The sequence below is a fragment of the Hydrotalea sp. GW822-HT8A01 genome (genome assembly GCF_058798575.1).
In genome coordinates, this window is record NZ_CM179506.1 from 3,329,283 (window position 1) to 3,559,968 (window position 230,686).

Sequence of the window (230,686 nt, forward strand, 5' to 3'; positions counted from 1 at the left end):
CTTATGGCTTAAAAAAAGCCGGCTATGCTACTGAAAAAGATTATGCCCAACGCTTAATTGAGCTGATTAACCGTTATAATTTGAACGAATACAGTGTAATGGCACTGACAAAAGGAAAAGAACAACAGGCCAATTTTGCCCAACAAAGTACTGCCACATTCAATAACGATAAAGAAGTGAAAGCTACAATGCCCACCACGCCCGAGCCGGCAGCTTCCCCTGCAAAAGCTGTTATGCAAACCAACACCGCGGTTGCATCTGCCAATACCAAATCAGTTGCTGAACCTGAAACGGTTTATCCCAAAGGGATATTTACCATCAATCACCTGAAAGTTGTCTATGCAAAAAAAGGCACAGCCTTATTATCCATTGCCAATCAGTATCAAATTAACTTAAGCCGCTTATTAGAGTACAATGATTTGGAAGATGAAAATATTCTGCAAGCCGGTCAACTCATTTTTTTAGAGAAGAAAATGAAGAAGGGCGATAAAGATTTTCATATTGTAAAAAATACAGAAACCTTATACAACATCTGCCAACAGGAAGGCATTAGAATGGAATACCTGCTTCAATTTAACAAATTGCAAAAAAATATGCAGCCACTACCGGGAGAAAAAATTTATTTGCGCTTTCTGGCTCCGGCATCTCCAAAATATACTACTATTGCTCCTGAAAACAGCAGTACTACATCTCGCTAAATAATACAATGCACATGGCCAATACAATTCAGGTATTAGACAAACATTTTGTACCTTTTATAGATGCAGCTGCCATTCATATAAAAGTGATAGCATTGGCTGAGCAATTAGCTTCCAATTATCAGGATAAAAAACCCCTTTTTATTTGCATTTTAAATGGGGCTTTTATGTTTGCTGCAGATGTATTTAAAGCATTACCCATTGAGGCGGAAATTTGTTTTATTAAATTAGCCTCCTACAAAGGCACCAAATCAACCGGCAATGTTATCACTTCAATTGGTCTGGATGTTTCCATCACCAACCGGCATGTCATTATTCTGGAAGATATTATTGATACCGGAAAAACCCTTCATAGTTTTTTACCCCAAATTTATAACCAGCAACCTGCCTCTTTAGAAATTGCAGTGTTATTGCACAAACCCGAAGCAACAGAATATCCCGTTCCGGTTAATTATTGCTGCTTCTCCATTCCCAACAAGTTTGTGGTAGGTTATGGGTTAGATTATGATGGTTTTGGCAGAAATCTGGGTGCTATTTATCAGTTGGTGGAATAGTTCTGTCCATTTTTAATAGAAGCAAATCATTAATTTTATTTGGAATGATAAGAATCTTTTATCTTTAAGATTCCTATTCACCAACAACTCATGAAGCATTGCCTGCCGGTATGTATATTTTTATGCTTTGCCATTCCTTCATATAGCCAGTATTTTTTACGTGGCGAAATAAAAGATGAAAAAGGAAGGCAATTAGAAAGGGCTAAAATATTTTTAGCCTCGAAAGGGAATATGCCGTTTTACAGTGGCAATTTTGGTGCATTTGGCATATTATGCCCTTATCCGCAAGATACCATTACCGTTTTTTATGATGGATATAAAGTGTATAAAAAGGAAGTAAATACAAAAGTATTTAATGAAATTATACTGAAAATGCTGCCTGAAACGGCCAGCCTTTATGCCAATAAATTGAGTTCCAGAACCATCAATCTGGAAGATAACGGCGAATCTTATTTTTCTACTTTAGGTGAAAGCTACAGTTCATTAATAGAAAATCAGTTTGTAAATGCCAGGCTGTATCCTGAAACAGGTTTTTCACTAAATATTGATAAAGCTTCCTACAGTAATATCCGCCGTTTTATCAATAATGGCATGTATGTTCCATCAAATGCCGTTCGTATTGAAGAAATGTTGAATTACTTTGATTTAAGAAGAACCAATTTTCCTAAACCCAAAGACAGCAGTAGTTTTAGTGCAGCATCTACCATAACCGACTGCCCCTGGAATGATAAAAATTTTTTATTGTTTGTTCAATTGCAGGCACCTAAAATTAATCTGGATAACATTCCACCCAACAACTTAGTTTTATTAATTGATGTATCGGGCTCAATGGACCACCCCACCAAGTTACCCTTACTGCAATCGGCTTTTAAATTATTGATAGAAAATCTAAGAGTAGAAGATAAAGTGTCGATTGTTACTTATGGCGGAGGCGTTCATGTTGCATTATCAACCACCTCAGGCAATAACAAACAAAAAATCAATAATATTATTGATTCATTGTATGCCGATGGCGATACACCTGGCGAAAACGCTATCAGAACCGCTTACAGCATTGCTAAAACCAATTTTATACCCAATGGTAATAACCGGATTATATTAGCTACCGACGGTGATTTTAATGTTGGGCAAACTACCGAACAGGAATTGGAGAACTTAGTTACTTTTCAAAAACAATCGGGCATATTTTTAACCTGCCTCGGTGTTGGCATGGGCAATTATAAAGACAGCAAACTGGAAGTTTTAGCCAAAAAAGGCAATGGCAATTTTGCTTACATAGACAATATACACGAAGCCGAAAAAATTCTAATAAAAGAATTTACCAAAACCATGTATGCGGTGGCAGTAAACGCGTATGCCAATATACAATTTAATCCGGCTGTAATTAAGAAATACAGATTAATTGGCTTCGATAATAAAAAAACGGCAATTGTTGATACCACCAGTTTATTAGAAGGTGGCGAAGTTGGCAGTGGGCATAACATGATGGCAGTGTTTGAAATTGTACCTGCAGAAACCATTCATACAACAGAAACATTAGCAGGCTCTTTAAACCTAACCTTTCAATTGCCTAAACATACTCAAAAAATTACGCAAAGCTTTCAATTACCCTACCACCCTATTGCATTTAATGATGCGCCTCCGCAAATAAAATTAGCTACTTCTATTGTGGTGTTTGGTTCATTACTCAGGCAATCGAAATTTGTAAAAAACTATACTTTTCAAGATACCATTAATTTGGCACAAACTGCTATTAATCCTGCCAATACTTCAGAGCAAGAGCTTTTGCAGTTAATGCAAAAAGCAAATAATATTTATAATTATCGCAAAAAAAGATAGCGATTTACAAGCATTAAAAGGTATTCGGTTATTTTTTAAATTGAAGGGTAACAATATAGAAGAAACCTTTAAAGAAAAACAGGCTTCTGTATCTTTGAATAAACTATCCGTTCATCCATGTCGAAGAAAAAATTCATTCAAAGAGATATTAGCTGGTTAAGTTTCAATGCACGTGTATTACAGGAAGCTAACGACCCTACCGTTTCATTAAAACAACGTATCCGTTTTTTAGGTATATTTTCAAACAATACAGATGAGTTTTTCAGAGTAAGGGTGGCCACTTTAAAAAGAATGGTAGAATTTAGTGCCAAACGCAAGTTACTCAATATGCACATGGAAGAGCATCCACAAAAAATTTTGGATGAAATACACACCATTGTATTGCAACAACAAAATGAGTTTAACCGAATATGGGATGCAATTCTGGAAGAATTAAAAAGAGAAAAAATTTTTTTGGTAGATGAATCTCATTTAACAAAAGAACAATTGGCTTTTGTTAAAAATTATTTCGATAATACCGTTCGGGTAAATGTAATTCCTTTAATGATTGAAAGTTTGCCGCAAATGCCCTATCTGCGTGATAAAAGCATTTACCTAGGGGTAGTAATGCGAAAAAAAAATTCGGCTTATCAGCAAAAATATGCGTTAATTGAAATACCTGCAAAAGCAGTAGGGCGTTTTGTTTTACTACCCTCAAAAGAGGAAGAAAGTCACATTATGTTATTGGAAGATGTGATTCGGGCTAATTTGCCGAATATTTTTTCATATTTTGAATATGACTATTTTAGTGCACATGTATTTAAAGTTACCAAAGATGCTGAGATAGATATTGACAATGATGTATCTACCACCTTTGTTGAAAAAATTGAAAAAGGTTTAAAAAACCGACGCAAGGGCAAGCCCGTAAGATTTGTGTATGATAAAGAAATGGATGCCGGATTATTAGAATATCTGATTAGACGCCTGAACCTCAACAGAAAAAGTAATATTATACCTGGTGGTCGAATCCATAATTTCAGGCATTTTATGGATTTCCCGGATGTATTTCATCACACTACCGAACGCCGGAAACCCTTTACACATCCTGATTTGCAGCATGCACAACGTATTACAGATGTTATTCTAAAGCAAGATTTAATGTTGCATTTTCCCTATCACTCATTTAACGCAGTAATCGATTTATTGCGTGAAGCTGCTATTGATCCGGATGTAAAATCAATAAAAGTAACTGCCTACAGACTGGCACCAACATCTAAAATCATTAATGCACTCATCAATGCAGCACGCAACGGAAAAGAAGTGGTAGTAATGCTGGAATTAAAAGCACGATTTGATGAAGAGGCCAACTTAGAATGGAAAAAAGTTTTGGAAGAAGAAGAAGGAATCAAAGTACTGTTAGGCGTTCCACGCATGAAAATACATGCCAAATTATGCATCATCAAAAAAAGAGTGAAACATAAAATTATACAATATGGGTTTGTAAGCACCGGCAATTTGAATGAAGATACCGCCAAAGTGTATGGTGATATATGCTTATTTACTACCAACAGAAATGTAATGGCAGATATTAACCGTATTTTCAGGTACCTTGAATTTTGGAAATTGGGTACCGGCAATTTAAAATTGTGCAAAACATTAATGGTATGCCCTACCAATATGCGCAACGAAATTAATGCCCTTATTAATAAAGAAATTAAAAATGCCAAAGCAGGTAAAAAAGCAGGCATTACACTAAAACTAAATTCGTTAAGTGATGCCCCACTCATTGAAAAATTGTACGATGCAGCTGCCGCAGGTGTACCCATTCAACTAATAGTAAGAGGAATATTCTGTGCACAAATGGATTTTGGTAAAATGCGTAAAAATGCAAGCGCCATTAGCATTGTAGATGAATATTTAGAACATGCCAGAGTAATGATATTTCAAAATGAGGGCAATCCTAAAATATATATATCATCAGCAGACTGGATGGTAAGAAATTTAGACCATCGTGTAGAAGTGGCAATACCCGTATTGAATGTAAAACTTCGGCAGGAAATTATTGATATCATCAACATTCAACTTTCAGACAATGTAAAAGCACGGATATTAGACAGTGAATTATCCAATAATTATGTTCCCCATTCAGGGAAAAAACAAATCCGTTCTCAAATAGAAACCTATTTTTACCTGTATAAAAAAACACAACAACAAATTGAGATTAGCAGCAATTGATATTGGCAGTAATGCAGCAAGGCTATTAATAGCAGATGTTATTGAATTCAAAGGAAAAGTTCAATTTAACAAAGTAAATTTAGTACGGGTGCCTTTGCGACTGGGGTTTGATGTTTTTGAAAATGCTGAGATTTCAAAACACAAATGCGGAATGATTTTACAAACCATGAAGGCATACAGCCATCTGCTCAATGTTTATGAGGTACAACACATAAAAGCCTGTGCAACCAGTGCCATGCGTGATTCTAAAAACAGCAGCGATATCATCAGAAAAGTAAAGTTAGAAACCGGAATTGAAATCAAAATCCTTACCGGCGATGAAGAAGCTACCATGATATTCGAAAATCATATTGCAGAAAATTTAGACACACAGCACGCTTACCTGTATATTGATGTTGGCGGCGGCAGCACTGAACTTACATTTTTTGCAGAAGGAAAATTAAAGTACAAGGAATCTTTCAATATAGGCACCATCCGTTTATTAAAAGGACTGGTGGCAGATAATACCTGGTTAGAAATGAAAGAACACCTGAAGACCAATACCAAATCGGCTTTACCAATTATAGCCATTGGTAGTGGTGGTAATATTAATAAAATATTCTCACTAAGCAAAAAGAAAGAAGGAAAACCATTATCAATAGACTTACTGAAAGATTATTACAAAGAATTATCAAATGTGAGCCTAGAAGAAAGAATCAGAATATATAAACTACGCGAAGACCGCGCAGACGTAATTGTTCCGGCTCTACAGATCTACACCAATGTAATGCGCTGGGGAGGCATTAATGAAATTTATGTTCCCAAAATTGGATTGGCCGATGGGTTAATTCAAAGCTTATATGAAGGGCTTACACAGGCTTCAAAATAAATACATGTTCTTATTTCTGTAAAATAGAAAAAATCAATCATCATGTCTCTTCAAAAAGAAATAAAAAAAATAACCACCCACACTTTACAAAAAATGAAAGCCGGTGGAGAAAAAATATCCATGCTTACTGCTTACGATTATTCATTTGCAGGCATTTTTGATGCAGCAGGAATAGATGTAATATTGGTAGGCGACAGTGCCAGCAATGTAATGGCCGGTCATGAAACTACATTGCCTATAACACTTGATCAAATGATTTATCATGCAGCCTCCGTTATCAGGGCAGTGCGCCGTTCGTTGGTTGTGGTAGATCTTCCTTTTGGAACCTACCAGTCTAATAGTGATATTGCTTTGGCTTCAGCCATTAGAATTATGAAAGAAACCGGCGCCCATGCCATAAAATTAGAAGGCGGTGAAGAAGTGCTTGAAAGTATTCAAAGAATTGTAAAAGCAGGTATTCCGGTAATGGGGCATTTAGGTTTAACCCCGCAAAGCATTTACCAGTTTGGCACCTATGCAGTCAGGGCTACTCAAAATGAAGAAGCAGAAAAACTGAAAAATGATGTATTGCTATTGCAACAGGCCGGTTGTTTTGGCATTGTATTAGAAAAAATACCGGCCCAATTAGCCAAAACAGTAACACAATCTGTTCAAATTCCTACCATTGGCATTGGTGCAGGCCCTCACTGCGATGGGCAGGTATTGGTAATGCACGATATGCTGGGCATTAATACAGAATTTAAACCACGTTTCTTAAGGCAGTACCTCAATTTACATGAGCAAATTACACAGGCAGTTCAGCAATATATCCAGGATGTAAAAACCAATGATTTTCCAAACAAAAATGAGTCTTATTAAATTTTTACCGACAGATTGAATATTTCACCCGAAAAAAAATGAACAGACTAAAACTACTGATTAGCTTTATATAAAGCAACCAACTGTATGCAAACGGGTTCAAAAAAATTCATTATTGTTCTAATACATATTGTTGCATGGATTTCATTTTTCATGCTTCCCTATATTTTTGCTCCGCAGCCAAAAGATATTCCCCAACAAGTTAGTCGTTATATCATTACACTGTTTATCACCATCAACCTTTTTTTGCTGGTATTTTATTATTTAAACACTTTGTTATTTATACCCAACCTGCTATTTAATAAGCAATGGATACCTTACGTTCTGGTAATTGCGATATGTATGTATGGATTTTTATATTTGCCACGGCAATTGGCTTTGTGGATGAACAATACCACTGAAACAAAAATCAGAAATGAGTTTAGAAATGATTTTAAAAAAGCTGACTCGGTTATGTTGCAACAACATGGAGCAGGGTATAAAGCAGGCAACAATAAAAAAGCATCCGCACCACCACCTATCCCAAAAAGAAGATCCGGCAGATATTTTCCAGGAAGTTATGCGGTTTTTTTACTGGTATTTGCCGTAGGTACCAGCATTTCTGTACTGCAGCAATGGCTAAAGGTAGAGCGTACCAAAGAAAAAATTGAGAAAGAGATGTTGCAAACAGAACTTTCGTTTCTCAAATCACAAATTAATCCCCATTTCTTTTTTAATACACTCAACAATATTTATTCATTAGCCATTACAGGAAGCGATCAAACACCTTCTGCCATATTAAAGCTTTCGGCCATAATGCGTTATATTTTAGCCGAAACTAAAAACGATTGGGTACCTCTGCAAAATGAAATTGATTTTTTGAACGATTATATTGATTTGCAGAAAGTCAGACTTACACAGAATGTAGCATTAACCTTTACAGTAGATGGCAATATCAGTAATCAACGTGTTGCCCCCCTTATTTTTATTCCATTTGTAGAAAATGCATTTAAATATGGGGTAAGCACAATTGAGCCGTCATTTATTCATATTAATATTGCCATTCAGAACAATACTATTATTTTTTCTGTCAAAAATTCCATTGTTTCTAATGCAGGTAATTCGCTTACAGAAACAACAGGAATTGGAATAAAAAATGTGGAAAGAAGACTTACCTTACTTTATCCGGCCAAACATGAGTTGAAAATAAAAAATGAAAAAAATATATTTAGTGTAGAATTAACACTCGTGCAGGTTGTTTAAACATTTTTTAGCTATCTAACCATAGTTTAAAACAATTAAATTTTCATTTGAAAATACAAATATTCAACATCAAAAATATATGCATATGAAATGTATTGCTATCGATGATGAACCCCTGGCACTCCAAATTATTTCTCAATACTGCGAAAAAATACCATTCCTACAGTTAGAAAACATTTTTACCAATCCGAATGATGCTATACAATATTTGTCAGAAAATAAAATGGATTTGTTGTTTTTGGATATTCAAATGCCCGATATCAACGGATTGCAGTTATATAAAAATTTAACCAATAAGCCATTGGTAATTTTTACCACCGCCTTTAAAGATTTTGCTGTAGAAGGGTTTAATGTAGATGCAATTGATTATTTATTAAAGCCCTTTGATTATAATCGCTTTCTAAAAGCAGCTTACAAAGCAAAAGAATATCAGGAATTTTTATCTTCTCAGGAACTACAATTAAATTCTATTTATGTAAAGGTGAATTATGAAATGATGAAAATTAATTTGAAGGATATTGAATTAATTGAAGCGTTGGATGATTATATCAAAATTCACATAAAACCCTACCCTGTATTAACTTTAATGACCTTAAAAAGTATGCAGGAAAAACTTCCAAACAAAGAATTTGTGAGGGTACATCGCTCCTATATTGTACCCATTAGCAAAGTTGACAAATTCAATAAAAATAAAATTTTAGTAGCCGGTAAAGAAATACCCATTGGCAGTAGCTATTCAGATGTATATGATTTATTATTGAGCCGTCAGCTACAATAAGTTCTCCGATATTTTCTTCCCATTCACCTATCAAATCATAAATTTATTAAAGTTGCTTCGAATTTTACATTCGTTTCAAACTGTTTTATTTTCATGCAGGGTTACATTGAAAAGGTATTGCTGATTGATCACAATCCGGGCAATACCTTTTTTATTTTTACATTTATCTTACCTTGCAGTCCTTAAATATTTATCATGGACTTTATCAGATTGCTGCATATAGAAAAAACCAATCCGGGTACATCGACCGGTTCAGAATGGATAAAAAGTTATGGTGCTGAAATAGAAAGCTTTACACCTGTTAATGGCGCTTCAATTGCTGCTGTAATTAGCACCGACAAAGAAGCTTATGAAGCTGTTGTGCATAAAGCCGCTGCAGCATTTAAAATTTGGCGTAACTGGCCGGCACCTAAAAGAGGCGATGTAGTTCGCCAAATTGGTGATGCAATAAGATTAAATAAAGAAAATTTAGGCAAATTAGTGAGTTATGAAATGGGAAAAAGTCTGCAGGAAGGCTTGGGTGAAGTGCAGGAAATGATTGATATCTGCGATTTTGCCATTGGCTTATCACGCCAGTTATATGGCTTAACCATGCACAGTGAACGGCCTAACCACCGTATGTATGAACAATGGCATCCGCTGGGTATGGTGGGAATTATTTCCTCTTTTAATTTCCCGGTGGCTGTATGGAGTTGGAATACCGCCGTTGCCTGGGTATGTGGAAATGTTTGCATTTGGAAACCAAGTGAAAAAACACCGCTTTGCAGCATTGCCGTTCAAAAAATAGTGGCTGAAGTTTTTGCAAAAAATCATGTACCAGAAGGCGTAAGTTGTTTGATACAAGGTGATAAAACTGTTGGAGAATGGATGAGCCATGATACCAGAATTCCTTTAATCAGTGCCACAGGCTCTACCAGAATGGGAAAAGCTTTGAGTACAGCCATAGCAGCAAGGCTCGGAAAATCAATTCTTGAATTAGGAGGCAATAATGCCATTATTATTTCGCAACACGCAGATTTAGATATGGCTTTACGCGGCTGCCTTTTCGGCGCCGTTGGCACAGCCGGCCAACGTTGCACAACAACGCGTAGATTAATTATTCACGAATCAGTATATGAAACATTTAAAGCCAAACTTGTTGCAGCTTACCAGCAACTTAAAATTGGCAATCCATTGCAACCCGAAAATCATGTAGGACCCTTAATTGACAAAGCTGCTGTACAACATTATTTACATGCTATTGACCAATGTATACAACAAGGCGGGAAGTTTGCAGTGCCAGGAGGTGTAGTAGAAGGTACTGGATACGAAAGTGGTTGTTATGTAAAACCCTGTGTAGCCGAGGTACAACCTGGTATGCCCATTGTTCAACAGGAAACCTTTGCTCCTATTTTGTACATCATGCCTTATACCAATTTAGAAGATGCCATTGCTATACAAAACAACGTACCACAAGGCTTATCTTCTGCAATCATGACTTTAAACCTGCGTGAAGCAGAAGCCTTTTTATCATATGCCGGCAGCGATTGCGGCATAGCCAATGTAAATATTGGTACCAGTGGTGCTGAAATAGGCGGGGCTTTTGGTGGAGAAAAAGAAACCGGAAGTGGCAGAGAAAGCGGAAGCGATGCCTGGAAAGCCTATATGCGCCGACAAACCAATACCATTAACTGGGGAACCCATTTGCCTTTAGCACAGGGCATTACTTTTGAATTATAATAATTATGCCACTTATTCATTTAGCCGAACTGCCTGTTAAAGAAATTGTTCCGGGTTATAAAGCACAGTTCATACATACCGGAACCAATACATTTTCGTATTTACAGGTTACTGCCGGCAGTAAATTAGGCCTGCATCACCATCCGCACCAGCAAATTGCACATGTATTACAAGGTACTTTTCAACTAACTGTTGATGGAATTGAATATACCTTACAGCCGGGCGAAGTAATGGTCGTTCCACCTAATGTACCACATGCCGGTTTAGCCATTACCGATTGTAGCTTACTGGATGTATTTTATCCGGAAAGAGAAGATTATAAAAAACTGTAAATGCAGCTTTTTACTTAACATTTAGCTAAATCGCATTGTACTGTTGCCTTTATTGCAGGGATAATCAGACATTTGCTAATGGTAGTTACCCAATTGTAAACAAATTATTGCCTTTCATTTCTACTGTATCGCTTAAAATGCACCCCAATGAACAAACGTTATTGCTTCGCTTTATTAGTATCTATTTTTATCCATTCCACAGCTCCTGCACAAATGCGCAATGTACCTGAAGGCTGGCATTTGATGGATGCAACAAAAGACAAATACTATGGCATTAGTTTAAATGAAGCTTATCAATACCTGAAAGCCAATCACATCAAATCAACGCCCGTTATTGTAGCTGTTTTAGATTCTGGTGTAGATACCACCCATGAAGACCTGAAAGGCATTTTATGGCATAACCCCAAAGAAATTCCTGGCAATGGCATTGATGACGACCACAATGGATATGTAGACGATGTGTATGGATGGAATTTTCTAGGAAATAAAAATGGAGAAAATTTAAAAAAAGCCGGAGATGAACGATCCAGAGTATTTTATCAGTTTAAAAATAAATTTTCAGGCAAGAATATTGACACTACCCAATTCAGTCAAAAAGACAAATACGAATACCGAATTTGGAAAATGGCAGCCGATGAAATGAATAAAGGCAACGACGATCAAATGGAAATTGCTTTTTTAAACATCACCCTGAACTCTATCAAAAAACACGATTCTTTAATACAAAAAGAAATGGGCACTAAAGTATACAATTGTGCCCAGTTAGAAAGCTTTGAACCTACTACGCCTGAAGGAAAAAAAGCCAAATTCGGGTATCTTACTTTAATGAAAATGGTGGGAATTGATCCCGATGAAAAGAATACAGCAGTAATCAGCGAATTAAACGATTATATTGAAGGGAAACAGGATGCACTCAATGAAAAAGATACACCACCCATTAATTACCGTAGCAAAATAGTTCAAGACAATTATAACAATATTCAGGATAAATATTATGGCAATGCAGATGTAATGGGCCCAGACCCTATGCATGGCACGCATGTAACCGGCATTATTGCTGCACAGCGCAACAATGGCATTGGCATGGATGGCGTTGCAGACAATGTAAAAGTAATGATGGTAAGAGTTGTTCCCGATGGGGATGAATACGATAAAGATATTGCCTTAGGCATTTTTTATGCTGTAAATAATGGAGCCAAAGTAATCAATATGAGTTTTGGAAAATCTTATTCGCCCCAGAAATATTGGGTAGATAGCGCCGTAAAATATGCCGAGCAAAAAGATGTTTTAATTGTGCATGCTGCCGGGAATGAATCGGCAGATATAGATACAAAAGAAAATTATCCCAATCCTCATTTTCTATTTCAAAACAGTACAGCCAATAATTTTATTACAGTAGGCGCCAGCAACGACCCGTCAATGGGTCAGGGTATGGCTGCAGATTTTAGTAACTATGGAGGCAAAGAAGTAGATGTATTTGCCCCGGGTGTAAAAATATATTCCACCTTACCCAAAAAAAATGAATACGGCAATTTACGGGGAACCAGCATGGCAGCTCCTATTGTAACCGGTCTTGCTGCAATGATTCGATCTTATTTTCCGAATTTAACTGCAGTAGAAGTAAAACAAATTATCATGGCTTCTGTTCTGCATCCTGATAGCACACTGGCCGATTTTAAGCCCGGAACACAACAAACCATTCCTTTTGCAGCTCTTTCAAAAAGTGGGGGTATTATCAATGCTGCCCATGCAGTAAAACAAGCAGAAGATTTGGGAAGGAAATGGGCTGCAGAAAAATCGAGTGCCGATAAAAAAACCGCTACGCAACTGAAATAAAGATATTATTAACCCTACAATCATCGTATATGAGCAGACCACTCCCCGGAGAATATCCATCTTATTATGAAGATTACATTCAACAAACAGCAGGTTGCAATAACCTGAAAGAACTGGTTACAACATTCAGCCATTCCATTATTCAGTTCTTTTCAGGTATTCCGAAGGAGAAAGAAAATTTTATTTATGCTCCAGGCAAATGGACACCGAAAGACATCCTGCAACATATTATAGATACAGAACGTATTATGGCGTATCGCATGCTCACCTTTGCAAGATCAGACAACAAAAATTTACCCGGCTTTGATGAGCAATGGTACGCTGAAAGAGCGATTGCCAATAACAGAAGTTTAAAAAATTTGTTGGATGAATTTATTGCACTCAGGCAATCAACCGATTATTTTTTACAATCACTGCCGGAGCCAACGCTCTCATTATCGGGAACTGCTAATAATTATCCCCTAACTGTAAATGCCATCGGCTTTATCATTTTTGGGCATTTGCTCCATCATCAGCGGGTTTTAGAAGAAAAATACTTACAGTAAATATTTTTTTAATACCATAAATACCAGTATAAGCACTACAAAAACCTTAACTTCGCATCCTAAATAGTTACGTATGAATTTACATGAATTTCAGGCGAAAGAATTATTAAAAAAATACAATGTACCCGTTCAAGACGGTATGGCGGTAGATACAGTAATGGCTGCTGAAGAAGCATACAGACAAATTAAAACACAAACCAATAACAATTTTGCGGTTGTTAAAGCGCAAATACATGCCGGCGGTCGCGGAAAAGGAAAAATTGTAGGCTCTGAGCAAAGAGGAGTTGCCGTTGTCAAGAGTGCAGAAGATATTACCAATATTGCCAAAAATATTTTAGGTGGTACATTGGTTACCATACAAACAGGACCTGTAGGAAAAAAAGTGAATAAAATTTTTGTTGCTCAAGATGTTTACTATCCGGGCCCCAATCCTGTAAAGGAATTTTATTTATCGGTTTTGTTAGATCGTGCAAAAGGTCAAAATGTAATTATGTACAGCACCGAAGGCGGTGTTGATATTGAAGAAGTAGCCCACAAAACTCCGGAAAAAATATTTAAAGAATGGGTGCATCCTTCCGGTGGATTACTTCCTTTTCAGGCCAGAAAAATTGCCTTCAATTTTGGTTTAACCGGCGAAGCATTTAAAAATTGCGTAAAATTTGTAACCAATTTATACAATGCATATGTGGGATTGGAATGTTCCATGCTAGAAATTAATCCACTCTTCAAAACCAGCGATGATAAAATAATTGCGGTAGATTGTAAAATGAATTTGGATGATAATGCTTTAATGCGCCATTCAGATTTAGCGGCCTTACGCGACATTACAGAAGAAGATCCTACAGAAGTAGAAGCCGGCCAATACAACTTAAATTTTGTAAAATTAGATGGCAACGTTGGTTGCATGGTAAACGGGGCCGGATTGGCGATGGCTACCATGGATATGATTAAATTAAGCGGTGGTGAACCTGCCAACTTTTTAGATGTAGGTGGAACTGCCAATGCCCAAACCGTTGAGGCTGGGTTCAAAATCATCATGAAAGATCCCAATGTAAAAGCCATTCTTATCAATATTTTTGGTGGCATTGTTCGCTGTGATCGGGTTGCTGCCGGAGTAATTGAGGCTTATAACAAATTAGGCAATATTCATATTCCCATTATTGTTCGCTTACAGGGAACCAATGCGGCAGAAGCCAAAAAATTAATTGATGAAAGCGGACTGAAAGTTCAATCTGCCATTGAATTAAGCGAAGCTGCTGCTTTGGTAAAAAAAGCAGTTGCATAAATATAAATATATTTCAAATTATTGTAAACGTTGGATGGTTTTACTGTCCAACGTTTTTTTATTGTGCTGCATACAATTTCACTTCACAAATAGCGCTGAAAGCATACCTTAATCCCGATTGCACTTCCACACATTCATATCGCTTTCTTCGTTTATGCCCCTTTTTAAATAACCGGCCATTTTCAGTAATAAAAACTGCACCCTCCGGCACATGCGCCAACAGCAACACATCTGTTGTTGAAACTGTGTTATATTTTCGTAATACAATCAGCAATTCTGTTTCGCCATTTGCAGTAGCTGAAGGATTGCGAATGCTTTTCTGCAATGCCAATACAATATCTTCGGGAAATACCTGCTGTTCAGTAAAGCGAAGCAATAACTTGCTGTAAAATTGTTTCCATTCTTTACCATGTGGTTCTACCTTATGGCCAAAGGTTTCAAATGTAAGTAAATGCGCCAATTCATGTAAAAGTGTTATCAAAAACTCATATTTATTCAAATTTCCATTAATAGTAATGGAATGATTCCTATGTTGCGATGCATGCCTGTAATCGCCCAATACCGATTTCCGTTTTCGGGTAATGGTTAAATGTACTTTATAGTGGTTTAGATAATCTGCAACAGGTTCAAAACAGCCTTCGGGTAAGAACTCTGCCAGTATATGCATTGGATGTTGCGTAACAGCCATATCTATTTGTTATTTCCATTAATTTTAGCCGCAATGTATACTTCTAAAAAAGTATACATCAAATACAAAACCATGCCAACAAAAACTGCATAAACACTTCTGTTTGGACCGGCTAATACCAAATATAAAATAGCAGCTCCTCCCAATACTAATAATTTCATAAGTGTTACCATCATTACATTACTTACTGATGCCATGGGTGTTTTTTTATGGGCCGCCTGTATATGCAAGGCAAGGCTCAAAATGCTGATTACAAATAAAATGCAATTGGCAGAAAATACTACCCACACATCTATTTGATGCGTATACATCATTTTTTTAAAGAAAATAAGCAAACTATTTACCGATACGAATAAAATAAATAAAGGCAAAATGTTTTTTGAGAAAGAAAAGGGGGTTTGTTGCATATTATTTTCTGCTTGTGTCTTTAATAACTTTTATAATTAAAACAATAATAACAATTAAAGGTAATAGCCAAACCAATAAAGGAATAGCGAATGAAAATTTTACATCCATCCACCAACCAGAATAAACTGAAATGGCAATGGCAATAATCAGTTCGCCGGTTAATGTAGCATATTGAAGCAATAATTTCTTATTATCTGGCTGCTCGCTCATTCTTTAATTAACTCTTGTTTAGGAATTATTAAACTGGCGGTATCTTTCTGTGCAGGCATATTACCCGAAAGCACTTTTTTCAGATTTTCTAAATACTGATCTTTATATTGAATAGATTTCTCTAATGAATCGGTACGCATTTGCAAAAGTTGTAATTCTGTTCTGCTTTCCCTTGAACCATAACCGGGAATGTAATATTTTAGCGGGGTAAAAACAATCAGCGCTACCGTTAAACTAATCAATAAAACAAATGCAGTACTAAAAACAACATATACACTTAAACGTGATAATTTAAAAGTTACCAGCTCTTCATAAGTATCATCATTAATTAATACAAGCCGGTACTGATTTCTTAATCGTTTAAAAGTGTTAGTTTCAAAAGTTTGTTTTGCCATGCTACAAAATAAGGTTAAAGGTACATAACAAGGGCTGTTTTGCCACATTTATTAGAAAATAACTGTACTTTTAAACAGTTTAGATTTGTGTTGAATTATGCCTATGAAGCAGAAGTATTTTTTGATGTGGTTCCTTTTCTTCCCTGCCCTGCTGTTTTACCAGACCAAGGTATGGGGACAACCCAATACTACCATTAATTTAGATAAAGAAAAACCCGCTCAATACCAGGATCGGCAACTGGCTTCTGAAAAAACAGGCGAAAAAAAAATAGGATTTGTAAAGCGTACTTATCAGGATATGGTAAGCCATTACAACTATTTTTTTAATGCCAACAATAAATTAAACCATATTATTGAACTGGCACAACAAATGCATACGGATGATTATAGTAAACTTCTGCCATTCTATAATTACAGCCTTTCGGTTACTGCTTTAGATAAGCGGGATATTGATTCCATTATTTACAAGTGTTATGCAGGTATTCTGTTACATGATTTAAGATCTGACTGGGTAGATGATTTTTATTTGTTGCTGGGCAAAGCTTATTTACTACGACAAAATTTTGATTCTGCCGCAACTGTTTTCCAATACATCAATTACATATATGCGCCAAAAGATGATGGATATGATATTCCAATAGGTAGTAATGTAAGTAACCAACAAGGTATTTTTACCGTTGCAACCAATGAAAACAGAAGTCTGCTGAAAAAAATTATCAAAAAACCAACCACCCGGAACGACAGCTTCATCTGGCAAATCAGAAATTATATAGAAAGCAACCAATTAGACAAAGCCACCGGTTTAATAGCTATTTTAAAAGCTGATCCCTTCTTTCCGAAAAGATTAGAAAAAGATTTGTTTTTGCAGCAAGCTTATTTGTTTTATAAACAAAATATTCACGACAGTGCTGCTACCTATTTAAGCAAATCCATTTCAGAAGCTTCCAATAAACAGGAACAGGCAAGATGGGAGTTTTTAACCGGCCAGCTTTTTCAATTGGCACATCAAAACAAACCTGCTATCCAGGCATTTGAAAAAGCCATCCATCATACCATTGATCCCTATCTGGAAGTGTATGCCCGCCTGAATATTGTGGCACTTTCTGATACTGCAAATGGCAATCATTCATTGCAAAACAATTTGAAACAATTGTATCAATTGGCCAGAAGAGATAAATATGCTGATTATCGAGATATTATTTATTATGCTGCAGCTTCGCTTGAAATTAAACAACAGCATTTTAAAGAAAGTATCAATAATTTATTGAAAAGCATTGCATTCAGTGTTAACAACCCGGCACAAAAGCAAAAAAGTGTGTTATTACTGGCATCAACAGCCTACAATATCCGCCAATATCCGCTTGCTTCATTATATTATGACAGTGTGCAGGTTAATCAGTTAGATTCTTCCCTGCAAAATGAAATTACTAACCGAAAAAAAGCTTTAAAAATTATTACGAAAAATCTGGCATCGCTCCAATTACAGGATAGTTTATTGCAACTAAGTAATTTGAATGAAGCGGCGCGGCTGGCTGCTGTAAAAAAATTATACCGCCGATTACGCAAAGAGCAAGGCCTGGCAGATGAAAGGGAAAAAATTGATTTTGGCAGTACCAATTCCACCACAAACGCAGCAAGCAGTGGCTTATTTGGCAGTACCACCACGAATAGTGCCAGTGATTTTTATTTTGCCAATACTGCACTTAAAACACAAGGTTACAAAGAGTTTAAACAAACATGGGGTAACCGGCCCAATGTAGATAACTGGCAACGTCAATCTGCTATTAACAACAGCATGCGGTTGAACAATAACAATGTAACCACAACAGCCAATGCAACTCCCGAAGCCGTTAAAACCAATGCTTCTACTGCCTTAACCTTGAAAGGAATGCTGGAAAATGTTCCACTTACCGAAAAGCAAATTGGAGATACACATAATACAATTATTGACGACTTATATAAAAATGCGCAAACTTTCCAAAACGATTTAGAGAAATATCCTGACGCAGTAGATGCTTATGAAACCCTTATGAAACTGTATCCGGAAAACAAATATGAAGAGCCCGTTTTATTCAATCTGATATACTGTTACAACCAATTGGGTTTATTGGCAAAATCAGATTCAGTAAGGAAAAAATTAATGCTTGCTTTTCCGAATGGCATCTATGCTGAAAAAATAAAGAATACAGGTAAACCCACCATTCAAGACAAAGCAACGGTACAATACGAACATATTTATGATTTGTTTATTGAAGGAAATTTTAAGCAGGCATTAGCGGAAAAAGAGCAGGCCGATAAAATATTTGGGGAAAATTACTGGAGCCCTCAATTAATGTACATTCAGGCCGTATACGATGTAAAACAAAAAAATGACAGTACTGCCATCCAAACTTTGGAAGCATTGGTACACCAGTTTCCCCAATCGCCAATGGTTGAAATGGCCAATACCCTCATTAGCGTAGTAAAACGTAGAAAAGAAATTGAAAATTATTTAACCAATTTGGTGATTGAAAAAAATGAAGACAATGTTGTGGGCAATATTGACCTACACCCGGCCACCATTGCAAAAGCACCTGTTAAAAAAATTGTAGATACTGTATCAACACAAATCCATAAACAATTAGATACCACTGCATTGGTTCAGGTACCCGTTAGCAATCCGGTAATACAGGCTGTAAACAATTATGCATTCAATCCGGCCGATTCGCAATACATTGCGGTAATATTACATAAAGTTGATCCCGTTTTTGCCAGTGAAGCCAGAAATGCATTTTACCGTTTTAACTTAGAAAAATTTTATACACTACGTTTAAAAGTTACCGGAGAAAAATTAAATGATTCAACCACAATTGTACTAATTGGCCCATTTGAAAATGCCGGAGATGCAGTTGAGTATTTAGATAAAACCCGCCCAATGGCTACCGGTAGAATTATACCCTGGCTTAAACCCGATAAATATGTTTTTAGTATGATTAGTCCTTTAAACTTACAGTTGTTGCATACTAAAAACAATATTACAGATTATATTCAGTTTATGAAAAACACTTTACCCGAGAAATTTTAACTACTTAGCAGGGTAACATCTGCCGTAGATGCTTAGTTTTACAACCTTAACCATACCTTGTTTATGTTGCGTTCAGTAAAAATATTTTGGAAAGCCTTTTTTATAGCTGTTGCTGCTTTTATTTTATTTCTCCTGCTTTGTAATTGGGGCGTTTTCGGAAAAATGCCCTCTATTGAAGATATTCAAAATCCTTCAGCCTCATTATCCAGTCAGGTATATGCGCAAGATGGTACCTTAATGGGTAAATATTATTTAGAAGATAGAGTAAATGTTGATTATAAAGATATTAGCCCCAACATTGTTCATGCATTGGTGGCAACCGAAGACCAGCGTTTTTATGAGCATAGTGGCATTGATTTTATTTCTTTATTGCGTGCTTTAAAAGGATTAGGCCGCGATGGCGGGGCCAGTACTATTACTATGCAAACAGCCAAAAACTTATTTACTGAAAACTGGGCAACCCGAAATTTTTTACTCCGTGCCATACAAAAAGTTAAAGAGTCAATCATAGCCGTAAAATTGGAAAGAAATTTTACCAAAGAAGAAATCATTAATTTGTATTTGAATACCGTTGCTTTTGGCGATAATGTTTTTGGCATTCGCAATGCCGCTAAAACCTTCTTTCAAAAAGAGCCGGATCGGGTAAATGTAAATGAAGCAGCCGTTTTGGTGGGCATGATTAATGCGCCTACGTTATACAATCCCAGACGCAATCCCAAACAGGCTTTAGAACGCCGTAACCTGGTTTTAAACAGAATGGTTACCAATGGTTATTTAACAGCACAGGATGCGGCAAAAATTAAAATGGAACCTATTGAATTAAATTATAAAAAATTAGATGAAACAACAGGTTTGGCTCCTTACTTCAGAATGATTCTGGGCGAGTACATGAAAGTATGGTGCAAAAACCACAAAAAAAGTAATGGTGATGAATATAATTTGTATACAGATGGTTTAAGAATTTATACAACCCTCAATCCACGTATGCAAATCTATGCCGAAGAAGCAGTAGCCAAACACATGAGCTACATGCAGCAAATTTTAAATCAACAAACCAACATAAAAAAAGGAACTGTATGGGATGGGCATCAAAACATTTTAGAATCGGCCATGAAACAAAGTGACCGCTGGCGTAATTTGAAAAAAGATGGAATGAATGATGCAGACATAAGAAAAACATTTTTTGTGCCTACACAAATGCGGGTTTTTGCCTGGAATAATAACCGGGAAAAAGATACGACCATGACACCAATGGATTCTATTAAATATTCCCGCCAAATGATGCAGGCCGGTTTTATGGCATTAGACCCTTTAAGTGGTGAGGTTCGTGCATGGGTAGGTGGCATTGATTTTAAAACCTTCAAGTTTGATCATGTGAATTACAATACCAAACGGCAGGTGGGCTCTACTATTAAACCATTATTGTATAGTTTAGCTATTGAAGATGCCGGTTTTACACCAAATACAATTGTGCAGGATGTTCAACAAAGTTTTGGCGCATATGGAATGGTGCCTGCTACTTCTACCTCTTGCACCGGAGCCTCTATTCCTATGGCACAAGCCCTTGCATTTTCCAGAAACTGTGCCACTGCTTATATTATGAAGCAGTTAGATCCCAAGGGCAATAATGCAGCCATCCGTTTTGTTGATTTTCTAAAAAACAAGTGCGGCTTACAAACCAATATAGAACCACACCCCTCCATTGCTATTGGTGCATGCGAAATTTCATTGTATGAAATGATGCAGGCATACAGCATGTTCCCGGGAAGAGGATTCAATGTAAAACCACTATTTATTACCCGTATTGAAGATAGAAATGGCAATGTATTGGAAAATTTTGCACCCATTAGAAAAGAAGTTATCAGCGACATTACTGCTTATTCTGTTATTAAAATGATGGAAGGCGTGGTTGAATTTGGTACAGCCCGTGGCCTTAAAATGCAATTTGATGTTAGTGGGAATATTGCTGGCAAAACGGGAACTACCAATGATAACAGCGATGCCTGGTTTATGGGCTACACACCGCAATTATTAGCAGGTGCCTGGGTAGGTTGCGATGATCGGTTTATACACATCAATAGTAGTAGCTATAATGGGCAGGGTGCACGTGCTGCCATGCCTATTTGGGGTTATTTTTATGAAAAAGTTTTGAAAAATGCAAACATTTTAGGCATTGATGCAAATGTTGACTTCTCTAAACCGGAAGGTATGGCCAACGACATTGAATTGGATTATACCAATCCCACACCCAATGTGCCTATTGGTGTTGAGGGCGACCAGCAATTAATGGGAAATGGCACCTCTCAGGATTATGTACCAGCCGATATTAAACCGGAAGATCTGGCACCCGAATCACAAATAGATACCAATAAATTACCGGGATTATCTCCCAATAAAAAAAATAATAATACACCAAAATTACCTGCTCATCAGCAACCCATTCCAAAAGCTATTTTGCCCAAAAAAGTAGGAGGAAATCATTAATGTAATTAAGAAAACAAATTTTAAATATTTTTTCCGGTTAACATGGGAACAAAAGAAAATAAATCAAAAGATTCTTCTTTGCAGGCATCGGCAAAAACTTTGGTAATGCGCAGCATTCTTTGAGAAGCACCTTCATCAACAGGTATTACCATTATTCCGCCTACTTTTAATTGTTCTATTAGTTTAGGAGGAATAAATGGCGCCGCTGCTGTGATGAGAATTTTATCGAAAGGTGCAAAAGTTGGCAGGCCTTCAAAGCCATCGCCAAAAAAGCATTTGATATTGGGGTATTTATTTTTAAAACTAAACTGCTTATTTAAATCAAATATTTTTTTCTGCCGTTCAATAGTATACACCCAGGCACCCATTTCTGCCAATACACAAGCCTGATACATACTACCGGTACCAATTTCCAATACTTTATCCGATTTTTTTATTTGTAATAATTGTGTTTGATATGCAACTGTATAAGGTTGAGAAATGGTTTGACCTTCAGCAATGGGAAATGCACGGTCTTCATAAGCAATTTTATCGAAAGCAGAATCTAAAAAATAATGACGTGGTACATTTTGTAACGCTAATAAAACAGCCTCATCGGTAATACCTTTTTGTTTTATCAGTTCTACCAACTGTTTACGCAGTCCTTTGTGGCGATAAGTATCTTCAAACTTTCTCATAAACCATACAAAGCTAATAGTATCGGCACATTTTAAAGCATAAATTCATTACATGGGGAAATTAAAATGCCGTGCATTTTTTTTGCACAGCATTTTAAGAAAAGTTGTTTAAGAAACTGCTTCACTTTTATGGAATATTTGTTCACACTGTAAAAGCTGCAGTTAAGCGTATTAAGACAATTGCATGGATGCAATGATACCCGAAATTTTTTGCTTCAGTTCTTCTAACTTTTTGTCAAATTCATTTTTATTGGGAAGCGTAGTATGTACACTAAAATAGAATTTTATTTTAGGTTCCGTACCCGATGGCCGGGCCGAAATTTTGCTGCCATCTTTAGTAATAAATTGCAGCACATTGCTTTTAGGTAGTTGAATTGCCCATTGCTCACCTGTTAATAAATTAGTGCCTTTTTGTAATTCATAATCTAACAATGTTACTACCTGACTATTGTTAATGAATTTAGGTGGATTAGATCGGTAACCTTCCATCATTGCAGCAATCTCTTTCTGGCCATCCATTCCCTTTTTGGTAATACTGATTAGGTTTTCATAATAAAAACCATATTGCATATACAGTTCAATCAATTTATCAAACAAGGTTTTACCTTGTTGTTTTTCATAAGCTGCCATTTCACATAATAAAGCTACGGCACTGATGGCGTCTTTATCACGTATCTGGTTGCCAATCATTAATCCAAAACTTTCTTCGCCACCAATTACATAGTTTTCTTTACCTTCTTTTTCTTTTATTAGTTCGGCAATCCATTTAAAGCCTGTTAATACATTGTAGTAAGCTACATTATTTTGACGGGCAACTTCATTAATCATTTCAGTGGTTACAATTGTAGTGATCACCATATCATTGGGCTGTGCAATTCCCTTTTTTCTTCGAGCTTCAATCAAATATGCAAAAGCAAGTACTGCAGTTTGGTTGCCATTCATTAATATCCATTCTCCTTTGTGGTTTTTTACACCAACACCTACCCTGTCTGCATCCGGGTCGGTACCTAACAAAATATCTGCATCTAATGCTTTTGCTTTTTCAAGGCCCATTCGCATGGTTTCACTTTCTTCCGGATTGGGATAAGCAACTGTAGGAAAATTGCCATCGGGTGTGGCTTGTTCTTCCACAATATGTACATTGGTAAATCCGAATGCCGATAATGCAGCAGGTACTAATTTAATACCACTGCCATGTATGGGCGTATAAACAATTTTAAGGTCTTTTTGCTGTTGTATTACTTCCGGATACACACTCAGGCTTTTCACCATTTTTAAATATTGTTGATCCATCTCTGCGCCAATTATGGTAATATTGGCATTACCTCCACTCCATTTCACATCATCAATACTTTGGATGGCTTCCACCTCTTTAATTACGTTTTTATCGTGTGGTGGTACCAATTGGCCGCCATCATTCCAATAGGCTTTATAACCGTTGTACTCTTTTGGATTATGTGATGCGGTACATACCACGCCTGCATTACAGTATAAAGAACGAATTGTAAAACTCAGTTCTGGTGTTGGGCGTAAATCTTCAAACAAAAACACCTTAATACCATTGGCTGCAAAAACCTGTGCTGTTGTTTCGGCAAAAAAACGGCTGTTGTTTCTACAATCATGTGCAATGGCTACCCGTATGGTTTGGTTTGGATAGGTTTTCATCAAATAGTTGGCAAAACCCTGTGTAGCCATTCCAACCGTATATTTATTCATTCTGTTGGTACCCACACCCATAATGCCACGCAGGCCACCGGTACCAAACTCCAAATTTTTATAAAAAGCTTCCATCAGCTCATTGGGATGGTGGTTAATCAATTCCTGTACTGCATTTTTTGTATCGGCATCGTAATTTCCATTCACCCAACTCCGGGCTTTTTCTAAAATAGCTGTATCCATGTTATATTTTTTAATGATGAAATTTTGGCAATTGAATATGCTGCATTATGATAGAAAAAATGGGTTATAACAAATAAGCTCCTATTATTTGATGATCATCCATTTCCACAACAATATGTTCCTGAAGTGTAGTAGCAAGAGAAAGGCCAACATAATCGGGTTTTATCGGAAATAATTTATGCATTCTTTCTATCAATACCATGGTTTGTATACGTTTAGGGTATTGTTGCAATAATGGTTTTAATGCATACAACAAAGTTCTGCCCGTATTGGCCACATCATCAATTAACAAAATACATTTGCCATTTGCAGAAAATGGAACATCTAATTTTATTTCTTCAGGTTTTTGTTTATTCATGGCAATACCATTTACTTCCACTATTTGCTGAAAATAGGGTTGCATAAGTGTAGCCATCATATTTGCCATTATATAGCCATTGTTCCGTATACCTATCAAAACAATATCTTCTGGTTCATCCCCCAAATTTTCGGCCACTTCTAATGCCAGCCGCTCTAATTTGAATTGAATAATTTGTTGCGATAATATTTCCTTCTTTTCTTTCATTCGCCCTGAATTTAATGCATTGTGATTTTTATCAATCAATTCTTATGAAAAACTGTATACGCAATCTGTTGTTCAAAATTCGAATTAATTTGTTGGAATTAGCTTTTCCTAAAAAATATTTTTTAAAATATTTCTGTAATGCTTTCATGAACCAGAAAGGCCAATTATTGTATTATCTGTCATAAATGTATGATTTATTGCGTTAACTATATTCACTTAACTATTAATTTAGCATTACAAGAAAACCACTATGCATATTATTTCACAACTTGTTTTCATATTAATACTGGCTGCAGGCATATATCTTTTTTCTGCAAAAGTAATCTATATCAGAAAAAATATTTTAATGGGAAGAGATGAGTCTCGAAACGACCAGCCTAAATTACGTTGGCGCAATGTTTTATTGTTAGCATTTGGGCAAAAAAAGATGTTTAAAAACCCCTTAGTGGCAGTGATGCATTTTATTATTTATGCAGGTTTTATCATTATTAATATTGAAGTGCTCGAAATTATATTAGATGGAATTTTAGGAACCCACAGGCTTTTTGCAGAACCACTTGGCTACATCTATACACTGCTGATTAATGTATTTGAATGCCTTGCTGTTGGCGTTATAGCTGTTTGTATTATTTTTCTTATCAGAAGAAATATTTTACATATTCAGCGTTTCATGAGTAAAGACCTAAATGGATGGCCAAGAAGCGATGCCAATTATATATTAATTACCGAAATTATATTAATGAGTCTCTTCCTCACCATGAATGCAACAGATACCCTCCTGCAAAACAGGGGTTATGGGCATTATGCTGAACATTTAACCGGTAATTTTTTGTTTTCAGGAAGTCTGCAATCACTTTTTAACGGGCTATCTTCTGAACAGCTTGCCACTATTGAACGAAGTGCCTGGTGGTTGCATATTGTTGGTATTATTGCATTTTTAAACTATTTGCCCTATTCTAAACATTTGCACATACTTTTGGCATTCCCCAATGCATATTATGCCAGTTTAGAGCCTAAAGGCAAAATGCACAATATGCCCGACATTCAAAAAGAGGTACTGTATGCCATGCAACCGGAATTAATACCTGCCAATGCTCCGCAAGCAACAGCCCATAAATTTGGTGCCAGAGATGTGATGGATTTAAGCTGGAAAAACCTGTTAGATGCTTATGCCTGTACAGAGTGTGGCCGTTGCACTACCGCATGTCCTGCTAATATTACCGGCAAATCACTCAGCCCCAGAATGATTATGATGAAAACCCGCGACCGTTTGGAACAAGTGGGCCAAAAAAGCAAGGCCATGCAAAACTGGCAGGATGATGGAAAATCATTGCTGCATGATTATATTACGGAAGAAGAATTAAGAGCTTGTACAACCTGTAATGCATGTGTAGAAGAATGTCCGGTAAGTATTTCACCACTCGATATTATTTTGCAAATGAGAAGATACCTGATTATGGAAGAAAGCAATGCACCACAAGAGTGGAACAGCACATTCAGCAATATTGAAAATAATTTTGCACCCTGGAAATTTTCGCCGGAAGAAAGAGACCAATGGGCCAAAGATTAGTGTTATTATTATTATATTACAACATAGACAAAAACAACATTCTGTATAATTGAATCATTGCCGCAAATAAGAAAACAATACCCATAATAATATTTAAAGTTCGGGCACCGGCATTCATTTTCTTAATCAGCCAGTTGCCACCATGCATGTAAAATGCCAGTCCCGTAATCGTTCCAATGCCACATCCAATGGTAAATACGTTTAATGAAAGTGTATTTGCTTGCAGAACTTTTGCATTTATTAGATAGGTGCTCCATATAAACCAAAAAGGTATTTGTGCCGGATTCAAAGCACTCATACTCATGCCTAATACGAAGCGGTTCAACTTATTTTGCAGTAATATGTTTTTTTCATTCGCTTTATTTTTAATTACCATTACAAAACTAATAATAGCAAATAAAAGAAAAAAAACAACTGTTAACCATCCTATAATAGTAAACAATAATTTGTGTGCGTATATCCACTGTACACCAACCAATACCAGCCTTAAATAAAGAATTTCAATCAATGCAACACCAATGGCATAGCGCCAGGCATTTTTAAAACTTTCTAAAATAGCAATATGGGTAGCAGTAATGCTCATGGTACCTAATGGCAATTGACCCAAAAAACTAACAAGCCAACCCATTAAAAGTATAAATAAAAAATGCATGCAAAAAAGTTAGTACAGTAATGCTTTTTAAAACAGTGAAAATAACATGTTTATTCAAAATAACCACTCAAAATAAATTTACAGTACATTCGTAAAAAGGTTATGTATGAAGGTACCTGTAATGGCAGATTTAGCTGCAAATGGAACCATCCCCGAAATATTATTCTGGGTAGGTTGCTCCGGCAGTTTTGATGTTCGGGCACAAAAAATTACCCGTGCATTTGCCTCTATTTTAAATAAACTCAATATTCAATTCGGTATTCTGGGGAAAGAAGAAGCCTGCACAGGCGATCCGGCACGCAGAGCCGGCAACGAATTTTTATTCCAAATGATGGCATATAACAATATCCAAATATTAAATGGATATGGCATCAAAAAAATTGTGACTACCTGCCCTCATTGCTTTAATATTTTTAAAAATGAATATCCGGAATTGGGTGGAAGCTATGAAGTAGTGCACCATACCGTTTTTTTACAACAACTGATTGATACCGGTAAAATAGTGATGAAAGAAGGTGGCCCTTTTAAAGGAAAAAAAATTACTTACCATGATAGTTGTTATTTGGGGCGTGCCAACGGCATATATGAAGCCCCAAGAAAAGTTTTAGAGGCATTAGATGTTGCACTAACCGAAATGAAACGCTGCGGCAGTAAGGGTTTATGTTGTGGAGCGGGTGGCGCACAAATGTTTAAAGAAGATGAGCCCGGCAATAAGAGAATTAATATAGAACGAACCGAAGAAGCACTGCAAACCAATGCCAGCATTATTGCAGCAGCCTGTCCGTTTTGTAATACCATGATGACTGATGGTGTAAAAAACAAAGAAAAGGAAACAGAGGTTCAGGTATTAGATATTGCTGAATTAATTGAGCAATCGATGGTATAATCAGGCAAAGCGCAAACCATTTATCAGGCATTTCATCATACTTTCATGTAATTACACTTCAATTTTAAAAAATTTTTGATGGCTGCCATCATTTTATTTCCAATACTGCTGTTTATGGATGCAGCACATGATTGGTTATTTCATGAATGGGATGTGCATGCTTTATTTTCAACAGAAAACATGCTATTTAAAGGAATTGTGGCGGGTATTGGCGGCTATTTTTATGTTGTGCTTACCCAAAGAAAGAACACTGAAAGTTAAAATAAAATACTTAGGCTTAAATATGAGCAGGTTATAATAATTTTGCAGCATGAATACGCAAGTTGAAAACTTTATTCCCGCTGATTTTTCAGATCATTCAAAAGTTTGGGTATATCAATCCAGCAGATTGCTCACCATTCAGGAGGCCATGCAATTAGAACCATTGCTTTCAAATTTTACAAAGGAATGGCGCAGTCATGGTGATCCGGTTAAAGGATATGCCAATTTATTATACGGCCAGTTTATTGTATTAATGGCAGATGAAACCTATACGCAGGTGGGTGGTTGCAGCACCGATTTCAGCGTGCACTTTATTCAACAAATAGAAAAACAATTCAACATTCAATTGTTTAACCGCCAGATGCTGGCTTTTATTATTAAAGACATAGTGGAGTTATTGCCTTATTCACAACTGGAATATGCCATACAAAACGGTTTTATCAATCAGCATACCCTTTATTTTAATAATCTGGTTGCAACCAAGAAAGAGCTGATTCAAAACTGGATAATTCCGGCAGGTAAAAGCTGGCTGGGCAAACGTTTCTTTAACCTCCAACCCGCTTCATAATGTTGTATCAGGTATATGGTATACCCAATTGTAATACCGTAAAAAAGGCATTAAACTGGCTAACAGTGCACCATGTGCCACATACCTTTCATAACCTCAAAAAAGAGGGTATTGCTGTATCCGTTCTAAAAGAATGGAGCAGTCAGGTGGGTTGGGCTGTTTTATTGAACAAACAAGGTACTACCTGGAAAAAATTAGATACATCCATACAGGAAACCATAACTACTGAACAGAAAGCCATAGCCCTCATGCAACAATCAGTCAGTATTATTAAACGACCGGTGATTGTAAAAGATGGTACCGTTGTAGTGATAGGATTCAATGAAACACTTTATCAGCAAATTTTTAATTCCAAAACTTATTAGCACTTTTTTTTAACAAAAATGAACATAGTGTTTATTTGGTAAATAATTTATTGAATTACTTCTTCTAATTTTTGTTTCAGTTGTTCACTTCTCAGCCCTCTGGCAATGATTATTCCATTGGGATCAATCAACATATTATCTGGAATGGATTCAATATGGTATAAACGGGCAACTGCATTATTCCAAAATTGCAAATCACTTACATGTGTCCAGGTTAAACCATCATCATGAATAGCTTTTATCCAATTATCTTTTTGTTGATCTAATGACACACCTAAAATGGTAAAATTTTTATTTTTAAATTCATTGTACACTGCAACAACGTTCGGATTCTCCATACGGCAAGGCCTGCACCAACTGGCCCAAAAATCAACCAACACATATTTTCCTTTAAAAGATGCAAGTGATACGGGTTGATTGGCAGTATCGTTTTGTGTAAAATTAATGGCCTTAGTTCCAATTGCACCCACTTTTGCAGCTGCTACTGTTTGAGCAATTAATTTTCCATAAAAACCATCTTTGGCTGTTGGTGCCAATTGATTGTATTTATTTTCCAATTCATCCGGACCTGAAAAAAGAGGGTTTACTGCATATACCACAAAAGCACTTACCTGTGATGCAGGTTTTTGTTTGATAAAGGTATCTACCTGCCGAATCACCATATTTTTATACACCCCAAAAGAAGTAATGAGTGAGTCACGCTTTTCGCCGGGTTTTTCGGCATTAATGGCGGTTACTAATTTGGCTAATTTTTCTTTGAGCGGATTAAATCCTTTTAAATACTGCACATAATCGTTTTGCAAAGCAGAACCTGAAAAAACCAAATCTTTTAAATGTTTTACATCGCCATTTACAAATACCTGATCATTCTGCATAAACACTTCAGGTGTTTCATTGTACCCAATAAAATTTAATTGATAGATATCGGCATTTTCAAGATCGCCTTTTAAAGTAAAACGACCATTTTTTGAATAATCTTCAGCAATTGATTTTCCGGTTGCCCCGCTTACCAAAAATACCAGCGTGCTATCTTTCAAGCCTTTCACATCACCTTTCATCACAAAACCTTTTTGTGCAATAACACTAAAAGGTAACAACATAAATAAAATTAATTTTTGCATAAATGCGTTTATTTTAAAATTCAAATTAACCAACAAAAATATATTTGAACATTTGAATGAAATGCTTCATTTATTGTGCATGTCTTTCCTGCAACACTTTTATAACATCTTTTAACGAATAATTTTTAGCAGCCAGCAGCAGTAAATAATGAAACAACAAATCGGCAGATTCGTTTAAAAATAGTGTTTCATTGTTGTCTTTTGCTTCTATTACCATTTCTACAGCTTCCTCGCCAACTTTTTGTGCAACTTTATTAATGCCTTTTCCTATCAATCGGGCTACATAAGATACTTCAGGTGAAGTCTGACTTCTTAAACGAATGACCTCTTCCAGATACAATAAAAAATTGTCTGAATGGTTCTTTTCACTCCAACAAGTATCGGCACCGGTATGGCAAACGGGCCCATTGGGTATTACCTTTATAAGTAAAGTATCATTATCACAATCGGGTGTAATGCTCTTTACATCCAAAAAATGGCCACTCTCCTCGCCTTTTGTCCATAATCGTTGCTTACTTCTGCTATAAAATGTTACTCTTCCGGTTTGTTCTGTTTGCTGGTAGGCTGCTTCATTCATAAACCCAAGCATTAATACTTTAAGGGTATTGTAATCCTGAATTACTGCGGGCACTAATCCATCACTGTATTTTTTAAAATCAATTTGCATGTGTAATCTATCTAAATGAATCTTATTTTTCAGTCTTTGCAAAATTACCTATAAATACCCGATTGAAAATGCAACAACTTACTTAAATGCTGTTTTAATTTAGCTTTTCCAATACATAAATAACTGAACTGCACATTTTAACATCCTGCCACATTTTAAAAGCAGAGCGTAAACCTATCCAGCCTGCATTCATAAGGTTGGTGCTTCCATGTTTATATTTTTCGCTTAACAAAGCCACATAAAAACTATCGAAAGGCATAGAGCGGTATTGTAGAATTTTAAATTGGCTTTGAGCAGCCAAAACTGCCATGCTTTCCGGAGAAAAATGATACAAATGGCGCGGCACATCATAAGCTGCCCAATATTGCTGATAATAAGCTGCATCGTAAGATGTATAATTAGGTACAGCAATCACTAATTTGCCATTGACAGTTAACGACCGATAAAAAATTTGCATATATCCATGCAAATCATGCACATGTTCTAAAACATGCCAAAGCGTAATAATGTGAAAAGATGCCGGAGAAATTTGGTACAAATATTCAGGTAAATGAAAGTTGAGTTTGAATTTTGAGGCTGCAATGTTTCTGGCTCCTGTATCGACTTCAACCCCACTCACCTGCCAACCCGCCTGTTGCATAGTGAATGCAAAAGCTCCTGTACCGGCGCCAACATCTAAAATTGTTTTGGCTGCACCGGCTGATAATTGCTCAATAAAATTTCTTTTTCTTTTTAATGTAATAGAACGAACAGAATGGTATAGCTGATTGATGAACCCCTTTTTGGTATCACTATGCGAAATATAACTGTCCGATTGGTAATAGGCAGCAATTGCGGAAAGATCGGGTACATCCTGTGTAAACCGGCCATTACAGTGGTTGCAGTGCCAAATTGCAAACAGCTCATGCGATACGGTAAAATCTTCAGCAAAAAAGGAAGGTTGAATTGATGCATTGTTACAAATAGGACAATGGGTATAGTGTATTCTGTGGTTCATTCAATCAAAAATTACAAAAATGCAATAAATAGTGCAGCCAAACCAATCACCGTTAAAATAATGGCATAAATCCACCATTTATCTTTTGTTTCATTTTCAATAGAAGACTCTGCCTCGGTTGCTAAAGTTTCCGCAGCAGGAATATTATCTAAAATTGAAATGGGCTTTGATGTGGAAAGAGGAACAGCAGTTGTAATATGCATGTGGCTAAACGAAATATTTTTTAATAACCTATTGTTTTGGGGAACCGGCCTGAAAAACACTTCCCCATCCGGATTGAGCAGTAAAGTACCTATACCCGGCAATAAAGCGCCACCTTGTTGCAACTGCTCTTTTAAATGATACACAAATTCAGTGAATTGTTGAATGGCCACAACTTCCGAAATATTTAATTGTTGGGCAACGGTTCGGTAAAAGGCATGATCGGCTTCCATCGTTTCGGGTACAAAACTGATTTGATGTACCGGTGGGTGTACCGTTTTTTTTCCCCAATCAACAGAAGGCGCTGTTCTTATCAATTGAAAACAACCTATGCCCGGTATGCCCAAACGTTGATGCACCATTAAGTATGGGAACAAAAGTTCATTCATCTGGTTTCATTAATGGAACGAATATACGATTCCTCCCAGAACATTAAAGCCCAAAACCTGGTATTGACTCCAACGTTGGTATTTGTTATTAAAAATATTATTGAATTGTAGCCATATATTCAGGTTTTTATGCACTGCAAATTCGGCACCGGCATTCAAATCAATTGCAGCGGGTAATTTGCGGGAGGCAAGGGAAACGGGGTCACGGTATTGTGCTCCATCCCATAAAAATAAATCAGACTTCAACGAGAAATCTTTGGTGAGTTTATAAAGTAGAGTTCCGGTAACATCTAAAGGCAATAAACCCCAGGGCTTATCATACACCTGTTGCTGGGTATATTGGGTATAATCTATTCCGGCAATAAGAGACAATTTTTCCTGATCGGTGTAAGTAATTTCGCCATGCAATTTTAAAGCCTGCAATTTTGGTTCATTCAACACCACAAACCCCTGCGATTTTCCTGCAGCAGTATCATTAGCAAATAAGGGCTGGTTATCGATTTGTAGGAAAGAGACTTTTGCCAGGTAAGTGAAATGTTTGCCTGCATTACCTTTTAATCCTGCATATTGTTCCGTGAATTTTGTATTCAATAAAGTAGTAGGCTGTTCAATAAACGGATTAAAAGCAGCCAGACTCTGGTAAGTATTTTTATGAAAGTATCCCTGCCATCCTGCCAATAATATCAACCGATTTTCTGCAATATTTGCCTGAAGGGTAATGTCGGGTAGCAAAGAGAACTGACTATTGTCCCAACTTGGCTGCATACCAGCTTTAATTTGCACATTGGGTACTTTAAACTCTAAAGCTGGTGCCACATAAAACAAATTATTGTTGATAGTAGTGGTATTCAGTGTTTGCAAGTGTGTAATATCGGCCAAACCTGTTACATGAAACGTAAGCAGTTTGCCCAATGTTTTACTGATGGGGGCTTTGATGATAGCATTCATTTCATTGGCCTGGCGATTATCAAAAAAAGAGGAGAATCCTACCTCGGGATGATAAGCAATACCATAATCGTTTGGCATGGTAGTTTCCAAACCTAAATTACCACCAATGGTATTAAACTGCTGCTGCAACTGATCTTTAGTATAATTATTGCTTCCGGTAAATCCATATAAATATTGTGTACTGTTATCAAAATAAATTTTTCCGGTTAACTGTTGCTGATTGGGTAATGCAAAAACACCATTGGCATCAATACCGCCCTTTGTAAAATTTTGATAAGGTAAATTACCTTTTGAAGAAGTATATTTTCCATGCAATAAAATGGCCGATTTTTGTCCATCGCCCAATGCAACACCTGCTTCTGCATAAGGTGTAGCATAGTTCCCATAACCTACTTTAATATATCTGTCTTTATTCCAGTGCAGAGCAGTATCTACCATTAATGCCAGCGGTTTAATAGCTACAGGATGATAAGAGAAGGTTAAATTTTCTGCAGGAATACTATACATTAAAGGTATTATTGATACTTCAGCAGGTGCAGTTGCAGCCGTTAAATTTATTTTAGCAGCACTACGCAAAGAAGGTTTAAAAACGGAAGTAACCACAACCACTTTAGGGGCAGTAGTATCCTGCAATGAAGCCACAGAAATTACTGTTTTTTGAGCACTTGTTACCGGTTTTACAATGGTTTGAACAGAATGTATAACTTTTTTATGTACCGCAGTTTTTTTTGCAACGGTATGCTGTTTGCTTTTTGCTTTTTTCTGGAAAGCATGATGACGTGAGGCCAATGCAGGTTGCAGCATACTACAAAAAACAAAGGTTGTAAATAATATATTCAGACAATATTTTTTCATCATCATTTGATTGATTAAATGCATTACTGATTGGTTTGTGGTAATTTATTTTTTGCAGCCTGAACCATTGCCAGTTTTTGTACTGCAATGTTTTTTAATGCTTCAATGGTTGCATTTTCGGCAACACTTTTAAATGTAGCTTCAGCGTTAAACAAATCATTCTCTTTAAAATATATATCGCCCAATAACAGGTAACTGTCGGTTACCCAATAATCATAAGAACCATATTTTTTAATCACTTCAAAAGCAGCTTTTTCAGCAGCCGGTAATTGATTTTGCAGGCATAATATCTGAGCAATTCTATATTGCGCTTCGGCACTGTATTCTGATTTGCCTAATTTAATAACCTGTTGATAAACATTTGCCGCTTCTGTTAATGAGCTATCTGCCTGAAAATTTTTAGCTACAATCATATTGGCTATCATCCGGTCATCTTCTGCAGCACCTTTTTCCTGTAGTATATCCTGTGCATTGGCTACTGCAGCTTTCCATTGTTGTAATTTATACTGGCAGCGCAATAAACCACGCATAGCTTCTAATTTGTTTTCCTGTTGTGTTGCAATAGACTTTAGTTGTTCATAATAAGATGCCGCTTTTGTATAATCTTTTACATCAAAATATTCAATACGGGCACATTGCAGTACACTTCTTTCTGCATAAATATTGGGAGCCTTTGCAGCTATTGCAGCATAATAAGGCAAAGCCTTTTGCGGATCTTTATTAACAAGATAAATTTCTGCTGTAAAATAATTGGCTTCAATATTATATTGTCCATCGGGAAATTTTGCCAGATAATTGGTAAACCCTTTCATTGCCGCAGGCAAATTTCCGGCATCATAAAAAAGTTGCGCTGAACGGTAGGTCAATGAATCTTCTTCACTATACGATACCGGCTTGCCGTTTTGTTTCATGAACGCAACAAAAGCATCGGGCTGATGATTTTCTAAAAATATATTCCGAATGTACTCTATTGCCTCATCACTTTCAGGCGAATTGGGATAGTGAGAAACCAATTGTGTAAATTGCTGCAATGCCTGATTATTTTCATTTAAATTAAAGGTGCAAACGCCTAATTTTAAATATATTTTAGGCCACAAGGCAGTAGCTTCATTATTTTGCAAAATGGCTTGTAAATATGGAATAGCTGCACTGAAATTTTCAGCAGCCATATAAGTATTAGCAATTTCAAAATTGGATTCATTGGCTAGGTCAGAATGCGAATATTGTTTCACCAAACTTTGTAATAAACTAATTTTTTCATTGTTCTTATTATATGCGCCTGCAATGATGGCTTTCTGATACAGTGCATAATCGGCACCCTTCGCATTCATATCAATAATTTTATCATAAATAGCCAGTGCCTGTTTGTAATTTCTATTCATAAAATAACAATCACCGGAACGGATGTAAGCATCTAATTCAATGGGTGTTGGATTGAAAGATATATTACGGGCAACCTGTTGAAAGTTACTCAGCGCTTCACTGTACATTTCTTTTTTCAATAAAGCATAACCCAAATTATAATGTGCATTCACCAGATTTACTTCACCCAATGCTACCGGATTTTTTAAATAAGCATTATCGTATTGTATAGCCTGATCAATATTCCCATTCCGATAGGCAATTTCGCCTTTCCAGAAATAAGCATATGGTAACTGCGTTTCATTATAAGGCACTTGTAAAATGCGGGTAAGCAATGCATCGGCTTCATTGGTATGCTGATCGTTCAGTAACTCTACTGCCCTTCCGTATAAAATTCGCGGATATATTTTTTTTACATTTTCACTTTGTACTGGCAAACTTTCAAACAATAACAATGCATCTTTATAATTACTGGTATTGGCTAAAACACTTACTTCAATTTCTTTTGCTTCCTGCATATAAGGCGATGAAGGATAGTTATTGATGAAATTTTCCAGTTCGCGTTGGGCAATATCAAAATATCCCAATTCATAACTTAATTTGGCATAATTAAATATAGATACCTGTTTTTGAGTTGGATTGGAATTGTTGGTAGCACAAAATAAAAAAGCGTTTCTGGCATTGGCCTTCTGGCCTGTTTTTAAAAATGCATCGGCCAATAAATACATGCTATTTTGTGCCAGCGAATCTTCTTTACCGCCCAACTGCTTAAATCCTGGAATACTTTGCTGATAGTTTCCGGTTGCATAATAGCAGTACGACAATTCATAAACATCCTCACGATTAGGCGTTGGCGTAGCGTTAATGTAAGCTTCTAAATAAGGCCTTGCTCTCTCATAATCTTTTTTATCAAAATACAAATGCCCTATCAATTGCTTGAGCTGCAACTCGTAGTATTGATTACCGGTTAACAATGCAGCTTCAGCATACAGTAACGCTTTATCATAATTTTCATTAAAATAATAAATTTCTGCTATATAAAATGGAACAATATTTTTATAAGTTTTATTTTTTTCGATAATGGTAAAAGCCTGTAATGCAGCACTATAATTTTTGTCATAAAAACAAATAAACCCATAATAATAATTGGCATCAATATAATTAGGGTCTGATTTTATTTGTCTGATTACATCAAATAATGGCTTGGCTTCTTTAAATTTTTGCAAAGTAAAATAAGCGTAGGCCATATGAAACTTTAAAGCAGAAATTTGGTTATTGCTTAAATTTTCGATACCTGCTTTTTGATAGTAGGCAAGTGCATCGGTATAATTTTTTTGTTGAAAGAAATATTCTGCTAAATAAAAACTCATCATTTGTACCAAAGGTGTGCTCGTTTCCAAACTAACAAATTCTATGGCCTTGTTAGCTGCACCTAAACTTTTTAAGTGTAATTCACAAATAATTACATAAAATTTTATTTGTTCCTGAATGGCGGCATCTATTAATGTAGCGCCATATTCGGGCTTTTGCAAATTTTTAAAAACAGGATAAGCCAAACTATATTCATCATTTTGAAAATATTCTTTAGCCTGTTTAAATTGTGTGGTGGGGTCGTTGTTCATTTTAGTAGCCTGTGCATATAAAGAAGATGCGGCTAAGCTAAACAACACAACGAAAGTATATTTTTGTATTAAACGCATATGCATGAAACGTGTATGATGAGCAAAGATTATGTTATGAATCTTAAATAAAAGTAAAATTAGCCTAAAGTTACTACCCGCATACTGTAACCAAATACCATTCCATAATTTGTGGATAAAGAGCAAAGCTTAATACCTTTACCAACAAATTTTAAAAAAAATGTACGAAAGTGTTACTCAGGTTCGGGTTAGATATGCAGAAACCGATCAAATGAATGTGGTATATCATGGAAATTATGTTCAGTATTTTGAAGTGGGCAGAACAGAAAGTATACGGCAATTAGGATTTACCTATAAGGATATGGAAGCCATGGGCATTGTAATGCCCATTGTTGAAGTACATGCTAAGTATTTAAGGCCCGCACATTATGATGACCTCCTTACTATTAAAACCATTTTAAAAGAATTGCCTACCCATCATAAAATTGAATTTCATCAGGAAATTTATAACGAAAGCAATAAATTAATTACAGTAGGGCGTGTTGTTTTATATTTTATCAATGCTACAACGAAAGAAAAAACAACGATGCCTAAGCATTTGTATGAAAAGTTAGCAGTATATTTTAAACAGTAACCAATACCCCGATCGTTTCAAAAAATATGCATCAGTTGTTGAAATTTTAGTGCAACATTTCTGCAAAAGGAAAATGATTGCTATTATTTTACTATTTACTGTTTTACTTTGCATGCAATTTGAAATTTATGGATACAGTTTCAGCATCAATTATTACCATTGGAGATGAATTATTGATTGGGCAGGTAATTGATACCAATAGTGCCTGGATGGCACAAGAATTAAATAAAATTGGCATTCCTGTTCATCGCAGAATAGCAGTTGGTGACAATTGGGATGCTATTTGGAATGCATTGAATCAGGAAAGTGCAGTATCAAATATTATTTTAATTACAGGCGGCCTCGGGCCCACTTCTGATGATATCACCAAACCCCTACTTTGCGAATACTTTGGGGGAAAATTAGTACTACACCAACCTACCTTGGAGCATGTTACCTATTTATTTGAACATGTTTTTAAAAGGGGCCTCCCTTTAGCAGAAAGAAATATAAAACAAGCAGAAGTACCCGACAATTGTACTATATTAAAAAACGAACTGGGTACCGCACCCGGTATGTTATTTGAAAAAAATGGATGTTTGTTTTTTTCCTTACCCGGCGTTCCGCACGAAATGCAGGGATTAATGAAGCAGGAAGTGATTCCGCTACTGCAAAAACGCTTCACTACGGGTTGTATTGAACATCGCACACTTTTAACAGCCGGAATTGGTGAATCGATGCTGGCAGATCGGTTGGTTGATTTTGAAGCGGCATTACCCAAAAACATTTCATTAGCTTATTTGCCCAATTTTGGAATGGTACGTTTACGTTTAACAATGTTTGGCAACCACCATGATGAGGTCAATCTATCAATTAACGAACAGTTTGCGGCCTTGAAATTGCTGGTAAAAGATGTGTTAATTACAGATAAGGATGAAACATTAGAGGCTATTATTGGCCATTTATTAACCGAACAAAAGAAAACCATTGCAACTGCCGAAAGCTGCACCGGTGGATATATAGCGCATTTAATTACATCCATTGCAGGCTCATCTGCCTATTATGAAGGCAGTGTAATCAGTTATTCGTACGAAGTAAAAGAGAAAGTACTGCAGGTCAAAAAAGAAACCCTAGAAAAATATGGAGCAGTGAGTGAACAGGTGGTTACGGAAATGGTTAAAAATGTACTTGCACTCATGCAAACAGACTATGCCATTGCAGTGAGTGGTATCATGGGGCCCGCCGGCGGCACTCCCGATAAACCGGTGGGGACCGTTTGGATGGCTGTGGCCGGCAAAGAACGGTTGATTACTAAAAAAATGCATTTCAGGTTTAACCGGCAGCGCAATATTCAACTTACTGCTGCCAATACTTTGCTTTTAATGCGACAATTAATGGTTGAATAATGATGAAGCAACGTTATTAAATTATTGGCATCTGTCAAAAAACCTTCGTATGTACCATTGTAAAATACTATTTTTGACGCGAATTAATGTATATTGAAATTTATAGGGTTGCTGCCATTGATCATACAAAATAATTTTTTCAGGAACACCCTTTCACAAAAAAAACAATTTTATGGCCTTAGCAGATTTAGTGATGCCCAAAATGGGTGAAAGTATTATGGAAGCCACCATTTTACGCTGGCATAAAAAAGCAGGTGATTTTGTGCAACAGGATGAAACCATCTTAGATATTGCCACAGACAAGGTTGATAGTGAAGTGCCCAGTACCGTATCGGGCATTATTAAAGAAATTTTATACAATGTAAATGATGTGGTACCGGTAGGGGCTGTATTAGCTAAAATTGAAGTGGCCGATACTGCCGGCAGTGAACCTCAAAAACCGGAAACACCCGCTACACAAATGCCGGAAACAGGAACGATGCAGGTTACAGCCAATGGTATTTACAAACCTTTAGAACCGGCTTTATCAGAAGAACCTATCACTGTACCCTATACGCCTGCTGCAGTTTCATCTGCTGCAACCGGCGGAAATAATAGGTTTTATTCACCATTGGTATTAAATATTGCCAACAGTGAAGGTATTAGTATGGCTGAATTGGAAAATATTCCCGGAACAGGTGCAGAAGGTAGGGTTTCAAAAAAAGATATTTTACAATATCTGGCCGATAAAAAATCAGGCAAAATAATAGCAGCACCAACAACTGCTGCACCAATGCCTGTTAAAACAATTGTACAGGAAAATGTTCAACCCATTACAAATACAACAGCAACTACCCAAGTGGCGATAGCACCGCAACAAAATGTTGAAATAATTGAAATGGACAGAATGCGGAAACTCATTGCCAAACACATGGTTGACAGCAAGCATATTAGTCCGCATGTTACCAGTTTTACAGAAGCAGATGTTACCAACATGGTGCTATGGCGCAATAAAATAAAAGACAATTTCGAAAAGGTAGAAGGTACCAAAATTACTTTTACCCCTATGTTTATAGAGTGTATTATAAAAGTGCTGAAACGTTTTCCCATTATCAATAGTTCAGTAGATGGTGATAAAATCATCATTAAAAACTATTTTAATATTGGAATGGCTACTGCCCTACCCAACGGCAACCTGATAGTGCCGGTTATTAAAAATGCCGAGAGCCTAAGTTTGGTTAGCTTAACCAAAACCGTCAACAATTTAGCCGAAAATGCCAGGCATAATAAACTAAAACCCGATGATACGCAGGGTGGCACCTTTACCTTAACCAATGTAGGCACATTTGGCAGTTTAATGGGTACGCCCATCATCAGTCAGCCGCAGGTTGCTATTATGGCTGTTGGTACCATTAAAAAAAGGCCGGTAGTAATAGAAACCGAAAAAGGTGATTATATTGGTATTCGCCACATGATGTATTTATCTATGAGCTACGATCATCGCATTATTGATGGAAGTATTGGCGCCAGTTTTTTACACGAAGTAGCCAAAGAGTTTGAAGCCTGGGATGTTCATCGTGAATTAAAACTGGTGGTTCAGGAACATTATATTGATTAATTTTTTATAACAAGTTATTATACCAAGCGAGGCTGCCTCCATTCTGGAACAGCCTTTTTTTTGTTAGGTTTAAAATGAAATAGAATTAGTTGGTTTCCAATCCCCAATCTCTTCCTTTTAAAACGGCGGGTACACCTTCTGTTAACCATTTTGCAGGTTGATCGCCTTTCAATTGCCAGTCAAAAAATTGTTGTTCTCTTATTTGAATATCTTTTCTGTTTCGGCGTTCTACTAAATTATGTGCTTCACCATTATATACCAATAACCAAACCGGTTTATTCAATCGCCGCATGGCCGTATAAAACTCAATACCCTGATACCATGGTACGGCGCCATCTGCATCATTACTCATAATCACCAAAGATGTATGAATTTTTTTCAGGTGAAACAATGGCGAATTTTCTATATATAAATCAGGTCGCTGCCAAATATCAGCCCCAATTCTGCTCTGTGTTTTTTCATATTGAAATTGGCGGTTTACACCTGTTTCCCACCGAATACCACCATAAGCACTAAACATGTTGACAACCGGAGCACCGGCCCATGCTGCTTTAAAAAGATTGATTCTGGTAATTACATATGCGGTTTGATAGCCTCCCCAGCTTTGCCCCTGAATTCCAATTGTAGTACTGTCTACAAATCCTGATTTTACCACAGCCCTTGCACCGCTTACAATATAATCGTATGCACTTTCGCCGGGATGCCCTTTTCTATACCAAATATCAGGCACAAAAACCACATAACCCCTGCTTACAAAAAATGAAATATTTAAGCGGGATGGCGTTGGTGCAGGTGGAATGTAATTATATAATGTTTGATTGTTGCGTTCATAGAAATAAACAATCATGGGATATTTTTTTGTACTATCAAAATTCTCAGGTTTATAAAGAATTCCTTCTGCCATTTTACCATCATAAGCTTTCCATTTAAACAGGTGTGCAGTTCCCCAATTATATTGCTGTTGCTGCAGATTGAGTTCAGTTAACTGAACAGGCAAAGATTTTAACTGATAAAATTTTGGCTCATTGAGAATAAACACATTCGGACTGTTTGTATAATCTTCCATCGTGAAGAGTAAGGAATGTAAATTTTTATCGGGTTCTACTCCATTAACAGATTTGGGAACATTTAGAACCATTTCATTTTTACGCTGCATAGTGGCATTAGATGGAGCACCAGGAAAAGAAAGTGCAAAACCGCTATATTTATTTTGTTCATTGAATACTTTTAACCATGCTGGTTGATTTGAAACAATAAAAGGTTCATCTTTTATGGCAATATAGCGGTATTGGGTTTTTGTACCTCTTCCATTTGTGATTTGAATTGAACGGGCTTTTCCCATCGGATCTACCTGCCAAATATCAAAACGATCATACAACCAAATAAATTGATCATTTTCTGTAAACCCAGCTACGCCATAATTATAGGGATCATCCGGCACATCATTGGTTTCATCATAAAGTGCAACATTAATATCTTTCCCAACGGTATAGTATTGCTGTGTTTCAGCATTGTAGCAGTTGTATTTTTTCAAAATTTCATTATATACCAAAAGAAATTGACCATTTACAGACGGATACATACGCATTTTAATATTAAAAATAATTTTATTTCGATGGCCGGTATTGGGATTGATGACATAAACATCTTTAAAAGTAAATCCCTGCCATTGTTTTTGTACGCGTTTGCCGGTATCGGTATATGCATAAAAATAGCGGCCATCACCCTTTTGGGTCTCCATTACATTTTCAAAAATTGTATTGGCCAATTGTACAACAGTATCTGCCTTAAAATCGTATCGGGCTAAATAATTTTTGTGCAGTGTTCTTTCTAAATTTTTTAATTGTGCCGGCATAATATCTTCATCGGCATAATGCCAAATATCCAATCCTGTCTGCTCAAATGCAGGTGTGGCGGTATCTTTAGGAGGTAGTATGGGTGCAGTTCCAAAAAACAAACGTTTACCCGACTCGCTAAAATGATTGTTACTATATTGGCTTACTGCCCAATTTTTTTGAACACCTTTTGTGTATCGATGAACAATTAACCGGGCACTGTCATCTCCATTTTTATAATAGTACAGGTTAAAAAAACGCTGTAATGCTTTACTACTGCTGTCTTTTTCGGCAACAAATGCCAATTGGGTGTCTTGATCATCAATTGTTAAGCCATTGATTTCATGCAGGTGTTGTGCAATGCTGTTACTTTGTCTGTATGTAGTTTGATACCAATACACAGCAAAATTTTCGGAAGCCATCCAATGGTCATATGCAATGGTGTTACCTGATTTAGAAAGTTGTACATGTTGTACTTTAGGTATAACCTGCGGCTGCATATCGGGTAAATGAAAAATGTATAAATCAGTTTTTACACCCGGCTCATTCATTTTATTACTATTCTCTGAAGTTTTGGCAGAATAGGTATTGAAATATTGAAAGCCCTTCTCCTCTAAAAGCCGAACCTGTTTTTTTAGGCTGTCTTCTAATTTTTGTGTACCATTTAACTTCTTTTTTAATTGCATTAAAACGGTTGTAGAATCTGAGGCAACAGGTTCATGCGCAGGCATATTTTCTTTCAAACAAACCAATATACCATTGCCTTTTTCAGGCAACATAAATGTTTGCACAGCCGCTATTTTTGTTACCTGACCGGTAAGTATATTAATGATGGCCATACTGTCTTTAGGCATATTTTCCGATTTTACCTTTTGAATTTTTGCCTGTCGTATTTGTTGATACAAAGGTTTTATTTTACAAACCACAAAGGCCGCATCGTTCGATATTTTAGCCTGATAGCCACGTGGGATGATTGTAACAGTATCCCACCTGTTTTGCTCTTTTAAAAAATTTCTTATCCATAACTGCCCATCACTTTCTTGTGGTACAATGGTGTACACCGCAACTTGCCCATCATTACTGATTTGTTTTTCGCCAATACTTTGCCATTCATCGTATACGGAATGATCTAAAACTTTTTTTTGAGCAGAAGCTGTTAAAGCAGTAGTAACTGCGCATAGCAGGAATACATATTTTCTCATATACATTTCATTCAATGATTGCTAAGATAAATAAATACGGACTAATCCAATGCAAAGAATGACTAATAGCCGAATTGCCATGAAGCGAATGCTAAAACCGAATAAGTTGTAATTAATTACTCCATATACACTTAGAATAATATCCAGAAAAATGGTGTAAATTTTTTACAGAAAGGCATATTTAATTGAATCAGTGTTTACGACCTTTTACAATTCGCTGCATTTGTATGGCAACAGAAAATACAATACAGGCCATTCCAACATAAAAAGTATTTTGCAGGTATCTATTTTCATGAAAAATAATAAAAGCCAGTAAAATACCATAAACCGGTTCCAGATTCAAAGTTAAATTTTGCGTAAAGGCCGATACGTTATGCAAAGCTTTCAGCATCAGTTCCATGGCTAAAACCGTACAAAACCATGCCAAAATGAACAACCAAAAAATATCAGCAAATGAAGGAATCCATTTGGCATCAGGAAAACACAATACATAGCCGGGCAACAACAGCGTTAAAAACAAAAAACCACCACCCATTTCAAATAACATGATGGTTTGAGGAGCAGCTGTGGTAATATTTTTCTTATTCAGAACTGAGAATAAAGCTGCAATGAGCGCTGAACTTAATCCAAATAAAATACCGGTTCTGTATCTGATATCAAATTGAAAAATGATATAAATCCCTAACAGACTCAACAATCCCAACAACAATTCAGCTTTCTTCCATTGTGTGTTGTTCAACAATGGTTCTATCAATGCCGTAAATAAACTGGTTGCGGCAAAACAAACCAACCCAATTGATACATTGGCAAATTTTATGCTGGCATAAAAAAGTACCCAATGAAGTGCAATTAGCATACCAATACCGATTAGTATCATTATTTTACGAAAGGCTAATTGCAGTTTTTGTTTTCGAAGTACAAGAATAAATATTAAGGTAATGAAGGTTATGCCCATTCTGTACCATACTAAGGGCAATTCATTTAACTGAATTAAAACGCCGAAAACGCCTGTAAAGCCCGCTAATAAAACAGATATGTGCAGTTGAATAAGCGATTGCTTCATGTGCCAGTACTAATAAAATAAAAACGGAAAAATAAATACTAATGAACGTCTGTAACCTGTTTAGATATACCGGATGATTGTATTGCAGCCACTTTTTTACGGTAATTTTTAAACATGCTGAGCCATTGAATTTTAATAACACCAAATACCCCTTCCTTTAAAATGCCTTTACTCATTTTACTGACGCCAATTTTTCGGTCGATAAAAGTGATAGGTACTTCTTTGATGGTAAATCCCAGTTTCCATGCTGCAAATTTCATTTCTATTTGAAAGGCATACCCAACAAATGTGATAGCATCAAAATTAATGGTTTGCAATACTTTTCTTTTATAACAGATAAAGCCTGCCGTTGGGTCTTTAACCGGCATAAAAGTAATGAGCCTTGTATAAATTGCACCGCCTTTTGAATAGATGTGTCTGTCTAATGGCCAATTTTCAACCTTTCCGCCTTTTGTATAACGGCTACCAATTGCCACATCGGTACCATTGAATTTACAGGCTTGATACAACCGTTCCAAATCGGCAGGATTGTGAGAGAAATCCGCATCCATTTCAAAAATAAATTGATACCCGTTTGCCAATGCCCATCTAAAACCATGAATATATGCGGTACCTAATCCTAATTTACCCTTTCGTTCTTCTAAAAATAAAGCACCGGGATATTTTGAAAAAAGATTTTTTACTGCATTTGCAGTTCCATCAGGCGAGCCATCATCAATCACCAATACATGATAGTTTTGGTTTAAAGCAAAAACAGTTTCAACAATTGAAACAATATTTTCAACTTCATTGTAAGTGGGTATAATAACGATTTTTTCCAACTGTATAAATACTTAAACCTGAAAATACAAAGTTCCTGCAAATATGAAGTGAAATGATTTACTAATTTTTATAAATACTGAGGCATTTTTAATTTTTATCCTTTTTTAAGTAAGTTCTATTGAGTATTTCGGTAAACTTTTGCTTGGTATTCATCGGAAAATCGCCTTTCATCATCCAATCGTAATACTGTGGTTCTTCTTTTAGTACCTGTGTTACCGGTTTACCTTTGTGTTTGCCAAAATTGAATACTTCCACTCCATTCACTTTAATAAATCTACGTGCAAAATCTACCATATCATCTTCACCTGAAAACTTTGCTAATTCATCGGTAGTTTTACCAATATCCGGATAACGTTCTACCTGTGCCTCCAGAATTTCCCAGGTTGCCATTGCATCCACTTCGGCACCATGAGCGCCATCTAATTGTTTATTGCAGTAAAATTTATACGCTGCACTCAGGGTTCTTTGTTCTTTTAAATGAAATATTTTTTGAACATCAATAAACTTTCTTCCTTCAATTGAAAAGTCAAGCCCCGACCGTGAAAATTCTTCAATTAGCATAGGTATATCAAACCGGTTGCTATTATAGCCACATAAATCGGCATTGCCAATAAATTGTTTTATTTCGTTGGCTACCTGTTTAAAAGTTGGTGCATTTTTTACCATTTCATCTGTAATGCCATGCACATCTGATGCGCCTTTTGGAATGGGCATTCCCGGATTGATGAGTTTACGTTTCACCTGCCGGGTACCATCGGGCATTATTTTAACAATGGCAATTTCTACAATTTTATCGGTGCCAATATTAATACCGGTTGTTTCTAAATCAATGGTAGCAACAGGTTTGTTCAATTGAATGTTCATAAATAACGTTTAAAACTGCAAAGAAAAGAATTGATTGTAAACGAAAGTAATACAGATTAGCCTGTTTACCTTGTATTCTGTTAAAATGTTTGTTGAATGATCACTTGAATGCTTTTTGCAATTCATTTAAATTCAAACCATCAAAATTGCCACTGCTCATCAATAATATATTTACATGATGTTTAGGCTGTTGGTGTAACCAATTTTGTAATGCTTCTTTGTTATGAAAAATGCATACCTCCGGTTTTGCAAAGCCTTCTTTTAATAATGCTTCGTTAATAAGCGGCATTTTTTTAATGGCTAATGCATGTTCTGCATAAAACACCGCACAGGAGTCGGCCATTTGAAAAACGCCCTGATACTCTTTGAAAAAAGAGGCGTTGAGGCTACTATAAGTATGTAATTCAAATACTGCCGTTAAATGTCGGTTCGGATATTGTTGTTTTACTGCCTCAATGGTTGCTTTTACTTTACTGGGTGCATGTGCAAAGTCCCTGAAAATGGTTATATCATCTGTTTGCATAATAACTTCCAATCGCTTGCTGGCACCGGTAAAACTACACATGGCAGCTAAAAAAGCGGCTGCGTTAATACCCAGCGCTTTGCAAACAAAATAGGCAGCATTTAAGTTAAAGAGATTATGATTTCCAAAAACCTTTAATGGCGTGGTAATGCCTTCAATTGTAATATAGGTAATACCATCCTTCACTTCGTGTTCAGGCAAAATATAAGGAATGTATTGAATATCATTTCGGGGATGTTTTTCAACCAAATCTTTTAATACGGCATCGGCAGCATTGTAAACCAGTATACCATGCTGTTCTATTTTCGATATAAAAATTTCGAACTGTGTTTTATAGATTTCAAAAGTTGGAAATACATTGATGTGATCCCATGCAATACCTGTTATTACAGCTATGTGTGGGAATAAGAAATGAAATTTAGGCCTTTTATCTAATGCACTTGCCGGATATTCATCGCCCTCACAAACAATAACTGGCGCATTGGTCAGTTGAACGGATTGCTCAAAACCATTGAGTTGAGCTCCAATCAGGTAATCAAATTTTAATTGTTGTTGTTGCAAAACATGCATAATCATGGCAGTTGTGGTGGTTTTACCATGACTACCCCCTATCACTACCCGCTTTTTATTCCGGCTTTCATTAAAAATAAATTCGGGAAATGAATAAATTGGAATACCTAATGTTTTTGCCTGCATTAACTCCGGATTATCTTCCCTGGCGTGCATACCTGCAACCACTGCATCTAAATTATTTGTAATTTTTAAAGGAAACCATCCCAGCGCATTGGGTAATAAACCTGCAGCTTTTAAGTTAAAAAGTGCCGGTTCAAATATTTCATCATCCGAACCTGTAATGGTATACCCTTTTTTGGCAAGCGTAATGGCCAATTGATGCATTACATTTCCTCCAATGGCAATAAAATGAATATTTGGCATAAAATTTATTACTTGTTTTAACGTTTAAGTGCATAGGTAAATAAAAAAACAGCATTAAAGCAACATTTTGTAACGAATTCTTATCTTTGAATTTTGGTAAACAGCCAATTTGAACAAACACATTTTTTATGAGAAAAATTATTATTGCGGCAACACTTTTAATAATGGTAGCTTTTACCGTTAGTTCCTGTGTGTCATCCAGAGGACGTGGTTGCCCTACTACCAACAAAAATTACTTTAAACCATAACTGCTTTTTTTTGTTACTTTGCATAAAAAAGTGCGTATGAACTGGAAAGTGCTTTCCACAGAAGATCAATTAGCGCAAATAAAACAGGCCTCATTCAAAACTCCTCAGGTAATATTTAAGCATAGCACCCGTTGCAGTATTAGCAGTACGTCACTCAACCGATTAGAACGTGCAGCAATGCCAGAAGGCGTTGATTTTTATTTTTTAGATTTAATTCAATACCGTTCACTCTCTGCAAAAGTTGCCGACTATTTTCAGGTTCAACACGAATCCCCACAAATACTTTTAATTAAGAACGGAAGCTGCGTGTACGATGAAAGCCACATGTCTATTTCTATGGATGAGATAGTAGAAAATGCATTTACACAATAATCTACTATTTTTGTAGAAAAATAGAAAATATGTTGCACTGGCTTCAACAACCCTGGCCTTGGTATGTTTCCGGGCCTTTAATTGGTTTAATGGTTCCGCTATTGTTGTTATTGGGCAATAAAGTATTTGGCATCTCATCCTCTCTCAGGCATATATGTGCAGCATGTTTACCTGCCAAGCTGCCCTTTTTTAATTATAACTGGAAAGCTGAACAATGGAATTTATTTTTTGTGGGCGGAGTAGTTATAGGTGGATGGGTAGCATCCAATTGGCTAACCAACGGGCAACCCATAGTTATAAATCCGGTTCTACTCAATAACTTAAGCTATTACCAAGTACAGGAAAACAATAGTTTAATGCCTGCTGCCATTTTTAGTTGGCAGGGCTTATTAACGCTAAGAGGATTTATTATGATGGTGGTGGGCGGATTTTTAGTTGGGTTCGGTACCCGTTATGCCGGAGGATGCACATCAGGACATGCCATTAACGGACTCAGCAATCTGCAATTACCTTCATTCATTGCCACCATTTGTTTTATGATTGGCGGATTTTTAATGGCCAACTTTATTTTACCTTTTATTTTACAATTATAACCATGCAAAACACAACAACCATACAAAAAATAGATACAAATACTGATTTTGAAGTTCGTTCATTAGATGCTATGTGCACCAATGACAGTAGTTTACAACATCCCTGGTGGTATAATTTAAAATATGGGATTGCCGGAATTATTTTTGGCATTATTTTAATCAAAGCAGAAGTGATTTCCTGGTTTCGGATACAGGAAATGTTTCATTTGCAAAGCTTTCACATGTATGGGGTAATTGGCTCTGCAGTAATTACAGGTGCAACAGGTGTGTTCCTCATCAAAAAATTACATTTAAAAACCATTCATGGAGAGCCCATCGTTTTTATACAGAAAAAATTCAGCAAAGGACAGGTTTATGGTGGCATTATATTTGGTTTAGGATGGGCGATGACCGGTGCCTGTCCGGGTCCGCTTTTTGTACTGATTGGTTCGGGTATTACCGTAATATTGGTAGTTTTATTTAGTGCCATTGTGGGAACCTGGGTATATGGTGCCATTCGCGAAAAACTTCCGCATTAGCATACTCGCCATCAAAATTACCAGCGTTGCTTTAAGTATTACCAACTGCGGTTTGCATTACCCAATCCAACTGAACATCCTTTCCTAAAATAAACTGTTGCTCACCTGCTATGGTAAAACCCTGCTTTTCATAAAATGAAATAGCCGCATAGTTTTGTTTCCATACAATAAGCCAAAGCAGGCTGCATGCATTTTGTTTAGCAACATTTTTAGCCAGTTCAATCAACTGTTTGCCAATTCCCAGGTTTTTGTAATTGTTCACAACATACAACCGGGCAATTTCAAGTGCATGAGTAAAATGCAAGGTATCTGGTTGTGTATGGCGTGCCAATTTGCAATAACCAACAGGTGTGCTACCTAACCAGGCAATATAAAAATAACAATCGGGATTTTTTTTCCATTCCTGAAAAATGGTTTCATCATTCAAATTGGCATCTAAATATAACTGCATATTTTCTGCAGAATTATAAGCATGATAGGCATCAAAAAAAGTACTGCGACTCAGTTCAACCAATTGTTGTAGTTCTGATTGTAATACCTCGCTTATAACAATAGTAGCATTTTCACTACCGGATATTTTTTTGTTCATACCATTAAGAGAAAGATGCATTCGCAGATAGAGGAATATCTGTTACTTGCCCTCGTTCGGTTTTTAACATACGTGAGGGGTAACGATTAATCACAATAAAATCGTGGGTGGCCATGATTATGGTGGTACCATAGTCTTTCGCAATTTGAAACAACAACTGCATAATTTCATCACTGGTTTCGGGATCCAGATTTCCGGTAGGTTCATCTGCTAAAATTAATTTAGGAGAATTGAGTAGTGCACGGGCAATATCAACTCTTTGTTGTTCGCCTCCGCTAATTTCAAAAGCCATTTTAAAGCCTTTGCTTTTTAAACCAACTTTATCTAAAACATCATTAATTTTTTCATCCATTAAACGTTCATCTTTCCATCCGGTTGCTCTTAATACAAAACGAAGATTTTGATGAATATTTCTATCGGTTAATAATTGAAAATCCTGAAAAACAACACCCAGATTTCTTCTTAAATAGGGCACTTTTTTCCAATTCATCTCACGCAGGTTAAACCCTACTACGTTACCCTGCCCTTCCCGAAGGGGTAATTCGCCATACAAGGTTTTTAATAAACTACTTTTACCGGTTCCGGTTTTACCAACCAAATACACAAATTCTCCTTTTTCAATGGTAAAATTTACATCCTGCAGTATTAAAGTAGATCCCTGATATATATTGGCATTACTGAGTGTTACAACTGGTTCCATGATAGCGCAATAATTTTTTGTATTACAGATGCTTAAAATTAAGTAAAAAGGGCTTTCAATTGTGTTAATAAGTATATTGAATAGAGCCAAATGCACCTTGAATAAATAATTCATTTTGCCGGGCTGCTTCGGTATGGCCAATAATTGCAGCTTCAATATTAAACTGAGCAGCCGTTGCAATCATTTGTTGAGCAGCTTTTTCATTGGTAAAAACTTCTAGCCGATGCCCCATATTAAATACTTGAAACATTTCTTTGTTATCAGCTCCTGAATTTTGTTGAATCAATTGAAAAACTATTGGTATGGGCAACAAATTATTCTTCACCACTTTCAAAGGTCTGGGCAGGTATTTCATGCATTTGGTTTGTCCGCCGCCGCTGCAATGAATTATTCCATAAATATCTTCAAATTGTTGTTCTAACAATTGTTTTACCAACGGTGCATAAGTACGGGTTGGCGATAATAATAATTGGCCTACTGTATAATTTTTTTCATCAATGGCAATGGTATCTGTTAATCTTTTATTGCCGATATAAACTACATCATCGGGAAGGGTTGGTTCAAACGTTTCGGGATAATGTTGTGCATACCATTTACTCAATACATCATGCCTGGCGCTGGTTAAACCGTTGCTGCCTAATCCACTATTATAAGTTGTTTCATAAGTTGCCTGGCCACTGCTGGCAAAACCAACAATTACATTTCCGGCATCAATTTTATTGTTTGTAATTAATTTGTTTTTAGGCCATCGTGCAGCAATGGTTCCGTTAACGGCAATGGTGCGCACCACATCGCCCACATCGGCCGTTTCACCTCCTAAATAGTGTATGTGAATGCCATAAGCAGCTAATTGATTAAAAAAATGCTGTGTGCCATTGATTAGTTGTTCTATAATTGCCCCATCAATCAAATGTTTATTTCTATCAATTGTAGAAGCAAAAATCATTTTATCATAAATGCCAATACATAACAGGTCATCAATATTCATGGCTACAGCATCCTGTGCAATGCCCTTCCAAACATCCGTATTACCAGTTTCTTTCCAATACAAATAAGCTAAAATTGATTTGGTGCCCGCACCATCGGCATGGCTTACATTTATCATTTGCTCATCACCACCCAGGTAATCAGGATATATTTTGCAGAAAGCATTGGCATATAATCCCTGATTCAAATTTTTGATAGCCTGATGAATTTCTTCTTTTTGGGCAGAAACGCCCCTTTGAGCATATAATGACATGAAAAAGATTTAATGTACACAATCGGGGCAAAGTTAAACAAAGCTTACATACAATTGTGCTAACGAATTTTTGTAGCAATGCTTTGTATTAAATTTGCATACCTGAAAAATCAGTTGCTTTAGCAAAGCACATCAATGGCATACTAAATAAGCCTTATGCAAGTACACAGAAATCTCACTTCATTACCCAAATTTCATCATGCAGTGGTTACCATTGGCACGTTTGATGGTGTGCATATTGGCCATAGAACCATTTTACAGCAATTAAAATCGGAAGCTGCTACCGTAAATGGGGAAACAGTGGTCATTACTTTTCATCCGCATCCCAGAAAAATTGTGGGCGATGTGCCGGATATTAAAGTATTATCTACGCTTGAAGAAAAAATTTTTTTAATAGAAAAAGAAGGTATTGATCATTTGGTAGTGGTTCCCTTTGATGAAGATTTTTCTAAATTAAGTGCTGAGTCTTATATTAAAAATTTTTTATTTGAAAAATTTCATCCGTACACCATTATTATTGGCTACGACCATCATTTTGGGCACGATCGTACCGGAAACTTTGCATTATTGGAAAAATACGGTAAAGCATTAGGATTTTTCGTGAAGGAAATACCGGTTCAATTAATTGAAGCCGCAGCCATTAGTTCAACCCGCATCCGGAAAGCATTACTGCAGTGCGATATTGCAACAGCTAAGCATTTATTAGGGTATGATTATTTTTTTGCAGGCACTGTAATTACCGGCGATCAGTTGGGCAGAACCATTGGTTACCCTACTGCTAATATACAATTAGCCCATCCTGATAAATTGGTACCGGGTGATGGGGTGTATGCCGTGCATTTTTATTATAAGGAATCAGCAGCCAACCAATCTGCTGCCATAGCTTTTAAAGGTATGATGTATATTGGCAGCAGGCCTGTAGTAAATGGCAAACGAAGAGTAATTGAAGTAAATATTTTTGATTTTAACCGCGATATTTATGGCGCAACGGTACAGGTTGCTATTTTAGATTATATTAGAGGAGATATGCAATTAAGTGGCTTAGAAGCATTACAACAACAATTAGCCATTGATAAACGCGCTGTACTGAACGTACTGCATGATTAACGGCATTATAACATTATTTTAACCACCAACTCTTTCATTAAATCGGCACCGGAACTACCTGCATCATGAATACCAATACTTTTTAAATTGTATTCATGTAATAATAACAGTATTTGCTGTGTTTGCTGATAACTGTAATATTTAACAGCAGCAGTATGATCGGCAATGGCATTGGGGTGATTACTGCCAATGATTGCAGCAATATTTTTAGGGCCGCCTGCAGCATGAATTAACAATACCCTGCAAAAAAATCCATGAATAGCCGGCAATACCATTTGTAACGGCCCTGCCTTTGGGTTGGCATCAAAATACTGAATAATTTTAATGGCCTTTCCCAGGTTTTTTTGAGCAATGGCACTTTGCAGTTCAAAAACATTGAACTCTTTGCTAATACCCACATATTCTTCCACATCATCTTCTGTAATTTCTTTTCTGCCTTTTAAATTAAGGGTTAGTTTTTCAATTTCATTATACAGCCGATTTAAATCATTGCCAATGGCATCCACCAAAAGTGATAAAGCTTTGGGTTGAATAACATAACCCATATTTTGTGCAGTTTGCTTTACCCAAACCGGCAATTCGTTCTCATATAATTTTCGGGTAGTAAATACCTCATGTTTTTGCTTTAAAAGCTTTGCCATTTTAAGGCGGCCATCTAGTTTTTTCTCCTTATAGCCTACAATTAAAATAGTAGAAGTAAGTGGCTGTTCTATATAAGCCTCTAATTTTTCAATATCCTTCATTTGTTGTGCCTCTTTCAATAGCACCACTTGCTTATCGGCAAACATGGGGTATCGTCTACAGGCATTAATCAGTTGCGCCCAATCGGTATCCCGACCATAAAATACAGTTAAATTAAATCCCTTTTCAGCTTCGGTTAGTAATTTATCTTCGGCAAATTGCATTAAATGGTCAATAAAGTAAGGCTCCTCGCCTTCTAACCAATAAATTGGTTTAAACTGTTGCTTTTGCCAGTCGGTTAGAATTTTTTCGAAACTCATACCCACAAAAATAAGTGGATAGGCATGCTTTGCCAGCCATCTTTTTTATTTGTGCATAAATACAGGAGGTATGTTTACATCATGATACACATCAATGCACAACAAGTACCTGATTTTCTTTCAATATGGGCAATTGCATAAACCGAAGAATGATATTGGCTGTTACCACCACATCGCGTTCGCAATAGCTAACAATACGGCTTAAATTTTTTTCTTTATAGTACACTTCCTGCACCATACTACCATTTATATCGGTTTTAGAGGTAGGTATTTGGAGTACTTCGGCTAATAAATCGAGAGAAATATAATTTTTGTTATCCCCAAATTTCCACCAGTTTAAAGTATCCATCATTTTTACTTCCCAGGGCTTTCTGTTGTGCAACTGCAGGCAGGCCGGTAAGGGTAATCCATTAATAATCATGCGCCGGCAAATATAGGGTATATCAAACTCCTTTATATTGTGGCCGGCAAAGGTAAAACCATGATGAATACTACTCATTTTACTACATAGCAGCGAAAAATTTTCTAAAATCGGACGTTCATCATCACCATAAATACTCTTTACTTTTAAACAAATTTCTTTGGCTTCATTTTCATAAAAAAAAGCAGTTGAAATGCAAATAATTTTGCCAAATTCGGCCAAAATACCCGCCCGCATACGATAACTTTCTTCAGGTGTAATATTTTCTGGCACGGTTTTAGAAATTTTATTCCACCATAATGATTTCCTCCTTTCAGACAGCTCGTCATAATGAGCAGTTTGAGGAACGGTTTCAATATCCAATACCAATAAATCGCTGAGTTGCATGAAAATAATTTTTAAAAAAATATTACATTAAAGTTATGCTTTACGAACCAATAGAACCGCAACAGGTTGCTAAAAAAGATAAAAGAAACTGGATTTATTCGCTTTTTGTAGTAATGTTATTAGGAACATGGGCTTATATTATTTATGATAAAAGTACCACCACCCATTCTAAAGAACAATTACAGGTACAGGTAAATGCCATTGATAGTTCAAAGGCTGAATTAAGGGTTGAATTCAATGCCACCTCTGCCCGATTAGATTCTTTAACCGGCAAGCACATTCAGTTAATTGATAAACTGGCTGATAAAAACAAAACCATTCAACATTTAAAAAACAATATTGTGGCATTATTGCAACAACGCAATACTACTGCTACACAATTGTTACAGGCCAAAAAAATGATTGATGAATTAAATGAAAAAGTGAATGATTTATACAATGAACTGGCACTTTTGCAAAGTAAAAACCAGGCATTAACTTTAGCCAATGAACAGTTAAACAATGACAAAGCCCACTTACAGGATACCCTTAGTAAAACGGTTGCATTCAACAATTATATAACCAATGAGGCTTCTACACTGCATGCTTCCAATTTTAGTATTGAAGCATTAAAATTACGCAACAATGGTAAAGAGAAAATGATTACCATTGCCAAAAAAGCAGATATTTTGCGAATCAATTTTGATTTGGATGAAAACAGAATAGCACCCAGCGGCGAAAAAGAATTATACATCTGTATCATTAACCCAGATGGTGTTATTGTTTCTTCCGGCAATACCATCCTTACTAAAAAAGAAGGTGTAAAACCTTATACTATAAAAGTAGTAGTGCAATATGAGCAGGGTAAAACTGTAACGGTTAATTTAAACTGGCGCAACAATGAAGATTATCAGCCCGGCGATTATACCATTATGGTTTACCAAAATGGATATAAAATAGGTCAGGGATCTATTTTACTCAAGAAAAGTAGCCTGTTTGGTTAACAGATACCTACTAAATAAAAAACAATCCAATATTTAAATACAGTTTCACTATAAAAATACATTTACAAAGATTATTTTAGTACCGTAAAACATACAACTATGAGTTATACAACAGAAAACCCACAAAGCCAACCTTCCTCATCTGGAAAAGACAATCGCAAAACCTTTTATGGTATTTTAATTGCTGCACTTGTTTTAACCTGGGGTTATATCATTTATGACAAGAGTAAAACAAAAGATATTATTACCCAAAAAGAAACACAAATTACAACTGCTTTAACAGCAAAAGATTCTTTACAGGTATTGTTTAATGATGCTTCTGCAAAAGCCGATTCATTAACCGGCAGCAATGTTAAATTACAAGGTGCTTTAGCCGAAAAAAACAGTGAGATTTTAAAATTAAAATCTAATATCAGAGGTATTTTAAACAAAAAGAACGCTACAGAAGCCGAATTAAAACAGGCCAAAGAAATGATTGCAGAATTAAATGCAAAAATTGATAGTTTATTTGCTGAAATTCAACAACTGAAGGGCGAAAATCAACAATTAACTGCTGCCAATCAGCAATTAACTACCGAAAAAACCCAATTAACCAGCCAAAATACCGAGTTACAGGGTAACCTATCAAAAACCCAAACAGAAAAAGCCAATATTGAAGACATTGCTTCTACACTGCATGCCTCTAACATCAATGTTAAAGCTGTAATTGTTAAAAAGAGCGGCAAAGAAGTAAGCACCAATAATGCCAAAAGAGCCGACATGTTTGTGATTACCTGCAATATTGATGAAAACAGGATTACACCAAGCGGCAAAAAAACCTTATATGTTTGTGTTACCAATCCCGATGGTACACCCTCCGGCACAGAAGGTACTTTTAAATTAAGAGATGGTAGCGACAAAGCCTATTCGAACGCAGTTGAAGTAAATTACGAGCAAGGCAAAACCCTTCCAGCTACTTTTAACTGGAAACCCGGTAGCAAGTTTGAAGGTGGAGAATATAAAATTGAAATTTATAATAATGGGTTTAAAATTGGAGAAGCCAAAAAAACTTTGAATAAAGGTGGATTTTTAGGCCTGTAAACTTTACCCTTTTTTTTTATCACAACTTTTAAAGCCGTCTCAATATTTATTGAGGCGGTTTTCTTTATTTTATAGGTACTTTTCATTTAAAGTATCTAATTCTAAAAAAAATTTACCCCTACAAACTACGTTCAAATTGTATCTTGCACCCATGACAAAAAAAGTAAAAAAAGAACTTCCGGTTATATTGGTTACCAACGATGATAGTATTGGCGCACCCGGCATCAAAGCATTGGTAGAAGCAGTGATGGATTTAGGAAGAGTAGTGGTAGTAGCACCCGATAAACCACAAAGCGGCATGGGGCATGCCATTACCATTGGGCACCCCTTACGGTTACAAAAAGTACATTTTACAGATGGTGTAGAAGCTTATACTTGCAATGGTACACCGGTTGATTGTGTAAAATTGGCGGTAGATAAAATTCTACATCGCAAACCCGATATTTGTTTAAGCGGCATTAATCATGGTGCCAACCATAGTATTAATGTAATTTATAGTGGAACCATGAGTGCTGCTATGGAAGCTGCCATTGAAAGCATACCCTCTGCCGGATTTTCACTTTTAGATTATAGTATGGAGGCAAATTTTACTGCCGCCAAAATTTATGTACGAAAAATTACAGAACAGTTGCTGAAAAGAAAATTACCCAAACACTTGTTGTTTAATGTAAATATTCCGGCATTAGATGCAACACTCATTAAAGGCATTAAAGTATGCCGACAAGCATATGCCAAATATGAAGAAGATTTTATTGAACGTACCGATCCGCATGGAAGAAAATACTATTGGCTTACCGGCGATTTTGTAAATTTTGATAAAGGAAAAGATACCGATGTGTGGGCACTCAATAACAATTATGTTAGCCTGGTACCCATTACATTTGATTTAACAGACTACCAACTGAAACAACAATTAGAAACCAACTGGCAATTATAATGTTTTTAAAAAAAGATAATATTCAATTAGGTATTATACTAGGTTTGTTAGCACCTTTTGCCGGCATGTTAGGTTTTTATTTTTGGCGATTTAGAAGGTTAACCATTGTAGAGTTTATTCAATTTTTAGCCATTGAGAAACACTTAATTTCAGCCATGCTCAGTTTTTCATTATTGGCCAATGCTATTGTATTTACCATTTATATTAATACCAGAAAAGATAAAACTGCTAGAGGCATATTTGCGGTTACCGTAATATATGCAATTGGCGTATTGCTATTAAAATTATTCTACTAATCTTACATCCATATTTCAAGCTTCAACAAGTATACAACCAATAATGCTATTTTTTATGTATTGGATAGTGCTAATGGATTTTGAAGAAAAAATATTCAATTTATTATAGAGGAACACAGAAAACCAACAAAAGCAACCTTTTACAAGATTGCCTTTTTGGTAATAAAGTCGGCCTGCCTACCTACCCTTCGAGCTTTTTAAAGGAAGATGTGAAAGGGGTGATGAGGTTTTGAGGTAAATTTAAATAGTTAAATGGGTGTTGATGAACTATAAATAACAAAGCCTGAATTACTCCAGAGCTTTGTTATTTTATTGAGTTGAAAAATATTTATCAGTATACCTTACCATTATGGTGCATTGCATATAGGATGCTGCAAATAATTATAGAGGTAAAAAATATCATTGTTGTCCGACTAAAATTGTAACCTAATGGTTTAAACCCTTTACAGAGCTATATTTCAGCCGATTTCAAAAGATGGGGTGCTCCCTCCAAATTTGAAACAATCATTTTTTAGCCTGTAATCCTTTACAGAAAAGGATTACAGTGATTTTTTTGTTACGTTCTGTCGGACAATAATGAAAAAATATATATAAAACGTATAAAAAAACATTTGACAGCTTCTTATATGCTGCTACCTTTTCAGAATCATTTCTTTCTCTTCTCAAAGGGAATAAATTCTTGGGTGAATAAATACCAATTAATAGTGATACAAAGCTATTTGAAGAGGATTCCCCCAAGACTTTTGCGGTAATAAAAGACCTTAATCAATAAGCAGATTAATAAAAGCACAACAAGAAAAAATAGCATAAAAGAAATTTTGATTATTAGTTATTATTTTTCAGCTTAGGGTAAATAATTATTGGCGCTTTACCCGTGTTATCCGTTTTTGATCTACCATTATCTGGAATATTTATAGGTGGCGACTGATTAAGTAAATAGGAAGGGTTGTATCATTTTTTGTTCTTTGTAACATTAAATAATTAATAAATTTATACTAATTAACACCAGCCGTTATTTACATTGCTATAAATACATATACTCCATGATTTATTTTCGAGAGGGTCAATTATCTTTCAAAAAGATACACAGGCAACACTGGCGCAATGACTATCTTAACCATAACATCAACCCGCAAAATCCAAATATAATGTAGGGTAATGCGATGAAAATAAATGATAATAAAATTGAGCTATTCCTTTTGTTAGTTTCCATCGAAAGATATTTATTATAAATAACCAAAAAGGCTGTATCAAAAGCGCTTTTGATACAGCCTCTTCCTTGTTAAAAGTATAAATTATACCTATTGCATAAATGCCACTGCAATTAATAACCAGGGTTTTGTACAATATTGGGATTTGCAGTCATTTCCTGTTGTGGAATTGGTGCAACTCTTCTGTTATCAGGATAAGGAATATTTAAATTGATATTAGAAGGTCCTGCCGGTATTGCACCCGGGTTACTGGCTCTGGCAATGGGTAATTGCAAACGATTCATATCGTATAATCTGTCGCCTTCAAATGCCAACTCTTTTCTGCGTTCTGTAACAATTGCCTGTAACAATAATGGACCTGTGAGAACATAGGGCGCTGCTAAAGGATCACGCTGCGCCAGTAATGCATTTAAGTATTTTAATGCATCCGGTTCGTTATTGGGCAATGAAGCTTCTGCAGCAATCAAATACACTTCACTTAAGCGAATTACTTTTAAATTATCACGATCAGTGTTTTGTGCATTTGGAAATTTCAATACCATATAAGCAGGAGAGCCACTTTTTGTATTGTGTGGCATTAATAAACTCTTACGAACATCTGTTGCTGAATATAGGTTATATAACTGACTGGAGCAATAAATATCATTATAACCATTATAATACATCGCACCTAAATCATCAAAACCATTATTATTGATTGCATCACAATCCACTTCAAACATGGTTTCAACAGCATCAGTTCTTGCAGCAGGATTTTGCCAATATGCACCATAGCTTGAAGCAGTAACCAAAGTAAAGGGACTATTATTAATTACATCTACGGCTGCAGTTTTAGCATCGGTATTATCACCCATATACAAATAGGTTCTTGCCAATAATGCCTCTGCAGCATATTTGCTTATTCTAACAGAGGAACTATAAGCAGGAGCAGCAGCCATGGCCATTTTAAAATCACTCACTATTTGGCTGTACACTTCACTCACTTTATTTCTTGCAGGAAATAAATTAGGATTAAAGTGCAGAATAATTGGCACTCCTAATGAGGTTGAATCTACTGTATAAGGTTTACCATAAATATTTACCAATTTAAAATATAATAAACCTCTTATAGCATAAGCCTGTGCTTTAATAGCTGCAACATTTGGTCCTGTTACATTGGCATCAATAATATTATTTACGCGTAAAATATCTATATATGCCTGATTCCACATTTCACCCTCCACAACATCACTAGATACCACACTGTAATTATACTGGGGTAAATATCTACCAGCATTTTTTGTTTCAACATACGTATTATCTGCTTGTAAATCACCTGTAATTGGAAAATCTCTACCATATAGTGATACAGCTCTCAAACCAGAATAGGCACCATTTAATGCATCAGCCAACCCTGATTGAGTATTTAAAGCTTGACTGGCAGGAACAGAATCATTGGGCGATTTATTAATAAAGTTTTTACTGCAGCCCGATAATAGTATTGCAACTGTACAGGCTGTAATGGAAAATCTTTGAATTATGTTTTTCATTATAATAATATTTTAATTTAATTAAATAATTATGCTATTGCATTATTTAATATAAAATTGTTATAAACCAATTTTTATACCACCCGATATTGTTTTAGGTATAAATACATCCAAATTACCGGTTCCATTAATACCAGTTTCAGGATCAAAAGGAACATTTTTATCAACACCAAAAGTCAACAAATTGGTACCACTTATATAAACCGTTACATTAGTTAAATGTGCCCTTTTGATTAATGATGATGGAAGCATATAATTCAATTGTATATTTCTTAATCGCACATAGTCTCCCTTATATAAATACCTGGTAGATATTCTGTATCCATTTTTATTTCCACCATAAATTATTTTTGGAACTCTGGTTATGTCACCAGGTTTTTTCCATGCATTTAACTGGCTGTTCATTTGATTGAAGGCACCATAATATGCACCATCACTGTTTAAATAAGACCCCCACTGATCAAATAAATAATTACCGTAATTATAAAACAATTGTGCATCTAATGAGAAGTTTTTATAAGTAAAACTGTTGGTAAATGAACCATAATATTTTGGAGCAGCCGACATGCCGGTTAAAGCCAATTGTGTAGCTGCATAATTATTGGTTTTTGTTTTACGTGAGGCATCTGTATACCAGTTAGGATCGCCATTTGTAGGATCTACCCCGGCATATTGACGCAAGTAAAACTCTTGTAAATCATGGCCAACAGTATAGTAAAATGCACCGGAGCTGATTGATTTATTTTGGAATAATGACTCAACAGTATTTTTATTGTGGGCAAAATTAAATGTTACAGTCCAGGAGAAATTCTTTGTGACAATCGGTTTACCACCCACAGTTATTTCTATACCCTGATTTTTTACACTACCAACATTACTTAACTGACCACCAGGGAAACCGGAGGTTGGAGATAAAGTTGTATTGGCCAACAAATCAGATGTAGTTCTACTATAAAAATCAACAGTTCCAAATAATCTGTCTTTGAATATACTAAAATCAACACCCACGTCGAAAGGCTTATTTTTTTCCCAGGTCAGGTTCGGATTGCCAATATTTGAAGGGGCGCTTCCAGGTATACCTGTATAGTTATTTCCATAACCATAAGTAGCTAAAGCCTGATAATTACCGAAGCCTAATGAGTTACCATTAGAACCATAAGAGGTACGCAATTTTAATAAATTTATCCATGCAATATTTTTCATGAAGTTTTCTTCATTCACATTCCAGGTAGCACCAATGGAGAAGAAATCACCATAACGATTATTTACCCCAAATACAGATGACCCATCTCTACGAAAACTTCCACTAATTACATAACGATTTTTGTAGTTAAAATCAGCATTTGAGAAAATTGAATTTGTAGCATTCCCACTTGGAAGAGCATAGGCTCTGGTAGGAGTAGCTGCAGATGCAAGATATTGTAAAGCAAGTGTTCCAGGGAAGCCCTGTGCCCTTGCCTGTAAAGTGTAATAGTTATATTGCTGTGCCTCGTAACCTAATTTGGCATCAAAATAAACATCATTTGCTTTGTTCAAATTTTGCCTAAAGTCAGCAAAATTACTCCATGTCCAGTCAAATACTCTGGTATAGGCAGAAAATGCATCACCACCATGTGAGTACCCATCACCATAAAATGGGTTTCTATATTGATCTTCCTGAATTGTAAAGTATTCACCAGAGTAACGGCTGGTAAATTTTAAGTTTTTTAATATCTGAAATTCACCTGAAACATATCCTCTTAAGGTGGTTTGTTTAGCTGTGTTCTTATTATAGGTTCCCTGAACGAGGGGATTATAGATGCCACCATGAAGAGGAAATTCACCGGCAGCATCATTGTATTTTAATGAACCATCAGCATTACGAGGGCTATACCAGGGTAATAAAAAGAAAGATTCTAAAACCGGATTTGCAAAAGCACCTCCGTTGTTAGGAGTTGACTGTTCGCTGGTACTTCCATTTAAACCGGTAGCAAAAGTAATTTTATCTGTTGCATGGTGCGTTACAGAAATACTACCATTGTACCTTTTAAAATAAGTATTCAACGTGGTACCATCCTGATTAAAATAACCACCACTGGCATAAAACTGTGTTTTATCGTTCCCGCCACTTAAACTCAAATTGTATTGTTGCTGAGTAGCATGGGGCTGATTAACCACATTAAACCAGTTGGTATTTACAGTTGAATCAACTCCAAAACCATTTACAGGATCATAAATGATGGCATTTGCACCTGTATTATTAGCTGCATAACCGGCATTGATTAATGCTTGTTGATAAACAGTCACTTCTTGTGAAGTTGTTAATGGTTTTACACTTGGATTGTATGCTCGGGTATTATCTCCAATTTCAGTACTAAAATTCAATCTGGTTTGTCCGGCTTTACCTTTTTTGGTAGTTACTAAAATAACACCATTAGCAGCACGTGAACCATAAATGGAAGTAGCCGCAGCATCTTTTAACACCGTAATACTTTCAATATCATCCGGATTAAGAGAACTCAAGACATTAGCTGTTGTAGTATTTACAGTAAAATCGCCTGTTGATGCAATAACGCCATCAATTACCCAAAGCGGTGATGCACTGGCATTGATAGAACCAATACCACGAATGCGGATATCAGTGGCGGAACCCGGTGCACCGGATGATGAGGTAGACTGTAAACCGGCAACATTTCCTTGTAATGCTTTATCAACAGATGTAAACGGTTTGTCAGCAACAACATCTCCTTTTAAAGTTGCTACAGCACCAGTTACATTTGTTTTTTTAGTAGTACCATAAGCTACTACTACCACTTCTGACAAATCAGATGAGCCGGACTGCATTTGTACCATCATATTTTCACGAATGGGTAATTGCAATGCGGCAAAATTAATAGCCGAAAAAGAAAGTGTTTTGGCAGACTCAGGTACTTTAATACTAAAGGTACCATCGGCATTTGAACTGGTGCCTAACTGGGTACCTTTCACTAAAATTGAAACGCCTGGTAACGGAGTACCCTTTTCGTCTACAATTTTACCTTTAATCGTTCTAGTTTGTGCCCATAGTGAGCCGGAAGCCACAATGAGGCACAGGAAAAACGTCAGAAATTTTCTCATGGTTTTTGATGTTTGGTTTAAAAATGTTGCATTTGGTTAAATCATTCAAAACAATGAATGCTTGGCTATTATAAAAACTGCATGCATGCATTGCAAAGAATATATTTCTAAAAATTTTCTATTCAAAAACAGTTACAGTCAAATTGTGTTAATTATCATTGTTGTCCGACTAAAATTGTAAAATAATGGTCCAAACCCTTTACAGAAACATATTTCAGCCGATTTCAAAAGATGGGGTACTACCTCCAATTTTGAAACAATCATTTTTTAGCCTGTAATCCTTTACAGAAAAGGATTACAGTGATTTTTTTGTTAAGTTCTGTCGGACAATAATGAAAAAATATATATAAAATGAGCGTCAATAATATAAATAAGCTGCATTGTTTATCATAAAAACGTTAAATAATTTTTATTTAACACAAGGCGTGAAGTTATTGCCAGACAAGCATTCCATCGCCTTAAACAAAATTATAATTTGCTTAAACTATAATTAATTATTGATTAAGAAAAATAAAATGACCCTTAGGTGGTAAAAAGCAATGCTAAGGAATTGCACTACGATTTAAGTGAAAATAAAATAAGGAGTTTAAAGAAAAAAAGAAGAACTTAAATGCCTGAATGTACAGCGCAAGCATTAGTTAAATAAGCGACTAATTCTTCTATAAGAATAAAAAATCAGACAGTAACTATAATATTAAAATTAATCAAAATGCAGTGCCTGCAACCACCCCATTACCTGATTGGGCCATTGATTTAACCAGGGGTCTTGCTGTGCCATACCAAAACCATGTCCACCATGATCATAAATAAAAAGTGAGGCTCGAACATGATGCGCATGCAATTGCTCATAATACATTAAACTGTTTTGAACGGGAACCGAAGTATCATCATTGGCATGAAAAAGGATAGCAGGAGGTGTTTTTGCAGTGATATTTTTTTCTGCAGATAAGCTATCCATTAAAGCCTGAGCAGCAGGGTGTTCACCTAAAAGCATTTTTCGGCTGTAGGCATGAACAAAAGGAGATTCCATTGTAATAACAGGATATACCAAAATTGAAAAAGCCGGAGTAATTGTATTTGCATTCATTGGATTTAAGGTAGAAATGGTAGCTGCTAAATGACCGCCTGCAGAGAAACCCATAACGCCAATTCTGTCCTTCCGGATACCAAATGTTGCAGCATGTTCATCAATATAATGCAAAGCCTTATTTGCATCATTGTATTGCGCCGGATATCGATGCCCTTGTTGTGCTTCATTGTTTAATCGATAATGCAATACAAATACATCAATACCATGTGTATTAAAAAAATGTGCCGGCAATACACCTTCTTTTTCCCAAGCCAGGTGTGTGTAAGCACCACCCGGACAAATCAAAATGGCTGTTTTTGCTGAGCCTGAACCAATTGCCCGGTAATATTCCATATATGGCCTAACAGAATCGAATCCGTTATTTACAATACCTGTTTCATTGTTGTTGTATAAATAAATACGTTGTTGCGCTGAGAGCATAAAAGTTATTTGACAAAAAATTACAAGGAGAAAAAATGATGAACGCATAGCTGTAACATTTACAAATCGGTAATCGGTTTAAATCGGGGTACCAACACTTTCATGATTGACCAAGCAAAAATGTAAGCAAAGGCACATACCAAAAATAAAATTAAATAAGCAGATTGTGGATTGTTTTTAAAAGCATCTGTTAACCAGCCTGCTAACAATTGCATTAATACACCTCCTATCCCACCTGCTAAACCACCAATTCCTGTAACTGATCCCACTGCTTTTTTAGGAAACAAATCGGATACAGTTGTAAATATATTGGCCGACCATGCCTGATGTGCCGCAGCAGCAATACAAATTACGATGAGCGCATAGATATATGCGTTATTACCAAACAAAGCAACATCACCAAAATATTGTGTTGCAATTAAAACAATTGGCAACAAAGCAATGAGCAACATTGCTTTCATTCTGGCTTTAAAGGTTTCCATACCTTTATTAATAAAATACATCGGGAATCCCCCGCCGGCTACACTTCCTATAATAGCCACTCCATAAACTGTGAATAATGGCAACATAATTGCTTCACCTTGCATGTTAAATTGCTTTTTCATATAATCAGGTAACCAGAATAATAAAAACCACCAAACACCATCCGTCAAAAATTTTCCTATAAAAAATGACCAGGTTTGCCGGTAAGTCAGCAATTTTATCCATGGTATTTTTTCTTTTATTACATCATCACTGCTACTTGGTATATCATCACTATGTATATATGCAAATTCAGCTTCAGATAATTTTTTTTGCTTTGCCGGTGTATTATACAATACAAACCAAAATATTAACCAGATTAAACCAATGGCACCCGTAAATAAAAATGCCATGCGCCAGCCTTCTACCTGACCATTGAACCAGGTATTTGCAGCTAACAAGGGAACGAGTAATGCAGCAATCATTGCACCTACATTGGCGCCACTATTAAAGATTCCAGTTGCAAGTGCTCGTTCTTTTTGGGGGAACCATTCGGCTACTGTTTTAATAGAAGCAGGGAAATTACCGGCTTCACCAATACCAAATAAACTTCTTACAATTACATGTTGATAAACTGCACCGCCACATAAAGCATTGAGCATACCCATAACAGACCAGAAACTCAAAGAAAGCGCCAATCCTAATTTGGTACCAATTTTATCTATAATGGCGCCTGCAAAAACTGTTACACCTGCATATAAAGCAGTAAACCAGGCAGTAATCATTGCAAAATCAGAATTCGACCATCCATATTTATCTGATAAAATAGGTTTCAAATACCCAATTACCTGACGATCCATATAGTTGATGGTTGTAGAAAAAAAGAGTAATGCAACAATAGTCCACCGATATTTACCAATTTTATTCTTTATCATGCAGTTTGTTTAAATTGTTGAATGATGTAAAGTATATCTTGAACCAAGCTGGTAAGCGCATCAAATTTTTTTTCTTGAATGAAAGCAGATGTAATCAGTTTACTTCCCATACCTACACCAACGGCACCGGCTTTTAGCCATGCCCTTATATTTTCTGCATCGGTTTCAACACCTCCGGTAACCAAAAAATCGATGGAGGGAAATAATGGTCGAATTGCCTGTATATAATGAGGCTGTAAAACATTACCCGGAAAAAGTTTTAATAAAGACCATCCTGCTGAATATGCAATATGAATTTCGGTAGGTGTCATACATCCCGGAATCCATAATATTTTGTTGATGTAGGCCACATCAGAAACATCAGCATCAAACACCGGGCTAATCAATACATCAGCACCTGCTTCAATAAATAAATTTGCATCCTGTGGCGTGGTAATTGTTCCTATACATAATAATAAGTCTGGCATAGTGCGATTACGCTCTGATACCAGTATTTTAAAATTTTGCAACGCATTTTCGCCCCTATTGGTAAATTCAATAGCTCTTATACCACCTTTGTATAATGCATGCGCAATAGCAATGGTTAATTCTGCATCAGCATGATAGTATAGCGGCAATATACCTTGTGATGTAATGATAGAAGCTGCTTGTTTACGATTGTGCATATTGTTGTATTGTTTTTTGTATGTCTGCAATAGTTTGTCGGGTAGTATCGCCCACTTCCTGCAATTTACCAAATGCAGCAGCTGCAGCAAAATTGAGGATAGTTTGTGGGTCTTTCTGTTGAATTAACCCAAAAATTAATCCTGCCATAAAACAATCGCCACTGCCTACTCTATCTTTTACACTTGTACAATGCATATTAGCTGAAACATATAATTGTCCATTTGTGTACAATGTACCATAGTATTGTATGCCTCCATTGAATGTGTCGAAACGAAATGTATTGGCAATGGTATAGCATTTAGGAAAATGCTGCAAAATATATTCAGCAGTTGAAACTGCATGCGTAAGATAGGCTGACTTTTCAACATCTTCTTGCCCTGATAGTTGAAGCGGGGCACCTAATAAAGTATTAGCCGACCAAATATTACCCATTATCACGTTGCAGTACTTAGCCAAAACAGGAACAATATTTGCCGGATTTCGATTATTTTGCCAAAGCGATGCTCTAAAATTTAAATCCAGTGAAATAGTTATATTTTTTTGCGAAGCTACTTGCAACATTTCTTCACAAACCTTTACAACAGTATCATTTAATGCAGGAACAATGGCTGAAAAATGTATCCAGTTAATTTCTTCAAGCACTTTTTCCCAATGAATGGTACCGGGCTGTAAAGTAACAAATGAAGAAAATTCCCGATCAAAATAAACGTGTTTATTTTTAACATCAGTACCCTGTTCTAGAAAGTAAAGCCCTATCCGTTTACCTTGCATCTGAATATGGGTGGTATCAATGCCATCATTCTTTAAACCCTGAATAATATCTTTCGCTAAAAAATTATCCGGCAATGCAGTACAATAAGCTACCGGCATATTCCATTGAGCCAGCGCATATGCCACATTTAATTCAGCTCCACCCACATAAACAGGCAGTTGATGTTGCTGTAACCAAACGCCATTTGATTGGGGCGACATTCTTAATAATAATTCACCAAAGCACAATATTTTTTTCATAAAAGTATTATACTAAACAAATTGACCACAAGGTTTTAATGAGCAAAAGAAGTGTAATGTAACTTCAAATTCCATTATTCGTTTTTTACCAGTTAAAATAATTTTTAGCATTGTAAAAGCAAATGTCCTGAATAACTTTTCCAATCCATGAAATATCATTCGGCAGTTCACCATTTTCAATTTCTTCTCCAAACAAATTACATAAAATTCTTCTGAAATATTCATGCCTTGGATAGGATAAAAAGCTTCTAGAATCAGTAAGCATTCCAACGAAACGGCTAAGCAAACCCATGTTGGATAGGGCATTCATTTGTTTTACCATTCCGTCTTTTTGATCCAAAAACCACCATGCAGCACCGAACTGAATTTTACCTGCAACAGAGCCATCATTAAAATTGCCCACCATTGTTGCCATTAATTCATTGTCGGCAGGATTTAAGTTGTATAAAATGGTTTTCGCCAATCGGTCATCGTTATCTAATTTTCCAAGAAACTTAGATAAGTTTTTTCCTTGTTGAAAATCACCAATAGAATCCCAACCGGTATCGGGGCCTAATGTGGCTAACATACGAGAATTATTGTTGCGTAATGCTCCCAGATGATATTGTTGTATCCATCCTTTTTCCCAATTCCATTCTGCAAAATGAACCAACATAGCAGATTTAAACTTACGCTGTTCCAAATCATTTAAATGTTTGCCTGAATGTACTTTATTGAAAATACTGTCAATTTCAGAACCTGTAAAATCTTCTGCATAAATTTCTTCTAACCCATGATCACTTACACCACAACCCATTGAAGCAAAAAAATCATGTCTATTTTGTAATGCAAATAAAAAATCATCGAATGAAGAAATTGAAATATTGGTTACCCCTTCTAATTTTTTAAGATAACTATTGAACTTTTCGGGATCTGCCACGTTCATGGCGTTATCAGGACGAAATGCAGGCAAGATAGGAATTTCGAAGCCATCATTTTTTAACTTCTGGTGATATTCAAGTGTATCTGCAGGATCATCGGTAGTACATACGGTATATACATTCATTTTACGCAACAAACTTTTTACTGAATAATCAGGTTGCTGTAACAAAGCCGTGCATTGTTCATAAATACGATCTGCAGAATGTTCGTTCAATATTTCAGTAACGCCAAAATAACGTTTCAGTTCCAAGTGCGTCCAATGATACAATGGATTTCGTAAGGTGTAAGGAACAGTAGCAGCCCATTGCGTAAATTTATCTTTATCAGAAGCATTGCCTGTGCAAAATTGCTCATCCACACCATTGGTGCGCATGGCTCTCCATTTATAATGATCACCATATAGCCAAATTTGTGTAATATTTTTAAACCTTACATCGTCTGCAATTTGTTGTGGAGACAAATGACAATGATAATCGATAATGGGCATGGATTTAGCAAATTCATTATATAATTTAACTGCCGTTTTATTATGTAATAAAAATTCTTCATCTAAAAACTGTTTCATATTCTTGTATTTATACTTTCAATTAATCGTAATTTTTTATTCATCTGTAATACACGATGTAAGATTGTATTACAAACTTACACCCCGCTTCCAGGGAATAAAGTCATCCTGATTTAGTAAAACTGCTTTTGGTATTACTTCACCACTGGCTGCTTTAATACAATATTCTAAAATTTGTGTACCCATTTGTTCAATTGTTAAATCACCTTCAATAACGGGGCCGGTATTAATATCGATAATATCTTGCATTTTTTGTGCTAAAGCGGTATTACTGGATACTTTAATAACGGGACAAACTGGATTGCCGGTTGGCGTACCCAAGCCTGTAGTAAATAAAATTAAATTAGCACCACTGGCCGCTTTTCCGGTAGTTGCTTCCACATCATTACCCGGTGTGCAAACCAAACTCAATCCGGGTTTAACAGCTTTTTCAGTATAATCGAGTACGTCTACAATGGGTGATGTGCCTCCCTTTTTGGCAGCGCCTGCACTTTTAATAGCATCTGTTATCAAGCCGTCTTTGATATTTCCCGGAGATGGATTCATATGAAAACCAGAACCCACTTTTAATGCAGCGGCACTATATGATTGCATTAAATCAATAAATTTTTTGGCTATGGTTTCATTGTTCATCCTATCAATCAACTCTTGCTCTACTCCACACAATTCAGGAAATTCGGCCAACAAAACTTTGCCTCCCAAAGCAACCAACAGATCGGCACAATAACCAACTGCCGGGTTTGCAGAAATACCACTGAATCCATCACTTCCACCACATTTAACACCCAATGTAAGTTTAGACAACGGTGCAGGCTTTCTACCAATTTCATTGATTTGCATCAGCCCTTTAAAAGTTGCTCGAATGGCTTCAGCAATTAGTTTGCTATTATTACCAATTTGCTGCTGTTCAAAAACAAAAAGTGGTTTTTCGAAGTTGGGGGTATAGGATTTAATTTCTGATAATAATTCCTTTAATTGAAGATTTTGGCAACCTAAACTTATTACGGTTACGCCACCTACATTTGGATGATTGGAATAGGCTGCTAATAATTTACCAAGCACGGCTGCATCTTGCCGTATACCGCCACAACCGCCCTGGTGATTGAGGAATTTAATGCCATCAACATTTTTAAACAAGCGGTTTACAGCAGGCTTTGAAATAGTTTCAAAAGTAATGTCATCAATAGATTCATTATTTTGATAGGCTGCTATCAAATGCCTGGTAAAGTTTTTGTATTGATCAGTTACTGCATATCCCAAAGATTCCTGTAATGCATCTTTAATTACATCCAAATTCCTGTTTTCACAAAATACAGTAGGTATAAATAACCAATAATTGGCTGTTCCTACACTTCCATCGCTTCTATGATAGCCATTAAAGGTTACATTTTTAAATGCAGAAACATCCGGTGGATGCCACTGATAATGGCCTTCCCTGTAAGCATAAGGCTCTGCTGCATGTTTCAAATTGCCGGTAGTCATTAATGACCTTGCAGGTATAAATTGTTGGGCCTTACCAACCAATACGCCATACATAAAAGCAGCATCGCCGGGTTGCATATCATGTATAAAAAACTTATGCTTAGCAGGTATATTCTCAATTAAGGTATATTTTTCACCTTGAAAGGATACTGTTTCGCCATTTTTCAAATCGCGTAAAGCAACGATCACATTATCTTTTGGATGAATTTTTATAACAGAATTTTTCATAACAATTATATTTAAATAACAGCATTTGCATTTTGTTGCTGCAAACTATTTTTTAATACCTCTAATACTTTTCCTTCCATTAATTCTGTTAAGAAAGCTTTTACCTGAATGGCAAAAGTATTACTGGTAGTTGCATCCATTCCCATAAAATGTACATCTGTTAAAACAGTTTGAACTAACTCATCGATACTGCCAACTTCATTCCAAAGCTTATTTAATTGCAATGCAAAATCATCCTGAACAATTAATTGTTGATTGTGTTGTAGCTGAACGGGTTGCTCTAATGTATTCAATTCAGTTTTCATGAAATATAAATAACCCGCAAAACCCAAAGCCATTAAAGGCGGAACAGTTTTAAACTGTTGTAAATACTTTGTTATTAAAGGCACATTTCGCATCTTCATTTTAGAAGTATACTGCATGGTAATACTAAACCAATGGTGGGCAATAGCAGGATTTCTGAAACGATCCAGAACCTGCAATGCAAATTGTTTGGCTTTTTGCTGGGTTAATTTTTCACTCAGAATAACGGGTGTAATTTCATACAACATTAAATTCGTGATAAAGGAAGCCATTACTGAAATATCCATAGCATCTTTCACAGTATCAAAGCCGGCAAGAAATGCTAATCCGCACGAAAAAGTGTGTGTACCATTTAACAAACGCAATTTTAATTCTCTATACATGGAAATATCATCATCTATAATTACACCATTATCGGCTGCAGCAAAAGATAATATTGATTTAGTTCTATCACTCGATGTTTCAATTGCCCATAAACGATATGCTTCACTCATAATCATTAAATCATCCTGATAGCCTAATTGTTGAGCAGCAAGATCTGCATCCTGTTCAGGTAATTTACCGGGAACAATTCTATCAACCAGCGAGTCACAAAAATCATTGGCATCCTGAAGCCACTGAATAAATTCATCTTTTAAGCGGTTTATTTTCGCTAATTCAAGCACAATTTGTTTTAACTTTTTTCCATTATTTACAATCAATTCCGTGGGAATGATGACCATTCCACTTTCGGGCCTTCCATTGAAAATAGTGTACCGGTGATATAAGAAAGCAAGTAATTTCCCGGGATAAGAAACAGGTGGTGCAGCAAAAATACCATCTTTGGGAAGCAATGTAATACCCACCTCCGTTGTATTTGAAATAACAATCTGCATTTCAGAATTAGCAGCACAAGATAAAATTTCGTTCCAAGCATCATTAGCATTTAAAACCCTGCTAATGGCAGCATTTAACCAATATTCCTGAATAGTAGCATTGTTTTCAATACCTCTAACAGCAATCGTGTATAATCCATCTTGCTCGGCAAATGCATCAGCATTTCCGGAATTGGTTGATTTTACTACTACTATTCTTCCATTAAAGATACCTTTCTTATTTGCTTTATCCACAAAATAATCAGGTAAGCCTCTTAACAGCACACCCGTGCCAAACTGAATTATTTTTTCAGGCAATGAAAATATGGCTTCATGCGGCAACGATAGTTTGTTATTTTTTCGAATAGAAGCCAGTGTTTTTTTAGATAGTTGCATACGCTTTTAATTTAAAATTGGATTCCATTTATCTCCAAATATCCAATGTACATTAATATTTATAGCAAGTGGTGCTCCTTTTGCTGTTTGTAAATTATTTTTAAACCAGGCATAATCGCCACCCGCTTTATGACAGTTATTGTAATACACCCGATAGCCCCATTGTATAACATTGTTAGTAGGCACCCAATAAATGGGTTTGTTAGCCATATTTGCTGCGAAGTGACAATCAATTAAATAAAATTGTGCATCTCTATGAAACCTGCCTAACATAAAACCATCATATCCTTTAAACCGGCAATTTTTTAATACAGTTTTGGCATCTTCATTGGCTGAGCCATCATGCCAAATACAGGCCGGTCCGGTAGTGGCAATAAAAGTGCAATTCTCTGCATAGGCCCACCCCCGTGGGCAATAAAAATCAACACCGCCCATCATGGTACAATCTTTAAAATAAAACATACCTTCAGTTACATTCCACGGACTTACAGTATCGCCTCCAAAAGCTTTTAAATTACAATTAATAATTTGTAAACGAGTAGTAGCAAATGTTCGCAGTGCCATTTGATGCCCATCTTTTCTTATTTTCTTTACATAGTTATCGACAGTATCTGAAGCACAGCGCACAACGCTTGTATTATTTTCAAAACCATATGTATTTTGAATGGTTAAGTTTTTAATGATTATATCACTTCCACTTATATTTAGTGTTGCTACCCCCCAATCATCTGCATGATTGCAACGCCATATATCACGTGCAATAGATTGTGTAATGATGGTTTTGTTTTTATCTTCTCCTAACAATTCAATCCAATTGTGTTGTATAAATATTTTCTCGTTATAAGTTCCATTTCTAATAAAAATGACAACTTTTTTTGAAGTCTGTTCGGGAATGCTGTTAACGGCATCTTGGATGTGTTGAAAGCATGCAGGATTGTTTTGGCAAACAATAAGCGTATCGGCCTGAGCAGTTACATCTATACAAGTAGCTAAACTACTAATAACAAAACATATGAATATAGATAAGTGTTTTCCCATTTTATTGATGCTTTACTTTTTGAATAAGCCATTGAACCCAATTATTTGCAGCTGCATAATTTTGGTATTGTTCAGGCAATTTTCGTTCATCAGTATATTCATTATACAACCAGGGATCTCCGGCTACAAAAACAGTTCCTTTACTTTATTTTGCTACTGCAAAAATGGTTATATCCTTTTTAACTAAAGCTGCATAAGCAGGCTTTTTAACTTTGGTGGAACAGATTTCCTTTTCAAAAAATGGTTTGAACATCTGGTAAAATTGGATGATTACCCGGAACAGATATGGCACCATTTTCAAAATTTTTTCCTACTACCTTTTGATAATTATCTTCATTTAAATGAATACCAAAACATTCGGCTAGTTGGTTCATGTGTTTAAAATCTGCATTCCCTTTATCATTGTGTAAAATAGCCAATACCCCACCGGAATATTGCCATAAGGCAGTTAAATCCTTAAGTACCAGCGCATCTTCATAGTTCCATTTACGCCTAGCATTATTCGCATTTACATGTTCGCTTAAAATTGTTGCATCTGCTATTTTTTTTAACAACGCAATATCCTCACAAAATACAACCTGCGATGATGTGATGAAAAAAAACAGAAACAATATTTTTTTCATAACGTTTAATTCAATTGAACAACGTTTTTATTTGCGCCAAAACCGGTTTTTAATACTTGAATTGAATTTTGCAAAGAAGTGTTTTTCAATACAATGTTTTTTGTACGCCCACCTTGTACTTCCAATAACAATTGTGTATTTTTATTAAAATCAAATTGATTGAAATAAACATCACCGGCATTTAACACATATATTAAAGGATTGGTTGTTTGGGCCTGGAGATGAAAATAATTGATCTGAATATTTTTTGCTTCTTCAATATCCACACCCGCCTTTGTATACATATACATATTGTTCAATACAATATTTTGAATCGGCATTTCGGGTAACCCTCGAATAAATAAGGCTTTAGATGCACCATTACAAACAATATTTTGTAGATAAAAATTTTTAAAAACAGGTGTTGCTTCTGTTACAGGCAAAATTGATACTTTAGGAGGTACTCTTTCTTCACCATATAATGGTACAGGATCTTGAGCCGAATAATACATATCAAATAATACAGCTTCGCCAAGAATATCCTTCATATTGATATTTGCCACATAAATATTTTCTACAACACCGCCGCGGCCACGCACCGTTTTAAATCTTAATCCAATATCAGTACCCATAAAACTACAATTACGCACATATAAGTTATTAGCACCACCACTCATTTCACTTCCAATAACAAAACCACCGTGTGCATGGTATACAACACAATTTTGTATCAAAGCATTTTTAGTAGGCATATTTCTTTCCCTTCCTGAAGCATCTCTACCACTTTTAATACAAATTCCGTCATCTCCCACATCGAAGGTGCTATTGGTTAATAAAATATTGCTGCAACTCTCAATATCAATACCATCCCCATTTTGAGCATACCATGGATTCTTGGCATAAATATTCCGAACTGTTAGTTGATCACACATGAGTGGATGCAAACACCAAGCCGGTGAATTTTGGAATGTTACGCCCTCCAACAAAACATTTTTACATTGTTGTAATACCAATAAATTAGGGCGTAGAAAGGTTTTAATAGAATCAAAATCACTTAACTTTTTGCCATTCTTTAATACCCCAGGATCTTTTGTATGCGCACCTTTAAATGTTTCAGCAGTTGGATACCATGTTTTTTTATCTTCACTTAATATACCACCGCTATTCACTAATTTTTGCCATTGAGAATTGGTCAATTTGTCCCTCTTTACCATCCGCCAGGCATCGCCATTACCATCTATAATTCCAGAACCGGTAATAGCAATATTTTCAGCATGTTGGGCAGATATGGGCGATTGATTTCGGGCTGCGGGCTGACCTTCCCAATTACTTTCTACAAGTTTATATTGCGTAAAATCTTTGGTAAATTGCAACAAAGCGCCTCTACTAACATATAAATTTACATTATTTTTTAATTCTATAGGACCTGTTACCCAAAAACCATCCGGTACTGCAACCACGCCACCCCCATTATTAAAACAGGCATTAATAGCTGCTTGAATGGCCTGTGTATTTAAGGTAACCCCGTCTGATACAGCACCATATTTAATAATATTAAAAGTATCTTTTGCAAAATGCGGGGTATACACAATCGGTAATTGATAGGCAAATTTGTTGTTGAAGTCTGTTTTTAATAATGCAGCTGCTACAGGTAAATTCGTCTGCCGAATGCCTTCGCATACCAGTGAAGCCATATATTTTGCACCATACTCAGAAAAATGCGTGTCATCTTTTCTTCCATCCGAGTAAGCATCAAAATGATGAGGGGGTATCCATAAATATAATTTTTTAGATGCTTCCGGCCCCAATTGCTGCAACAAGGTTTTGCTGGCTGTAAATAAATCAATGAAACTTATGTGCATAGAATCGGCTACTTCTTTAACTACAGCAGGATAATCACCATGCATCCTATCATCTACTCGGCCCATGGCATCAAATCTTCTTCTGGCAACAGGTGTAATTAAAACCGGTATAGCATTTTTTGCAATTGCATCTTTAACAAAGTGTATTAGGTTATTTTTGTATAAACCATGCGCATCGGCAAATCTTTTAGGATCATCTTTTTTTTCATCATTATGACCGAACTGAATAAAAACATAATCACCCGGTTTTAATTGCTGCACAACGGCATCCCATTTACCTTCATCTATAAAACTTTTTGTACTTCGTCCATTTACTGCCCTATTTTCAATTTTTACAGTATGGTTAAAAAATTGGGCTAAATACATACCCCATCCTTTTTCAGGATTATCGTTTAATGGTTTATTGGCCATGGTTGAATCACCCACCAAATAAATAGTTGGAATTTCATCTTGCATTTTAAATGCAATGATGATTAGCATTAGCATAATAGCAAGCAATCTTTTCATGCGTTATCATTATTTTTATTTTAAGCAAATAACCCCTTGCTTAATGCACCATCCATTTTAAAAACTTACGCATACATCTTTATTGATTTAAAGGATGCAAAATAAATTTCTAACAATCAAAGGTGCTCATACCATGGCAAAACAACTCTTACATCTAAAAACTAATTTCACCTACCCTCAAATCTATAGCGATGCTACAATTATATTCAATAAATAAGAAGGTTTTAAAGGATTATTTTTACGCAATCGTTCCCGATATCGATGGCTTTACAAGCCGGAAAAACAATTCTATTACTTTTAAAAAATTATTGCTTTGTAACATTGCACCAAATACAAAAAAACATTTTCTTTATATCAGGATTTAATCCTTATATTCATTCAATAACACAAACATTTTACCTTATTCCATACAAAAATTATTGTGGGGTAAATACCGGTTATAACCAATTATTATCATCATGAAATTTGAAGCAATTACAATTAAAGACATTGCCAAAGCGTTGGGGCTATCAACCTCAACGGTAAGTCGTGCTTTAAGAGATAGCTATGAAATAAGTGAAGAGACCAAGCAACTGGTATTGAACTATGCAAGGGCAATGAACTACAGGCCAAACCCAATTGCATTAAGTTTAAAAGAGAAAAGAAGCCGATCAATTGGCATTATTGTTTCTGAAATTGCCAATAGTTTTTTTTCGCAGGCTATTAATGGCATTGAATCAGTAGCACATCAATACGGTTATAACGTAATTATAACGCAAAGCAAAGAAAGTTATGAGCGAGAAGTGGCGAATATTCAATACCTGTCTAGCCGCTCTGCAGATGGTTGTATTGTTTCCGTTGCTGCAGAAACGGAAGATTTTTCGCATATAACCGAGTTATTTCAACGCAACCTACCTATTGTTTGCTTTGATAGGGTAATTGAAGATTTAAATACTTTTAAAGTTACGGTTGACAGTTTTAAAGGCGCATATGATGCAACTGTTCATTTAATAAAAAATGGTTATCGAAAAATTGCCATGCTAAGTGGATCGCCGGTATTATCTATCAGCAAAGAACGCTTAGCCGGTTATCAACAAGCACTTAGTGATTATGCAATTAGTTTTCAGGAAAATTATGTTGCCTATTGCCAGCACGGTGGTTTAATTTATGAGGAGGTTAATGATGCATTAAATAAGTTGAGGGCATTAAAACAAAAGCCGGATGCTATTTTTGCCGGAGCAGATAAACTAACTACTAATTGTATACGTTACTGTAAAGCCCAAAAAATAAGTATACCACAACAATTGGCTGTAATAGGATTTAGTAATTTAGATTTAACAGATTTACTATCACCTCCGCTTTCTGTGGTAAGGCAACCGGCCTTTGAAATGGGCAGAATTTCGGCAGAATTATTAATTAAAATGATAGAAAGTAAACGACCTGTAACTACTTTTGAATCGATAATTTTACCGGCTGAAATTTTTGCCAGAGAATCAACTACAGCTAAACCCAATAGTAAAAAGCAAACAAAATAATGGTGTTTTTTATTGAATTGAATGAAGGTATGCATGAGGAGGATGCCAGCTACCGAAAATATTTTTTAGTGTAAATATTGCAGCTTCCTGTTGAGATAGTTGGCGAACCCAAGGGTAACGTTTTTCAGGCAAGGCACCGGGTCCAACATTTTGGAACTCAGCAAATCGGGCAGTTTTTTCATTTGCTACATTTTTCCAATTATTCCATCCACCGGGAATAATATGAGCTCCTATATAACAATGCAAATAAGTAACACTTGCATAAGGTTGCCAAGGCCTGCCCAATGATACATTGTGCAATGAACTATCTGCTAACAAAGTACAATTTCTAAATACAAAACCAAAGGGTAATTCCTTGGGTGTAGAGGCAGCGGAAACATGTGAATTTTTTTTACTGAAAATAGTGCAACTATCAAATACTGCTGTTGCAGGTCCGAAAATAAAATCGGTTGTACCTTCAATATAACAATTTCTGTAATATTGTCTACTACCCGGCCCGCTACAAAACAATACATCCTGAAAACCGGTGATTGAACAATTATAAAAAGCCGCACAATCGGCATAAACAAATAAAGCTACTGCCTGTCCGGCATAAAAACCTGCATTATTTTCAAAGTGAATATTTTCTGCAGTAAAGTGGTTGGCATAAATAAAAAAACTAGCCGAAGTCCAGGTATTAATGGTATCACCATTCGCTAAATGCATACCACTATGATTATTGTAAGTTACTAACACATCATTTTTATCCTCTCCTTTTAAGGTTACAAATTGTTTACCGCTGTCTAAAATCAACCTTTCTTTATAAACCCCTTTTTTTACAAGAATGGTAACGGGTTGGGTATTGTTACAAGGAATGGCATTAAAAGCATCTTGTATGGTTGCATAATTTCCTGAACCATCTTTAGCCACCACTATACAATTTTGCTGTGCTAAGGCAAAGCAACTGCACATACAAGTTAGTAAAAGTAAGATATATGTTTTCATATAATACAATTCAATTATTTAAAAAAGGCCGCTGTGAACAGCAGCCTTTAAACGGTATAATCCAACTAATGAAACCACACAATATTCAATATGATTAATAACCCGGATTTTGCGAAAGATTATAATTTGCATCCCTGGCCGGTTGTGGTATAGGTAACAACTCAGATTTATTGGGTGTAAAACCTGTAGCAAATCTGGCCAAGGCTGTTGTTGCTATTGCACTGCTAACCCAAGTAATTTTAGTGGTATTGGCTGGTGTAGTTGATGGGGCGGGTTTATACAATGAATTGGCCCATATGGTATAATCATCACCGGTAGCAGTTTTGTAATAGTACATAGATTTGGGTAAGTTGGCATAAACACCACTAGAAGTAGACATGGCCGTTAATGCATTTTTGGTATTGGTTAGTACAGTATTGATTAAATTCCAACGAATTAAATCATATTTACGAACACCTTCTGTTCCTAACTCTAAAGAACGCTCTTTAACAATGGCATTAAAAAAATCAGATTTACTTAAACCGGCAGGCAAATCTACTGTAGCATTGGGTGTATTGATTGGTTGGCCATATCCTCTTCTTCTAACCATATTTACTGCATTATAAGCAGCGGCAGTAGGGCCGTTTAATTCATTTTCAGTTTCAGCAAACATCAATAACACATCTGAGTAACGCAAAATTTGCCACTTTAAACCCAAGTATTGGGTTTTATCTGTAGGAGAAATGGGCGGATTTGAAATCCAATCCCTACGGTACTTACCATCATTAATGGCAGTAATTGTTTGACCTGTTTTAGTAATTCCGTCTGCATTTACAATATAAGGTGCACAAGTAACGTCTCTTCTTAAATCTGTAGAATCGAACAAATAAAAATAGGTAGGTAAAATATTAATGCTTTTATTACCATTACCATTTACAGTAGGCCCGTCATAATAACCTAATTTACTATCGGCAGTGCCATTGGCACCAACAGCAGATACCTGAAACATAAGTTCTCCATCCGGATCGCTAACAGCACGGGCACATACATAATTTTTGAAAAGATTTTTATAACTGGGATTTAAGTTATGCTGGCCGGAGGTAATAATATCATTACATTCATCATGTGCCATTTGGTAATAGGTAAGATAATCAGTACTGCGCTCCATTTGCCCGGATGAATTTCGCAAAGAATAGCCCCCTCTAAACAATGCAATTCTTGCTCTCAACCCTTTTACTGTTCCTTTGGTAATTCTTTCATCCATAGGATCTCCGATGGATGAAAGTTCATTTCTCCATGGCACTATATCTTCTGCAGTTTTTAAATCAGTTAATATATGGTCGTATAAACTATCGCGATTTACTCTTAAAGGAAAAGGGTTAGCAGCTGCCACCTGTGAAGCAGGTAAAAAATCAGCCGGCAAATCGCCCCAGTTTCTAATGGCTTCAAAATAAAACTGTGCACGTAAAGTCAATGCCTCGCCGTACATACGTTGTAATTCTTTCTTTTCTTGATCGGTACCATTTTTATATTGGGGCATGGTTGGAATATTGGCTATACAAATATTTGCATATTCAATTCCGGTAAATAACTGACGAAAGGGTTTATCTAATTGTGCATTTCCGGGTGTTGCCTGATAGCGAGCAATATCTCTTCTATCATTATCTCCATTCCCCGTTGGGCCCTGCGTTTCATCATTATCTACTGTATAATACAAACTTAAGCGAATACCATAACCCTGGTCGCCGGAAAGTTGTGCATATACACCGGCCAATGCCTGATAAGCATGCGGAACATCACTAAACACTACATTGGTGCCATATGATGTTATGGGCATTTGGTTTAAAAATTTTTTGCAAGATCCAACAAACAATGCAGCCATTACCAATACTGCTATTGTAAAGTAATAATGAAATGATTTTATGCGCATAGTACAAGTAATTTAATTGTATAAACAAGTTAAAATATTACGTTAACACCAAAAATATAGGTACGACTTTTAGGAAATGCTGAATAATCTAAACCAGGAGTTGTTGGATTACTACTAACACTCACCTCCGGATCATATCCTGAATAACCGGTTAAAGTAGCTACATTATTTAAAGTAGTATAGAACCGTAAACGATTAATTTTTAGTTTACGTAAGGTTTTGGGTGCTATGGTATAACCTAAAGTAATATTATTGATTCTTAAAAAAGATCCATCTTCAATTGCCCAAGAATGCAGGTAAAAGGCGCCACTGCTGGTTAAGGGGCTCCATATTCTTGCATTTGCATTTAATGCTGCTAACTGTGTAGGATCTTTTACTACATTACCATTGGCATCAATATTAGTGAACCGATTATTCATGATGGCCAGTAGATTTGAGTTTGGAACATATCCATTCGAAAATTCAATTTTATTGGCATTGTATACACTGTTGCCATAAACAAAATTCACAAAAATACTCATATCAAAATTTCTATAAGTGAATTGCTGGTTCAGTCCACCAAAAAACTTAGGTTGAGAATTGCCTAAAATTTTACGGTCATGATCTAAATCAACTACTCCATCACCGTTTAAATCTTTCAGTTTTAACATACCGGGTTGCGGTGGCCCTACTATGCTGGCATCACTTACTACACCTTGTTTTAACGTGTAAGTTTGGGTAGTAGCATTATAATTAAAATCACTTACTTTATAAAAACCATCGGTTACAAATCCATACATGGCACCAACAGGCGCACCTACTTGTATAATATAATCAGATGGCTGCCCTGATACACCCCAACCGGCACTTTGCAGGAAGGATGTTTGCCCGGTTCCCAATGCCACTACCCTGTTTTGGTTAAAGGAAATATTAAAATTAGCATTCCAGGTAAAATTCTTTTTTTGAATGACCATACTGCTTAACTGAAATTCAACTCCTTTATTGGTTGTTTTACCAACATTCTGTAGTTGGGTTGCATAACCATAAGTAGAAGCTACCGGCACGTTCAACAATAAATTTTTGGTAGAATTGGAATAGTAATCTACTGAAAACTGAATTCTATCATTGAACATCGACAAATCTAATCCCAGGTTTTTATTGATAGTGGTTTCCCATTTCAATAGTGGATTTACTAAGCTGGCTGAAGTATAACCATAAATGGTTTGATTGTTGATGCCATAATAATTTACATTGTTATTAAATGCATCTAAATACAAATAATCTGCAATTCTGTTATTACCAACTGCACCGTATCCTACCCTCAGTTTCATATCATTAATAAACTTCACAGATTTCATAAAGTTTTCTTTCTTAATGCGCCATGCAGCAGATGCGGCCGGAAAATAACCCCATCGTACATCGGGTGCAAATTTGGAGGAAGCATCTGCCCGCATATTTACAGAAAACAAATACTTTTGTTGGTACGCATAATTAATGCGCCCAAAGAAAGAAAGAGAGGTATATTTTGTAATAATTTGTTTGGGATAACCTGTAAAACTGGTGCCTAAAGATAAATCATTAAAGGCTTTATCAATAGGTGTAAAAGTGGGGATGTTTTTGAATAAATCGTAAGTAGATTCTGTTCTTACCTGATAAGTTTCCTGCCCTAACAAAACATCAATATCATGCTTGCCACCTAAATTTTTAAGCGAATAAGTAAAAACATTTGAGTTATTGATAGATGTGCGATTGCTGGTATCTAATTCAACCACCGGCTTAGCACCACCTTGTATAATAGAAACAGGGCTAATAGAATCGCTGTATTGGCGATTGATATAATGATTATAGTCGTATCCGAAAGTAGAACGGAAGGTTAAGTTTTTGGTAATTTGATAACTAACGTAACCGGAAATATTCAAACCATCAGTTGATTTTTTGCGGTATTCAGCATTAGATAACGCAATGGGGTTGACTAAAAACAACCCGTTTCCGGTACTGTTATCTACTAAACTGGGGTCAATAACATCGGGAGTTGTAATATTGGGTGATAAGAAAGGCCTGTATTTTACTGTATTACGCAAACGGTTATATGTTGATCCATTGGGAGAAGATGTACCGGCACCATACACATTTTGGTTCAGATAACGAAAAGTGGCACTCATTCTTATTTTCTTTCCAATTCTTTGATCTACTCTTAAATTAATGAGGTTACGGTAATAGTTAGAATTTAATACCACTGTTTTATCGGTATTATTGGTATAACTTAAATTAAAAGTAGTTTTACTGTTTCCGCCATTTACACTAACATTATTGCTTTGCATCATACCATTTCTGCCCAACACTAATTTCTGCCAATCTACCGGTGCAATACTTTTATATACTGATAAAGTATCCCAGGTTGTTCCATAGGTTTTTGCAAATGTGGCACTATCGGTTGAATTTGATCTGGAACGCTCATAATTCCATCGAATAAATTCCCAGGGACTCATAACGGGAAGTTCTTTGGCTAATTTTTCTAAACCAATAAACCCGTTGTACGACATACGGAGTTTACCCTGTCTTCCGCCTTTTGTTGTAATAATAACTACGCCATTGGCACCTCGTGCGCCATAAATGGCAGTAGCTGCTGCATCTTTCAATACATCAATACTTTGTATATCTTGTGGCGCTAAAGAAGCTAAAGCATTTTCAATTTGTACCCCATCAACAATATATAAAGGAGAATTATCTTGTGTAATAGAACCACCGCCACGAACACGAATGGTAATATTTGCATCTGGTGAACCCTCAGAACTGGTAATTTGAACCCCCGCCAATCGTCCTGCTAATGCCTCGGCAGCAGAATTGATGGGAATATCTTTTAAATCTTTCGCTCCGACAGAAGATACAGAAGCCAATAAATCTTTACGTTTTACGGTTTGATAACCAATTACCACTACTTCATTGCCCGCATCATTCGTTCTGGTAAGGTGTACTGAAATATTGCCGGCGGCATGCACATCAACCGTTTTAGTAGCATAACCAACATAGCTGATCAATAAACTGTTTTTATCGCCATCATTAAGAACAGATAAAGTAAAATTTCCGTTATTATCTGTTTGAACACCTTTCTTTGAGCCTGCAATGACAACGGATGCACCGGCTAAAGGTTCATTATCCTCACCCACAACTCTTCCTTTAATTTGTCGGGTAGATATTTGAGAGAAGGCAGTAAAGCATACAGACAAGAGAATACATACAAGTGTGCCAATTTTTTTCATACAGCAATTTGTTTTTAAAACATACAACAAAAAAAGCCGGGTATTTATAACCCTTATTTAGCAATCGTTTAAAGCATTTGGTACTTCAATACTAATTAGATATTTCGTGTTGGCATAGCATTAACAATTATTTTTTTACGCAAACGTTCCCGATAACGATGGAGTTGATAATGCACATGACAACGAAACCTGCTTCTATCTTTTTAGCATCCATTCAACTATACCACTACTTACATTTATTTTTCCAGTTCAATGAAATATGTTATTTTGATCAAAAAAATATGGAGGGCTTTTTTAAAAATGTTACAATCCGTTGGAGTGATCTGGATCCCAATTTTCATGTAAGACATAGTGTTTATTATGATTGGGGTGCTTATGTAAGAATTTGCTATTTGAACGAAACCGGTTTAACGCCACAATTACTTTTGCAACACCATCTTGGTCCTATTCTTTTTAGAGAGGAAGCCATTTTTAAAAAAGAAATTCATTTTAATGATGTGATTTATGTAAATGTGAGCATGCGTTCAGCAACAGCAAGTGGTACCCGTTGGAGTTTACAACATGAATTACTAAATAAAAATGGAACTTTACATGCCATTATTAATATAGATGGTGCCTGGATGGATACGAAAGCACGTAAATTAACCGAACCACCTGAAATTTTTCTTCAAAAATTTTTAGCAATGCCAAAAACAGAAAATTTTATGCTTTTGTAATTGTTTGAAAACAATATGATATTTAGCTGCGCGATATAGCCAACTCTAATCCTCTTAATTCCGCCAAACCTCGTAAACGCCCTATGGCTGAATAACCGGGATAAGTTTTCTTTTTCAAATCATCCAACATTTGATGCCCATGATCAGGACGCATCGGTATACTTATTTTTCGCTGTTGCATAACTTGCCACAATGCTTTTACAACAGCATACATATCTACATCTCCTTCTAAATGATTGGCTTCATAAAAATTACCATCCGCATCTCGTTTTGTGCTGCGGAGATGAATAAAATGGATATGACCTGCAAAACGCTCAATCATGGCTAATAAATCATTATCAGCCCTTACACCAAATGATCCGGTACAGAAACAAATACCATTGGCAGATGAGGGTGCTGCTGTCAGTAAATCTGCCACATCGGCTTCAGTGCTTACTATTCTGGGCAAACCAAGCATCGGGTAAGGTGGATCATCAGGATGAATAGCCAATTTTAAACCTGTCGATTCGGCAACCGGAACAATTTGCTGCAAAAAGTAAAATAAATTTTGCTTTAATTTTAAAGCGTCAATCGCTTTATATTCCTGAAGTGCTTTTAAAATTTGTTTGGGTGTAAACCTTTCCTCACTTCCGGGCAACCCAAGGAGGGCATTATTAAAAAGTGTTTGTTTTTCTTCCTCATTCATTGATTGAAATGTGTGCCATGCATTTTCTTTTTCAATAGCTGTATATTCTGCTGCTGCACCGGGCCTTTGCAACATAAATAAATCAAATGCAATAAAAGTCAGTCGGTCAAAATACAAGGCTTTACTGCCATCGGGCATGGTATAATTTACATTTGTGCGCATCCAGTCTAATATGGGCATGAAATTATAGGTAATTACCTCTAAGCCACATTGAGAAAGGTTTTCAAGGCTTTTTTTATAATTAGTAATGTATACTTCGAAATTTCCTTTCTGTTTTTTGACAGCCTCATGCACGGGCAAACTTTCTACAACAGTCCATTTAAGGCCAACAGCCTCAATCATCTTTTTTCTTTCCAGAATGGCATCAACAGACCAAACATCACCTACCGGAATATGATGCAGTGCCGTTACTACACCGCTACAGCCGGCTTGTTTGATATCTTGTAAACTTACAGGGTCAGTTGGACCAAACCAACGCATGGTTTGTTGCATGAAATATTGTTGATTCATAGATGAACAGGAATTATTTTATAAAATATGCCGATGAAGAATCACCGGCAGTTACTAAACGACTACTTATGCATAAAGATAAAGCGATAAGGAGTTTTGTACACAAAATTTTTGGGGGAGACAATTCAACTACTATTTGTTTTATTGAATATTGTTTGTAAGTAAAAGATAAGCTAACAGGCAAAGGGGGTTTGTTGCCATGTTAACTTATCTTACTTAATATATGCACGGTTAAATCATTTGCATGAATTATTATTGTTGTGCTTTAAGTGCATTTAAAAATCCACTATATGCAGGTTTTCTTGCAAAATTGGCATCAAATAATAATGGGTTATCAACTTTTTTCTGAGATGTGATAATCCAACTTTCAGGATCATCAACGCCCCAAACTGTAATGCCATAGCGTTGCGCTTTGGGAATATATTTTAAATAAGAGTTTACAACATAATTATACATATCTGCCTGATAGCCATAAAATAGTGAGGTTGGCATAAATCCGGTTTTATCATTCGGATTAATACGAACATCTAATTCTGAAATTCTAATCAATAAGCCGGTAGCTGCCAGTTTTTGGAACATAGCATCAATACCTGCATAACTGGTATTCCAGGCAATATGCATTTGTGTTCCAATGCCATCTACTTTTGCACCATTTGCTTTTAAAAATTTAACATACGAAATCAACGAATCTAATTTTACTGAATTAGATTCTAAACCATAATCGTTTATGAACAATAATGCATTAGGATCTGCCGCTTGTGCGTACTGAAATGCATGCAGGGGATAAGTATTTCCCATATAATTTGACCAAACCAAAACATCCGATCCTGTTATGGAAGTATTACTGTTATTGCGCAATGTACCATTATCGGCAAATAATTCATTGATAACATCCCAGTCTTTTACCACTCCTTTATATCGGGTAACTGTATTGGTAATAAAATTATTGAGTGCCGAATCTAACTTCACCGCAATTTGCGAGCCTGATGGCGCTGCTATTACCTGCTTTACACTGGCATTATCAATATAATAGGTATTAGCGGCTTGCCCCATGTCAAACAAAATTCTGGTTTGAGGTGAGTTTGCAGTGATTGTCCAGGTAATTAATTGCCAGCTTGTGCCAATGGTCTGATCTCCCTGATATTGGGCAGAACCACCGCCACTGGTTTGGGTAGAAAGACGGATAGAACCACCCGCAGCTGCTGCATATACCCAATAAGAAACGGTATATTGATGACCAACCGTTGTATTAAACAAATCACTGGCTACCTGAACTTTCCATTGACTACCGGGGTTGGCAACAGGATTAACCACCATCATTGCACGTGTGCCACTATGCACTTGACTCGGGGTTGTTGTTACAGAAATGGTAGCACCGTTAGATGCATTATAAGTTGACCAGTTACTAAAAGAAGTTGCATTACCCAACTCAAAACCGGGATTCGCCAGTAATTCAGTTGCTGCAGGAATTGTAATACCAGCATAACTTTTTAAGTAAGTAGCGTTTTGGTTTTGATGCCAGCCTAAAGTATGTCCATAAATTTGTAAACCTGCATTTACACATGCATTCACCAGTGCATCTGTATTGGTATAATTTAAACTACCATCATTTTGAACAATAGCGCCATGCTTCATTTGATAACCAAACGTTACACTATTTGCTTCCCGGGTAACTGTTCCGGCATAAACCGGATTATTCAACATAGGGGTGTAATCAATTGCCAACCCAAACGGAAAACCATCTGCTGTGGCTGCTGTTTTAATCAATCCGAATGTATCTGAATAATTGCCCGGATTCATAATATTATTTACCGGAACCTTTTTGCAGGAAGATAATCCTGCATAACAGCAAATCGGCAAGGCTATATAAAGCAATACTTTTTTCATATAATTTGTTTTCTTATTAAAAAAAATTAATACCCCGGATTTTGATATTGTGCCCTATTTGCATCAGCAGTAGCATTCAACTGACTTTGGGGAATAGGCCTGAGTGTATGAAATGGTTGAATATTTGCGGCACCATCCGGATTATACAATTGTACACGCTGCACCAATTTACCGCGCATGGCCAGATCGGGCCATCTTAGGCTTTCGCCGCATAATTCTCTGGTTCTTTCATCTAAAATAAAATCAAGTGTTACCTGCGATGCATTGATATCCATTGCAACTACACGGGCTGATAAGTCGGATGCAGATAAACCGGGCCTGTAAGCAGCTCTTTCCCGAATTACATTGATAAGTGTAACTGCCTGATTAACCTTTCCGGTTTGAAAAGCAGCCTCAGCAGCCAATAAATACAATTCAGATAATTTTGCAACAGGAAATGGGCGTCCGCCCTCATCATTGGCCTGCATTTTTTTACTGTCTTCATATTTGCGTAAAGAAGGATAAATATTTTGGGTGGTGGTACCTCCAATAATATAAAACTCTCTCGGAGCAATTACCCTGTAAGGTTTTGGAATGGCATTCATAGAATCGGCCATTGCATTGGTATATGCCAAAACAAAAGCGGTATCACCTACATTAAAACCGCCACCTGCCTGGGTTGCCAGCCATACCGTTCTAAAGCTGCCATCATATCTGCTATCATTCAATTTATCAGCAAAAGCAACATTATATAGCCATGCTGTAGGGCAAAACCTTCTAATTGGCCTGCCATATAATACAGTTCTTGTTGCACATGGCGTAGTAGATGAATTTGCCTTAGGTGATTTAACCGTAGTATAATCGGGAGTAAAATCATTGCTTGCATCTACACCTTTACCGCCTCCAATGCCTGATGGATTACCTACTTCATTATCGTTATTATCACCCGGAATCCTTTCAACAGAGTATAAAATTTCCGGATTATATTCATTCCCTTCTCTATTCACATCAGCAAAATTTTGCAGTAAAGATGTTCCGTACTTAGCCTGATTATTAATTACTTCCATTGCGGCATTATAAGCATTTGCAAAATCAGAACTTTGTTTTGCGGCAGAGTATGCTCTAAAAATATAGGTTCGTGCCAGCATTAAATAAGCTGCCGCTTTTGAAAGTTTGAATGTATTGGCCGGGCGCTGGTCGGGCAAGTACTGTGTAGCATAGGTAAAATCATTAATCATAGCCTGATAATCTTTTACCAGCAAATCGGCGGTAGGTAAGCGATTAAAACCTTGATATGGAGTTGCGTTAAAATGCAAATCGCCTGCACCTAAATCAGTAGGTACTGCACCAAATTGTTCAACCAATAACAAATAGTATAACCCACGGAGAAAATGCGCCTGGGCAACAATTCCATTACGAATGGTGGTATCCATGTTTACAGTTGGGGCTAAATCAACCACTGCATTGGCTAAATTAATATTGGAGTAATTTCTGTTCCAAGGCGTCAATATGGCGCCGTTAGAAGCATCTAACGTATAATTACCTAACGTTAAATAATCAGCAGTACCACCGGCACCGGTTCTTGGCTGGTCTGCATAGGTCCATTCATCTGTTCCGTCACAGGTAATACCTACTGCACCTTCTGGGCCGTAATTAAAGCGCATACCGGAGTATAAAGCATTAACAGCACTTTGTAATCCGGTAGGTGTTTTAAAATAATCTACCGTAAAAACTGTGTAAGGGTGCTCTTGTAACTTTTTACTACACCCAACACTTAACATAGCAACCAAAGCAGCTGGTATGACTGAAATTTTATACAATGATTTCATATATATTATTTTAAATATTAAAAGCTAATATTGGCACCTACAATAAAATTTCTGGGAAGTGGTGTACTGGCATTAATGGTAACCATGCCATTATTACCACTTCTTAAATTTCCCGGATTTCCCACACCTGCATTACCTACATTGGTACCAATCGGGTCAATACCGGTTTGGTTTTTATAGGGAGAGAAAAGAAAACCAACATTATCTACTGTGAAATACAAGCGAATTGACTGTGCATTAACTCTTTTCAGCATGCGATCTCTAAAGCTATATCCCAGATTGATGCTTCTAATTTGAACAAAAGAAGCATTGTAATAACCGAGTGTTGTCCACGCAGTACTAATTGGACTGATGGATGTTGATGGCTCGGGAAACCAGTTGGTTGGGCTGGTTGGTGTCCAGTAATCTACTTTAATACCATTTCTTTTACCATCCATTACCGTTAAATAAGAAGCAACAGGCTGATGAATCTGACTCACCAATAACCCGCCAAATCGTGCGTACGCTACAATCGACAAATCGAAATTTTTATAGGCAAACCGATTGGTCATACCGCCTTGTAATTTCGCATCACCATTACCAATCACATATCTGTCATTATTCGCATCAATTTTACCATCCGGTTTTCCGCCCGGACCGCTATGGTCTTCTAACTTAATTTGACCGGGAACAGAACCATATTGCGCAGCTTGTGCAGCTTCATTTTTCTGCCAGATTCCCAACTTTTTATAATCATAAATTGCTGTCATGGAATAACCAACAAATAACTGATTGGCAATATCCTGTGCTATTCCACTACTTAAGCTAAGCAGCTTGTTCTGATTGAAGAACAAATTCAAATCAGTTGTCCAGCTAAACCCATGCCTGTTTTGAATATTGATGGTAGAGACGGTAAATTCCATACCCTGATTTTGCATAGATCCTACATTGGTTGTATAATTTCCTGAAACACCTGAAGTTGGAGGCAACACCACACTGTACAAAATTTTATCGGTATGCTGATGATAATATTCTATTGAACCGGTAATTCTGTTTTTCAAAATTCCGAAATCAATACCTACATTAACAGTTTTGGTATATTCCCAGTCTAAGTTTGGGTTTGGTAATGCAGAAACATTGTAACCTGTTACAACAGTTGGGCCATAATTATAGCGAATTACATTTCCCGGACTTGCCAAACCATTATTATTAGAAACCAGTCCTAATGATGAATATGGATTAATGGACTGATTAGAGGTTTGCCCAAAGCCTGCCCTTAATTTTAAATTAGAAAAGTTATTGGATAAAAATTTGCTGTTTCTAAAAAATTGTTCATTATTCAAATTCCAACCTGCAGAAACCGCAGGATACTGATGCCATTTATGCCCGTTGGCTAATCTTGAAGAACCATCTATCCTACCGGTGAGCGTTAGCATATACCGATTATCATAATTATAATTTAAACGCCCCATGTAAGATATCAGTGCCCATGACTGCTCACCTCCGCCTACTGCAGGTGCAGGTGTAGGATTTGACAGGCCTAAAGCATAGAATTGAGAAAAATTATCGGTAATTGAATCTTTGCTTACAGAAGTATTATGTGTGTGGTACTCCTGAATACTATACAGACCTGTAAAATTTAAACGATGTTTTTTGATTGATTTATCATAGGTTAATATATTTTCAACAGTATAACCCCAGGCTTCGGCATTGTTTACATAAGCAGTATTCCCTTTTTGAGGTCGGAAATAACTGGGATTGATGCCAGTGGGATCATCTGATGCCTGAAACTGATCATCTTCTTCCTGTGTATAATTTAAACCAATATTGGCACGGTATTTTAAACCGGGCATGATCTGATATTCAGCATACAAACTATTAAAAGTTCTTAATCTTCTTACTCTGTCAACCCAGCTATTGTTATTGTGATTAAGCAACAAGGGGCTGTATTGAATTTGTCTGTCATCATTATTGCCATTAGGTGCAGTAATTATTTTTCCGGTGCTATCATAAGCCGGCATTAAAGGGCTTAAAGCTAATATAGGGAACATGGGATTCACAAATTGAGAACCGTTGGTAACACCCACACTGTTCATGGTATTTAAACCAATTTTTATTTTATTACCTACTTTTGAGTCGATGGTTGCTCTAACAGAATAACGGGTAAAATCCTGTCCGGGTAATAATGCAGTTTCGTTATAATAACCACCACCGAGCGAGAATGTACTACCGTTAGCCGTTCCGCCTGATACAGTAATATTTTGATCCGTTTTATGAGAATTTTGATACATCAGATTCTGCCAGTCAGTAGATTTACCCGAAGCCATATATGCCAGTTCTTCCGGCTCATAACCCTGATTCCATGGAGAGATGTTGCGCATAGCCTGATATTCGGCGGCATTAAATACCGGATATTTATTAGATACGGTTCCAATACCATAATAGCCACTGTAGGAAACTCTGGTAGCGCCTGCTTTTCCACGTTTGGTAGTAACCAACAATACTCCGTTTGCACCCCTTGATCCATAAATGGCCGTAGCCGAAGCATCTTTCAATATTTCTACCGAAGCAACATCATCGGGATTAATATCATTTAAACTACCATCATAAGGAATACCATCTAATACCAATAACGGATCATTCGAACCACTGATTGACCTTGTACCACGGATACGGATTTGCGCACCTGAACCTGGCTTGGTTCCTACTGTCTGTATTTCTAAACCCGCTGCTTTACCTTGTAAGGCTTGTTGCATATTGGCAACCGGTACATCCCTTAAAGTCTGTTCATTTACAGAAGATACAGATCCGGTAACATCACGCTTACGTTGTGTTCCATAACCAACTACTACCACCTGATCTAAATCATTATTGGCAGATTGCAATTGAATAGAAATATCAGATGTATTTTTATTGATATCAATAAACTTGTTTTGATAACCAACATAACTTATTACTAAAGTTGACTTTTCAGGAACAGAAAGTGAAAATGCACCCCGTTCATTTGTAGTAGTGCCAACTTTTAATCCCTGAACAGTAACAGAGGCACCTACAACCGGTTCATTCTTTTCATTTACTACAACCCCTTTCACAATTTTTCTTGACTCATTATTTTGAGCATAAAGTAGCTGAGTGGAAACAATCAATAAAAAAGTTGAGAATATGGCTAATGAAAATGAGAAATGAAACTGCCGTATTAACCTGCCTGGCAGTTGCTTCATTTTTTGAGCAATCATTTTTTTCATAATTATTTGTTTTGATATTTATTTATTTCTCTTTACTGAGTGGTTCAGTTTAATTATTTTTTTAAATTATTAGCTCGAATTGAAATTATATGGCATAATTAAATTAGTTAATAAGTAAATAAAATTTAATTTGATATTATAGAAAGAGATGCTGGTTTAGAAGCACCTAGTTCAATGCTTCGTTTATCCGGCAAGGAGCCTCCTGCATAAATATCAATGGTTCCTTTCGGTAAATATGATTCACCTTTCTCATTTACCAATTCCAACATATCCGGGCTTATGATAAATGAAACTTTTTGAGATGCACCAGCACGAAGATTAATTTTTTTGAATGCTTTTAGAGCATAAACCGGCGCATCCGCAGGTGCATCTTTATGTTGAACATATAATTGCACCACTTCAGAACCATCATATTTGCCGGTATTTTGAACTGTAACAGTAAATTGAATACTGTCTTTTGCTTGAATATTTGATTTACTAACAACCGGCTTGTTATATGAAAAATGAGTGTAACTCAATCCAAAACCAAATGGATACATGGGTGTTGACTTCATAAAGCGATATGTACGGCCCTGCATACTGTAATCATCATAAGGCGGTAATTGATCATAAGACATAGGAAATGTAACAGGTAATTTTCCTGATGGTGAAGATTTTCCAAAAATAATATCAGCTACTGCATTACCTCCTTCTTCACCCGGATACCAGGCCAATAAAACCGCATCTGCCAATTGATGCACTTCTGACAAATTCATTGGACTACCACCTGTAATAATAACAATGATTGGTTTCTTATTCCCCTCTCTTAACTTTTTTAGAAAATCAATTTGATTTTGTGGAATATTATAATTTAAACGATCTCCATAGGTTGAAGAAGCAATTGATTCGCCTTCTTCGCCTTCCAATAATCCTGAAATACCTAATACAGCAATGGTTACATCAGAATTTTTAGCATCACCGGTAGTCCAATCAATTGGATTCGCAGATGGCCTGTCTAATAAACATCCCATTTTATATTGCAACTGACTACCCGTTGCAATATGATTAGCAAAACCTTCTAAAAACGTAACCAACCGGTTATTTACGCCATAATAGTTTCCTAATAACACATCAACGTTCGATGCGTTTGGACCTGTAATAAAATATCTCGGTAAATTATTTTTTAGAGGAAGTACACCATCATTTTTTAGTAATACAACAGACTGTAAGGCAACTTCTTTGGCTAATGAACGATGAGCAGAGCTATTAATAACTGACTCCGATATCTTGTTATACGGATTGGCATTTGCGTCATCAAACATGCCCAGTTTAAAACGAGTAGCTAACAGTTCTGCTAGTGCGCTATCAATTGTTGATTCATTGATTAAATGTTGGTGTACCGCATCAATCAAGGCAGGATATTCAACACCGCAATCCAAACTCACACCTTTTTCAACAGAAAGGGCAACCGCCTCTGCTGCAGTTTTTACATACTTATGGCCTTCATAAATATCACTAATTGCACCACAATCAGAAACAACATGCCCTTTAAAATTCCATTCCTTTCTTAATATATCATCCAACAAAAAAGTATTTGTGCAACAGGGCTCACCATTCGTACTATTGTATGCACACATAACAGCCTCAACATGTGCATCTTTTACCAAAGCTTTAAAAGCAGGCAAATAGGTTTCTCTTAAATCTTTTATAGAAGCAACCGCATTAAAGGAGTGACGCAATCGCTCCGGCCCACTATGTACCGCAAAATGTTTTGCACAGGCAGCTACTTTTAAATAATTGGGATTATTGCCTTGCAGTCCTTTTACAAAAGCAACGCCAATCTTTGCAGTTAACATTGGATCTTCTCCATAAGTTTCCTGCCCTCTTCCCCAACGTGGATCCCTGAAAATATTGATATTAGGTGTCCAAAAAGTTAAACCAGCATATTGTTCATAAATACCACGTTTTACAGATGCAGTATACATAGCCCTTGCTTCATCGGAAATGGCTGTAGCCTCTGCAAAAGCAAGGCTATCATTAAAAGTAGCAGCTAAACCAATTGCTTGCGGAAATACCGTTGCAACACTAGACCTGGCAACGCCGTGCAATGATTCATTCCACCAATTATAAGAAGGTATGTTTAACCGTGGAATAGCAGGGCTGTTATTCATCATCTGACTTACCTTTTCTTCAAGCGTTAAGCGACTGATAAGATCATTTACCCTGACAGGTATAGGAAGAGCTGGATTTAAATAAGATGCAGATTGGGCTATAGCAAAATGAATTTGCAGCAACAAAAAGAAGTAGGTTAATTGATAACTAAACCTTTTCATAAAGCAAGCATTTTAGGTAACAGCAAACCTTTTAACAGGTCATAATTTTATAAAAGCATTCGTTTGACAAAACGAATATAGAAAAGAATTTTAAAAAATGCAACCGATTGCAAAAAAATTTTAAAAAAAATTAGAATTACTTTGTACCGCTTACTAATTATACATTATTGAACATGGCCCCTGAAAAAGAAGTTACTATATACGATATAGCACGGTATTTAAACTTATCGGCGGCAACTATAAGCCGCGGATTAAAAGACCATCCTGCCATCAACAAAAAAACAAAGAAAAAAATTATAGAAGCCGCAAAAACATTAGGGTACCGCAGTAATATGTTTGCCAGTAATTTGCGGACACGACAAACCAAAACTATCGGTGTAATTATACCCCGTTTGAACAGCTACTTTATGTCAACGGTAATTGCAGGCATTGAAAGTATTGCCAATGAAGAAGGCTATAACCTTATCATCAGTCAGTCGCTGGAAAGTACCGAAAAAGAAGCTGCAAACGCCATTACCATGTTCAACAGCCGCGTAGACGGGGTGCTGGTTTCATTAGCATCAGATACAAATAACGTAGACCACTTCAACGCTTTTCTACAGAAAAAAATTCCAATCATTTACTTTGATAGGACAATGGCTACATCTGACTGCATGGGCATTTCGATCGATAATTTTAAAGCAGCATTTGAAATAACTACGCATTTGATTGAGCAGGGTTGCAAACGCATTATGCATTTGGGAGGAAATATTACCCGCAACGTATATGCCGACCGTTTAGCCGGCTATAAAGCAGCTTTAAAAAAAGCAGGCCTACCTGTTCACGAAAATCTGATACAATTCAGCAATTTAAGCGATGAAGCAGGTACAGAAGCAGGAAAATACATTTGTTCGCTTACTCAAAAACCAGACGCAGTATTTGCCGCAAACGATACCTGTGCCACTTATTGTATGTTGTATTTAAAACAACATGGCTATAAAATTCCTACCGACATTTTGTTTGCCGGATTTAACAACGACCCCATCAGCAAAGTAGTAGAACCCAATTTAACTACTATTAATTACCCGGGCTATGCTATGGGGCAAATTGCGGCCACTAACCTCATCAATCACCTTAAAGGCATAGCCGATATCAGCACAACAAATATTGTTATTCTAAGATCCGAACTCATTATAAGAGCATCTTCAAAAAAATAAAAATTTGTCAATTGGTTCAAAATACAGAATTTTACGCAACCGATTGCAATTATGACCCCAAAAAAAGATGTTACCATATATGATATTGCCAGGCAGTTGAACATTTCTACATCAACTGTAAGCAGAGCTTTACAAGACCATCCGGCTGTAAACAAGCTTACCAAAAAAAAAGTATTCAAAACTGCCAGAGAAATTGGCTATCAATACAACACTTTTGCAGGCAGTCTTCGTAAAAAATCAACCAGTACCATCGGGGTAATTGTGCATGAATTAAACAGTAATTTTATTACTTCCGTTTTAGCAGGAATTGAAAAGGTAACTTCAGAAGCCGGTTATGATATTATTATTGCACACTCATCAGAAAGCTATACAAAAGAAGCCGCTAATGCCGTTAACTTATTTCATAAACGCGTAGATGGATTAATTGCATCATTAGCATTCGACACAAAAAATCTCGATCATTACCAACCTTTTCATAAAAAAGGCATTCCGATAGTGTTTTTCGATCGGGTTGAACCAACCGATAATAGCACTGTTGTAGTAATTGATAATTTTAAATGTGGATATCAGGCAACCAAACATTTAATTGATCAGGGCTGCAAACGCATAGCACACATAACTGCAAGCTTAAACAGAAATGTGTATGCACAACGATATCAGGGTTACAAAAAAGCCCTATCTGAACATAATTTACCTTTTGAAAAAAAACAAGTTATTATTAATGACCTGAGCGAGGAAGCTGCCCGTAATGCAGCATATCAATTATTACAATGTACACAAATTCCGGATGGTGTTTTCATTACAAATGATTTTACTGCAGCTGTCTTTATTCAAACATTAAAAGAAAATGGTATTGTAGTTCCAGACGATATTGCCATAGTAGGTTTTAACAATGATGCCATTAGTAAGTTGATTGAGCCAAAAATTACTACATTTAATTATCCGGGTATTGAAATGGGTGAAATAGCCGCCAGGCAACTGGTTGCTCATTTAAAAGGCGAACAAAACCTGCAGCTCACCAATACAATTATTATCCGTTCTGATTTAATTATACGGGAATCTTCTCTTAAAAAACATACCCCACTTAGTATTGCCGGAACCTAAATAAAGAACACACTAAAAAATAATTTAATTAGCATGACTAATAACAAACCTTTAAAAACAGCTATCGTTACCGGTGGTGGCTCCGGAATAGGATTAGCAATTACTGAATTGTTCATTCAAAATGGCATACGAACCATTATTATTGGCAGAGATGTAAAAAAATTGCAAGCAACTAAAGAAAAACTAGGCGAATTATGTATTCCCATAGCATTTAATCTGACAGAGTTTGAAAAAATTTCGGAATTAACAGATTCACTAATAATGGAATATGGCCCCATTCATACGTTGGTAAATAATGCAGGAATTAATTTAAAAAAAGATTTTATATTAGTTACGCACCAAGAATTTGAAAATATACTATCAACAAACGTAACAGCGGTATTTGCACTCTCTAAAGCGGTGGTTAAACATATGCGGTCTGAAAAAAATGGCAATATTATCAACATTAGTTCAATGGCTTCGCAATATGGCATTCCAAAAGTAATTGCTTATACCGCATCTAAAGCTGCTATTGAAGGCATGACAAAAGCAATGGCAGTAGAGCTTTCGCCAATGGGTATACGTGTAAATTGTATAGCACCCGGATTTATAGCTACTGAAATGAGCGCCAAAGCACTAAATGACGATAAAGAAAGAATGCAAAAGGTACTTTCAAGAACACCTCTTGGCGTTTTAGGAAGGCCTGAAGATATTGCTGCGGCAGCTTTATTCCTATCATCAGATGCTGCAAAATTTATTACCGGAACCATTTTGCCTGTTGATGGCGGCAATTCAATTGGCTTTTAACCTCAAAAAGAATGATGCTATGATAAAAAAAACAATAGCAATTGTTTTATTCATCGGATGTGTGCATGCAATGTTCGCTCAATCGTTTATTGTTTTCAACAAACAGGAAAATACCTGGAATATAACTGACCCCAAACAAAACCTGTCAATTTATACCGATGATACAGATGACTGGCTGGTGCAAAAATCAGCAGCTTTGTTGCAATCTGATTTAGAAAAAGTGATTGGCAGAAATATTGCACTTACACATGATTTACAACATGCACAGGAAAATTTAATCATAATTGGAAGCATAAAAGGTTCAACAACTATCAACAGTTTAAAAGAATCTCATCAAATAAATGTAGATGCCATTAATAGCCAATGGGAAGCTTTTCAGTTACAAACAGTTGAAAAACCTTTTAAAAATGTATCGAAAGCATTCATCATTACCGGAAGCGATAAACGTGGAACGGCTTACGGAGTATTTGAATTTTCGAAACAAGCAGGAGTTTCTCCATGGTATTGGTGGGCAGACGTTCCAATTGAACAGCATAAAAATATTTTTATAAAAAATGGAATACACACATTCAAATCTCCAACCGTACAATACCGAGGCATATTTATTAATGATGAAGCGCCTGCATTTTCAGGATGGGCAAAAGAAAAATTTGGCGGCGTTAATCACCATGTGTATGAAAAAATATTTGAATTGCTATTACGTTTAAAGGCAAATTACTTATGGCCTGCTATGTGGGGCAATGCTTTTAATAATGATGATACCCTTAACCCGATTTTAGCAAATAAATACGGCATTGTTATGGGCACATCGCATCACGAACCAATGATGCGGGCACAACAGGAATGGAAACGATATGGGCATGGTGAATGGAATTACCAAACCAATCAGGCTGTATTAGATTCTTTTTGGAAAAAAGGAATCGAGAATATGGATCATCACGAAAGCATTGTTACCATTGGTATGCGTGGTGATGGGGATGAACCGATGACGACCGGTACTGCTACTGCATTATTAGAAAAAATAGTAGCACGTCAAAGAAAAATAATAGAAGAAGTAACACATCTACCTGCAGCAGAAACGCCACAAGTTTGGGCATTGTATAAAGAGGTGCAAGATTATTATGATAAAGGCATGCGTGTACCCGATGATGTTACATTATTATTGTGTGATGACAACTGGGGCAATATTAGAAGATTACCAAAACTTTCTGATACAGGAAGAACCGGAGGTTATGGCATCTATTACCACTTTGATTACGTAGGTGACCCAAGAAATTACAAATGGATTAATACCAATAATATTGCAAGAGTTTGGGAACAAATGCATCTGGCCTATGAATACCATGTTAGAAAAATATGGATTGTAAACGTTGGAGATATAAAACCAATGGAATTACCCATTAGCTTTTTTTTAGATTATGCATGGAATACGCACCAATGGGATGCAGATAAAATATTGCAATATCATGTTCAATGGGCTACACAGCAATTTGGGAAAAAATATGCCAATAAAATTGCAGACATCTTAATTAAAGATGCACAATATAATAGCAGAAGAAAACCGGAGTTATTGTCACCGGAAACTTATAGTCTGATACATTATCATGAGTTCCAAAAAATTGTAGATGAATACACTCAAATTGAAAATGAAGCAACAAAAATTAATCAGTTGTTGCCACAAAAATATCAGAATGCATTTTATCAATTAGTATTATATCCGATAATAGCAAGCGCCAATTTGAATAAGATGTATTTGGCAGCCGCAAAAAACAGATGGTATGCCAATCAAAACAACAGTAAAATAGCACAATTATATGGCGATAGTGTTCATTATTTTTTCAAAAAAGATTCGTTGATGGCCAATTATTACAACCACGAGCTATCCAATGGGAAATGGAATCACATGATGGATCAAACACATATTGGCTATACCTACTGGCAACAACCGCCGGTCAATAAAATGCCGGAAATTTATTTAACACCATTTTCGGATAGTACCCATCATCAATCAGAAAAAAACACAAAGCAAATTCATCCAAAATTTTTTAACAATAGCATTGCTTCAAAAAATAAAAATTATTTCATGGAACAAGATGGATATGTGTCAATAGAAGCAGTACATTTTTCAGAGCAAACCCAAAGTAATGGTATGCACTGGCAAAAAATTCCATATATCGGTAGAACAAACGGTGGTATTACTGCATTTCCAGTAACGGCACAACAACAAAATACAGGCACCAATGCCACTACATTAGTATATTATTTTTATGCAACAGACACTGGTAGTATAAAAATAAATGCATACTTCTCTCCCACATTAAACATCCACCATGATGAAGGACTAAAATATGCAATTGCAATTGATCAGGAAACGCCTCAAATCATATCCATCAATAAAAATGATGATAATCCAAGAGAATGGGGCAAATGGGTGTCAGATAATATCATTATTAAAACAACCGGCCACCATCTTCAACAACCCGGATTACATAAAATAACTTATACATTAATTAACACAGCCGTGGTGCTTCAAAAATTAGTGATTGATCTGGGTGGTTTAAAAGAAAGTTATCTGGGACCACCAGAATCAAAAAAAAATTAAAATGAAATACCTCATTCCCATTTTTTCATACTTCATACTGTGTATGCATCAACCGGCATTAGGGAATGTAACATTACCCAAATTGGTTGGTGACAGTATGATATTGCAAAGAAATGTACCTGCTAAAATATGGGGATGGGCATTGCCGGGTGAAGCAGTTCATATTCAATTTATTTCAAAAGATTTTAACACCATTACCGGAAAGAACGGGCATTGGGAAATTACATTACCGGCTATGCAGGCCGGTGGCCCTTATTCCATGAATATAATAGGTAGCAATCGCATTGTATTGAAAGATATATTCATTGGTGATGTTTGGGTATGTGCCGGACAGTCAAATATGGTACATCAATTGGGCATACATCTTTATACTTACGCCAATGAAATAAAGCAGGACAATTTCCCACAAATCAGGCAATTCATAGTGCCTGCCACTGCCAATTTATTAAAGCCTGATACTAATTTTACTTCAGGCAGATGGAACTCTGCTACCGGACAAAATTTGCTGCAATTTTCAGCAGTTGCCTATTTTTTTGCAAGAAAATTATTTGAAAAATATCATATTCCTATCGGCATTATTAATGCTAGTGTTGGCGGCACTTCTATTGAAGCCTGGATCAGTGAAGCAGGATTAAAACCTTTTTCTGATATTCAAAATTTAATACAAAAAAACAGAAATAACGAATATATACAGAAAAAAATAAATAAAATTTTGGCAACAAATAAAACTTTACAAACCATTTTGGAAGATGATAGAGGAATAACAGAAAGCCCAAAATGGTATGATACCAATTATATTCCTAAAGAATGGCACAACATGAATGTGCCCGGATATTGGAACGATCAAAGTATCCGTAATGTAAATGGTGTGGTATGGTATAGAAAAAACATACACATACCCAATACTTTCACTGGCATTGCTGCTGAATTAGCATTAGGCAGAATAGTAGATGCGGATGAAGTATACATCAATGGCATATTAGTTGGTAAAACTGCTTACCAATATCCACAACGTTACTATCATTTGCCTACAGGTATTTTAAAACCAGGTAATAATACCATTGTAATTAGAATTACGAATACAAATGGAAAAGGTGGTTTTGTGCCGGATAAACCATATTATATTGCCGCTGCAAATGATACTATCGGTTTAAAAGGTGACTGGCAATTTAAAGTTGGCATAGCATTGCCTCGTAATCAAATATTTTCCAATGACTTTTCAATCCAAAATCAACCTGCCGCTTTATACAATGGAATGATTGCATCCATTACAAATTACACTATCAAAGGAATATTGTGGTATCAGGGTGAGAGCAACATCTCAAATGCAGCACTATATATTCGACTATTCTCTGCACTTATTCAAGACTGGCGTAATAAATGGAGGCAGGGGAATTTGCCCTTTATTTATATTCAACTTCCCAATTATGGAGCAGTTCATTATGAACCTACAGAAAGTGATTGGGCTATTTTGCGTGAAGCGCAATTAAAAACATTAGCAGTTCCAAATACAGGAATGGCTGTTACAATTGATTTAGGAGAATGGAATGACATTCATCCTTCCAACAAAAAAGAAGTGGGCATCCGTTCAGCATTAGCTGCCGAAAAAATTGCTTATCAGGAAAACAATATTGTTTATTCCGGCCCAATATATCAATCTTCAAAAATAGAAAGTGATTCCATCATCATCCGCTTTAATCACGTAGGGAATGGTTTAATATCCATTGATGGTGAGTCTTTAAACCAATTCGCAATTGCCGGAGCAGATAAAAAATTTGTTTGGGCAAATGCAAAAATTGAAAACAATACAGTTGTGGTTTGGAATAAAAATATTCAACACCCTGTATATGTTCGATATGCATGGGCAGATAATCCGCGTGACGCCAACCTATATAACGCGAACGGATTACCGGCTGCCCCCTTTAGAACAGATACAGATAATAAATAATGAAAACAATGAATTTATATTATTCATTTATTGCACTTTTATTTCCGTTATCTGCCCTTTTTGCACAAACAGATACTACATGGAATCAAAAAAAATGTGCAGTTGTACTTACTTATGATGATGGTTTAAATATAGATCTTAGTCATGTAATTCCAGCTTTAGATTCAGTGAATTTAAAAGCTACTTTTTATATATCAGATTATTTCAACGGTTTGAATGCTCAGCTTCTGCAATGGAAAAAAGTAGCAGCTGAGGGGCACGAACTTGGCAACCACACCATCTGGCATCCTTGCGATAGCAGATTATCGGGAAGAAATTTTGTACAATCTGATTATGATTTAGCCAACTACACTGTAAGAAGAATGGATAATGAAATTATAGCCATGAATAATTTCTTACAAGCTATAGATGGTGCAACAACCCGAACCTTTGCCTACCCATGTGGTGATACTAAAATACATGATACGGATTATTTAGCACCCTTATATAAAAATTTTATTGCTGCCAGAGGTGTAACACCCATGATGCAAAAAATAAACGAAATTAATATATACAACATAGGCTGCTACATCATGAATGGGCAATCTGGTGCAGCAATGATTGAGTTGGTTAAACAGGCTGAACAAACCCATTCCTTATTGGTATTTTTATTTCATGGGGTTGGTGGCGGGCATAGTTTAAATGTTAGGCTGGATGCGCATCATGTATTATTACAATATTTAAAAGCCCATGAAAATAGCATTTGGGTTGCACCGCTAAAAACAGTTGCTGCTTACATCAAAGAAAAACAAAACAAAAAATAAACAATCATCTACATTTTTATTTATTAAAACTTTACCATGAAAAGAAAACTTTTCCTTCTCACTACTTTTATAGTCCGAATTTTATGGCATGCAGATGCACAAAACAAATTGGGTTTAAAAGACTATTACAAAAACTATTTTCCTATAGGGGTGGCAGTAAGTGCCAAAAACATCATGAGTAGCGATACAACATTTATTTTAACGCAATTCAATAGTGTAACACCGGAAAATGCCATGAAAATGGGGTCCATCCACCCTAAAGAAAATGAATATAATTTTAAAGAAGCAGATGCCATAGTAGATTTTGCACAACGCCACCACTTAAAAGTAAGAGGCCATAATTTGTGTTGGCATGAACAAACACCTGATTGGATATTTACGGATAATGAAGGAAATCTGGTATCAAAAACCGAACTCTTAAAAAGATTAAAAGACCACATTTTTGCCGTAGTAAAAAGGTACAAAGGAAAGGTTTATGCATGGGATGTTGTAAATGAAGCCATTGATGATAACAGTACCCATTTACTACGTAATTCATTATGGTACCAAATATGTGGTATGGATTATATTATAAAAGCATTTGAATATGCACATGAAGCTGATCCCAATGCCATTTTATTTTATAATGATTACAATACAGAACGACCTGAAAAAAGAGCCAGAGTGTTTCAATTATTAAAACAACTCAAAGCCCTGCATGTACCGGTAATGGCAGTGGGTCTGCAAGGACATTGGAGTATCTATGAACCCACGCAAACTGCATTGCAAACAACCATTCAATGTTTTACAGCATTAGGGCTTCAGGTGCAAATTACAGAACTGGATATTTCAATTTACCACTGGGAAAAAAATATCAGAACAAAAACCAATACAGATATCGATACATACACTGCTGCATTAGAGAACAAACAGGCACAACAATATAAAATGGCTTTTAATTTATTTCGGCAAAATAAAAAAAGCATAACCGGTATTACGTTTTGGAATTTGACAGATAAATACACTTGGTTAGACCACTACCCAATTCCCGGAAGAAAGAATTATCCTTTATTATTCAATGCCAACTATCAACCCAAAAAAGCATATTGGGATGTGGTGAACTTCAAACAATAATTTCTGAAAACATGAAAAAACTGCTACTACTTCTTGTAGGATTATATTTATGGGAAACAGGTTTTAACCAAACAACCATAGAATACCAAAATCCAATATTAGCCGAATTTTATCCTGACCCCAGCATTTGTAAAGTAAAAAATGATTATTATCTCACCAATTCTACTTTTGCCTGTTTTCCCAGGTTACCTATTTTTCATAGTATCGATTTATTGCATTGGGAACAAATTGGCTTTGCATTAAACAGACCAGAACAACTAAATTTATTAGATGACGAAGGGGTTTAAGGGGTTTATTTGCTCCTGATATTAGTTATCATAATGGTACATTTTATATTGTTTGTACCCTTATTGATAAACTGGGTAACTTTATTATTACAGCGAAAAATCCGGCTGGTCCCTGGAGCAATCCTGTTGCAATACAGGAAATAAATGGCATTGATCCTTCTCTATTTTTTGACACAACTACAAACAAAACCTATTTATTATACAACAGTGTAGCACCCAATAACAAGCCATTATGTGATGGCCATCGTACAATTAGAATGGTTGAATTTGATATTAAGCATTTAAAAGTAATAGGTGAGGAAAAAATTATTGTAAATGGTGGTACAGATTTATCGAAAAAACCTGTTTGGATTGAATGTCCACATTTGTTTAAAAAAGATGAATATTATTTTTAATTGCATCAGAAGGTGGTACAGCCTATAATCATTCTGAAGTAGTCTTCAGGAGCAAAAAAATTGAGGTATATTATGATTCTTATCATAATAATCCCATCTTAACACAACGTCAATTAAATCCCAACCGACCTTTCCCCATCACAACTACCGGGCATGCTGATTTTACTCAATCAAAAAATGGAGACTGGTTTGCTGTTTTTACCTTATGAAGCCGACTATTATAATACAGGAAGAGAAACTTTTATGGCACCGGAAAAATGGATAAATGGATGGCCTGTTATAACACAAGGTAATGAAGTGATTCAATACCATAATCCCAAAACAAATACTTTACAAGAAAGTGCCACACATATAATTATTTAAGTTTAACATGCATCGATTCTTTTAGGAACCAACAATTAAACTTAAGTTGGCAATTTTTAACAACCCCATTAAAAAAATGGTGGAACTTAAATAAAAGTGGGCTAACCATTCAGCTACAGCCTGTTACCTGCAGTGATTTAACAAATCCCTCATTTTTAGGCTGGCGACAATCACACTTAAAAGAGTATGCCAGTACACCTTTATCTTTTACTACCAAAAATGAAAAAGCCGGTTTACTAATTTTTCAAAATGAACATACTTTTTATTATTTGTGCCAATCTATTGAAAATAATGAACCAATCATTCAATTGTTTCAGGCGGAACATTCTGACACCGCTTCAAAAATAAAATTGGTTGCTTCTAAAAAATGACAATTTCCACTTCAACTTAAAATTGAATCAAATAATTAATTTTATTCATTTTATTATGCAACAAAACAAAACGAATAGTAATTGCTAAAAAGAAATTTAGATGCAAAAGTTTTGAGCACAAAGGTTGCCGGTGGTTTCGTTAGTTGTATGTATGCCTTATACGCCACATCATTGAGAAAACAATCAGATAATCAGGCCTTATTTCATTGGTTCACAATTTGTAATCAGGATACGATATATCCAAAACTAAATTTTAAAATTGAGCAATAAAACTATACTACGTTTCCTTCCCACAACAATTCCCTATTTTTGTCATACTAACAATTGTTCGTATGACAGATATTGAATTTAACAGAAATGAAGATTGGATGAAATTAGCAAATAGCGCAGTTAAAAAGCAAAAAGAAAAAATATGGCTGGGGGGTGGAAAAAAAGCCATAGAAAAACAACATCAAAAAAATAAACTTACGCCCAGAGAACGTATTGATTATTTAATTGATAAGGGCAGGCAATTTTTAGAATTGGGAACATTTGCCGGATGGGATATGTATCATGAGGAGGGTGGCTGTCCTGCCGGTGGCACAGTGGGTGGTATTGGAACAATTAGTGGCCGTCAATGCGTTATCATTGCAAACGATCAAACTGTAAAAGCCGGCGCCTGGTTTCCAATAACCGGGAAAAAGAATTTACGGTTACAGGAAATTGCAATGGAAAATAAATTACCCATTATTTATTTGGTGGATAGTGCCGGCGTTTACCTGCCTTTACAAGATGAAATTTTTCCAGATAAAGATCATTTTGGCCGTATTTTCAGAAACAATGCCAAAATGAGCGCCATGGGTATCACACAAATTGCAGCAGTACTGGGTGCCTGTGTTGCAGGTGGTGCTTATTTGCCTATTATGAGCGATGAAACATTGATGGTTGAAGGGAATGGCTCTATTTTTCTAGCAGGCTCTTACTTGGTAAAAGCAGCTATTGGAGAAGTAATTGACAATGAAACTTTAGGCGGTGCCATTACGCATACCGAAATTAGCGGAATAGCAGATTATCGGTTTAATACTGAACAAGAATGTTTAGACCATATTAAAAGAATGATACAGCAAATGGGTCATTTTCCCATGGCGGGCTTCAATAAAATTACAGCGATACCCCCATTTAAAAATGCAGAAAAAATATACGGTATCATGCCGGTTGAAAATGCCAAGCCTTATGATATGCATGAAATCATTGAAAGAATTGTGGATGCAAATGCTTCGGGCACCGGCAGTTCTTTTGAACCTTTTAAAAACGATTATGGAAAAACAATTATTTGCGGATATGCAAGAATTGAAGGCTGGAGTGTAGGTATTGTTGCCAACCAACGCTTAATTACAAAAAACAAAAAAGGAGAATTACAAATGGGTGGTGTAATTTATAATGATAGCGCCGATAAAGCTGCTCGTTTCATTATGAATTGTAACCAAAAAAAAATACCAATTGTTTTTTTACAAGATGTTACGGGTTTTATGGTTGGCAGCAGAAGTGAACATAGTGGTATCATTAAAGATGGTGCAAAATTAGTGAATGCGGTTGCCAATTCTGTAGTACCAAAAATTACCATTATTATTGGTAATAGCTATGGGGCTGGTAATTATGCCATGTGCGGAAAAGCCTATGATCCACGATTTATTTATGCATGGCCTAGTGCTAAAATTGCCGTAATGGGTGGTGAACAGGCTGCTAAAACCATGCTCCAAATTCAGGTGGCAACCCTAAAAGCACAAGGCAAAACAATTACTGAGGATGATGAAAATAAACTATTGAATGATTTAAAAGAAAAATACAATCAGCAAACTACTCCTTTTTATGCGGCTGCACGGTTATGGGTTGACGAAATTATTGATCCTCTTGCTACAAGGTATTATATTGCAGCAGGAATAGAAGCAGCCAATCACAATGCTGATATTCCCGATTTCAAAACAGGTGTTTTTCAGGTATAATCATAAAAAATATTGAATGAAAGCTTATCCAATTTATCAGGTTGATGCGTTTACAGATGTGTTATTTGGTGGCAATCCTGCTGCAGTTTGCCCTTTACAATCATGGCTTCCAACAACTACTATGCAACAATTGGCCATGGAAAATAATTTATCCGAAACAGCATTCTTTGTGCAAAAAGGTAATTTATTTGAAATCAGATGGTTTACGCCTGAAATAGAAATTGATTTAGCCGGTCATCCTACATTAGCCACTGCATTTGTAATTTTCAATATTTTAAAAACTGCAACCGATACAATTCAATTTGAAAGTAAAAGCGGTACTTTAATTGTAAAAAAACAAGGCGATCGTTTCATAATGAATTTCCCTTCCAGAATGCCAGTAAAAAAAGAACAGGTGCCACCTGGTTTACTAAAGGGATTCAATATAGTACCTTTATCAGTTTGGAAGTCGAGAGATTATTTACTCATTTATCCTGATGAGGCTACTGTTCAAGCATTAGTGCCGGATTTTAACCAACTCAATACTGTTGAAACACTGGGTATAATTGTTTCTGCTCCTGGCAATGCATCTGATTTTGTATCAAGATTTTTTGTACCCAATTCTGTTATTGGGGAGGACCCTGTTACGGGTTCAGCACATGCAACATTGATACCCTACTGGCATCGGGTGCTAGGCAAAAATCAAATGCTTGCCAAACAAATATCTAAGCGTGGTGGTAATTTATGGTGTGAGATGTTAAACGACCGCGTTACCATTGCAGGTAATGCTATTTTATATATGAAAGGTGAATATTATTTATCGGAATAAAATATTTTTTCGTAATGGCTTTATATTGATTCTTTGATTATCTGTATGTTTACAGCATGCAAGCCGCTCAAACAACACTTAAAATTTATACAGATGGCGCTTCCAAAGGCAATCCCGGACCCGGAGGCTACGGTATAGTAATGCTTTGGGGAGAAGTTAAAAAAGAATTATCAGCCGGATATCGGCTTACCACGAATAACAGAATGGAATTAATGGCAGTAATTGTTGCATTACAGTCGCTCACCAAAAAAAACATACCTGTTACTATTTACACAGATAGTCAGTATGTTGTAAACAGTGTTGAGAAAAAATGGCTTGATAACTGGATTAAAACCAATTTTAAAGGTGGTAAAAAGAATAAAGACCTTTGGTTAAAATACCATCAAATAGCTAAAAATTTTGAAATAAAATTCAAATGGGTAAAAGGGCATGCCGATAATCAATGGAACAACCGTTGTGATGCATTGGCAACTGCTGCTGCAGATGCTGAGAATTTATTGATTGATGAGGGTTATGAAAATGAAGTGAATTTATTACAATGAGTAACAATTGATTGCAGTTCATGATAACTATTAAGGTTTATTTTTGTTATGTAAGCAAATAAAAATATGCAACATAAAATCATTGTAGCGATAACAGGAGCAAGCGGATCTATTTATGCAAAATTATTATTGGATAAATTAGTTGCACTCAAAAATCAAATTGCTGAAGTGGGTATTGTAATGAGTAATAATGCCAAAATTGTATGGGCTACTGAATTAGGCAATTCTGATTATCTCCAATATCCTTTCAGATATTATGATAAAAATGATTTCAATGCTCCGTTTGCATCGGGTTCAGCTAAATTTAATACCATGATTGTTGCCCCTTGCAGTATGGGCACCATGGGCAGAATTGCAGCAGGTGTCAGCGATGATTTACTCACCCGTTCAGCTGATGTGATATTGAAGGAAAGAAGAAAATTAATTTTAATGATTCGAGATACACCCTATAACTTAATTCACATTAGAAACATGGAAACAATTACCCTTGCAGGCGGAATTATTTTACCAGCAACCCCATCCTTTTATCATCAACCCACTACCATAGAAGCTGTTGCCGCTTCTGTGGTTGACAGAATTTTGGATATTGCCGGTTTGAATATTGAAACATTTAGATGGGGAAGTAAATAAAAACATTATGAAAAAAATTTTCTTACTCATTGCAGTCACCATTTGTTGTTTCAATATGGGTTGCTCAAAAAGTCAGCCAGCAGTAACCTACAGTCGTAATGATACTACACTTTTTTTTAAGGGTGCCGATGTTAGCTGGGTTACAGAAATGGAAGCAGCCGGCATTTCATTTTACGATTCAACCGGTACTAAAGCTGATTTATTTTCTATATTAAAACAAAAAAAAATTAATGCCATTCGACTAAGGGTTTGGGTAAACCCCACAAACGGATGGTGTAATACCAACGATTTAATTGTAAAAGCAAAAAGAGCCCAACAGGCAGGCATGAAAATTATGCTCGACTTTCACTACAGTGACAGTTGGGCTGATCCGGGTAAACAACCCAAACCTGCCGCCTGGTTAAACTTATCGTTTCCCTCACTGGTAACAACATTAGGTACTTATACTACCCAAGTATTACAAGCTTTGCAACAACAAAACATTACCCCCACCTGGGTACAAATAGGAAATGAGGTAGACAATGGAATGTTGTGGGAAGACGGCCGGGCATCTACCCATATGAATCAGTTTGCAGCACTTATTCAATCGGGATATACTGCGGTAAAAAGCTTTAATACAAACATTAAAGTCATTGTACATGTATCAAATGGATACAATAACAGTTTATTCCGCTGGCTGTTTGATGGTTTGCACGCAAATGGTGCACAATGGGATATTATAGGTATGTCATTATATCCGGATAGTACCAATTGGCCAACTTATAACACTCAATGCATTGCCAATATGAATGATATGATTGCCAGATATCACTCATCGGTTATGATATGTGAAGCAGGAATGCCGGTAAACCAACCTACTATTTGTCGTCAGTTTTTAACTGACCTTATTCAGAAAGTTCGTTCTATTCCCAATCAACAAGGTATAGGTGTATTTTACTGGGAACCCGAATGCTACAATAACTGGCAGGGTTATAATTTGGGTGCTTTTGATAATGCAGGGAAACCAACCGTAGCAATGGATGCATTTCTGCAATAAAAAGAGGCTGTATCAAAAGTGCTATGCAGCCTCTTTTTACTCGGTAAGAGAGGGCAGAGCATTGGAGAAAATTTTCGTTTATGCAAATCTCTGCCCCTTCTTTTTGCTTTTAATACATCCTCATACTCATTCACGCATCAACAATGAAATATTTCAGTTATGCTTTCGCATTCTCTTCTTCCGGAGCTCTTTTTAACTGAAATATAATTTTCCCGTTTTCTTTATCGAGCGAAGCAATTAATACATCGCCACTTTTTACATGCATATTTAATATTTCCTCTGCCAATGGATCTTCCAGATATTTTTGAATGGCACGATGTAAAGGTCTTGCGCCGTATTGCACATCATAACCTTTTTCGGCAATAAAGTCTTTCGCTTCATCCGTTAATTCAAGCGTGAAGCCCAGATTCACAAGGCGCTTCATCACACCCTTCATCAAAATATCAATAATGCTGAAGATGTTTTCTTTGGTAAGAGCATTAAAGATTACCACATCATCAATCCTGTTTAAGAACTCAGGTGAAAAGGTTCTTTTCAAGGCCTTTTCAATCACTGCTTTATTATTTTCTTCTTCATTCTGAATTCTGGCTGCTGTAGCAAAACCAACACCACTACCAAAATCTTTTAACTGTCGAACGCCAATGTTGGAGGTCATGATAATCAAAGTGTTTTTAAAATCAATTTTCCTTCCTAACCCATCTGTCAGTTGGCCGTCATCCAACACTTGCAATAAAATATTATAAATATCTGGATGTGCTTTTTCAATTTCATCTAACAAAATAACGCTATATGGTTTACGACGTACTTTTTCTGTTAATTGGCCGCCTTCTTCATAACCAACATAACCCGGAGGTGCACCAATTAAACGGCTTACCGTAAATTTCTCCATATATTCACTCATATCAATGCGTATCAACGCATCTTCCGAATCGAACATATAACGTGCTAATGAACGGGCCAATTCTGTTTTACCAACGCCGGTAGGGCCTAAAAATATAAACGTACCAATAGGTTTCTTAGGATCTTTTAACCCCACTCTATTTCTTTGAATGGCTTTTACAACTTTACTAATAGCTTCTTCTTGTCCTACCACCATTCCTTTCATATCGTCAGCCATTCGGCGAAGTTTATCAGTTTCAGCTTGAACCATTCTTTTTACGGGTATACCGGTCATCATACTTACTACTTCGGCAATATCTTCTTCGCCAATAGGGTACCGCTTATTTTTACTTTCTTCTTCCCAAATAAGTTTAGCCTTTTCTAATTCTTCACCCAAACGTTTTTCTTTATCGCGTAAAGCAGCCGCTTCTTCAAAGCGCTGACTTTTTACTACCCGATTTTTTTCGTTTTTAACTTCTTCTATTTGTTTCTCTAATTCAACAATTTCTTCTGGAACATTGATGTTTTTCAAGTGTACCCTTGCGCCTACTTCATCTAATACATCAATCGCTTTATCGGGTAATAACCGATCGGTCATATACCTATCGCTCAATTTTACACAAGAATCAATAGCCTCTTCATCGTATACTACATTATGAAAATCTTCATACTTGCTTTTAATGTTGTTCAAAATCATAATGGTTTCAGGAACACTTGGTGGCTCAACCAAAACTTTTTGGAATCGGCGATCTAATGCCCCATCTTTTTCAATATACTGCCTGTATTCGTCTAAAGTAGAAGCACCAATGCATTGCAATTCACCACGAGCAAGGGCGGGTTTAAAAATATTAGAGGCATCTAATGAACCACTGGCGCCACCTGCACCAACAATGGTATGAATTTCATCGATAAACAAAATAACGTCTCTGTTTTTCTCTAATTCATTCATAATAGCTTTCATGCGCTCTTCAAACTGACCTCTGTATTTGGTACCTGCTACCAGTGCAGCCAAATCGAGCGATACAACTCTTTTATCAAACAAAACCCTACTCACTTTGCGTTGTACAATACGCAATGCTAAACCTTCTACAATGGCTGTTTTACCTACACCCGGTTCGCCAATTAAGATGGGATTATTTTTCTTTCTGCGAGAAAGAATTTGCGAAACCCTTTCAATTTCAGCCTCACGGCCTACAATTGGATCTAAAGAATTGGTTTCCGCCAATTTAGTAATATCGCGGCCAAAATTATCTAATACCGGGGTTTTACTTTTTACATTGCCTTGTTTGGCTGAACGTTGCTGATAGGCTTTTTGTTTTTCATCATCAAAATCATCTTCACCCTCATCAGAGAATTCATTTTTGGGCGGAGGTGCTGAATTGGTACCTACCATTCCCAGTTCATTTCTGAAAATATCATAGTCCACATCAAACTGATTTAAAATTTGCGTAGCGATATTTTCTTTATTCTTCAGAATGCTTAACAGTAAGTGCTCTGTTTCTACCAACGGACTTTTTAATGCTTTGGCTTCCAATACGGTTACCCTTATTACCTTTTCGGCTTGTTTGGTTAAAGGCAAACTATTGATGTTGGCAATATTTTTTCCTGTTTTATCTTTTACGGCCAGTTCAATTTCCTTCCGTAATTCATACAGGTCAACATTCAATTGCTTCAACACTTTTATAGCAAGATTTTCACCATCTCTAATTAAGCCTAGCAACAAGTGTTCTGTGCCAATAAAATCATTCCCCAACCGCAAAGCTTCTTCGCGACTGAATGAAATGATTTCTTTTACCTGGGCTGAAAAATTATTATCCATAATCTTTTTGGATTTATACAATTATAACGAATATTTTTGATCAAAGTTGCTTTCAACTTATTCACAAAATGTTTAGAAATTCTTTTTATGAAAGTCAAAATTGATACCAAGGAAAAATTTACCGTTTTAACCCCTGAAGTACCTAATATTTATGACAATATGGCTGATGAATTGGCTGCTGCATGTCAACAATTTCTTCAGGCGCCTATCAAAAATCTAATTTTAAAATTAAGCAATGTTCAAGATATTGACGGCAATATAGCGCAAAAGATTATTGATTTGCAACAAAGTTTTTACGATAAAAGTGCTTCTTTTCTGGTTTGTGAAATGAATAAAAATATTGAGGCTGTTTTTGAACAGAACGATTTGATTGAAATGTTGAATTTTACGCCTACAGAATGCGAGGCATGGGATATTGTTCAAATGGAAGAGATTGAACGGGAGCTTTTAGATTCAAACGATTTTTCTTTTGATACGGATGATATGTCATAAACTGTTTTTTAGTTTTACATTCATTTTTTTATTATATTGAAGGAAAAAGAGCAGCATTCAATATAATTTTTAACAATTTCTTGCAGCTATTCCGGTATTAAATTGCCTCCCATACACTGCAAAAAAAATTCACAATATGTTTGGTGTAACTATTTTAGGGAATAACTCAGCGCTGCCGGCTTATGACCGTCACCCTACTGCACAGGTAGTTACCCTGAACGATCAGCTTATATTAATTGATTGTGGAGAAGGCACACAAACACAATTGTCGAAATACAAAATCAAACGAAGCAAAATCAATCATATCTTAATCTCGCATTTACATGGCGATCATTATTTTGGATTGCCGGGATTAATTACCAGCATGGGTTTGTTAGGAAGGGAGCAAGATTTGCACGTGTATGCACCTGCTGCATTAGAAACAATTATTCAATTACAATTGAAGGCAGGAAATACCGATTTACCGTATACATTGCATTTTCATGCCTTAGAAACGTATGATGATTTATTAATTGATGAAAAAAAATTTTGTGTTCAAATTTTTACTACTGAACACCGGGTACCATGCTGGGGTTTTATTATAAAAGAAAAACGAATGCCTCGTAAAATTAATAAAGAAGCGGTACTGCAATATGCAATACCGGCTTCATTTTACGAAGCCTTACAAAAAGGTGAAGATTATACAAACAAAGCAGGCAATACCATTCAAAATAATGTATTAACGATTCCAAATAAAGCATCCAAATCATATGTGTATTGTGCAGATACCCGCTATGCCGAGAAAAACATAAGTGTATGCAGCCATGCATCATTACTATATCATGAAACCACTTATTTACAAAACTGTGAAGATAAAGCTGCGTTACGATTTCACTCTACTTCTATACAGGCTGGTACATTTGCCACAAAAGCCGGTGCAAACAAATTAATTATTGGCCATTTTAGCAGTAAGTATGAAACATTAGATCTGTTTTTAAAAGAAACACAGGCTGCTTTCGCCAATACTGATTTGGCATTAGAAGGTGTAACTTTTTTGGTTTAATACAGTTGCATCAGCCAACGATAAAATGCAGGGAACTCCTCTCTCCAGTATTTTTCCTGATGTGTACCCGGCGGATACACAGAGCGACGAATAGTATGGCTGGGGTAAGCATCTAAATTTTTGATCACCTCATCCATATCAGACAACATGGTGGCACTCTCTTTCCCACCTGCATAAAAATAATAAACCGGTTTAAAATCAGCATGCACAGCGGGTTTTAATTGTTGTGGCGAATAAAGCCAAAATGCCGGTGAAAAGATGCCGGCAGCGCCAAATATATTGGGGTATTTCATGAATGCATAGTAACTAATGATAGCTCCCATACTGCTTCCGGCAATATAAGTATAATGTGGCCCTTTTTTGGTTCTGTATTTGCTATCAATAAAAGGCTTTAATGCATTAACAATAAAATTTATATAATAAAATCCTTCTCCTTTTACGGAATCTTTGCCCACTTTTCCTGCAGGAATGGTATAAGGGCTGTATTCGCTCAAACGCTTGTCCCCACCATTATCAATGCCAACTACTATACAATATTTACCTAATTTTTGCGCTAGTGTATCCAAACATTCATCAATGCCCCATTCGCCTGCAAATGCAGTTTGGTCATTGAATAAGTTTTGTCCGTCCTGCATATATAAAACGGGATATGTTTGGGTTGACTGGTAGTAATTTCTGGGGAGGTACAGCCAAATTCGCCGGGTGCTATGTAATTGTGGAATATAAAAAGCAGTATCAATAATTGAAACTTGCGGACTGGCGGTATAGGGTTTGGGTTTTTCAGGGTAATCATCTTTCCAACCAGCAATGGTAAAAGAAGAATCAATATCCGAATCTACCTGTAAAACCCTGTCATTCATATCACGCCCATCTGCCAAACATTCCACTTTATCAAAACTGCCTCTGGTAAACTTAAAAGCATAATTACCCGGTGTCATATTTTTAATTACAATCCCCACCCTGCTTCCACCAAATGGCTTTAACCGATATTGCTCATCTTTCGGATTCCAGTTGTTAAAATTACCACTTACATAAATGGGCTCATCTTGCCGAGTAGCCACTTTTGTAACCATTAACTTAACGTTAAATTGTGCCTGTACTACCGGTATAAGCAGGAGTAGTAAAGCAAAGCTGAAAATTATGTTTCGCATGTAATAAAGTTAAGTAACCCACATAAAAAAAGCCACCTTTTAGAGTGGCTTATGATTTATTTCATTCATTTTTAATCTAATAATTCTGCATCGGCAGGATAGTTGGCGCGGTTAAAATTAAACATGCCATCCGGCAACTTCGCTGCCGTATTCATGTTACTGATTAACACCACAGTTTTATTGTTGCTTTTATCTAAAATTACCGCTTTTGTTACTAAGTGTTTTAATTTATTGATAAACAAATCAACTTTTTGGAAACTACGCCTGTCATCTTTTGGAAACATTTCTATTTGATAACTACTGCCGTTGGAAGAAATGAGTTTGTAATTAAAATCTTTATCATAAGAACCGGATAGTAATTTTTGTGGGCTCAATGTTGCTGCACTTTCTTCTACTGAAGATTTTGTAATGGTTTTATTGCCATCATAATTGTAAACATTGGTGCCATCACAAATAATAACAGTTTTACCCTGTTTCAGTAAATATTTATCACCTTTCATAGAAAGCGTTCCTGCTTTAATACCATTGGGCTTTCCTTTACTGGTAATGGATTCCAGCATAAACTTTGCAGTAATTCCTTTGGCTGATTTTACTTTTTCTCCTACCTCATTTAAAACCTTTTTAGCTGCAGGATCATTTTGTGCTTTTACCTGTATTGACGTTCCAATCAATAATCCTGCAACAAAAAACAAATACTTCATTGTTTAAATTTAATTTGAAAAATGAATCAAAACAGCACTGATTAGATCAAACTTTTTTGATTTTTTAAATATTGGGCGCAAAGATAGGGCTTTAAAAATTTTAGACCTGTATTCAGGTGGTTTGTTTAGCGGTTGTTAAAAAAAATGGAGGTTAATGAATGCGTTTCAGCTAACAAATCATCTATGGAATGTTTCAAATCAGCATTTGCTAAGGAATAGAATGCAGGTATTCTTCCAGTTCCGATTCTGTTTTAAAACGTACTTCTCTTGCTTTACTGCCCAAATTAGGCCCAACAATGCCGGCGGCTTCTAACTGATCCATTAACCTGCCGGCCCGATTATAACCCAATTTCATTCTTCGCTGAATGAGCGAAGTGCTACCTACCTGATTTTGCACAATTAAACGCGCTGCATCTTCAAACAGTGGATCACGATCTGTAACATCCATTTCTCTGCCTTCCATATCTTTTTCATCTACATATTCCGGCAATAAAAATGCTTCAGGATATCCTCTTTGTTCCCCAATAAAATTACATACCTTATCTACTTCAGGTGTATCAACAAAAGCACACTGTAATCGAACAATTTCCCCATTGTAATTAATCAGCATATCGCCTTTCCCAATTAACTGCTCTGCCCCTCCTGCATCTAGAATGGTTCTGCTATCTATTTTAGAAGACACTTTAAAAGCAATTCGGGCAGGAAAATTGGCCTTGATGGTTCCTGTAATAATATTTACCGATGGTCTTTGTGTAGCAATAATTAAGTGTATACCAATTGCCCTGGCCAATTGCGCTAACCGGGCAATGGGCATTTCAACTTCTTTACCGGCAGTCATAATTAAATCTGCAAATTCATCTACTACCAATACAATGAATGGAAGGTATTGGTGTCCTTTTTGCGGATTTAATTTTCTTTCTGTGAATTTTTGGTTGTACTCTTTAATATTTCTAACACCTGCTTCTTTCAGCAAATCGTAACGGTTATCCATTTCAATACACAAAGCATTTAATGTGTTTACCACCTTTTTTGTATCGGTAATAATAGCTTCTTCTTCTCCTGGTAACTTGGCCAGAAAATGTTTTTCAATAACCCGGTACAAGCTCAATTCTACTTTCTTAGGATCAACCAGAATAAATTTTAATTGCGATGGATGCTTTTTGTAGAGCAATGAAACCAAAATGGCATTCAAACCCACCGATTTACCCTGACCGGTAGCACCTGCCATGAGTAAGTGAGGCATGGAAGCCAAATCAACAATAAAATTTTCATTGTCAATTTTTTTACCAATGGCAATAGGTAATGAAAAATTATTTTTTTGAAATTTATCGCTCGATATCAGCGTTCGCATACTTACCACCGTTTTCCTGATATTGGGTACTTCAATACCAATGGTACCTTTGCCGGGTATAGGTGCAATAATTCGAATGCCTAAAGCAGCAAGACTTAGTGCAATATCATCTTCCAGATTTTTAATACGGCTAATACGAACTCCAGGGGCAGGAACAATTTCATATAACGTTACTGTTGGACCAACGGTAGCGGCTATGCGTTGTATTGCAATATCATAGTTTTTAAGTGTTGCAATAATTTGATTTTTATTTGCTTCTAATTCATTGGGGTCATGTACAATTTTTTCACTGCCATGTAAATCAAGCAAATCAAGGGTTGGAAATTTATAATTACGCAGTTCAAGTGTAGCATCATAAGGCTCATCTAATACCGGCAATGCTTTTTTTGCAGCAACAAAGGCAACCTCTTCGGAGGCAGGTTTTATTTCTAATTGCATATCAACCGAATCATCTATCATCAATTTCGGCTGCATGCTAACTGATGCATGTTCATGAATAGTATTATTTTGAATGACTGCTTCAGGTTCTGTTGCTGTGTCTAACTCCGTATGCTTATGCATGACATCAACAGACTCATCTGCAATTAATTCTGTTTTTTCCAAAGCTATGCCCTGCTGTTTTTCCTGCAATTCAAAACGGATTAAAGGATTAGAGGCATCCATCATTGCTGATTCATCAGGCATAATAACGGTTACATTTTTTCCTCCGTTTTTCAGTTTGTTGGCTGTAACCCAAGCTTCATCTGTTGCAGGATATACCTCCAACGGCACTTCTTCAATTTGTTTATTCTCAGCATCCCATTGTTGGTAAACGGGTATTTCATCAGCAGAAAGTGTTGTGGCTTCATTTGAAGTGATTGGCTGTGAAACATTCCGGTTATTTTTACTGATGCGCTGAGGCCATTTAGGGAGTTTAAAAACAGGATTGAACCGCCATATTACATAAGCAAAAACAGCTATCAGTAAAAATGCTGCGGTACCCAGTTTACCCATCCATTTAATGAACCAGCTATCCAGCATATTGCCCACTGCACCACCCCATGAAAACTGACTGTTGGGTGTAATAAAAGCTGCGGCTACACTAATAATCAATAATCCCACTAAAACATAACGCAAATTTCGCTGAATGGAAAATACCTTTTTGCTAAACAATCCATTTACCCCAATTACAAAGAAAAAAGTACACAACAAATATGCTGCAATACCAAAACCCTTGTACATAAAAAAATGTGCCATATAAGCGCCGGAAACACCAAGTAGATTGTTAATTTTCACATCTTCTAACGAAAATATTTTTATGCCGAATTGCTGCACTTTATCCTGATCATCCTGCCAGGTAAATAAATAAGAAGTAAAAGCAATAAAAAGAAAAAAAGCAAATAAAAGGGCTACCGCACCAGCAATTTTTGTAGTGCGCTCATCCTTCACCACTTCAGATACGGAAATATCTACCTCTTTATCCGGTTGTAATTTTTCAGGATCTGGTGGCGGCGGCACATTTTTTTTTAAGCGGTTTGCCATACTAACAAATATAAGCGAACTACTTGCGAAATTGCCATATTAGAAAAGTATGTGGATTATTTATTGGCAGCGCATCTTTTATTCAGATTACTAAAAAGCCTATCTTTTCAGTGATATAGTGGGAATGATTACAATCTGTATTAGCTTTTCCGATTAAGGGCGACTACCATGCAAAACCATCCTGCTATAAAAAACACCCCTCCTATAGGTGTAATAGGTCCCACCCAAATTAATCCACTGGTATGATGCATGGCTTTCATGATGGTGATGGCATACAATGAGCCACAAAAGAACAAAATACCCACAGCAAAAAATCGGCCTGCTATACGCATCCATTTTCCCGGAAACGATTCGTATAATATCCCTGCAAATAACAACGCCAATGCGTGAAACATTTGATAATGAATGCCTGTTTCATATACATTGAGGGTGTCTGCATCTACCCATTGTTTAAGCGTATGTGCGCCAAAAGCACCTAATATTACGGTAATTAAACCCAGCCAGGCTCCGGTTTTTAAAAATCCTCTAAGCATATTCACGATTGGTTGATGTTGAATTGTTTATTTTCAAAAGATTGTATAGCTGTAATCATTGTTTCTATTTGAAGTTGTTCGCCTTTTAAGTGAATATCGGCTTTACCATAAAAACGGCTTCTTTCTGCTAATTTTTCCGATAAAAAATGCGTGAGTGCTGCTGTATTTTCAAAATTGGCCACCAATGGGCGATGCGATTTTTCTTTGAGCAGTCTTTCAGCCAAAGTATGCACCGGTTCATCAATCCAAATAGTAATCCCGTGTTGGTTCATCCATAACATATTATCATGAAAACAGGGAGTACCTCCACCCGTGGCCACTACAACGCTATTTTTATTGCTAAAAGTTCTCAGTTCGGCTGCTTCTTTTTCCCGGAAAAATGTTTCTCCCTTTTCATTGAAGATGGCAGCAATAGACTGTTGGTATACTTTTTCAATTTGTGCATCTAAATCTACGCCTCCAAAATTCAGTTGCCGGGCAATAGCTTTACACCAGTAACTTTTACCGCTGCCCATCATTCCCACCAAAAAAATGGGGGGAAATTTTGATGATGTCTTTGTTTGACTGAATGATTCATTGTTCATATATAATCTCATCAATCCTGCTTATGTAAATGCATTAAAGCCTGTAATATCCATTCCAGTAATTAAAAGGTGAATATCATGCGTTCCTTCGTATGTAATCACACTTTCCAGATTCATCATGTGGCGCATCACTGAATATTCGCCTGTAATGCCCATGCCACCCAATATTTGCCGGGCATCTCTTGCAATATTTGCGGCAATTTCACAACTATTCCGTTTAGCCATACTTACCTGAGCCGGTGTTGCTTTTGCTTCATTCATTAATACACCCAAACGCCAAACCAATAGTTGTGCTTTGGTAATTTCTGTAATCATTTCAGCCAGTTTTTTCTGCTGCAACTGAAATGCACCAATCGGTTTCCCAAATTGAACCCTTTCTTTGCTGTATCGCAAAGCTGTATCATAGCAATCCATCGCTGCTCCCAATGCACCCCAAGCAATACCATAACGGGCTTTTGTTAAACAATTTAAAGGACCTTTTAACCCTTTAACATTGGGTAAAATATTGGCTTTAGGCACTTTTACATCATGAAAAACCAATTCGCCGGTGGCACTGGCTCGCAAACTCCATTTTCCATGTGTTGTGGGTGTTGTAAAACCTTCCATACCTCTTTCTACAATTACGCCCTGCACTTCACCCGCTTCATTTTTTGCCCAAACTACCGCAACATCAGCAAATGGCGCATTACTAATCCACATTTTAGCACCATTCAAAATGATATGATCGCCTGCCTCTGTAAAATGGGTAAGCATACCCGCAGGGTTACTGCCGTGATTGGGTTCAGTTAATCCGAAACAACCCAACCATTCACCAGAAGCTAATTTGGGCAGATATTTGTTACGCTGTTCCTCATTACCATACGCATAAATAGGGAACATCACCAACGAGCCCTGAACACTGGCAGTAGAACGAACCCCGCTATCACCCCGTTCCAATTCCTGCATCATTAATCCATAACTAATATAATCTAAACCGCCACCGCCATATTGTGCCGGAATGGTGGGCCCGAAGCAGCCTAATTGACCCAATTGTGATACAATTTGTTCGGGAAAAGTTGCATTTTGTGCATATTCTTCTATAATGGGCGAAATTTCTTTTTTTACATAATTACGCACAGCATCCCGTACCATTTTGTGTTCTTCGGTTAATAAATCATCTAACTGAAAATAATCTGGTGACTGGAATAAATCGGTTCTGGCAGCCATATTCTTTTTTTTATTAGAATGAATCGTTGAATTTCAGGAAAACAGGTTTTAAACTACACACCTAATACAATTAAAACAAATGTAACAAGATGCACACATCTCTCCGCATTTTGTTACATTTTTCTTTTAGGATTGCCCTTGCTTCGAACGCAATATTGATTGATGAATTGAATCTTCATCCGGCATCTGTTTTTTTATGAATAATATTTAATGGGTTTCAACTTTATATTTGTATATCAACTACTTGAACATTACACTGCTAAACAAGCTATTTTGAAAAAAATTCTCAGCCACTTAACTTTTTATGTTTTTATTGCAATTATTACTGCTATTGCATTGGGTGTTTTTTCCCCTGATACAGCCGTTTCCATGAAGTTTTTAGGCACTTATTTCGTTGATTTAATAAAAATTTTTATTGTTCCCATTATTTTCTTCACCATTGTATTGGGTATTTCGAGCATGGGCGATTTGAAAAAGGTGGGCCGAATTGGTATAAAATCCATTATTTATTTCGAGCTCATTACAACGCTTTCCTTGTTGATTGGAATGGGTGTAGCGTTAATACTTAAGCCTGGAAATATTAATAAACAGTTATTACCTGTGGCAGCAGCGGTAAAAGCAACTACTGCATCCGAATCATTTAACTGGCTCAGTTTTTTGCAATCCAATACCACCATTCAAGCTTTATTATTGGCCATCATTGCAGGGATTATTATTAACAAACATAAACACAGAATCAACATTATTCATCAACTAGGCAAATTATCACATTATGTTTTTATTGCACTAAAATATGTGATGTATCTGGCGCCGGTAGGCGCTTTTGGAGGAATGGCTTTTACCGTAGGTAAATTTGGATTGGCTACGCTGCTGCCACTTGCCAAATTAGTGGCTTGTGTTTATGGAGCATCTGCCTTGTTTGTTTTTATGGTATTGGGCAGCATTTTAAAATATTACAATTTAAGTATCTGGAAATATTTGGTGGCTATAAAAGAAGAGCTTTTATTGGTGTTGGGAACCTCTTCATCAGAAGCTGCCTTGCCTACTTTAATGTCGAAACTAGAAAAGATGGGCTGCAGTAAAACGGTAGTAGGTTTGGTAATACCTACCGGTTATTCATTCAATTTGGATGGTACTTCCATCTATTTATCAATGGCAGTCATTTTTATAGCACAATTGTATCAGGTACATTTAAGTTTTGAGCATTTACTGATGTTAATACTGATACTAATGCTTACCTCAAAAGGAGCTGCGGGTGTCACCGGCAGCGGCTTTATTGTATTAACCACTACCCTTACTGCCATACACACCATACCTGTAGAAGGTTTGGCATTTTTATTAGGAGTAGATAAATTTATGAGTGAAGCAAGAGCCATCACCAATTTAATTGGTAATGGCGTTGCTACCATTGTTATTGCAAAAAGCGAAAAGGAGTATGTGAATCCTGCTACCTGATTATCCAAAAATCTGATTCATTAAACCGGCCAAATGCACACCGCCTTTTAATAATTGCTCATTAGCAGTTTGAATATGGTCGTACACATATCGGTAACTTAATTTTTGATCGGGTGCTTTTACTTCAGCATATAGTTTTTGTGCTATTACATAAGAGTCATAAATCCATTGACTAACGGGTTGCTGCATCCAGGCCTGGCGTTGCGCTTTGTTGGTATAATTGATGGCATTGGTATATTCCGTATAGCTTAACTGCTCACTGCTGATTAATTTATCATCCCAAACCGAATGTAAATTGGTAGGCTGGCCAAACCAAAACACTTTAATTTTATTTCCGCCGGCATCTTCTTCCCGGCTAACGTGCATGGGCTGATGTACATCCCCAACGATATGAATCAATAAACGTACATACATTTTTTTGACATCCTTCGATAAGTCTTTGCGTTTTAATTCATTGGCTAAAAAATTAATTTTGGTATATGCATCTGCAATGGTATCCTGCGCCAGATAAGCATTCAATTCCTCCTGCGTTAAATTATCGGCTACATTTATGTAATGCCATGGAGAGATATAATCGTATTCATGATCAGATCTTACAAAATCGGCCCATGTACTGGCTAAAGCCATGGTTTCATTGCCTAAAATATCTTTAATGGCTGCAGCAGCTTTTGGAGTTAAATAACTTTCAGCTATCTGGCCAACTACCCGATGGCCTAACATGCCCCATGCCATTGATGTTAAAGGCACATAAAACAGTATTGCAATAAAAAATAGTTTTCTTCTCATAATCTCATTTTTAAACGAAAATAAAAGATGCTGTTTAAAAAAATGGATTAATAAATTAAGAACGGTTAAATGGGTGAAAATATCTGTTAAAAAGGATTTTTGGAAAATTGCTGCAAAAAAATGTAATTTGCTGCTTGAAATTGTCCCCAACAAATCAAAAAAGAAGATAAAGCATGAAGTTTAGTGGATGGCAGAATTATGCTAATTATTAACCAATACTTACGTGCATGTACAGATTTGTTATGGTAGATGACCACTACCGAACCCATTGGCGCTTTAGAGATTTTTTTATAGAGCGTACCGACTTTGTGATGGAGAAGGCTTGCTACTCCGTTTATGAATTTTTAGTGTATATCAAAGACCTGGAAATTGCAAAGAAGCCCCTGCCTGACTTATTGGTAATTGATATTAATATGCCCGGAGCAGATGGAGCATCGCTTGCCCATTACATGAAGATTTTTTATCCCAATATTAAGATTTTAATACTCACCGTTCATGATACGGAAGAAAACCTATTTAATGCCACACTTTGTCTGGCAGAAGGGTTTATCATGAAGCCCTTCTTTGAAGACCTGATTATTGATGCTTTTCAAAGAATTATGAATGGTGAGGAGTTTTATCTGGATCCCAGAACCTCATTGCCTTATCCTACCATCATTGAAGATTCGTTAGCTTATCGGGAAGTAAAAATCAGAAATGTTAATCCATATAATTATACGGAATTAGAACGCAAGTATCTTATTTTTCATGTAATGGGTCTTACTGTTCCGCGTATGGCTTATTTGCTGGATATTACAGAAGATGAAGTGCGTAATTTGCATGAATTAATGGTAAAAAAAACCGGCATTCAAAATGTTCCAAAAATTAAAGAAGACAGTAATCTGCGTTATTTTTCCATTAAACATAACTTAGCCCGAATGGCCGATTACAGAGCTTTTCTAGCAAGCTAACTTTACAAATAAAAATAGTCTTATAAAAAAGGCCGCCCCATTTTGGAGGCAGCTTTTTTATTGTCTGAAACTTGTGTGCTGTTCATTTTTACTTACTCATGGGAATATCATTATCCATTTCAGTAATATCTACATTCCGCTCAGTATGATCGCCCATTAAGTATTGTGAAAAATAATCGGCCATGCGCCACCAGAAATACTCAGTCATATCACCATAACCATGTCGTTGGCCGGGCAGCATGATCAAATCGAATCGTTTATTGGCTTTTATGAGTGCATTCGCCAAACGAATGGTGTTGGCAGGATGCACATTGTTATCAATATCGCCAGTAGAAAGCATTAGATGACCTTTTAAATGGCTGGCAATGGTTGGATTTTTATCGATACTATACACAAAACTGGTATCGCCTCCTTTAATTACCTCTTTTACACCATGATGCTTCTCACTCCACCAACGGTTATAAATACTGTTATCATGATTACCCGATGATGCAACGGCTACTTTAAAAAAGTCAGGATATACCAACATGGCAGCTGCACTCATAAATCCACCCCCACTATGCCCATGAATACCCACACGATTGATATCCATGAAACTATATTTATTACATAACTGCTCTGCAGCAGTTTTTTTATCGGCCAAACCATAATCACGTAAATTACCATATCCATACGTATGGTACCATTTGCTGTACGAAGGGTTGCCACCTCTGTTTCCAACTGTTACTACTACAAAACCCAATTGTGCCAACCGATCGGTTCTGTTCATATTGGTAGAAAATGCTGTATTTACTGCCTCCGTTTGCGGGCCTGGATATACATATTCTATTACGGGATATTTTTTGGTGGAATCAAAATCAAAAGGTTTATACAATACACCATATAAATCGGTTATACCATCATCGGCCTTTACACTAAATGGTTCGGGAAAATGATAACCAGTAGCCATTAAAGCAGATAAATCTGCCGTTTCCAAATTCATAACTGCTTTACCTTCACTGTTGTATAAAACTGAGGCAGGCACAGTATTTACCCTGCTGAAATTGTCTACGAAATAACGGTTATCATCATTCATCTCCACCACATGATCAAAATTCCCCGGATTAAGTAAGGTTAATCCTGTACCGTCAAAATGAATACTATAGGCATGCAGGTAATAGGGATTTTCATTTTTCTCTCTGGCATTGGCAGTAAAATACAATATTCTTTTATTTGCGTCAATGCCTAATATATCCTCGCAATGATAAGGGCCTGATGTGATTTGGTTTTTGAATTTTCCGTTGCCATCATACAAATAAAAATGACCCCATCCATCTCTTTCACTCCATTCAATAAGTTCTTTGCCATCATTTACCAGTCCTAACCTCCTTACCTCTACATAAGTATTAAAACGCTCTTCAATTAATGTTTGAATAGTATCGGGCATTACCCAGGCTTTGCAAATATCAATTCTTTTTAAATCGCGGCTGGTACGAGTAAAATAAAAGGCCTGATTATTACCTAACCAAATGCTGGGGCGGGTATCATCATCCCGATTATTCTTTTTATCCGGTGCTGCCCATATGCTAATGTCCTGATCTTTAAAAGCATTTACTTGTAATTCTTTGCCTTCCTGTTTTTGCATGTCAAAAAGATACAAATGATCTACCGGTGATTGTTTTTCACCGGGCATCCAATATTTATACGTTTCTAAAGTAGGCCGGGGTTGTGCCATGCTGTTAATGACCCATAAATCCTGTACATTCCGATTATCTACCCTGGTTAAAGAAAAATAACGGCTATTGGGCGACCAATAAGCCCAAACAGCTTTGCGTTTCTTTTTATTTTTTTCCTTATCTACATTCGATTCACCGGTTCCTGATAAATTAGAGGCGTTGTAATAACTAAAATTTTCAATTCCATCTTTTGTTAAAGCATGTTCTACAATGGTAGAATCGTCTTCATTTTTCAAAGCTTTTTCATAATTCAGCTTATCCATCCAATACAAATTATTCTCTCTTCCAAATAAAACAATGGAACTATCGGGCGAAATATTTGCCCAGGCGGGTTTGCGAAGCGGGCGCTTAAAATCTTTCAGTTCCACCAACTCATTGGTATTGATGTTGTATTCAAAATAAAATACTTTTTTCTTTGGTGGGGTTGCTTCATTTTTATTTTTGGAAGTATCGGTTTGCACTTCGTCTAATGAGCTTTTAATTTGAAATTGAATCCAGTTTTCGTCTTTAACAAATTTCAAACTATCAATCGGCAAATGCTGTGCATCAAAAGGGTCTTTTACAATTAGTGTAATGGCAGCAGCCAGCTTATCATTATCAAACAATAACTTTTTTTCATTTTTCGACGGATCTATCAAGAACCACTTTTTACCTGCTGTGGTTTCATACATATACCAAAAACGATTCGATTTTTTGAGCCAGTGCGGATCAACAGATGTACTAAAAACCATTTTCTTTAATCTATTGGGCGAATATTTTGCGGCCATTTCATAATTGGCTTTTGTAACCAATTGTTGGGCATACAATATGGATGTACACACCAATAACACCATCAATAAAAATAATTTTCTCATAGCATTTTTTTGGAAGATTAAAAATAGCCAATTAACCAATACGCAAAAAACCGCTTATCCATAAACAGCCGAAAAATATTTGAAGCAAATAGAGTTAATTTGTACAAACAGAAAATGATGACAGCCTACAGTACAGATTTTGCATTTGCTAAAAATGCCGATGAAAATGATCCTTTAAAAATATATCGTAATGCGTTTTATTTCCCAACCATTCATAATAAAGCGGCCATTTACTTTTGTGGCAACTCATTAGGATTACAACCCAAAAAGGCTGCAACCATCATAGAAACGGAATTGGCTTCCTGGCGTAGCCACGCCATTGAAGGCTTTTTTACCGGCACCCATCCCTGGTTGTATTATCAGGAATACTTAAAACCGGCACTGGCAAAAATTATGGGATGCTTGCCACATGAAGTAACGGTGATGAATACCTTAACGGTGAATTTGCACTTACTGCTGCTCAGTTTTTATAAACCTGATACAAAAAAATTTAAAATTATTATGGAAGCCGGTGCTTTTCCTTCCGACCAATATGCGGTTGAAACACTGGTTAAACATTTTGGTTTAGATCCTGCTACTACTATTATTGAAATTGAACCGAAACCGGGTAATAAAACTTTACAAACCAAAGATATTATTGACACTATTGAAAAAAATGCTGGCCAATTAGCCTTGGTTTTAATAGGTGGCATTCAATATTATACCGGTCAATTGTTTGATATAAAAGCTATTACAGCTATTACACACAAAGCAGGTGCCGTTGCAGCTTTTGATTTGGCACATGTTGCCGGTAATGTACCGGTTCAGTTACACGAATGGAATGTAGATTTTGCCGTATGGTGCAGTTATAAATATTTGAATGGCGGGCCGGGAGCAATTGGAGGTATATATATTCATGAACAATATGCCACCGATATTAACTTTCCGCGTTTAGGTGGATGGTGGGGAAATGATGAACAAGAACGATTTAAAATGGAAAAAGGTTTTAAACCAAAAAACAATGCCAGCGGTTGGAACATAAGCACTACACAAGTGATGAATACTGCCGCACTAATGGCATCGCTCGAAATTTTTGAAGCAGCAGGCATGGATGCAATTCGCAGGAAAAGCATAGCATTAACCGGTTATCTGGATTTTCTATTAAAGCAATTACCCGGTATTGGGTTTGAAATGATTACACCCGCAGCACCTGAAGAACGGGGTGCACAATTATCGCTTTATTTTAAAGAAAATGGCAAAACCATACACAGCAAAATGTTGGAAAAAGGAATAATAGTAGATTTCAGAGAACCGGGGGTAATTCGTATAGCTCCGGCACCATTGTATTGCAGTTTTCAAGATATATTTGCATTTTATGAAATATTAAAAAATGAATTTTAATATGAAACCGATTCATCAGTTACTTTGCCTCGGCGATTCCTACACCATTGGTGAAGGTGCACCATTGTATGATAGTTTTCCTTATCAACTGATGCAGCTGCTTCGCCAAATGCAGATTCATTGCAATGCGCCCGAAATAATTGCCCAAACCGGTTGGACCAGTTTTGAGCTGGCAGAATATTTAATTCATCACCCGTTCAGCACAAATTATGATTTTGTAACATTATTAATTGGTGTTAATAACCAATACAGAAATTACGATATTATTGAATTTGAAAATGATTATCAATTCCTGTTACAAAAAGCCATACATTATACAGGGAACCAACCTGGCAAAGTAATGGGCATTGCAATTCCCGATTGGGGTTATTCGCCTTTTGCAGCGCGTAAACATGCAACAAACATTGAAAAAATTCACAAAGAAATTGATACATTGAATGTTATTTGTGAAGCACATTGCAACAAAGCAGGTGTACATTTTATCAATATCGCCAACTTAACAAAGTATATTGTTGAAGAAGGATATTTTACGGATGATGGGTTACACTACACCGCTACAATGTATCGGCAATGGGCACAAATGATTGCAGCACTGATAAAAAAATTACAGTAATTTTTGAGAAAGTATCTGTTGCATAATCAATTGGTATTTTGCAGCTGCAGCAGCTGCAGTTATTTGAAAATTTTCAGTATCATCTGCATAAATAATGCTTCTACTGGCATTTACTAAAAGTCCAATATTTTTATTCCATCCAAAATCAGCCACTTCATTTAAATTGCCGCCCTGTGCACCAACCCCCGGCACCAGAAAAAAGTGTTCCGGAACAATTGAACGAATTTGTTTCATTTCCACAGTTTTGGTTGCACCTACCACAAACATTAATTGCTCAGTTGTTCCCCAGTTTGCTACTTTTTCTATAACTTTTTCGTACAGTTTTTTTTGTGAATAAGCACCGGAATTACCGCCTGTTTCCTGAACGATTAACTGTTCAAAATCTTCACTGCCTTTGTTTGAAGTTAAGCCCAATACAATGGTGACTTTCTGGTTATACTCTAAAAACGGACGAATACTATCTTCACCCATGTATGGCGCTACTGTTACAGCATCGAAAGGATATACTTCAAAAAACGTGCGGGCATATTGTGCAGCGGTATTGCCAATATCGCCGCGCTTTGCATCAGCAATAGAAAAATGCGTAGCTGGGATATAATGCAAGGTTGCCTCCATTATATCCCAGCCCTTTGCACCCATTGCTTCATAAAATGCAGTATTGATTTTATAACTCACACAATAATCTTTCGTTGCATCTATAATAGCCTTATTAAATTGAAGCACAGCATTGGGCTGCTGCTGTAAATGTTTGGGCAGTCGCTTTAACTCTGTATCTAAACCAACACATAAAAAGCTGTTTTTATTAATGATGTGTTGTGTTAAATTTTTTAACTGCATGATGAAATTATTATTATATAGAATGTATTTTTTTGTTAATGCAATGAAATATATTTTAATATACAAATACCTTATAACCCCAGGCATTTAATGGCAATGACATGCCTTTTGTTACACTTACCTTTTCATTCGTAAATAATTCAGTAGTATTACCTATAATTTGTGGATGATTCAATGTAACGGTAATGGGCTTGCTACTCCAGTTCAAAACAACTAAAACTTTTTTATTGTTCATGGTTCGTAAATAAGCAAATACTTTATCATCGGCATTGGTATGAATTTGCATAAATGTTGCATTTGCAGCCAAAGCTTCATTTTCACTTCTTAAATGCAATAACTTAGCATAAAAGGGTGCCCGTTCGTATTTATTAAATACCATAGTATCTTTATCAAAAAAGCGAATAGCCCTTAATACAGGTTCTTCCTGGCCGCTGTAAATGAGGGGAACACTTCTCACAATTGTTTGCGTAAATACTGCAAAAGGGGCATGACTGGCGCCGGGCATGGTTGAGAAATCGGCTCCATTCCAGCTATTCTCATCATGATTACTGGTAAAATACATGCGCAAGGCATTTTTGGGAAACAAACTATCTGTTCTATGCAAGGCACTATCTATTGCATAAGCCGGCTTTTTACCTTTTGCAATTTCTTTCATGATATTAAAATCATTCCAGGTATAAGTGGCATCAAAACCATCTTCATTTAAAGCAGGCTTATCGCCTTCGGCCAACATAAAAATATTTTTATCTTTTCGTAATGTAGCAATGCATTTTTTCCAGAAATCATCTGGAACATCACTGGCCACATCACAACGATAACCATCTATTCCGGTAGAATCAATCCAATATTTCATTTGCGCAATCATTGTATCGCGTAATTCATTATTGGCATAGTTTAATTTACGCGTATCGGCCCAATCTGCTGCCATTGCAGGTTTGCCTGTACTGTCTTTCACATAAAAATCAGGATGTTTGGTTAACCAATAATGATCGGCTCCTGTATGATTGGGTACCCAGTCTAATAGTACTTTAAAACCTTTTTCATGGCATAATGCAACCAACTGCTTCCAATCTGCCATTGTACCAAATTCAGGATTTACATCCATATAAGTACTTACTGCATAATAACTTCCTAAGCTGCCTTTACGATCTGTTTTGCTGATGGGATTAATGGGCATAAACCATAAAGTTTGTACACCCATTGCTTTCAGTCGGTCTAAATTGGGCTCAAAAGCTTTAAAAGTTCCGGCAGCAGTGTACTGACGGATATTTACTTCATAAATATTGCCCTGCATAATCCAGGCAGGATGGCCATCAATCATTGCAGTATCACTTTTAGCTACTGCTGATTGCTGATGGGATGACTGGTTACAGGCGGTTAAAAAAACAATGGCGGTTAAAAAGCTCAGGAATGATTTCATCATTTTAAAATTTAATTTTTTAATCCCGCATACTGATGCACACCAAACAAAAATAAAGTTCTTGGCTGAAGTATGCTTTGGAATTGATGTGTAAAATAAACACATTTAAGCAAGTTTAAAAAATATACCAGAAATATACCAGCAAAATGGCATAATGGATTGCAGACAAAACAAAGAGAAAATTAAAAAAACAAAGGAATCTGAATCAGAAGTTTTTTATTTGTACTATTTACCACATTAACGATTGCGTTATGGCAACAAATCAACCTTATTATCATAACTATTTGCAATTAGATAAAATTTTATCCAGCCAGCAGCCCACTAGTTTTGAAAAAGGAAATGAGCCGGCACATGATGAAATGTTATTCATTATTATTCATCAGGCATATGAGCTTTGGTTTAAACAAATTTTATTTGAGATAGATAGTATTACTGCCATTTTCAGAAAAGAAACCATAAATGATAATACGGAAGATGCGGGTATTATTTTGCAGCGCATTAAAAGAATCAACACCATCTTGAATTTATTAAACCAACAGGTACGCATTTTGGATACGATGACACCACTGGATTTCCTGTCGTTTCGGAATTTACTTGTTCCGGCATCCGGCTTTCAGAGTTTACAATTTAGAATGATTGAAGTCAAATTGGGTTTAAAAATGCAACAACGACACCGATCTGATTATTACAAAAGAACCAACAATGGCGGCTTTACGATGACAGATTATTCAATCATTAATGAGGCAGAAGCTACACCATCATTAGCTGAATTATTGAACAAATGGTTAGAGCGTATGCCTTATTTAAAACCGGATTTATGGAAAACTTACCGGCCCATTTCATTAACTCCATCTTCTATTACAGAACACCCTTTCTGGAATGATTACAGACATTTATATGTTACAAGCTTAAACATACATGAAAAAAATAAATCAACAGATTTTGATTTTGTTTTATTCAATCAAAACAATGGTAATCTTACAGAAGAAGAATGTAAAGCACTCAGGCACCAGTTTACCGCATCTGCACTGCAATCGGCCTTATTCATGATTCTATACAGAAATTATCCTTTGTTCCAAACTTCATTCCAAATTATTGATGCATTGATTGAAACAGACCATTTATTAAGCACCTGGCGCCATCAACATTTAACAATGGTGCGCAGAATGATTGGCATGCGCGTTGGTACCGGCAATACCAGCGGAGCCGGCTATTTAGAAGGCGCTGCACAACAACATTTTATTTTTAAAGATTTAGCCGGCCTGTCTACCTTTCTGATTGAAAGAAAAAAACTACCGGCCTTACCTGAAGCTGTTTTACAGCATATTACTTATACATTGTAGTATACATTATTTTTTAAGTTTTGTTTGTACTTCATTAAGTGGAGCAATATAAATGCTGCGCCCATGTGTTCCTAATATAATTTCGTTGGCAATAGGTTGGATGGCAATATCGTGTATCGGAATACTAAAAGGCAAACCATTATCCCATCCCATAAACGTAATACCATTGTCGGCACTTACATACAATCCGCCATCAGTACCCACGTAAATTACATTTTTGAGTTTGTTGTCTTCTTTTATAACATTGATTGATTCATATGGCAAATCAGCACCAATTGACTTCCAGGTTTTGCCATAATCATCGCTTACAAATAAATAGGGCTTAAAATCATCATTCCGATAACCATTTAAACTTACATACACCCTGCTTTCTTTAAAAGCACTGGCAGTTACCCTGCTAACATATAAGCCTTTAGGTAAACCATCCTGAATAGATTGCCAGGTATAGCCATCATCAAAACTAACATGTAATGAACCATCATCGGCACCGGCATACAACAAACCAAACCTCAAAGGACTTTCACTAATGGTAGTTAATGTGCCAAATGGCACATTGCCCTGTGGTGGATTGGTTGTTAAGTCATTACTTAATGTTTCCAAATCTTCGCCCCGGTGCAATGAACGTTGAAATTTATTACTGCCATAGTATAAAATATCCTGATTATGTCTGCTTAATAAAATAGGTGTTTGCCAGTTAAAACGCAATGGCGCTTCTCCTAAATCGCCACGCGGATGGATATAAATAGTTGAATCCTCTTTTGCATTAGCAGCAGTAACCAACTTTATTGAACTTTCCGATTCTCCCGGAACTGCATCTGCGTCCGGCTCATCAACAGATGCACGCCTGTTTTTATTGCTACGCATATAATTTCCAAACTGAAATCCGGAATAAACCGTTGTATTATCGCTCCAATCAACCTGCACCTGCATACCATCGCCACCGTTAATTGGTTTAAACGCATAGGAACCACTCGCCATCCATCCGGGATTCTCTTTATGGTTTGAAGGGCCGAACCAACTGCCGTTATCCTGTAATCCACCATAAACATTGTAAGGGGTAGCCATATCATAAGTAACGGAGTAAAACTGACCAACGGATGGGGTATTCGCCTTAAACCAATGCGCACCATCATCATAAGTAATATTGCAACCTCCATCATTACCAATAATCATGTGTTGATCATCAGCAGGATTTATCCAGGCTATGTGATGATCGGCATGGGTTAATACATTATTAATTGGTTTAAATGTTTTACCACCATCCTCACTTAATTCAACATCAAAACCGGTAATCACCAATTTATCATCATTGGCAGCACTGGCAAATATTTTACCAAAGTAATAGCCATAGGTATTGTATAATTTCAATTGTTTATCATTCATTTTTTTCCAGGTTTTACCTGCATCCTCACTCCTGTATACTTCGCAACCAATAATGGGTGTTGTGAATAAAGCAGTATTTGCATCCATTAAATAATCCCAAATACAGGTGGGCTTTAATTCATTTGCTTTAACTTTTTCTTTAATAATTTCTGCGGTGTATTTTTCAGGAATCCCATTTCTACGCAGTCGTAAAAAAGTATTTAATTTTTTATTATCTAAAGCAAGGAATGCTTCTTTCGATAAATCTTTAAAATCAGTGAGGGTGTATTTTGATGTATCGGTCATTTTTTTTGCAGTATCGGGCAAATGAAAATTATTATCTACCACAGCATACACCCAATTGGAATGTTGATGAGCAGTTGCTAACCCAATTCTGCCAACGCCTTTGCCAACCGGGAAACCTGCACCTTCATTCGTTATCAACTTCCAGGAATTACCGCCATCCGTACTTTTATAAATACCGCTACTCGCTCCACTTTCTTCAAAGTTAGCAGCAGTGCGGGTTCTGTACCATGCCGCCGCATACAATACCGATGGATTTTTTGATTGAATATCCAGATCTACTACTCCTGTATTTTCATTCACAAACAAAGTTTGTTTCCAGGTTTTACCACCATCTGTTGTTTTGTATACACCCCGCTCTATATTGGGAGAATACAAGTGGCCCAGTACAGCAACCCATGCAATATTTTTATTGGTGGGATGTAGTACAATTTTTCCAATATGATGACTTTCAGGTAATCCCATGTACTGCCATGTTTTACCACGATTGTTTGATTTATATACACCCAATCCTGCATATGATGAGCGACTGCTATTTACCTCGCCTGTACCTACCCAAATGGTACCGGATGTCCAGTCAACCGCTATGGCCCCTATTGTAATCACTTGCATACTATCAAAAACTGGGGTAAAGCTCTGTCCGTTATTTTGGGTATACCATAATCCTCCGGTTGCATAGGCCACATAAAACTGAGTAGGGTTTTTAGGGTTTACGGCTAGGTCAACAACGCGACCACTCATAATGCTGGGACCTACATTTCTAAATGGAATTTGATTAATAACTGATTGAGCTATCAAGGCCGATTTTTTCTCCAATCCCTTCAATCTTTGATCAGCTGAAGTTGGAGGCACTTGTGCAAACAGGCTTATGGCAATACACAAGCATACAGTGGTAAAAGTTAGTTTTAGCATAATTTTCTCATTTAGCATTTCATAAACGAATGCGGAACTATACCGTAAACCTTAATTGCGGAATAAAAAGTACATTCGTAAATCTAATATACAATTTATGCGTTGGTTAATCATACCGCTTATAACTATTTTTCATTCCGGTGTTTTTGCACAATGCAAAACTTTTATGATTTCTGATCGTGGAGATACCCTGAATTGTATAGATATGAACAATAAAAAACAGGGTAAATGGCTCATTCATTTAGATGAATTAAGGGGTGAACCCGGTTATGAAGAAGAAGGAGAATACAAAGACAATTTGAAAGAAGGCAGATGGAGAAGGTACAGTTTGATGGGTGATTTAATTGCCGTTGAAAATTATCGCTGGGGAAATAAAGACGGCCAGCAGGAATATTTTTACAACGGTTCACTTGAACATGTGGAAAGTTGGAAAGCAATAGACCCACAAAAAAAATATGATACCATTTATGTTCCCGATTTGTATGATGAATATAAAGTTGACAAAAAAATCATTAAAATTAATGCATATGCGGTGAAAGACGGGGTTTGGAAATATTATTTACCGGGATCTTCTTCTTTAATAAGAACAGAAACCTACAGTTATGATGCCATCGTAAAGCCAAAGCCCGTTGGTGTGCATCAAAAAGACACTTCAGCAAACACAATCAATAAAAATACATTATTGCAGGATAGTTTACCAAAAGAAAAAGTAAACACCGGTAATAAACCAAAAGAAATTTTACAATTCGAAAAAAAGAACCAGCATCGAAAAAAAGTGAAAGTACGGGATGGAACAACAGGTAATTAAATACTACCTTTTATTATTTTGCAAGGGTTGGCATGCAATTTTTTTCAGTTGACTTTGATTGTTTTGAGGGGATTTTTTTTTATAAATATTGATGGTGTGTGAACAGATAAATTTTAAGTTTTATTTCACCTGTACGCATACAAATAGCTATTTGGAATAAATGAAGATTGGGGTTAGTAGCTGCAAGCTACAAAAAAGTACGCGTAGGCTCAGTCATACGAAGATTGAAAATATTTAGGTTGCTGCTGTGCTGGTATTTTATAATGTCCTGCCCGGAGCCGCCACCGATTGAAAAACTGCTGATGAAGATAACAACAAAAGCTGATAGAATCCCGTCGGCTGGATATGGGCTGATAGCGATATGAAGCTGAGAATATATTCGTCTGCCAGCATAGCAGCAAACTTCCTGTTATGTGTTCGCCCTTCGTCTTGGTAACTCGAATTGAAAGTTTGTGTCCACCGTGGGATTGCTTACAACGGTTCGCAAATTGCCGAAGGTGGCGTTTAGTTTCACGTCATTGTCCCCGATTGAAAAACTTACCCGTCTATTGGCTCTAATACTCACTATATTTTTTGTAATATTTTTTGAACCCAAACAAACGAGCTACGCCACCTAATACGAAACTCATTATTTTTTGGGCAGGAATTGGTGGTCCTGAAATATAAATTTCGTATGTGTTGCTCATAGCCATTACCTGCAGGAACTTTGGAGAACCGTCCGCTTTAGTTTTGCCATCGTTAGCCAGTCCAAAAAACTGCTCAAAAAATATTTCTGTTTTCAGTGCCGGTTCAAATTTTATTTTCATTTTTACAGTCGTGTCGGGCGAATTGTTCCACCATTGGTGTGGTTGCCCTTTAGGAACAACTATTTTGTCTGACGCGCTTAAATGCTTGGTTTCTCCATTCAATTCAAGTCGAAGAGAGCCTGATAGTATTTCAAAATGCTCATTTTGCGAAGGGTGAATATGCCTCACGGGAACATAGCCTTTTGGCGCAACATCAAACTCAAATAAAATGTATTTACCATTGGTGTCGGCACTTGTTTCAACCCAGGTAATTTTTTCACCAGTAATTTTGTTTGTGATTGTTTTTCCTTTTTTCATATTGATGTGTTGTTATTTCTGTTTGGTAACGTTAAGCGATTGTTTGTTCGTTATATTTTTCTTAAAAGTTCGTGTGGGGCTGTCCCACGAAAAGGTTGTCAACCTGAACGCTGTCCGAGAATAAATGTCTGTCCATCCACAATTTTATAAACACAATGCCGTGGGCCGCCCTACTTCTGTTCCGCGAAAGTTCCTTTAAAAAGTAATATGCTTTGCAATAGTTTCCAGAAAGAAAAAATAAAATGCCGCAAACGCCTTCACACGACTTTTTAAAAGCGAAAACGATGTTACAAAAATCATTTTCCGCCTTTTATCCTTTTGCCATTATACCAAGTTGAGCCATTCCATACAATGATAGCAACACCCTCATCGTTCGATTTACCAATTTTCCAATTCTTTCCTTCCTGGGCCTTCATCAATTCAATCGGATAATCGCTATCACCGGTTATTCTCCAACTCCCTTTAATAATCTTACCATCCCAACTGCTGTTCCAGGTGTAGCTACCGTTTCCATCAATTCTTATACTTCCCGGAAGTACTCCGGTACCTGCTGAAGTTCGGAGTACCTCAGTTTTGTTTGTATAATCTGGCACAGTGTAGGAAGTACCGGGAACCCAATAATTATATAAACCAAAGAAATAACTCACTTCCTGCTTTCCATCTCGTGCTACCTGCCCCTGCTTTTTACCTGTTGGTTTTATTTCCTGTCCTTTATAAACCTCTATTTCTTTCGCCTTATAGGGTTTTGTTTCCTGGGCATTAGCGCTAATTGAAGAAAAGATTGTGTATGCCAATGATAGTACAACTGATGTTTTATTTAGTGTCGACATAAGTGAATTTTATTTTGACTTGTCCTAAAAAAAGTTTACACATTTTGGTTAATAATACTACTACAAGTTTACATAAAATATGTGTTAATACCTATGAGCTTACTGATAAAACCAAGAAGTTTAATAGCTGCATCAGGTGGATTTTTGGCAATGATCTCGTTACGGTAATTGTTCATGAGCACACTCATATACAGTATGGACTTCAGGTTCATTTTAAAATCTTTTGTTCTGTTGTCCGTAAGCTTGTCAAGCACTTTGCAAACGTCTTCAAAATAATTTTCCATTCTAAGAGCAGGCTGGTGCGTGTTGTAAACCGTCACAATTTTCTCAGTCGGGTTCCTGAAGGCATGAGTCAGTACGATTGCTTGCCGCTAACGAACAGGTATTGTCGAAGTGCAGGAAATAGAAGAATTCCGTCCGCCCCGGTTAACTGCAGCTGAATAAAGATAAAAAAGTTGTTGATAAGAACTAAGACTAAATTACTAACGTCAAGCTGATATGAAGCTAAATTGAAAAATAACAGTTGAAACAGGGCTTCCGTCAGCCTGCACTGGCGTTTTTATTGACAGTCAATTGATTTACAATTTTCCATAATGAAGTGCAATTACACCACTCGCAAAAGTTTTAGACTCTATGAATTTCAATTTAGTAGTCCCAGTTATATCTTTAAATAGCGGCATGCCTTTTCCTAATATTATTGGATTAACAAAAAGCCAAAACTCGTCAATTAATCCTTCATTTAATAACGATTGTGAAGCACTAGGACTTCCAAATATTAAAATATTTTTCCCCTCCTGTTGCTTTAATTTATTGATGTTGTCCGAGAGTTGGTCGCCAATAACTTTGGTATTGTGAAGTCCAGTTTCATAAATAGTTTTAGATAATACAACTTTTGAAACTTTATTATACCAATTTGAATGCTCTATGTCATGTTTTGTTGCGTTTAGTTGTTCGCCTGCTTTTGGCCAATAGCTTTGCATCATTTCATAAGTCACCCGGCCATAGAGTGCTGTGTCTGCTTGTGCTGTCATTGTTGCAACAAAATCAAACATTGTGTCATCTAAATTTATCCAATCCATTTCTCCGTTAAGTCCTGCTACAAAACCGTCAAGTGAAGTGTGCATAAAGAAAATTAAGTTTCTCATTAAATACATTTATTAATTAATAATTTTTTGTCTGTCAAAGCTTTTATAGTGTTGAACTACGCTTGCAGGCAACGTCAACACATTGGCGATGACATGGAATTCAATGTACCTTTCGCCGGAACAGAAGCCGAATAAAGAACTAAAGTACAGAATAAGAACCAAAGTTCAACAGAGAGTTTTCAGCCGGAACAGAAGCCGGATAGCGAACAAAAAGCTGACGAAATGCACGTCAGCCCTGCTATCGTCAAGTCTCCATGTAACCTAAAAAGCTCGTTAAAGAAGCTGTTGAGGCAGTTAAGGTAGCAGTCAATCAAAAATTGCTGCAGTAACTTTTAATTTCATTATCAAACCTCAATAGCCATGAATAAAGTTAAAGCAAATTTCTGCGGTCAAACTGTTTTTGTGGGTATGGATATTCATAAAAAGAGTTGGAACCTAGGTATCTATTTGAATGATCTTTTCATTCGAAATATCCATCAGAACCCAGGCCCTCAGGTGATGGCGGATTACCTGCATAAACATTTCCCCGGTGCCGTTTTTTAAAGCCACTTACGAAGCCGGAAAGTTTGGTTTCTGGATACAACGGCAACTCTCAGGGCTTGGCATTGAATGCCTACTGGTTAATCCTGCCGACATTCCTAAATCACAAAAAGATTCTCTTCAAAAAACAGATCCGCGTGATGCCCACAATCTTTCTATGAGATTACAATCCGGAGTGTTACACAGCATCCATATTCCTGATGAACAACAGGAAGCCGACCGGGTATTCTTTCGTCATCGTAAGAGAATCTGGAAAGATTTGACTCGTTGCAAAAACAGAATCAAAGGTATGCTTGCATTTAGCGGTATGGATATTCCTGAACAATATGACAATGCAAGCTGGAGCCATAATTTTATTAACTGGCTAAAAGCTTTGGACTGCAAACAACAAAGCCGCAGAAGGGCACTTGATTATATGATTTCGCAAATGGAGTATTTACGAAAAGAACTTTTATCAATCAGCAATGGCACTGTATTTCCAGGAACAAATAAAACGAAAGGATAGTAAAATTGTAATCATAAAAATTGTAAGAATACTTTTCAACAGGATCCGCTTTGTGCTAATCAACCAACAATCTTATGAATTTGGAATTGTAAAATATTCATGAACCCTGACTACTAAACATGAGGTGTAAGCAATTTACTGCGGCAAGTCTGTAGCAGGGTTTATTTATTTAAAAAAAATAACAAAAACAATAATATTCACAACATGCCAAAAAAATAACCGACAGGCTACCTTAGGTACATAGGATACATTTGTTGGCTGCCTTAATTCTATTTCAATTTATAGCTTGATAATTCCCAAATGCCGTTTCCCGGCAGTGGTCCTAAGCTGTATTCATTTTGATAGAACTTTGTCATTCCAATATTTGGCGTTAACCAAATAGTGTCTTTGGTGAACGAATTAACAACGTAACCAACCGTTTTTGATAATTGGAAAGTATTATCAAATGTGCCTGCTGGAACTGTTAAGTTGCTTTCATTTAAGACTTTTGTTGTGTCACCAAAAAATTTGTCTGTAAACCATTTGTTGTTTACTTGCAAAGGAAAAATATATCTGCGTTTTTCGTCGGGCATTGGGGTTGTACAAGTTAAACATGGTACTCCATAGAAAACTGCCTTTTGTTCGTCAACAACTACGAAAGAACTATCCAGTAAATATTCTTGATTTGTTGCATCTTGTAAAGTGCTTGTCCAAATTGTTGCGCTTTGTCCATCTGGAAGTGTCCCAGTTCCAACAATGTCAACGAAAATGTATTGTTCGCTATTAGAGCCGTCATTGTACTTATAAACCCAATAATTACCTACCTCATTAGGGAAAACTTGATTTGAAGGTGTGTTTGAAGGCGGATTATTTTCTTTATCGCATGATGCGATGAAAAGCAGAAAGAAAAAAGTGAAGTAAGATTTCATAATCTATCTTTTTAAAAGATGACAATTTTGTCCACCGAAACAGTGCAAAGATCATGGCAGACAAAGGTTTCGGGCTTTGCGTTGGTGGGCTTTTGAAACCGAAAACTGTCTGCCAGCATCAACGTTTATTAATTGCTCAATGTTTCTATTCCCACTGTCCGCCCACTAACGCAAAACCCGTCGCCTGCTGGCCTTATTGGTAAGCCATTGTTTTACTTTTGTCGAACCCATTTTAACCTGCGATTTCCATTTAGAATTTTCAGTATTAATGTGTCGCCGCTAAAAGTAAATGCCCGTTTGATGTCTGTTCCCCAAACGGAAGGAATAGAACTTGTTATACGTTTATGCGTAACAATGTTTGCGGTGTCGTCAATACTGTAATTTGCTACATAAACATAACTTGATGAAAATTCAACAACTGCAGCTTTGAGGTCTGGTAAAGACATTGAATCTACTTTCTGCTTAACAAAGTTTTCATTTATTGATTCAACCTCAGTAAACCATTTAAAATCTTTGTATCCTTTTGGTGTTATTTGAACTGCCATGTGTCCTAATCCGTCATATACAATATAACTGTCTCCACCTTTTGCCCAACTATCTTCATGCCATGTACCTGTTGAGTCTTGATTTTCCATTATCAATAATTTGTACATTCCTGCTAAGGATACTTTTTTGGAATTTTTTGATTGATTTGAACAACTTGTCAAAAACAATATAGTTACAAATAATATTGTTAGACACTTAATATTTTTAGGCTCTGGAATTGTCATAATGAATTATGGTTTGTCAAAATTACTATTTGAATTCCGTCCCCCCCGGCTAACTGCTGCTGAATAAAGATAAAAAAGTTGATGATAAGAACTAATGCTAAATTACTAACGTCAGGCTGGATATGCAGCCCAACAGAGTTATTACAACAGTTAAAACACGGCTTTCGTCAGCCTGCATTTTGGCAATACCCCTGCTGTATGTTCGCCCTTCGTCTTGGTAACTTGAATTGAATGTCTGTGTCCACCGTGGCAGGGTGTGTCCCGGAAGCGTTGGAACAAGGCAGGCTCTTTTGCAAGGTTGGCTTTTGTGTGTCGGCTCTGTGTGCCTTGCAAATGTGCCTGACTTGGTGCGTTGGGTTATACGATTTGTTCCTCCACTAAATCTTTCCAAATAATAAACCCTTTCTTTTTGTCTGAATAGTCATGTAGTATTCGTGAAAAACCTTCAGGATTTGTCTCTAAAAATGCTTGTCTGCCTTTGTTGCGTATTATGTCTAAATGCTGGTCTATTTCTTTTACTTTTTCTACAGGGGCTTGTTTGTTTTTGTCAATGTGCCATAAATAAGTTGCTTCTTCCGTATCAAGTGTTTCCAAAATGATATGGAACTGTTGCTCGCCCGATAATAGAAATACGAATGAAAAGGGGTTTAACACAAACCTGATTTTTAGATGCGTCCCTTCATGCCTGTTTGCTAAAAAACGTAATTGCTGCGAATGTTTAAAATTCTTTTTCTTTAGAATGTCGTCCAAAAGTTGTTGTCCATCTGAATAAAGTTGTTGCTTGCCATTTTGTAATTCAGTAGTTGTTAAAAGATTTTCTTCAGCTATCTGTTTCTGTCCCAAAAAATTCTTTGTAATAAATTTGAATTTCACCCCTTCAAGTACCTCCCGATTTATTTTCTCAATATCAGCGGAAGTTGCCAACTGAGAAACCAGTTTACTGTTTTCAAACTCGGCATGGATGTAAACTTTTATATTCTTTGAGTTAAGTGCTTTTGCAAAATAGGGTTTCAAGACTTCGAACTCAGGTCTTACTTCAAGGTTTTCTATTTCAAATTCAAGTTCGTCTTTTACTTCGTGAATCAAATATTTAAAAGCAACGCTGCCATAACGAAATTCAAGTTCTTCAATCGGAATTTTTATTTCCTTCTCAATTGTGGTAATGTTGTTTGAATCAACAATTTCTTCTGTTGGCTCATCAAATAGCGTAGCCTGTTTAGTAATCTTTCTGTAATAAGTGTTTCGTTTAAGAAACAATTTATTCAAATAGTCAATTTTAATATCACGATAATCATAAATAGTGGGAGCTACTTCAGAACGTTGAACTCTCCCTATATATTGAATTAGCTTGCCTTCAAATGAAAAAGGGTAAACCAGAAATAAACAGTTTGCATTTTGTAAATCAGTTCCCTCTCCGAAAAACTGTCCTGTCGTTATTACTGCCTGATAATTTCCGGCTTTTAAAATTTCCCATTTAGATTTTTTATTGATTTCAGAATCCTCCCCACTTAGGGTTATCGCCTCATACGATTGTTTCAGATATTGGTATAGTGAATCAATATGCTCTTTTCGTTCAGTGATAATAACTACTTTCTTGCCTTTATTTATTTCGGCTTTCACATCTTCAAGGATAAGTTTGTTTCTTAAAGAATCATGAACTAATATTTTTGAAAGTGTTTCAAACTTGTCAGTCTTAGAATTGAAAGGAACATCAAGTTCCGTATTTCTGATAATGATTTTAGCCTGCTTGCTTGTACTTATTTCGTTTGTTTTTATTTCAGCAATAACTTCACCTAAATGAATAAAAATTAGTTTGCCATCATTATATTTCCTGAAAGGCGTTGCTGTTAATCCGTATAAATAAAATGTTTGAAGTTTAGTAATCGTATTTCTGAAAGTTTCGGCAGGAATGTGATGGCATTCATCAACGATTATAGTTCCGAATGCAGAAAGAATGGGTTTGCTTTCTTTTTTATCAATTTCTTTGGCTAAACTTTGAATTGTAGCAACTGTAATTCTATTTCCAACCTTATTTTTCCCTTGTCCGATTTTTCCAATTTCTTGTTTTGGTATTCTAAGAAATGTTTCAATTCTTTCAATCCATTGTTCAACTAGTTGTTTTCTATGAACTATAATTAAAGCAGGTTGCTGTTTATCCGAAATTATTTTTAATGCAACAATTGTTTTTCCAGAACCGGGTGGAGCTACAATTACCCCTAAATCTTTCTTAGTAATTGATTCTACAACTGTTTGCTGATGGTCTCTTAGCTGGGCATTGAATAAATACGGTATTGATTTATGCTTTTTTCTGTCATCAATGAAATCATGTTCAATTTGATTCTCTCTGCAGTAGCGAATTAATTTTCCTATGAAACCTCTTGGAACTATAACTTCGGTTTCCGCTTCTTCCACAAATTTGAAATAACGTTCTGTGCCGAAAGTACTCTTGCCTATTTTCTTTTTGATGATAAACTCTGTACTTGCAAAATTTAATTCTTCTTTCAGAAAATTTATTAATGGAGTTATCATTCCTTCACGACTGATTCTTGCTTCGTTGCATAATGTAATGATTAATTTTCCATTGCTTGCTTTTGGTGGAGTGGAAATAGTGAGCGTTGAAACTGATTGATAATGTTTGTTTAATTCTGAAATGGAAACCCTCTTGATGTTTTTCAGGAATTCAAACTGTTCTTTTATTGGTTGTAAAGTTTCTGCATCAATAAAACAACTATTTCCTTGTTCCAATGTTTTTTTGAATAGCGGCAATGCAATTAAATTTCCTAAGCCTTTCCTATAATGAAAATCCTGATTGGGAAATAAACGGTCAAAACTTGAACCCTTGTCAAATATTGAGAATGCTCCCGATTGTTCAAGAATGGAAATGAAAATCTTCCTGCTCCTGATTGCAGGGTAGGGATGTTCAAAAAAAATCCATACATGTCCGCCTTTGCCTGAACGAGAACGTTCCAAATATGCAGGTATTCCTTTTTCGTTACATACTTTGAGAAATTTTCTTGAATCATGAACCCAATTGTCCTCATCAAAGTCTGCTGTAAGAAACCATGAAGTATTATCAGGCAGTAACGGATAGATTCCGATATATTGCTCTCCTTTTAAATGTTTGGCAATTTCATCATCAGTAAGTCTTAGGTATGTTTTATCTGTATAGTTTTGAAAAGTCCCGCCCTTCATTTTGTGAGCCCGGTATCTGTAGGGGTCGAAATGATATGCAGGCATATAGCCGCTTTTATCAGCTTTTTCCCATCGAATGGCAAATACATCCTCCCGGCCCCTGAAGACCGATTTAAATAATTGTATCTGATTTGCGGAGTTCTCATTCATTGCTGTTTCCCTTAAAAAACCGGCCAATTCCCGGCCAATTAGCGGCCAATACGGCCAATTAGCGGCCAATTATTCTTTTAACTCATACTTGCTTCCCCTTCCTTTTGAACCGGTTTGTTTTATTAGCTCTTTACCAATCAAGTCCTTCAATTCTTCAGTAGCCAGTGTCTTAGCAACTGCATTTATTTCCTGATATTTTGAATTGGTAATACTGCCGTGTTCAACAACATACAATATCGCTTTTACCTGTCGCTCATTCAATCCTAATATTTGTAGCTGGTATTTACTGTATTTATTTTTAAAGAGGGTTACCAATATGCCGCCATCCTGTTCAATAATTTCAGGGTCAGGTAATCCTGCTTCTTTGCAGGTACTGATAATCTTTAATGTTCCGCTTCCCCAAGCATCAATGTAGCCGCCCTTAAAACATACATCGGCGATTAATAAATTTCTTGGCCTTGATGGATGCTGCCGTTTGAGGGAATCCAAACTGATACCGGCAGGCAATTCGCCTTCATTCCAGATATTAAAGTGGTTGTCGAACATACGCATCTGCACAACAGATGAACCTAAGTAATTTCTATGCACTAATGCATTGAGCAACATTTCACGGAGTGCTGCGATAGGATATTCACCTTTCTCAATTCTTTGTATGCCTTCAAACGAAATAGCACGGGTTAGAAACTTCCGGTTTAATTGCTCCAGCACTTCTTTTAGTAAATAAACAATATTGCCTTCAACTGTCTCCTGGAATCTCAGGTCGCTGCTGTCTTTACCGAAGCGGCCAATTTTTACAACGCAATTATTGAAAAATTTTTCCGGGTTCTTTCCAAACAAAACAATGGCTGCCCTTTTAATGTTACCATTATCATCTGTCAGGCGGAGCTTGGCAATCAAATCTGCTTTGCTTAATCCCTCCACATCTGAAATCCTTCCAGCATGAAGTGAAGCTGCTATGTATGATTTTAAACTGGCATCATCAATGTCATCAAGTGTGGCTGTTGGCTCCGCAACTTCATCCCATGTCTTACCACTTTTACGAAGTAAATAATCGGTAAGTGCTGCACCAATCAATTCTTGTTTGGTGCTTCCGCTGCGGTAGTAATACCTGCCACGCAAAGAAATGGGTACTGCATAAGGCTGCGTAATTATTTCAAGGTAGTACAAACCTTTTTCTTCATGCAGATTTATATCAAGTAAAATCCCCATCAGGTCTTTTGGCTTGTTAGGTATTTCATCCATCAGTTTTTTGTAATCACTAATGCCGACTACTTTGCCATTATCATCTTTACCAATGACTATTGCACCACCTTGTGCATTGGCAAAACCACAAACCCATTTCAGGTAGTCATCATGCCAACTTTGTTTATATTCTATATTTTGTTGTTCGGGCATTCTGTTGATTAAATTTTCTTTTTTAATTTATCAGATACAACTTTTTTAACTTCATTTACATTTTTTTTCGCTTCGGTAAAATATTCTTTCTTCAATTCAATTCCCAAATATTTTCTTCCGTTTAACGAGGCTGCAACTGCTGTCGTTCCTGAGCCAAGAAATGGGGAGCCTTCACTGGCATATCTATGAGTTGAAATTTGCAACAAAATTTTCTGGCTCATCAGGTGTCAAAATTATTTTTTTTATCTATTGTCTTAATCAAAACAGTTTTGTTTCTTCTTTGCATACCAAGTCATACTACCAATTTTCGTATTTGCAAATTTCCCAAAATACCCAAATAGTCCACCAACTCCAAATGTCCTAACAGCCCAACCAATTTTTTCTTTGTCTAAATACTCTACACTTTTAATTTGGTTTCTGTCAATTTTAACGTCTGATAAAAGTCTATGAATAATCAATTGGTCAGTCGAAAGTTTATAGTCAATTGGTCTAAATGCGAATGCAATAAAATATATCAATAGTAATGCAGCAGTCGTGTAAATTGGAATTGCTCTACCTGTGTCTTTGAATATTGAGTATTGCCCAAAAATTATAAATGCAAATAATAGAGTTACTCCAATTGTGACTCCTTTTGCTAAATTGTCTAACGATGTTTTGTATGTCATTATTTGAAATTTTAGAGTGTTGAAAAATGCTTGCAGACAACGGTTTAGGGCTTTGCGTTCGGGCGGGTTTCCGGGCACAAAGTTTCAATTTATTACTAAAGTTTAATCGAAGCACAAAGCTCCAAGTTTGCACGTCAGCCCGCCTGACGCAAAACCCGTTAGCCGTTCGGTTTTATAATTTGTCTGTCAATTCTTGAATGATTTGTTGTTTCAATTTCTTTTTAATTTCAGGTGCTTCAAGTTGTAAATATTCAAGACCGACAAATGAATTTCCTTGTTTTCTATTTTGTCGTGGTTCAATGCTTTCAATAAGAATTGCCTCTAAAATGTCGCCCAAATTTTGAATTGTAAAGTCTTTGAATTTTACACCTAAATTTAGTTTTGCGTCCTCTGTCACTGGATAAAAACCGAACCAACTAAACCTGTCCCAGCGTCCAGCAAGTCTGTCTGTCGTGTGGTCTTTTAGTCTTTTGCCAAGAGACTGTTCAATTGCTTGGCCAACATAAACTGTTTCCCTGCTGTCATGCAATAAATAAATACCAATTTGGTCTTTAAAGTTTACTTCGGTCGCACCGATTTGTTGAATGCCCAATAAGTCTGGTTGTGATTTCCAATAAACAAGATTTCTGTTCCAGTAAATTCCAAAAGCATTTATGATTTTATGGCTGTCTTTAGTTACAATTTTGTCGTTTACAATTTCAGGTTCGCTGTCGTCAATGTCATTGTCGTCAGGTTGATTTAAAAACTTGCGTAAGATGTAATAACCTTTGGCTGTTTTTGCAAAGATTGATTTCTCTTTCTTTGTGTTAATGTCAGTTGTAAGGTTTGCACTTACCGTGTCTTGCGGTGTTGCTCCCAATGATTTTCTGTAACCTCTTTCAGCAATAAGTTCAGCAATTTCTGTGTAGTGAAGTTGTTTCTTTTCTTCATTCAACACTTTTTTAATTGCTTCTTTCCATTTTAATTCAGCCATATTTTCTGTCTATTGAATTTTGTTGTTAAGTGTCGTCCTAAACTGACCGCTAACGTTCACGCATTTGCGTTAATGCGGTATTTGAAATTATTTTGTTGAATTAATTGTTTAGTCCAGTAAAGATAAAATGTTCATCACTTGAATTGTCGTCTAACCGCATTAACGCAAATGCTCTTGTTATTTGCAGCTATTTTTTTATAAACTCTGCAACGATTTCAAATTTTTTCTGTCCAATCTGAACTCCTGATGATCTGGTAGAGTTATTAAGATCATGGTTGTCAAGTAATATATATCCAAAATGAGTACAACCTATCTTTCTTTGTTCACCTGGAAATAATGTATATAATAATGTATTTGAAGTAGTGTCGTCATTTGTCAAAGTAGTAATTTTTACTGTAAAAGTTTTGCTCTTCGATGATGATGTATTTGTTAATACTACTTCTTTAGGTACGACTTTCATTTGGTTTATTAAACTGTCAGCCGTTTTTTTATTTTTGAATTCTGTCTCTTGAATTTCCATGTTATTTCCCCCAATTGAAATATCTATTGGCATACTTCTTTTTGTCCATATATAATCCACATTATCACAAGTATTGTTTATGTCCTTAAAGGTAAGTTTGCCGTCTTTACAACTTATAAAAAAAATAAAAAAAGCTAAATATAAATATTTCATATTGAATAGATTTAGTTGCAAATAACGTTCAGGTATTGCTGCAGGTGGGGATTTTATAATGTCCTGCCCGGAACTGAAGTTAAATAGAAATACAAATGTTTAATGTTTTAAAAAAAAGCCGACCTGCGTTTCGTCTGATGGAACAACTGCCCAGTAGCCATATGCTGCTGATAATTATTCTGTCAAGCCGCTATGACTCCAAACCCATGTTGGCAGTAGCCTTAGTCATGTCAACGGAAATGATTGAAAAACTAAAGAAACTGCGTCCTTTGTCGCCCACCGTTAACCAAAAGTATGTGGATGTCAGTTTAAAAATTCTTGATGCAGCCAAAGTTCTGCACCAAACGTACACTCTGGAAGAACTGCATGATTTCGTGTTTTTCAAAGAAGTCCCACAACGCAAGATTAGTCCAGAGCGGCTAACTACTCACTTGTGGGAAATTGTCAAAGAACATTGGTCGGCGACAAAAGCCGAAGGTGAACTTGCTGAAATTTTGGTCAGTCCAGCCTTTCAACAAAAACTCCAATCTGGCAGTTGTAGTCAGTAGGGTCAGATGGCGAAAGCATGTTGATGCCGTAGCCGTGCCCCATTTCATACAGATGCTCTTCCAGTTTGAAATTGATGTTAACCACTTTGCATTTATGTCCCTCAAGGGTTACGATGTCGCCAACAGAAATGAATTGAGAGTTGTCCCACTCTTGCCGCTTAATGTTCAGCAAGTCGTCAAGGTCCTGACGATTGTAGATGTAGCAAATTTCACGTTTGTTGTCGCCGTGATACTTAAAGAGCATTCGTGCAAAGAAGCGTTCTCGCTTTGGTTGTGTCATAAAAGAAATGTTTGTATGGAATTTGCCGAAAGGTTACTGCCAACGGTTCTGAGCTTTGCGAAGTGGCGGATTTTTAGCACTAATGTTTATTAGAATTCCGAATGTTGAGCCTTGCACAAAACTGTCATAGAAGCACGTCAGCCGCCATTTTGCAAAACCCATGTTACAAGCTGGCCTTCTGTCCACCGAGTAGTTGAAACGCTTTGCTGTCAATGGTTTTGGTGTCTGTTTAGAAACTGATTTTTGTCTGTCGTTGTTCTGTGCGTTTGCGTATTTTTTATTTTCAGAAGGGTCGGGAAATTTTTTTAATTCAATTTTTTCAGGGTGGGGCAGGCACACTCTTTGCCAAGTTTTGGCTTGCGGGTCGGCTGGTGCGACTTGGCAATGTGTGTGACTGCTGCGTGGGTTCATTACTGTCTGTTTTTCTTAAAGTTTTCTGCTTGCTCAAATATCTCTACATACACTTCATCTCTCTCCACTGGTGGATAGCCGAACTCATCTAAAATCAAAATCAACTCCACTTTCAAGGCTGATTTTATGTCGTCACGTTTATTCCAGTCAGGGAATTTGGCTTGGCTGTCAACAATGAGTTTTACGGCTTTGGATAAGTCAATGAGTTTGTCGTCAGGGTAGGTGAAGTCGTATTTTTTGCAAAGCTCTTTTAATATGTCGTAAAAGGCTTTTTCTTCAAAGTCAATTCCTAATTCGTCACCTGTTTTAAATTCTTTGTGAACGTCCCAAATAAGGTTTGTCAAGGCTTCTGCCATTTCCTCATATACTTCGCTTCTCAAAATGTCGTTTGCGTCACGGTTGTTGTAGCGTTCAACGATGGCTTGCATTTTCTTGGTGAAGTCAATGCCTTTTACTTTGTTTACTTTTCTGATTTCTCCAATAACTTTAGCAAGTAGCTGTTGAAGCAATTTGATTTTCGTGTTCGGCAGTTGGATTTTATCAATCTTAGCCAAATAGTCTTCATCAAAAATGTCTTGTTCGCTTTCTCCTTCTTCTCCAAGTTTGAAAATTTCTTCTACTCCATCACTTTGCAAAGCATCTTTTATCATTTCCCTTACTCTTACGTTCATCTGTGCTGTGTCAGGGGCATTGCCTTTGGTCAACTTGAAAACAATGGAACGAACTGCCAAATAGAAATGGGTGTAATCTCTTTCGGTTTGGGTCAGTTTTTCGCTTCCTGCACAAATATCATAAGCGGCTTTCAGTCGCTTCACCAAGCCCATAAATCGGGTTTCCATTTCTTTGGTTTGCTGCACAAACTCCGCAGCCATATTTAAGGTGTTGAGTTGCTCTATGGTGCTGCCTTTGAAATACTTTGTATTGTCAAACTTGTGCATCAGTTTAGCCAATAAATCCAAGTGGTCTTTTACCACTACCAACGATTGGTCAATGTCTTCAAAATTATCTTCATCGCCTTTGTTGTATTTGGCAAGGGCAAGATTCATTTGTTTTTTGATACCAATGTAGTCCACCACCAAACCTTTGTTCTTGCCTTCAAACTTGCGGTTTACCCGTGAAATAGTCTGAATTAAATTATGTTGCTGGATCGGCTTGTCAATGTAAATGCTATCTAAGAACGGAACATCAAAACCTGTGAGCCACATATCCACCACAATGGCGATTTTGAAATTGGATTTCGGATTCTTGAATTGTCGGTCAAGTTCTTTTCGGTCATCAGAAGTGCCCAATAAATCCCAAAGTTCTTTTGGGTCGTCTTTGCCTCTTGTCATTACTAACTTAATGCGTTCAATCGGCTTAAGTTCCCGCTTGTCTTTGTCGGTTAATTCTGCACCTTCTTCCGCTTCTCTTATTTCGTTCCATTCTGGTCTAAGGGCAATGATGTTTTTGTAAAGTTCATACGCAATTTCACGGCTGCTGCTCACAAACATTGCTTTTCCTTTTACGGTGGCACCCTCTGAAATTCTGTTTTCGTAATGGGTTACAAAGTCACTGGCAACTTCTTTCAAGCGGTCAGGGTCGCCAAGTATGGCATACATATTTGCCGTTTCCTGTTTGCTTTTGTCAATCTGATATTCGTTGGCTCCCAACTCGGCTGCTTCTTCATAGTATTGCTCAATCTTTTCCAGTTCACCGTTTTTCAAAGCTACTTTTGCGGCTCTGCCTTCATACACAATCCTTACGGTGATTTCATCCTTCACCGATTCTGTCATGGTGTAGGCATCTACTACTTTACCAAACACATCAAGCGTTGCATCAATAGGTCTTCCTGTAAAACCTACATAGGTTGCGTTGGGTAACGAATCGTGCAGGTATTTGGCAAAGCCAAAAGATTTCTTAACTCCGCTTTCGGTTACTTTTATTTTTTGGTCAAGGTTTACCTGACTTCTGTGTGCTTCGTCCGAAATGCAAATCACATTTTCCCTTTCGGTAAGCAGTTGGGTATCTTCTGTAAACTTGTGAATGGTGGTCAGGAAAACGCCACCGCTTTGTCTGCCTTGTAGTTTGGCTCTCAGGTCGGCTCGGCTTTCCACACTTTCCACGGTGTTGTCGCCAATAAATCCTTTGGCATTGATGAACTGTGTCGACAATTGGTCGTCTAAATCTGTTCGGTCGGTAATCAAAACTATAGTGGGACTTTCAAAGTATTCACTTTTCATCAATAACCTTGTCAGGTAAAGCATCGTGAAACTCTTTCCGCAACCTGTGGCACCAAAATAAGTTCCGCCTTTTCCGTCTCCTTCGGGTTTTTGGGCTTTTTTGATGTTTTCATACAAAGCTCTTGCAGCGTAATACTGCGGATAACGGCAAACGATTTTTTCTTCCTTTTTGCTGTTGTCGGGTATGTAAATGAAGTTGCGAATAATGTCACGCAAACGGTTTTTATTGAACATTCCCTGAACCAGCGTAAACATTGAATCTATGCCGTCAACGTCCTTGGCTAGCCCCGCCACTCTACGCCAGGCATAGAAAAATTCGTAAGGGGCAAAGAACGAACCTGCTTTGTTGTTTACGCCATCACTGATTACACAAAAAGCATTGTATTTGAAAAATTCGGGAATATCTCTGCGGTAACGAACCGTTAATTGTTTGAAAGCATCATAAATGGTGGCTTCTTCCCGAATGGCACTTTTGAACTCAAATACCACCAAAGGCAAACCATTGATGTAAATAATGCCGTCAGGGATTCGTTTTTCATTGCCAATGATTTCCAACTGATTCACAAACTTGTAAATATTCGTATCTGCTGGATATTGTTCTTCGGGTTCGGCTGCTATGGAAATTACTTCGTCTTCGTTGGGTTGGCGGTGTTTGTTGAGCCCTGCATAATTGAGAAGCTGAATGTAAATGTCTTTTTGGTTGCGGTCTTCTCGTTTCAGAATAAAACCGTCCGCAAGCATTCTCAAAAAGGTTTTGTTGCTTTCGTATAGGTCTGATGATGGAAGCGATTTGAGTTGAAGAATAATTGAATTGGTTTCATTGAGTGTAATACCCTGCGGTGCATATTGCATTAAAAGAAAATTTCTCAAATCGTCCTCAATCAATACTTCATCGGGCTTTCGGGCAATGGTAATGCCCAAATGGTGGGGAAATCCTTCTTGCCCCAACAACTCGGTAAACGCCTTTTCTAATTTTTCTTCGGTAAATCTCATTTTTTAGGCTTCTTCAATTTTTTTATGTCTTCTTCCAGTTCTTTCAGGCTTTGCTCTTTCTCTAACGCCTTTTGTACAAGTTGGTATTTTTCAAATTCTTCACCCGATTTTTCCAATGCCATTTCGTGGCTTATTTTTCCGGCATGGGTCAATAATTCCCTGCCGTTTAGTTGCAGAATAGTATCCAAACGCTCAATCCAATCTTTCATATACATAGGGATGCGTTGCTGTGCCATGGTTTCAGCAAAGGCAAGGTATTGTTCCACTAAAAGCCCAAGGAGTTTTATTTCATCTTCGTTCAGGTAGTTTTTAGCAATGCTTACGTCAGTTTTTTTTATAGAAACGGTTCCTTTTTTATCATACGACTGCATACCCATCAACGGCAGGGTAGCGCCTGCCCTACGATATACCAACTCGGCTGCTGTTTGCTGGCTGATGGCCCACAGGAGTTTGTTTTGCACCACTTTAAAAAACTCAATGGTCTTTTCATCTTTTGGGTCGTAATCAATGCTGGTGGTGTAGATGTCTTTGATTTTCTGATAAAAAAAGCGTTCCGAAAGGCGTATTTCCCGAATGCGTTCCTGCAGTTCGTTGAAATAATTCATCGTATTGCCGCTCTTAAAGCGGTCGTCATTCAGGGTAAAACCTTTAATAATGTATTCTTTCAACCGTTGGGTAGCCCAAATGCGAAACTGTGTACCCTGGGGCGATTTTACCCGATAGCCAACGGAAATAATGACATCCAGATTGTAGTAAAACGGGGCTTTTTGCTGAAATTCGGAAATTCCGAATTTCTTCATTGTAGTGGTTTCTACCAGCTCGTTTTCCTCATAAATGTTTTTAATGTGCTCGTTGATGGTAGATTTTGCCTTACCAAACAAGGTTGCCATTTGGTCTTGGGTTAGCCAAACGGTTTCTTCTTCCAGCCGCACATCTATTTTGATGTTGCCTTCCTGGTTTTGGTATATGATGATTTCGCTGTTCATAATTGTTTATGGTTAATTATTAATGATAAATGTTTGATTTCTTTAACCATTAACCATTTATCATTAACCATTGTATTTGCCTTTTCTAATTTTTCTTCTGTGAATTTCATTGTCTAAACGTCATGGGAAAAATTATATAAATAATCCATCATTTCTCTTGCAAAACTCCTGATGTCTTCTTCATTGCTACTTGTGAAAATGTGATTATCACCATTTAATGTAGTTCGGAATTCATGAAATTTTGCTCTTACTACATCTTTATCTGAAAATATTTGATCTATCTTATCGCTAAGGTTTGAACAGGTAATTCCATTTTGCTCAAACTCTATCAATTTTCCTATATAAAAATGTGGGAAATATTGGCTTTCCAAAAAAGTCCTTAGATATGTCCTTATATCTTCTTCACTTTCCCTATTTATAAATCGATATATTTTTGAAACAACTCTTTCATAGGTCGTTTCGGTGAAGGTTTTACTTTCAATTCTTCTTAAAAAACTTGTCGAATCGTTTTGAGCAATCTCTATAAAAGAAATAGGGAAATCATCATTCATTGCCCTTTCAAGAAAATTTCTGATAAAGTGTGAATAATGAGTTAGTACAACAATTTGACTTACACTGCGCAGGGTTTCTTTGATTCTATTAATGGATTTTAAAATGCGATTATCATCAAAGCTTGTAACTGGGTCATCCAATACGATTATTGCTCTTTGTTTTTCATCTGGTGAAAGAAAATCCAATCTTGCCCAAAATAATGAAAGTGCCAAGGCACGCTTATCTGACTCACTAAATACCTTGGTAATATTAGAGTCATTAATTTCTACATTCTTGAATTTTACTTTTAGAAAATATACTGGTTGATGACCTCTATTGTCAGTACCCCTTTCAAGGGTAAAGTTTTCACTACCGAACTGCTTAAAGTGAAAATCAATTCGAGTATAGAATCTGTCAAGATATTGATTCTGATTGGCAGATAAAGCCTGTTCATTAGCAATTATTCTTGTCTCAATAACAGTGATTTCTCGTTGCTCCGCTTGATAAGAAACACAAGCATCATTTTGCTCAACTCTTGCAATTGCTCTTTTTTTAATCTCAATTTCTGTTTGAAGTTCAGAAATTTTTGTTCTTATCTGGGATAAGTCACGATATGGCTCTTTAAATAATTGAATTGCCTCTCTTATACTTTCAATGGTTTCCGCAATCGCTGATAAATTACTTTGGTAGCTAACATGACTTTCTAATAAGCCAGTAAAATCAATTGATTGAACAGGTTCATGTGGTTTTCTTTCTTTGATGTTAAAAGCTTGAATTACCTGTTGAGAATAGTGACTTGTAAGGTCATTAAGACCTGTTTCGTTTGCTGAATCTATTAACTCATTTAAACGAGTAACTAATGCAGTGAAATCCTCTGTATTTATTAACTGAGTATATTGTAACAATAAAGCCTGCTTTGCTATGACCAAATTTAATGAATTGTAGTTAAGTGCTCCCCACTGTCTTCTTAAGTTTTCAACTTTATTTTCAATATCGGAAATATACTCTCGGTATGCTTCATTAAAATATGAGTGGTAAGCATTAAGTAAATCAGTGGCGTTTTCTAAAGATTGACCACAGAATGAGCAATTATTAGAATCATTTTTTCGAGTGTCTAAACCCTCTTTAATCCATTGCGTGGCGTTTTCAGTTATTTCAAAATTATTTTCAATATGCTCTTGAAGTTTCGCAATTGCAGCAGAACTAATCTCGTTAAACTCACTCTCTAATAGAACATTTGTTTGGTTAGTTAAATCTTGGATATTATTTGTGGGAACAATAAACTGGGAAAAATCTTCAATTGATAATATTTCTGTAGGTCTCTGAAGTCTCTGCTGTTCTTGCCTTAATCTTTGTTCTAATTGAGATAATTGTTGCCTTTTATCTTCGATATTTATCGAGTTTGGGTCTGTAGTCAAAAATGGTGCATACTCTTGTTCTTGCTTTCCTCTTAAATACAATGGAAGCAAATTTGGAAGGTTGCTTTTTTTCTGTCTTAATACTCTTTTATCTTCTGCGATTTGGGTTGCAAGTTGAACTCCTTGTTGTCCAAGAATAAATCTTGTGAAATTTTCTTTATTCTGTCGTTCAATGGAAAGTCCTGTAAATAAATTTTTGTGAATAAAGTCTGAACCAAAAATATGTAGGTAATCATTTGAATGTACCTGTGTCCATGAAGTATTTGAAAAAATACATGGCACTTCATTAGTTGATTGATGTGGCCTGACTGATATTCGAACACCTTGATTTGAAGGAACATTAGGTATTGATTTTCGTGTTGTTATAAATGACGGGTCATTATCTTTGAGTGAAGTGAGTATGTCTGTTAAAGTTGATTTACCTCTTGTGTTAAGCCCGTATATAAAAGTGAGTTTCTCAAATTGAATTGAGCCACCATTATCAAATTCTCTGAAACTGCCAACATTGTTTATACTTATTATTCTCTTTATCATACGGCTAATTTTCAATGGTTTGCTTTTCCATCCTCTCCACCACACCCCGCATCAACACAGGGCAAAGCGGTTTGATGGTATTTTTCAATTGCTCATTGATTCGTTTGCGAGTTTCCAGTGTGTGGTAAATGGTTACGATGGCTTCCTGCACTTTGATGTCGGGAATAGGCAATTTTACATTGCACATATCAGCCCAATCAAAGGTTTCTCTTGCACTGCCCCAAGAATGAAATCTTGCGTATCGGTCAAATTCAGGACGTGTAAACCACAAATACAGATATTCAGGAAGTAGTTCAGTTGTTTTTGTTACCCTGAACACCGTATAAATTGCAGAAACGATGCAAGGTTCACTAGTATTCATTGCTAGGGCAATTTTGTCTCCACGTCTTGAAGTGTCTGCTACATATACAAATTCGCCTGTCCGAACTACTTTGTAATTGTGAAAGCTAAGTCCATTGGTATTTGCTTTGGTTTCAATCAAAACTTTATTTGTTGATACACCTTGCAGAAAAGTTACTTGCAAATCCGTATTCCTTTCATCCGACTGCTGAATATATTCTCCTAGCGTTTTCGGTGCTTCGGTTTTTATCAGGTTTTCAATGTAGGTGTCGCATATCAACTGCAAATCTGCCAAGCTGTTTTCGTAGGTTTTTTGGTTGTTGAGCAAACCTTGATACAATGCCACATACTTGCGTTGTTCGTCAATGTCGGGAATGGGGATTTCAATATCGCAAAGGCGTTCCCAATCTAAACCACCTCTGACACTCGAATCGCAATAAGTCCAAGCCCTTCTGTCAAATTCAGGACGTTGAAATTGCATCATCAAATATTCGGGTAACAATTTGTTTTTGTCAATTACTTCAAATGTGATGTATGCAGGTGAAACAATTGCAGGTTCTTCATTAACAAACAATGCAACTGGTAAAATTTCATCTCTATTAACGTGCATTAAGTTTGTGGCAAACTGACCTTTTTGTATAAGTTTGTATTTAGACAAATCAAGTCCTGATGCATTGGCAACTGAAGGCATAAAATTCTTGTAAATGTTTATGCCCATAAGATTTGTTGTAATCAAATCCTTGTTTCGATTATTCACAAGCCGTATATAATTGCCAATTCTTTTAAAGCTCATATCCCAATACCTTAAAAGCGTTTATCAATTGCTCCTGTGATGCTTTTTCTTCTTTCAGCAGTACTGCAAAATCCTTTTGGATGCGTTTCATTTCGGTGTTGAAGTCAATGCCGCTGTCACGGTCAACAAACTCAATGTATTTGCTCGGCACCAAAGAAAAGTCGTTGGCTTTAATCTGCTCAAAGTTGGCTGAGTAGCAAAATTCAGGAACGTTTTTATAGGTATTTTGCCAGTCGGTTTGTTGCCAGTTGTGGTAATTCTCGGCAACTCTTGCTATTTCATCATCCGTCAGTTCAATAAACTGCTTTTCAAACTCCACACCCCAACGCCTCAAATCCATAAATAAGATTTCCTGCTCACGGTCTCGGTAGTTTTTCATTTTGCCGTTTACTTCTACGCTTCGGGCTTTCTTGTTTTTATTGATAATCCAAAGCGTAACGCTGATGTCGGTGGTGTAAAACGTATCTCGTGGAATAATCACAATGGCTTCCACCAAATTATTTTCAATCAGCTTTCTGCGGATTTTATATTCTTCACCATTTCCACTCAATGCACCATTCGCCAATATGAAACCAGCCACTCCGTTTTCGCTGAGCTTGCTCACCATATTCAAAATCCAGCCATAGTTGGCGTTGCTTTTGGGTGGCACATCAAAACCTCTCCAACGTGGGTCGTCTAACAATTCATTTTCTGCCCGCCAGTCTTTTTGGTTAAAGGGTGGATTCGCCATTATAAAATCGGCTTTCAGGTCTTTGTGTTGGTCATTCAGAAATGTGTCAGCGTGTTTCTCACCAAGGTTTGCCGAAATTCCCCGAATGGCAAGATTCATCTTTGCCAGTTTAAACGTGGTAGGCGAAGACTCCTGTCCGTAAATGGAAACTTCTTTTTTATTTCCGTGGTGGCTCTCAATAAACTTGATACTTTGCACAAACATTCCACCACTACCACAAGCAGGGTCATAGATAATTCCCTTGTAGGGTTCTATCATTTCGGCAATCAGTTTTACGATGGTCTTTGGCGTGTAGAATTCTCCTTTCCCCTTGCCTTCGGCAATGGCAAACTTGCCAAGGAAATATTCATACACCCGTCCGATAATATCCTGCTCTTTGTCTTTGAGTGTATTTACCTTGTTGATTTCGTCAATAAGTGAAGAAAGTTTGGAGGTGTCCAAGCCCAAACGAGAATAGTAATTGTCGGGCAATGCACCTTTCAAAGCCTTGTTGTCTTTTTCAATGAGGTGCAAGGCGGTGTCAATCAAAAGCGGTAAACCTGCACCGGCTTGATTTTTCTTTTTGATGATGGTGCTCCACCGTGAATCTTCTTCTAAGAAAAACACATTGTCCTTCGCATAAAAGGCTTCCATTTCCAGATACTTCTCTTTGCCTTCGGCAATCAGTTTTTCTCTGTGTTCCTCAAATTTGTCGCTGGCAAACTTTAAGAAAATTAGCCCTAAAACAACGTGTTTATATTCGGCAGCATCCACACCACCACGCAGCTTGTTAGCTGCTTCCCAAAGGGTCAGTTCAATTGGTTTTTCTTTTGTTTCTTTCTTCTGTTTCGCCATTTTATGGTGTCAATATTTAAAATTTTTAATGTCTGCTAAGTTAAGTTTTATCGTTGCATTGTCGTCATAAGTGCGTTGGCAAAAAAATGGCTCTTTTGGTTTTGCGAAGCGTTGGCTTTTGTGTCGGGCAAAACCAAATGTGCCATTTGTGCGGTGGCAATAAAATTGAATTAAAAAAATGTGCGGTGGGGAAAATAAAAAATACAGAAGGGTAGGCAATGAGTGTCGGCTCAGTTGCTGTCCGTTTGAAATATGGTCTGTATGTTGGTCACCTGTCAAAATTAGCGTTTCAATTTATGTTTATTGTCGTCTGCTTGGTCGTTGCTGTGTCGTCTTTTATTCCGTCCGCCCCGGCTGACCGCTGCTGCGTAAAGATAAAAAAGATGATGATATGCACATAGCTAAATAGATAAGGTCAAGCTGGATATGCAGCCCAACAGAATTACAACAGTTGAAACACGGTTTCCGTCAGCCTGCATTTTGGCAATACCCATGTTGTATGTTCGCCCTTCGTCTTGATGACTTGAATTGAAAGACTGTGTCCACCGAAGTAGGGTGTGTCCCAGAAGCGTGGGAACAAGGCAGACTCTTTTGCAAGGTTGGCTTTTGTGTGTCGGCTTTGTGTGCCTTGCAAATGTGCCTGACTTGGTGTACTGGCTACTTGAAGAACCCATAGTTTTTGTCAATCAAAATTCTCCTGTCAAGAAACGAATTGAATTCTTCGCATGAAGTTTCGCTTATCAGCAAACACGAATAACAAGCTGCGTAATTAAGTCCTCCAACTCCTTGTCCATCGCTTTCATAGCAAATCGGGTCGCTGCTGCAATCTCTGGCTCTCAATAAGGCTGAAGAAAGAATCTTGGGAAAGTTTTCGCTGTCGGCTTGCTTAATCAGTCCGCCAAAACTTCCTTCACTTCCTGCAATGGTGTAAATCAAAAGTCCGTTCATTGCATCGCTGTCGCAATAAATTCTTTCCGATACAGAAGAAGAAGGATAGCCGCAAAGAAATTCCAACTCCTTAATGATTAAGTGAGAGAAGCTGTGAATGAGAAGAAACTTTGCCAAGTGAATTGTATTCGTGAACTTATCCTTGCTTATCATTTCGTTTTGATTCATTCGCTGATAAAGAGTGAGAATTTCAGATTTAGCTTTTTCATTCTTCATCAAGTCATCCACAAAAGATTTCATTCTTTCATCGTTCCACTTGATAAAAATTCCTTCTCCGAAATTTTCTACTCCTGTTAAATACTCCGTCTCGTTTGGTTTGTTGACTGTGAACTTTGCTTTCAACGGAATGTCTTTGTTGTCAAAGCGAATAAACTTGTCTCTGCTATTAGAAAAAGTATCTCTGTCCATAGGGCTTAACCTTGTGTAGCCAGTTTGAACAGATGTCAATTTTAGCCGTTTGATTTTTATGATTTTCTCAAAGCCAAAATTCTTTAGAGTATCGTTCAAAGGAATGTCTTCAAGAATCAAATCCTTTTCATCTGATGTGAAGTTTCCAGTTTTCAACAAATACTGATATTCATTCAGCAGATAGTGATATTCGTTTTTGCGAAACTCAGTTTCAGTTAAATAAACTCCTTCGCCTAAAACCTGCTGAATGTCTTTCAATGCAATCTTGGTAACTGCTGCAATTTGTTCGGGTGAGTTTCCTGTTGTGCTCAGTAATCTAATTGTGGCTTTCTGGTCGTGAGTAAGTTTTATTTCAGGTTGTGGGATGAACAAACTGTTCATTACGATTGGATAATAAATACTGTTGCTCGTTCTGATTAACGGTTTGAAAAAAACTGTATAAGTTTTTTGCTGACTGTCTGTAATGGTTCCCTTTCTTCTGCGAAGATTGAAGAAACCTGCAAGTGTTTTCTTTCGGTTGCAACTCTCACATTGAATTGTGATACCTGCTAAGTCAGAAAGTTTTGTTGAACGAATGTATTGAAGTGAAACATTATCACAGCAAGTATCTTGTCCTAAAAGGTATCTGCCGCTTTCAAGTCCTTCTGATTCTTCATCGGTGTTATTGGCTCCTATTCTTTGAGCTGTAATCCATTTCGTCCAGTCAATATCTCTAATCTCTCCGTCAGGCGAAACGAAAACAAAACGGACTTGCTCCAACTTGTGATATTTTCTTTTCGGAGTCCCTGTAAGCAAATTGTCTTTGTAACAACAATAGCAATTCGGTCTGCCTGAAAGTTTTGTATCGTAAACAAATCTATCTCTGATTCTGTCAGGGTCATTTATTCCCTCATCGTTTTTTAAAACATCTTGCCAACCATTCCACCATTCACCAATTGTTTTAAACCTTTCGCATGTCTCACAAAAAAACCATGTCGGAAAATATTCTGCTCTTCCAATCTGATTTTCCTTCGCTGGCATTAAACGGTTGTCCTCGTTCTGTGCATTTGGCGGAACTTGAATTATTCTTTGAAGGTTTTGAAAAATTCCTGTGCCCCTTAAACGATTCAGTAAACGAGGTTCTTTGATTTCAAAAATGTAATTGCCATCATCATCTGTCAGTAAATAATTGCTTTGATTGTTTGCATTAAAAAACCACCACTGATTTATGTCCATCACTTTGTAAGCACCAACTGGACTTTCAATTATTGCCTGAACTCCTGATGTAGCAGTAACTGCCTTTCGTGTCTGTGTATGTATGAAGCGTTTCACTGTTCGCTGTGATTTTCCCTTCTTAAAAATATTTGCCATAGTTAATTTGTCTGTAAATCGTTTATGCGGTAATAAGTTTCTGTGTCGATATCACGAAGTGAATTCATAGTCAGCCAAATTTCTTCAAAGGGGTTCACATCGGTAGATGTCTTTTTCAAAAGCGTTGCGTAAGTCAGATTGTTGATTCGCTTTTTCTTCGCTGCCCAACTCTTAATTAAGTCATCAAGCAAAGTGTTTAAGTAATCGCTGTTGCCGAATCTACCTGTGATGTAAGTTTTAAAAGCATCTGCCATTTCAGGTTCAAAGTGTTTTGCTTCGGAATTTTTTGTCAAGCCCGAAACACTGTTTCGCATAAAGGCAACAAACATTGTTGTCAGCATTTTGCGAATTGTATTTTCAGTAAAAGGAGTAACACTTAACGGCTCAACAAATTTGTAATATGCCTGATGAAACGAATTGAAATTTTCAAAGTAGGATTTATCTCTTGCCTGATTTGGATTGAACAAAGAGAAAACAATTCCGTCATGCTTTCTTCCTACACGACTGCTCGCCTGTATGTATTCCGCTATGTTTCTGGGCATTCCGTTTACCAACATTACATTCAATCTGCTCACATCAATACCAACTGAAATCATGTTTGATGCAAGAACTAAATCCAAACCATCTTTCACATATTCATTTCCTTTCTCCGAAGTTTCAGTTGCGAATTCATCTTCCAACCTTTTCAAAGTCGCTTTGATGTTGTTGCTTTCAATTCGGCTTGTAAGCTCAAGTGAACGACTATCAAGGTCTCTTATCAAATAACGAAGTGCAGAATTATTTCCGAAGTGTCGGTAGAATAAAACATTGGTGTTGATTTGAATTTCATCATTGGTCTTGTTGTAAATCTTCCCTACATCTTTCAATGAGTTGTAGTAAGAAACAATTGTCCAATAAAGATTGAACGCTTTCAATTCATTCTCATTGAAAAGTTTTATTCGTGTGAAAAGCAAGTAGGGAAGAACCCAAAGTTGTGTATTGATTCCCGTTTTTCCTGTTGGCAAAAAACCAACATATTTTCTCTTGCTGATTGTTTCCTTCGCAAAGAAACTGTCGCTGTAAGAAATTCCTGATGGTGGAAAAATGTTTACTTGTTTTCCTGCATACAAGTCGCTAATTTGATGTGAAGTGTTTCGTGTTGTTGCAGTTGAAGAAATAATTTTCGGTTTGCGATTTCCCTTGCTACACAAATAATCAATCACACTTTCAAAGATTCCAACAATTGAACCCAATGGTCCACTAATCAAGTGCAACTCGTCTTGAATTATCAAGTCAGGTGGAAGTGAATCTGAAAACGAATTAAAAAACTTATGTGTCTCGCCTTCTTTTTGTGAAGCAAGAATTGCAAACTTGTCAACCGTGGCGAACAAAAGAGTTGGCGGTTGCTTGTAAAGCATTTCATCAACTACCTGTATAGGCAATCTGCTTGCATGAAATGCACACTTGTTATTCACACACTTGAAATAAAAATATCCCTGTGTGCCTGCCTGACAATCGTAACCGTGTGTCCAACCAGTTGCGGTTTTTGAAACCAACTTTGTTCCGCACCAGGGACAAGCCGTAAGTTGCAATCGGCTTGTGTACTGGTCTGCCTTTTCAAAATTCCCTGTGGCATCTTCCACAATTTTGTTTGCATCATCAGTTCTGTTTGGTGATGCACCTTCTCCAACCCAAAGCCCGATTGAAATTTTTTCCTTGTGCAACTCACTTTCAAAATTTCTTCTCAAAAACTCCAATGCTAAAATTAATCGTGATGCTCTTTCAAATTGTTGTGATGTGAGCAAACGCAAAGTGTAACGCATCAGAATACTTGTTCCCTTTGAAGTTTCTGCATTGTTGCTCAATCGTCTCCAAAGAATTGTAAACGCTGTTGCCGTCAAATATGCTTCTGTCTTTCCGCCTCCTGTTGGGAACCAAATCAAATCAACAATCTTGTTTCTGTCGTCTGAATTTTCATCAATGATTCCTTCAATGCACAAAAGCATAAAAGCCAACTGAAACGGTCTGTATCGTGGTGGCTCTGGTTTGTCGGGATTGATAAAAGTCCAGTCGTTGTAATCTTCAAAAAACTTTAGCGAACTGTATTCTGCTTTTTCAACTTCATCAGTCAAGTGGCGTTCCTTATTTCCAAATCGTCTGTCGTTGCTAATTATCATCTGAATAAACATCGCAGTGTTCGCCAACTGAAAACAATGAAATGCTTTTTCGCTATCGTCTTTTTCTAAAATTTCAATTCCTCGGATTAGCCGTTTGTGATTTGCTTCTTGTCGGCTGACAAGGTTGTTTGCAATCTTTTTTTCTTCTCCCTGAAAATTGTTTGCACTCGTTTGTTGTGTTGCAATCCATTTCTCGTAAAGCGAAACAAAAAGTTTTAAACTCTTTATGATTCCTTGTTTGTCGTCATTGAAATGTGAAAGCTGTTTTACTTCTAAACATTTATTCAAAGCATCAAAGTCATTCGGAAAATCTTCTTTGGAAAAATCATTCTTCATTCCATAAACAATTCTTTCAGGCATGAAAGCAGTTTGAATTACTGTTGGCGTTGGTGAATCATTCCATTGAACTGAACAGTTGTGTCCAACTCCGTAACTCTTGATGTCTCGGTAAATGAAATTGATTTCGTTTTGCTCCTCGTCAAACGGATGCAACTCTGATTGCGACTTGTAAGGTTTGAGAGAAATGTTTTCTACTGAAACATTCGTTTGAAACAAACACTTACGATTCAAGTTCTCATTTGAGTTGCTGTATTTATTTGAAGGGTGGCTTGAATTATTCAGCAAAAGAATTTTCACATAGTTGTTGCCTTTGTATTCGTAGGTCTTAACCATGTAGCAAACTGAAAGGACTTGACTGCCGTATTCCTTGTGAAATATTTCAACCGGCTCTTTTGTATTTGCAACTGGAATTTCTTTGTTGAGAATTTCAATCGCTTCTCGTTTCCAAATTCTACCCAAAAGTTTTTCAAGAATATGAATGTGCTTGTAAACTTCTTTGGTTCCAATGTTTTTGTAGTTCCTGAATTTGTCAAAGTCCAAATATTCTCCGCTTCTTTTTTCTCTACCGCCTCGGCTGCCGTTCAACTTTCTTGAAAGTTGCATGAAGCCATCGTTGTATGTGAGAATGTCTTTGAATGAAAGTTGTGTTTCAATTTCAGCATCAAAGAAACTTTCAAAACCTTCTTTGGAAATGGCAATTTTTATTTCGGGTTGAGGTGGTTCCAACTGGTCGTAAATGCCAAATGAAAAATTCACTCCGATAAATTTTTTCGGCTCAATGCAAAAGGTAAAACCTATGTGGGTAGGGAAGAAAGCGTTTTGAATTAACTGGTAATCTTGTGTATCAGAAGTTTGAGAATTGTCTTCTTCGTTGCCTTCTTCCTTTTCTTCGGCATCACCTGTCTCTTGCCTTTCTTCTGCATTGTCATAATCATTCTCGTCTGTTTCTGATTGGTTGTTGCTGCTCTCAATATCTTCTTCTGAAAGTGGATTGCCCGTTGAAGTTGGAAAATCCTTTTGCGGAAATAAAATTCCTGAATAGTATCTGTTCAAAGGATAATCAGAAATCAGTTCTTCGCTGTCGGGAACTCCAAAAATGTCAGAACCAGTTCCGACTAAACCTTTTTGTATTTCTGTATAGAATGAATCTCTGTAATTAGTCATCGTTATTTGTTGTAATTAATTCAATGTCTTTGATAGTTTTCATTGGTATTTGCGAAACGATATTTTCAATCTCTGCTGTTGTCAGCCACTCGGAAATAAATTCGTCTGCTTCACCTGTAGTAATGAAGTGATTTATGCTACTGCTGAACTTGAAGCCGTATTCAATTTCTTTCCCTCTGTATTCTTCAATCTTTGGTTTCATTGTGTTTTTCAAAAAGTCAAATGAAAGCCGTGGGTCGTTAATTGTTTTGGCAATAATGATTAAGTCAGAAAAACTTCTTGGGAACATTACTTCACCATCAAGATATTTTCTGAAAGTGTATTCGCTTACAGAAAAATGATTTCTCACTAACTGCAGATAAAGCGGTTCAGCCATTATGTTGTTTTGATAAACATCATTCAAACAAGTCCGCCAAAGAAGTGAATACTCGTCTGCCTTTTTCATCAGTTCAGGATTCTTCAACTCCATAATGTCCCTCAAAAGTTTTTTGTCGGGGTTTGCATAAATCAAAACTTTGTCGCCAATATTCAAATCTTCTACTAACACAAGATACTTTTCATTGCCTTGAATTTTCAGAACTGTTTTTGTTGACGGCAGTTTCATTTTGCTGCTGTCATTAAAAGTGATTCGGTAATTGTCGGTTTCTCGGTGGTCGTGTCTTGTTGAAGCAAGTGCTTCAATCAACTCATCGTAGCTTGAGAACTGATAATAGTTGTCGCTGAACTCAACTCCGCTAATCTGAAAACGGTCTTGCGAAATGTATTCCTTGTTTAAATCTGAAATGTAAGTTTCAATGTGGTGCTTCAATGCCCTTTCTTCAATGCTGTAAAGGAGAAGTTTGTATTCCGATTTGGCTTTGCCTAATCGTTCAATCAGCCTATCAACTTTTCCGCACCCATAAATTGAAGAAATCACTTTGTGATGTTCCTCATTTGAATCATCACTCTTTGAATAAGAAAGAATTTCTGTTTTCGTTCCGTTTGCAGTCAGCGAATAAAAAGTTCTGTTCGGATTGCTTGAATGATGTGATGCTGCACTTTGCAACTGGGTAATGTCTTGAAGTGATTTCACTCCGACATGATGATGAGATTGCCTTGCAATCTCATTTAACTCTGCTTTGTTGGCGTTGCACAAAAACGAAGGCAAAACAAGTTGATGAATTTGCGTTTGATACGATTTCAGTTTTTCAGTTTTGTTGTTGCTTCTGATTGCCTTGATGATTTCAGCAAACTTTGCTGAAATAGGTTTTTGATATTCGTCAAAATCAAAGTCAGGAAAAATGTTTCCTAATGTTTCAATCAGAAGTTGTTTCAATGCAACATCAAACTCTTGTTGGATTAGTTGGAGTTTTGCAAATGTTGTTTCTTGTTTCAGATTCCAGTCGTAATACAATCTTCTTATGAAACGATAAATTGATTTCAGTCCGACAGTGTGCTTGGTTTCAATTTCTCTGATTGCCTGATAAAATTCTGTGATGGCTTTTTCAAGTTCGTTGTTGTGAATTACAATCGGTCTGTGCTGAATGTTCCTTTCGCCTTTGAAGAAATTTATTTCGGGAATTGTCCATTTCCATCTCAATGGAATCTGGTTGTTGCCTAAATCAATCTTGATATCTTTCTCACCGATGAAAATGACCTTAGTAAATCGTCTTTGATTGTAATAGTTGCGAATGATGTTGATAGAGTTCTCAAACTTGGAACTACCAACAAAAATGCAAGTACTGAAAGTCACTTGCTCTCCGTTTATTTCTTGTTGTTGGTAGTTGTCAAGAAGATTTATGTTTTTTAAAACTGCAATCTTAGGCAAAATTGGAGAGTTGTATTCAATCTCTGTATTTCCATTTTCGTTTTCAGAAACGAAACAAGCTGGATATTCCTTCGGGATTGTAAGAAATAAATTACGGTTCCCAATTATCAATAATTTTTCATTGTTGTAGAAATCGCTTTGGTTACAGGCTTTAAAGATGTTCTGAAATGAGGAAATTCTGTTCAATAAATTTCCCGCCCTTTCAATTTTGTAATTTGAAATTGGTATGTATTTATTTAGATTTTCAACTTTACGTTGAGAATCGAGTTCAATTTGTGGATGAATTTTTCTAATTGTGTAAGGGCTAAGAAAAGCTTTAAGAGCAGACTTACTATATGTTAACTTGATATTTTTAAGGAGTGCTAATCTTTGACCAGGCTTAAAATCAAAAATTTTGTTTGTATCGCATAATTTAATGCATAATGTGGTAAGGATGAATTCAAGGTTTAGCATTTTTTCGTCTATGATGAAGTGCAAGTTTTTGTTGCAGTTGTTTATAAAGTTTAAATGCAAACTGGAAATATCCTTTTCTGTCTCAAATTTGGAGAGTACGGAATTGAGATATTTTTCTGGAGCTTGTAGCACTGGTAGCTAATTTAGGTTTTAATTGTAATTTTAAGCAGAAGTAGTATTGATAATTAAGCTTTGTCAAAATAGGGTTAGTTGTCGGGCAAAAATTTATTGCTGATGTATTGAACAAAGGATAATAGATGTTCGTCAGCCGGGGTGGTTAGGCTGTGCGTTGGCATTTTTAGCTCTTTGCAAGGTTGGCTTTTGTGTTTTGGCTTTGTGAGCCTTGCAATGTGCTAAAAATGGCGTTGGGCAGCTTGGCAAAGTCATGTTACTTTGAATTTAAGTAGGATGCTGTTTAGGGTGACATACAACGATCACGGCTTGGCGATGTGGTGGTGTTTGAAAATCGTCAGCCGGTAACCGCAGTTAAATTTAAAAATAAAAGTTCATTGTTTATTCTATTGATCGGCGTTATTCATCGGCTGGAACTGAAGCCGAATAACGAACAAAACGTTGAGAATATATTCGTCGCGCCGCCATATTGCCAAACCGCCTGTTGCACGCAGGCGGTCACAAATTTAGTGCTGTCCGAATATCTGTATAAATCTGTTGCACGGGATTTGTCTGATAATAAATAGGGATGTCACGCAATGCTGTCTCTTTTTTGAATTTTTGAGTAACTCCAAATAGTCCTTCAAGTCCGGGACGTTGTACAAAAAGGTTAGCGGTTGGTAAAACGGTAAGGATGTCCGCAGTTGTAGCGGCTGTTGTCGCATTGCCAGGGTCTTCGTCAACAAGTGCGAAACACTCAATTTGAAATCTATTCAGAATTTCTACCATCGGCTTTATGCCTGAAATACTTCCACATTCTACTACGGACACATTCGCCTTATCTAAATCAACAGTCATTGTTTCAAATGCTGACTTCACCGCAATTTTATCTGCAGGTCCTTCTACAAGAACTACTTTAGATGCAAAAAACACTTCGTTTAATTCATCATCAAATTTTGAAGCGGCTTTGATTGCGTCGAAGTTTGGTATGCTTCCATTAAAACCATTTACGGTAGTGTCTCCAGAATCTTTTTTTACTAGCTTGATATATTGATAGTCGGCTATGTTTACAAAACTACGCTCGTGGGTTGTATAAAATATTTGCACATTATGCGTTGAAAGTTCTTTTAGGAGTTTATAAAAATGTCGGCAAGCATGCGGGTGCAGAAAAAGTTCAGGCTCTTCAATAGCAAGAATAATAGGAAGATTTGTTACAGTTGCATACGTTCGTGCTATCGCGATAGCAACAGCACTTTGAACTCCAGCACCTTCTTCATCAACATCGACCTCAAGCCCATTCGCGTCTGTTATTCTGGGTCTTAGTTCCTTTAAAAGCATTGTAGGGTCAATAATTGACATTCTCAGATTAATTTGTTTGCCCGTTTGCTCTCGTACATAATTTTGCAAATGCTGCTCCGCAGTTGTAATGTATGGGTTAAGATTAGTTGTGTAAGTATTAGTTATGTCCTGCAAAAAGGCAGTCTTATGTTGTGGTTGAATTGAGTTAGCAATGAATTTCAAGAGTTTCCCGTAAATAGTCCATTGTGTAGGTTTTATTTGTTGGTAAGAAAGTCTATCCAATGTGATATACATTAAACTTACTTCCTCTCTCATTTCATTTGTGACTTTTTTTTCTCTACCGTTGAAATATGTCAATGGCTGATGATTGTAACCTAAAGCAATATAGTTTGCTTCAACTCCGTCGCACTGAAGTCTAAAACCATAAACTTGGTTGTCACATGCAAGTCCTTGTGAAAAATACAGGTCTATTAGTATGTGGTTAGCCTTATTTTTTTGATAATAGTCACAGTCGTCAAAAGACTTAATTGTTGCATAAGTAGAGCCTATGACCAAATTAAGAGCTCTTAAAATGTTTGATTTACCAGAACTGTTTGCCCCGATAAAAGCGTTAATGTCGTCCAATGGCAAGTCAAGAGATTGAATTGAACGATAATTTTCAATGATTAGTCTTTGTAACATATGGTGGGGTTGTCTGTAGCTTGCGTGCAACGAACAGGTATTTGCGAAGGCAGGGGATTCATTAATTGTCCAGCCAGGTACAAATGCCCAATTGAAAATATGTTGTTGAAGTTAAGAACTAAAGCTGGAAATTGAACGTCGAGCCTGAACTGCTGCTGATGCTTGCACATAGTTGATGTTACAATGTCCAGCCCTGCTTTTGCAAATACTTTTGTTATAGGCAGCCTTATTTGTCACCCCAAAAGCTGATTCATTTCATCTTGTGCTTCTCGTTGTAATTTATAGTGGGCTTCAGTTCCTGTTTTCGAAACCTGAAATATTTTTTTAGAATCAACTGCGTTTTTTAACAAGTTGCTTGGATTAGATAGTTTTATTCCGTGGCCTTTCAAAATTTTAGTAACATCCCTTACTCTAAAGTTTTTTGACGGTGATGTTATTTGTATGAAGTACCCAGCTAAAATTGCTTTTGATGTGTCACTTGTCCCTTTGGGAATTTTGCTTAACCATTCACCAAAGGTTTCAGGAACAGAATTACCATTTGCTGCTGTCTCCTGTGTTTCTGTCGTATCTGATGTTTCTGTCTGATTAGTTAGCTTGTCAACTGGTAGTTTTACTGAAATTTCAGAATACGTTTTTAAATGGGCTTCAACTTTATCATATTGATTTGATACAAATTCAGCAGGACCTTCAATTGAAATTTCAATTTGCCCGATTTTTAAATTTACTCTTGCAATGTCTGACATGTTAGTTTAGTTTTTAGGTTTCCAATTTTCATAATTGTCTTCAACATATTTGCTGCCTGGCGGAAGTAAATACACCTTCTCGTCAGCTGTAAGTTCGATAAACTCTAATTTGTCAAGTTCTTTTAAGAGTTTATTTTTCAAATAAGTTTTATTGCTGTATTTCAGGTTAACACATAAATTGTCAATAGTAGAGTACTGGTCATTTTCGGCATATAAAAGAAGTAATACTTTGTCCTTAATTTGAAGCTTTGGATTGAGTATTCTTTTTAATCCGTTTATTTCAAACACTAGCTCAAGTTTTCTGGTTACAAGAGTATTAACAAGAGATTGAGCTTGAGGAAGAGTGATTTGATAATTCAACCTGTAAAGCTCAGCCAATATCCATTCAGCAATTGTTATAATTATTAGAGCATCGGCTTTATTTGCATTTATATCTCCACTTAAATGTCCAACACCACGTCTATTTCGGATATTATAAATTGCTCCTAAACATCTAGGAATATGTAGTCGGTAAGAGTCATGGTTTGTTGTAGAACTCGATTCAATTCTTTGCAATTCAGCGAATGTATTTCTTATTGAAGTTCCAATAGGAGTGTATGTCCCACTGAAACAAGTAAATTGTATCATTCGTATTGTTGCCTCAACAAATTTACCACCGTTCAATTCTGAAGGTTCCCATTTCTCCAAAATGAAATTGGTTTTAATTTCTACATAGCTGTCTATGAGTGCGTCAACCAAGTCATTTGGAAACACTGTTTTAAAATCATTTTTAAATTGGTCGAGTAGTGTCATAAAGGTTGCCTATAACGTTTTGCGGCTTTGCGTTCGTGCGGGATTTCAGGGAACAAAACTGTCAACCCAGCACTAAAGTTAAATTGAAAAACTGCACTTGAATTTACCACCGTCACCCCGCATGACGCAAAACCCGTGTTACCGGCTGGCGTTCTATCATTCCACATATTTCAAAAGTTCTCTTACAAGTCGGAACACAGTCGTTGATGATTCTTCTCTAGCTGGATTTGTATGGTCAAAATGATTGTAATTTCTCTCTGCTCTATCTATTGCAAGTTCAGCTCTTTTTCTGCTCGTTTTGTCGTCTATTCCGTCAAGTAATTCAAAAAAATCTTCTTCTATTAATTTAGTCCCGTTACCATCATAAATTACTTTGAATGGTTTGAGGTGTTCGTTTATCTTGTCGTTATAGTTATCTCTGTGCATTCCTCCACCCTGATGGTCATTAAAGTGTAGTATCAGCCAATATTCAAATGATTGATTTGAATAAGCTACGCCAAAGTTATTGGCTACAGCAATTTGAATTGCAGAGTTAAAATCATTATCATTAAAATCGTCTTTATCAAACACACACCACACTTGGTCGTAGTTACCCTGCTGAGCTAACACAAGGGCTCTATTAACTAGAGAAACTGTATTATATCCTTCACCAACTGATTTGACTTTTGCTGAAGTAATTCTGAATTGATTGAAATAAGAGGGTTCGGTGTTTTCTCCTTCACAAACAATAAGAATAGAAGGCTTTTCTGTCAACTCCGCAACAGGTCTTTCTAAGCTCGGTTCTTTTCTTCGTTGAGCCTTTAACTGTTCAAGGTGTTTTTGCTTTGCTGCTTTTTGTTCAGCTTTTTTGTCCTTCATTTTCATTTTCTGTCAAGAAAAATTTTAGGTTATCAAAAAAGCCAAGAAATGGAACTGCACCATATTTTCCCTTGATATAGTTGTCTTCAAAAGGCTCGGTTTTTCTTACTTCATCCGATTTAAAGTCAGCTAAGGAATAAAGTTTTGCTTCTCCGAATTTATTTTTGTTTGTAAACCAAGTTTGGTCTCTTCTAAATAGACCTGAGCTTAATAAGTTTGTGTCGTGTGTATTAAAAATCAATTGTGCATTCTTCTTGTTAAACTCATTTGAGTTAAAAAGTGAAACGATTTTACAAACCAAATTTGGATGAAGTTTTGAGTCTAACTCATCAACTACTAGAGTATAACCATTTTCAATAACATCGAGAATAGGACCTGTAAGAGCGAAAAACTTTCTTGTTCCAGACGATTCATCATCTTCTAATGAAAAGCTAACACTTCCTACTGATTTTAAGTCTTCGTTATATTTTTTATGCTTTATCAATACGTCAGATACATATTCTTTTTTTTCTTCTCGCACTTCTCTAATTAACTTCTCCTTGAGTTCTTTGGGCATTCCCTTGGGAAGACTTTCAATGTCAAGTTTTTGTAGTTCGATGTCTTGAATTCCTAAATCAGCGGCTTTCAATAGTTCAAGAATTTTAACTTTGTGTTTAGGGTCTTCGGTTTTACCCATAGTGAAACCCTGGTATCCTGATTCTTTTAATCCTGACAAGGTTTTAAGTCTTTTGAACCAATCTAAAACATTGATTGCAGTCTTTTCATTAAATTGAGCAGCAACAGAAATTAATAACGCATTATCTCGAACAAGACCTTCCTTAACAACAGTATTGCCTTTGGTGAAACTTCGTTCGTGAGTATTAAAGGTGCTTCCTTCTCTATAAAAAAGTTCAACTTCTTTTGTTTTTGGTTTGTGATAAAGCCACTCAGATACAATTCTTTCAGTTGTTGCTTCAAAACCATAACGATAAAGCACATTTTTATAAATGAAAATGATTTCAAATTCAGATGGTTCGTTTTCTGTCTGTGTGCTTAGTTTAAATGGCTCAACTTCAATAGCCTCACCTTTTTGGCTTTCCTTGGAACTATTGATTACGAAATATCGCATAAAAGCAAATGCATCAAGTAACTTGCTTTTACCACTCGCATTTGCACCATAGATAACTGCACTTTTGAGAAGTCTCAGTCCAAAGCTGTCATTTATTACAATGTTTTCGTGTTCTCTGGTGTCTTTATCATAGTTAGAAGCAATAAGGCTCAAAGTCGCTTTGTCCTTAAATGTCCTAAAGTTTTTAATTGAAAATTGCAGAAGCATCTTTCTGTCCGTTTTTGATTAATTGTCTGCAAAGGTAGTCTTTATTTTATAATTACAAGCAAAATAAAAGCCATTTTGACCGTTTCGGTTTGAAAAACTTGTTTATGTCGCATTTTTACGCTTGCCGGTAACGAATCGGTATTTGCGATGGCAGGATATTCTGTGTTCCGTCACGCTGATACCGAAGCTAAATTGAAAAATTTAAAGTTGAAAATATGATTTATTGTTCGTTAGATAACGTCAAGCCCGAACCGCCTCCGATTAAAGTTATGCAGCACAACTGCGGCTTGTCAAGCCCTGCTATTCGCAAATACTTTTGTTGTGCGTTCGGCTTTTTGTCCAACGTGAATTTTATTATGGTTTGTCAATCGCTAATTAAGCCTGTAACGACTGCGAATTGTCAAACGAAATTTAACCGATAGTCGTTCAGGTAAAAAACTAATGTCTGAACAAAAAAATGAACCAAAATTTAAAGAACAAACAAACAAAGAATTGTTTGAGGAACTTTGGGAACGTGGCTATTTTGTAATGAAACTTACTCGTGACGGAGATGATGATATTGATTATTTAGTGGTGTCCACATTGCCGCCTAAAGATGAAGTTCCTATTGACCACAACGCCAATTAAGGTTGTCGCCTTTTTTCGCATTGTTGTCCCAATACAGAGGTTGTAAATTATTAATTTCATCACCGCCTCCGTTGGCAACTGGATTTATATGGTCAATTTCCCAACCATAATTTGAATTACGATTACCATGTTCAGAATATTGCATAGCGTGTCCACATTTGTCTCTGCGATAAATGTTGGAATCATAGCCATCAATGGTTGCGCCTTTTGTCCATACAGCTTTTTTCTGTTGTTCTGTCCATGCGTTACCAACTCTGTCGGTATTTGGTTTACGAGCCATAAAATGTTTTTTTTGAAAAGGTTTAAAAATTACGAAGCGTCTAAGCTTCTGACTAACGTAGAAATCGTTTAAGTTGTTAAAAGCCCCAGGTCATCATTAGTCAGTCCAAATTTATCTATTTGTTTTCGAATGCGTTTAACCAGGCCGAGCTTTCTTTTTTCATCGAGGAAAAGATAATGTGTGGGTGGCTGATAAGGAATTTTTTTGACTACCATATTCCAGATGATGACAGCCAGCTTTCTGGCTGTGGCGCTGACGGCTACGGTTCTGCCTTTTCGGTAACAAACTCTTTTAAAAAAGTTAGACAGATGTGTGTCTTTTAAATTTCCGATAGCATTGGCAGCATTACGCAATGCTATTTTTAACCGGTTGCTTCCTTTGGGAGTTTTGGTGCTGAGTAGCTTGCCCCCGCTTACTTTATTGTTGGGAGCCAACCTGAGCCAGGAAGTAAAATGTTTGGCTGTTTCAAATTTAGTAAAGCCATCCGGTCCCACTTCGCTGATGATGCTTAGTACAGTAGCATGCCCAAGCCCTTCTATTGTGAATAAGTCCACTCCTTCAAAATATTGACAGGCTGCCTGGTTAAGGTCAATACCGGTAATAGCATTTTTGTTGAGCCGCTTATGTTTCTTTTCCGGGGCCTGAAGTTTTTTCTTTTTCGGGCTGCTGTTGATTTGTTGTTGGAGAAAGCTGCTGATTTGCTTTTCGCATTCAAGCATTTTATTTTGGATAAACAGGTAGGCATCGTATTCCTGGCGTAGCCCGAATAAATAGTCCTGCCGGTTATTTCCTTTTAGCGCTTTTGTAATTTCCTCTTCACTTTTGCGGCAATTAAAGTGGCGGTGTTTGGCAAGCGAAGCAGCATCCAGGTTTCCTTTGCATATATCTTCAATAATTTTTAACCCGGTAAGGCCGCATACATCCCGAACGACGACATCAAGCCTGAAGTTAAGGAGCTTTAAATACTTTTGCATTTTATGGGTAGCTTCTACTGATAAGTCCTGCCAGTTCTGCCGCTGCCGGCAGTAGGTTCTTAATACTTCGGTAGTTTCGTCGGGCAAAAAACTGCCGCTGAGCAGTCCAATGCTATGGAGTTTTTGTATCCAGCGGGCATCTTTTACATCGCTCTTTTTGCCTTTGATGTTTCGGGTGAATTTACCATTGCAAAGCACTACTTCAAAGCCGTGTTTGATTAATTCCACGTAGAGGTTTTGCCAGTAGCTTCCGGTACTTTCCATAGCAACAGAGGTAATGTAGTGTTGTTTTAGATGTAAGCAGATTTGAGTGAGGTCATCGGCATAAACGCCAAATTCTTTGACATCATTTTCATCCTGGCCTACCGCTACAAAATGAGAACGGCTGCCGATATCAATACCGGCAGCGTGCGGATGGATAATATCCATCTTCAGTTTTTTGTTTGTCATAATAAAATATTTTAAAATGACTCTAAGGGAATGTAGCTTTGACTTGTAATTATTCTGAACGGGCTCTCCACAAGGGGGCACCACTGAAATTATCACATCCCGGTGCTTAGTACACCCGGATTTTACATTCCAACCAGAATGACGCACGGGCTTTGATGCACCAATGCTTAAAAGGGTCTTGCAAAGAGTCGCTTTAAAATTATTGAGGAAAATCCAAACCGTGAATTCCCGTTAGCACCAGAAATTATTTTTGTTTCGGAAAATGGGGAATGACGCACAACGAACAGGGCTTGCTGCTATGGCGGCATTCATTGAACGTCCAGCCCCGAACAACAGCCCAATAAACATACAAAAGATGAAGATAAAAAACAAAAGCCCAATTGCGTTTCGCCAGCCGGGACTGCTGCCAAGGTAGCGGCATGTCGCTGAACCTGCGTTCCGTCGCCCCGCCATAGCAGCAAACCCCCTGTTGTGTGTTTGTGCTGTTGTCCAACAAAAGCTCTTTGTTTATAGGTTTATCACTTCGCTTATAGTCCAAAGTCGGCTGTCCAAAAAGTGTTGTGTCAAACCGAATTACTTACACAAGTTTGGGCAGCCGCAACAATGGTATGTCCGAAAAAAACAGTCAACCGATATACAAGACAGTCCCAGTTAGAGAAGCGGTCGCAACACTACACAATATTGAAGTAGGTCTTGATGGTCTGGAGAATGAATTTGAATATTTTGAAGTCCTCCAGCAAGCCAATTCACTTGTGTCAAGCATTATTCATTATGGCATGTCTAAACAAATACTTTCCTGTCAGCGGATTGAGTTACTCGATGGTGGCAGGAGCAGTAGTTAAAAATGCCGAAATCGTTTGCTTACCATTTACAGGCGCACCGTATTCGACTAACCTGATTAGGTAGCGATTGCCTTGATGGTGTAGAACATCACCTTCAAATGGTCTAAACTCAAGTTCGATGCTGTCTTTTTCGCTGAATGTTTTGTCGCCGGTCTTGAAGAATAATCTAACTGTCATAGTTGGTTTATGTGGTTTGTGAATAAAAAGAATGTGTCAACCTGTAAGAGGTCTCTAAGCATGACACACAACGTTAAAGCATTGGCGATATGGCGGTATTCTGTGTTCCGTCTGCCAGATGCCGCTGCTGATTAAAAATACAAAAGCTCATTGTTTATTCTGCTGCTCGGCTTTATTCGTCCGCTGAAACCGAAGCTGATTAGCGAACAAAAAGTTGAGAATATATTCGTCGCCCCGCCATATTGCCAATGCAATGTTAGCTGTTGTATTTTTTGTCAAAGGCTGCTTTCATTTTTATCATACTTTCCTCAACCTCATCGCTTTCTGGATACAAAATTTCATTTGGCATTGGTTGAAAATATTTGTCCCAAAATTTGCCGTCTGCGTTATCTACTAGAAATTTCGCAACCATTCTATTGGCTAAATCATCACTGTTTGTCTTTGTTGGTCTTATTGGATACTTCCCAACTAGGTAGCCTTCTTGATATCTTGGTCGTAGAGCCTTTACAGGAACAACATTTTGCAGCTTAATGAGAACAATTCCTAAATCTGAATAGTAAGAAATGCTTTGGTTTGGGTATGGAAGTCCGAACACATAAACATATCCTGTTTTAGATTTATTAAGAGCAAAACTTGCAGCAACCCTTAAAGATTGAGTGATGTCAATTAGAGGTGTCGGTAATATTTCATAGTGTTGAAAAAGAGAATAGTAATATTCATTAAAATAACTTCTTCGTCCACGCACCAACTCTACCATTTTAGATAAATCCTCGTAACGTTTACTAATTTGAGTTTTTCTAATTGAGTGTTTGGGAGTTCCGTCATCGTTCAATTCGGGTCTGCAAATAGAAGGATAAATTATAGTCTTTGGAATACGTTCTTTATAGAAAACAGCCTGGTTATTTTTGTAATCTTTGCGTTGCCCTCTGTAATACATCTCATAATTCCTATTGCTCAGTGTCACATGAGCGACTTCGTCCATAAGCTGTCGGAAACTTTTTACAGGAAACCCTTCACTTGCTCTTATTCTATTAACTGTGGCATCAAGTCGCTCCCAAACAATTTCATCTTCAAGGTCGTAATCAAAGTCCTTCTTAAATACATATTTTGTCACCTTTTTTTGAAATGGAGAAAATAATTTACCTTCTATTGGTTGCATTATTGGAGAGTTGAATTAATATAACAGCTAACGAACAGGGCTTGGCGATGGCAGGGGATTTTATAAAGTCCAGCCGATAACCGAAGCCGATTTAAAAACCAAAGTTGAAGTTAACAACTAAAAGCCAAATTACTATCGTCAAGCTGCAACAGAAGCTGATAGCAAACTACGCAGAAGCTAACAACGTCCCGCCCTGCTATTGCCAAACCCATGTTACAAGCCGTTTTTGTCCACTTACAAACTAAAGAAACTATGATACAAGTAAAAGAATTAATTGTTACAGATTTGTCCAGAAAGGGAACTGGCACAAGTGAAATAAGTCCAGTAAGAACCGTCCTTGAAGTTTATACAAAAGACGGAGAATTGGTCGCAACAAACGATACACTTGGTAATTACTCGGTTGAGGATTTACATTCTCTGGCTGCTTTTTGTCTGGCTAATAAAGAATTATCAGCCAAAGAAGTGTTGCAGAAGTGGCGAAAGGATTAGCTGTCTCTTTTGGCAATGTTGTCTTTATCTTTTTGGGGCAGGTTTATAAAAACCTCATTAATCTTTTTTGGTTGCGTAATGAAAAAGTCGCAAATAATGTTTACAAAACTAAACAAAGCGTATGCAGTTTCCGGTTTATCGTCTAAGTCAATTACACCAGGATGCACGGCATGATTGCCAATTACCCTTACACTATCAAGTGCCTGCTGCAATTGGACAGGCATACCTTTCTTTACCAAACTGGCAATGTCGTCATTTATATTTTTGCCTTTCTCGCCTAAGTGAACGCATAGCTTTTGCACGGCAAGTCGCAGCAAAGCCGCTGAACCTCTTGGTGAAATATTTACAATGTCTTTCGCTTCATTGTAGTCGTTCATTATATCGGCTGGCAGGTCTGGGTTTGCCATTTCAACGTTGCCGGTCAAAGGGTAAACCATTTTTTGATTTATCCAAATTGAAATTTGTTGGCAATGCCCACATTTTGATGTCATTGTATTTTGTAAAACATATTGGGTATGCCCTTGTCCGCCGTTTGGAAGTTGTCCAGTATAATGACAATGGATATTGCTTGACCATTGTTGGGCGGATAATACACCGCAGTGTGGGCAGTGAAATGATTGTTGTCCTAAAATTGGTGGAATATGCTTCATTTACGATGTCTAAAATAAAATGGCTTGTAACGTTTTGCGGCTTGGCGAAGGTGGCGATTTTTACCACAAATGTTGATGCGGAGAACCAAACTTTGATTTACCACAAATGTGTCTGCGGAGCACTGAACCGCCACTTTTGCCAAACCGCTGTTGTGCGTTCGTTCTTTTTTTTACACCATTGCTCTTCCAAAGCCAACTGTATCTCTGTATGCTTGTGGCGAAATGTCGGCATTGTTTTTAAAAAATCTACTAAAATAATATTCGTCTATGTAGCCCAACTCATACGCAATTTCTTTTACTGCTTTGTTGGTCAAATACAGTTCTCTTTTGGCTTCTATAATTATTCTCTCAGAAATTAAATCGGTTAGTGTTTTATTAAAATGTGTTTTAGTAAGTTTAGCTAAGGCCTTTGCTGATATATTCAACAAGTCGGCATAATCACTAGCCGAATGCTTGGTCTTGAAATGAGTTTCAATATAATTTTTAAGATTTTGAAGAATAAAAGGTTCTTTGTTTTCTTCAGGATTAATTTGAGTTTCGGTTTGTTGCGCTGTTTTTAGTCTGGATGCAGTGATTAAAAATATTTTTATATAAGAAACCAATAATTCATATTGAGCTAATGCAGGGTTTTGCATTTCAGATGTTATTTGTTCAAGCAACATTTTAAAAGTGCTGTTTGCAGTTTCATCAACAGAAACAAATGGCGGATTGTATATATTATTAAACAACACACCATTACAAGCTACTTCTTGCTGATGCTTGTGAATGCAAAAAAAATCGGGATGGAAATTTATGACAACCCCTTGTAATTCCTCATCTTTTTGAAACATAAAAGGTTGATAAGGCGAAAATGCAAATAAGGTATTTTGTGTAAAATCATGTTCTGAAAAATCAGCTTTTGCACTTCCTCTTCCATTTCTTATCCAAATTAATGAGTAATAATTGAGTCGCTGAATATGGTCGAAATGGCTGTTATCGTTAAACGAAAAAACTTTAAATGCTAAGTTTCCTGTTTGCGGATTTATCAAGGTATATGTATCAGAACTCATCATCTATTTTTAACTTTATTTCAATTTTCTATCTTTTTCATCAATAGCCAAATCATTGATACTAGCATATCTTTTTTGCATCAAGCCGTTTTCGTCAAACTCCCAATTTTCATTGCCATAAGCACGAAACCATTGTCCATCTTGGTCTTGGTATTCATATTCAAACCTCACTGCCATTCTGTTTTCACGAAAACCCCACAATTCCTTTTTGAGTTTATAATGCAATTCTTTTTGCCATTTTCTTTTCAAGAAAGCTACCACTTCTTCTCTACCATTTATAAATTCAGTGCGGTTTCGCCATTCGGTATTTATGGTGTAGGCCTTAGCAATTCGTTCTGGGTCTTGACTATTCCAAGCATCTTCTGCCAATTGTACTTTTTGCAAAGCCGTTTCCATTGTAAAAGGTGGTAGTGGTAATTTTTGTTCTGTATTTTCCATTTTATATATCTTTTTAAAAAAAATGCGAACCAACATCAATGCTGGTTCGCAAAAGTATTAATTAAATTGCTGGTGCTAAAGGAAAATCAACAGGAACTTTGGTAAGGTTGTGCAAATAATTCATAGCAGTTTTATCACTTACTTGAAGTATTAAATCAACCAAATTTTCTTTGGTATAACCTGCTGCAAAAAAAGCATCGACATTTGTTTCGCTTGCGTTGCCCCTGTTTTTAGTAATATCGGCAGCTAATGCAACCAATGTATTTAACTTACTATCAGACGATTTTCCGTGTCTAATTTCGGTTAACTGTTCATCGTTAAAACCATTCATTTTACCCAAAACCAAATGAGCACTTTGGCAGTAAATACAACCATTTACTTGGCTTACAATTAGGTTTACGGCTTCTTTTTCTTTGTTTGAAAGGGATGTTTTAGCATTTTGATAAGCCAAAAATCTTTCTAAACCATTTTTTGAATAAGCAATAGTTGCGTACAAATTTGGTACAAAGCCCAAAGCTTTATTTAAATTGTCAAAAATCGCTTGGTTGTTTTCTGAAACTTCTTCTTTTGTTGGAACTGTGAATGTTGTCATTTTTTTATTTTTTTTAAATTGTTTGTCGTTATTGACAGTGCAAAGATGCGACAGCTTTAAATCTTATAAAATGGACAGACAACGCAATTAGATGGACGATTTTTCTATCGCTTTTTTGTCCGTCTTTTTAGAATGACGCACAACGCGTAAATTTATGTTATAATCCGTTACTTTCCTAAAAAAACACACCTTGATAGCCAACTACTTAACATTATACAATTTCAATTTTCGTTAGGACAATCCACTCGGCTCTTTTTGTAAAACAACTTTTTATTGTTTATCGCTATTACTCCTTATAGATTGCTTAAAATCAATGCTTTACTGTTATCAAAACCAAATTGTCGCCCCCGCACAGCGGTTTTACCATTCTATGCTTTCTTTCTTCATCAAATCATCCAATGGGCTACTAATGTTTACCAAATGTAGTTTGCTTATGTGTAAATACCGTTCCGTTGTCTTTATGTTAAAATGCCCCAACAAATCCATTAACGCTTCATCTCAAAATATAATTCATCCAACAGGTTATTATACTACTTATTTTTCGGGTGCTATAATGCTTCTGCGAAATACATATACATTTTTAAACGCTTTCGTAAAGCCAACCCTACCCTTTTCGTTTTTTTTCAACGCCTGGTTAACATACCTACAGCTTCGCCTCCCTCACCCACAATCAGAACTACTTCCCTATCTCTCCGGGTAATGTATGGTACAATTATACCAATATTTATAAAAATAAATATATGCACTTTTAAAACATCATCCAAATTTTATATTTAAAATATTACCTGCCACTTCCATTCCATTTTATACTGTACTGAATGGTGGGGCCAATTTTAAACCAATTAAAAACCGCTTTCTCTAAGGCAGGTTTAATGCTATCAGTTCATTATGATACAATTTAAAACTACCAAATATTAAAATACTGCCATATCGTCAGCAGAGCTACCTCTGATCTGATAGCAGACTGATTCGAGACTGATTCGACTCAACAGCGTTAAAAACAGAAATAGCATCGAACCAGTATCTAAGTAGGTGCATGGCTAATTGATGCCATTTATGCAGTAAAATAAAATTATTGGGTTTTGTGGTAAACCAGGAATTCATACCCCTGTAATTCAAAATCTATTTTGCCTGAAAAGGTGAACTGCAGGCCGGAAAAGGGATTGGTAAATGCACCGTTTAACCATTCATGCTGTACCGAAAATTTTTGTTTGTCATCCCCACTCAGGTTTAACAATACCAGCAATGCTTCATTATGCCAATGGCGCATGAATGCCATAATGTTATTGCCACTTACGGGCAAAATAAAGGTTTCACCTTTCATGATAAGATCGGTTTGCCGCAAGCCGCATAATTGGGTATAAAAATCTTCCAAACCCAATGGTTGTTGCCATTCAATTAAATCTTTATCAAAAAATGAAATTCGCTTTTTATTCGGACTTTCCTGGCCACTGTATATCAATGAGAGCCCCCTCCACAAAAAACTATGTACGGCCAACGGCAGGGCGGCACCGCCATATTTTTCGTATTCCGTTCCATTCCAGCTGTTTTCATCATGATTGGATGTAAAAAACAACTTATAACTATCTGCGGGATATTGTGAATAATCGTGCAGGGTATTGTATAAATTATTGATGCCGGCTGTACCTTTGGCATAGGCTTCGGTTTGGTGCATCCATTGCCAGGCATAGCTTACATCAAATGCATCGTGGTATTGTACATTTTCGGTTTCGGCCAGCCAAAACATAGGCTTAACGGCATCGCATTGCTGCCGGGCTTCCATCCAAAAATCTAAAGGCACTAAATGGGCCATATCACATCGAAACCCATCAATATTTGCAGTGTGCATCCAAAACTGCATGGCGGCTATCATGGCTTTGCGCATTTCGTTTTGTGTATAATCTAAATCAATCACATCTTTCCAGCCATTTTTTTCGGTAAAATTTCCTGAAGCATCTTTCACATACCAGTCGGGGTGCTCTTTTGTCCAGTGATGATCCCATCCGGTATGGTTGGCTACCCAATCTATTATCACTTTTAAACCCAATGCCTGTGCTTGTTGTACCAAGGCTTTAAAATCATCAAGGGTGCCAAATTCAGGATTTATATCCGTATAACTGCTGCAGGCATAATAACTGCCCAGCGTTCCTAATCTGTGCACCTTACCAATGGGTGTAATGGGCATAAACCAGAGTATACGTACTCCCATTTGTTTTAAACGGGGTAAATGTTTTGCAAATGCTTGAAAGGTTCCTTCCGGTGTGTATTGTCGAATATTCACTTCGTAAATAACGGCTCCGTTAGCCCAGTATACCATTGGAAAATGATTGGCCATAACTGCTGTATGTTTACAACAAAGAAAAGCCTTATTTTGTAAATTGAAGATGAACAAACCAAAACTAGACAGAAAGATTAGTTTATTACAGGCTACCGCTATTAACATGACAGATATGGTGGGCATTGGCCCCTTTGTGGTGTTGAGTGTGGTAGCAGAAAGCATGAACGGCCCCTGGTATTTATATGCCTGGATTGCCGGTGCCTTGTTATCGGTAATTGATGCCAATGTATGGAGCCAGTTAGGTGCCACATTTCCATTGGCAGGCGGTAGCTATAATTTTTTAAAAGAAGGTTATGGCCCCCGGTGGGGGAAGTTGATGAGTTTTTTGTTTGTATGGCAAACCATGATTCAAGCCCCATTGGTAATAGCATCGGCGGCAATTGGTTTTGCACAATATGCTTCCTTTTTGGTTCCCTATAGTACCCCGGTTTCAAAATGTATTAGCGGTTCGGTGGTTATTGCTATTGTGTTTCTGTTGTACAGGAAAATTGATGCCATTGGAAAAATCAGTGTGTTTTTGTGGACGGGGGTATTGTTTACCATGGGCTGGATTATTAGCGGAGGTATGTTGCATGGGCATTTTATGCAACCCATACTACACATCAACGATGGATTGACGATTAATCATGCATTTGCTGCCACATTAGGCTTTGCGAGTGTAAAAACCATATACAGTTACTTAGGTTATTACAACGTTTGCCATTTGGGGGGCGAAATTATGCACCCTAAAAAAAATATACCCCGCAGCATGTTTATTTCCATTGGGGGTATTGCCGTGTTGTATTTGCTAATGAATGTAAGCATTGCCAGTGTGTTACCGCTGCACACCATTCAACACAGCCAGTTTGTGGTAAGTACTTTTATTGAACAGATAGCAGGTCCTTCTGCCGCTAATGTGGCTACGTTGTTAATTTTGTGGGTGGCTTTTGCCTCGGTTTTTTCTGCCACACTGGGTTATAGCCGTATACCCTATGCCGCGGCTGCCGATGGGGCTTTCTTTTCGGCATTTGCCAAACTACACCCTACTAAACATTTTCCTTATGTATCATTATTGGTATTAGGCGGTACTGCCTTTGTGTTTAGTTTGTTGTTTAAATTACGTGATATAATTGATGCCATTCTGGCTATGCGTATTTTAATTCAGTTTATTGGTCAAGCATTGGGCTTAATTTTATTGGTGAAAAGAAAAGGCCGGAAGTACTTTGCCTGGCACATGCCCTTGTACCCTATACCGGTATTGCTGGCTATAGCCATGTGGTTCTATATTTTTATTTCAACCGGCTATACCATGATGCTGGGCGGAATAACGGTAACCCTATTGGGTATTATTGCCTATCTGCTAAAAGCAAAACGTAATAAAGAATGGCCCTTTGTGAAAGGATTAGTTGTTGGGAAGCAAAATTTGGATGAGCCGACTGATGATGGCAACGAGTAAAGTACCAATTACATTGAGCCATAAAAAACTAACCCCTATAATATTGTATTTGTTTAATATAAACACCAGTATTACAACGAGTTCACTTACAATGGCCGCCCAGAAAACAGCATTCCCTTTTACTGATTTCATATAAAACGCTACTAAAAATATACCGAGTATCACTCCATAAAAAAGTGATCCCAAAACATTTACTGCTTCAATAAGACTGCCCATGCCAATCACAAACTCTGCTACAACTACACAGAAAATACCCCATGCAAGGGTATAAAATTTTGAGATTTTATAATTATTAAGTGCTTCATCATAAGAAACGGGTAAATCTTCTTTCTTTTTTTGAAAACGCAAATGAAAATCAATAACTGAAGTAGCAGCCAATGAATTCAGTGCTGCTGCAGTTGACCCCCAGGCTGCTAAAAAAATAATGGCAATGAGTAATCCTACTAATCCATGCGGTAAATAGTCTACAACAAAGCGCAGAAAAATATAATTGGTATCATTGGTATCGCCGGTAATACCTGCTTTTTGAAACAAACCCTGATAACTGGTTTTGAGTTGTTGCGAATGTACATTCAGTTCCTGCAATTTTGCTCTTGCCTTATTGGGTTCAGTATTCCATGTTTTAAGAGCCACCTGCTTTTCGGCATTTATCTGGTTGTATTGTTGTTCTAACGATATGGCATTGTGTTTCTGGCTGCTGCTCAGTAACTGTTCATGCACCACATTGTTAAAAAAAATGGGCTGGTCACTAAACTGATAAAAGGTAAACAATAAAGCGCCAATGAGTAAAATACCAAATTGCATAGGCACTTTTACCAATCCATTTAACAACAAACCCATTTTGCTTTCTTTATCGTTTTTGGCGGTAAGATAACGGCCTACCTGACTTTGGTCGGTACCAAAATAGGAAAGCGCCAGGAAGAAACCGCCAATAATACCGCTCAGCAAATTATATTTGTCTTTCCAGTCGAACCCATTTTTAGTAAACCCCGTGGTAATTACATTTAATTTACCATTACTGCCGCTAATTTTTAAAGCATCCATAAAGCCAAAGCCGTTGGGCAATAAATGTACAATCATAAAAGCAGCAATAGCCATTCCTGCAAATATGATAATGAGCTGTAATTGCTGGGTATAGGCTACTGCTTTTGCCCCGCCACTTACGGTGTAAATAATCAACAGTCCGCCCATAATGATATTGGTGATATAAATATTCCAGCCAAACAATGAAGACAGAATAATGGCGGGTGCATAAATACTGATACCGGTTGAAAGACCACGTGATAAGAGGAATAAAAAAGAAGTAATGGAGCGGGTTTTAATATCGAAACGATGCTCTAAAAACTCATACGCCGTAAAAACTTTTAAACGGCTGAACAAGGGTACAAAGCTGATGCAGATAATGACCATGGCAATAGGTAAACCAAAATAATACTGCACAAAGCGCATACCGTCAGTAAATGCCTGACCTGGGGCCGATAAAAAAGTGATGGCACTGGCCTGCGTACCCATTACACTTAACAATACCAAATACCAAGGCATGGAACGATTGGAGAGAAAATAGCCTTCCAGGTTCTTTTCTGTTTGGCTCTTGTATAGCCCATAAGCAATGATGCCTACCAATATGAGCGTAAGAACAATCCAGTCAATTTGGTTCATGAAAAATATTGTGTAAACCAGGTAAAAAATATAATTTCTGCAATCAACACTACAATTACCAACAGGTACCATTTATTCCAACCGGAGAGAACAATTATTTTATTGTTTTGTGGCATTTGATTAATTTTTTTCTGAACCCTTTTAAATGACCCGATAATAACAAATTAAACAGCCTTTAAAAAGCAATTGAATCTTTAATGCAATCATCATATTCACTTCAGTATCATTCCTTTTGCAGTTTAGCTAATTATTCTCATATCATCAAGTCTTATAACGGGAATACTGCTGCATTTTTGCTAAAGTTTTATTAAAGCTGTTTATACACTGCTATTTCCCATTTACCAAACTGCCTGCAAACAAACCCAAAGCCAACCCAATAACCAAACCGATTTTTACATTTTTAATTAAAAAACCTAAGGCAATACCAATAATCAATACCGTAAAAAAACCTATTTTTTTTCTGGGGTGCATCTGCATTATTCGTGTTTAGGTAAAGCAATTAAATTTGCCAATAATTTATAAGCACCTGGCACTCCGGCAGGTAATTGCCGAAACAATACCAAACTTACATACGCTACATTTCCCTTTCCATACGGTGCCATGATTAAACTGCCGGAGGAAGCAGGTTCATCGGTATCGTGCATACTCAGCGGAGCTTCAAAATGGGTATCGTTGGTTTGTGCCTGATAGGTACTGCGTTCCTGTACCCATCCGTCAAAATCCTTTTCCGTAATCCTGTTGGGATAATTTAAAACGGAGTGCTGTGGCAGCAAAAAATGTACGGGTGTATTTTCTTCCGTAACACGCGGACTACCATTGACTAAGAACTTATATGGACCTGCCTGAACCGGTTTGTTGTTGATAAAATTACTTTTAAAATATTGGATAATGAAGTTACCGCCATTGTAAATGTACCTGTTAAAAATATCATTCTTAGTGGTTAGAAATTCGTGAATATTGTACGCACGAATACCGATTACAACGGCATCAAATTGACGTAACTTTTCATCAGTAATATCCTGCTCCTGTAACAACTGCACCGAATAACCCAATTGTTGAATGGCATCGGGTACTTTATCGCCGGCACCGGCTATATAAGCAATCCGCTTACCTACTACTTTTATCGGTTTGGTAATTACATTTACGCTATCCGTATAAAAATAATGAATGGTGGGTATATGATTATAAGCAATCTTCTTCACATTCAAATCATAAGTTTCATTTTTACCTTGTATGGGTATGGTAACAGAAGGGTGAATAACGGGTATTTTTTGCGCATCAAAAGTACCGGCCAACGGTACAGACCAGGCGTAATTTTTTCCGGTTTCAAAATTTAGAACAGTATCTTTCGTATAAATAACGGTATTGCCTTGTTGTAATCGATATTGCACCGGAACATTTGGAGCAGCGTAATTGGCTTGTATCTGCAAGTTTAAAGCAGGCTGATCAACAGGCTTACCCTGTCTTTCCACATCACTCAATACTACATTTGGTTGTAAACTTACCGCAACAGGCGGTGTAACCACAAAAGGCTGGTATACTTCTCCTTTTACCGGGTCTAAGTATTTGTACTGTACGGCCTTTTGAATAGTAAATTGAACATCATCAATTGAAAAAGTAAATGCAACTGCATAAGCAGGCAGACTTTCGGGTCGGCCAATTAAGGTTTGATCGGTTACAGTAAACATACCCACATTTTCCATGGGATGCACCAACCAATAAGGTTGTGAAACCGGCTGATGCAACGCTACCAGAAATTTTCGTTCAAAAGCAATATTATCATTTACAGGTAACAATTGAGCAATAGCCGTATCAAACAAAACCTGTTGCCTGCTCATTAAGGTTAACTTTTTCAGTTGTAAAGCAGCTGGTAATCGTTTGTTCACAAAAAACTGTAACTGCATGTGCTGCCCTTCTACTGCATATTCATTGCTACTGGTAGCTTCTGCCATCAATCCACTGCAATCCACAATCAGGTTTATCACTTCTTTCAGCTTCTCTTTGGTCCAGTTGTTTTGTTCGGGCAATTGTTGAATGGAATGGTACAGCCCTACCAGGGCAGGTAAAGAATATTCAGGATGTTGAATATTGTATTGTTGAATCAATTGATTTACTTTCGGAATAATGGCGGCACCGCCTTTGATGCGGCTCCAGGTAATATTAATGCCATCCATCAAAGTACTATCGGGCGGGGTACCACCGGTAGTGGTAAAATATTCGGTAATACTACCTTCCCTCCTGGGCCTGCCTTCACCCTGGCTTTTGTGCATGCTTCTGGCTTCGCCTCCAATTTCTCCATAACTTTCGCCCAACAACGCATTATAGCCGCCTACTTCAATTTTTAACTGGTCGTTGGAGGTGGTATTAATGCTGCCAAAGTTGTAGGTATTCCATAAAATACGTTTGGCTTGCCAAGGCTTTACGCCATATTTAAATTGTTCAGGAAATTTAGTAGAATCGGCGGCGGCAGTATATGCTTCATTGGCCAAAATAGCAGAAGCCCAGTGATGGCCATGTCCTGCTCTTTTATCACGAGGGAAACGGGTAATGATTACATCGGGCTGGTATTTGCGAATTACCCAAACAATATCGGCCAATACTTTTTCTTTATCCCAAATATGCAATGCCTCTGTGGCACTTTTGCTAAATCCAAATTCAAATGCCCGGCTAAAATACTGGCCACTTCCATCTATTCTCCTGGCAGCCAGCAATTCTTCCGTTCTAATCAGTCCCAATTCAAAACCCTGTTCATCTCCAATTAAATTTTGACCGCCATCTCCTCTGGTTAAACTCAGGTAAGCTGTTTTATACAAAGCTCCTTTTGCCAGATAAGGCAACAGGGTATTGTTTTCATCATCAGGATGTGCAGCCACATATAATACACTACCCAGCACATTTAATTTTTTCATCTGCAAAAAAATAGTTGCACTGTTTGCAATGGGCGGATTTTGTGCCAACACAGTTTTACTGCATAACAGGCCTGCAGCCCAACAAAAAAAGAATACTAATTTTCGCATATTTTTTTTCTATAAAAAATTTTACAAATATGTTTAATGTAACAGATACAATACAATTGATAAGCTGATGTGCTCTATAATAATACGAAGATAAATGAACCATTTAAAAACTGACTGCATGAGGTGATGAATGGCTGGTTAACTGCTTAAAATACCGTTAAGATGTTTTATTGATAGCTCCTATCCGATTTGCTACATTGGCTGCACATAAGCCACTCTCTTCGGCATCATCCATATAACCGCCATAGTTTTGTGCTGTTTCAGTACCTGCCCACCAAAGTTTGTTGCCCAGATAACCTTTTGTAAACAATGCATCTCCGTTATTTTGATGCGGTGATAGTGTCAATTGTTTTTCATCCATACCAATCGTTTCATTCAACCAAACGGCATCCCAATACTGCAGATAATGGGCCGCCTGTTCGCCAAAATATTGCACCAATTGCCGGGTTACCATTGCTTTTCTGGTTTCAAATGATTGTGAGCGCAACATGGGCAATAAAAAACCTTTTCAGTGCAAAAGTTGTTGGGTTGCATCGGTATGATCATAGATTTCGGTGGCAGTACCTTTGTCGCTAAATAGGGTACTGACAGGTTTGTTTTGCTTCCAAAAAGGTTGTTCATATTCAACGGCAAAATTAATAGCCAGGTTTGGGTATGGTGTATCACCTGCAATAATCCGGCAAGTAATTGCAGCTCAAATACCATGGTTTGCGCAGCTAATTGCGGCTGAATGGCCAAAATAATACCGGCAGTCTGGTTTAGTGTTCCATTGGTAGCAGTTAATTCCAAACCATCACCTTTATCTGTAATACTTTGTATGGTGGTTGCCGTGTGTATATGATGACTGCCAATAGCATCCGCCAGTGTACGGATTAACGCGCTGCTGCCGCCTGCAATGCGAAAATACGGATCGGCCTGTTGTGGCAGGGCATATAGCCCTATCTCGCCCTGTGCCTCTATCATGGCATAACCACCCTGCCATTGATGAAAACGGTCAATTTTCAATTCCTGCATCAATTGTTGCAGATATTGATGTTGCGGTCCAAACCAGGTAGCACCCATTTCCATGGGCGTATCTTTTTACCCAAATGTGTCTGGATTCTGCCTCCCAAATTGGGCTGTGCTTCTACCACCAGCAACCAGCACATCTGCCCCTAATTGTTGTAAACGCCAAGCAGCTACCAATCCGTTTAAACCTCCGCCTATAATGATTATTGCATTCATGCAGCACTTTTCTCTTTTTAACATTGCTTCATCCATTGTACAACCACTTGTAATGCATACAAGCTATTGATTTCATGGCCACTTTTAACAAATTCACCCATGCCATCCAATAGATACATCATACGATCTATTTTAAATAAAAAAAGCATCAACAAATAAAACCTCCATTTTTTTGTAAAAAATATTTTAATTTTTGTTTAATACATTACAATTTTTTAAAAACAAATGTAATCAAACACCCTGCTTGCATATATAATAGTTATTTATAACGAGTTGAAAAAATCATCCTGCAAACCACTAAAAAAAATTGTAGCTTCGGGCAGTTGATTAAATATGCACATTAATTAAAATATTAAATCATTGAACTGATGAATGCACCGATTAAAACTGCGCTGCTTTCTTTTGGCATGAGTGGAAAAGTATTTCATGCACCCTTTATTGATGCGCATCCAGGTTATATTTTAGTGGGTGCCTGGGAAAGAACTAAAAAGCAAATTCAACAAATTTATCCCTATGCCAAAAGTTACAATACATTAGAAGAACTGCTGGCAGATGATATTGACTTGGTGATAGTGAATACACCCAATGATACGCACTATGAATATACCCGGCAGGCTTTATTGGCAGGAAAAAATGTAGTATTAGAAAAACCCATTACTGTAACTACTGAAGAAGCCAATGCCCTAAAATCATTGGCTTTGCAACAGAGTAAAATAATTTGTCCGTACCAAAACCGTCGCTACAACAGCGATTATTTAACTACCAAACGCATCATTGATTCTGGGGTATTGGGTACTATAGTGGAAGCTGAATTTCGGTTCGACCGATATGCACCTCACTTAAGTTCAAAAGCACATAAGGAAACCGGCAAGCCGGGCACCGGTGTTTTGTATGATTTAGGTTCGCATTTAATTGACCAGGCTTTGCAATTATTTGGTAAACCCGAAGCTTTGTTTGCAGATATTGCTGTTACCCGGCCAGGCTCTGTGATTGATGATTATTTTGAATTGCTATTGTATTACAAACATTGCAGGGTACGTTTAAAAAGCGGCTATTTTGTGCGGGAACCCCTACCGGGTTACATTGTATTTGGAACAGCCGGCAGTTTTTTAAAATCGAAGGCAGATGTGCAGGAAAATCATTTAATAGAAGGCAAAAAACCAACCACGCCCAATTGGGGTATTGAACCCGAAGCTGAACAGGGTTTATTGCATACAGCAATAGACGGAAAAATAATACGGGAAAATGTACCTACTGAAAAAGGTGATTATATGGGTTATTTTGAGGCGTTGTATCAGGCATTAGTGAATCAGCAACCCCTGCCCGTTACCATTGATGAAAGCACAGCTGTAATTGCTATTATTGAAAAAGCTTTTGAAAGTAACCAAAAGGGATGCAAAGTAATGCTGAGCTAAATTGAGCATCATTGATCAGATGTTTGAAGTAGTTGAGCAGGATATTGACGAAATGTTTTTTCTAACAATGCATACAATTGCGGATGATGCTGTTGTAACAAATGTGGCTGAGAAAAAAAATATTCACTCACCACCGCTAAAAATTCGGCGGGATTAGTGGCGCCATAAATATTGATATCGCTCTGTCCGGCCTGCATTTCCTGAATGGTTTGGTGCATTAACTGCACCCAGGGTAATATATAGGGTTTTTCCAATAAATTTTCAGGAATACCATCGGTAGCACCATCGGCTTTGTCTAATAAATGTACAAATTCATGAATGGCGGTATTACTTTTCGAGTGTTCATTCATAAAACCTTCTCTAAGCGCTTTTTGCGATAAAATCATCATTTGGTTTAAGGTGCCTGTACCTACCATTCCCAATACATCTCGGTTCATACCTTCTATCTGAAAGGTTTTTTCTTCAAAAGCATTGGGATACAATAAAATGTGTTTTAAGTTATAATAGTGCCAGTTGGGGAAGCCCCAGATGGGTATAATGGCGCTGCTGGCAATAAGTATTTTATCCAAATCGGTGAGCGTAGTTTTTACAGGATGTATCTGTACATATTGCAAAAAATCCATTACCCTTTTCTCAAATAATTTTTGTTCTGCCTCACTCAAATGCCGGTAAAAATGAAGGTGTTGCAATAGCAATTGTTGCCAGGATACCGGCATCGGTTTTGATTTTTTTTGTTTGGGCCAAAATATAAGAATAGCCACCAATGCAATTGAAACCACCAATAACATCCAACCTGTCATGTCATCTCTGTTTTAAATGTTAAAAAAAATCTACACAGTTTATATGTAGATTTTTTTAAAAGAATGAATGTGATTGTATTTACATTTTTTTGGCATCTTCTAAAAACTTAGCCAATCCTATATCGGTTAAAGGGTGTTTCAATAAACCGAGGATAGAATCTAATGGACAAGTGCAAACATCGGCACCGGCTTCGGCACATTTTACAATATGCAATGAGCTACGGATGGAGGCTGCCAATATTTCTGTTTCAAAACCCTGTAAGGAATAGATATGCGCAATTTGTGCAATCAGTTCTACCCCATCCCAATTGGTATCGTCAATACGCCCAATAAAGGGTGATACATATTTGGCGCCTGCTTTAGCCGCTAAAATAGCCTGACCAGCAGAAAATACCAAAGTACAGTTGGTTTTAATACCATTATCGGTAAACCATTTAATGGCTTTTACGCCATCTTTAATCATGGGAACTTTTACTACAATATTGGGGTGGATGGCTGCTAATTTTTTACCTTCAGCAATAATACCATCAAAATCAGTTGAGAAAACTTCTGCACTAATATCGCCATCTACCATTTCACAAATGGTTTTGTAATGGTTAATTATAGCATCGTTGCCTTTTACACCTTCTTTTGCCATTAAAGAGGGATTGGTGGTAACACCATCTAAAATACCTAAATCGTTTGCTTCTTTAATTTGAGCAAGATTAGCGGTATCAATAAAAAATTTCATGATGAATTATATTTAAAACGTGAACAATAGACGGAAGAATAATTGCTTTTACGAAAGCATTGAGCATAATAAAAAGGCAGGCTACTCACATCGCACCGCTACAACCGCTTATCCTTGCTGCATTCCTGCCCTGGGGAGGTTCAGCAGGAGCTGGTCGTGTAAGACCTGCCGGCTGCAAATGTAAGGCAACTAATTAAATTTTTAAACTTCATTTTTAAGAACTGCTGTTAACAGCCCACCAACCGGTTAGCTACCTAAGCAGAATGTATGCTTTCTTTTTGCAATGGATATAGGTAGAAAAAAACTGGATACCATCTAATAAAAATAGTAATTTTGCACCTGTTGTTATTTACCCTATTTACCAATGGTATACAACAACGCAACAACACCTGCATTCACCATTACCCGATAAAAAAACTATTTTTTTTTGACCAGTTTTTTATTGTGTGTAATGGAGAAGAAACAAGTTTATGGGCTATTGGTTATTTGGTTGGTAATGAACCTGGTACAAGCCCGGTTTACCAATATTCAGGAAGATGAAACGTACTACTATTTGTACAGTTTACACTTAAGTTGGGGGTATTTTGACCATCCCCCTTTTGTAGCCTGGATAATTAGAATAGGTTCTTGGTTTTTTCATGATATTTTAAAAGTTCGTTTTGTTACTGTGGTACTTCAACCACTTACACTGGGGCTCATTTGGCATCAACTACGGTTTAAATCACCTGTATCACAACAACAAATTATATTCTTTTTTTTATCAGCCTTTGTAATGGTGATGTTTTCCGTGTATGGCTTTATTACTACACCCGATGCGCCATTACTATTTTTTACGGCTTTATTTTTCTTTGCCTATCAGCAATTTCTGCAAAAAACAGATACCGCTACTATACTTATCATGATTGTAAGTGTAACAGGTTTGTTATACAGCAAATACCAAGGCATATTGGTGGTATTTTTTACCGTTGCATCTAATAAAGCACTGTTCAAAAAACCGGCCTTTTACATAATAGCACTCAGTAGTTTGATACTTTTTTTACCACATGTCTATTGGCAATTTAGCCATCGGTTCCCTTCCTTACAATTTCATGCAGTAGACCGGGCAGAACCATTTAAATGGGCGTATTTTTTAGAATATGTTCCCAACCAAATGCTGGCCTTTAATCCCTTTATATGGATAGCTGCCGCATATATTTTGGTGAAGTATCGCTACCAAGACTATTATCAACGGGCATTGTATTATAATATAGCAGGTATTTTTATTGTTTTTTGGATAAGTACTTTTCGGGGGCATGCAGAACCGCACTGGACCATTGTAACCGCTGTACCTATGCTTATTGCAATAAATGAGCACCTGCATGAGCATACTGCCTTTTTTAAAAATATTCGAAAACTGCTGGCTTTTTCTGCCGTTTTAATTTTGATGCTGCGTGTGGCTTTAATTGCCGGTTGGGTACCGGAACAATTGGGCTTTTCAGCAAAACCGGCTTACTACCAATCTATTGCAAGGGCGGCTGCGCATCGGCCGGTTATTTTTGCCAACAATCATATTGAACCTGCATTATATACCTACTTTACCGGAGATACTGCTATTTCATTTCCCACTTTACAAAATCGGAAATCGCAGTTTGACATCTGGAATTTTCAATACAACTGGTTGGGTAAACCGGCTTTTTGTGTAGGTAATTATCAAGGGAAAGCAAGCACTTATTATGCCAATGGCAGCATATGGTATGGGTTTGGTACCGACTCCCTGTATATTACACAAGCCCTTCACTTCAACTATACCCTACCCCATACCCCTATTCATCAGGGCGATACTTTGCGCATCCCTTTTCTATTACAAAACAATGGGCTACAGCCATATTGTTTACAAAGCAGCGATTTTAGTACCGTATCTGGTATTGTACTGGTGAAAGCACAACAGTATATATTACTCCCTAATAACAATCCACTGCCCCAACAATGTATAGCTCCGCAAGCTTCTATGCAGGATACCATGTATATTGCCATACCGGCTTTGGCTAAAGGCAATTACCAATTAACCCTGTACACCGGCAATTGCCTGGGAAATACCCCCAATAGCAAAACCATGCCCGTTGTTATTGAATAATACCGACCGAGAGAGGATCGGATTGCCTTACTGTCGGTTAAATCTGGAATTTATGGTGGTAACACCTACTAATTCATCATATCGGTCATTTAAAGAACGGTAATACACAAAAATGGTATAATCGTTTTCCGTTTCCCAACTATTGCCATCGGTTAATTTTAATGACCCGGGGGCATTAGGATCATCGGTAGGTTGGGTAACATAGGTATAATTGTAATACCCTTGTTTTAAAAAAAGCGTTTTTTCATAAATACCCTTATCGGCATTGAATTGCATTTGGGCATTACGGGTTAAGCGATTACCCGTTAGTGCACCCAGAATGTATACGTTTTGTCCGGTAAAAGGATGATTGCCCGGCGGAACAAAACTAAAATGCACATAAGCATAATCGGTTTGCCACCAGGGATTCACCATTTCAGTGGTGCTGATCATATACCAGCCATTCATATCGTTCATCAATAAATAAGGCTGACCCGATAAATCGTAATCGTTTTTCAAATACACCTGATAGGGAAAAGTACCCTTATCAACAGCCGCTACCCGTTCACTCTGATAGCGAAAGCTTTCTAAATTAGCCCAACGATATTCTTTCCCGCCGGGAAAAATACAATCCTGCTCGGCATTGTATTGATAAATATTGTTATTAATAAAAATAGGCTGTATTCCTTTAATAGCATTATCCCAGCGATAGTTTTGCATAATTAGCACTTTTAATTGCTGTTGCGGATTTAAAATATTTAATTCGCGGGTATTGATGCTTAACTGTACTTTTTGATGTGTTAAAAATAACTGACTGGTAAAAGGCTGAGCAATATTGGCCAAAATATCAACCCGGTTATGTACTACAAAAAAACGGCGGGTAAATGCCAATTTAGAAGTATCGCCATCTAAAAACACTTTTAAAATATAATTACCGCTTACAGCCGGCATGGCATTGGCATCGGGTAATACCAACTGATAAGAAACGTATTGCTGTGGCGTAATGGAGGAAATGCGGTATTGGTTAATAGCCTGTTGCTGAAATCCTTTCAGATAATCAAATATACTTACATCAGCCGGTGTCCAGTCGGCATTACACAACACAAAAGTGTAATAAAAATTTTTGGGATAAGCTACCAAATCGTCAAAATACAATTCCAATAATTCACCGGAATTGAGGTGAATAACGGGCATGCTTTGCTGATTGTTTTGTTTGAAGAAAGATACATTGCCAATGGATGGCATATACACCGAATCAACATAGATTTGCGCCTGCAACGAAGTGCATAACAACATTACCACCAATAGCTGTAGCCATTTCATGTTTCAAACTTTTAATAAAAATACAATACTGCTGATTATTGCCATAATTTAATTGGTTTTGCTGATTGCCCCGCAGCACGTAGTTTTGAAACATTTTAAAACCGTTGCCTTGGATGTTGCTTTTTATATTGCCAGAAAAATAACTTTTAACCACGAAAAAACATTTTCGCGATTTATTATTCGTTTGGCCATAGTGGCTACTGCGGTAAGCGTTATGTCGATGATTGTTACCTTAGCCTTTGTAAATGGATTTCAGGAAACCATTTCTGAAAAGGTGTTCAGTTTCTGGGGACATATACGCGTACAACATTTTGAAGTAGATAAAGCCCTGGTAGCAGAAGAAACGCCCATTGAGCGCAATGATACTGTAGAATATATTCTGCACCACCAACAAGGTATTCAGCAGGTTCAGGTATATGCTACCAAAAGTGCCGTATTGGCTTATCACCGGGAAATTGAAGGCACTTTATTCAAAGGTATTAATGCAGGAGATGACAGTTCCCGGCTAAAACCGTTTTTACAAAAAGGAAGATGGCTGCAGTTTAATGACAGCAGCTATTCCAAAGAAATCATCATCTCAACAAATATTGCCAATAAACTCAATATTCAATTAGGCGATACCCTGCGTATTTTCTTTATTTCAACTGATGGCAGTGGCAATACCTACCGTAAACTGAAAGTTGTTGGCCTGTATAAAACAGGTATTGAAGAATATGATAAACTGTTTGCAATTGGTGATATACGCCTCATTCGCCGCATTAATAACTGGCCTGCCAATGCTATTGGAGGTTACGAGGTTTTTTTAAATAATTACAAGGACATGAATAGTGTGAACCAGGCATTACTGAATCAGCTTCCCAATGTCTGGAGCAGCAAAACCATTCAGGATGTATACCCGAATATCTTCGACTGGTTGAATATACAAGATGTAAACCGCAATGTAATTTTTATCGTAATGTCAATTGTAACCATTATTAATTTGGTTACCTGCCTGCTCATTCTGGTATTAGAACGCACAAGAATGATTGGCATTCTGAAAGCCATTGGCGCCAACGATTGGCTGATACAAAAAATATTTCTGCTCTATGCCTGGTTTATTGCAGGTTTTGGTATTGGCATTGGCTTAATTGCCGGGCTGGGTATATGTTTGCTGCAACAATTTGCCGGATTTATTCACTTAGATGAAAGCAATTATTATGTATCAGTGGCGCCTGTTCATATTATTGGATGGCAGGTTGTATTAGTTTGTGTAGCTACTGCTTTGGTTTGTTTGTTGGCATTAATGGTGCCTACTGCACTGGTTAAAAAAATTCAACCGGTAAAAGCCATTACTTTCCGGTAAGATGCGATAGTAAAATACCCGCAGCTACTGCTGCATTCAACGACTCCGCCTGCCCTTTGCCGGGAATAGTAACAGGGTGTGTAATGGCAGATAATATCGCTTGCCGAATACCACTTCCCTCACTTCCAATGAGCAATACTGCATTGGGTAAAAAGGGCATTTGTTGTACCGGAACCCCATTCAGTACAGCGCCAATAACGGGCACCCGCAGTTTTTCAAGCCAGGATGGCAAAAGGGTATACCAATGGTTTACCCTTAAAAAACTACCCATGGTGCTTTGAATTACTTTGGGATTGTACCACTCCACCGTATCGGTGCTGCAAACAATATGCGCAACACCAAACCAGTCTGCTATTCGAATCATGGTACCCAGATTCCCCGGATCCTGAATGCCATCTAACACCAGTACCAACCCCTGTGGTGTAGCAGTTACCGGCGTTTCAGCACGTTGTTGCACCACCAATACCACTTCGTTAGGTGTTTGCAGATTGCTGATCCTATCCAATTCGGCCTCCGATACAATGGTTACAGGCACTTGCACATCCCTTTGATGTGCCACCCAGTGTTCCGTTGCATAAATTTTTTTAATGGTATAATCGGATGCCAGTATTTCAGCAGCTATTTTGGTTCCTTCAGCTATAAATACACCTTCTTCTGTTCTTTGTTTTTTGTGGCACAAAGATTGAATATATTTGACCTCATTCCGACTAAGCATTGATATGAATTTTAAGCTACAGCAATTATTACGATATACCACCCTAATCCTGCTACTTCTATATTTAGCCGCCTGTTCTATTGTAAAAAATTACCCGATCAATAAACCTTTTGTTTATGAAAACAGAATAGAACTATACGGAAAGGTATCCAAAGATGAGAAAAAACGCTTAAAAAATGAATTAAGCAATTATTGGGATGATAGTTTACAGGCCCGTTACATCAGCGAAATTAAGCTTTCCTTCAAACAACCCATTATTAGCAAAGTATTGAAAAATCCACCTGTATTTGATTCCACCAACATTTCGCGTACCATTCGGTATATGAATGCCTATCTCAACTCGCAGGGGTTTTATTATGCACAATTTGCTGATTCAGTACCCAGGTTCGATACAGTAAAAAACCAGATACGTGCTACCATTATCATGAAAATTAATCTGGGTAAAAATATTACCATCGATTCTGTGCGCTATCATTTGCTGGATACAGCCATTCACCCTGTTGATTCCAGTTTACAAAAAATGGCATTGGCTGCCAGCGGAAAAACCTTATTAAAAAAAGGTACGCCTTATACCAAACAGGTAATTAGTAACGAATTAGACAGGCTGGCGCTTTTATTCAGAGATAGCGGGTATTATAAAATTTTAAAAGACGATTTTTATGCTGAAATTGATACCACCAATACTCAATTACTGCAATTGGCCTTCGATCCATTAACACAAGCCAAACTCATTGAAGAAGCCAATAAAGCCCGTTACGAAAATCCGAAATGGAATGTTGAAATTAAACAGCACCAGTTTAAGGACAGCAGTAAACTTACCCAATATTACATTCATCATATTTACTATTACCCTGAACTAAAAATTACTGACCAGCCAGATAGTGTTTTATTGCAAAAGAATTTAAAGCAATTCAATTACAAACACTTAACCATGGTGTATCAGGATGGTAAATTTATTTACAAACCCTTAATTGAACATACTTACTTAAAATACAATCAACCCTATAGTGAATCAAAATATTACAAATCCATCAACGATTTGGGCCATTTACCCGCCTGGCAACAGGTTGATGGTAAGGTAGTACCTTATGGAACAGATTCATTAGACCTGTATTTTTTTTTAACCCCTGCCCTGAAACAAAGCTATAGTGTAAATTTAGAAGGCAGCCGCAATACCGGCGATATTACCATTGGCAACCTGTTTGGTATTGCCACTAATTTTACTTACACCAACAGAAATTTATGGAAGCGGGCCATACAGTCTCTCACCAGTTTGCGCCTGGGTACAGAATTGAATATTGGCCAGGCACAAAACCCGGGGGTAACGGGTACGCCTTTGTTACAAACCTTTCAGGTCAGTTTAAGTCATACCTATAACTTTCCAAAACTCATTATCCCAAGGGTTATTGATTCAAAATTTTTCAGATCGGCCGATAATAAACGAACCTTACTTTCCGTTGCAGGCTCTTATACCGACCGGAGAGATTATTACCAGTTACGCTCTCTTACCACCAGTTGGGGGTATGAGTTCTCAAAAAATGCACGTAAATCCAATGCCGTCACCAGCGTTTCATTCAAGCCATTGAATGTGGAGTTATATAAAATTGATACCTTACCCGGATTAGATACCCTTTTCAAAAACAATCCATTTCTTCGAAATTCATTTCGCGATGGCAATGTAGCAGGCTCAGCCATATCAGCCATCCGAACATTCAACAGTCCGAGAGACCCTTCCAAAAGCCATTTTATCCGTTTGGGTATTGAAGAATCGGGTACATTAACATCGTTACTGAATATTTACACCGACCGAATATTCAAATACATTAAAACAGAAGGGGAATACCGTTATTTAAAAAAATACCACAAAACAGAACTGGCTACCCGCTTTTTTATCGGCGCCGCCTTTCCGAAGGCAGGCCAGAATATTCCGGTGTATAAACAATATTTCTTAGGAGGCCCCAACAGTATGCGGGCATGGAGTTTAAGAGAATTGGGCTTGGGTTCTTCCATATTAGTAGATACTATTTCAAATACCAACTACAAAGAACGCTTTGGCGACATGGCGCTGGAAGCCAATATAGAATACCGCTTTCCATTGTTTACATTTAGTGCATTCAAACTATCCAGCGCATTGTTTACCGATATGGGCAATGTATGGAGCCTTACCCCCAACCCTTCCGATCCCAATTCAGTTTTTGCCTTACAAAGATTAGGGAAAGATTTGGCTATAGGCGTGGGTTCAGGCCTGCGTTTCGACTTCTCCTACTTCTTATTGCGCCTCGATTTTGGTTATAAATTAAAGGACCCGGCCCGGCAATACAATGGTGGCTGGGCAGAGCTCAATAAACTAACCTGGACCGAAAACAGAGGCAATGCAGTCGTCAATAATTACGCCATACAATTCGGTATTGGGCTACCCTTCTAATAGCTGAATAAAGTTGATAATACCGGCTGCTAACCTTCGTGGCACCGCCTGTTGCGTCGCAATCACTTCATCGTTCCAAACATTGGGCAACAGGCAGTACGTTTTGAAAAGAAAATTTTTTTAAAAACCAACAATGGCTACCCGTTCGTATCTGTTTTAAAAATTTGTACAGATTGTTCAAATGCTTCAATTGTACTCGCATCTTTCAATTCAAAATTACCAATTGCAGTTCTGCACAAACTGCTTAAATAGCCACCAACGCCAAGTGCTGCTCCAAAATCGTTTGCAAGACTTCTAATATATGTTCCGGTTGAACAATGTACTTTAAAATGCACAACAGGCATTGCTACATTTGTTATTTCAAAAGAATGTATGGTTACCGGCCTTGCCGCTACTTCTACTTCAATTCCTTTGCGTGCAAAGAGGTACAAGGGTTTGCCATCTTTTTTTATAGCAGAATGTTGGGGTGGCATTTGCAGAATTGCACCGGTAAATAGTTTTGTAGCTTGTTCCAACATGGGTTCCGTAATATGATCAGTTGATGCAACAGGTTGCGGAGTGGTTTCCAAATCGTAAGAAGCAGTGGTGGCTCCCAGCGTAATAGAACCGGTGTACACTTTATCCATTCCCATAAAATCGTTAATCTTCCTGGTAAAAGCACCGGTACAAACAATCAATAAGCCGGTAGCCAGCGGATCTAAAGTACCGGCATGGCCAACTTTTGATATACCTGTGGTAATTCTGACTTTCTTCACCACATCAAATGAAGTCCAGTGCAACGGCTTATTCAACAACAACATTTTCCCATCTAAAAAAGGTTGCAAAGCAGGTATAACAGACTTTTGTTTCAATGATAAGAATTAAAAAAATGATACACACATGCTATTTGGTTCCCACACCATTAGCAGCATTTTTTGGGTACTTTCTTCAATCAAACTGCAGCAACCCTCTCAGCAAATAATGTGAATTGGTTTGCAGAGCATTGTTGATTAATAAGCCCGGGCAAACAATACACGTTGCACAGAGGGTTTTCCGGTTAGTATACATGCACCCGTTTCCTGTTGGTTATCGAGCGGAATACAACGAATGGTAGCTTTAGATAATTCTTTAATTTTATCTTCTGTTTCTGAAGTGCCATCCCAATGTGCTGCAACAAAACCACCTTTATTGTCTAATACTTCCATAAATTCATCCCAACTATTCACAGATGTTATATGTTCATTACGGTAAGCCAGTGCTTTCTGATAAATATTTGTTTGAATTGCATCCAATAATTGCTCAACAAAAACATCAATACCCTCCAATGAAACTGTTTCTTTGGTTTTGGCATCTCTTCGGGCCACTTCCACCACGTTATTTTCAATATCACGAATGCCCAAAGCCAACCGAACCGGCACACCCTGCATTTCATACTGTGCAAATTTCCAGCCCGGCCTTGTATTTTCATTATCATCAAATTTTACACTAATCCCTTTTTTCTTTAACTGTTGAACAATAGCCAAAGCTTTTTCGGCAATCATGGCTTTTTGTTCATCACCTTTATAAATGGGCACAATTACCACTTGCAGCGGTGCAATTCTAGGCGGCAATACTAATCCACCATCATCACTGTGTGCCATTACCAAAGCGCCAATTAAGCGGGTACTAACCCCCCAACTGGTAGCCCATACATAAGTTAACTTATTTTCTTTATCACTAAATTTTACATCAAATGCTTTGGCAAAGTTTTGCCCCAGAAAATGCGAAGTACCTGCTTGCAATGCCTTTCCATCCTGCATTAATGCTTCAATACAATACGTATCTACTGCACCGGCAAAACGTTCATTGGCGGTTTTTACTCCTTTAATAACAGGAACAGCCATCCAGTTTTCGGCAAAATCGGCATACACATCCAGCATCTTACGGGTTTCTTCCAATGCCTCTTCCTGTGTGGCATGTGCAGTATGCCCTTCCTGCCATAAAAATTCAGCAGTTCTTAAAAACAGGCGGGTACGCATTTCCCACCGAACCACATTAGCCCATTGGTTAATTAATAAAGGTAAATCGCGGTATGATTGTATCCAGTTTTTATAGGTATTCCAAATAATGGCTTCACTGGTAGGTCTTACTACCAATTCTTCTTCTAATTTAGCATCCGGATCAACCATTAATTTACCCGGCCTGTCAGGATCCGTTTTTAAGCGGTAATGGGTTACCACGGCACATTCTTTTGCAAATCCTTCCGCATTTTTTTCTTCCGCTTCAAATAAACTTTTGGGTACAAAAAGTGGGAAATAGGCGTTCACATGGCCGGTTTCTTTAAACATTGCATCGAGGGCATTGCGCATGTTCTCCCAAAGTGCATACCCATAGGGTTTTATAACCATACAGCCTCTAACTGCACTATAATCAGCCAAATTAGATTTAATGACCAAATCGTTGTACCATTGGGCGTAATCTTCAGCACGTGAGGTTAGTTCTTTCGCCATAACTTTTTGTGTCTTTTTTTGTTATTTACTTGAAGCCCGTAATTGACATATCGTTAACATAAAAATTAAGATAATATTAATGCAGGCAACATTTTTGATGTAATTTTAATTTGAAAAAAGAATGCAGCAAATGTATGTAACTTAGTATTACGAATTTTGTAAAACGCATGAATATGAAAACAACTTTTTTATTAACAATAGTTTTTGCAGCCCTGCTAAGCAGTTGCTCTACCGCTTATAAATCAACCCAAACACCAGATGATTTATATTATTCACCTGCTAATGGCAATGCATTTGTTAACCAAACCCGTCAGGAAGATCGTTATCAGGAGTTTCAAAATTATAATGACGACCGTTATTTAAGCATGAAAGTGCACAACTATTATTTGTGGGCACCTTTAGATGATTACAGTTATTGGTATGACAGCCGCTATAATTTTCCAATATACAATAACTGGGCTTATCTGGGATATAATGGCTGGAACCCTTATTGGAATATGTGGAGCCCTTATTACACCTCCGGTTATGGCATGATGCCATTTTATGGCTATGGTTATGGTTACGGATTGGGATATGGTTGGAACAGTTGGTACAATCCTGCTGCTACTTTAATTGGCTATAAAAGCCCATCCATCATCAGCAGATCTACATCAGGTAGTTATTTATCTGCCTACCTGAATAGAAATTACAATAATACCAATTATGTTCGCCAACTGAAAGAAGGCAGCAATATGTATGCGCCTGGTAACAGTTTTGGCAGTTTGGTGCGCCGGGTATTTTCTACTTCTCCCACAGGCAACAATAATATGCCCAATAACAATAGCTGGTACCGCCCCGCCCGAACTTTTAATACCAACGGTAATACCTTTACGCCCAGCAGTAATGCCGGTGGCAGAAGTGGCGGATTTAATAGTGCAGGCAGTAGTGCCTCCGGTAGCCGCGGACCCAGAAATTAATTTTAAAAAAGATTGAAACCTATTCAACTATTTGTAAGATTCAGCACTAAAGCCAATCTATGAAGAAATTAATACCCATTCTATGCATTTTAGTGAGCCAGAGTTTATGGGCTCAAACTCCTGAAGATGCTTTGCGTACTGCATGGTTTACCCAAAATGGTTCTGCCCGAAATATGGCTGTAGGTGGTGTTATGGCTTCATTAGGTGGCGATATTTCCGCAGCCAACGTAAATCCGGCCGGGTTGGGATTGTATAAAACAAGAGAGTTGGTATTATCACCCGGTTTTTTAATGAATAACAACAAACTCAATTACAGAGGCACCGATTCAACTGCTAAAAAAAATGCATTTATGTATGGTGCCAGTGGTATCGTAATTGGTACACCCAGCAGGTATAGCGACAGTAAATTTACCAGTTCTGCTTTTTCACTTTCGGTAAATCAGTTAGCCAATTACAACAATCATATTCAATACAGTGGATTTAACAATATGAGTTCTTTTACCGAACAGTATTTAGAAGAACTGACCCGCGACAGGGCGGATACCAATGCCGCCTTAAGCAATTATATTTTTGGTTCATCTCTGGCATTCAGAACCTACCTGATTGATACCTTAAGCGGCCCCAACGGATCAGTAGCAGGCTATCAAAGTCTGGTACCTATTTCAACAGGTGTTATCCAATCGTACGATGCAGTAACTAGAGGTGGCTACAATGAAATTGCTTTAGGTCTGGCCGGCAATATGGCCGACAGGTTATATATTGGGGGTAGTTTAACGGTACCCATTGTATCGTATCAACGTGATTTAACTTATTCTGAAACCGATGCTACCAATAACCCCAACAATAACTTTGCTTATTTTACTTATCATGAAACGTTTAAATCGCAGGGGGTTGGCGTTGGTTTAAAACTGGGAATGTTATACAAACCAAAAGAGTTCTGGCGTATAGGTTTTGCATTGCACACCCCACAACTCATTTCATTTAACGATCAAATACGTTCTTCCATTACTGCCAACACCGAATCATATGCAGGTTTGAGAACCGAAACCAGCGACAAATTAAATAGCGGCAATCCGGGAACACGTCAATATAGTATCGTTACCCCATGGCGCGCCATTGCCAGCGCCAGTTATGTATTTAGAGAAGTAGCCAACACCCATAAACAGAGAGCTTTTGTTAGTGCCGATTTAGAATATGTAAACTACCGCGGTGCCCGGTTCAGAGCTGCCAGCAATGCAGACCAATCGAGTATTGATTATTACAGCCAGCTTAACAGTACCGTAAAAAATTATTACAAAGGCAATATTAATGCCCGTATTGGTGGTGAATTAAAATTTGATCCCTGGATGTTTCGATTAGGTGCAGCTTATTATGGTAGTCCTTATGCTGCATCAGCAGTAAAGGCGAATAGAATTGTAACCAGTGGTGGTGTAGGATACAGAAACCATGGCATATTCATTGACCTGACTTATGTTTACACTTTTATGAAAGATGCCAACTTTCCTTACTATTTAAATGACAAACCCAATACCTATGCCATACAAACCGGCAATTTGGGCAATATTGTAGCAACTATTGGTTTTAAATTTTAATTGGTTTAGCCACACAAATTCATACGCAATTATTAATAAGAGGAAGTCTCAAAAGAAAAATGAAGCGTTTGAGAATGGCTTAAATGAAAATTTTTTCCACCCCATTTACCGAATAAAAAGAGGCTGCCTCTGACTTTTGAGACAGCCTCTTTTTATTGAACACAATAGTTGAAAATTGAAAAAGTATGAACAGGAAAAATTGATGTACACAATGCATCTGCTAAACAGTGGAAAAGTTACATAAAATGATTACCATTTGAAAAATTACACCATCAACAAATAATCTGTAAATTGCTGTTATAAAATATTTATAAAAAAAATTGCACTATGTACTTTGCTTTCAAACTAAATACAAAAAAAATAAATATATTGTCAATTATTGTAATTATTTTTACGGTTACAGCATGTTTCCCTTTTCAGCTATATGCCCAAAAAGAAAACAATCTGGTTGGAGCAGGCAAAAAGATCGACCCTTTTCATTACACCATTCATAAGTCTGCCGGCTTTCTGCATGCATCCGTAGCAAGTGCACATCCGTTAGCCAGTATGATTGGTGCTGCCATAATGCAGGAAGGTGGCAATGCTTTTGATGCCGCCATTGCAACACAATTGGCACTGGCAGTAGTGTTTCCTGAAGCCGGAAATATAGGTGGCGGAGGTTTTATGGTGGCCAGAAAAAGTAATGGTGAAAATATAGCTTTAGATTTTAGAGAAACGGCACCCGAACATGCATCAAGAGATATGTACTTAGATAAGAATGGCAATCCCGATATGCATTTATCGCAAGATGGTCATTTGGCCAGTGGCGTTCCGGGTACCATAGCCGGTATTTTTGCTATGTACAAACATGCCAGATTACCATTTCAACAACTCATTGCACCCGCCATTGAATTAGCTGAACACGGATTTGTAATCACCACAAAAGAAGCACATCTCTTAAATGCCAAAAGAGCTGAATTTATACGTTATAATACTAAGCCCAATGCATTTGTAAAAGCAACACCCTGGAAGGAAGGGGATACACTGATACAAAAAGACCTGGCTAAAACATTGATGTGTATCAGCAAAAAAGGAGCAAAAGGATTTTATGAAGGTGAAACAGCCCAATTAATTGCAGCCGAAATGCAACGTGGTAAAGGCATTATAACATTGAATGATTTAAAAAATTACCGGCCTGCAGAACGCACTGCCCTCACTTTTAACTTTCAGGATTTTACCATTATCGGAATGCCCCCGCCCAGTAGCGGGGGTATTATTGTTGAACAACTCATGAAAATGATTGCCAATAAACCTTTAGCATCATATGGTTTTGAATCGGTTAAAATGGTACAATTAATGGTAGAAGCAGAACGGAGAGCATTTGCAGACCGAGCCGCCTATATGGGCGATCCGGATTATTGGAAAGTTCCATTAAAAACCCTTACAAGCGATGCATATATTGCTCAACGCATGGTAAATTACGACAGTACAAAACCTACACCCAGCAAACTGATTAAAGAGGGACAAATACCCGAGCACGAAGAAACCACACACATTAGCATTATGGATGCAGAAGGTAATATGGTAAGTATTACGACTACGTTGAATGGATGGTATGGTAGCAGAACGGTTGTAGGTGGTGCCGGATTTTTTTTGAACAATGAAATGGACGATTTTAGTGTAAAGCCCGGCGTACCCAATATGTTTGGCGCAGTAGGCGGTGAAGCCAATGCCATACAACCCGGTAAACGCATGCTCAGTTCTATGTCGCCAACAATTGTATTAAAAAATAATACACCATTTATGGTTTGCGGTACACCCGGTGGTACCACTATTCCTACCTCTGTATTTCAAACATTGGTAGATGTACTTATTTTCAATATGAGCGCAGAACAAGCCATTGCTGCTCCAAAATTTCATCATCAATGGTTACCCGATGTAATTTTTGTAGAACCCGATTTTCCTAAAAGCACCATTTCAGATTTAGAAGCAATGGGTTATACCATTCAACAACGGGGTAGCATTGGCCGAACAGAAATTATTAAAATATTACAGAATGGAGAAAGGCAAACAGCTGCAGATACCCGTGGCGATGATGCAGTGGCCGGGTATTAAACAACCGATATATTTTCAATATTTCGTTAATATATTACACATACAGCATTTTTTCATCGGCTAACATTTTATATGATACCAACATTTGGCGTTGCTTTCGATTTAGATGGAACACTCATCAATAACAACGATTACCACCTACAATCCTGGCAAATATTTTATCAGCAAAGAAATATTCCCCCGCTAACAAAAGCAGAATATTTAGCACATTTTAACGGCAAAACAAATGTAGATGTTTTAAAATACATTTTTGGCAATCAGATTTCTGAAGCAGATATAAAAAATTACACGAACGAAAAAGAGGCCATTTATCGGGAAATCTATGCACCATATATTCAACCGGTTGCCGGGTTAATGGAGCTATTAGAAACGTTAGTAGAACATGCAATACCTATGGTAATTGCCACATCGGGCATAAAAGACAATATAAATTTTATGTTACAACACCTGCCCATTCGGCAATATTTTAAAGAAATTATTTATTCAGTTCATATTACACATGGTAAACCACATCCTGAAATTTATGAAAAAGCAGCCCTTGAGCTGGGATTACCACCTCAGCAATGCATTGCTTTTGAAGATGCAGTAACAGGTATTACTTCAGCCAAAACAGCAGGTTTAAAAGTAATTGCATTAACAACCACACATACAGCCGGTGAATTAGCAGCTGCCGACAAAATTATTACAGATTTCACCAGCATCACCTATCATCAACTGCAGCAGCTCATTCAGGAATAAAAATCTTAACAACTTCAATGCACTTTCATCGCAATCATTTACATAGAAGCCTTAGTTTTGGTACTGTATTTGGAATATTGCGTTGATTGATTAATTTCTGTTTATAAAACTACTCACCTGAAAAGAACACTCACCATATTAAGGCGTTTTGTATTTATTGTAATAGCGCTTGTTTTATTGGCATTTATTGCCATACAAACAACTATCGTTCAAAACTGGTTAATCGGCATTGCCACCAAAAAATTATCTAAATCCTTAGGTACAGAAGTAAGCATTAAAAAAATAAACGTTACCTTATTCAATAAACTCAATTTAGATGGAACTTTAATACGTGACCGGCAAAAAGATACTTTATTATATGCAGGTGCTTTAAAGCTTAGAATAACCGACTGGTTTTTCTTAAAAGATTCAGCCGATTTAAAATATATTGGACTGGATGATGCCGTTGTAAAATTACAAAGGAAGGACAGTGTATGGAATTTCCAGTACATTGTTGACCATTTCGCCAGCCCAAAATCAACCAACACAAAAAATGGAATAACCCTGAATCTGAAAAAACTTGAATTCAATAACATTCACTTTATTAAAAATGATGAATGGCACGGAGAACGTATGACGGCAAAATTGAATTCTCTTTTATTAGATGCAGACAATATCAATTTAAACAAAGGAATTTTTTCTATCAATCAATTAAATCTGGATCATCCTTATTTTGAAATAGCCAATATTCATGAATTACGCCCCGATTCAATCAGAATTAAAGACCACCAAACCAATACACCCGATACAGGATTGCAGTTCAATACCGGTAATTTTTTAGTGCATCTCAAAAAACTCAACATTAAAAACGGAACACTTTCTGTTCAAGGAAATGATAAAAAACCACTACCATATTTTGATGGAAGCCATATTTACATTCAACAATTAACCGGGCATTTTGATGAGGTAAGTTTGATAAAAGATACTTTACACTGCATTGCAGACATTGCTGCAAAAGAAAGAAGCGGTATTGAAATAAAAAGATTAAAAACAAAACTAACCATCAATCCGCACATTATAGAATTGGCAAAATTAGATCTGCTTACCAATAAAAGCAGATTAACCAACTATTATGCCATGAAATTCAAACATTTTAATGATGATTTTAGTGAATATATTCATTCTGTTACCATGGTGGCTAAGTTTACGGAGGCCTCGGTATACAGTGATGATATTGCCTATTTTGCACCGGAACTAAAAGACTGGAAAAAACAAATCAATATTAACGGACATTTTGAAGGTACAGTAGCCAATTTTTCGGTACAGGATTTATTTGCCCGCATTGGCAGCGGCAGTTATATCAGTGGCAGCCTTGCTATGAAGGGTTTACCCAATTTAAATAAAACCATCATCAACTTTAACAATGGCACCATTAAAACCAATTATAATGATGTTGTTCTTTTTGCGCCTTCGGTAAAAGATATGAAAGTACCCGATCTTACCACTTTAGGCGATGCATTGTTTAAGGGAAATTTTAATGGCACTATTTATAATTTTACTTCTAATGGTACCATCACTTCAGGATTGGGTGGTGTTGCGGCCAATGTTACCATGCAAATACCACAAAAAAAGGATATTACTTATTCTGGAAATATTATTACCAACCATTTCAATATCGGCAAATTTTTACGCATCAGCCAGTTAGGTTATGTTGATTTTACAGGTAAAATTTCAGGCAGTAATTTTGATATTGAGAAACTCAAAACACAAATTGAAGGAAAAATTGCATCGCTCGATTTTAATCATTACACTTATTCAAACATAACCACCAACGGTACCTTTCAAAAAAAATATTTTAATGGTGAAGTTAAGGTTGATGATCCAAACATGAATTTTAATAGTAATGTAGAAGTAGATTTAAGTAAGCCGGATCCCAGCTTTAACATTTTGGGCGATTTGGTGAATGCCAATTTAAAAGTTTTAAATTTTTATAAAGACAGCTTGCAACTAACCGGGTTATTAGATATTTATTTTACCGGTAAAACAATTGACCAGTTTTTAGGTAGTGCAAAATTTTTAAATGCTACCATCACATCTGCCGATACCCAATTAAGTTTCGATTCACTGAACCTTACTTCCGGTTACTCAGCCGATTCAGTAAAATTTTTAAAAGTTGGCAGCAACAATTTCAACGGAACAATAGCAGGAAAATTTACCATTCTTGATTTACCCAACAGCTTTCAGTCATTCCTGCATCGCTACTACCCTGCCTACTTTAATGAGCCTGCAAAAATTGCCGTTAATCAGGATTTTACATTAACCCTGAAAACCGATTATATTGAGCCCCTGTTGCAGATATACAACAAAAAAATATCCGGATTAAACGATATAGATATTTCCGGACGTGTAAACACTGTCAAAAGTATATTTCAACTTTCTGCATTGGTACCATATGCAAAATATGACCAATATGCAGTTTCGGGCATTAACTTAAATTGTATTGGAAATTACGATAGTTTGTTACTATCAGGTAATATCAGCGATATTCAAATAAAAGACAGTCTTCAATTTCCCAACACACAATTATCCATCAAAGCTTCTAACGATCACTCTGTTGTACATCTTTCTACAAGTACCAATAATGTTTTGAAAAATGTGTTGCTGAATGCTGATGTGTATACCTTAAATGATGGTGCACGTATACACTTTAACCCATCTTCATTTATATTAAATGAAAAAAAGTGGAATTTAGATAAGCAGGGTGAAATTGTAATGCGTAAAAATTTTGTTTCGGCCAGTAATGTAAAATTCATACAGGGCTTTCAGGAAATTACCGTAGAAACCGACGAAGAAGAAGGCGGCAATACCAATAATCTTATTGTAAAATTAAAAAATATATTTTTAGGAGATATTACGGCATTATTTATCAAAAATCCCAAGCTGGAAGGCATCACCAATGGAGAAATTTATTTACGTGATTTTTACGGTCCATTTACTGCAGAAGCTAAACTATCATCTACTCAATTTAGATTGAATGATGACTCTGTAGGTATAGTGAATATACAATCTTTATATACCAGTATATCAGGAAAATTAGATTTTACTGTTACAGCACCAAATAAAGAATACCATATTAATGCTACGGGTTATTATAAAACCAAAGACAGTACCAACAAACCATTGTATGTTGATATACAATTGGAAAATACCAAAATCAATTATGTTGAACAATTTATTGGTGATATTTTCAACAGGCTAAAAGGTTACGGAACCGGTCATTTAATTATTCAGGGCAACCCGTCTGAACCTGATTTAAATGGCAATATTACATTGAAAAAAGCTGCTCTGAATGTTTTGTATACACAAGTGTATTATACCATTGATTCTGCCAATATATCATTTGAAAATGATGGCATTAATTTCAATGAATTTTATATAAAAGATAGTTTAAATAATATTGGACTGATTAAAGGAAAATTATACGAAAGAGGATTTAAAGATTTGGCTTTTGATTTTGATTTGTTTACCAACAAATTAATTATGTTGAACACCAAAGCCATCGACAATAGCCAATTTTATGGTAATGCTACCGGAAAAGCCACATTAAGTTTCAAAGGCCCCGAACAAAATGCCAAATTAACCATCATTGGAGACATTAATGTTCCATCACACATATATATACCAAACTCGGTTAGTAAAGAAAGCGGCGAAGCTGATTTTATTGTATTTAAAACCTATGGAACAGAAATGACCAATGAAAGGCAGAACAGTAATTTTAATTTACTGGTTGATTTGGATGTTGCTGCCAATAATAAATTAAATGTTGATGTAATATTAGATCCCTTAAGTGGTGATGTGATTAAAGCCAAAGGAAATGGCCGATTAAAAATCAGGGTAGGTACTAAAGACCCTTTAACCATTCGGGGAAGATACAATATTGAAGAAGGAAGCTATGATTTCAACTTTCAATCTTTCATCAGAAAGCCGTTTATTTTAAAACCTGATGCCGGTAATTTTATTGAATGGAACGGAGATCCGTTTAATGCAGATGTGCATATTGATGCCCAATACACTGCAGAAAATATTAGTGTAAATGATTTAATTAGTAATCAATCCGGCCAATTCAGCGGAACAAGCCGTGCATACCGTGGTTCGGTATATGTAATTGCTGAATTAAGAAACCGATTAAGCCATCCTGATATTACGTTTAAATTAGATTTTCCGCAAGGCAGCCCGTTAAAAACAGATCCCACTTTTAGTGAGTTCATCAACAAAATAGAAAATAATCAAAACGAAATGTTGAAACAGGTAACCTACCTGATTGTATTAGAACGTTTTGCACCTTACGGTGATATTGGCGGAGCAAATACCAATTTCACCAACATTGGTGTAAATACTATTTCACAAATTATAACACGTGAGTTGAATAAAGCAGTGTCAAATATTGTATATAAAATTACAAAAGATAAAAGCCTGAAAGTAGATTTGGGTACTTCTGTATACAGCAGCAGTGATATTTTATCCTCTACAACAGGCGCAGGTATTGGCACCAATACCAATGCATTAGACAGAAGTAGGATTAATTTTAAAGTTGGGAAAAGCTTTTTTAATGATAATGTAATAGTAAGCTTTGGCGGCGATTTTGACTTTGGTATTAGTGCAGCAGCCCAAAGTGGCAACTTTCAATGGCTTCCTGATTTTAATTTAGAAATTATATTAACCAAAGACAGACAATTACGGGCCATCATTTTCAGTAAAAACAGTTTAGACATCAATGCTGGTGCGTTAGGTAGAACCAGCAGGCAAGGCGCCGGTTTATCGTATAAAAAAGATTTTGAAAAGCTGTTCGGTAATAAAGAAAAAAATACAACTATCAAACCACCTGCCGATAGCACACTGATACAATAAAAGATGGTTTATAATTTTAAAGGTGTAGGTAATGCTTTACAATTTTTCATTCTATATACATAAAAATACCGCACTATTTTACCACCTCTTATTTGATTAATCACCTCCGGTTGCTCAATGGTGGTAAAATATTTATCAAATGCTTTATGAGGATCAAATGGTAAATTAGAGGGTACCACACAATAAGCATCATCCCCTATTTGCAAAGGTTTTCGGGCATTATTTAACCAGGCAAATTTGTGTATTTCATCTAATGGCCCTATCGCAATTACTCGATGTCCAGTAATTCGATGGGTATAATATTCCAAATGCCCGCCCGGAAACATTTTGCCTACAATAATGGGTGCATCGGGCTGCATTGTTCCTTTAGCAACATCGGCTTTCATTAATGTATCTAACTGATGACTAAAGGTTGTCCAGCCACTTACATCTAATGTTGGGCAATATTCACCAAAATTGGCTTTATCCTGACTGCCTAAATTAAACGGTGCCAACTGCACCAATAATATACCCAATAAAAGCGTACCACCCAGCAGCCAATAAGCAGTTTTTAAAAACCCAGGTACAGTTATAACCGATATTTTTTCTAAATAAACGGCCCCAAAAAAATACAATGGAATATAGGCCGGCCCACTCCAATGCGGCAGCGTTGCATTGAACATGGAAATGCCCCAAAATAAAAAAATCATCGGTATACTCATGCAAATAATCCAGGTATTGATGATAGCATTAAAAATGGCAGAACGATTTTTAATTACATAAATAATGGCAACAATTAATAATATAAAAACAACCGGATTCTGATAAGCAAATTCGCCAATTACTTCTCTCAAAAAATCATCTACCTGAATGGTGGTATGTGTTACTCTTTCTGAGTGATACCGATAAGTAATAAAATCGTTTTGAATATTCCACCACACAATGGGCACTACAAACAACAAACTTACCAACACACTTACATACAATCGGTAATTCAACAACCATTTCGGTTTTTTAATGATAATGAATAATCCAAACCCTGTCCATAAATACAAACCATGCACTTTACTGTATAAGGCCAGTCCAATCATCAAACCCAATAACAACCAAATGCCCAACGATTTTTCTTTGTTTTGCATCAATAATACTGCCATCAGGTATAAAGCGGCCGTCCAAAATACCATTTGCGGACTATCAGGCATAATGAACATGCCTGCGATAATTGCCGTATAAATTGAGCAGTTATAAATTAATGCAGCATACCAACCAATGCGTTCATTTTTCAGTAATCGCCCTGTTTTAAAAATAAAAATAGTGGCCACTGCACCGGAAAAAATAGCCCCCAACCGCATACTTACATCATTTACCCAATGCAGGTTAAGTGTAGAAAGCCTGATTAAAAAGCCTACCATAGGAGGATGATCAAAATGATTCCAATCCGGCTGAATGGCATACATCCAGTAATAAGATTCATCAATACCTAATTCCACAAAAAGTGAAATGAAAATTTTAACCAAAATGGTAATGATGAGGAGTCGATATAATAGTTTTTTGTAAGAAACAGCCATCATGGTATTTGATTTTAGCCAAACAAAAATAACGGTTGTATATGGAATTAGTAGGAATGGCTTCAAAGCCATATAGATTACCAATTGAATAAACCAAGCAGCACAGCTTCTCTCCATATACAACCCTTGCCTCAAAAAGCAGCCATGCAGCAGTACAATTTTCTTATTTTTGCAGCATAAACACATTACATCTATTTCGCACAAAAAGAATGGCATAAAATGTTGCAATTGTATTAAAATAACGGGTAGCTATTTATTTGTGCCCTAAGAAAATATAACTGAAACAATAACAATTGGCAGATAATGTTATTCAAAAAAAGTAGCTGGTAGCAGCTACATGGAACTAAAATAGATACATGCAATAGTTATGTGTAAGGTTACTTAGAACAAAAACCAACTATGCAACATGTTACATGTAATGAATGAAAATATAAAAAAGAACACATGAAAGTAGATACCATGCGTGAAATAGATAAGTATGCAGGCGTTCCGCTTACTTTTCTTTTATCCATCATTGCATTAATTGCCCGGATTTTTAGAACCATACCTCCTAAACCTGATTTAAGCAGAACCCTGTTTATAGAATTATCTGAAATGGGCAGCGCCATTATTGTTGACCCTGCCATGCGTAAACTGCAACAGGAAGCCCGGGCAGAACTCTACTTTGTCATTTTTAAATCGAATAGCAAAAGTTTAGAAATTTTAAATACTGTTCCATCTGAACATATTTTCAGAATGCGCTCAGAAAATATCGGTATTTTATTTATGGATGTTATTCGCTTTATATTTTGGTGCAGGAAGAAAAAAATAACCACGGTGATTGATTTGGAATTATTCTCCCGCTTTACGGCTATCCTTACTTTTTTCTCAGGTGCACTATCCAGAGTGGGCTTTGCCAGTCCGCATGATGAAGGTTTATATAGAGGCAATCTGATTAACTATCCGGTTCGTTATAATCCGCATGTACACATTGCCGTTAATTTTTATTCATTAATTAATACCGCATTAGGCTATCATGATACTTTTTATGCAACTACCCCGGTTCATTTCAACGATATTCATTTAGAAAAAGCCGGGGTTAATCCGCAGGCCGTTACAACCGTTCAATCTAAAATAAAGCAACTATACCCTTCTTATACCCATCAAAATATTTACTTATTAAATGTAAATGCATCTGATTTGCTGCCACAACGCAAATGGCTGCCCGAACGTTTTGCAGAAATTGGGCAGTTATTATTGGCGGCAGATAAAGAAGGTATTGTATTAGCCACCGGTGCTGCCGCTGAATTTGATTATGTAGCCAATGTGGTGAATAGGGTAAATGATGCACGCTGTATAAACGCAGCAGGTACTTTTAAATTTGAAGAACTCATTCCTTTATATTCTATTTCCAAGTTAATGCTCACCAATGATTCAGGACCAGCTCATTTTGCAGCGGTAACCAATTTAAAAGTTTTTGTCATTTTCGGACCTGAAACACCACATTTGTATTTACCGTTGGGCGGCAATGCAACGCCCATTTATTTAGGCCTGCCCTGCTCGCCTTGTGTAAGTGCTACCAATCACCGTAAAACATCCTGTATTACACGCCCCTGTATAAGCGGCATACCTACACAAATGGTATGGAGTTATATTGATAACTATTTACAAAATAACGCAGTCATTCCTGTATAAAAAAAGCGCAATCCAACTAAATTATTGCTGTGCTGAAAAAAAATTTACAGCCAATTCATATCCCTTTAAACCAAGCCCAATAATGCTGCCTACAGATTTAGCACTGACGTGTGATATTTTTCGAAAATCTTCTCTGGCATGTACATTTGAAATATGCACTTCTATTACGGGTGTTGTGATGGCAGCAATTGCATCGCCAATGGCAACGGAAGTATGTGTATAACCTCCCGGGTTCAAAACAATTCCATCATAATTAAAACCAAACTGCTGTAAAGCATTAATCAGCTCACCTTCTACATTGCTTTGAAAATAACTGAAATGAATATCAGGAAATTTATTTTGTAGCGTAATAAAATAGTTTTCAAATGTCTGGTGCCCATATACATCGGGTTCTCGCTTACCGAGCAGATTTAAATTAGGACCATTGATGATTGCTATTTTCATGTAAAACAGTTGCTTAGATGGTGCGGTGCAGTTTGAATAGCCCGCATGATCATTGTAATATTACTAAATAATACCCATGATTGTATCAGCAATGGGTACTAATCTAAATACTATTTTTTGAATGGCAAGCGTATTAGTTTTGATGCTGTTTGATTAACTGAATAAAATCATCGAACAAATACCTGGAATCATGGGGGCCGGGCGTAGATTCAGGATGATATTGCACACTAAATGCCGGCTTGTTTTTTAAGCGAATACCTTCAATACTTTCATCATTCAAATTAACATGCGTTACTTCCACATCGGCATGTGCTTTTACGGCAACAGGATCAATCCCGAAACCATGATTTTGTGTAGTAATTTCACATTGCCCCGTGATGATATTTTTTACCGGATGGTTTAAGCCTCTATGGCCATGGTGCATTTTAAAAGTAGCAATACCGTTGGCCAATGCCAATAACTGATGTCCTAAACATATTCCAAATACAGGTTTATTATCTGCTAAAATTTGTTGTACCGTTTTAACGGCATAAGGCATGGCAGCAGGATCGCCGGGTCCATTGGAAAGAAAGTAACCATCGGGATTCATGGCTTTTAGGGTTTCAATGGGTGTTTTGGCAGGGAATACTTTTAAATAAGCACCCCGTTGCACTAAACTAACCAAAATATGTTTTTTAACACCGTAATCCATTACGGCAATTTTATATGCGGCATCCCGTTGGCCCATTTCATAAATGGCATCAGTACTCACTGTACTGGCTAATTCTAAACCATCCATATCAGGACAGGCTGATAATATTTTCTTTAATGTATCTATATCAAATATTTCTGACGAAATAATGCAATTCATGGCGCCTTTGGTTCTAACATGTGCTACCAAAGCACGGGTATCTACCCCTTCAATGGCAACAATATTATTTTCCAACAAATAGGCTTGTAAAGAAGATTCTGCCATATAGCGGCTGTATTGTTCTTCCAGATTACGGCCAATTAAGCCTTTAATTTTTACACTATTACTTTCCGTATCGGTATTTTTTACACCATAATTACCAATATGTACATTATTCATAATTAACACCTGTCCGGCATAGCTGGGGTCGGTAAAAACTTCCTGATAGCCCGTCATTCCGGTATTAAAACATATTTCACCGGTAGTGGTACCTTTTTTTCCAAATGCAAAACCTTGTAAAAAGGTTCCATCGGCTAATAATAAAACGGCGGGATGTTGTTCCTGATTCATAGTGTACGGAAATTGTTGTGCAAATAAAATGTTTTTAAAGCAGGTGTACATAAAAAGTTTTCCTCAATGCAAAAGGCCGCTGTACACATAAAAAAAGCAAGACCATTCAGTCTTGCTTGATTGATATTTTTAAAAGCTTTCACTTATTCTGCTGCTTTTGTTTCGGTTGAAGCAATATCAGTTGCCGATTCTGCCTGAACAGTTTCAGCAGCATTTGTTGCTATTTCTATAGTTTCAGTAGATTTTTTAGGGCGACCACGTCTTGTTTTCTTTGCAGGTTCAGCTGCTGCATTGGCTGTTTTACCGTAAATTTCATTGAAATCTACCAATTCAATCATGGCAATCTCACCATTATCACCGGGTCGGATGCCCAATTTGATGATACGGGTATAACCACCGGGTCTTGAAGCAATTTTAGGAGCCACTACAGTAAACAATTCTTTTACTGCTGCCTTATTTTGCAGATAGCTGAAAACTACTCTGTGCTGATGGCTGATTTGCTCTTTGGTTTCACCCTTTTTAGTTTTGGTTAATAGGGGTTCAACATAAGTGCGCAAGGCTTTAGCTTTTGCTAAAGTAGTTACAATACGCTTGTGCATAATTAAAGCACTGGCTAAGTTGGATAAAAGTGCTTCTCTGTGTGCCTTTTTACGGCCAAGATTTTTGATTTTGTCTCCGTGACGCATGACTTTTAGTTTTAAAGCTTATACCGTGTCAGGAATATAAGCTGTGAATAATAAGGCGAATGAATAAACGCCTGATTGTTTTGTTTAATTATCTAAATTATCAAGACCTAACTTTTGTAAATCCATACCAAAGTGTAAACCTCTTTCGTGCAATACCTGTTCAATTTCAGATAATGATTTCTGACCAAAGTTTCTAAACTTCATCAGGTCTTCCTGCTCGTATTGAACCAGTTCGCTCAACGAATTAATTTTTGCAGCTTTCAGGCAGTTGAAAGCACGCACAGAAAGATCTAAATCTTCCAGCGGTGTTTTCAATACTTTACGCAATTGCAAAATTTGCTCGTCAACTACATCTTCTTTTTTATCTTCTTTATTATCGAATGTGATGTTTTCATCCGTAATAATCATCAGGTGTTGAATCAGAATGCGTGAAGCTTGTTTTACGGCTTCTTCCGGATGAATGGTACCATCGGTGGCCACTTCTAAAATCAGTTTCTCGAAATCGGTTCTTTGTTCTACACGATAATTTTCAATAGAATATTTTACATTCTTGATGGGTGTATGAATAGAATCAATTGCGATGTAGCCAAATGGTGCATCCTTGGGTTTATTTTCTTCAGCGGGAACATAACCACGGCCTTTGGCAATGGTTAATTCAATATCTAATTTTGCGGTAGTATCCATGGTACAAATGACCAGTTCGGGATTCATTACCTGAAAACTGGAAGTAGCAGCACCAATCATACCTGCATTAAATTCGGTTACGCCTTTTACAGAAAGTGTAATTTTTTCGTTAGCAACTTCCTGATCAGTAGTACGTTTAATTCTAACTTGTTTTAAGTTCAGAATAATTTCAGTAACATCTTCAGTAATACCTTTAATGGTAGCAAATTCATGGTCTACACCATCAATTTTAATACCTACAATAGCAAAACCTTCTAAGCTACTTAATAATACACGACGTAAAGCGTTGCCAACAGTTAAACCATAACCTGGTTCAAGTGGGCGAAATTCAAATAAGCCTTCGAAATCGGTTGCTTTTTGTAAAACAATTTTATCGGGCTTTTGAAAGTTTAATATGGCCATATTAAAACTTGGTTTTTATTTTTCATCAACCCCAACATGAGGCTGAATAATTTGGTTTGCTTTAATTAACTGAAAAAGGGAACAAATTATTTAGAATACAATTCTACAATCAGTTGTTCTTTGATGTTTTCTGGTACTGCTTCCCTTTCAGGGTAGGTTATAAATGTACCTTTCTTTTCAGTTTCATTCCAATCTAACCAGTTGATTTTTGCATTTTTACCACGTACCTTGCTGGTAATGGAAGAATTGTGCAGGCTCTTTGTTTTGTAAGCAATAATATCGCCGGGTTTGCATGAATAAGAAGGAATGTTCATGGTTTCACCATTCACGGTAATGTGTTTGTGTGTAACCAATTGACGTGCTTCAGGACGGGATGCTGCTAATCCTAAACGAAATACAGTATTGTCTAAACGAGCTTCCAGCAATTTAATTAAGTTTTCACCTTTTACACCTTTCATACGAGAGGCTTCATCAAAGGTTTTACGGAACTGGCGTTCTAATAAACCGTAGGTATATTTTGCTTTTTGTTTTTCTTTCAACTGTAAAGCATATTCACCTAAAGTTTTACGCTTTTTTGAAGCGCCATGCTGCCCCGGAGGGTTGCTGTTTTTGTCTAAATATTTGGCATTCCCTAAAATAGGTTCTCCAAATTTTCTGCAGATTTTGGTCTTTGGACCTGTGTACCTTGCCATAGAGTAATTTAAAATTATGATTTTTTAGTGTCGAACAGCTATCATTAAAAATCTAAAATCAATACCTGTTCCTTTATAATGATTCAAAAATAAACGAAGAATTAAACCCTGCGTTTTTTGGGAGGGCGGCAACCATTATGCGGTAAAGGAGTAATATCTTTGATAGATGTTACTTCAATCCCATTTTGCGCAATGGAGCGAATAGCTCCTTCTCTGCCTGCACCGGGGCCTTTCACAAACACATCCACTCTTCTCAATCCGGCATCTGAAGCTACTTTTGCAGCATCGGCGGCAGCCATTTGAGCAGCATAAGGTGTATTTTTTTTAGAACCACGGAAACCCATTTTACCGGCAGATGACCAGCTGATTACCTGACCTTGTTTGTTGGTAAATGAAATGATGATGTTGTTGAAGGTAGCGCTGATATGTACATCACCGGCAGCATCTACTTTTACAATTCTTTTTTTAGCAGCAGCTTTTGCGCTGTTTTGTGCTTTTGAAGTTTTTGCCATAATTGTTTTGAGGTAATCGGTTTAAAAAATTGATTTCGAACATCGAAACCCGGATACAACTCTCCTCCTGCCCGGCAGGGATCCAATGTTGTTCCAAATATAAAAAAATGAAATACCTCTTGTAGAAGGGATATTTCATCAATTTATTTCTTCACTGCTTTCTTCTTACCGGCAACAGTTTTACGCTTTCCTTTACGAGTGCGGCTGTTGGTTTTGGTACGTTGTCCGCGAACGGGCAGCCCTTTACGATGACGCAAGCCTCTGTAGCAGGCAATATCCAACAAACGTTTAATACTCATTTGAACTTCACTGCGCAACTGGCCTTCTACCTTAAATTCGTTGGTAATGGTATTTCTGATGGCAGTCAGTTCATCATCATTCCATTCATTTACTTTTTTATTGTAGTCAATACCACATTTATCAAGTATATAACGTGCAGTAGAGGGGCCTATTCCATAAATATAGGTTAAGCCAATTTCGCCTCTTTTGTTCTTAGGTAAGTCAATACCGGCAATACGAGCCATATCTGAATTTTAGTTTTTATTTGTTTTCAAATTATCCCTGACGTTGTTTGTAACGAGGATTCTTTTTGTTAATTACGTACAACTTCCCTTTGCGTTTTACAATTTTGCAATCGGCGCTGCGTTTTTTAATTGAAGCTCTTACTTTCATATAAAGGTGTTTTGCTATTCGCTTTTTTAAATCTAACGCTCTTATTTATATCTATTTATATCTGAATATAATTCTTCCCCTGCTTAAATCGTATGGGCTCATTTCCACTCCTACTTTATCGCCCGGTAAAATCCGAATATAGTGCATCCGCATTTTTCCTGAAATAGTTGCCAAAATTTCGTGGCCATTTTCCAGTCTTACTCTAAACATTGCATTACTCAATGCTTCGAGAATGATTCCATCTTGTTTAATCAGCGGTTGTTTCGACATACAATTTTTGGGGCTGCAAAGATATACTTATACAACCGAAATATGAAAATTTTGATAAAAAAATTATTGATTTTCTATGTTTTTTGCAGGAATTACCCTTTCAAAAGGGCAAAACTAAGGGTTTTACAGAAATTTTCCGGTATAACTTTGGGCTACATGCTTCAATTCTTTTGGATGGCCGGCATATACCAGATACCCTCCTGCATCGCCTGCCTCCGGCCCTAAATCAATTACCCAGTCGGCCGAATGAATGATATCAGTATTATGTTCAATCACTATCAACGAATGCCCCTGCTGAATTAATGCCTGAAAAGATTGCAACAATTTTTTGATATCATGAAAATGTAAGCCCGTTGTGGGTTCATCAAATATAAATAAAATATGACCATACCCCTTTCCCTTCCCTAAAAAGCTGGCCAATTTTACACGTTGCGCTTCTCCGCCCGACAATGTACTGGATGACTGGCCTAATTTAATATAGCCTAACCCTACCTGTTGTAAAGGCAACAATGACTGGTAAATATTTTTTTCTTCTTTAAAAAATTCAACAGCTTCATCTACACTCATTTCTAGTACATCATAAACTGATTTTTCTTTATAATGCACTTCCAGCACTTCTTCCTTAAACTTTTTACCACCACAAACCTCACAAGGCAAATGAATATCGGCCAAAAATTGCATTTCTACCAATTGTTCGCCTTCTCCTTTGCAAGCATCACATCGCCCACCATCTACATTAAAAGAAAAATGTTTGGGCTGAAAACCACGTATTTTAGACAAAGGCTGCCGGGAAAACAAATCCCGAATTCCATCATAAGCTTTGATATAAGTGATGGGATTACTGCGGGATGACTTTCCGATTGGGTTTTGATCAATCATTTCAATATGATCGATGGCTGCAACATCACCGGTAATGGCTTTGTGTACACCTGTTTTTTCTGCAGGCTGCCCTTTTAGTTTTTGCAGTGCCGGATACAGAATTTGTTTTACCAAAGTGGTTTTTCCACTACCACTTACACCACTCACTACACAAAGCACCTCCAAAGGAAAATCGATGGTAATGTTTTTTAAATTGTTTTGTCTGGCACCTTCTACCCGTATAAATTTTTTGGGAATTCGTAATTTTTCAGGTGGATCTATCCGCAGTTCGCCTTTTAAATATTTTCCTGTTAAACTGTTTTTATTTTCAATAATCGCGTGGTAATTACCCGCTGCAATAACTTCCCCCCCCAAATGAGCTGCAAATGGCCCCATATCAATAATATAATCTGCTTCCCGCATCATTAAAGCATCGTGCTCTACCACAACCACCGTATTGCCCAAATCACGCAGGTTTTTCAATACCTTTATTAATTTTTCGGTATCGCGGGAATGTAGGCCGATAGAGGGTTCATCTAAAATATACAATGAATTGGTTAAGTTACTACCCAGGCTTCTGGCCAATTGTATCCGCTGACTTTCACCACCACTCAGGGTATTGGCCAATCGGTTTAAACTTAAATAACCTAATCCAACATCCATCATGGTTTGCAGGCGTTGTACAATTTCCTGCAATACCCTTTTGGCTACCTGCTGCTGAAATGGACTGAGTTGTATTTCCTGAAACCATTGCTGCAAATCTTTTATTTGCATGGCACATAACTCGCCAATATGTTTGTCATTTACTTTCACATACAAGGCTTCTTTTCTTAACCGATAACCATAGCAATCGGGACAAGTAGTTCGGCCTCTGTAACGGCTTAACAACACCCTGTATTGAATTTTATATAAATTATCTTCCACTTCTTTAAAAAATGAATGAATACCCAGTGCTTTTCCGGTTCCATTCCAAAGCTGTTCATATTGTTCTGTTGTTAAATCGGCAATAGGTTTATGAATAGGGAAACCTTTGGCATTTTGAATAAACTGATCTTTCCACCAACTGAGTTTCTCACCTTTCCAGGCAGCTACAGCCCCTTCGTAAATACTGAGACTTTTATCGGGGATTACCAAATCTTCATCAATACCTAATACCTGACTAAAACCTTCGCAGGTGGGGCATGCTCCATAAGGATTATTGAAAGAAAATAGGTTGGGCACCGGTTCTTCAAACACAATACCATCTAATTCAAATTTATTACTGAAATGCAATAGTGTTACCTCATTTACTTCTACAAACATTTCTCCTTCCCCTTCATAAAATGCGGTAAGTATGGAATCCGATAAACGATGAATATCTTCTTCTTCAAATGATTTTACAATCATTCTATCTACCAGCACAAAAGCTGCTGCACTGTTTTTAAAAAGTGAATGCGCTAAGCCTGCATCTTCTTCCAGCAGATCTTCAATATTATACAATGCCGGCCCTTTTTGAGCATTAGATGTACCCGAAAAATAAATACGCGAAAAACCCTTTTGCAATAAAATATTCAGCTCTTCTATAACGGAGCGGGATACATGCTGTTTGAATTGAAATAACAAATAACATTTACTTCCGGTTTTTAATTGTTGAATGGCAGTTAATACATCTGCCACATCATCTTTTTTAACCGCTTTACCGCTAATGGGAGAAATGGTTAGCCCCACTCTTGCATACAGCAACCGCAAATAATCATAAATTTCTGTCATACTGCCCACAGTACTTCTGGGCGTACGGGTAATTACTTTTTGCTCAATGGCAATTGCAGGGCAAAGGCCTTTTATATAATCCACATCAGGTTTAACCATACGCGACATAAACTGCCGGGCATAAGCACTTAAACTTTCTGCATAACGACGCTGGCCTTCTGCAAATAAAGTATCAATTGTTAAAGACGATTTTCCACTCCCGCTTACACCTGTAACTACAATGAATTGGTTACGCGGAAATGCAACCGTTACATTTTTAAGATTATGCACCCGTGCACCTTTTACCAAAATAGCATCATTACTTTCAGTTATCTTGGGCAATAAGTTTATTTTCTTTTTTTCTTTGGAGACCATATCTACAACAAATAAACACATTTCCTGCGGTTATGTTGCAATCGGGTTTTTAAAATGTGAATATTGTTAAACACATATAAATAGTTGTCAACATTAACCCATATAATTTGCAGGGAGAAATATGTTATTTAATTTCAAGCTATTTACCGGCCTCCAGAGGTAAAGGCCTACAATATATGGATACAGAAATAATGCGGTAAACAGAAAAAAGATTGTCGCACTGAAAACTGTATTCATTAAAAAATTTTGTTACTATTTAAAAAATGATTCGGCATATTCACCCAAAACAATGAATGGTCATTTTCTAAATGAACAACCACAACAAACAAATACTTATGAAACCACTACAACAATTGCTTGACAACGATTTAATACTTTCCTTTCAGGAAGGAAATCAGGCTGCCTTAGAAACGTTGGTAAACAGGCATAAGGAAAAAATTTTTACCTCTATTTTATTTATGGTAAAAGATAAATACTTAGCTGAAGATTTATTTCAGGATGTATTTATTAAAATTATTGATACCCTACGAAGTAACAGGTACAATGAAGAAGGAAAGTTTATTCAATGGGCTTTGCGTATAGCGCATAACCTATGTGTAGATTATTTTAGAAAAGTGAAACGCGGCCCCATTATTAGCAGTGATGATAAAGATGTTTTTGATATGCTGAACCTTACCAATGAGAGTGCAGATACATCAATGATACAATCACAAACGCGCCAAAAACTACATGACATGTTGAGTCATTTGCCGGAAGAACAAAGAGAAGTGATTGTTTTAAGGCATTTTGCCGACATGAGTTTTAAAGAAATAGCCCAAATTACCAATACCAGTATCAATACTTCATTGGGCCGTATGCGTTATGGCTTAATTAATTTACGAAAAATGATGGTAGAATACCAAATTGTTTTATAAACGAAGTGATTAGATCATAAAACGAAAGCAGCTTCTATTTTTGTTCCGCATTGAACTTTTGTTTTACTGCGTCTAAATGCTGGATGAATTTGCTTACATCCGGATTATATCCATACTTCACCTCACTCAAGGGCTGGCCGTTTAAATCGAGAAACATGTAAAGCGGCTGTGCATTCAATCCAAACTTGGTCACTTCATAA

General features: G+C 36.8%; 187 protein-coding genes, 1 other RNA gene and 2 pseudogenes (2 of these 190 only partly in view). 74 read left to right on the forward strand and 116 right to left on the reverse strand.

What is annotated here, in order from left to right; all coding sequences use genetic code 11:
• The 13 genes from AC3QLY_RS14815 to sucC all read left to right on the forward strand — a co-directional run.
• Window positions 1–698, forward strand: partial view of a glucosaminidase domain-containing protein gene (locus AC3QLY_RS14815; RefSeq protein ID WP_218330311.1) — the 3' portion only. The gene continues 388 nt to the left of window position 1, outside the view; 698 of the gene's 1,086 nt are visible here — the last part of the coding sequence; the start codon falls outside the window, past its left edge; its stop codon occupies window positions 696–698.
• Window positions 699–712: 14 nt separating this feature from the next.
• Window positions 713–1,252 (forward strand): hypoxanthine phosphoribosyltransferase, encoded by a 540-nt coding sequence (gene hpt, locus AC3QLY_RS14820; RefSeq protein ID WP_218330310.1) that lies wholly within the window; start codon window positions 713–715, stop codon window positions 1,250–1,252.
• Window positions 1,253–1,342: 90 nt separating this feature from the next.
• Window positions 1,343–3,091 (forward strand): vWA domain-containing protein, encoded by a 1,749-nt coding sequence (locus AC3QLY_RS14825; RefSeq protein WP_218330309.1) that lies wholly within the window; start codon window positions 1,343–1,345, stop codon window positions 3,089–3,091.
• Window positions 3,092–3,208: 117 nt separating this feature from the next.
• Window positions 3,209–5,305 (forward strand): polyphosphate kinase 1, encoded by a 2,097-nt coding sequence (gene ppk1 / locus AC3QLY_RS14830; protein WP_074420849.1) that lies wholly within the window; start codon window positions 3,209–3,211, stop codon window positions 5,303–5,305.
• Window positions 5,286–6,173, forward strand: coding sequence for a Ppx/GppA phosphatase family protein (locus AC3QLY_RS14835; RefSeq protein WP_074420848.1), 888 nt, complete (start codon window positions 5,286–5,288; stop codon window positions 6,171–6,173). The genes ppk1 and AC3QLY_RS14835 overlap by 20 nt, the downstream gene beginning before the upstream one ends.
• 42 nt (window positions 6,174–6,215) lie before the next feature.
• Window positions 6,216–7,031, forward strand: a complete 816-nt coding sequence (gene panB / locus AC3QLY_RS14840; RefSeq protein ID WP_074420573.1) for a 3-methyl-2-oxobutanoate hydroxymethyltransferase — start codon at window positions 6,216–6,218, stop codon at window positions 7,029–7,031.
• Between the two features lie 153 nt (window positions 7,032–7,184).
• The gene (locus tag AC3QLY_RS14845; RefSeq protein WP_179855920.1) at window positions 7,185–8,273 is read left to right on the forward strand and encodes a sensor histidine kinase; all 1,089 of its coding nucleotides are present in this window, start codon (window positions 7,185–7,187) and stop codon (window positions 8,271–8,273) included.
• Window positions 8,274–8,358: 85 nt separating this feature from the next.
• The gene (locus AC3QLY_RS14850) at window positions 8,359–9,051 is read left to right on the forward strand and encodes a LytR/AlgR family response regulator transcription factor (RefSeq protein ID WP_081301369.1); all 693 of its coding nucleotides are present in this window, start codon (window positions 8,359–8,361) and stop codon (window positions 9,049–9,051) included.
• A gap of 195 nt (window positions 9,052–9,246) precedes the next feature.
• On the forward strand, window positions 9,247–10,770 hold the full coding sequence (amaB, locus tag AC3QLY_RS14855) for an L-piperidine-6-carboxylate dehydrogenase (RefSeq protein ID WP_074420579.1): 1,524 nt from the start codon (window positions 9,247–9,249) through the stop codon (window positions 10,768–10,770).
• A gap of 5 nt (window positions 10,771–10,775) precedes the next feature.
• Complete coding sequence (locus tag AC3QLY_RS14860) at window positions 10,776–11,102, forward strand: cupin domain-containing protein (RefSeq protein ID WP_288095684.1); 327 nt, start codon at window positions 10,776–10,778, stop codon at window positions 11,100–11,102.
• Between the two features lie 147 nt (window positions 11,103–11,249).
• Window positions 11,250–12,938, forward strand: coding sequence for a S8 family peptidase (locus tag AC3QLY_RS14865; protein WP_074420845.1), 1,689 nt, complete (start codon window positions 11,250–11,252; stop codon window positions 12,936–12,938).
• Window positions 12,939–12,967: 29 nt separating this feature from the next.
• On the forward strand, window positions 12,968–13,483 hold the full coding sequence (locus AC3QLY_RS14870; protein WP_074420844.1) for a DinB family protein: 516 nt from the start codon (window positions 12,968–12,970) through the stop codon (window positions 13,481–13,483).
• Window positions 13,484–13,556: 73 nt separating this feature from the next.
• Window positions 13,557–14,768, forward strand: coding sequence for an ADP-forming succinate--CoA ligase subunit beta (sucC, locus tag AC3QLY_RS14875; RefSeq protein WP_074420843.1), 1,212 nt, complete (start codon window positions 13,557–13,559; stop codon window positions 14,766–14,768).
• Window positions 14,769–14,826: 58 nt separating this feature from the next.
• Here the strand turns inward: sucC and AC3QLY_RS14880 are convergent, their stop codons facing one another.
• From AC3QLY_RS14880 to AC3QLY_RS14895, 4 genes are read right to left on the reverse strand one after another with little or no spacing between them, the layout of a single operon-like run.
• A complete protein-coding gene (locus AC3QLY_RS14880; protein ID WP_074420842.1) occupies window positions 14,827–15,456 on the reverse strand; it encodes a SprT-like domain-containing protein in 630 nt (209 codons plus the stop codon).
• A gap of 2 nt (window positions 15,457–15,458) precedes the next feature.
• Complete coding sequence (locus tag AC3QLY_RS14885; protein ID WP_218330307.1) at window positions 15,459–15,863, reverse strand: hypothetical protein; 405 nt, start codon at window positions 15,861–15,863, stop codon at window positions 15,459–15,461.
• Window position 15,864: 1 nt separating this feature from the next.
• Window positions 15,865–16,074, reverse strand: a complete 210-nt coding sequence (locus tag AC3QLY_RS14890; RefSeq protein WP_074420840.1) for a hypothetical protein — start codon at window positions 16,072–16,074, stop codon at window positions 15,865–15,867.
• Window positions 16,071–16,469: a hypothetical protein gene (locus AC3QLY_RS14895; protein ID WP_074420855.1), complete on the reverse strand. Its 399-nt coding sequence runs from the start codon at window positions 16,467–16,469 to the stop codon at window positions 16,071–16,073. The genes AC3QLY_RS14890 and AC3QLY_RS14895 overlap by 4 nt, the downstream gene beginning before the upstream one ends.
• A 103-nt stretch (window positions 16,470–16,572) precedes the next feature.
• Between AC3QLY_RS14895 and porW the strand changes: the two genes are divergently transcribed.
• Complete coding sequence (gene porW / locus AC3QLY_RS14900) at window positions 16,573–19,533, forward strand: type IX secretion system periplasmic lipoprotein PorW/SprE (RefSeq protein ID WP_288071086.1); 2,961 nt, start codon at window positions 16,573–16,575, stop codon at window positions 19,531–19,533.
• Between the two features lie 63 nt (window positions 19,534–19,596).
• On the forward strand, window positions 19,597–22,017 hold the full coding sequence (locus AC3QLY_RS14905) for a penicillin-binding protein 1A (RefSeq protein WP_218330305.1): 2,421 nt from the start codon (window positions 19,597–19,599) through the stop codon (window positions 22,015–22,017).
• A gap of 20 nt (window positions 22,018–22,037) precedes the next feature.
• Here AC3QLY_RS14905 and AC3QLY_RS14910 read toward each other — a convergent pair whose 3' ends face one another.
• The 3 genes from AC3QLY_RS14910 to AC3QLY_RS14920 form a co-directional block, all read right to left on the reverse strand.
• Window positions 22,038–22,694, reverse strand: coding sequence for a protein-L-isoaspartate(D-aspartate) O-methyltransferase (locus AC3QLY_RS14910; protein ID WP_074420837.1), 657 nt, complete (start codon window positions 22,692–22,694; stop codon window positions 22,038–22,040).
• 171 nt (window positions 22,695–22,865) lie between these two features.
• The gene (locus tag AC3QLY_RS14915) at window positions 22,866–24,593 is read right to left on the reverse strand and encodes a phospho-sugar mutase (protein WP_492989946.1); all 1,728 of its coding nucleotides are present in this window, start codon (window positions 24,591–24,593) and stop codon (window positions 22,866–22,868) included.
• Window positions 24,594–24,657: 64 nt separating this feature from the next.
• Complete coding sequence (locus AC3QLY_RS14920; protein ID WP_492989948.1) at window positions 24,658–25,158, reverse strand: phosphoribosyltransferase family protein; 501 nt, start codon at window positions 25,156–25,158, stop codon at window positions 24,658–24,660.
• A 250-nt stretch (window positions 25,159–25,408) separates the two neighbouring features.
• Between AC3QLY_RS14920 and AC3QLY_RS14925 the strand changes: the two genes are divergently transcribed.
• Window positions 25,409–26,728 carry a 4Fe-4S dicluster domain-containing protein gene (locus AC3QLY_RS14925; RefSeq protein WP_218330302.1) on the forward strand — a complete coding sequence of 440 codons (1,320 nt, stop codon included), beginning with the start codon at window positions 25,409–25,411 and terminating at the stop codon, window positions 26,726–26,728.
• Window positions 26,729–26,744: 16 nt separating this feature from the next.
• On the opposite strand, the gene AC3QLY_RS14930 is transcribed toward AC3QLY_RS14925, so the two are convergent.
• A complete protein-coding gene (locus AC3QLY_RS14930; protein ID WP_288071095.1) occupies window positions 26,745–27,380 on the reverse strand; it encodes a LysE family transporter in 636 nt (211 codons plus the stop codon).
• A gap of 106 nt (window positions 27,381–27,486) precedes the next feature.
• Between AC3QLY_RS14930 and AC3QLY_RS14935 the strand changes: the two genes are divergently transcribed.
• The 4 genes from AC3QLY_RS14935 to AC3QLY_RS14950 all read left to right on the forward strand — a co-directional run bounded on the left by AC3QLY_RS14935 (window position 27,487) and on the right by AC3QLY_RS14950 (window position 29,460).
• Complete coding sequence (locus AC3QLY_RS14935; protein ID WP_074420833.1) at window positions 27,487–28,266, forward strand: (Fe-S)-binding protein; 780 nt, start codon at window positions 27,487–27,489, stop codon at window positions 28,264–28,266.
• Window positions 28,267–28,344: 78 nt separating this feature from the next.
• Window positions 28,345–28,527 carry a hypothetical protein gene (locus AC3QLY_RS14940; RefSeq protein ID WP_218330300.1) on the forward strand — a complete coding sequence of 61 codons (183 nt, stop codon included), beginning with the start codon at window positions 28,345–28,347 and terminating at the stop codon, window positions 28,525–28,527.
• Window positions 28,528–28,576: 49 nt separating this feature from the next.
• Window positions 28,577–29,095, forward strand: a complete 519-nt coding sequence (locus AC3QLY_RS14945; protein WP_288071098.1) for a hypothetical protein — start codon at window positions 28,577–28,579, stop codon at window positions 29,093–29,095.
• Window positions 29,095–29,460, forward strand: coding sequence for a Spx/MgsR family RNA polymerase-binding regulatory protein (locus AC3QLY_RS14950; protein WP_492989952.1), 366 nt, complete (start codon window positions 29,095–29,097; stop codon window positions 29,458–29,460). Before AC3QLY_RS14945 ends, AC3QLY_RS14950 begins: the two co-directional genes overlap by 1 nt.
• A gap of 47 nt (window positions 29,461–29,507) precedes the next feature.
• On the opposite strand, the gene AC3QLY_RS14955 is transcribed toward AC3QLY_RS14950, so the two are convergent.
• From AC3QLY_RS14955 to AC3QLY_RS14980, 6 genes are all read right to left on the reverse strand, one after another.
• Window positions 29,508–30,581 (reverse strand): TlpA disulfide reductase family protein, encoded by a 1,074-nt coding sequence (locus tag AC3QLY_RS14955; protein WP_074420853.1) that lies wholly within the window; start codon window positions 30,579–30,581, stop codon window positions 29,508–29,510.
• A gap of 70 nt (window positions 30,582–30,651) precedes the next feature.
• Window positions 30,652–31,248: a bifunctional phosphoribosyl-AMP cyclohydrolase/phosphoribosyl-ATP diphosphatase HisIE gene (gene hisIE / locus AC3QLY_RS14960; protein ID WP_074418297.1), complete on the reverse strand. Its 597-nt coding sequence runs from the start codon at window positions 31,246–31,248 to the stop codon at window positions 30,652–30,654.
• Window positions 31,249–31,342: 94 nt separating this feature from the next.
• On the reverse strand, window positions 31,343–32,245 hold the full coding sequence (locus AC3QLY_RS14965) for a class I SAM-dependent methyltransferase (protein WP_492989955.1): 903 nt from the start codon (window positions 32,243–32,245) through the stop codon (window positions 31,343–31,345).
• A gap of 11 nt (window positions 32,246–32,256) precedes the next feature.
• Window positions 32,257–32,835, reverse strand: a complete 579-nt coding sequence (locus AC3QLY_RS14970) for a hypothetical protein (RefSeq protein ID WP_143439538.1) — start codon at window positions 32,833–32,835, stop codon at window positions 32,257–32,259.
• A 9-nt stretch (window positions 32,836–32,844) separates the two neighbouring features.
• Window positions 32,845–34,662 carry a TonB-dependent receptor gene (locus AC3QLY_RS14975; protein ID WP_492989957.1) on the reverse strand — a complete coding sequence of 606 codons (1,818 nt, stop codon included), beginning with the start codon at window positions 34,660–34,662 and terminating at the stop codon, window positions 32,845–32,847.
• On the reverse strand, window positions 34,662–37,706 hold the full coding sequence (locus AC3QLY_RS14980) for a tetratricopeptide repeat protein (protein ID WP_492989959.1): 3,045 nt from the start codon (window positions 37,704–37,706) through the stop codon (window positions 34,662–34,664). The genes AC3QLY_RS14975 and AC3QLY_RS14980 overlap by 1 nt, the downstream gene beginning before the upstream one ends.
• A 154-nt stretch (window positions 37,707–37,860) precedes the next feature.
• Here AC3QLY_RS14980 and AC3QLY_RS14985 point away from each other — a divergent pair, with 154 nt between their 5' ends.
• The 3 genes from AC3QLY_RS14985 (at window position 37,861) to AC3QLY_RS14995 (ending at window position 41,256) form a co-directional block, all read left to right on the forward strand.
• Window positions 37,861–38,274, forward strand: coding sequence for an acyl-CoA thioesterase (locus AC3QLY_RS14985; protein ID WP_074418644.1), 414 nt, complete (start codon window positions 37,861–37,863; stop codon window positions 38,272–38,274).
• Between the two features lie 128 nt (window positions 38,275–38,402).
• Window positions 38,403–39,659, forward strand: coding sequence for a competence/damage-inducible protein A (locus AC3QLY_RS14990; protein WP_288096099.1), 1,257 nt, complete (start codon window positions 38,403–38,405; stop codon window positions 39,657–39,659).
• A gap of 172 nt (window positions 39,660–39,831) precedes the next feature.
• Window positions 39,832–41,256: a dihydrolipoamide acetyltransferase family protein gene (locus AC3QLY_RS14995; protein ID WP_074418294.1), complete on the forward strand. Its 1,425-nt coding sequence runs from the start codon at window positions 39,832–39,834 to the stop codon at window positions 41,254–41,256.
• 85 nt (window positions 41,257–41,341) lie between these two features.
• Here the strand turns inward: AC3QLY_RS14995 and AC3QLY_RS15000 are convergent, their stop codons facing one another.
• The 5 genes from AC3QLY_RS15000 to AC3QLY_RS15020 all read right to left on the reverse strand — a co-directional run bounded on the left by AC3QLY_RS15000 (window position 41,342) and on the right by AC3QLY_RS15020 (window position 48,501).
• Window positions 41,342–44,293 (reverse strand): alpha/beta hydrolase family protein, encoded by a 2,952-nt coding sequence (locus tag AC3QLY_RS15000; RefSeq protein WP_492989962.1) that lies wholly within the window; start codon window positions 44,291–44,293, stop codon window positions 41,342–41,344.
• A gap of 190 nt (window positions 44,294–44,483) precedes the next feature.
• Window positions 44,484–45,356 carry a DMT family transporter gene (locus AC3QLY_RS15005; protein ID WP_074419634.1) on the reverse strand — a complete coding sequence of 291 codons (873 nt, stop codon included), beginning with the start codon at window positions 45,354–45,356 and terminating at the stop codon, window positions 44,484–44,486.
• Between the two features lie 38 nt (window positions 45,357–45,394).
• On the reverse strand, window positions 45,395–46,177 hold the full coding sequence (locus AC3QLY_RS15010) for a polyprenol monophosphomannose synthase (RefSeq protein WP_074418296.1): 783 nt from the start codon (window positions 46,175–46,177) through the stop codon (window positions 45,395–45,397).
• 88 nt (window positions 46,178–46,265) lie between these two features.
• Window positions 46,266–47,042 (reverse strand): 3'-5' exonuclease, encoded by a 777-nt coding sequence (locus AC3QLY_RS15015; protein WP_074420262.1) that lies wholly within the window; start codon window positions 47,040–47,042, stop codon window positions 46,266–46,268.
• Between the two features lie 100 nt (window positions 47,043–47,142).
• Window positions 47,143–48,501 (reverse strand): UDP-N-acetylmuramate--L-alanine ligase, encoded by a 1,359-nt coding sequence (locus tag AC3QLY_RS15020; RefSeq protein ID WP_074419454.1) that lies wholly within the window; start codon window positions 48,499–48,501, stop codon window positions 47,143–47,145.
• A 284-nt stretch (window positions 48,502–48,785) separates the two neighbouring features.
• On the opposite strand from AC3QLY_RS15020, the gene ytxJ reads away from it, so the two are divergent.
• From ytxJ to AC3QLY_RS15035, 3 genes are read left to right on the forward strand one after another with little or no spacing between them, the layout of a single operon-like run.
• Window positions 48,786–49,121, forward strand: coding sequence for a bacillithiol system redox-active protein YtxJ (ytxJ, locus tag AC3QLY_RS15025; RefSeq protein ID WP_074419455.1), 336 nt, complete (start codon window positions 48,786–48,788; stop codon window positions 49,119–49,121).
• A gap of 29 nt (window positions 49,122–49,150) precedes the next feature.
• Window positions 49,151–49,714 (forward strand): YeeE/YedE family protein, encoded by a 564-nt coding sequence (locus tag AC3QLY_RS15030; protein WP_074419456.1) that lies wholly within the window; start codon window positions 49,151–49,153, stop codon window positions 49,712–49,714.
• A 2-nt stretch (window positions 49,715–49,716) separates the two neighbouring features.
• A complete protein-coding gene (locus AC3QLY_RS15035) occupies window positions 49,717–50,232 on the forward strand; it encodes a DUF6691 family protein (protein ID WP_074419457.1) in 516 nt (171 codons plus the stop codon).
• A gap of 31 nt (window positions 50,233–50,263) precedes the next feature.
• Here the strand turns inward: AC3QLY_RS15035 and AC3QLY_RS15040 are convergent, their stop codons facing one another.
• From AC3QLY_RS15040 to AC3QLY_RS15050, 3 genes are all read right to left on the reverse strand, one after another.
• Window positions 50,264–50,821, reverse strand: a complete 558-nt coding sequence (locus AC3QLY_RS15040) for a GNAT family N-acetyltransferase (RefSeq protein ID WP_074419458.1) — start codon at window positions 50,819–50,821, stop codon at window positions 50,264–50,266.
• Window positions 50,822–50,825: 4 nt separating this feature from the next.
• Entirely contained in the window at window positions 50,826–51,521 is a 696-nt protein-coding gene (locus AC3QLY_RS15045) for a cell division ATP-binding protein FtsE (RefSeq protein WP_228733060.1), read from the reverse strand.
• 64 nt (window positions 51,522–51,585) lie between these two features.
• On the reverse strand, window positions 51,586–52,761 hold the full coding sequence (locus tag AC3QLY_RS15050; RefSeq protein ID WP_074419459.1) for an AIR synthase related protein: 1,176 nt from the start codon (window positions 52,759–52,761) through the stop codon (window positions 51,586–51,588).
• A 156-nt stretch (window positions 52,762–52,917) separates the two neighbouring features.
• Here AC3QLY_RS15050 and AC3QLY_RS15055 point away from each other — a divergent pair, with 156 nt between their 5' ends.
• On the forward strand, window positions 52,918–53,868 hold the full coding sequence (locus tag AC3QLY_RS15055) for a bifunctional riboflavin kinase/FAD synthetase (protein ID WP_074419460.1): 951 nt from the start codon (window positions 52,918–52,920) through the stop codon (window positions 53,866–53,868).
• 5 nt (window positions 53,869–53,873) lie between these two features.
• On the opposite strand, the gene holA is transcribed toward AC3QLY_RS15055, so the two are convergent.
• Entirely contained in the window at window positions 53,874–54,869 is a 996-nt protein-coding gene (holA, locus tag AC3QLY_RS15060; RefSeq protein ID WP_074419461.1) for a DNA polymerase III subunit delta, read from the reverse strand.
• A gap of 91 nt (window positions 54,870–54,960) precedes the next feature.
• The gene (locus AC3QLY_RS15065; protein WP_074418505.1) at window positions 54,961–55,677 is read right to left on the reverse strand and encodes a ribonuclease H-like domain-containing protein; all 717 of its coding nucleotides are present in this window, start codon (window positions 55,675–55,677) and stop codon (window positions 54,961–54,963) included.
• A gap of 35 nt (window positions 55,678–55,712) precedes the next feature.
• Here AC3QLY_RS15065 and AC3QLY_RS15070 point away from each other — a divergent pair, with 35 nt between their 5' ends.
• The 4 genes from AC3QLY_RS15070 to AC3QLY_RS15085 all read left to right on the forward strand — a co-directional run bounded on the left by AC3QLY_RS15070 (window position 55,713) and on the right by AC3QLY_RS15085 (window position 58,973).
• Complete coding sequence (locus tag AC3QLY_RS15070) at window positions 55,713–56,660, forward strand: DUF8428 domain-containing protein (RefSeq protein WP_074420261.1); 948 nt, start codon at window positions 55,713–55,715, stop codon at window positions 56,658–56,660.
• Between the two features lie 99 nt (window positions 56,661–56,759).
• Complete coding sequence (locus tag AC3QLY_RS15075) at window positions 56,760–57,740, forward strand: DUF8428 domain-containing protein (RefSeq protein WP_074418507.1); 981 nt, start codon at window positions 56,760–56,762, stop codon at window positions 57,738–57,740.
• A 151-nt stretch (window positions 57,741–57,891) separates the two neighbouring features.
• Window positions 57,892–58,677, forward strand: coding sequence for a 5'/3'-nucleotidase SurE (gene surE, locus AC3QLY_RS15080; protein ID WP_074419464.1), 786 nt, complete (start codon window positions 57,892–57,894; stop codon window positions 58,675–58,677).
• Entirely contained in the window at window positions 58,677–58,973 is a 297-nt protein-coding gene (locus AC3QLY_RS15085; RefSeq protein WP_074418509.1) for a hypothetical protein, read from the forward strand. The genes surE and AC3QLY_RS15085 overlap by 1 nt, the downstream gene beginning before the upstream one ends.
• Window positions 58,974–60,297: 1,324 nt before the next feature.
• Here AC3QLY_RS15085 and AC3QLY_RS15090 read toward each other — a convergent pair.
• From AC3QLY_RS15090 to AC3QLY_RS15145, 12 genes are all read right to left on the reverse strand, one after another.
• A complete protein-coding gene (locus AC3QLY_RS15090; RefSeq protein WP_288095922.1) occupies window positions 60,298–61,713 on the reverse strand; it encodes a RagB/SusD family nutrient uptake outer membrane protein in 1,416 nt (471 codons plus the stop codon).
• Window positions 61,714–61,773: 60 nt separating this feature from the next.
• On the reverse strand, window positions 61,774–64,809 hold the full coding sequence (locus tag AC3QLY_RS15095; protein WP_492989969.1) for a SusC/RagA family TonB-linked outer membrane protein: 3,036 nt from the start codon (window positions 64,807–64,809) through the stop codon (window positions 61,774–61,776).
• A 700-nt stretch (window positions 64,810–65,509) separates the two neighbouring features.
• Window positions 65,510–66,319: an alpha/beta hydrolase gene (locus AC3QLY_RS15100; RefSeq protein ID WP_074419255.1), complete on the reverse strand. Its 810-nt coding sequence runs from the start codon at window positions 66,317–66,319 to the stop codon at window positions 65,510–65,512.
• 59 nt (window positions 66,320–66,378) lie between these two features.
• Window positions 66,379–67,716 (reverse strand): MFS transporter, encoded by a 1,338-nt coding sequence (locus AC3QLY_RS15105; protein WP_074419256.1) that lies wholly within the window; start codon window positions 67,714–67,716, stop codon window positions 66,379–66,381.
• Entirely contained in the window at window positions 67,713–68,381 is a 669-nt protein-coding gene (locus tag AC3QLY_RS15110; protein ID WP_074419257.1) for a bifunctional 4-hydroxy-2-oxoglutarate aldolase/2-dehydro-3-deoxy-phosphogluconate aldolase, read from the reverse strand. The genes AC3QLY_RS15105 and AC3QLY_RS15110 overlap by 4 nt, the downstream gene beginning before the upstream one ends.
• Complete coding sequence (locus AC3QLY_RS15115) at window positions 68,368–69,393, reverse strand: sugar kinase (RefSeq protein WP_074419258.1); 1,026 nt, start codon at window positions 69,391–69,393, stop codon at window positions 68,368–68,370. Before AC3QLY_RS15115 ends, AC3QLY_RS15110 begins: the two co-directional genes overlap by 14 nt.
• Window positions 69,394–69,478: 85 nt before the next feature.
• Entirely contained in the window at window positions 69,479–70,879 is a 1,401-nt protein-coding gene (uxaC, locus tag AC3QLY_RS15120) for a glucuronate isomerase (RefSeq protein ID WP_492989973.1), read from the reverse strand.
• Between the two features lie 69 nt (window positions 70,880–70,948).
• A complete protein-coding gene (locus AC3QLY_RS15125) occupies window positions 70,949–72,589 on the reverse strand; it encodes a UxaA family hydrolase (RefSeq protein ID WP_074419260.1) in 1,641 nt (546 codons plus the stop codon).
• Window positions 72,590–72,600: 11 nt separating this feature from the next.
• Complete coding sequence (locus AC3QLY_RS15130) at window positions 72,601–74,142, reverse strand: tagaturonate reductase (RefSeq protein ID WP_492989975.1); 1,542 nt, start codon at window positions 74,140–74,142, stop codon at window positions 72,601–72,603.
• A gap of 6 nt (window positions 74,143–74,148) precedes the next feature.
• Window positions 74,149–75,180 carry a pectinesterase family protein gene (locus AC3QLY_RS15135; RefSeq protein ID WP_288097182.1) on the reverse strand — a complete coding sequence of 344 codons (1,032 nt, stop codon included), beginning with the start codon at window positions 75,178–75,180 and terminating at the stop codon, window positions 74,149–74,151.
• Between the two features lie 233 nt (window positions 75,181–75,413).
• Complete coding sequence (locus tag AC3QLY_RS15140; protein WP_492989977.1) at window positions 75,414–75,803, reverse strand: hypothetical protein; 390 nt, start codon at window positions 75,801–75,803, stop codon at window positions 75,414–75,416.
• Between the two features lie 5 nt (window positions 75,804–75,808).
• Complete coding sequence (locus tag AC3QLY_RS15145) at window positions 75,809–78,151, reverse strand: glycosyl hydrolase family 28 protein (protein WP_492989979.1); 2,343 nt, start codon at window positions 78,149–78,151, stop codon at window positions 75,809–75,811.
• 458 nt (window positions 78,152–78,609) lie between these two features.
• Here AC3QLY_RS15145 and AC3QLY_RS15150 point away from each other — a divergent pair, with 458 nt between their 5' ends.
• Window positions 78,610–79,665, forward strand: coding sequence for a LacI family DNA-binding transcriptional regulator (locus AC3QLY_RS15150; RefSeq protein ID WP_492989981.1), 1,056 nt, complete (start codon window positions 78,610–78,612; stop codon window positions 79,663–79,665).
• A gap of 9 nt (window positions 79,666–79,674) precedes the next feature.
• On the opposite strand, the gene AC3QLY_RS15155 is transcribed toward AC3QLY_RS15150, so the two are convergent.
• From AC3QLY_RS15155 to AC3QLY_RS15165, 3 genes are all read right to left on the reverse strand, one after another.
• Entirely contained in the window at window positions 79,675–80,649 is a 975-nt protein-coding gene (locus tag AC3QLY_RS15155) for a pectinesterase family protein (protein ID WP_492989982.1), read from the reverse strand.
• A 94-nt stretch (window positions 80,650–80,743) separates the two neighbouring features.
• On the reverse strand, window positions 80,744–82,465 hold the full coding sequence (locus tag AC3QLY_RS15160) for a RagB/SusD family nutrient uptake outer membrane protein (protein ID WP_492989984.1): 1,722 nt from the start codon (window positions 82,463–82,465) through the stop codon (window positions 80,744–80,746).
• Between the two features lie 122 nt (window positions 82,466–82,587).
• Window positions 82,588–85,797, reverse strand: a complete 3,210-nt coding sequence (locus tag AC3QLY_RS15165; protein ID WP_492989986.1) for a SusC/RagA family TonB-linked outer membrane protein — start codon at window positions 85,795–85,797, stop codon at window positions 82,588–82,590.
• A gap of 176 nt (window positions 85,798–85,973) precedes the next feature.
• On the opposite strand from AC3QLY_RS15165, the gene AC3QLY_RS15170 reads away from it, so the two are divergent.
• Complete coding sequence (locus tag AC3QLY_RS15170; protein WP_492989988.1) at window positions 85,974–86,513, forward strand: acyl-CoA thioesterase; 540 nt, start codon at window positions 85,974–85,976, stop codon at window positions 86,511–86,513.
• A 22-nt stretch (window positions 86,514–86,535) separates the two neighbouring features.
• Here AC3QLY_RS15170 and uxuA read toward each other — a convergent pair whose 3' ends face one another.
• The 5 genes from uxuA to AC3QLY_RS15195 all read right to left on the reverse strand — a co-directional run bounded on the left by uxuA (window position 86,536) and on the right by AC3QLY_RS15195 (window position 96,939).
• Window positions 86,536–87,708: a mannonate dehydratase gene (gene uxuA / locus AC3QLY_RS15175; protein WP_288096361.1), complete on the reverse strand. Its 1,173-nt coding sequence runs from the start codon at window positions 87,706–87,708 to the stop codon at window positions 86,536–86,538.
• 252 nt (window positions 87,709–87,960) lie between these two features.
• Entirely contained in the window at window positions 87,961–89,595 is a 1,635-nt protein-coding gene (locus tag AC3QLY_RS15180) for an endo-1,4-beta-xylanase (RefSeq protein ID WP_074419266.1), read from the reverse strand.
• A 26-nt stretch (window positions 89,596–89,621) separates the two neighbouring features.
• Window positions 89,622–91,403, reverse strand: coding sequence for a RagB/SusD family nutrient uptake outer membrane protein (locus tag AC3QLY_RS15185; protein WP_492989990.1), 1,782 nt, complete (start codon window positions 91,401–91,403; stop codon window positions 89,622–89,624).
• Window positions 91,404–91,420: 17 nt separating this feature from the next.
• Window positions 91,421–94,627 carry a SusC/RagA family TonB-linked outer membrane protein gene (locus AC3QLY_RS15190; protein WP_074420120.1) on the reverse strand — a complete coding sequence of 1,069 codons (3,207 nt, stop codon included), beginning with the start codon at window positions 94,625–94,627 and terminating at the stop codon, window positions 91,421–91,423.
• A 125-nt stretch (window positions 94,628–94,752) separates the two neighbouring features.
• Window positions 94,753–96,939, reverse strand: coding sequence for a glycoside hydrolase family 3 C-terminal domain-containing protein (locus tag AC3QLY_RS15195; RefSeq protein WP_218331780.1), 2,187 nt, complete (start codon window positions 96,937–96,939; stop codon window positions 94,753–94,755).
• 173 nt (window positions 96,940–97,112) lie between these two features.
• Here AC3QLY_RS15195 and AC3QLY_RS15200 point away from each other — a divergent pair, with 173 nt between their 5' ends.
• The 16 genes and pseudogenes from AC3QLY_RS15200 to AC3QLY_RS15275 all read left to right on the forward strand — a co-directional run bounded on the left by AC3QLY_RS15200 (window position 97,113) and on the right by AC3QLY_RS15275 (window position 112,905).
• Window positions 97,113–98,135, forward strand: coding sequence for a LacI family DNA-binding transcriptional regulator (locus AC3QLY_RS15200; RefSeq protein ID WP_074419017.1), 1,023 nt, complete (start codon window positions 97,113–97,115; stop codon window positions 98,133–98,135).
• A gap of 51 nt (window positions 98,136–98,186) precedes the next feature.
• A complete protein-coding gene (locus AC3QLY_RS15205) occupies window positions 98,187–99,239 on the forward strand; it encodes a LacI family DNA-binding transcriptional regulator (RefSeq protein WP_074419018.1) in 1,053 nt (350 codons plus the stop codon).
• A 33-nt stretch (window positions 99,240–99,272) separates the two neighbouring features.
• Window positions 99,273–100,025, forward strand: a complete 753-nt coding sequence (locus AC3QLY_RS15210) for an SDR family NAD(P)-dependent oxidoreductase (protein ID WP_218331782.1) — start codon at window positions 99,273–99,275, stop codon at window positions 100,023–100,025.
• Window positions 100,026–100,044: 19 nt separating this feature from the next.
• Window positions 100,045–102,627 carry a glycosyl hydrolase 115 family protein gene (locus AC3QLY_RS15215; RefSeq protein WP_218331784.1) on the forward strand — a complete coding sequence of 861 codons (2,583 nt, stop codon included), beginning with the start codon at window positions 100,045–100,047 and terminating at the stop codon, window positions 102,625–102,627.
• Window position 102,628: 1 nt separating this feature from the next.
• Entirely contained in the window at window positions 102,629–104,575 is a 1,947-nt protein-coding gene (locus AC3QLY_RS15220) for a sialate O-acetylesterase (RefSeq protein WP_492989994.1), read from the forward strand.
• An 8-nt stretch (window positions 104,576–104,583) separates the two neighbouring features.
• Window positions 104,584–105,378: a polysaccharide deacetylase family protein gene (locus AC3QLY_RS15225; protein WP_492989996.1), complete on the forward strand. Its 795-nt coding sequence runs from the start codon at window positions 104,584–104,586 to the stop codon at window positions 105,376–105,378.
• A 36-nt stretch (window positions 105,379–105,414) separates the two neighbouring features.
• Window positions 105,415–106,491, forward strand: coding sequence for an endo-1,4-beta-xylanase (locus AC3QLY_RS15230; protein ID WP_074419022.1), 1,077 nt, complete (start codon window positions 105,415–105,417; stop codon window positions 106,489–106,491).
• A gap of 11 nt (window positions 106,492–106,502) precedes the next feature.
• Window positions 106,503–106,778: a family 43 glycosylhydrolase gene (locus tag AC3QLY_RS15235; RefSeq protein ID WP_218331790.1), complete on the forward strand. Its 276-nt coding sequence runs from the start codon at window positions 106,503–106,505 to the stop codon at window positions 106,776–106,778.
• Window positions 106,779–106,840: 62 nt separating this feature from the next.
• Window positions 106,841–107,382: pseudogene (locus AC3QLY_RS15240) on the forward strand (family 43 glycosylhydrolase).
• Complete coding sequence (locus tag AC3QLY_RS15245; protein ID WP_218330632.1) at window positions 107,327–107,536, forward strand: hypothetical protein; 210 nt, start codon at window positions 107,327–107,329, stop codon at window positions 107,534–107,536. The pseudogene AC3QLY_RS15240 and the gene AC3QLY_RS15245 overlap by 56 nt, the downstream one beginning before the upstream one ends.
• Window positions 107,537–107,547: 11 nt before the next feature.
• A pseudogene (locus AC3QLY_RS15250) lies at window positions 107,548–108,177 on the forward strand (beta-xylosidase family glycoside hydrolase).
• Window positions 108,178–108,239: 62 nt separating this feature from the next.
• Window positions 108,240–109,889, forward strand: a complete 1,650-nt coding sequence (locus tag AC3QLY_RS15255; RefSeq protein WP_074420399.1) for an acyl-CoA carboxylase subunit beta — start codon at window positions 108,240–108,242, stop codon at window positions 109,887–109,889.
• Window positions 109,890–109,905: 16 nt separating this feature from the next.
• Window positions 109,906–110,697, forward strand: a complete 792-nt coding sequence (locus AC3QLY_RS15260) for a PhzF family phenazine biosynthesis protein (RefSeq protein WP_074419024.1) — start codon at window positions 109,906–109,908, stop codon at window positions 110,695–110,697.
• A 56-nt stretch (window positions 110,698–110,753) separates the two neighbouring features.
• Window positions 110,754–111,239, forward strand: coding sequence for a ribonuclease HI (gene rnhA / locus AC3QLY_RS15265; protein ID WP_074419025.1), 486 nt, complete (start codon window positions 110,754–110,756; stop codon window positions 111,237–111,239).
• A gap of 66 nt (window positions 111,240–111,305) precedes the next feature.
• The gene (locus AC3QLY_RS15270) at window positions 111,306–111,869 is read left to right on the forward strand and encodes a UbiX family flavin prenyltransferase (protein WP_074417550.1); all 564 of its coding nucleotides are present in this window, start codon (window positions 111,306–111,308) and stop codon (window positions 111,867–111,869) included.
• 7 nt (window positions 111,870–111,876) lie between these two features.
• On the forward strand, window positions 111,877–112,905 hold the full coding sequence (locus AC3QLY_RS15275; protein ID WP_074419049.1) for a glycoside hydrolase family 53 protein: 1,029 nt from the start codon (window positions 111,877–111,879) through the stop codon (window positions 112,903–112,905).
• Window positions 112,906–113,062: 157 nt separating this feature from the next.
• On the opposite strand, the gene AC3QLY_RS15280 is transcribed toward AC3QLY_RS15275, so the two are convergent.
• On the reverse strand, window positions 113,063–115,603 hold the full coding sequence (locus tag AC3QLY_RS15280; RefSeq protein ID WP_074417551.1) for an ATP-dependent Clp protease ATP-binding subunit: 2,541 nt from the start codon (window positions 115,601–115,603) through the stop codon (window positions 113,063–113,065).
• 87 nt (window positions 115,604–115,690) lie between these two features.
• Here AC3QLY_RS15280 and AC3QLY_RS15285 point away from each other — a divergent pair, with 87 nt between their 5' ends.
• Both AC3QLY_RS15285 and AC3QLY_RS15290 read left to right on the forward strand, forming a co-directional pair.
• Window positions 115,691–116,095 carry an STAS domain-containing protein gene (locus AC3QLY_RS15285; protein ID WP_074419027.1) on the forward strand — a complete coding sequence of 135 codons (405 nt, stop codon included), beginning with the start codon at window positions 115,691–115,693 and terminating at the stop codon, window positions 116,093–116,095.
• 136 nt (window positions 116,096–116,231) lie between these two features.
• Window positions 116,232–117,137, forward strand: coding sequence for a ribonuclease Z (locus AC3QLY_RS15290; RefSeq protein WP_492990001.1), 906 nt, complete (start codon window positions 116,232–116,234; stop codon window positions 117,135–117,137).
• On the opposite strand, the gene AC3QLY_RS15295 is transcribed toward AC3QLY_RS15290, so the two are convergent.
• From AC3QLY_RS15295 to AC3QLY_RS15320, 6 genes are all read right to left on the reverse strand, one after another.
• Window positions 117,134–118,288: an alpha/beta hydrolase gene (locus tag AC3QLY_RS15295; RefSeq protein ID WP_074419029.1), complete on the reverse strand. Its 1,155-nt coding sequence runs from the start codon at window positions 118,286–118,288 to the stop codon at window positions 117,134–117,136. The genes AC3QLY_RS15290 and AC3QLY_RS15295 overlap by 4 nt on opposite strands.
• A gap of 71 nt (window positions 118,289–118,359) precedes the next feature.
• Window positions 118,360–118,989, reverse strand: coding sequence for an outer membrane lipoprotein periplasmic chaperone LolA1 (gene lolA1, locus AC3QLY_RS15300; protein WP_074417555.1), 630 nt, complete (start codon window positions 118,987–118,989; stop codon window positions 118,360–118,362).
• A gap of 208 nt (window positions 118,990–119,197) precedes the next feature.
• Complete coding sequence (locus AC3QLY_RS15305; protein ID WP_492990004.1) at window positions 119,198–121,861, reverse strand: FtsK/SpoIIIE family DNA translocase; 2,664 nt, start codon at window positions 121,859–121,861, stop codon at window positions 119,198–119,200.
• 140 nt (window positions 121,862–122,001) lie between these two features.
• Window positions 122,002–122,394, reverse strand: coding sequence for a DUF423 domain-containing protein (locus AC3QLY_RS15310; protein WP_074419032.1), 393 nt, complete (start codon window positions 122,392–122,394; stop codon window positions 122,002–122,004).
• Window positions 122,395–122,396: 2 nt separating this feature from the next.
• On the reverse strand, window positions 122,397–122,990 hold the full coding sequence (locus tag AC3QLY_RS15315; RefSeq protein ID WP_081298623.1) for a shikimate kinase: 594 nt from the start codon (window positions 122,988–122,990) through the stop codon (window positions 122,397–122,399).
• Between the two features lie 9 nt (window positions 122,991–122,999).
• Window positions 123,000–124,184: an acyl-CoA dehydrogenase family protein gene (locus AC3QLY_RS15320; RefSeq protein WP_074419034.1), complete on the reverse strand. Its 1,185-nt coding sequence runs from the start codon at window positions 124,182–124,184 to the stop codon at window positions 123,000–123,002.
• Window positions 124,185–124,457: 273 nt separating this feature from the next.
• Here AC3QLY_RS15320 and AC3QLY_RS15325 point away from each other — a divergent pair, with 273 nt between their 5' ends.
• Window positions 124,458–125,639, forward strand: coding sequence for a cation:dicarboxylate symporter family transporter (locus AC3QLY_RS15325; RefSeq protein WP_492990007.1), 1,182 nt, complete (start codon window positions 124,458–124,460; stop codon window positions 125,637–125,639).
• Here AC3QLY_RS15325 and AC3QLY_RS15330 read toward each other — a convergent pair whose 3' ends face one another.
• Window positions 125,640–126,425 (reverse strand): S1/P1 nuclease, encoded by a 786-nt coding sequence (locus AC3QLY_RS15330; RefSeq protein WP_074417561.1) that lies wholly within the window; start codon window positions 126,423–126,425, stop codon window positions 125,640–125,642.
• 227 nt (window positions 126,426–126,652) lie between these two features.
• Here AC3QLY_RS15330 and AC3QLY_RS15335 point away from each other — a divergent pair, with 227 nt between their 5' ends.
• Window positions 126,653–127,375 (forward strand): response regulator, encoded by a 723-nt coding sequence (locus AC3QLY_RS15335; protein ID WP_074417562.1) that lies wholly within the window; start codon window positions 126,653–126,655, stop codon window positions 127,373–127,375.
• An 88-nt stretch (window positions 127,376–127,463) separates the two neighbouring features.
• On the opposite strand, the gene AC3QLY_RS15340 is transcribed toward AC3QLY_RS15335, so the two are convergent.
• Window positions 127,464–129,944, reverse strand: a complete 2,481-nt coding sequence (locus AC3QLY_RS15340; RefSeq protein WP_492990010.1) for a S9 family peptidase — start codon at window positions 129,942–129,944, stop codon at window positions 127,464–127,466.
• Window positions 129,945–130,058: 114 nt separating this feature from the next.
• On the opposite strand from AC3QLY_RS15340, the gene kynU reads away from it, so the two are divergent.
• Both kynU and AC3QLY_RS15350 read left to right on the forward strand, forming a co-directional pair.
• Complete coding sequence (gene kynU, locus AC3QLY_RS15345; RefSeq protein WP_492990012.1) at window positions 130,059–131,324, forward strand: kynureninase; 1,266 nt, start codon at window positions 130,059–130,061, stop codon at window positions 131,322–131,324.
• A gap of 1 nt (window position 131,325) precedes the next feature.
• Window positions 131,326–131,937 (forward strand): SGNH/GDSL hydrolase family protein, encoded by a 612-nt coding sequence (locus AC3QLY_RS15350; protein ID WP_218330636.1) that lies wholly within the window; start codon window positions 131,326–131,328, stop codon window positions 131,935–131,937.
• Here AC3QLY_RS15350 and pyrF read toward each other — a convergent pair.
• Both pyrF and AC3QLY_RS15360 read right to left on the reverse strand, forming a co-directional pair.
• Entirely contained in the window at window positions 131,929–132,774 is an 846-nt protein-coding gene (pyrF, locus tag AC3QLY_RS15355) for an orotidine-5'-phosphate decarboxylase (protein ID WP_492990014.1), read from the reverse strand. The genes AC3QLY_RS15350 and pyrF overlap by 9 nt on opposite strands.
• A gap of 55 nt (window positions 132,775–132,829) precedes the next feature.
• Window positions 132,830–134,197 carry an alpha-amylase family glycosyl hydrolase gene (locus AC3QLY_RS15360; protein ID WP_288071451.1) on the reverse strand — a complete coding sequence of 456 codons (1,368 nt, stop codon included), beginning with the start codon at window positions 134,195–134,197 and terminating at the stop codon, window positions 132,830–132,832.
• Between the two features lie 248 nt (window positions 134,198–134,445).
• Here AC3QLY_RS15360 and AC3QLY_RS15365 point away from each other — a divergent pair, with 248 nt between their 5' ends.
• Window positions 134,446–135,537 carry a tryptophan 2,3-dioxygenase family protein gene (locus AC3QLY_RS15365; RefSeq protein ID WP_218330639.1) on the forward strand — a complete coding sequence of 364 codons (1,092 nt, stop codon included), beginning with the start codon at window positions 134,446–134,448 and terminating at the stop codon, window positions 135,535–135,537.
• A 6-nt stretch (window positions 135,538–135,543) separates the two neighbouring features.
• Here AC3QLY_RS15365 and AC3QLY_RS15370 read toward each other — a convergent pair whose 3' ends face one another.
• Complete coding sequence (locus AC3QLY_RS15370) at window positions 135,544–138,114, reverse strand: WD40/YVTN/BNR-like repeat-containing protein (protein ID WP_074420701.1); 2,571 nt, start codon at window positions 138,112–138,114, stop codon at window positions 135,544–135,546.
• Between the two features lie 97 nt (window positions 138,115–138,211).
• On the opposite strand from AC3QLY_RS15370, the gene AC3QLY_RS15375 reads away from it, so the two are divergent.
• On the forward strand, window positions 138,212–138,922 hold the full coding sequence (locus tag AC3QLY_RS15375; protein WP_143439422.1) for a hypothetical protein: 711 nt from the start codon (window positions 138,212–138,214) through the stop codon (window positions 138,920–138,922).
• 554 nt (window positions 138,923–139,476) lie between these two features.
• Here the strand turns inward: AC3QLY_RS15375 and AC3QLY_RS15380 are convergent.
• The 3 genes from AC3QLY_RS15380 to AC3QLY_RS15390 form a co-directional block, all read right to left on the reverse strand.
• On the reverse strand, window positions 139,477–140,025 hold the full coding sequence (locus tag AC3QLY_RS15380) for a cupin domain-containing protein (protein ID WP_074419040.1): 549 nt from the start codon (window positions 140,023–140,025) through the stop codon (window positions 139,477–139,479).
• Between the two features lie 296 nt (window positions 140,026–140,321).
• Window positions 140,322–140,855, reverse strand: a complete 534-nt coding sequence (locus AC3QLY_RS15385; RefSeq protein ID WP_492990017.1) for a hypothetical protein — start codon at window positions 140,853–140,855, stop codon at window positions 140,322–140,324.
• A 578-nt stretch (window positions 140,856–141,433) separates the two neighbouring features.
• Window positions 141,434–142,000, reverse strand: coding sequence for a dihydrofolate reductase family protein (locus AC3QLY_RS15390; protein ID WP_492990019.1), 567 nt, complete (start codon window positions 141,998–142,000; stop codon window positions 141,434–141,436).
• Window positions 142,001–142,360: 360 nt separating this feature from the next.
• On the opposite strand from AC3QLY_RS15390, the gene AC3QLY_RS15395 reads away from it, so the two are divergent.
• Both AC3QLY_RS15395 and AC3QLY_RS15400 read left to right on the forward strand, forming a co-directional pair.
• A complete protein-coding gene (locus tag AC3QLY_RS15395) occupies window positions 142,361–142,543 on the forward strand; it encodes a hypothetical protein (RefSeq protein ID WP_492990021.1) in 183 nt (60 codons plus the stop codon).
• Window positions 142,530–143,045, forward strand: coding sequence for an IS110 family transposase (locus AC3QLY_RS15400; protein WP_492990023.1), 516 nt, complete (start codon window positions 142,530–142,532; stop codon window positions 143,043–143,045). Before AC3QLY_RS15395 ends, AC3QLY_RS15400 begins: the two co-directional genes overlap by 14 nt.
• 269 nt (window positions 143,046–143,314) lie before the next feature.
• Here AC3QLY_RS15400 and AC3QLY_RS15405 read toward each other — a convergent pair whose 3' ends face one another.
• From AC3QLY_RS15405 to AC3QLY_RS15440, 8 genes are all read right to left on the reverse strand, one after another.
• A complete protein-coding gene (locus tag AC3QLY_RS15405) occupies window positions 143,315–143,953 on the reverse strand; it encodes a hypothetical protein (RefSeq protein WP_074419045.1) in 639 nt (212 codons plus the stop codon).
• A gap of 212 nt (window positions 143,954–144,165) precedes the next feature.
• Window positions 144,166–144,723: a lipocalin-like domain-containing protein gene (locus AC3QLY_RS15410; protein ID WP_492990024.1), complete on the reverse strand. Its 558-nt coding sequence runs from the start codon at window positions 144,721–144,723 to the stop codon at window positions 144,166–144,168.
• Window positions 144,724–145,080: 357 nt separating this feature from the next.
• Window positions 145,081–148,134 (reverse strand): TOTE conflict system archaeo-eukaryotic primase domain-containing protein, encoded by a 3,054-nt coding sequence (locus AC3QLY_RS15415; protein ID WP_492990026.1) that lies wholly within the window; start codon window positions 148,132–148,134, stop codon window positions 145,081–145,083.
• The gene (locus AC3QLY_RS15420) at window positions 148,135–149,460 is read right to left on the reverse strand and encodes an ATP-binding protein (protein WP_492990028.1); all 1,326 of its coding nucleotides are present in this window, start codon (window positions 149,458–149,460) and stop codon (window positions 148,135–148,137) included. It abuts the gene before it with no gap.
• A gap of 8 nt (window positions 149,461–149,468) precedes the next feature.
• Entirely contained in the window at window positions 149,469–149,681 is a 213-nt protein-coding gene (locus tag AC3QLY_RS15425; RefSeq protein ID WP_074419444.1) for a DNA methyltransferase, read from the reverse strand.
• A 33-nt stretch (window positions 149,682–149,714) separates the two neighbouring features.
• Window positions 149,715–150,125 carry a PH domain-containing protein gene (locus tag AC3QLY_RS15430; RefSeq protein ID WP_074419443.1) on the reverse strand — a complete coding sequence of 137 codons (411 nt, stop codon included), beginning with the start codon at window positions 150,123–150,125 and terminating at the stop codon, window positions 149,715–149,717.
• 172 nt (window positions 150,126–150,297) lie between these two features.
• Window positions 150,298–151,098 (reverse strand): HTH domain-containing protein, encoded by an 801-nt coding sequence (locus tag AC3QLY_RS15435; RefSeq protein WP_074419442.1) that lies wholly within the window; start codon window positions 151,096–151,098, stop codon window positions 150,298–150,300.
• Between the two features lie 187 nt (window positions 151,099–151,285).
• Window positions 151,286–151,771: a hypothetical protein gene (locus AC3QLY_RS15440; protein WP_074419441.1), complete on the reverse strand. Its 486-nt coding sequence runs from the start codon at window positions 151,769–151,771 to the stop codon at window positions 151,286–151,288.
• A gap of 95 nt (window positions 151,772–151,866) precedes the next feature.
• On the opposite strand from AC3QLY_RS15440, the gene AC3QLY_RS15445 reads away from it, so the two are divergent.
• Window positions 151,867–152,319 carry a hypothetical protein gene (locus AC3QLY_RS15445; RefSeq protein ID WP_074420699.1) on the forward strand — a complete coding sequence of 151 codons (453 nt, stop codon included), beginning with the start codon at window positions 151,867–151,869 and terminating at the stop codon, window positions 152,317–152,319.
• Here AC3QLY_RS15445 and AC3QLY_RS15450 read toward each other — a convergent pair.
• The 15 genes from AC3QLY_RS15450 to AC3QLY_RS15520 all read right to left on the reverse strand — a co-directional run bounded on the left by AC3QLY_RS15450 (window position 152,270) and on the right by AC3QLY_RS15520 (window position 176,811).
• On the reverse strand, window positions 152,270–152,599 hold the full coding sequence (locus AC3QLY_RS15450) for a hypothetical protein (protein WP_143439138.1): 330 nt from the start codon (window positions 152,597–152,599) through the stop codon (window positions 152,270–152,272). The two genes, AC3QLY_RS15445 and AC3QLY_RS15450, sit on opposite strands and share 50 nt — an antisense overlap.
• A gap of 33 nt (window positions 152,600–152,632) precedes the next feature.
• The gene (locus AC3QLY_RS15455) at window positions 152,633–153,010 is read right to left on the reverse strand and encodes a hypothetical protein (RefSeq protein ID WP_074419439.1); all 378 of its coding nucleotides are present in this window, start codon (window positions 153,008–153,010) and stop codon (window positions 152,633–152,635) included.
• Complete coding sequence (locus tag AC3QLY_RS15460) at window positions 153,010–156,222, reverse strand: type I restriction endonuclease subunit R (RefSeq protein ID WP_218330641.1); 3,213 nt, start codon at window positions 156,220–156,222, stop codon at window positions 153,010–153,012. Before AC3QLY_RS15460 ends, AC3QLY_RS15455 begins: the two co-directional genes overlap by 1 nt.
• Window positions 156,219–157,208 carry a virulence RhuM family protein gene (locus AC3QLY_RS15465; RefSeq protein ID WP_218330642.1) on the reverse strand — a complete coding sequence of 330 codons (990 nt, stop codon included), beginning with the start codon at window positions 157,206–157,208 and terminating at the stop codon, window positions 156,219–156,221. The genes AC3QLY_RS15460 and AC3QLY_RS15465 overlap by 4 nt, the downstream gene beginning before the upstream one ends.
• A gap of 113 nt (window positions 157,209–157,321) precedes the next feature.
• On the reverse strand, window positions 157,322–159,691 hold the full coding sequence (locus AC3QLY_RS15470) for an AAA family ATPase (RefSeq protein WP_218330643.1): 2,370 nt from the start codon (window positions 159,689–159,691) through the stop codon (window positions 157,322–157,324).
• Between the two features lie 4 nt (window positions 159,692–159,695).
• The gene (locus AC3QLY_RS15475) at window positions 159,696–160,748 is read right to left on the reverse strand and encodes a restriction endonuclease subunit S (protein WP_492990034.1); all 1,053 of its coding nucleotides are present in this window, start codon (window positions 160,746–160,748) and stop codon (window positions 159,696–159,698) included.
• Between the two features lie 64 nt (window positions 160,749–160,812).
• On the reverse strand, window positions 160,813–162,387 hold the full coding sequence (locus AC3QLY_RS15480) for a type I restriction-modification system subunit M (RefSeq protein WP_074419434.1): 1,575 nt from the start codon (window positions 162,385–162,387) through the stop codon (window positions 160,813–160,815).
• Between the two features lie 657 nt (window positions 162,388–163,044).
• Entirely contained in the window at window positions 163,045–165,093 is a 2,049-nt protein-coding gene (drmB, locus tag AC3QLY_RS15485) for a DUF1998 domain-containing protein (protein ID WP_081298712.1), read from the reverse strand.
• A 2-nt stretch (window positions 165,094–165,095) separates the two neighbouring features.
• Window positions 165,096–168,752 (reverse strand): helicase-related protein, encoded by a 3,657-nt coding sequence (locus tag AC3QLY_RS15490; RefSeq protein WP_074420697.1) that lies wholly within the window; start codon window positions 168,750–168,752, stop codon window positions 165,096–165,098.
• Window positions 168,745–171,144 carry a DISARM anti-phage system protein DrmE domain-containing protein gene (locus tag AC3QLY_RS15495; protein ID WP_143439516.1) on the reverse strand — a complete coding sequence of 800 codons (2,400 nt, stop codon included), beginning with the start codon at window positions 171,142–171,144 and terminating at the stop codon, window positions 168,745–168,747. Before AC3QLY_RS15495 ends, AC3QLY_RS15490 begins: the two co-directional genes overlap by 8 nt.
• A 498-nt stretch (window positions 171,145–171,642) precedes the next feature.
• A complete protein-coding gene (locus AC3QLY_RS15500) occupies window positions 171,643–173,103 on the reverse strand; it encodes an ATP-dependent nuclease (RefSeq protein ID WP_074420582.1) in 1,461 nt (486 codons plus the stop codon).
• Between the two features lie 233 nt (window positions 173,104–173,336).
• The gene (locus AC3QLY_RS15505) at window positions 173,337–173,846 is read right to left on the reverse strand and encodes a hypothetical protein (protein WP_074419099.1); all 510 of its coding nucleotides are present in this window, start codon (window positions 173,844–173,846) and stop codon (window positions 173,337–173,339) included.
• Window positions 173,847–173,852: 6 nt separating this feature from the next.
• Window positions 173,853–174,638 (reverse strand): hypothetical protein, encoded by a 786-nt coding sequence (locus AC3QLY_RS15510; protein ID WP_074419098.1) that lies wholly within the window; start codon window positions 174,636–174,638, stop codon window positions 173,853–173,855.
• Between the two features lie 156 nt (window positions 174,639–174,794).
• Complete coding sequence (locus tag AC3QLY_RS15515; protein WP_074420944.1) at window positions 174,795–175,502, reverse strand: RloB family protein; 708 nt, start codon at window positions 175,500–175,502, stop codon at window positions 174,795–174,797.
• Window positions 175,477–176,811, reverse strand: coding sequence for an AAA family ATPase (locus tag AC3QLY_RS15520; protein ID WP_074420943.1), 1,335 nt, complete (start codon window positions 176,809–176,811; stop codon window positions 175,477–175,479). Before AC3QLY_RS15520 ends, AC3QLY_RS15515 begins: the two co-directional genes overlap by 26 nt.
• Before the next feature lie 441 nt (window positions 176,812–177,252).
• On the opposite strand from AC3QLY_RS15520, the gene AC3QLY_RS15525 reads away from it, so the two are divergent.
• The gene (locus AC3QLY_RS15525) at window positions 177,253–177,438 is read left to right on the forward strand and encodes a hypothetical protein (RefSeq protein WP_074419101.1); all 186 of its coding nucleotides are present in this window, start codon (window positions 177,253–177,255) and stop codon (window positions 177,436–177,438) included.
• Here AC3QLY_RS15525 and AC3QLY_RS15530 read toward each other — a convergent pair.
• The 4 genes from AC3QLY_RS15530 to AC3QLY_RS15545 form a co-directional block, all read right to left on the reverse strand.
• Complete coding sequence (locus AC3QLY_RS15530) at window positions 177,416–177,718, reverse strand: HNH endonuclease signature motif containing protein (RefSeq protein ID WP_074419100.1); 303 nt, start codon at window positions 177,716–177,718, stop codon at window positions 177,416–177,418. The two genes, AC3QLY_RS15525 and AC3QLY_RS15530, sit on opposite strands and share 23 nt — an antisense overlap.
• A gap of 68 nt (window positions 177,719–177,786) precedes the next feature.
• Window positions 177,787–179,142: an IS110 family RNA-guided transposase gene (locus tag AC3QLY_RS15535; RefSeq protein WP_492990040.1), complete on the reverse strand. Its 1,356-nt coding sequence runs from the start codon at window positions 179,140–179,142 to the stop codon at window positions 177,787–177,789.
• 812 nt (window positions 179,143–179,954) lie between these two features.
• On the reverse strand, window positions 179,955–180,161 hold the full coding sequence (locus AC3QLY_RS15540) for a hypothetical protein (RefSeq protein WP_074419675.1): 207 nt from the start codon (window positions 180,159–180,161) through the stop codon (window positions 179,955–179,957).
• 256 nt (window positions 180,162–180,417) lie between these two features.
• Complete coding sequence (locus tag AC3QLY_RS15545) at window positions 180,418–181,320, reverse strand: FRG domain-containing protein (RefSeq protein WP_074419674.1); 903 nt, start codon at window positions 181,318–181,320, stop codon at window positions 180,418–180,420.
• Between the two features lie 252 nt (window positions 181,321–181,572).
• Here AC3QLY_RS15545 and AC3QLY_RS15550 point away from each other — a divergent pair, with 252 nt between their 5' ends.
• Complete coding sequence (locus AC3QLY_RS15550; RefSeq protein WP_143439180.1) at window positions 181,573–181,809, forward strand: hypothetical protein; 237 nt, start codon at window positions 181,573–181,575, stop codon at window positions 181,807–181,809.
• Here AC3QLY_RS15550 and AC3QLY_RS15555 read toward each other — a convergent pair.
• From AC3QLY_RS15555 to AC3QLY_RS15575, 5 genes are all read right to left on the reverse strand, one after another.
• Window positions 181,806–182,246 carry a DUF4145 domain-containing protein gene (locus AC3QLY_RS15555; protein ID WP_218836926.1) on the reverse strand — a complete coding sequence of 147 codons (441 nt, stop codon included), beginning with the start codon at window positions 182,244–182,246 and terminating at the stop codon, window positions 181,806–181,808. The genes AC3QLY_RS15550 and AC3QLY_RS15555 overlap by 4 nt on opposite strands.
• Window positions 182,247–182,629: 383 nt before the next feature.
• On the reverse strand, window positions 182,630–183,289 hold the full coding sequence (locus tag AC3QLY_RS15560) for a helix-turn-helix domain-containing protein (RefSeq protein ID WP_492990043.1): 660 nt from the start codon (window positions 183,287–183,289) through the stop codon (window positions 182,630–182,632).
• Between the two features lie 234 nt (window positions 183,290–183,523).
• Window positions 183,524–183,946: a nuclear transport factor 2 family protein gene (locus AC3QLY_RS15565; protein ID WP_492990045.1), complete on the reverse strand. Its 423-nt coding sequence runs from the start codon at window positions 183,944–183,946 to the stop codon at window positions 183,524–183,526.
• A gap of 61 nt (window positions 183,947–184,007) precedes the next feature.
• Window positions 184,008–184,538 (reverse strand): carboxymuconolactone decarboxylase family protein, encoded by a 531-nt coding sequence (locus AC3QLY_RS15570; RefSeq protein WP_492990046.1) that lies wholly within the window; start codon window positions 184,536–184,538, stop codon window positions 184,008–184,010.
• A 1,072-nt stretch (window positions 184,539–185,610) separates the two neighbouring features.
• Window positions 185,611–186,873: an alpha-amylase family glycosyl hydrolase gene (locus AC3QLY_RS15575; protein WP_074420731.1), complete on the reverse strand. Its 1,263-nt coding sequence runs from the start codon at window positions 186,871–186,873 to the stop codon at window positions 185,611–185,613.
• A gap of 49 nt (window positions 186,874–186,922) precedes the next feature.
• Between AC3QLY_RS15575 and AC3QLY_RS15580 the strand changes: the two genes are divergently transcribed.
• Window positions 186,923–188,311 (forward strand): APC family permease, encoded by a 1,389-nt coding sequence (locus tag AC3QLY_RS15580; protein ID WP_074420732.1) that lies wholly within the window; start codon window positions 186,923–186,925, stop codon window positions 188,309–188,311.
• Here the strand turns inward: AC3QLY_RS15580 and AC3QLY_RS15585 are convergent.
• The 6 genes from AC3QLY_RS15585 to AC3QLY_RS15610 form a co-directional block, all read right to left on the reverse strand.
• On the reverse strand, window positions 188,258–189,970 hold the full coding sequence (locus AC3QLY_RS15585; protein WP_074420733.1) for a sodium:solute symporter family protein: 1,713 nt from the start codon (window positions 189,968–189,970) through the stop codon (window positions 188,258–188,260). The two genes, AC3QLY_RS15580 and AC3QLY_RS15585, sit on opposite strands and share 54 nt — an antisense overlap.
• A 327-nt stretch (window positions 189,971–190,297) precedes the next feature.
• On the reverse strand, window positions 190,298–190,447 hold the full coding sequence (locus AC3QLY_RS15590) for a hypothetical protein (protein ID WP_179852374.1): 150 nt from the start codon (window positions 190,445–190,447) through the stop codon (window positions 190,298–190,300).
• Window positions 190,447–192,987, reverse strand: coding sequence for a PIG-L family deacetylase (locus tag AC3QLY_RS15595; RefSeq protein ID WP_492990050.1), 2,541 nt, complete (start codon window positions 192,985–192,987; stop codon window positions 190,447–190,449). The genes AC3QLY_RS15590 and AC3QLY_RS15595 overlap by 1 nt, the downstream gene beginning before the upstream one ends.
• Before the next feature lie 157 nt (window positions 192,988–193,144).
• Window positions 193,145–193,441: a hypothetical protein gene (locus tag AC3QLY_RS15600; RefSeq protein WP_492990052.1), complete on the reverse strand. Its 297-nt coding sequence runs from the start codon at window positions 193,439–193,441 to the stop codon at window positions 193,145–193,147.
• Window positions 193,435–194,055, reverse strand: coding sequence for an FAD-dependent oxidoreductase (locus AC3QLY_RS15605; protein ID WP_075051698.1), 621 nt, complete (start codon window positions 194,053–194,055; stop codon window positions 193,435–193,437). Before AC3QLY_RS15605 ends, AC3QLY_RS15600 begins: the two co-directional genes overlap by 7 nt.
• Before the next feature lie 12 nt (window positions 194,056–194,067).
• On the reverse strand, window positions 194,068–194,211 hold the full coding sequence (locus AC3QLY_RS15610; protein WP_179852356.1) for an NAD(P)-binding protein: 144 nt from the start codon (window positions 194,209–194,211) through the stop codon (window positions 194,068–194,070).
• Between the two features lie 368 nt (window positions 194,212–194,579).
• On the opposite strand from AC3QLY_RS15610, the gene AC3QLY_RS15615 reads away from it, so the two are divergent.
• Window positions 194,580–195,626 (forward strand): Gfo/Idh/MocA family oxidoreductase, encoded by a 1,047-nt coding sequence (locus tag AC3QLY_RS15615; protein WP_075051700.1) that lies wholly within the window; start codon window positions 194,580–194,582, stop codon window positions 195,624–195,626.
• Between the two features lie 8 nt (window positions 195,627–195,634).
• Here the strand turns inward: AC3QLY_RS15615 and AC3QLY_RS15620 are convergent, their stop codons facing one another.
• The 3 genes from AC3QLY_RS15620 to ffs all read right to left on the reverse strand — a co-directional run bounded on the left by AC3QLY_RS15620 (window position 195,635) and on the right by ffs (window position 197,327).
• Window positions 195,635–196,426, reverse strand: a complete 792-nt coding sequence (locus tag AC3QLY_RS15620) for a M90 family metallopeptidase (protein WP_075051701.1) — start codon at window positions 196,424–196,426, stop codon at window positions 195,635–195,637.
• A gap of 79 nt (window positions 196,427–196,505) precedes the next feature.
• A complete protein-coding gene (gene fsa / locus AC3QLY_RS15625; protein WP_074420432.1) occupies window positions 196,506–197,156 on the reverse strand; it encodes a fructose-6-phosphate aldolase in 651 nt (216 codons plus the stop codon).
• A 71-nt stretch (window positions 197,157–197,227) separates the two neighbouring features.
• Window positions 197,228–197,327, reverse strand: an RNA gene (gene ffs, locus AC3QLY_RS15630) — signal recognition particle sRNA small type.
• 280 nt (window positions 197,328–197,607) lie between these two features.
• On the opposite strand from ffs, the gene AC3QLY_RS15635 reads away from it, so the two are divergent.
• Complete coding sequence (locus AC3QLY_RS15635) at window positions 197,608–199,269, forward strand: glycosyltransferase family 39 protein (RefSeq protein ID WP_143439259.1); 1,662 nt, start codon at window positions 197,608–197,610, stop codon at window positions 199,267–199,269.
• A gap of 27 nt (window positions 199,270–199,296) precedes the next feature.
• Here AC3QLY_RS15635 and AC3QLY_RS15640 read toward each other — a convergent pair whose 3' ends face one another.
• Complete coding sequence (locus AC3QLY_RS15640) at window positions 199,297–200,571, reverse strand: type IX secretion system plug protein (RefSeq protein ID WP_074420434.1); 1,275 nt, start codon at window positions 200,569–200,571, stop codon at window positions 199,297–199,299.
• A gap of 85 nt (window positions 200,572–200,656) precedes the next feature.
• Here AC3QLY_RS15640 and AC3QLY_RS15645 point away from each other — a divergent pair, with 85 nt between their 5' ends.
• Window positions 200,657–201,913, forward strand: a complete 1,257-nt coding sequence (locus AC3QLY_RS15645; RefSeq protein WP_228733113.1) for an ABC transporter permease — start codon at window positions 200,657–200,659, stop codon at window positions 201,911–201,913.
• Here the strand turns inward: AC3QLY_RS15645 and AC3QLY_RS15650 are convergent.
• Window positions 201,900–202,628, reverse strand: coding sequence for a TrmH family RNA methyltransferase (locus tag AC3QLY_RS15650; protein WP_075051702.1), 729 nt, complete (start codon window positions 202,626–202,628; stop codon window positions 201,900–201,902). The two genes, AC3QLY_RS15645 and AC3QLY_RS15650, sit on opposite strands and share 14 nt — an antisense overlap.
• Before the next feature lie 4 nt (window positions 202,629–202,632).
• Between AC3QLY_RS15650 and AC3QLY_RS15655 the strand changes: the two genes are divergently transcribed.
• On the forward strand, window positions 202,633–205,053 hold the full coding sequence (locus AC3QLY_RS15655) for a BamA/TamA family outer membrane protein (RefSeq protein WP_218330655.1): 2,421 nt from the start codon (window positions 202,633–202,635) through the stop codon (window positions 205,051–205,053).
• A gap of 137 nt (window positions 205,054–205,190) precedes the next feature.
• Here the strand turns inward: AC3QLY_RS15655 and truB are convergent, their stop codons facing one another.
• Together truB and proS are read right to left on the reverse strand one after the other, a co-directional pair.
• Window positions 205,191–205,904: a tRNA pseudouridine(55) synthase TruB gene (truB, locus tag AC3QLY_RS15660; RefSeq protein ID WP_228733114.1), complete on the reverse strand. Its 714-nt coding sequence runs from the start codon at window positions 205,902–205,904 to the stop codon at window positions 205,191–205,193.
• Window positions 205,905–206,042: 138 nt separating this feature from the next.
• Complete coding sequence (gene proS / locus AC3QLY_RS15665) at window positions 206,043–207,521, reverse strand: proline--tRNA ligase (RefSeq protein WP_074420736.1); 1,479 nt, start codon at window positions 207,519–207,521, stop codon at window positions 206,043–206,045.
• 173 nt (window positions 207,522–207,694) lie between these two features.
• Between proS and AC3QLY_RS15670 the strand changes: the two genes are divergently transcribed.
• From AC3QLY_RS15670 to AC3QLY_RS15690, 5 genes are all read left to right on the forward strand, one after another.
• Entirely contained in the window at window positions 207,695–208,477 is a 783-nt protein-coding gene (locus AC3QLY_RS15670; RefSeq protein WP_218330656.1) for a hypothetical protein, read from the forward strand.
• A gap of 59 nt (window positions 208,478–208,536) precedes the next feature.
• Window positions 208,537–210,069, forward strand: coding sequence for an OmpP1/FadL family transporter (locus tag AC3QLY_RS15675; RefSeq protein ID WP_218330657.1), 1,533 nt, complete (start codon window positions 208,537–208,539; stop codon window positions 210,067–210,069).
• A 369-nt stretch (window positions 210,070–210,438) separates the two neighbouring features.
• Window positions 210,439–212,163, forward strand: coding sequence for a gamma-glutamyltransferase (ggt, locus tag AC3QLY_RS15680; protein ID WP_228733115.1), 1,725 nt, complete (start codon window positions 210,439–210,441; stop codon window positions 212,161–212,163).
• A gap of 72 nt (window positions 212,164–212,235) precedes the next feature.
• Entirely contained in the window at window positions 212,236–212,901 is a 666-nt protein-coding gene (locus AC3QLY_RS15685) for an HAD family hydrolase (RefSeq protein ID WP_218330659.1), read from the forward strand.
• 177 nt (window positions 212,902–213,078) lie between these two features.
• Window positions 213,079–217,788 carry a translocation/assembly module TamB domain-containing protein gene (locus tag AC3QLY_RS15690; protein ID WP_492990059.1) on the forward strand — a complete coding sequence of 1,570 codons (4,710 nt, stop codon included), beginning with the start codon at window positions 213,079–213,081 and terminating at the stop codon, window positions 217,786–217,788.
• 8 nt (window positions 217,789–217,796) lie between these two features.
• On the opposite strand, the gene AC3QLY_RS15695 is transcribed toward AC3QLY_RS15690, so the two are convergent.
• Complete coding sequence (locus AC3QLY_RS15695) at window positions 217,797–219,338, reverse strand: ArnT family glycosyltransferase (protein ID WP_176712993.1); 1,542 nt, start codon at window positions 219,336–219,338, stop codon at window positions 217,797–217,799.
• A 441-nt stretch (window positions 219,339–219,779) separates the two neighbouring features.
• On the opposite strand from AC3QLY_RS15695, the gene AC3QLY_RS15700 reads away from it, so the two are divergent.
• Window positions 219,780–221,009, forward strand: a complete 1,230-nt coding sequence (locus tag AC3QLY_RS15700) for a glycosyltransferase family 9 protein (RefSeq protein WP_074418017.1) — start codon at window positions 219,780–219,782, stop codon at window positions 221,007–221,009.
• Window positions 221,010–221,030: 21 nt separating this feature from the next.
• Here AC3QLY_RS15700 and aroQ read toward each other — a convergent pair whose 3' ends face one another.
• The 10 genes from aroQ to uvrA form a co-directional block, all read right to left on the reverse strand.
• The gene (aroQ, locus tag AC3QLY_RS15705; RefSeq protein WP_074418016.1) at window positions 221,031–221,453 is read right to left on the reverse strand and encodes a type II 3-dehydroquinate dehydratase; all 423 of its coding nucleotides are present in this window, start codon (window positions 221,451–221,453) and stop codon (window positions 221,031–221,033) included.
• 133 nt (window positions 221,454–221,586) lie between these two features.
• Entirely contained in the window at window positions 221,587–222,693 is a 1,107-nt protein-coding gene (gene carA / locus AC3QLY_RS15710) for a glutamine-hydrolyzing carbamoyl-phosphate synthase small subunit (protein ID WP_074418025.1), read from the reverse strand.
• 143 nt (window positions 222,694–222,836) lie between these two features.
• Window positions 222,837–223,379, reverse strand: coding sequence for a 50S ribosomal protein L17 (gene rplQ, locus AC3QLY_RS15715; protein WP_492990062.1), 543 nt, complete (start codon window positions 223,377–223,379; stop codon window positions 222,837–222,839).
• 84 nt (window positions 223,380–223,463) lie between these two features.
• Window positions 223,464–224,465, reverse strand: coding sequence for a DNA-directed RNA polymerase subunit alpha (locus tag AC3QLY_RS15720; RefSeq protein ID WP_074418014.1), 1,002 nt, complete (start codon window positions 224,463–224,465; stop codon window positions 223,464–223,466).
• A gap of 86 nt (window positions 224,466–224,551) precedes the next feature.
• The gene (gene rpsD / locus AC3QLY_RS15725) at window positions 224,552–225,157 is read right to left on the reverse strand and encodes a 30S ribosomal protein S4 (RefSeq protein WP_492990064.1); all 606 of its coding nucleotides are present in this window, start codon (window positions 225,155–225,157) and stop codon (window positions 224,552–224,554) included.
• A 101-nt stretch (window positions 225,158–225,258) separates the two neighbouring features.
• A complete protein-coding gene (rpsK, locus tag AC3QLY_RS15730; protein WP_074418013.1) occupies window positions 225,259–225,669 on the reverse strand; it encodes a 30S ribosomal protein S11 in 411 nt (136 codons plus the stop codon).
• 143 nt (window positions 225,670–225,812) lie between these two features.
• The gene (rpsM, locus tag AC3QLY_RS15735; protein ID WP_068245576.1) at window positions 225,813–226,193 is read right to left on the reverse strand and encodes a 30S ribosomal protein S13; all 381 of its coding nucleotides are present in this window, start codon (window positions 226,191–226,193) and stop codon (window positions 225,813–225,815) included.
• 31 nt (window positions 226,194–226,224) lie between these two features.
• The gene (ykgO, locus tag AC3QLY_RS15740; RefSeq protein WP_026774906.1) at window positions 226,225–226,341 is read right to left on the reverse strand and encodes a type B 50S ribosomal protein L36; all 117 of its coding nucleotides are present in this window, start codon (window positions 226,339–226,341) and stop codon (window positions 226,225–226,227) included.
• A gap of 51 nt (window positions 226,342–226,392) precedes the next feature.
• Window positions 226,393–226,611 (reverse strand): translation initiation factor IF-1, encoded by a 219-nt coding sequence (gene infA, locus AC3QLY_RS15745; protein ID WP_068245579.1) that lies wholly within the window; start codon window positions 226,609–226,611, stop codon window positions 226,393–226,395.
• A 123-nt stretch (window positions 226,612–226,734) separates the two neighbouring features.
• Window positions 226,735–229,593, reverse strand: a complete 2,859-nt coding sequence (gene uvrA / locus AC3QLY_RS15750) for an excinuclease ABC subunit UvrA (RefSeq protein WP_492990068.1) — start codon at window positions 229,591–229,593, stop codon at window positions 226,735–226,737.
• 314 nt (window positions 229,594–229,907) lie between these two features.
• Here uvrA and AC3QLY_RS15755 point away from each other — a divergent pair, with 314 nt between their 5' ends.
• Complete coding sequence (locus AC3QLY_RS15755; protein WP_074418023.1) at window positions 229,908–230,486, forward strand: sigma-70 family RNA polymerase sigma factor; 579 nt, start codon at window positions 229,908–229,910, stop codon at window positions 230,484–230,486.
• A gap of 34 nt (window positions 230,487–230,520) precedes the next feature.
• Here AC3QLY_RS15755 and AC3QLY_RS15760 read toward each other — a convergent pair whose 3' ends face one another.
• Window positions 230,521–230,686, reverse strand: partial view of a protein-disulfide reductase DsbD family protein gene (locus tag AC3QLY_RS15760; RefSeq protein ID WP_081301333.1) — the final stretch only. The gene runs 1,802 nt beyond the window's last position; the window shows 166 of its 1,968 coding nt (coding positions 1,803–1,968); the start codon falls outside the window, past its right edge; its stop codon occupies window positions 230,521–230,523.

Excerpts from the sequence above, each read along its gene's own strand:
- AC3QLY_RS14845 (WP_179855920.1), top strand. The coding sequence starts at position 7,185 with ATGCTTCCCTATATTTTTGCTCCGCAGCCAAAAGATATTCCCCAACAA.
- AC3QLY_RS14955 (WP_074420853.1), bottom strand. The coding sequence starts at position 30,581 with ATGCAAAAATTAATTTTATTTATGTTGTTACCTTTTAGTGTTATTGCA.
- AC3QLY_RS15275 (WP_074419049.1), top strand. The coding sequence starts at position 111,877 with ATGAAAAAAATTTTCTTACTCATTGCAGTCACCATTTGTTGTTTCAAT.
- AC3QLY_RS15615 (WP_075051700.1), top strand. The coding sequence starts at position 194,580 with ATGAATGCACCGATTAAAACTGCGCTGCTTTCTTTTGGCATGAGTGGA.
- AC3QLY_RS14920 (WP_492989948.1), bottom strand. The coding sequence starts at position 25,158 with ATGAAAGAAAAGAAGGAAATATTATCGCAACAAATTATTCAATTCAAA.
- AC3QLY_RS15030 (WP_074419456.1), top strand. The coding sequence starts at position 49,151 with ATGTTGCACTGGCTTCAACAACCCTGGCCTTGGTATGTTTCCGGGCCT.
- AC3QLY_RS15160 (WP_492989984.1), bottom strand. The coding sequence starts at position 82,465 with ATGCCCATAACATCATATGGCACCAATGTAGTGTTTAGTGATGTTCCG.
- AC3QLY_RS15295 (WP_074419029.1), bottom strand. The coding sequence starts at position 118,288 with ATGCGAAACATAATTTTCAGCTTTGCTTTACTACTCCTGCTTATACCG.
- uvrA (WP_492990068.1), bottom strand. The coding sequence starts at position 229,593 with ATGTGTTTATTTGTTGTAGATATGGTCTCCAAAGAAAAAAAGAAAATA.
- ppk1 (WP_074420849.1), top strand. The coding sequence starts at position 3,209 with ATGTCGAAGAAAAAATTCATTCAAAGAGATATTAGCTGGTTAAGTTTC.
- AC3QLY_RS15420 (WP_492990028.1), bottom strand. The coding sequence starts at position 149,460 with ATGCCCGAACAACAAAATATAGAATATAAACAAAGTTGGCATGATGAC.
- AC3QLY_RS15655 (WP_218330655.1), top strand. The coding sequence starts at position 202,633 with ATGAATTTTAAGCTACAGCAATTATTACGATATACCACCCTAATCCTG.
- AC3QLY_RS15185 (WP_492989990.1), bottom strand. The coding sequence starts at position 91,403 with ATGAAATCATTGTATAAAATTTCAGTCATACCAGCTGCTTTGGTTGCT.
- AC3QLY_RS15360 (WP_288071451.1), bottom strand. The coding sequence starts at position 134,197 with ATGATGAAATCATTCCTGAGCTTTTTAACCGCCATTGTTTTTTTAACC.
- AC3QLY_RS15435 (WP_074419442.1), bottom strand. The coding sequence starts at position 151,098 with ATGGCTGAATTAAAATGGAAAGAAGCAATTAAAAAAGTGTTGAATGAA.
- AC3QLY_RS15095 (WP_492989969.1), bottom strand. The coding sequence starts at position 64,809 with ATGAGAAAATTTCTGACGTTTTTCCTGTGCCTCATTGTGGCTTCCGGC.
- AC3QLY_RS15350 (WP_218330636.1), top strand. The coding sequence starts at position 131,326 with ATGAAACCGATTCATCAGTTACTTTGCCTCGGCGATTCCTACACCATT.
- AC3QLY_RS15365 (WP_218330639.1), top strand. The coding sequence starts at position 134,446 with ATGGCAACAAATCAACCTTATTATCATAACTATTTGCAATTAGATAAA.
- AC3QLY_RS15600 (WP_492990052.1), bottom strand. The coding sequence starts at position 193,441 with ATGGTAACCCGGCAATTGGTGCAATATTTTGGCGAACAGGCGGCCCAT.
- AC3QLY_RS14945 (WP_288071098.1), top strand. The coding sequence starts at position 28,577 with ATGAATACGCAAGTTGAAAACTTTATTCCCGCTGATTTTTCAGATCAT.
- AC3QLY_RS15550 (WP_143439180.1), top strand. The coding sequence starts at position 181,573 with ATGATACAAGTAAAAGAATTAATTGTTACAGATTTGTCCAGAAAGGGA.
- AC3QLY_RS15475 (WP_492990034.1), bottom strand. The coding sequence starts at position 160,748 with ATGGGCATAAACATTTACAAGAATTTTATGCCTTCAGTTGCCAATGCA.
- sucC (WP_074420843.1), top strand. The coding sequence starts at position 13,557 with ATGAATTTACATGAATTTCAGGCGAAAGAATTATTAAAAAAATACAAT.
- AC3QLY_RS15310 (WP_074419032.1), bottom strand. The coding sequence starts at position 122,394 with ATGCTTAGAGGATTTTTAAAAACCGGAGCCTGGCTGGGTTTAATTACC.
- AC3QLY_RS15165 (WP_492989986.1), bottom strand. The coding sequence starts at position 85,797 with ATGAAAAAAATTGGCACACTTGTATGTATTCTCTTGTCTGTATGCTTT.
- AC3QLY_RS14970 (WP_143439538.1), bottom strand. The coding sequence starts at position 32,835 with ATGAATGAACTTTTGTTCCCATACTTAATGGTGCATCAACGTTTGGGC.
- AC3QLY_RS15340 (WP_492990010.1), bottom strand. The coding sequence starts at position 129,944 with ATGAGAAAATTATTTTTATTGATGGTGTTATTGGTGTGTACATCCATA.
- AC3QLY_RS15085 (WP_074418509.1), top strand. The coding sequence starts at position 58,677 with ATGTTTTTAAAAAAAGATAATATTCAATTAGGTATTATACTAGGTTTG.
- AC3QLY_RS14910 (WP_074420837.1), bottom strand. The coding sequence starts at position 22,694 with ATGAGAAAGTTTGAAGATACTTATCGCCACAAAGGACTGCGTAAACAG.
- AC3QLY_RS15145 (WP_492989979.1), bottom strand. The coding sequence starts at position 78,151 with ATGAAAAGATTGCTTGCTATTATGCTAATGCTAATCATCATTGCATTT.
- AC3QLY_RS14985 (WP_074418644.1), top strand. The coding sequence starts at position 37,861 with ATGTACGAAAGTGTTACTCAGGTTCGGGTTAGATATGCAGAAACCGAT.
- AC3QLY_RS15220 (WP_492989994.1), top strand. The coding sequence starts at position 102,629 with ATGAAATACCTCATTCCCATTTTTTCATACTTCATACTGTGTATGCAT.
- AC3QLY_RS14850 (WP_081301369.1), top strand. The coding sequence starts at position 8,359 with ATGAAATGTATTGCTATCGATGATGAACCCCTGGCACTCCAAATTATT.
- pyrF (WP_492990014.1), bottom strand. The coding sequence starts at position 132,774 with ATGCAGTTAAAAAATTTAACACAACACATCATTAATAAAAACAGCTTT.
- ykgO (WP_026774906.1), bottom strand. The coding sequence starts at position 226,341 with ATGAAAGTAAGAGCTTCAATTAAAAAACGCAGCGCCGATTGCAAAATT.
- AC3QLY_RS14905 (WP_218330305.1), top strand. The coding sequence starts at position 19,597 with ATGTTGCGTTCAGTAAAAATATTTTGGAAAGCCTTTTTTATAGCTGTT.
- AC3QLY_RS15110 (WP_074419257.1), bottom strand. The coding sequence starts at position 68,381 with ATGCACAATCGTAAACAAGCAGCTTCTATCATTACATCACAAGGTATA.
- AC3QLY_RS15180 (WP_074419266.1), bottom strand. The coding sequence starts at position 89,595 with ATGAAAAAAGTATTGCTTTATATAGCCTTGCCGATTTGCTGTTATGCA.
- AC3QLY_RS15315 (WP_081298623.1), bottom strand. The coding sequence starts at position 122,990 with ATGAGATTATATATGAACAATGAATCATTCAGTCAAACAAAGACATCA.
- AC3QLY_RS15115 (WP_074419258.1), bottom strand. The coding sequence starts at position 69,393 with ATGAAAAAAATATTGTGCTTTGGTGAATTATTATTAAGAATGTCGCCC.
- AC3QLY_RS15570 (WP_492990046.1), bottom strand. The coding sequence starts at position 184,538 with ATGACAACATTCACAGTTCCAACAAAAGAAGAAGTTTCAGAAAACAAC.
- AC3QLY_RS15125 (WP_074419260.1), bottom strand. The coding sequence starts at position 72,589 with ATGAAAAATTCTGTTATAAAAATTCATCCAAAAGATAATGTGATCGTT.
- AC3QLY_RS15510 (WP_074419098.1), bottom strand. The coding sequence starts at position 174,638 with ATGACACTACTCGACCAATTTAAAAATGATTTTAAAACAGTGTTTCCA.
- AC3QLY_RS14880 (WP_074420842.1), bottom strand. The coding sequence starts at position 15,456 with ATGGCTGTTACGCAACATCCAATGCATATACTGGCAGAGTTCTTACCC.
- AC3QLY_RS14895 (WP_074420855.1), bottom strand. The coding sequence starts at position 16,469 with ATGGCAAAACAAACTTTTGAAACTAACACTTTTAAACGATTAAGAAAT.
- AC3QLY_RS15015 (WP_074420262.1), bottom strand. The coding sequence starts at position 47,042 with ATGAACATTCAATTGAACAAACCTGTTGCTACCATTGATTTAGAAACA.
- AC3QLY_RS15245 (WP_218330632.1), top strand. The coding sequence starts at position 107,327 with ATGCTGATTTTACTCAATCAAAAAATGGAGACTGGTTTGCTGTTTTTA.
- AC3QLY_RS15635 (WP_143439259.1), top strand. The coding sequence starts at position 197,608 with ATGGAGAAGAAACAAGTTTATGGGCTATTGGTTATTTGGTTGGTAATG.
- rpsD (WP_492990064.1), bottom strand. The coding sequence starts at position 225,157 with ATGGCAAGGTACACAGGTCCAAAGACCAAAATCTGCAGAAAATTTGGA.
- AC3QLY_RS15075 (WP_074418507.1), top strand. The coding sequence starts at position 56,760 with ATGAGTTATACAACAGAAAACCCACAAAGCCAACCTTCCTCATCTGGA.
- AC3QLY_RS15505 (WP_074419099.1), bottom strand. The coding sequence starts at position 173,846 with ATGTCAGACATTGCAAGAGTAAATTTAAAAATCGGGCAAATTGAAATT.
- infA (WP_068245579.1), bottom strand. The coding sequence starts at position 226,611 with ATGTCGAAACAACCGCTGATTAAACAAGATGGAATCATTCTCGAAGCA.
- ytxJ (WP_074419455.1), top strand. The coding sequence starts at position 48,786 with ATGAACTGGAAAGTGCTTTCCACAGAAGATCAATTAGCGCAAATAAAA.
- AC3QLY_RS15385 (WP_492990017.1), bottom strand. The coding sequence starts at position 140,855 with ATGTCGACACTAAATAAAACATCAGTTGTACTATCATTGGCATACACA.
- AC3QLY_RS15440 (WP_074419441.1), bottom strand. The coding sequence starts at position 151,771 with ATGAAATATTTATATTTAGCTTTTTTTATTTTTTTTATAAGTTGTAAA.
- AC3QLY_RS15460 (WP_218330641.1), bottom strand. The coding sequence starts at position 156,222 with ATGAGATTTACCGAAGAAAAATTAGAAAAGGCGTTTACCGAGTTGTTG.
- AC3QLY_RS15305 (WP_492990004.1), bottom strand. The coding sequence starts at position 121,861 with ATGGCAAACCGCTTAAAAAAAAATGTGCCGCCGCCACCAGATCCTGAA.
- AC3QLY_RS15105 (WP_074419256.1), bottom strand. The coding sequence starts at position 67,716 with ATGATAAAGAATAAAATTGGTAAATATCGGTGGACTATTGTTGCATTA.
- AC3QLY_RS15580 (WP_074420732.1), top strand. The coding sequence starts at position 186,923 with ATGAACAAACCAAAACTAGACAGAAAGATTAGTTTATTACAGGCTACC.
- AC3QLY_RS14890 (WP_074420840.1), bottom strand. The coding sequence starts at position 16,074 with ATGAGCGAGCAGCCAGATAATAAGAAATTATTGCTTCAATATGCTACA.
- AC3QLY_RS15620 (WP_075051701.1), bottom strand. The coding sequence starts at position 196,426 with ATGACAGGTTGGATGTTATTGGTGGTTTCAATTGCATTGGTGGCTATT.
- AC3QLY_RS15565 (WP_492990045.1), bottom strand. The coding sequence starts at position 183,946 with ATGGAAAATACAGAACAAAAATTACCACTACCACCTTTTACAATGGAA.
- fsa (WP_074420432.1), bottom strand. The coding sequence starts at position 197,156 with ATGAAATTTTTTATTGATACCGCTAATCTTGCTCAAATTAAAGAAGCA.
- AC3QLY_RS15235 (WP_218331790.1), top strand. The coding sequence starts at position 106,503 with ATGAAAAAACTGCTACTACTTCTTGTAGGATTATATTTATGGGAAACA.
- AC3QLY_RS15390 (WP_492990019.1), bottom strand. The coding sequence starts at position 142,000 with ATGAGAAACTTAATTTTCTTTATGCACACTTCACTTGACGGTTTTGTA.
- AC3QLY_RS15500 (WP_074420582.1), bottom strand. The coding sequence starts at position 173,103 with ATGTTACAAAGACTAATCATTGAAAATTATCGTTCAATTCAATCTCTT.
- AC3QLY_RS15260 (WP_074419024.1), top strand. The coding sequence starts at position 109,906 with ATGAAAGCTTATCCAATTTATCAGGTTGATGCGTTTACAGATGTGTTA.
- AC3QLY_RS15535 (WP_492990040.1), bottom strand. The coding sequence starts at position 179,142 with ATGACAAACAAAAAACTGAAGATGGATATTATCCATCCGCACGCTGCC.
- AC3QLY_RS15640 (WP_074420434.1), bottom strand. The coding sequence starts at position 200,571 with ATGAAATGGCTACAGCTATTGGTGGTAATGTTGTTATGCACTTCGTTG.
- AC3QLY_RS14935 (WP_074420833.1), top strand. The coding sequence starts at position 27,487 with ATGAAGGTACCTGTAATGGCAGATTTAGCTGCAAATGGAACCATCCCC.
- AC3QLY_RS15465 (WP_218330642.1), bottom strand. The coding sequence starts at position 157,208 with ATGAACAGCGAAATCATCATATACCAAAACCAGGAAGGCAACATCAAA.
- AC3QLY_RS15700 (WP_074418017.1), top strand. The coding sequence starts at position 219,780 with ATGAAAGTAGATACCATGCGTGAAATAGATAAGTATGCAGGCGTTCCG.
- AC3QLY_RS15130 (WP_492989975.1), bottom strand. The coding sequence starts at position 74,142 with ATGCAACTATCTAAAAAAACACTGGCTTCTATTCGAAAAAATAACAAA.
- AC3QLY_RS14885 (WP_218330307.1), bottom strand. The coding sequence starts at position 15,863 with ATGCAACAAACCCCCTTTTCTTTCTCAAAAAACATTTTGCCTTTATTT.
- AC3QLY_RS15280 (WP_074417551.1), bottom strand. The coding sequence starts at position 115,603 with ATGGATAATAATTTTTCAGCCCAGGTAAAAGAAATCATTTCATTCAGT.
- AC3QLY_RS15155 (WP_492989982.1), bottom strand. The coding sequence starts at position 80,649 with ATGAAAACATATATCTTACTTTTACTAACTTGTATGTGCAGTTGCTTT.
- AC3QLY_RS15720 (WP_074418014.1), bottom strand. The coding sequence starts at position 224,465 with ATGGCCATATTAAACTTTCAAAAGCCCGATAAAATTGTTTTACAAAAA.
- AC3QLY_RS15070 (WP_074420261.1), top strand. The coding sequence starts at position 55,713 with ATGCTTTACGAACCAATAGAACCGCAACAGGTTGCTAAAAAAGATAAA.
- AC3QLY_RS15270 (WP_074417550.1), top strand. The coding sequence starts at position 111,306 with ATGCAACATAAAATCATTGTAGCGATAACAGGAGCAAGCGGATCTATT.
- AC3QLY_RS14980 (WP_492989959.1), bottom strand. The coding sequence starts at position 37,706 with ATGCATATGCGTTTAATACAAAAATATACTTTCGTTGTGTTGTTTAGC.
- panB (WP_074420573.1), top strand. The coding sequence starts at position 6,216 with ATGTCTCTTCAAAAAGAAATAAAAAAAATAACCACCCACACTTTACAA.
- AC3QLY_RS15595 (WP_492990050.1), bottom strand. The coding sequence starts at position 192,987 with ATGCGAAAATTAGTATTCTTTTTTTGTTGGGCTGCAGGCCTGTTATGC.
- AC3QLY_RS15590 (WP_179852374.1), bottom strand. The coding sequence starts at position 190,447 with ATGCAGATGCACCCCAGAAAAAAAATAGGTTTTTTTACGGTATTGATT.
- AC3QLY_RS15255 (WP_074420399.1), top strand. The coding sequence starts at position 108,240 with ATGACAGATATTGAATTTAACAGAAATGAAGATTGGATGAAATTAGCA.
- AC3QLY_RS15530 (WP_074419100.1), bottom strand. The coding sequence starts at position 177,718 with ATGGCTCGTAAACCAAATACCGACAGAGTTGGTAACGCATGGACAGAA.
- AC3QLY_RS15650 (WP_075051702.1), bottom strand. The coding sequence starts at position 202,628 with ATGCTTAGTCGGAATGAGGTCAAATATATTCAATCTTTGTGCCACAAA.
- AC3QLY_RS15005 (WP_074419634.1), bottom strand. The coding sequence starts at position 45,356 with ATGAAGCAATCGCTTATTCAACTGCACATATCTGTTTTATTAGCGGGC.
- hpt (WP_218330310.1), top strand. The coding sequence starts at position 713 with ATGGCCAATACAATTCAGGTATTAGACAAACATTTTGTACCTTTTATA.
- AC3QLY_RS15610 (WP_179852356.1), bottom strand. The coding sequence starts at position 194,211 with ATGAATGCAATAATCATTATAGGCGGAGGTTTAAACGGATTGGTAGCT.
- AC3QLY_RS14995 (WP_074418294.1), top strand. The coding sequence starts at position 39,832 with ATGGCCTTAGCAGATTTAGTGATGCCCAAAATGGGTGAAAGTATTATG.
- AC3QLY_RS15555 (WP_218836926.1), bottom strand. The coding sequence starts at position 182,246 with ATGGTTTACCCTTTGACCGGCAACGTTGAAATGGCAAACCCAGACCTG.
- AC3QLY_RS15395 (WP_492990021.1), top strand. The coding sequence starts at position 142,361 with ATGAATAAAGTTAAAGCAAATTTCTGCGGTCAAACTGTTTTTGTGGGT.
- AC3QLY_RS15545 (WP_074419674.1), bottom strand. The coding sequence starts at position 181,320 with ATGCAACCAATAGAAGGTAAATTATTTTCTCCATTTCAAAAAAAGGTG.
- AC3QLY_RS15330 (WP_074417561.1), bottom strand. The coding sequence starts at position 126,425 with ATGAGAAGAAAACTATTTTTTATTGCAATACTGTTTTATGTGCCTTTA.
- AC3QLY_RS15020 (WP_074419454.1), bottom strand. The coding sequence starts at position 48,501 with ATGCCAAATATTCATTTTATTGCCATTGGAGGAAATGTAATGCATCAA.
- AC3QLY_RS15675 (WP_218330657.1), top strand. The coding sequence starts at position 208,537 with ATGAAGAAATTAATACCCATTCTATGCATTTTAGTGAGCCAGAGTTTA.
- AC3QLY_RS14925 (WP_218330302.1), top strand. The coding sequence starts at position 25,409 with ATGCATATTATTTCACAACTTGTTTTCATATTAATACTGGCTGCAGGC.
- AC3QLY_RS15575 (WP_074420731.1), bottom strand. The coding sequence starts at position 186,873 with ATGGCCAATCATTTTCCAATGGTATACTGGGCTAACGGAGCCGTTATT.
- AC3QLY_RS15480 (WP_074419434.1), bottom strand. The coding sequence starts at position 162,387 with ATGGCGAAACAGAAGAAAGAAACAAAAGAAAAACCAATTGAACTGACC.
- AC3QLY_RS15200 (WP_074419017.1), top strand. The coding sequence starts at position 97,113 with ATGGCCCCTGAAAAAGAAGTTACTATATACGATATAGCACGGTATTTA.
- AC3QLY_RS15230 (WP_074419022.1), top strand. The coding sequence starts at position 105,415 with ATGAAAAGAAAACTTTTCCTTCTCACTACTTTTATAGTCCGAATTTTA.
- AC3QLY_RS15515 (WP_074420944.1), bottom strand. The coding sequence starts at position 175,502 with ATGAAAATGAAGGACAAAAAAGCTGAACAAAAAGCAGCAAAGCAAAAA.
- AC3QLY_RS15090 (WP_288095922.1), bottom strand. The coding sequence starts at position 61,713 with ATGAAAAACATAATTCAAAGATTTTCCATTACAGCCTGTACAGTTGCA.
- AC3QLY_RS15035 (WP_074419457.1), top strand. The coding sequence starts at position 49,717 with ATGCAAAACACAACAACCATACAAAAAATAGATACAAATACTGATTTT.
- uxuA (WP_288096361.1), bottom strand. The coding sequence starts at position 87,708 with ATGAATCAACAATATTTCATGCAACAAACCATGCGTTGGTTTGGTCCA.
- AC3QLY_RS15405 (WP_074419045.1), bottom strand. The coding sequence starts at position 143,953 with ATGAAATCTTACTTCACTTTTTTCTTTCTGCTTTTCATCGCATCATGC.
- AC3QLY_RS15470 (WP_218330643.1), bottom strand. The coding sequence starts at position 159,691 with ATGATAAAGAGAATAATAAGTATAAACAATGTTGGCAGTTTCAGAGAA.
- AC3QLY_RS15000 (WP_492989962.1), bottom strand. The coding sequence starts at position 44,293 with ATGAGAAAATATGTATTCCTGCTATGCGCAGTTACTACTGCTTTAACA.
- holA (WP_074419461.1), bottom strand. The coding sequence starts at position 54,869 with ATGAGTTTCGAAAAAATTCTAACCGACTGGCAAAAGCAACAGTTTAAA.
- uxaC (WP_492989973.1), bottom strand. The coding sequence starts at position 70,879 with ATGAAACAGTTTTTAGATGAAGAATTTTTATTACATAATAAAACGGCA.
- AC3QLY_RS15335 (WP_074417562.1), top strand. The coding sequence starts at position 126,653 with ATGTACAGATTTGTTATGGTAGATGACCACTACCGAACCCATTGGCGC.
- AC3QLY_RS15320 (WP_074419034.1), bottom strand. The coding sequence starts at position 124,184 with ATGGCTGCCAGAACCGATTTATTCCAGTCACCAGATTATTTTCAGTTA.
- AC3QLY_RS15560 (WP_492990043.1), bottom strand. The coding sequence starts at position 183,289 with ATGTTTCAAAAAGATGAGGAATTACAAGGGGTTGTCATAAATTTCCAT.
- rpsK (WP_074418013.1), bottom strand. The coding sequence starts at position 225,669 with ATGGCAAAAACTTCAAAAGCACAAAACAGCGCAAAAGCTGCTGCTAAA.
- AC3QLY_RS15755 (WP_074418023.1), top strand. The coding sequence starts at position 229,908 with ATGAAACCACTACAACAATTGCTTGACAACGATTTAATACTTTCCTTT.
- AC3QLY_RS15605 (WP_075051698.1), bottom strand. The coding sequence starts at position 194,055 with ATGGAAATGGGTGCTACCTGGTTTGGACCGCAACATCAATATCTGCAA.
- rnhA (WP_074419025.1), top strand. The coding sequence starts at position 110,754 with ATGCAAGCCGCTCAAACAACACTTAAAATTTATACAGATGGCGCTTCC.
- rplQ (WP_492990062.1), bottom strand. The coding sequence starts at position 223,379 with ATGCGTCACGGAGACAAAATCAAAAATCTTGGCCGTAAAAAGGCACAC.
- AC3QLY_RS15490 (WP_074420697.1), bottom strand. The coding sequence starts at position 168,752 with ATGACTAATTACAGAGATTCATTCTATACAGAAATACAAAAAGGTTTA.
- AC3QLY_RS15150 (WP_492989981.1), top strand. The coding sequence starts at position 78,610 with ATGAAATTTGAAGCAATTACAATTAAAGACATTGCCAAAGCGTTGGGG.
- AC3QLY_RS15140 (WP_492989977.1), bottom strand. The coding sequence starts at position 75,803 with ATGAAAAAAATATTGTTTCTGTTTTTTTTCATCACATCATCGCAGGTT.
- drmB (WP_081298712.1), bottom strand. The coding sequence starts at position 165,093 with ATGGCAAATATTTTTAAGAAGGGAAAATCACAGCGAACAGTGAAACGC.
- AC3QLY_RS14975 (WP_492989957.1), bottom strand. The coding sequence starts at position 34,662 with ATGCATTTAATCAATCAAATGATGATGAAAAAATATTGTCTGAATATA.
- AC3QLY_RS14860 (WP_288095684.1), top strand. The coding sequence starts at position 10,776 with ATGCCACTTATTCATTTAGCCGAACTGCCTGTTAAAGAAATTGTTCCG.
- AC3QLY_RS15045 (WP_228733060.1), bottom strand. The coding sequence starts at position 51,521 with ATGGAACCAGTTGTAACACTCAGTAATGCCAATATATATCAGGGATCT.
- AC3QLY_RS15170 (WP_492989988.1), top strand. The coding sequence starts at position 85,974 with ATGACAACGAAACCTGCTTCTATCTTTTTAGCATCCATTCAACTATAC.
- AC3QLY_RS15065 (WP_074418505.1), bottom strand. The coding sequence starts at position 55,677 with ATGCAACTCAGCGATTTATTGGTATTGGATATTGAAACCGTTCCTCAA.
- rpsM (WP_068245576.1), bottom strand. The coding sequence starts at position 226,193 with ATGGCTCGTATTGCCGGTATTGACTTACCTAAGAACAAAAGAGGCGAA.
- proS (WP_074420736.1), bottom strand. The coding sequence starts at position 207,521 with ATGGCGAAAGAACTAACCTCACGTGCTGAAGATTACGCCCAATGGTAC.
- AC3QLY_RS15205 (WP_074419018.1), top strand. The coding sequence starts at position 98,187 with ATGACCCCAAAAAAAGATGTTACCATATATGATATTGCCAGGCAGTTG.
- AC3QLY_RS14865 (WP_074420845.1), top strand. The coding sequence starts at position 11,250 with ATGAACAAACGTTATTGCTTCGCTTTATTAGTATCTATTTTTATCCAT.
- AC3QLY_RS15685 (WP_218330659.1), top strand. The coding sequence starts at position 212,236 with ATGATACCAACATTTGGCGTTGCTTTCGATTTAGATGGAACACTCATC.
- AC3QLY_RS15430 (WP_074419443.1), bottom strand. The coding sequence starts at position 150,125 with ATGACATACAAAACATCGTTAGACAATTTAGCAAAAGGAGTCACAATT.
- AC3QLY_RS15695 (WP_176712993.1), bottom strand. The coding sequence starts at position 219,338 with ATGATGGCTGTTTCTTACAAAAAACTATTATATCGACTCCTCATCATT.
- AC3QLY_RS15450 (WP_143439138.1), bottom strand. The coding sequence starts at position 152,599 with ATGACACAACCAAAGCGAGAACGCTTCTTTGCACGAATGCTCTTTAAG.
- lolA1 (WP_074417555.1), bottom strand. The coding sequence starts at position 118,989 with ATGAAGTATTTGTTTTTTGTTGCAGGATTATTGATTGGAACGTCAATA.
- AC3QLY_RS15425 (WP_074419444.1), bottom strand. The coding sequence starts at position 149,681 with ATGAGCCAGAAAATTTTGTTGCAAATTTCAACTCATAGATATGCCAGT.
- amaB (WP_074420579.1), top strand. The coding sequence starts at position 9,247 with ATGGACTTTATCAGATTGCTGCATATAGAAAAAACCAATCCGGGTACA.
- AC3QLY_RS15285 (WP_074419027.1), top strand. The coding sequence starts at position 115,691 with ATGAAAGTCAAAATTGATACCAAGGAAAAATTTACCGTTTTAACCCCT.
- AC3QLY_RS15100 (WP_074419255.1), bottom strand. The coding sequence starts at position 66,319 with ATGCTCTCAGCGCAACAACGTATTTATTTATACAACAACAATGAAACA.
- AC3QLY_RS14950 (WP_492989952.1), top strand. The coding sequence starts at position 29,095 with ATGTTGTATCAGGTATATGGTATACCCAATTGTAATACCGTAAAAAAG.
- AC3QLY_RS14915 (WP_492989946.1), bottom strand. The coding sequence starts at position 24,593 with ATGGATACAGCTATTTTAGAAAAAGCCCGGAGTTGGGTGAATGGAAAT.
- AC3QLY_RS15040 (WP_074419458.1), bottom strand. The coding sequence starts at position 50,821 with ATGAACAAAAAAATATCCGGTAGTGAAAATGCTACTATTGTTATAAGC.
- AC3QLY_RS15585 (WP_074420733.1), bottom strand. The coding sequence starts at position 189,970 with ATGAACCAAATTGACTGGATTGTTCTTACGCTCATATTGGTAGGCATC.
- AC3QLY_RS15410 (WP_492990024.1), bottom strand. The coding sequence starts at position 144,723 with ATGACAATTCCAGAGCCTAAAAATATTAAGTGTCTAACAATATTATTT.
- porW (WP_288071086.1), top strand. The coding sequence starts at position 16,573 with ATGAAGCAGAAGTATTTTTTGATGTGGTTCCTTTTCTTCCCTGCCCTG.
- AC3QLY_RS15520 (WP_074420943.1), bottom strand. The coding sequence starts at position 176,811 with ATGCTTCTGCAATTTTCAATTAAAAACTTTAGGACATTTAAGGACAAA.
- kynU (WP_492990012.1), top strand. The coding sequence starts at position 130,059 with ATGATGACAGCCTACAGTACAGATTTTGCATTTGCTAAAAATGCCGAT.
- AC3QLY_RS14825 (WP_218330309.1), top strand. The coding sequence starts at position 1,343 with ATGAAGCATTGCCTGCCGGTATGTATATTTTTATGCTTTGCCATTCCT.
- AC3QLY_RS15215 (WP_218331784.1), top strand. The coding sequence starts at position 100,045 with ATGATAAAAAAAACAATAGCAATTGTTTTATTCATCGGATGTGTGCAT.
- AC3QLY_RS15370 (WP_074420701.1), bottom strand. The coding sequence starts at position 138,114 with ATGCTAAAACTAACTTTTACCACTGTATGCTTGTGTATTGCCATAAGC.
- carA (WP_074418025.1), bottom strand. The coding sequence starts at position 222,693 with ATGAATCAGGAACAACATCCCGCCGTTTTATTATTAGCCGATGGAACC.
- AC3QLY_RS15135 (WP_288097182.1), bottom strand. The coding sequence starts at position 75,180 with ATGGGAAAACACTTATCTATATTCATATGTTTTGTTATTAGTAGTTTA.
- AC3QLY_RS15445 (WP_074420699.1), top strand. The coding sequence starts at position 151,867 with ATGTTTAATGTTTTAAAAAAAAGCCGACCTGCGTTTCGTCTGATGGAA.
- AC3QLY_RS15225 (WP_492989996.1), top strand. The coding sequence starts at position 104,584 with ATGAATTTATATTATTCATTTATTGCACTTTTATTTCCGTTATCTGCC.
- AC3QLY_RS14870 (WP_074420844.1), top strand. The coding sequence starts at position 12,968 with ATGAGCAGACCACTCCCCGGAGAATATCCATCTTATTATGAAGATTAC.
- AC3QLY_RS14965 (WP_492989955.1), bottom strand. The coding sequence starts at position 32,245 with ATGAACCACAGAATACACTATACCCATTGTCCTATTTGTAACAATGCA.
- AC3QLY_RS14930 (WP_288071095.1), bottom strand. The coding sequence starts at position 27,380 with ATGCATTTTTTATTTATACTTTTAATGGGTTGGCTTGTTAGTTTTTTG.
- AC3QLY_RS15290 (WP_492990001.1), top strand. The coding sequence starts at position 116,232 with ATGTTTGGTGTAACTATTTTAGGGAATAACTCAGCGCTGCCGGCTTAT.
- AC3QLY_RS15210 (WP_218331782.1), top strand. The coding sequence starts at position 99,273 with ATGACTAATAACAAACCTTTAAAAACAGCTATCGTTACCGGTGGTGGC.
- aroQ (WP_074418016.1), bottom strand. The coding sequence starts at position 221,453 with ATGAAAATAGCAATCATCAATGGTCCTAATTTAAATCTGCTCGGTAAG.
- surE (WP_074419464.1), top strand. The coding sequence starts at position 57,892 with ATGACAAAAAAAGTAAAAAAAGAACTTCCGGTTATATTGGTTACCAAC.
- AC3QLY_RS15375 (WP_143439422.1), top strand. The coding sequence starts at position 138,212 with ATGCGTTGGTTAATCATACCGCTTATAACTATTTTTCATTCCGGTGTT.
- AC3QLY_RS15380 (WP_074419040.1), bottom strand. The coding sequence starts at position 140,025 with ATGAAAAAAGGAAAAACAATCACAAACAAAATTACTGGTGAAAAAATT.
- AC3QLY_RS15190 (WP_074420120.1), bottom strand. The coding sequence starts at position 94,627 with ATGAAAAAAATGATTGCTCAAAAAATGAAGCAACTGCCAGGCAGGTTA.
- AC3QLY_RS14990 (WP_288096099.1), top strand. The coding sequence starts at position 38,403 with ATGGATACAGTTTCAGCATCAATTATTACCATTGGAGATGAATTATTG.
- AC3QLY_RS15195 (WP_218331780.1), bottom strand. The coding sequence starts at position 96,939 with ATGAAAAGGTTTAGTTATCAATTAACCTACTTCTTTTTGTTGCTGCAA.
- AC3QLY_RS15055 (WP_074419460.1), top strand. The coding sequence starts at position 52,918 with ATGCAAGTACACAGAAATCTCACTTCATTACCCAAATTTCATCATGCA.
- AC3QLY_RS15670 (WP_218330656.1), top strand. The coding sequence starts at position 207,695 with ATGAAAACAACTTTTTTATTAACAATAGTTTTTGCAGCCCTGCTAAGC.
- hisIE (WP_074418297.1), bottom strand. The coding sequence starts at position 31,248 with ATGCAAATTGATTTTAAAAAATACAGTGATGGATTAGTGCCCGCAGTA.
- AC3QLY_RS15455 (WP_074419439.1), bottom strand. The coding sequence starts at position 153,010 with ATGAACCCACGCAGCAGTCACACACATTGCCAAGTCGCACCAGCCGAC.
- AC3QLY_RS15540 (WP_074419675.1), bottom strand. The coding sequence starts at position 180,161 with ATGACAGTTAGATTATTCTTCAAGACCGGCGACAAAACATTCAGCGAA.
- AC3QLY_RS15525 (WP_074419101.1), top strand. The coding sequence starts at position 177,253 with ATGTCTGAACAAAAAAATGAACCAAAATTTAAAGAACAAACAAACAAA.
- AC3QLY_RS14940 (WP_218330300.1), top strand. The coding sequence starts at position 28,345 with ATGGCTGCCATCATTTTATTTCCAATACTGCTGTTTATGGATGCAGCA.
- AC3QLY_RS15050 (WP_074419459.1), bottom strand. The coding sequence starts at position 52,761 with ATGTCATTATATGCTCAAAGGGGCGTTTCTGCCCAAAAAGAAGAAATT.